The sequence below is a fragment of the Streptomyces massasporeus genome (genome assembly GCF_014648995.1).
Lineage (GTDB): Bacteria > Actinomycetota > Actinomycetes > Streptomycetales > Streptomycetaceae > Streptomyces > Streptomyces massasporeus.
In genome coordinates, this window is the sequence record NZ_BMSE01000011.1 from 110530 (window position 1) to 291876 (window position 181347).

General features: G+C 71.9%; 158 protein-coding genes and 3 pseudogenes (1 of these 161 only partly in view). 66 read left to right on the top strand and 95 right to left on the bottom strand.

The window, feature by feature from the left end; genetic code table 11:
- Together IE153_RS23845 and IE153_RS23850 are read left to right on the top strand one after the other, a co-directional pair.
- Positions 1 to 2852, top strand: the 3' portion of a protein-coding gene (locus IE153_RS23845; protein ID WP_189591999.1) for an aminotransferase class I/II-fold pyridoxal phosphate-dependent enzyme. 1426 nt of this gene lie to the left of the window's left edge; only the last 2852 of its 4278 coding nucleotides appear in the window; its start codon lies off the left edge, out of view; the stop codon is at positions 2850 to 2852.
- A 6-nt stretch (positions 2853 to 2858) separates the two neighbouring features.
- Positions 2859 to 3593, top strand: a complete 735-nt coding sequence (locus tag IE153_RS23850) for a class I SAM-dependent methyltransferase (protein WP_189591855.1) — start codon at positions 2859 to 2861, stop codon at positions 3591 to 3593.
- A gap of 10 nt (positions 3594 to 3603) precedes the next feature.
- On the opposite strand, the gene IE153_RS23855 is transcribed toward IE153_RS23850, so the two are convergent.
- A complete protein-coding gene (locus IE153_RS23855; RefSeq protein ID WP_189591856.1) occupies positions 3604 to 4269 on the bottom strand; it encodes a chaplin in 666 nt (221 codons plus the stop codon).
- Positions 4270 to 4525: 256 nt separating this feature from the next.
- On the opposite strand from IE153_RS23855, the gene IE153_RS23860 reads away from it, so the two are divergent.
- The 3 genes from IE153_RS23860 (at position 4526) to IE153_RS23870 (ending at position 8979) form a co-directional block, all read left to right on the top strand.
- Positions 4526 to 6097: an alpha/beta hydrolase gene (locus tag IE153_RS23860; protein WP_189591857.1), complete on the top strand. Its 1572-nt coding sequence runs from the start codon at positions 4526 to 4528 to the stop codon at positions 6095 to 6097.
- A gap of 50 nt (positions 6098 to 6147) precedes the next feature.
- On the top strand, positions 6148 to 7242 hold the full coding sequence (locus IE153_RS23865) for a baeRF3 domain-containing protein (RefSeq protein WP_189591858.1): 1095 nt from the start codon (positions 6148 to 6150) through the stop codon (positions 7240 to 7242).
- Between the two features lie 330 nt (positions 7243 to 7572).
- Positions 7573 to 8979 (top strand): PP2C family protein-serine/threonine phosphatase, encoded by a 1407-nt coding sequence (locus tag IE153_RS23870; protein WP_189591859.1) that lies wholly within the window; start codon positions 7573 to 7575, stop codon positions 8977 to 8979.
- Between the two features lie 5 nt (positions 8980 to 8984).
- On the opposite strand, the gene IE153_RS23875 is transcribed toward IE153_RS23870, so the two are convergent.
- Positions 8985 to 10478, bottom strand: a complete 1494-nt coding sequence (locus IE153_RS23875; protein WP_189591860.1) for a DNA-binding protein NsdB — start codon at positions 10476 to 10478, stop codon at positions 8985 to 8987.
- Between the two features lie 232 nt (positions 10479 to 10710).
- On the opposite strand from IE153_RS23875, the gene IE153_RS23880 reads away from it, so the two are divergent.
- Entirely contained in the window at positions 10711 to 11850 is a 1140-nt protein-coding gene (locus IE153_RS23880; RefSeq protein ID WP_189591861.1) for an aminoglycoside phosphotransferase family protein, read from the top strand.
- A gap of 70 nt (positions 11851 to 11920) precedes the next feature.
- Here IE153_RS23880 and IE153_RS23885 read toward each other — a convergent pair whose 3' ends face one another.
- From IE153_RS23885 to IE153_RS23920, 8 genes are all read right to left on the bottom strand, one after another.
- On the bottom strand, positions 11921 to 12418 hold the full coding sequence (locus tag IE153_RS23885; RefSeq protein ID WP_142166004.1) for a glycosyltransferase family protein: 498 nt from the start codon (positions 12416 to 12418) through the stop codon (positions 11921 to 11923).
- Between the two features lie 117 nt (positions 12419 to 12535).
- Positions 12536 to 13210 carry a CGNR zinc finger domain-containing protein gene (locus tag IE153_RS23890; RefSeq protein WP_189591862.1) on the bottom strand — a complete coding sequence of 225 codons (675 nt, stop codon included), beginning with the start codon at positions 13208 to 13210 and terminating at the stop codon, positions 12536 to 12538.
- Positions 13211 to 13250: 40 nt separating this feature from the next.
- Complete coding sequence (locus IE153_RS23895; protein ID WP_189591863.1) at positions 13251 to 14153, bottom strand: universal stress protein; 903 nt, start codon at positions 14151 to 14153, stop codon at positions 13251 to 13253.
- A gap of 163 nt (positions 14154 to 14316) precedes the next feature.
- Positions 14317 to 14559, bottom strand: coding sequence for a DUF397 domain-containing protein (locus IE153_RS23900; RefSeq protein WP_031141375.1), 243 nt, complete (start codon positions 14557 to 14559; stop codon positions 14317 to 14319).
- An 82-nt stretch (positions 14560 to 14641) separates the two neighbouring features.
- Positions 14642 to 15808 carry a thiolase family protein gene (locus IE153_RS23905; protein WP_189591864.1) on the bottom strand — a complete coding sequence of 389 codons (1167 nt, stop codon included), beginning with the start codon at positions 15806 to 15808 and terminating at the stop codon, positions 14642 to 14644.
- Positions 15805 to 16869 (bottom strand): thiolase family protein, encoded by a 1065-nt coding sequence (locus tag IE153_RS23910; protein ID WP_189591865.1) that lies wholly within the window; start codon positions 16867 to 16869, stop codon positions 15805 to 15807. Before IE153_RS23910 ends, IE153_RS23905 begins: the two co-directional genes overlap by 4 nt.
- Positions 16866 to 17807 carry a Zn-ribbon domain-containing OB-fold protein gene (locus IE153_RS23915; RefSeq protein WP_189591866.1) on the bottom strand — a complete coding sequence of 314 codons (942 nt, stop codon included), beginning with the start codon at positions 17805 to 17807 and terminating at the stop codon, positions 16866 to 16868. Before IE153_RS23915 ends, IE153_RS23910 begins: the two co-directional genes overlap by 4 nt.
- Before the next feature lie 154 nt (positions 17808 to 17961).
- Positions 17962 to 18762 (bottom strand): crotonase/enoyl-CoA hydratase family protein, encoded by an 801-nt coding sequence (locus tag IE153_RS23920; protein ID WP_189591867.1) that lies wholly within the window; start codon positions 18760 to 18762, stop codon positions 17962 to 17964.
- Between the two features lie 175 nt (positions 18763 to 18937).
- Between IE153_RS23920 and IE153_RS23925 the strand changes: the two genes are divergently transcribed.
- Positions 18938 to 20557 (top strand): acyl-CoA synthetase, encoded by a 1620-nt coding sequence (locus IE153_RS23925; protein ID WP_189591868.1) that lies wholly within the window; start codon positions 18938 to 18940, stop codon positions 20555 to 20557.
- Between the two features lie 114 nt (positions 20558 to 20671).
- Entirely contained in the window at positions 20672 to 22519 is a 1848-nt protein-coding gene (locus IE153_RS23930) for an alkaline phosphatase family protein (RefSeq protein ID WP_189591869.1), read from the top strand.
- Here IE153_RS23930 and IE153_RS23935 read toward each other — a convergent pair.
- The 3 genes from IE153_RS23935 to IE153_RS23945 form a co-directional block, all read right to left on the bottom strand.
- Positions 22491 to 23213 carry an alpha/beta fold hydrolase gene (locus IE153_RS23935; RefSeq protein ID WP_189591870.1) on the bottom strand — a complete coding sequence of 241 codons (723 nt, stop codon included), beginning with the start codon at positions 23211 to 23213 and terminating at the stop codon, positions 22491 to 22493. The genes IE153_RS23930 and IE153_RS23935 overlap by 29 nt on opposite strands.
- Positions 23214 to 23285: 72 nt before the next feature.
- Positions 23286 to 24119 carry an alpha/beta fold hydrolase gene (locus IE153_RS23940; RefSeq protein ID WP_189591871.1) on the bottom strand — a complete coding sequence of 278 codons (834 nt, stop codon included), beginning with the start codon at positions 24117 to 24119 and terminating at the stop codon, positions 23286 to 23288.
- Positions 24120 to 24179: 60 nt separating this feature from the next.
- On the bottom strand, positions 24180 to 25682 hold the full coding sequence (locus IE153_RS23945; protein ID WP_189591872.1) for an acyl-CoA synthetase: 1503 nt from the start codon (positions 25680 to 25682) through the stop codon (positions 24180 to 24182).
- A 189-nt stretch (positions 25683 to 25871) separates the two neighbouring features.
- Between IE153_RS23945 and IE153_RS23950 the strand changes: the two genes are divergently transcribed.
- Positions 25872 to 28298: a penicillin acylase family protein gene (locus IE153_RS23950; RefSeq protein WP_189591873.1), complete on the top strand. Its 2427-nt coding sequence runs from the start codon at positions 25872 to 25874 to the stop codon at positions 28296 to 28298.
- A 41-nt stretch (positions 28299 to 28339) separates the two neighbouring features.
- On the opposite strand, the gene IE153_RS23955 is transcribed toward IE153_RS23950, so the two are convergent.
- From IE153_RS23955 to IE153_RS23965, 3 genes are all read right to left on the bottom strand, one after another.
- The gene (locus IE153_RS23955; RefSeq protein ID WP_189591874.1) at positions 28340 to 29602 is read right to left on the bottom strand and encodes a DUF418 domain-containing protein; all 1263 of its coding nucleotides are present in this window, start codon (positions 29600 to 29602) and stop codon (positions 28340 to 28342) included.
- Between the two features lie 111 nt (positions 29603 to 29713).
- Positions 29714 to 31264, bottom strand: coding sequence for an acyl-CoA synthetase (locus IE153_RS23960; RefSeq protein WP_189591875.1), 1551 nt, complete (start codon positions 31262 to 31264; stop codon positions 29714 to 29716).
- Complete coding sequence (locus tag IE153_RS23965) at positions 31261 to 32373, bottom strand: NAD(P)H-dependent flavin oxidoreductase (protein ID WP_189591876.1); 1113 nt, start codon at positions 32371 to 32373, stop codon at positions 31261 to 31263. Before IE153_RS23965 ends, IE153_RS23960 begins: the two co-directional genes overlap by 4 nt.
- A 159-nt stretch (positions 32374 to 32532) precedes the next feature.
- On the opposite strand from IE153_RS23965, the gene IE153_RS23970 reads away from it, so the two are divergent.
- The gene (locus IE153_RS23970; RefSeq protein ID WP_189591877.1) at positions 32533 to 34314 is read left to right on the top strand and encodes a serine hydrolase domain-containing protein; all 1782 of its coding nucleotides are present in this window, start codon (positions 32533 to 32535) and stop codon (positions 34312 to 34314) included.
- Positions 34315 to 34318: 4 nt separating this feature from the next.
- On the opposite strand, the gene IE153_RS23975 is transcribed toward IE153_RS23970, so the two are convergent.
- From IE153_RS23975 to IE153_RS23985, 3 genes are all read right to left on the bottom strand, one after another.
- Positions 34319 to 35896: a phytoene desaturase family protein gene (locus IE153_RS23975; protein WP_189591878.1), complete on the bottom strand. Its 1578-nt coding sequence runs from the start codon at positions 35894 to 35896 to the stop codon at positions 34319 to 34321.
- A 62-nt stretch (positions 35897 to 35958) separates the two neighbouring features.
- Complete coding sequence (locus IE153_RS23980; RefSeq protein WP_189591879.1) at positions 35959 to 38190, bottom strand: serine/threonine-protein kinase; 2232 nt, start codon at positions 38188 to 38190, stop codon at positions 35959 to 35961.
- A 61-nt stretch (positions 38191 to 38251) separates the two neighbouring features.
- Entirely contained in the window at positions 38252 to 39100 is an 849-nt protein-coding gene (locus IE153_RS23985; protein ID WP_229829134.1) for an oxygenase MpaB family protein, read from the bottom strand.
- Between the two features lie 206 nt (positions 39101 to 39306).
- Between IE153_RS23985 and IE153_RS23990 the strand changes: the two genes are divergently transcribed.
- Together IE153_RS23990 and IE153_RS23995 are read left to right on the top strand one after the other, a co-directional pair.
- The gene (locus IE153_RS23990; RefSeq protein ID WP_189591881.1) at positions 39307 to 40818 is read left to right on the top strand and encodes an ABC transporter substrate-binding protein; all 1512 of its coding nucleotides are present in this window, start codon (positions 39307 to 39309) and stop codon (positions 40816 to 40818) included.
- 5 nt (positions 40819 to 40823) lie between these two features.
- A complete protein-coding gene (locus IE153_RS23995) occupies positions 40824 to 42581 on the top strand; it encodes an ABC transporter permease subunit (protein ID WP_189591882.1) in 1758 nt (585 codons plus the stop codon).
- A 51-nt stretch (positions 42582 to 42632) separates the two neighbouring features.
- Here the strand turns inward: IE153_RS23995 and IE153_RS24000 are convergent, their stop codons facing one another.
- From IE153_RS24000 to solA, 9 genes are all read right to left on the bottom strand, one after another.
- On the bottom strand, positions 42633 to 43613 hold the full coding sequence (locus tag IE153_RS24000) for a D-2-hydroxyacid dehydrogenase (RefSeq protein WP_189591883.1): 981 nt from the start codon (positions 43611 to 43613) through the stop codon (positions 42633 to 42635).
- A 1-nt stretch (position 43614) separates the two neighbouring features.
- Positions 43615 to 45066 carry an NAD-dependent succinate-semialdehyde dehydrogenase gene (locus IE153_RS24005; protein ID WP_189591884.1) on the bottom strand — a complete coding sequence of 484 codons (1452 nt, stop codon included), beginning with the start codon at positions 45064 to 45066 and terminating at the stop codon, positions 43615 to 43617.
- 42 nt (positions 45067 to 45108) lie between these two features.
- Complete coding sequence (locus IE153_RS24010; RefSeq protein ID WP_189591885.1) at positions 45109 to 46389, bottom strand: NAD(P)/FAD-dependent oxidoreductase; 1281 nt, start codon at positions 46387 to 46389, stop codon at positions 45109 to 45111.
- 109 nt (positions 46390 to 46498) lie between these two features.
- On the bottom strand, positions 46499 to 47338 hold the full coding sequence (locus IE153_RS24015) for an ABC transporter permease (RefSeq protein ID WP_229829135.1): 840 nt from the start codon (positions 47336 to 47338) through the stop codon (positions 46499 to 46501).
- Positions 47335 to 48204, bottom strand: a complete 870-nt coding sequence (locus IE153_RS24020; RefSeq protein ID WP_229829136.1) for an ABC transporter permease — start codon at positions 48202 to 48204, stop codon at positions 47335 to 47337. Before IE153_RS24020 ends, IE153_RS24015 begins: the two co-directional genes overlap by 4 nt.
- Before the next feature lie 40 nt (positions 48205 to 48244).
- Positions 48245 to 49411: an ABC transporter ATP-binding protein gene (locus IE153_RS24025; RefSeq protein WP_229829137.1), complete on the bottom strand. Its 1167-nt coding sequence runs from the start codon at positions 49409 to 49411 to the stop codon at positions 48245 to 48247.
- Positions 49404 to 50501, bottom strand: a complete 1098-nt coding sequence (locus IE153_RS24030; protein ID WP_189591886.1) for an ABC transporter substrate-binding protein — start codon at positions 50499 to 50501, stop codon at positions 49404 to 49406. The genes IE153_RS24025 and IE153_RS24030 overlap by 8 nt, the downstream gene beginning before the upstream one ends.
- A gap of 61 nt (positions 50502 to 50562) precedes the next feature.
- Positions 50563 to 51237, bottom strand: coding sequence for a haloacid dehalogenase type II (locus tag IE153_RS24035; protein ID WP_189591887.1), 675 nt, complete (start codon positions 51235 to 51237; stop codon positions 50563 to 50565).
- A gap of 99 nt (positions 51238 to 51336) precedes the next feature.
- Positions 51337 to 52473, bottom strand: a complete 1137-nt coding sequence (solA, locus tag IE153_RS24040) for an N-methyl-L-tryptophan oxidase (RefSeq protein ID WP_189591888.1) — start codon at positions 52471 to 52473, stop codon at positions 51337 to 51339.
- A gap of 280 nt (positions 52474 to 52753) precedes the next feature.
- Between solA and IE153_RS24045 the strand changes: the two genes are divergently transcribed.
- Together IE153_RS24045 and IE153_RS24050 are read left to right on the top strand one after the other, a co-directional pair.
- Complete coding sequence (locus tag IE153_RS24045) at positions 52754 to 54376, top strand: PucR family transcriptional regulator (protein WP_189591889.1); 1623 nt, start codon at positions 52754 to 52756, stop codon at positions 54374 to 54376.
- Between the two features lie 60 nt (positions 54377 to 54436).
- Positions 54437 to 55039: a 3'-5' exonuclease gene (locus IE153_RS24050; RefSeq protein WP_189591890.1), complete on the top strand. Its 603-nt coding sequence runs from the start codon at positions 54437 to 54439 to the stop codon at positions 55037 to 55039.
- 13 nt (positions 55040 to 55052) lie between these two features.
- Here IE153_RS24050 and IE153_RS24055 read toward each other — a convergent pair whose 3' ends face one another.
- Together IE153_RS24055 and IE153_RS24060 are read right to left on the bottom strand one after the other, a co-directional pair.
- Positions 55053 to 57434 (bottom strand): glycoside hydrolase family 65 protein, encoded by a 2382-nt coding sequence (locus tag IE153_RS24055; protein ID WP_189591891.1) that lies wholly within the window; start codon positions 57432 to 57434, stop codon positions 55053 to 55055.
- Positions 57431 to 58312, bottom strand: coding sequence for a universal stress protein (locus IE153_RS24060; protein WP_189591892.1), 882 nt, complete (start codon positions 58310 to 58312; stop codon positions 57431 to 57433). The genes IE153_RS24055 and IE153_RS24060 overlap by 4 nt, the downstream gene beginning before the upstream one ends.
- 236 nt (positions 58313 to 58548) lie before the next feature.
- On the opposite strand from IE153_RS24060, the gene IE153_RS24065 reads away from it, so the two are divergent.
- Positions 58549 to 59007 (top strand): cyclic nucleotide-binding domain-containing protein, encoded by a 459-nt coding sequence (locus tag IE153_RS24065; protein WP_189591893.1) that lies wholly within the window; start codon positions 58549 to 58551, stop codon positions 59005 to 59007.
- Positions 59008 to 59119: 112 nt separating this feature from the next.
- Here IE153_RS24065 and IE153_RS24070 read toward each other — a convergent pair whose 3' ends face one another.
- Entirely contained in the window at positions 59120 to 59797 is a 678-nt protein-coding gene (locus tag IE153_RS24070; protein ID WP_189591894.1) for a helix-turn-helix domain-containing protein, read from the bottom strand.
- Between the two features lie 22 nt (positions 59798 to 59819).
- The gene (locus IE153_RS24075) at positions 59820 to 60893 is read right to left on the bottom strand and encodes a zinc-dependent alcohol dehydrogenase family protein (protein ID WP_189591895.1); all 1074 of its coding nucleotides are present in this window, start codon (positions 60891 to 60893) and stop codon (positions 59820 to 59822) included.
- A gap of 307 nt (positions 60894 to 61200) precedes the next feature.
- Between IE153_RS24075 and IE153_RS24080 the strand changes: the two genes are divergently transcribed.
- Positions 61201 to 61575 carry an STAS domain-containing protein gene (locus IE153_RS24080; RefSeq protein ID WP_438817934.1) on the top strand — a complete coding sequence of 125 codons (375 nt, stop codon included), beginning with the start codon at positions 61201 to 61203 and terminating at the stop codon, positions 61573 to 61575.
- 34 nt (positions 61576 to 61609) lie between these two features.
- On the opposite strand, the gene IE153_RS24085 is transcribed toward IE153_RS24080, so the two are convergent.
- The 4 genes from IE153_RS24085 to IE153_RS24100 are packed head-to-tail and all read right to left on the bottom strand — an operon-like array spanning position 61610 to position 64669.
- Positions 61610 to 62107 carry a flavodoxin domain-containing protein gene (locus IE153_RS24085; RefSeq protein WP_189591897.1) on the bottom strand — a complete coding sequence of 166 codons (498 nt, stop codon included), beginning with the start codon at positions 62105 to 62107 and terminating at the stop codon, positions 61610 to 61612.
- Between the two features lie 16 nt (positions 62108 to 62123).
- The gene (locus tag IE153_RS24090) at positions 62124 to 62855 is read right to left on the bottom strand and encodes a CBS domain-containing protein (RefSeq protein WP_189591898.1); all 732 of its coding nucleotides are present in this window, start codon (positions 62853 to 62855) and stop codon (positions 62124 to 62126) included.
- On the bottom strand, positions 62852 to 63745 hold the full coding sequence (locus IE153_RS24095; RefSeq protein WP_189591899.1) for a universal stress protein: 894 nt from the start codon (positions 63743 to 63745) through the stop codon (positions 62852 to 62854). The genes IE153_RS24090 and IE153_RS24095 overlap by 4 nt, the downstream gene beginning before the upstream one ends.
- An 18-nt stretch (positions 63746 to 63763) precedes the next feature.
- A complete protein-coding gene (locus tag IE153_RS24100; RefSeq protein WP_189591900.1) occupies positions 63764 to 64669 on the bottom strand; it encodes a universal stress protein in 906 nt (301 codons plus the stop codon).
- 295 nt (positions 64670 to 64964) lie between these two features.
- Here IE153_RS24100 and IE153_RS24105 point away from each other — a divergent pair, with 295 nt between their 5' ends.
- Positions 64965 to 65666 carry a response regulator gene (locus IE153_RS24105; protein ID WP_189591901.1) on the top strand — a complete coding sequence of 234 codons (702 nt, stop codon included), beginning with the start codon at positions 64965 to 64967 and terminating at the stop codon, positions 65664 to 65666.
- 21 nt (positions 65667 to 65687) lie between these two features.
- On the opposite strand, the gene IE153_RS24110 is transcribed toward IE153_RS24105, so the two are convergent.
- The gene (locus IE153_RS24110; RefSeq protein ID WP_189591902.1) at positions 65688 to 67418 is read right to left on the bottom strand and encodes a GAF domain-containing sensor histidine kinase; all 1731 of its coding nucleotides are present in this window, start codon (positions 67416 to 67418) and stop codon (positions 65688 to 65690) included.
- A 196-nt stretch (positions 67419 to 67614) separates the two neighbouring features.
- Between IE153_RS24110 and IE153_RS24115 the strand changes: the two genes are divergently transcribed.
- Positions 67615 to 67758: a hypothetical protein gene (locus IE153_RS24115; protein ID WP_189591903.1), complete on the top strand. Its 144-nt coding sequence runs from the start codon at positions 67615 to 67617 to the stop codon at positions 67756 to 67758.
- 68 nt (positions 67759 to 67826) lie between these two features.
- On the opposite strand, the gene IE153_RS24120 is transcribed toward IE153_RS24115, so the two are convergent.
- Together IE153_RS24120 and IE153_RS24125 are read right to left on the bottom strand one after the other, a co-directional pair.
- Complete coding sequence (locus IE153_RS24120) at positions 67827 to 70004, bottom strand: FUSC family protein (RefSeq protein ID WP_189591904.1); 2178 nt, start codon at positions 70002 to 70004, stop codon at positions 67827 to 67829.
- A 49-nt stretch (positions 70005 to 70053) separates the two neighbouring features.
- Positions 70054 to 71187 carry a hypothetical protein gene (locus IE153_RS24125; RefSeq protein ID WP_189591905.1) on the bottom strand — a complete coding sequence of 378 codons (1134 nt, stop codon included), beginning with the start codon at positions 71185 to 71187 and terminating at the stop codon, positions 70054 to 70056.
- 530 nt (positions 71188 to 71717) lie between these two features.
- Here IE153_RS24125 and IE153_RS24130 point away from each other — a divergent pair.
- Together IE153_RS24130 and IE153_RS24135 are read left to right on the top strand one after the other, a co-directional pair.
- On the top strand, positions 71718 to 72167 hold the full coding sequence (locus IE153_RS24130) for a DUF1931 family protein (protein WP_189591906.1): 450 nt from the start codon (positions 71718 to 71720) through the stop codon (positions 72165 to 72167).
- 44 nt (positions 72168 to 72211) lie between these two features.
- Entirely contained in the window at positions 72212 to 73405 is a 1194-nt protein-coding gene (locus tag IE153_RS24135) for a PP2C family protein-serine/threonine phosphatase (RefSeq protein WP_189591907.1), read from the top strand.
- Between the two features lie 33 nt (positions 73406 to 73438).
- On the opposite strand, the pseudogene IE153_RS42765 reads toward IE153_RS24135, so the two are convergent.
- From IE153_RS42765 to IE153_RS24200, 13 genes and pseudogenes are all read right to left on the bottom strand, one after another.
- A pseudogene (locus IE153_RS42765) lies at positions 73439 to 73866 on the bottom strand (DUF2267 domain-containing protein).
- A gap of 35 nt (positions 73867 to 73901) precedes the next feature.
- Complete coding sequence (locus IE153_RS24145; protein WP_189591908.1) at positions 73902 to 74294, bottom strand: DUF2267 domain-containing protein; 393 nt, start codon at positions 74292 to 74294, stop codon at positions 73902 to 73904.
- A 21-nt stretch (positions 74295 to 74315) separates the two neighbouring features.
- The gene (locus IE153_RS24150; protein ID WP_189591909.1) at positions 74316 to 76247 is read right to left on the bottom strand and encodes an MFS transporter; all 1932 of its coding nucleotides are present in this window, start codon (positions 76245 to 76247) and stop codon (positions 74316 to 74318) included.
- Between the two features lie 474 nt (positions 76248 to 76721).
- Positions 76722 to 77219: an Hsp20/alpha crystallin family protein gene (locus IE153_RS24155; RefSeq protein WP_189591910.1), complete on the bottom strand. Its 498-nt coding sequence runs from the start codon at positions 77217 to 77219 to the stop codon at positions 76722 to 76724.
- Between the two features lie 46 nt (positions 77220 to 77265).
- Positions 77266 to 79047 (bottom strand): FAD-dependent oxidoreductase, encoded by a 1782-nt coding sequence (locus IE153_RS24160; RefSeq protein ID WP_189591911.1) that lies wholly within the window; start codon positions 79045 to 79047, stop codon positions 77266 to 77268.
- Positions 79047 to 79310 carry a UBP-type zinc finger domain-containing protein gene (locus tag IE153_RS24165; protein ID WP_189591912.1) on the bottom strand — a complete coding sequence of 88 codons (264 nt, stop codon included), beginning with the start codon at positions 79308 to 79310 and terminating at the stop codon, positions 79047 to 79049. The genes IE153_RS24160 and IE153_RS24165 overlap by 1 nt, the downstream gene beginning before the upstream one ends.
- Positions 79311 to 79316: 6 nt before the next feature.
- A complete protein-coding gene (gene trxA / locus IE153_RS24170) occupies positions 79317 to 79775 on the bottom strand; it encodes a thioredoxin (protein ID WP_189591913.1) in 459 nt (152 codons plus the stop codon).
- A complete protein-coding gene (gene clpB, locus IE153_RS24175) occupies positions 79772 to 82411 on the bottom strand; it encodes an ATP-dependent chaperone ClpB (RefSeq protein ID WP_189591914.1) in 2640 nt (879 codons plus the stop codon). The genes trxA and clpB overlap by 4 nt, the downstream gene beginning before the upstream one ends.
- Positions 82402 to 82809, bottom strand: coding sequence for a chaperone modulator CbpM (locus IE153_RS24180; protein ID WP_189591915.1), 408 nt, complete (start codon positions 82807 to 82809; stop codon positions 82402 to 82404). The genes clpB and IE153_RS24180 overlap by 10 nt, the downstream gene beginning before the upstream one ends.
- Positions 82809 to 83762 carry a DnaJ C-terminal domain-containing protein gene (locus IE153_RS24185; RefSeq protein WP_189591916.1) on the bottom strand — a complete coding sequence of 318 codons (954 nt, stop codon included), beginning with the start codon at positions 83760 to 83762 and terminating at the stop codon, positions 82809 to 82811. The genes IE153_RS24180 and IE153_RS24185 overlap by 1 nt, the downstream gene beginning before the upstream one ends.
- Positions 83763 to 83768: 6 nt before the next feature.
- Positions 83769 to 84386, bottom strand: a complete 618-nt coding sequence (locus tag IE153_RS24190) for a nucleotide exchange factor GrpE (protein ID WP_189591917.1) — start codon at positions 84384 to 84386, stop codon at positions 83769 to 83771.
- Between the two features lie 9 nt (positions 84387 to 84395).
- The gene (gene dnaK, locus IE153_RS24195) at positions 84396 to 86294 is read right to left on the bottom strand and encodes a molecular chaperone DnaK (RefSeq protein ID WP_189591918.1); all 1899 of its coding nucleotides are present in this window, start codon (positions 86292 to 86294) and stop codon (positions 84396 to 84398) included.
- Positions 86295 to 86345: 51 nt separating this feature from the next.
- On the bottom strand, positions 86346 to 86834 hold the full coding sequence (locus IE153_RS24200; RefSeq protein WP_189591919.1) for a general stress protein: 489 nt from the start codon (positions 86832 to 86834) through the stop codon (positions 86346 to 86348).
- Between the two features lie 221 nt (positions 86835 to 87055).
- Here IE153_RS24200 and IE153_RS24205 point away from each other — a divergent pair, with 221 nt between their 5' ends.
- The gene (locus IE153_RS24205; RefSeq protein ID WP_189591920.1) at positions 87056 to 88828 is read left to right on the top strand and encodes a PucR family transcriptional regulator; all 1773 of its coding nucleotides are present in this window, start codon (positions 87056 to 87058) and stop codon (positions 88826 to 88828) included.
- Positions 88829 to 88939: 111 nt separating this feature from the next.
- Here the strand turns inward: IE153_RS24205 and IE153_RS24210 are convergent, their stop codons facing one another.
- Both IE153_RS24210 and IE153_RS24215 read right to left on the bottom strand, forming a co-directional pair.
- Entirely contained in the window at positions 88940 to 90118 is a 1179-nt protein-coding gene (locus tag IE153_RS24210) for an acyl-CoA dehydrogenase family protein (RefSeq protein ID WP_189591921.1), read from the bottom strand.
- A gap of 77 nt (positions 90119 to 90195) precedes the next feature.
- Complete coding sequence (locus IE153_RS24215) at positions 90196 to 90570, bottom strand: four-helix bundle copper-binding protein (RefSeq protein ID WP_189591922.1); 375 nt, start codon at positions 90568 to 90570, stop codon at positions 90196 to 90198.
- Between the two features lie 119 nt (positions 90571 to 90689).
- On the opposite strand from IE153_RS24215, the gene IE153_RS24220 reads away from it, so the two are divergent.
- The 9 genes from IE153_RS24220 (at position 90690) to IE153_RS24260 (ending at position 99168) form a co-directional block, all read left to right on the top strand.
- Complete coding sequence (locus IE153_RS24220) at positions 90690 to 91055, top strand: DUF6479 family protein (RefSeq protein ID WP_189591923.1); 366 nt, start codon at positions 90690 to 90692, stop codon at positions 91053 to 91055.
- A gap of 229 nt (positions 91056 to 91284) precedes the next feature.
- Positions 91285 to 91791, top strand: a complete 507-nt coding sequence (locus IE153_RS24225; RefSeq protein ID WP_189591924.1) for a SigE family RNA polymerase sigma factor — start codon at positions 91285 to 91287, stop codon at positions 91789 to 91791.
- 11 nt (positions 91792 to 91802) lie between these two features.
- Positions 91803 to 92324, top strand: a complete 522-nt coding sequence (locus IE153_RS24230; RefSeq protein ID WP_189591925.1) for a cellulase — start codon at positions 91803 to 91805, stop codon at positions 92322 to 92324.
- A gap of 135 nt (positions 92325 to 92459) precedes the next feature.
- Positions 92460 to 93737, top strand: a complete 1278-nt coding sequence (locus tag IE153_RS24235; protein WP_189591926.1) for a bifunctional glycosyltransferase family 2/GtrA family protein — start codon at positions 92460 to 92462, stop codon at positions 93735 to 93737.
- Complete coding sequence (locus tag IE153_RS24240; RefSeq protein WP_229829141.1) at positions 93734 to 94996, top strand: glycosyltransferase family 39 protein; 1263 nt, start codon at positions 93734 to 93736, stop codon at positions 94994 to 94996. Before IE153_RS24235 ends, IE153_RS24240 begins: the two co-directional genes overlap by 4 nt.
- A 126-nt stretch (positions 94997 to 95122) precedes the next feature.
- A complete protein-coding gene (locus IE153_RS24245) occupies positions 95123 to 96787 on the top strand; it encodes a purine-cytosine permease family protein (RefSeq protein ID WP_189591927.1) in 1665 nt (554 codons plus the stop codon).
- Between the two features lie 169 nt (positions 96788 to 96956).
- Positions 96957 to 97412, top strand: a complete 456-nt coding sequence (locus IE153_RS24250; protein WP_189591928.1) for a hypothetical protein — start codon at positions 96957 to 96959, stop codon at positions 97410 to 97412.
- Between the two features lie 235 nt (positions 97413 to 97647).
- Positions 97648 to 98358: a DUF4232 domain-containing protein gene (locus IE153_RS24255; RefSeq protein ID WP_189591929.1), complete on the top strand. Its 711-nt coding sequence runs from the start codon at positions 97648 to 97650 to the stop codon at positions 98356 to 98358.
- A gap of 150 nt (positions 98359 to 98508) precedes the next feature.
- Positions 98509 to 99168: an MSMEG_1061 family FMN-dependent PPOX-type flavoprotein gene (locus IE153_RS24260; RefSeq protein WP_189591930.1), complete on the top strand. Its 660-nt coding sequence runs from the start codon at positions 98509 to 98511 to the stop codon at positions 99166 to 99168.
- An 83-nt stretch (positions 99169 to 99251) separates the two neighbouring features.
- On the opposite strand, the gene IE153_RS24265 is transcribed toward IE153_RS24260, so the two are convergent.
- A complete protein-coding gene (locus IE153_RS24265; protein ID WP_229829142.1) occupies positions 99252 to 99833 on the bottom strand; it encodes an Rv1733c family protein in 582 nt (193 codons plus the stop codon).
- Between the two features lie 112 nt (positions 99834 to 99945).
- A pseudogene (locus tag IE153_RS24270) lies at positions 99946 to 101045 on the bottom strand (winged helix DNA-binding domain-containing protein).
- A gap of 214 nt (positions 101046 to 101259) precedes the next feature.
- Here IE153_RS24270 and IE153_RS41760 point away from each other — a divergent pair.
- The gene (locus IE153_RS41760) at positions 101260 to 101898 is read left to right on the top strand and encodes a hypothetical protein (RefSeq protein WP_229829143.1); all 639 of its coding nucleotides are present in this window, start codon (positions 101260 to 101262) and stop codon (positions 101896 to 101898) included.
- A gap of 71 nt (positions 101899 to 101969) precedes the next feature.
- Positions 101970 to 102575 (top strand): dihydrofolate reductase family protein, encoded by a 606-nt coding sequence (locus IE153_RS24280; protein WP_189591931.1) that lies wholly within the window; start codon positions 101970 to 101972, stop codon positions 102573 to 102575.
- Here the strand turns inward: IE153_RS24280 and IE153_RS24285 are convergent.
- From IE153_RS24285 to IE153_RS24315, 7 genes are read right to left on the bottom strand one after another with little or no spacing between them, the layout of a single operon-like run.
- The gene (locus IE153_RS24285) at positions 102569 to 103717 is read right to left on the bottom strand and encodes an LLM class flavin-dependent oxidoreductase (RefSeq protein WP_189591932.1); all 1149 of its coding nucleotides are present in this window, start codon (positions 103715 to 103717) and stop codon (positions 102569 to 102571) included. The genes IE153_RS24280 and IE153_RS24285 overlap by 7 nt on opposite strands.
- Positions 103718 to 103760: 43 nt before the next feature.
- Complete coding sequence (locus tag IE153_RS24290) at positions 103761 to 104750, bottom strand: ABC transporter substrate-binding protein (RefSeq protein ID WP_189591933.1); 990 nt, start codon at positions 104748 to 104750, stop codon at positions 103761 to 103763.
- 34 nt (positions 104751 to 104784) lie between these two features.
- Positions 104785 to 105549: an amino acid ABC transporter ATP-binding protein gene (locus tag IE153_RS24295; protein WP_308432203.1), complete on the bottom strand. Its 765-nt coding sequence runs from the start codon at positions 105547 to 105549 to the stop codon at positions 104785 to 104787.
- Positions 105546 to 106487, bottom strand: a complete 942-nt coding sequence (locus IE153_RS24300) for an amino acid ABC transporter permease (RefSeq protein WP_189591934.1) — start codon at positions 106485 to 106487, stop codon at positions 105546 to 105548. Before IE153_RS24300 ends, IE153_RS24295 begins: the two co-directional genes overlap by 4 nt.
- A gap of 3 nt (positions 106488 to 106490) precedes the next feature.
- Positions 106491 to 107432 carry an ABC transporter substrate-binding protein gene (locus IE153_RS24305; protein WP_189591935.1) on the bottom strand — a complete coding sequence of 314 codons (942 nt, stop codon included), beginning with the start codon at positions 107430 to 107432 and terminating at the stop codon, positions 106491 to 106493.
- Positions 107429 to 107974: a GNAT family N-acetyltransferase gene (locus tag IE153_RS24310; RefSeq protein WP_189591936.1), complete on the bottom strand. Its 546-nt coding sequence runs from the start codon at positions 107972 to 107974 to the stop codon at positions 107429 to 107431. The genes IE153_RS24305 and IE153_RS24310 overlap by 4 nt, the downstream gene beginning before the upstream one ends.
- Positions 107971 to 109107, bottom strand: coding sequence for an LLM class flavin-dependent oxidoreductase (locus IE153_RS24315; protein WP_189591937.1), 1137 nt, complete (start codon positions 109105 to 109107; stop codon positions 107971 to 107973). Before IE153_RS24315 ends, IE153_RS24310 begins: the two co-directional genes overlap by 4 nt.
- 587 nt (positions 109108 to 109694) lie before the next feature.
- On the opposite strand from IE153_RS24315, the gene IE153_RS24320 reads away from it, so the two are divergent.
- From IE153_RS24320 to IE153_RS24335, 4 genes are all read left to right on the top strand, one after another.
- Positions 109695 to 110681 carry an amino acid ABC transporter permease gene (locus tag IE153_RS24320; RefSeq protein ID WP_189592007.1) on the top strand — a complete coding sequence of 329 codons (987 nt, stop codon included), beginning with the start codon at positions 109695 to 109697 and terminating at the stop codon, positions 110679 to 110681.
- Between the two features lie 120 nt (positions 110682 to 110801).
- Positions 110802 to 112031, top strand: a complete 1230-nt coding sequence (locus tag IE153_RS24325; RefSeq protein ID WP_189591938.1) for an acyl-CoA dehydrogenase family protein — start codon at positions 110802 to 110804, stop codon at positions 112029 to 112031.
- Between the two features lie 139 nt (positions 112032 to 112170).
- Complete coding sequence (locus tag IE153_RS24330; RefSeq protein WP_229829152.1) at positions 112171 to 112812, top strand: DNA alkylation repair protein; 642 nt, start codon at positions 112171 to 112173, stop codon at positions 112810 to 112812.
- 149 nt (positions 112813 to 112961) lie between these two features.
- Entirely contained in the window at positions 112962 to 113312 is a 351-nt protein-coding gene (locus tag IE153_RS24335) for a hypothetical protein (RefSeq protein WP_189592008.1), read from the top strand.
- Between the two features lie 17 nt (positions 113313 to 113329).
- Here the strand turns inward: IE153_RS24335 and IE153_RS24340 are convergent, their stop codons facing one another.
- The 3 genes from IE153_RS24340 to IE153_RS24350 all read right to left on the bottom strand — a co-directional run bounded on the left by IE153_RS24340 (position 113330) and on the right by IE153_RS24350 (position 116218).
- Positions 113330 to 114424, bottom strand: coding sequence for a carboxylate-amine ligase (locus IE153_RS24340; RefSeq protein WP_189591940.1), 1095 nt, complete (start codon positions 114422 to 114424; stop codon positions 113330 to 113332).
- A gap of 185 nt (positions 114425 to 114609) precedes the next feature.
- Positions 114610 to 115209, bottom strand: a complete 600-nt coding sequence (locus IE153_RS24345) for a hypothetical protein (protein WP_189591941.1) — start codon at positions 115207 to 115209, stop codon at positions 114610 to 114612.
- Between the two features lie 130 nt (positions 115210 to 115339).
- Complete coding sequence (locus tag IE153_RS24350; RefSeq protein ID WP_189591942.1) at positions 115340 to 116218, bottom strand: LysR family transcriptional regulator; 879 nt, start codon at positions 116216 to 116218, stop codon at positions 115340 to 115342.
- A 68-nt stretch (positions 116219 to 116286) separates the two neighbouring features.
- Here IE153_RS24350 and IE153_RS24355 point away from each other — a divergent pair, with 68 nt between their 5' ends.
- Positions 116287 to 117234, top strand: a complete 948-nt coding sequence (locus tag IE153_RS24355; protein ID WP_189591943.1) for an EamA family transporter — start codon at positions 116287 to 116289, stop codon at positions 117232 to 117234.
- 51 nt (positions 117235 to 117285) lie between these two features.
- On the opposite strand, the gene IE153_RS24360 is transcribed toward IE153_RS24355, so the two are convergent.
- A complete protein-coding gene (locus tag IE153_RS24360; RefSeq protein WP_229829144.1) occupies positions 117286 to 118422 on the bottom strand; it encodes a hypothetical protein in 1137 nt (378 codons plus the stop codon).
- A 297-nt stretch (positions 118423 to 118719) separates the two neighbouring features.
- Entirely contained in the window at positions 118720 to 121929 is a 3210-nt protein-coding gene (locus IE153_RS24365) for a glycosyl hydrolase family 95 catalytic domain-containing protein (protein WP_189591944.1), read from the bottom strand.
- Positions 121930 to 122146: 217 nt separating this feature from the next.
- On the opposite strand from IE153_RS24365, the gene dhaK reads away from it, so the two are divergent.
- From dhaK to IE153_RS24380, 3 genes are read left to right on the top strand one after another with little or no spacing between them, the layout of a single operon-like run.
- Positions 122147 to 123139, top strand: coding sequence for a dihydroxyacetone kinase subunit DhaK (gene dhaK / locus IE153_RS24370; protein ID WP_189592010.1), 993 nt, complete (start codon positions 122147 to 122149; stop codon positions 123137 to 123139).
- A gap of 49 nt (positions 123140 to 123188) precedes the next feature.
- Complete coding sequence (gene dhaL / locus IE153_RS24375) at positions 123189 to 123788, top strand: dihydroxyacetone kinase subunit DhaL (protein WP_189591945.1); 600 nt, start codon at positions 123189 to 123191, stop codon at positions 123786 to 123788.
- A complete protein-coding gene (locus IE153_RS24380) occupies positions 123781 to 124191 on the top strand; it encodes a PTS-dependent dihydroxyacetone kinase phosphotransferase subunit DhaM (RefSeq protein WP_189591946.1) in 411 nt (136 codons plus the stop codon). The genes dhaL and IE153_RS24380 overlap by 8 nt, the downstream gene beginning before the upstream one ends.
- Before the next feature lie 74 nt (positions 124192 to 124265).
- On the opposite strand, the gene IE153_RS24385 is transcribed toward IE153_RS24380, so the two are convergent.
- Positions 124266 to 124964: a glycoside hydrolase family 75 protein gene (locus IE153_RS24385; RefSeq protein WP_189591947.1), complete on the bottom strand. Its 699-nt coding sequence runs from the start codon at positions 124962 to 124964 to the stop codon at positions 124266 to 124268.
- A gap of 418 nt (positions 124965 to 125382) precedes the next feature.
- Between IE153_RS24385 and IE153_RS24390 the strand changes: the two genes are divergently transcribed.
- Together IE153_RS24390 and IE153_RS24395 are read left to right on the top strand one after the other, a co-directional pair.
- The gene (locus IE153_RS24390; protein WP_189591948.1) at positions 125383 to 126369 is read left to right on the top strand and encodes a fibronectin type III domain-containing protein; all 987 of its coding nucleotides are present in this window, start codon (positions 125383 to 125385) and stop codon (positions 126367 to 126369) included.
- Positions 126370 to 126592: 223 nt separating this feature from the next.
- The gene (locus IE153_RS24395) at positions 126593 to 127138 is read left to right on the top strand and encodes a hypothetical protein (RefSeq protein WP_031111202.1); all 546 of its coding nucleotides are present in this window, start codon (positions 126593 to 126595) and stop codon (positions 127136 to 127138) included.
- A 106-nt stretch (positions 127139 to 127244) separates the two neighbouring features.
- Here the strand turns inward: IE153_RS24395 and IE153_RS24400 are convergent, their stop codons facing one another.
- Together IE153_RS24400 and IE153_RS24405 are read right to left on the bottom strand one after the other, a co-directional pair.
- Positions 127245 to 127805, bottom strand: coding sequence for a PadR family transcriptional regulator (locus IE153_RS24400; RefSeq protein WP_189591949.1), 561 nt, complete (start codon positions 127803 to 127805; stop codon positions 127245 to 127247).
- A 28-nt stretch (positions 127806 to 127833) separates the two neighbouring features.
- Entirely contained in the window at positions 127834 to 129849 is a 2016-nt protein-coding gene (locus tag IE153_RS24405; RefSeq protein WP_189591950.1) for an NADPH-dependent 2,4-dienoyl-CoA reductase, read from the bottom strand.
- 97 nt (positions 129850 to 129946) lie between these two features.
- Here IE153_RS24405 and IE153_RS24410 point away from each other — a divergent pair, with 97 nt between their 5' ends.
- Positions 129947 to 131116: a M20 family metallopeptidase gene (locus IE153_RS24410; protein WP_189591951.1), complete on the top strand. Its 1170-nt coding sequence runs from the start codon at positions 129947 to 129949 to the stop codon at positions 131114 to 131116.
- Positions 131117 to 131123: 7 nt separating this feature from the next.
- Here IE153_RS24410 and IE153_RS24415 read toward each other — a convergent pair whose 3' ends face one another.
- Entirely contained in the window at positions 131124 to 131492 is a 369-nt protein-coding gene (locus IE153_RS24415) for a hypothetical protein (protein WP_189592011.1), read from the bottom strand.
- Positions 131493 to 131742: 250 nt separating this feature from the next.
- Here IE153_RS24415 and IE153_RS24420 point away from each other — a divergent pair, with 250 nt between their 5' ends.
- Complete coding sequence (locus IE153_RS24420; RefSeq protein ID WP_189591952.1) at positions 131743 to 133821, top strand: SpoIIE family protein phosphatase; 2079 nt, start codon at positions 131743 to 131745, stop codon at positions 133819 to 133821.
- A gap of 12 nt (positions 133822 to 133833) precedes the next feature.
- Here the strand turns inward: IE153_RS24420 and IE153_RS24425 are convergent, their stop codons facing one another.
- Positions 133834 to 134637: a putative protein N(5)-glutamine methyltransferase gene (locus IE153_RS24425; RefSeq protein ID WP_189591953.1), complete on the bottom strand. Its 804-nt coding sequence runs from the start codon at positions 134635 to 134637 to the stop codon at positions 133834 to 133836.
- 234 nt (positions 134638 to 134871) lie between these two features.
- On the opposite strand from IE153_RS24425, the gene IE153_RS24430 reads away from it, so the two are divergent.
- The 8 genes from IE153_RS24430 (at position 134872) to IE153_RS24465 (ending at position 141901) form a co-directional block, all read left to right on the top strand.
- Positions 134872 to 135348 (top strand): MarR family winged helix-turn-helix transcriptional regulator, encoded by a 477-nt coding sequence (locus IE153_RS24430; RefSeq protein ID WP_189591954.1) that lies wholly within the window; start codon positions 134872 to 134874, stop codon positions 135346 to 135348.
- An 85-nt stretch (positions 135349 to 135433) separates the two neighbouring features.
- Complete coding sequence (locus IE153_RS24435; RefSeq protein WP_189591955.1) at positions 135434 to 136039, top strand: sulfite oxidase-like oxidoreductase; 606 nt, start codon at positions 135434 to 135436, stop codon at positions 136037 to 136039.
- Between the two features lie 7 nt (positions 136040 to 136046).
- Positions 136047 to 136802, top strand: a complete 756-nt coding sequence (locus IE153_RS24440; RefSeq protein WP_189592012.1) for a ferredoxin reductase — start codon at positions 136047 to 136049, stop codon at positions 136800 to 136802.
- A gap of 200 nt (positions 136803 to 137002) precedes the next feature.
- Positions 137003 to 137584 carry an Rv1733c family protein gene (locus tag IE153_RS24445; RefSeq protein ID WP_189591956.1) on the top strand — a complete coding sequence of 194 codons (582 nt, stop codon included), beginning with the start codon at positions 137003 to 137005 and terminating at the stop codon, positions 137582 to 137584.
- Positions 137585 to 137839: 255 nt separating this feature from the next.
- Positions 137840 to 138808 carry an acetylxylan esterase gene (locus IE153_RS24450; protein WP_189591957.1) on the top strand — a complete coding sequence of 323 codons (969 nt, stop codon included), beginning with the start codon at positions 137840 to 137842 and terminating at the stop codon, positions 138806 to 138808.
- Between the two features lie 111 nt (positions 138809 to 138919).
- Positions 138920 to 140086 (top strand): serine hydrolase domain-containing protein, encoded by a 1167-nt coding sequence (locus IE153_RS24455; RefSeq protein WP_189591958.1) that lies wholly within the window; start codon positions 138920 to 138922, stop codon positions 140084 to 140086.
- 129 nt (positions 140087 to 140215) lie between these two features.
- Positions 140216 to 141025: a GntR family transcriptional regulator gene (locus IE153_RS24460; protein ID WP_189591959.1), complete on the top strand. Its 810-nt coding sequence runs from the start codon at positions 140216 to 140218 to the stop codon at positions 141023 to 141025.
- A gap of 54 nt (positions 141026 to 141079) precedes the next feature.
- Positions 141080 to 141901, top strand: coding sequence for an alpha/beta fold hydrolase (locus tag IE153_RS24465; protein WP_189591960.1), 822 nt, complete (start codon positions 141080 to 141082; stop codon positions 141899 to 141901).
- Between the two features lie 21 nt (positions 141902 to 141922).
- Here the strand turns inward: IE153_RS24465 and IE153_RS24470 are convergent, their stop codons facing one another.
- Positions 141923 to 142642 carry a class I SAM-dependent methyltransferase gene (locus IE153_RS24470; protein ID WP_189591961.1) on the bottom strand — a complete coding sequence of 240 codons (720 nt, stop codon included), beginning with the start codon at positions 142640 to 142642 and terminating at the stop codon, positions 141923 to 141925.
- Between the two features lie 4 nt (positions 142643 to 142646).
- Complete coding sequence (locus IE153_RS24475) at positions 142647 to 143210, bottom strand: PadR family transcriptional regulator (RefSeq protein ID WP_189591962.1); 564 nt, start codon at positions 143208 to 143210, stop codon at positions 142647 to 142649.
- Between the two features lie 69 nt (positions 143211 to 143279).
- Here IE153_RS24475 and IE153_RS24480 point away from each other — a divergent pair, with 69 nt between their 5' ends.
- The 4 genes and pseudogenes from IE153_RS24480 to IE153_RS41765 all read left to right on the top strand — a co-directional run.
- Entirely contained in the window at positions 143280 to 143678 is a 399-nt protein-coding gene (locus tag IE153_RS24480) for a nuclear transport factor 2 family protein (protein WP_189591963.1), read from the top strand.
- Between the two features lie 70 nt (positions 143679 to 143748).
- Entirely contained in the window at positions 143749 to 144576 is an 828-nt protein-coding gene (locus tag IE153_RS24485; protein ID WP_189591964.1) for a class I SAM-dependent methyltransferase, read from the top strand.
- A 259-nt stretch (positions 144577 to 144835) separates the two neighbouring features.
- Positions 144836 to 145978 carry a transcription termination factor Rho gene (gene rho, locus IE153_RS24490; protein WP_189591965.1) on the top strand — a complete coding sequence of 381 codons (1143 nt, stop codon included), beginning with the start codon at positions 144836 to 144838 and terminating at the stop codon, positions 145976 to 145978.
- Positions 145979 to 146151: 173 nt separating this feature from the next.
- Positions 146152 to 146904 (top strand): annotated as a pseudogene (locus IE153_RS41765) (D-alanyl-D-alanine carboxypeptidase family protein); the annotation flags it as partial.
- A gap of 59 nt (positions 146905 to 146963) precedes the next feature.
- Here the strand turns inward: IE153_RS41765 and IE153_RS41770 are convergent.
- On the bottom strand, positions 146964 to 148349 hold the full coding sequence (locus tag IE153_RS41770; RefSeq protein WP_229829146.1) for a glycosyltransferase 87 family protein: 1386 nt from the start codon (positions 148347 to 148349) through the stop codon (positions 146964 to 146966).
- Entirely contained in the window at positions 148346 to 149740 is a 1395-nt protein-coding gene (gene mptB / locus IE153_RS24500; protein WP_189591967.1) for a polyprenol phosphomannose-dependent alpha 1,6 mannosyltransferase MptB, read from the bottom strand. The genes IE153_RS41770 and mptB overlap by 4 nt, the downstream gene beginning before the upstream one ends.
- Positions 149741 to 149903: 163 nt before the next feature.
- On the opposite strand from mptB, the gene IE153_RS24505 reads away from it, so the two are divergent.
- Positions 149904 to 150665, top strand: a complete 762-nt coding sequence (locus IE153_RS24505) for an alpha/beta fold hydrolase (RefSeq protein WP_189591968.1) — start codon at positions 149904 to 149906, stop codon at positions 150663 to 150665.
- A gap of 28 nt (positions 150666 to 150693) precedes the next feature.
- On the opposite strand, the gene IE153_RS24510 is transcribed toward IE153_RS24505, so the two are convergent.
- The 13 genes from IE153_RS24510 to IE153_RS24570 form a co-directional block, all read right to left on the bottom strand.
- Positions 150694 to 151626: a glutaminase gene (locus IE153_RS24510; protein WP_189591969.1), complete on the bottom strand. Its 933-nt coding sequence runs from the start codon at positions 151624 to 151626 to the stop codon at positions 150694 to 150696.
- A gap of 34 nt (positions 151627 to 151660) precedes the next feature.
- Positions 151661 to 153070, bottom strand: coding sequence for an aspartate ammonia-lyase (gene aspA / locus IE153_RS24515; RefSeq protein WP_189591970.1), 1410 nt, complete (start codon positions 153068 to 153070; stop codon positions 151661 to 151663).
- 120 nt (positions 153071 to 153190) lie between these two features.
- Entirely contained in the window at positions 153191 to 154207 is a 1017-nt protein-coding gene (locus IE153_RS24520; RefSeq protein WP_189592013.1) for an asparaginase, read from the bottom strand.
- Positions 154208 to 154239: 32 nt separating this feature from the next.
- On the bottom strand, positions 154240 to 155682 hold the full coding sequence (locus IE153_RS24525; protein ID WP_189591971.1) for an amino acid permease: 1443 nt from the start codon (positions 155680 to 155682) through the stop codon (positions 154240 to 154242).
- Positions 155679 to 156356, bottom strand: coding sequence for a FadR/GntR family transcriptional regulator (locus tag IE153_RS24530; protein ID WP_030844483.1), 678 nt, complete (start codon positions 156354 to 156356; stop codon positions 155679 to 155681). The genes IE153_RS24525 and IE153_RS24530 overlap by 4 nt, the downstream gene beginning before the upstream one ends.
- 175 nt (positions 156357 to 156531) lie before the next feature.
- The gene (locus IE153_RS24535; RefSeq protein ID WP_189591972.1) at positions 156532 to 157368 is read right to left on the bottom strand and encodes an undecaprenyl-diphosphate phosphatase; all 837 of its coding nucleotides are present in this window, start codon (positions 157366 to 157368) and stop codon (positions 156532 to 156534) included.
- Between the two features lie 82 nt (positions 157369 to 157450).
- Positions 157451 to 157798 carry a fluoride efflux transporter FluC gene (locus tag IE153_RS24540; RefSeq protein WP_189591973.1) on the bottom strand — a complete coding sequence of 116 codons (348 nt, stop codon included), beginning with the start codon at positions 157796 to 157798 and terminating at the stop codon, positions 157451 to 157453.
- Positions 157795 to 158175: a DUF190 domain-containing protein gene (locus IE153_RS24545; RefSeq protein ID WP_189591974.1), complete on the bottom strand. Its 381-nt coding sequence runs from the start codon at positions 158173 to 158175 to the stop codon at positions 157795 to 157797. The genes IE153_RS24540 and IE153_RS24545 overlap by 4 nt, the downstream gene beginning before the upstream one ends.
- Positions 158172 to 158627 (bottom strand): fluoride efflux transporter CrcB, encoded by a 456-nt coding sequence (gene crcB, locus IE153_RS24550; protein ID WP_189591975.1) that lies wholly within the window; start codon positions 158625 to 158627, stop codon positions 158172 to 158174. Before crcB ends, IE153_RS24545 begins: the two co-directional genes overlap by 4 nt.
- A gap of 194 nt (positions 158628 to 158821) precedes the next feature.
- Complete coding sequence (locus IE153_RS24555; protein ID WP_189591976.1) at positions 158822 to 159781, bottom strand: SMP-30/gluconolactonase/LRE family protein; 960 nt, start codon at positions 159779 to 159781, stop codon at positions 158822 to 158824.
- A 49-nt stretch (positions 159782 to 159830) separates the two neighbouring features.
- The gene (locus tag IE153_RS24560; protein ID WP_189591977.1) at positions 159831 to 160088 is read right to left on the bottom strand and encodes an ArsR/SmtB family transcription factor; all 258 of its coding nucleotides are present in this window, start codon (positions 160086 to 160088) and stop codon (positions 159831 to 159833) included.
- Positions 160089 to 160273: 185 nt separating this feature from the next.
- Positions 160274 to 161833 carry a glycoside hydrolase family 53 protein gene (locus IE153_RS24565; RefSeq protein WP_189591978.1) on the bottom strand — a complete coding sequence of 520 codons (1560 nt, stop codon included), beginning with the start codon at positions 161831 to 161833 and terminating at the stop codon, positions 160274 to 160276.
- Between the two features lie 109 nt (positions 161834 to 161942).
- On the bottom strand, positions 161943 to 163961 hold the full coding sequence (locus IE153_RS24570) for a beta-galactosidase (RefSeq protein ID WP_189591979.1): 2019 nt from the start codon (positions 163959 to 163961) through the stop codon (positions 161943 to 161945).
- Positions 163962 to 164144: 183 nt separating this feature from the next.
- Between IE153_RS24570 and IE153_RS24575 the strand changes: the two genes are divergently transcribed.
- The 5 genes from IE153_RS24575 (at position 164145) to IE153_RS24595 (ending at position 168951) form a co-directional block, all read left to right on the top strand.
- The gene (locus IE153_RS24575; protein WP_189591980.1) at positions 164145 to 165464 is read left to right on the top strand and encodes an ABC transporter substrate-binding protein; all 1320 of its coding nucleotides are present in this window, start codon (positions 164145 to 164147) and stop codon (positions 165462 to 165464) included.
- Positions 165461 to 166438: a carbohydrate ABC transporter permease gene (locus IE153_RS24580; protein ID WP_229829147.1), complete on the top strand. Its 978-nt coding sequence runs from the start codon at positions 165461 to 165463 to the stop codon at positions 166436 to 166438. The genes IE153_RS24575 and IE153_RS24580 overlap by 4 nt, the downstream gene beginning before the upstream one ends.
- Entirely contained in the window at positions 166435 to 167346 is a 912-nt protein-coding gene (locus tag IE153_RS24585) for a carbohydrate ABC transporter permease (RefSeq protein WP_189591981.1), read from the top strand. The genes IE153_RS24580 and IE153_RS24585 overlap by 4 nt, the downstream gene beginning before the upstream one ends.
- Positions 167343 to 168374 carry a LacI family DNA-binding transcriptional regulator gene (locus IE153_RS24590; RefSeq protein WP_189591982.1) on the top strand — a complete coding sequence of 344 codons (1032 nt, stop codon included), beginning with the start codon at positions 167343 to 167345 and terminating at the stop codon, positions 168372 to 168374. Before IE153_RS24585 ends, IE153_RS24590 begins: the two co-directional genes overlap by 4 nt.
- Positions 168375 to 168525: 151 nt before the next feature.
- Positions 168526 to 168951: a MarR family winged helix-turn-helix transcriptional regulator gene (locus tag IE153_RS24595; protein ID WP_189591983.1), complete on the top strand. Its 426-nt coding sequence runs from the start codon at positions 168526 to 168528 to the stop codon at positions 168949 to 168951.
- Here the strand turns inward: IE153_RS24595 and IE153_RS24600 are convergent.
- Complete coding sequence (locus IE153_RS24600) at positions 168948 to 169346, bottom strand: SseB family protein (protein WP_107460221.1); 399 nt, start codon at positions 169344 to 169346, stop codon at positions 168948 to 168950. The genes IE153_RS24595 and IE153_RS24600 overlap by 4 nt on opposite strands.
- A 334-nt stretch (positions 169347 to 169680) precedes the next feature.
- Between IE153_RS24600 and IE153_RS24605 the strand changes: the two genes are divergently transcribed.
- From IE153_RS24605 to IE153_RS24620, 4 genes are all read left to right on the top strand, one after another.
- A complete protein-coding gene (locus IE153_RS24605) occupies positions 169681 to 170826 on the top strand; it encodes an MFS transporter (protein ID WP_189592015.1) in 1146 nt (381 codons plus the stop codon).
- Between the two features lie 33 nt (positions 170827 to 170859).
- The gene (locus IE153_RS24610) at positions 170860 to 172626 is read left to right on the top strand and encodes a glycoside hydrolase family 35 protein (RefSeq protein WP_189591984.1); all 1767 of its coding nucleotides are present in this window, start codon (positions 170860 to 170862) and stop codon (positions 172624 to 172626) included.
- A complete protein-coding gene (locus IE153_RS24615; protein WP_189591985.1) occupies positions 172620 to 175004 on the top strand; it encodes a beta-galactosidase in 2385 nt (794 codons plus the stop codon). Before IE153_RS24610 ends, IE153_RS24615 begins: the two co-directional genes overlap by 7 nt.
- Before the next feature lie 85 nt (positions 175005 to 175089).
- Positions 175090 to 176160, top strand: coding sequence for a LacI family DNA-binding transcriptional regulator (locus tag IE153_RS24620; protein ID WP_189591986.1), 1071 nt, complete (start codon positions 175090 to 175092; stop codon positions 176158 to 176160).
- A 10-nt stretch (positions 176161 to 176170) separates the two neighbouring features.
- On the opposite strand, the gene IE153_RS24625 is transcribed toward IE153_RS24620, so the two are convergent.
- The 4 genes from IE153_RS24625 to IE153_RS24640 form a co-directional block, all read right to left on the bottom strand.
- Positions 176171 to 178198, bottom strand: coding sequence for a heavy metal translocating P-type ATPase (locus tag IE153_RS24625; protein WP_189591987.1), 2028 nt, complete (start codon positions 178196 to 178198; stop codon positions 176171 to 176173).
- 124 nt (positions 178199 to 178322) lie between these two features.
- Positions 178323 to 178733 carry a response regulator gene (locus tag IE153_RS24630; RefSeq protein WP_189591988.1) on the bottom strand — a complete coding sequence of 137 codons (411 nt, stop codon included), beginning with the start codon at positions 178731 to 178733 and terminating at the stop codon, positions 178323 to 178325.
- Between the two features lie 67 nt (positions 178734 to 178800).
- Positions 178801 to 179496 (bottom strand): LuxR C-terminal-related transcriptional regulator, encoded by a 696-nt coding sequence (locus IE153_RS24635; protein ID WP_189591989.1) that lies wholly within the window; start codon positions 179494 to 179496, stop codon positions 178801 to 178803.
- On the bottom strand, positions 179493 to 181226 hold the full coding sequence (locus IE153_RS24640; RefSeq protein ID WP_189591990.1) for a sensor histidine kinase: 1734 nt from the start codon (positions 181224 to 181226) through the stop codon (positions 179493 to 179495). Before IE153_RS24640 ends, IE153_RS24635 begins: the two co-directional genes overlap by 4 nt.
- Positions 181227 to 181347 lie beyond the last annotated feature (121 nt).

Here is a 181347-nt window from a genome sequence, read left to right on the forward strand (position 1 = left end):
ACGCCAGCCCGTCCGCGCGGACGGTCTTCGGCACCGACGAGCTCCTCGGCGTGTCGCTGCCGGACCTGGTGGATCCGAGTGACCGGCAGCGGGCCGCTCGGCAGCTGACCGCCGTACGGGAGCGAGGCGCGCGCGGCGGGCACGATCACTGGTGGGTCCGGCGCCAGGAGGGGCGCGTCGAGGTGGAGGTCCGGTTCAGCGACTTCCGGGACGAGCGGACCGTGTCCGGGCTGGTGGTGACGCTGCGGGACGTGACCGAGCAGCGGCGCCTGGAGCAGGAGCTGACACAGCGGGCCTTCCACGACTCCCTGACCGGGCTGCCCAACCGGACCCTGTTGCTGGAGCGGATCGAGCGCGCCCTGCTGCGCGGCCGCCGCGAGTCGGCCCTGACCTGTCTGCTCTTCATCGACCTCGACGACTTCAAGCTGGTCAACGACACCATGGGGCACCGGGCGGGCGATCATCTGCTGGTCGCCGTCGGCAACCGGCTCTCCCGGGCGCTGCGGCGCACCGACACCGCCGCCCGGCTCGGTGGCGACGAGTTCGCCGTACTGATGGAGGACGCCAAGCAGCCCTTGGACGCCGAGCTGCTGGCGGCGCAGGTCATCCAGACGCTGGGACGGTCGTTCGATCTGGCCGACGAGTCCGTGACGGTGTCGGCCAGTGTGGGCGTGGCCACGGCACGTGACAGCACGGACGCGGAGCAGCTGCTGGGCCATGCCGACCTCGCGCTGTACGCGGCGAAGGCGGCGGGCAAGAGGCAGTGGCGCCGCTTCAAGCCCCTGCTGCGCAGCCGCATGGTCGAGCGGCACGATCTGCAGACCCAGCTTGCCCAGGCGGTCGCCGACAAGGCGTTCGGGCTGCGCTACCAGCCGGTCGTGGACATCACCGGGGGCGAGGTCGTCGGGTTCGAGGCGCTGGTGCGCTGGCCGGACGAGCGCCGGCCTGCCGTCGCCCCTCACCAGTTCATCAGCCTCGCCGAGGAGACCGGGCACATCGCCGCGCTGGGCTCGTGGGTGATGGAGAACGCGGTCAACGACATCGTGGGACTGCAACGGCTGCCGGGCCCCGCCCGGCCGCCGTACGTCAGTGTGAACGTCTCCGCCCGTCAGTTCCGCGACGCCGGGTTCATCGAACAGGTCGGTGAGGCGCTGAGCACACCGGGCCTCGAACCGGGATCGCTGCAACTGGAGCTGACGGAGACGGTGCTGCTGCAGCGCGACGACCGGCTCCAGACGGTGCTGTCCACGCTGAAGGAACTCGGGGTGCACATCGCGGTCGACGACTTCGGCACCGGCTTCTCCTCACTGCGCTACCTGCAGGACTTCCCCATCGACGTGCTGAAGATCGACAAGTCGTTCATCGACAACATCGCGCGCGACGCCCAGCAGGTCGCCCTGGTCGAGGGCATCGTGCGGATCGCGGACACGCTGGGCCTGCAGGTCATCGCGGAGGGGATCGAGGACACCGCGCAGCGGGATCTGCTGGTCGGGATGGGGTGCCGGTTCGGGCAGGGGTACCTGTTCGCCCGGCCGATGACGGTGCAGCAGAGTGCGCAGGTGCTGCGGGAGCCGACCGTCCGTCCGTTCGCGCCGGCCCGCACTCCGCGGCCCCGGATCGACGCCGCCCGGGGACGCCGGGAGGCGCGCTGGGCGGACCTGGAGCATCTGCGGCGCACCAGCCCGATGAGCGACGCCGTCCTGGACGAGGTCCGCGGCCGGCACATCCGCAGCGGCGACCACTGGCTGATCGACTTCGCGTCGTGCAACTACCTGGGCTTCGACTGGGACCCGGAGATCATGGACGCGGTCGATCCCGCTGTGCGCCAGTGGGGCACGCACCCCAGCTGGTCGCGGCTGCTGGGCAGCCCACGCCTGTACCCCGACATCGAGGAGCGGCTCGCCGCACTGCTGGGCGCGCCGGACACGCTGCTGCTGCCCACACTGACGCTGGTCCACTCCTCGGTGATCCCGGCCATCGTCGAGGACGGCCATGTCTTCGTGGAGGCGACCGCGCACCGCACGGTGTACGACGGCTGTGTGGCCGCCCGGGCCCAGGGCGCGACCCTGCACCGCTTCCACGCCGAACGGCTCGACGACCTGCGCACCCAGCTGGCCGGGGTGCCGCCGGGGACACCGCGGCTGGTGTGCCTTGACGGCGTCAACAGCATGAGCGGCAACATCCCCGACCTGCCCTCCCTGGCGGCGGTGTGCCGCTCCGAGGGCGCGACGCTGTACGTGGACGACGCGCACGGCTTCGGGGTGATCGGGGAGCGCGACCCGGCCGAGACGTGCCCGTACGGCATGCGCGGCAACTGCGTGGTGCGGCACACCGGGGAGTCGTACGACGGGGTCGTGCTCGTGGGCGGATTCTCGAAGGCGTACTCGTCCTTGCTGGCGTTCCTCGCGCTGCCGTCGGAGCTCAAGAACCGGCTGAAGACCGCGGCGGCGCCCTATCTGTACTCGGGGCCGTCGCCGACGGCGTCCTTGGCGACCGCGCTCGCCGGGCTGGACGTCAACGAGCGCCGGGGTGACGCGATCCGGGCCGACCTGTACCGCAAGACGGTCCGGGTGCTCGACCACCTGGAGGGCATGGGGGTGAGCACCCTCAACTCGGACCGGCTGCCGATCGTGGAGGTGCCGCTGGCGAACCCGGCCGACCTGGACGCGGTCGCCGCGTTCCTGTGGGAGGAGGGCGTTTACGTGACGCTGGCCGCCTACCCGCTGGTCCCGCGCGACCGGGTGGGGTTCCGCGTCCAGCTCACCGCCCTCAACTCCGACGAGGACATCGACCACCTGAACGGGACCCTCAACCGATTGTCCGAGCGTTTCCCGCTGCGGCTGAAGGGCTAGCCGGCCATGACGACGCACAACGACGATGTGGACTGGGACCGCTGGCCGGTCGCCGACTACCTCGCGGAGAACTACCGCGAAGTGCACGCCTCGGACGCGGCGGTCATCGCGCACCACTCCGGGTTCTACCGGGGCCTGCCACCCGGCGGGATCGCCCGCTCGGTGGAGTTCGGCGCGGGCCCCAACCTGTACCCGCTGATGCTCGCGTCCGCCGCCTGCCGCAGGATCGACGCCGTGGAGGCCGGAGCGGGCAACGTCTCCTACCTCGAGGACCAGATCTGTCACCGGCTGGACGCGAGCTGGCTGCCCTTCCACGAGCTGTGCCGGCGGCTCAACCCCGAGGTGCCCGCGACGCTGGCCGGTGCGCTGGCCCCGGTGCACATCGTGCACGCCGACGTCCGGGAGCTGCCGCCGGGCGCGTACGAACTGGCCTCCATGCACTTCGTAGCCGAGAGCGTGACGGAGGACTTCGCCGAGTTCGCCGACCTCTGCCGCACCTTCGTCCGCACCGCCCGGCCGGGCGGCCACCTGGTCGCCGCGTTCATGGAGAACATGCCGACGTACCGCATCGGACCCGCCTCCCGCTGGCCGGGCTGTCCGGTGAGCCCGGCGACCGTCACGGAGGTCTTCACGCCCCTGACCCGGGACCTGGACGTGACCCACATCGACATGGACCCGACCCTGCCGGACTACGGGGACTCGGGGATGGTGCTGCTCACAGGGGTGGCTGAGGCGGTGTAGCCCGTGCGGGTCAGCCGTCCGCCCCGGGACGGAACCTCCGGCGCAGCACCACTCCCCCGGCGACCAGCGCCGCGCTCGCCGCGACGGCCTGGAGGGTGTGGTCCGTGCCCGTGTGCGCCAAGGCGCCCCTGGCGTGCGGGGCGGTGCGCGGGGCGGGTTCGGGGGCCGGGTTCGGCCGGGGTGGCGGGCTCGGCTTCGGGACCGGCTTCGGTGGGTGCTGGGGGCGCACAGGGCGCTGGTCGCCGGGCGTGTTCGAGGACGCGTTGCCGGTGGACGCGTTGCCGATGCCGACCACGTTCACCGAGTTGCCCGTGACGTTGACCGGGAGGTCGACCGGCAGCTGCACGCCGTTGCCGGAGATCACGCCCGGTGAATCCGTTCCGCCGCTCTCGGCGACCGCGCCGCCGGACCGGCCCGGCCGTCCGCCCCGCCCGTCGTCCTGGTTCGCGCAGCTGTTGCCGGCGGCGGGGTTCAGGAGCCCCACCACGTTCACGGTGTTGCCGCACACGTCCACCGGAGCGTGCACCGGCAGCTGGACGGTGTTGCCGGAGACCACCCCGGGCGAACCGGCCGTCGCGCCCTCCGCACCGGAACCGGCGTACGCGGGGACGGTCACGGCCATCGCGCCCGAGGCGGCGGCGACGGCGATCACTCCGTTTCGGGTAACCCTTCTCATGGGACCCCTGCCTTCCAGACATCGTCGCGGGCACTCACCCGCACCGGAGAGAACGCGGGGGATCCGGTGCGAGTTATGGCTTATCCGCCTTTCACCCCATCGAGCGGCCCGGTTGTCGAACTAGCGGTAAAGCCCTTCGTATGCGGGCCCCGGGAGCCCCGCCCGCCCGGAGGCGCTGCTTCCGGGGCCCGCTTATGGTGAGCGAGGGCGCCGATCCCGGTCCGCTGCGGGGCGCCCCGCGTCCCTGGAGGCACCGATGCTGGCCAAGCTGTCCACGCGCCCCTCGATACGGCGCTGCGCGGTCACCGGCACGGCCGGGCTGGCCCTGCTGGGCACGGCACTGCCGGCCGCCGACGACCCGCCGCCCGGCCTCACCCGCTTCTATGACCAGAAGGTCACCTGGTCGAGATGCCCGGGCATGGACATGCCCAAGGACCTCCAGTGCGGGAAGGTCACCGTCCCGCTCGACTACGCCAAGCCGGTCAAGGGGACCCTCGACATCGCCGTCGCCCGCTACCGGGCCACCGGCAAGTCCCGGGGCTCGCTCCTGCTGAACTTCGGCGGCCCCGGCGGCCAGGGCGTGGCCCAACTCGCCATGGGCGGCAAGGACTTCATGGGCCTGACGAACGGCTACGACGTCGTCTCCTTCGACCCCCGCGGCGTCGGCCGCTCCTCGCCCGTCAGCTGCGGAAACGCCTCGGAGAGCGCCCTGGACGCGACGGACGGCAACGCCGACGTGACCGACCCCCAGGCCGTGCTCGAAGAGCTGCGGGCGGCGGCCACCGAGTGCACCGAGCACTCGGGCCCGGTCCTGCCCCACATCGGTACGGTCAACGCCGCCCGCGACCTGGACGTCGTGCGGGACGCGCTCGGCGACGACAAGCTCAACTACCTGGGCTTCTCCTACGGGAGCCGGCTCGGCGCGGTGTACGCGGCCCAGTACCCCGAGAACGTCGGCAGGATGGTGCTGGACGGCGTCGACACGCTGACCGAGCCGCTGGCCGACCAGGGCGTGGTGAGCGCCCAGGGGCAGCAGACCGCCCTGGAGAGCTTCCTGACCTGGTGCACCGAGGACATCGCCTGCCCGTTCGGACGGAATCCGCGAGAAGCCCGGGAACACGTCGTGGAGGTGGTCGAGTCGCTCGACAAGGACCCGCTGCCGACCGACTTCGGCGAGGCGTTCACCGGCCAGGACTTCGCGGGCGCCCTCGGGCAGGGCCTCTACAGCAGGGAGCTGTGGCCCTCACTGCAGCGGGCCATCGGCCAGCTCCTCGAGGACGGTGACACGCGCGGCCTGGAGACGTTCCTGTCCGGGGGCTTCACCCTCCCGTCGCGGCGCGGCCCGCACGCCGGACTCACCGACCCGGCCGACGTGCCCCTCGACAACCTGCCGGCGGCGCTCATGGCGGTCAACTGCGCGGACGATCCCGACCGCCCCGCCGCCGCGCAGGTCACCGAGGACCTCGGCCGGCTGCGCGCCCGCTACGAGCAGGCGTCACCGGTCTTCGGCCGCTACCGGCTCACCCAGGTGCTGATGTGCTACGGCCGCCCCAAGGGCACCGACTACATCCGCGACGACGTCAAGGACGTCGACACGCCGAGGATGCTGCTCGTCGGCACCCGGGGCGACCCGGCCACGCCCTACCGCTGGACGACGGAGACCGCCAAGCGGCTCGGCTCGTCGGCCGTGGTGCTCGACAACCGGGGCGAGGGCCACACCGGCTACGGCTCGTCCAAGTGCGTGCACAGCAAGGTCGACGCCTTCCTGCTGTACGGAACCCTCCCGCCGGACGGCAGCTCCTGTGGCTCCGACCGCGACGACGAGTGAGATCGATTGCCCCAAATGCCCTAATGGCGAATTCGCTCTATCGTTCTGTCATGGAGAGCGTTCTGAGTCCCGCGACCCTTGCCGAGCTGCGGCGCCCGCGCCCCTACCCCGCGGTCTCCGTGCTGACGCCGACACACCGGCGCGATCCCTACAACGCCCAGGACCAGGTCCGGCTGCGCAACGTGGTGGCCGAGGCCAAGAGGCAACTGGAAGCCGATCCGGCCGTCACCCGCGAACGACGCACCGAGGTCGCCGGGCACCTCGACCGGGCCCTGTCCGAGGTCGACCTGACCCACGCCGAGGACGGCCTGGCGATCTTCGCCGCCCCGGGCGAGCACCAGGTGTGGTCACTGGCCAGACCCGTACCCGAACGCGTGGTGCTCTCGGACACCTTCCTCACCCGCAACCTGGTGTCCGCACAGACGGCCGGGCGCCCCATCTGGGTCCTGTCGCTCGCCGCGGACCGCGCCACCCTGTGGAACGGCGGCGTCGACCGGGTCACCGAGGCCCGCGTCGGCGGCTTCCCGCTGAACCGGCGCGTGGAGAACTTCGACCCGGAGCGGCAACAGCGGATCGGCGACACCCCGAGCGCGTTCCGTGAGGAACGCACCCGCCAGTTCCTCCGCGAGGCCGACACCGCGATGAACGCCGTACTGCGCGACCACCCCAGAAAGCTGTACGTCACCGGTGAACCGGCCGCCCTCTCCCTGCTGGACGAGGTCGGCGGCACCGCCCGCAGCGCCGTGCACATTCCGCACGGCGGACTCGCGCACGGGACCCCCGAGGTCGTGTGGCAGGCCGTGCGCCCGGTCGTCGAGGCGGAGGCCCGCAGAAGCACGGACGCCGTGACCCACGCCCTTGAAACGGCCCGCGGGCGGCGGGAGTTCGCCGCGGGCGTCGACGAGCTGTGGCAGAGCGCCCGGGACGGCCGCGTCCGGCTGCTGGCCGTCGAGGAGAACTACCGCGTGACGGTCCGCGACGCCGGGGACCATCTGATCCTCGCCGAGAGCGACGATCTCGACTCCCGCGAGGACATCGTGGACGAGATCGTCGAGCAGTGCCTGGAGACCGGCGCCGACGTCCGCTTCGTACCGGACGGGACCCTCGGGGAGGCGGACGGCATGGCCGGGGTGCTGCGGTACTGACCGAGCACCGGCCGGTCTCCCCCGGTGGCTCGCGACGGCCCTGGAGCCTCCTGCGCAACGGGGCTCGAACACAGGGCCGTCGAACACCCGGAGCAACCCGACGCCACCGTCCCGACGGATCGTCAAATGCCCTGTGTAATCTACGACTTGGATCTCCGGGTGGCGCACTCCGCAGCTACCTCGGAGTAACTCCGCGAGACGGTGGCATATGCCAGAAGCACCACCGTATCGTGTGTCGCCGAATCCCTTACAGGGCGTCGCGGGCTGTGCAACAGTCGTAACGGTCCCTCCGTCCGCCTTGGTCGTACCGTCCCCGCATCGGAGTGCGTCATGCCGTCCCACCTCTCCGCGGACCGTCCAGCCGCCCAGCCGCCCGGACGGGGCTCGGTCGACGCGCTCATATCGCAGACGCGGCGGCTCAAGGTCGACGTGGACGCGGTGCGCCGCGACGCCGCGGGAGAAGGTTCGGACCCACCGCGCGAACGCTGGCAGCGCGCCCTGTACGACCTCGCCCTGCACCAGCTCAGCGACCTCGACGAGCACCTGGCCCAGCTGCGGGACGGCCCCCTGCCCACGGCAGCCCCGGAACCTCCCGCCCCCTCACAGGGCTCCCTGCTCAGCCGGGTCGGCAGCGCCGAGTGGAACCTGCTGACGGACGAGGCCCGTTGGTCCGGGGAGCTCTACCAGATCCTGGGCCGCGACCCGGCCGCTCCCCCGCTCACCCTCGACGAACTGCCGTCGCTGGTGGTGGACGAGGACCGGCCGAAGTTGACGGCGATGGTCACCAACTGCCTGGTCGACGCCCGTCCCATCGACGGCGAGTTCCGCATCGCCCGCCGGGGCGGCGACGTACGGACCGTGCACATGATGGGCGAACCGGTGCTCGACACCGACGGCAGCGCCGCCTCGATGTGGGCCGTGTTGCGCGACGTCAGCGAACTGCGCCGCAGCCAGCGGGTGGTGAGCGAGACCCGTGACTCGCTCCACCACCGGCAGGAGGCCGCGCGGAGCGAGCACCGGCTCGCGGTCGAGCTGCAGGAGGCCGTGCTGCCGCCGTGGCGCGGCTCCCTGCGACTCCCGCACCGAGGCCCCAGGACCCTCGACCTCGCGTCCCGGCACCTGCCGGCGTCCGCGCACACGATGATCGGCGGCGACTGGTACGACGCGCTCGAACTGACCGACGGCGAAACGCTCCTCAGCGTCGGTGATCTCACCGGCCAGGGGGTCGGCGTCACATCGAACATGACCATGCTGCTCGGTGCCGTACGCGGCATGGCCATGGCCGGTGCCCAGCCGGGGCAGTTGATGGCCTGGCTGAACCAGTTACTCGACGCCACCGTGCAACCCGCCCTGGGCAGCGCCGTCTGCTGCCGCTACCGGCCCGCCACCCGCACCCTGGTCTGGGCGCAGGCCGGACACCCCGCCCCGCTGCTGTTCCGCGACGGGACGGGGCGCGCGCTGAACGCACCGGACGGCGTCCTGCTCGGCGCCACCTCGGGCGCCGTCTACGGGCAGGCCGAAGAGACGCTCCAGGTGGGCGACCTACTGCTCCTGCACACCGACGGGCTGGTACCCGGGCACACCGGGTCGGCGGCCGCGAACCTCCTCCTCGGCCTGGCACCGCGCCTGGCCGGGAACCGCACCGCGGAGGACTGCGTACGGACCGTGGTCGAGGAGTTCGGTGCGAGCGAGCGCGAGGACAACGCCTGTGTGCTCGCCGCCAGGGTCATGTCTTAGGAATCTCAGGCCTGTGCGCGGTTGCCGCCCCGGCCCTTCGTCCTCGGCAGGGCGAGCTTGATCTCCTCCCTCAGCTCCTGGATCTTCGGGTAACCCGAGTACTCCGCGGTGAGCCGGTACATCTGGCGGAGCCGGTCCCAGGTGCGGTGGGAGGAGTTGGACCCCATCGACACCAGGGCCAGTCGCGCGTACCGGTCCGCCTGCTCGGGGTCGTCGGCGATGAAGCAGGCCGACGCCATCGACAGGTAGTCGAAGATCTTCGACCGCTGCCGGCCGTCGACCCGCAGGGCGAGGGCCTTTTCCGCGTAGTGCTGGGCATGGGCGGCCGCGCCCGGCTCGAACTCGGCGAGCGTACGGTAGGCCAGGGCCTGCATCCCGTAGAGGTCCTCCTCCTTGAAGGTCTGCATCCAGTCCGGCGGCGCCACGTCGGCCTTGTCGGAGACGAACAGGTCCTCCGCCCGCCCGAGTGTGCGGCGCATCGCCTGGCCCTTGCCCATGGCGGCCTGGGCCCAGGCCTCGATGGTGTAGAGCATCGCCCGGGTGCGGGGCAACACCTCGTCACCGGAGCCGGAGGTGGCGAGCTTCATCAGGTCCAGGGCGTCGTCCGGCCTGCCCAGGTGCACCATCTGGCGGGCCGCGCGGGACAGTGCCTCGCCCGCGCGGGGCCGGTCCCCGCCCTCTCTGGCCGCGTGCGCGGCGATGACGAAGTACTTCTGGGCCGTGGGCTCCAGGCCGACGTCGTGCGACATCCAGCCCGCGAGGACGGCGAGGTTGGCGGCGACGCCCCACAGGCGCCGCTGGAGATGGGGTGGGTGACGGTAGGCCAGCATGCCGCCCACCTCGTTGAGCTGGCCCACCACGGCCTTGCGCTGGAGCCCGCCGCCGCGGGCCGCGTCCCAGGCGCGGAACACCTCGACCGAGCGCTCCAGTTCCTCGATCTCCTGCGACCCGATGGGGGCGGCCTCGTAACGGTCGAACCCAGCGGGGTCGGCGTGCAGGGGGTGGTCGAGGTCGGGGGCGTCGGCAGCCAGGGAAGGGTCGGAGTGCAGCCAGTCGTACATGGCGTTACTGAGTGCGGATCCCGCGGCGAGCGCGGCGCCCGCGCCCACCAAGCCGCGTCGGTTGAGCATGAGGTCCATTCCCGTGAATTCGGTGAGGACCGCAGCAGTCCGCTCGGGCGCCCACGGCACACCGTCGGGAGCATCGGCGCTCCCGCCGCCCTGCCGTTTCCCCGCGCGCCCGTGCCGGACCAGACCGAGGTCCTCGATGGTCACGACACGGCCGAGACGCTCGGTGAACAGAGCCGCCAGCACCCGCGGCACCGGATCGCGCGGGATCTCTCCCGTGTCGATCCACCGCCGCACCCGGGAGGTGTCGGTCGACAGCTGGGGATGGCCCATGGCCGCCGCCTGCCGGTTGACCAGCCTCGCGAGTTCGCCCTTGGACCAGCCGGCCAGGCCGAACAGGTCCGAGAGCCGGGTGTTGGGTTGTCCGCTCACGTCAAGCCCCCAGGTTCTCGGCTGAGTTGACAGTAGCCCGGGGAGACTTGCCGGGCGACTATTCGCCAGGGTTCGCCAGGGTGCGCCAGATGGTGTGCCACCGGCCATCCGGTGTCAGGTAGGAACGCGCCACCCCGACCCGGTAGCCGGGGACACTCCCCAGGGTTCCCCCGGGCGTCCGGGCCGGGTGGTGCGCTGTCGTCGCAGGCACACGAAGGGATCTGTTTCGCCCATGTACACAGCATCGTCCTCCGTGTCCGCACCGCCCCGGTCGCTGCACCCGCGTCCCACGGACAGCGGCCCCTACCTCGCCCCCGCGCGGCCGGCGGCCCCCGTGCTCGGTGCGGGCAGGGCTCGGCGCGGCGCGGTCCTCGGCACCCAACCGCTCAGCGGGAGACTCGACTTGTCCGGCCCCCAGGGCACGCAGCTGCGCACGGCGATCGCCTCCGTGCACCGCATCTGCCCGGAGTTCGCCCCGGTGCAGGTCCTGCGCCGCAACGGACGGTCCGTGCTTTTGGTCGGCACGACCGGTCGCAGCACGGCTGTCGCCAAGTGTTTACTGGACCACTCCCCCGCCTGGTCCGAGCGGATCCGCCACGAGATAGCGGCATACCGCTCGTTCGTCCGGCACCGCCCACCCGTGCGGGCGCCGAGGCTGATCGCGGCGGACCCGGACAACTGCACCCTGGTGATCGAGCGGATGCCCGGCCGGGTGGCGGCGCTCCAGCGGCACCCGGCCGAGGCTCCGCCCCGGGCGGACATCAGAGCGGCACTCGGCGCGATCTGCCGGCTCAACGCCTGGCGGCCGCCGGCGGGCACGTTCGACGCCCCGCTCGACTACGCGGCCCGCATCTCCCGGTACCACGAGCTGGGCCTGCTCACCGACCGGGACCTGGGCGACCTGCAGAAGCTGCTGCACGGCATCGCACAGGCGGCCGGGCGGCAGGGCATGGGCCAGTTCTGCCACGGCGACGCGCTGTTGTCGAACATTCTCCTGTCACCGGCCGGTCCAGTGCTGGTGGATTGGGAGCATGCGGGCTGGTACCTGCCGGGTTACGACCTGGCGACGCTGTGGTCGGTGCTCGGGGACGCACCGGTCGCTCGTCGTCAGATCAGCCAGATCGCGCAGTCGGCGGGGCCGGCGTCCAGGGATGCCTTCCTGGTGAACCTGATGCTGGTGCTGACCCGTGAGATCCGTACCTACGAGACGGCCGTGCAGCGTTCGATGCACGACGCGACCCCGGCGGCACCGGGCACGGCCCACCCGGGTGCTGCGCCGACCGGCGAGGAGCAGAGGCTGCTGCTGCGGCGGCTGCACGACGACTGCCAGTTGGCCCGGCGCGCCGTGCGCGCGGCGGTCGGCACTCGCTGACGGGGACGGAAGGGCCGCTGGACACCTGATCTGGTGTCCAGCGGCCCTTCCGTGTGTGATCGGTTCCGGCTCAGCCCTGCTGGAAGAGTTCCGCCGGGAGCGGTTTGAGGAGGGCGTAGAGGTCGTCCGTGATGGGACGGTCCCAGGCGGCGATGGTCACCAGGACGTTGTCACTGCGGTCGAACTGCACGCAGGAGATCCGGCTCTCGGAGAGCTTGACGCGGCGCACGATCAGAAGGTTGTCCCCCTGCATCACCGGTACGTCCTCGGTGCTGACGACGGTGACCTCCTCGTCGTTCTCCAGCGCCAGCAGCAGCTGGGCCACCTCGAAGGGGACCTGGCCCTCTTCGACCTCGCGGGCAGGGGAGCCCTCCGGCAGATTGCCGATGATCATCGCGGGGCCTCGGCCGCCGAACAGGTCGTAGCGCAGGAAGACGCCCTGGCAGGTCCCGTCGGGCGCGGGCAGCAGTCCCGCACCGAGGTTGCCGGGCCAGTCGCCCGGGTCCATGGCCAGTACGTCGAAGTCGGGCCCGGCGGGAGTGGCGCTGCGGCGGCGGAGGAACGACATGTCGCCCATGGTACGTGGCCCGGCCTGCGAAGTGCGGGGCGGGCGGCGGACCGGGTGGGCCGGGTTGCCGTCCTGTGGCGGGGTGGTGTCGGGCCACCCGGACGGTACCGGCCGGGTCTACGCCGTCGCCTTGTGCCGCTGGTGGTGGCGGGCCACCCGGGCGCGGTTGCCGCAGGAGGGCTTGCACCACTCCTGGCGCGGGTGCTCCTTGAGGAAGTACCGCACGCAGCGCGGCGCGTGGCAGGCCCGCAGCCGGTCACGGTCGGGACCGGCCAGGAACGCGATCACGGCGTGGGCGAGGGCCGCGGTCAGGCCGTCGGCTGTGCGGACGGGTTGGTGGTGAACGAGCGGGGTGGCCCCTTCGGGCCAGTCCAGGACCGGCACGATCGGGGTGCGGGCCGCCGCTTCGTTCAGGTGCCGCACCGCTTCCTCCCAGGGCATGAGCCGGGCCGCGTCCGCGGGGCTCGGTTCGGCGGGACGGACGGCCCGGGCGAAGAGCGCGCGGACGGCGGCCCGCAGCTCGCGGACGGCGGCGAGCTGCGCGGCGTCGGCGGTGGATCCGCCACCGGCGCCCTCGGCCGACCGCGGTGCCGTGCCGGTGGCGGAGTCCTCGCGGTGATCGCAGGCCCGGTCGGTCGCGGTGCCCGGCAGGAGCTCGGGGTGTGCCCGGACCCACTCGGCCAGGCCTGCCGGGTCGGTCAGGTCGTCGGTGACGCCGCCGTTGCCGTCGTGGCGGATGGTGAGGGCCAGGTCCAGGGCGAGCCGGGCGTCCCTGCTGATCGGTTCCCGCATGCGGCTAATGATAGGCCCGACCGGATCCATTACGGCCGGGTCAGTCCTCCGCGGGCGACGGCGGGATCACGGCGACGGGGCCGGCGGCGTGCAGCAGTACGGCGTGGGTGACCGAGCCCATCATGCGGACGGGTGAGAGCAGACGCCTCCGGTGCCGGCCCACCACGACGAGGTCGGCGTCCCGGGAGGCCGCGACGAGATGACCGGCCGCGTCGCCCGCCGCCGGGACCAGCTCGACCGGGACGTCCGGGTGCCGGTCGCGGTACGGGGCGAGGAAGCCGTCGGCGAGGACGCGGGTCTCGTCCTCGATGACGTCCTGGTCGACGATCGTCGGAGGCATCTCCCCGGGCATCATCCAGGGCTGCGCGGGCCACGGGTAGGCGGCGACCGCCTGGAGCCGGGCGCCACGCCGGGTGGCCTCGGCAAAGGCGAACTCGAGCGTGGCCTCGTCGGGGCCGTCCACCTTCAGGCCGACGACCACGGGTGAGCCGGGGCCGCCCGGTGCCTCGCCGTGGACCTCGCGTCCGGGCCGGGGCACCACGACGACCGGGCACTCGGCGTCGCGGGCGGCGGCCATGCTGTTCGAGCCGAGCACCAGGCTGGCGAAGCCGCCGCGGCCCCGGGAGCCGAGCACCAGCAGCTGGGCGCCGGAGCCCAGCTCGGGCAGGACCGCACCGGCCGCGCCCACCAGGCCCACGTACTCCGTGTCCGGCTGGTCGGGGCGGCCCTCCAGATGGGTGCGGACCTGGTCGAGTACGGAGTCGTCCTGCGGGTCCGCGGGCCCGGCGGCGAGCACCTCGGGCTGTACCCAGTGGGCGTACTGGCGTACGTGCGCCACGCGCAGGGGTGCCGCGCGCCGACGAGCGGCGTCGACGGCCCACTCCAGGGCGCGCAGGCTGTCGTCCGAACCGTCGACCGCCGCGACGACAGGCAGGGTGCTCATGGGGTCCTCACCTCCGGGATTCGACCGTCCCCTCCCGGGGGCCAGCCTGACTCAGGCGGTGGCTCCGGGAAGATGCCTCAGGTCGCGTGTCCGGAAATGCGGGCGGAACACCCCCCGGATCGGCCGTCGGATCCCGGCCGTCCGGAACGGGTCGTCCCCGCCCTCAGGTGAGGTCGAACTCTCCTTCCCGCGCTCCCGACACGAACGCGCCCCACTCGGCGGGCGTGAAGATCAGCGAAGGGCTCTCCGGGCGGGCACTGTTCCGCATGGCGATGAAGCCTTCCACGAAGGCGATCTGGACATCCCCCCGCCCTTGGCTGCTGGACTGCCACTGTGCGTTGGTGAGGTCCAGCTCCGGCTTGTCCCAGCCCGTGAGCGGGCGCTGCTGGGTGGTGGTCTCGGCCACGTCCGTGCTCCTCCCGGTTCGTCGTCCGCGGCCAGCCTAGCGATCGTGTCCCACAGCCAACAGGGCACGTGAGGCGGACCTTTCAGGAGTCCGGGGGCCGGTCGCCCACCAGCCACATGGAGAAGAACTGCGATCCGCCGCCGTAGGCGTGTCCGAGGACCCTGCGAGCCCCGTCCACCTGGTGTTCTCCGGCCTGCCCGCGCACCTGGAGGGCGGCTTCCGCGAAGCGGATCATGCCGGAGGCGCCGATGGGGTTGGTGGACAGCACGCCGCCCGACATGTTGACGGGCAGGTCCCCGTCCAGTTCGGTCACACCCGCCTCGGTGAGTTTCCAGCCCTCGCCCTCGCCGGCGAAGCCGAGGTTCTCCAGCCACATGGGCTCGTACCAGGAGAACGGCACGTAGATCTCGGCGCCGTCGATCTCGCGGCGGGGGTCGGTGATCCCGGCCTGCCGGTAGACGTCGGCGGCGCAGTCCTGCCCGGCCTGCGGGGAGACGAAGTCCTTGCCGGCGAAGAGGGTCGGTTCGCTGCGCATCGCGCCGCCGAGCATCCAGGCGGGCGGGCGCGGAGCCCGGGCGGCTCCGGCGCGGTCGGTGAGGATCATGGCGCAGGCGCCGTCGGAGGAGGGGCAGGTCTCCGAGTAGCGGATCGGGTCCCACAGCATGGGCGAGGCCATGACCTTGTCGAGGGTGATGTCGTGTTCGTGCAGGTGGGCGTAGGGGTTCTTGAGCGCGTTGCGGCGGTCCTTGTAGGCGACGAGGGCGCCGACCGTCTCGGGCGCTCCGCTGCGGCGCATGTAGGCGCGGATGTGCGGTGCGAAGAATCCGCCGGCGCCGGCGAGCAGGGGCTGCTGGAAGGGGATCGGCAGGGACAGGCCCCACATGGCGTTGGACTCGGACTGCTTTTCGAAGGCGAGGGTGAGGACGGTGGTGTGGACGCGGGCCGCGACGAGGTTCGCCGCGACGAGTGCGGTGGAGCCGCCGACCGAGCCGGCGGTGTGCACGCGGAGCATGGGTTTGCCGACGGCGCCGAGGGCGTCGGCGAGGTAGAGCTCCGGCATCATGACGCCCTCGAAGAAGTCGGGGGCCTTGCCGATCACGACGGCGTCGATGTCGGCCCAGGTCAGCTCGGCGTCCCGGAGCGCTCGCCGGGCCGCTTCCCGGACCAGTCCGGCGAGGGAGACGTCCCGGCGTGCGGCGACGTGCCTGGTCTGGCCGATGCCGACGACGGCCACGGGCTCCTTGCTCATCGGGGTTCCCCTTCGAGTACGGCGACCAGGTTCTGCTGGAGGCAGGGGCCGGAGGTGGCGTGGGCGAGGGCGCGGTCGGACGCGCCGTGGTGGATGCGGGCGGCGGCCTCGCCGATGCGGATCAGGCCGGTGGCCATGATCGGGTTGGCGGCGAGGGCTCCGCCGGAGGGGTTCACGTCCACGTCCTCGCCCAGCCGGAGGGCCTTGCGCAGGACGATCTCCTGTGCGGTGAAGGGTGCGTGCAGTTCGGCGGTGTCGACGGGCCGTTCGAAGGCTCCGGCCCGTTCGGCGGCCAGGCGGGTGGACGGCGAGTCGGTCAGGTCGCGCACGCCGAGGCCGTGTGCCTCGATGCGGTGGTCGATGCCGCGGATCCAGGCGGGACGTGCGCACCGTTCACGGGCCCGGTCCCCCGCCGCGAGGATCACGGCGGCGGCGCCGTCGCCGATGGGCGAACAATCGCCGGTGCGCAGGGGCTGTACGAGGTGGTCGCCCTGCGGCACGGGGCCGCGCAGTTGTGCGTGGGGGTTGGTGGTCGCCGCCGCGCGGTTGCGGGAGGCGACGGCGGCAAGGGCGGGTTCGTCGGTGTCGCCGGCGTCGATGAGGGCCTGTGCCTGGAGGGCGGCGAGTGCCACGGAGTCGGGCCAGAGAGGCGCCACGTAGTAGGGGTCGAGCTGGCGGGTCAGGACGTCGCGGACGGAGCCGGGCGAGGACTTGCCGTACGCGTAGACCAGGGCGGTGTCGGCGTCGCCGGTGAGGAGTTTCGTCCATGCCTCGTACAGGGCCCAGGCGCCGTCCATCTCGACGTGCGACTCGGAGATCGGGGGCCAGGCGCCGACACCGTCGAGGGCGAGGGTGAAGGAGAAGGCGCGACCGGCGAGGTAGTCGCTGGAGCCGGAGCAGGTGAAGTCGATGTCGGCGGTCTTCAGGCCGGTGGAGTCGAGGACCTCGTGCAGCACCGGCATCAGCATCTCCACCTCGGAGAGCTCGTCGCTGGTACGCCGGTGGACGGTCTGGGCGAAGGCGACGACGGCGATCTCGCGGTCCCGCGGTGCGCTCGTCACAGCAGCTCCTTGTAGGTGTCGTAGTCCGCGTCGGGTTCACCGGTGGGCCGGTAGTGGTCGGGGTAGCGGGCGCCGTCGGTCCACACGGGCTCGACGCGCAGGCCCATGCGGACCTCGTCGTAGGGGATGCCGCCGATCCGGCCGTGCAGCGCCAGGCCGGCGCCGTCGAGGGCGATGTGGGCGTAGACGTAGGGCACCTCGATGTCGAGGTTCTTCGCCTTGATGTTGACGATGCAGAACGTGGTCACGGTGCCGCGCGGGCCGACCTCGACCTGTTCGGATGTCGCCACTCCGCAGGTGGGGCAGGCGCCCCTCGGGGGGACGTACACCTTGCGGCAGGACGGGCAGCGCTCGCCCATGGTGCGCCGGCCGGAGAGGGCGTTGATGTAGGCGGTCTGGGCGCGGCCGGGCGAGTAGGTGTAGTCGAGGCGGGCGGCTGCGACGATGCCGGTGACGGGGGCCTCGAACTCGCCGGTGTGGCCCGCCGGTTCGGCCCGGCGGCCGTCGTAGGGCTCGAAGCAGGCGATGTCGGTGATGGCGCCGGTGCGTTCGCCGGCCCAGCGGATGCGGACCGGCATGCCGGTGTGCACGGCGGCGGGGCCGGGGGCGTCGAGGGCGTGGAGGAGGGCGGTGTCGGCGCCGTCGAGGCGGACCAGGACCCAGGCGAAGGGGGTGGTGAGGGGCTGGCCGCGGCGGGGGGCGGGGTTCCAGGCCCAGGTGGTGACCGTACCGGTCGGGGCGACTTCGACCAGGTCGTGGAGTTCCTCGGCGGTGACGGGGTCGTACTCGACGGGCGGGACGAGGGTGCGGCCGTCGCCGGTGCGGACGCCGAGGACGACACGTTCGCGCAGGCCGGTCAGGAACGCGCTCTGGACGGGCCCGAGGGAGCGGGTGAAGGGAAATTCGACGACGAGCGGCGCCTTGAGAACTGCGGACATCGAGGGCCTGCCTCCTTCGAGATCGGCGTGCACGGGGCGCGCCCCCTCAGGGGCGCGGGGAACTGCGCGCTCGGCCACCGACGACCCGCAGCTCTGAACCGGCCACCTCCGGCGCAGCGCCACGCGCGCTTGCAGACCGGTGGTCGCGCAACGCCTACGTGCGCTTGTAGACGGCAGGTCGCTTCTCCGCGAAGGCGCGGGCGCCTTCCTTGGCGTCGGCGGTGTCGAAGACCGGCCAGCCGCGGGTGAGTTCGGCGGCGAGGCCGTCCTGTTCGGTCATCTCGGCGGTCTCGTAGACCGAGGCCTTGACGGCTTCCACGGCCAGTGGGCCGCAGGCGTTGATCTGCTCGGCGATCTCCAGCGCTTTGTCCAGCGCGGTGCCGTCGGGGACGACGTGGCCGACCAGGCCGATGGCGGCGGCCTCGCGGGCGCTGTAGGGGCGGCCGGTGAGGAGCATCTCCAGGGCGTGGGTGCGCGGGATCTGGCGTTGCAGGCGGACGGTGGAGCCGCCGATGGGGAACAGGCCGCGCTTCACCTCGAAGAGGCCGAAGGTCGCGGACTCCGCGGCGACGCGGATGTCGGTGCCCTGGAGCATCTCGGTGCCACCCGCGACGCAGTACCCCTCGACGGCGGCGATCACCGGCTTGCGCGGGCGGTGATGGCGCAGCATCGCCTTCCAGTGCAGGTCGGGGTCGGCCTTGAGCCGGTCGCGGTACTCCTCGCCGGCCATGCCGTTCCCGGCGAGGGCCTTGAGGTCCATGCCGGAGCAGAACGAGCCGCCCGCACCGGTGAAGACGACCGAGCGGACGGAGTCGTCGGCGTCGGCCTCCAGCCATCCGTCGTAGAGGCCGACGAGCATCGGCAGTGAGAGCGCGTTCCTGGCTTCCGGCCGGTTGAGCGTGAGCACCAGTGTGGCGCCTTCGCGCTGCACGGTGAGGTGTTCCGTCCCATCCATGGCGAACTCCCCTCTCATGGAACGAGAACAGGTTGCAGTAGGGCGGGTGGCACTTCAAGGGTTTTCTGACAGACAGTCAGATTCTTTCGCGCGGGCCCTTCACAGTTGGACCGCCCTTTGCTCTGATGACCGGCGAACCGTCCGATACCAGGCACGCCCGGGGTCAGGAGGAGCGGTGGAGTACAACCTTGCCGACCTGTTCGAGTCGGTCGTCGACGTCGTTCCCGGCCGTGAGGCGCTGGTGTACGCCGACCACCCGGGCACGGGCGCGGAGCGCCGCCTGACGTACGCGGAGCTCGACGCGGCGGCCGACCGCGTCGGCCACCATCTGCTCGACAGCGGGATACGGCCCGGCGAGCACCTCGGGCTCCACCTCTACAACGGTGTGGAGTACCTGCAGACGGTGCTCGGCTGCCTGAAGGCGCGGATCGTTCCCGTCAACGTCAACTACCGCTACGTCGAAGAGGAGTTGGTGTACCTCTACCGGGACGCGGACCTGGCGGCGCTGGTCTTCGACGCGGAGTTCACCGACCGGGTGGCCGCGGCGCGGCCCCGGGCCGAGAAGCTGCGGCATCTGATCCGGGTGGGGGATCCGGCGCCGGGGGCGGCGGAGATCGCCTGTGTGGAGTTCGCACAGGTGGAGGCCCTGGGGGCGCCCGGGCGGGGTTTCCCGGCCCGCTCGGCCGACGACCAGTTCATCATCTACACCGGGGGCACGACCGGCATGCCCAAGGGGGTGATGTGGCGGCAGGAGGACCTCTTCTTCGCGGGCCTCGGCGGCGGTGCCCCGACCGGTGAACCGGTGAAGAAGCCGGAGGAGCTGGCGGAGCGGGTCGCGGCCGGCGGTGCGGGGATCACCTTCTTCCCGACCGCTCCGCTGATGCACGGCACCTCCACCCTCACCGCGTTCATCGGCTTCAACTTCGGGCAGCGGGTGGTGATCCACCGCAAGTTCGTGCCCGAGGAGGTGCTGCGGACCGTGGAGAAGGAGAGGGTCAGCAGCATCTCGCTGGTGGGCGACGCGATGCTGCGGCCGCTGATCGACGCGCTGAGCGGACCGCTGCGGCACATCGACCGCTCGTCGCTGTTCAGTGTGTCGTCGTCCGGCGCGATCATGTCGGACACGGTGCGCAGGCAGTTCCGGGAGCTGGTGCCGAACGCCATGCTGCTGAACAACTTCGGCTCCTCGGAGTCGGGCTTCAACGGGACGGCGACCGAGGACTCCGGCCCGGAGCGGGGCTTCCGGGTGCGGGTCAACGCCCGCACCCAGGTGGTCGACCCGGCCACCCGCGAGCCGGTGGCGGCCGGCGAGGTGGGCCGCGTCGCCCAGTGCGGACACGTGCCGCTCGGCTACTACAACGACCCGGCCAAGACCGCCGCGACCTTCTTCGAGAAGGACGGCGAGCGCTGGGTGCTGCTCGGCGACATGGCCACCGTCGACGAGGAGGGCGTGGTCACCGTCCTCGGCCGTGGCTCGCAGTGCATCAACACCGGCGGCGAGAAGGTGTACCCGGAGGAGGTCGAACAGGCCCTCAAGTCCCATCCGGACGTCTACGACGCGCTGGTGGCCGGGGTGCCGGACGCCCAGTGGGGCCACCATGTGGCGGCCGTGGTCCAACTGCGCGCGGGCGCGGCGCCGCCCTCGCTCCAGGACATACAGACCCACTGCCGCGACCGGCTCGCCGGATACAAGATCCCGCGCCAGCTGGTGATCACGGAGTCGATCCAGCGGTCGCCGAGCGGCAAAGCGGACTATCGGTGGGCGCGCGAGGTGGCGGTGACGGCGGGCGGGTGAATCTCCGGCCGCACCGTTGAACCTAAGGTGACGTGCGGACGTACTGGTGGTGGCGGGCTCGCTCACCCGAGCTCCGTTCGCCATGCCAGCAAGACCGCACGGAAGGACCACCGGGTGTCGCTCTTCACTCGCTCCCGTCAGCTTTCGGACACGACCGAGAGCGGGGCGGAACCGGATGACGACACCGGTACGGCGGAACCGGAGGGGGGCACCGGTACGGCGGGACCGGAGGGCGGGACCGGTGCGGCGGACGCCCCGGAGAGTGCCACTCCGGCACAGCGGACCGCATCCGCGCCGTCGCCGACGACCAAGCCCGGCTGGTTCGGCTGGCGGCGCCGCTACCCCCGGACGGCGCGGGGCGTCTCCGTCGGTACGACCGTGCTGGCCGGTGCCCTGGTGCTGTTCGCGCTGCTCGTGCCGAACCGGATCGAGCGCATCGAGTTCGCGTCGTTCGTCCGCATCCCCGCCGAGGGCGTGCTGCTCGCCGGGCTGCTGCTCGCGCTGCCGTCGAAGCCCCGACGCATCACGGCGGTCGTCACGGGCGTGTTCCTGGGCCTGCTCACGGTGCTGAAGTTCGTCGACATGGGCTTCTACCAGATCCTGGCCCGGCCCTTCGACCTGGTCCTCGACTGGATCCTGATCGAGAACGGCACGGACTTCCTGAGGGAGACGTTCGGCCGCACCGGCCAGGTGCTGGCCGTGACCGGCGTGATCGTCCTGTTCGTCGCCCTGCTCGTCCTCACGACGCTCGCGGTGGTGCGGCTGACGAACCTGATGGTCCGGCACCGGCCCGCCGCCGGCCGCACGGTCCTGATCCTCGGCACGGCGTGGATCACCTGCATGACCCTGGGGGTGGAGATCGGTACCGTGCCGGTCGCCACGAAGGGCAACGCCGAGTTCCTGGGCAACCGGGTGGAGCAGGTGCGTGCGGGGCTCGCGGACGCCCGGGTCTTCGAGAAGCAGGCCTCGGTGGACGCCTTCGCGAAGACGCCGCCCGACCAGCTGCTCACGGGGCTGCGCGGCAAGGACGTCCTGTTCACCTTCATCGAGAGCTACGGCAGGGTCGCGATCGACGACCCGGCGATGGCGCAGCAGACCGACGCCGTGCTCAAGGAGGGCACCGGCAGGCTGAAGGCGGCCGGGTTCGAGTCGCGCAGCGGCTGGCTGCAGTCGCCGGTGACGGGCGCGGGCAGCTGGCTGGCCCACTCGACGTTCCTGTCCGGGCTGTGGATCAAGAACCAGCAGCGGTACCGCAGTCTCACCACGAGCGATCGCATGACGCTGACGAACTACTTCGGCAAGACCGGGGCCTGGCGGACCGTCGGCGTCGTGCCGGGTGTGCGGCGGGCCTGGCCGGAGGGCAAGTACTTCGGCCTGGACCACATCTACGACTCCGAGCACCTCGGCTACCACGGCCCGTACTTCAGCTGGACGCCCGTGCCCGACCAGTTCAGCATGGAGGCCTTCGAGCGGCTGGAGCACGGCAAGAAGGACCGCGAGCCGATCATGGCGGAGATCATCCTGGCCTCCAGCCACAACCCCTGGTCCCCCATCGCCCACATGATCGACTGGAACGACCTCGGCGACGGCTCGGTGTTCCACCGGATCAAGAAGGAGGGCACCAACCCCACGGAGGTCTGGAAGGACCCGGAGAAGGTGCGTGCCGAGTACCGCAAGGCCATCGAGTACTCGATCCGCAGCCTCACCGAGTGGGTCGAGCGCTACGGCGACGACGACACGGTGCTGGTCTTCCTCGGTGACCACCAGCCGGTGCCGACCGTCACCGCCGGGGACACCGGCAAGGACGTGCCAGTGACGATCGTCGCCCACGACAAGAAGGTCCTGGACCGGGTCGCCGACTGGGGCTGGACGGACGGTCTCAAGCCGGCCGAGAACGCGCCGCGGTGGGGCATGGACAAGTTCCGAGACCGCTTCATGACGGCGTACGGGCCGCAGGGCTGAGGAACTCCGCCACGGCCGCGAGGAACTCCTTCGGCCGGGTCTCGTGCACGAGATGCCCCGCGTCGAGGGTGACGTGCCGTGCGTCGGGGAGCAGTTCGGCGAACGCGGCGATCTGCTCCTGCGGGATCGGGCTGCTCGGCCCGCCACCGATCAGCAGCGTGGGCATGGTGATCCGGCCCATGTGGTCCCACCACATGGGATTCGGTGCGTTGCGCTGTTCGTCGGTGGCGAGGATCATCGCCCAGTCGTACGGGGTCTCCACGCTGGGCCGTTCGGCGGGTGGGCGCGGCGGGTCCAGCGGGAAGGGCGCGGGCACGTCCTCCAGGACGAGCCGTCGCACGAGCCCGGGACTGCGCTGGGCAAGCAGGTAGGCGACCGCGCCGCCGAGCGAGTGGCCCACGACGTCGGCGCGGTCGATGCCGAGCACGCCGAGGAGGGCGTGGATGTCGTCGCGCATGGTCTCGTACGCGTATCCGCCGGGCCGGTCGCTCCGGCCGTGTCCGCGCAGATCGGGCGCGTACACACGGCGGGGTCCGGCGGGCCCGGTGGCCAGGGCCGGGGCGATCGACGCCCAGTCGGCGCCGTCGGCCCCGCGGGCGTGCAGCAGGACGAGAGGCTCCGCGTCCCGCGGTCCCCAGACGCGGTAGGCCTGCGTGATGCCGTTCGCCTGCGCGGTGCGCGGTGCTGTGTCCATGCCGGGCACGGTAGGCGAAGCGTGCCCGGGAGCCGCGTCCGCTCTGCCGACAGCAGAGGCGCGCGTCCGTGGTCAGGAGAAGAAGGCGGCCACCCGCCGCGTGAACCCTTGCGGGTCGTCGAGCCACGGGTAGTGACCCGCTCCCGGCTGCACCGCGAACTCGGCCGCCGGGAAGGCGTCCGCGGCACGCCGGGCGAGCGCCGGAGTCGGACCGCCGTCGACCTCACCGGCCAGGACGAGCACGGGAGTTCTCACCCGGGCCAGCGCACTCCGCGTCTCGGCAGGGTCGTAGGCGCCGTCGCCACCGTAGACATCCGCCGCGTCGTCGTTGGTCTCGGTCTCCTCGCGGTCGGCGTGGGCCCGGGCGGTGTCGTCCCAGCGCCCGTGGAAGAACGGGAGGAACACCGGATCAAAGCCACCGGTGCCGTCCAGCCAGGCCTCGAACGCCGGGAACGCATCCGGGAACCAGGGTTCCGACGCCCGCAGTCGTGCCGCCGCCAGCCGGTCCGCGGCCGTGGCCGGCAGCCCCAGCGCCCACGGGGTGGCGGTGACCAGGGCCAGCCGTCCCAGCCGCTCCGGATGGCGGGCCGCGTACAGCATGGCCAGGCTGCCGCCCGCCGAGTGCGCGAGCACGTCCATCCGCTCCAGGCCCAGATGGCGCCGCAGCGCCTCGACGTCGTCCACGAGCCGGTCGCAGCGGTACGTCCCGGGATCCGCGGGCTTCTCGGACTCCCCCGTGCCGCGCAGGTCGAGGAGTACCAACCGCCGGTGGACGTCCAGTCCGCCCAGGTCTCCCAGGTAGGCGGAGGCCCGCATGGGCCCTCCGGGCAGCACGACGAGCGGCTCGCCCTCACCGCGCAGGTGGAAGGCCAGCCGGGTCCCGTCCGGGGCACTGAAGATCGGCATGGCGTCGATCCTGGCGTCCGGAGCCGGGCCGGCACAACCCGGTTCTCCGGCCCGTGCGCGCTACCCGTTCCCGAGGTCGTTCCTCAGTTCCCGCTTGAGGATCTTCCCGCTGGCGTTGCGCGGGAGTCCGTCCACGAACACCACGCGCTTGGGGGCCTTGAAGGGGGCGAGTCGTTCGCGGACGTGGTCGATCAGTTCCGTCTCCGAGACCTCGCCGCGCGGGACGACCACGGCGGTCACCGCCTCGATCCAGCGCTCGTCCGGCAGGCCCACCACCGCGGCCTCGGCGACGCCGGGGTGGGTGTACAGGGCGTCCTCGACCTGGCGTGAGGCGATGACGACACCGCCGGAGTTGATGACGTCCTTGACCCGGTCGACGATCGTGAAGTAGCCGTGCGCGTCGCGTACGGCGAGGTCGCCGGAGCGGAACCAGCCGTCGCGGAAGGCCTCGGCGGTCTCCTCGGGCTTGTCCCAGTAGCCCTCGCACAGTTGGGGGGAGCGGTAGACGATCTCGCCGGGGGTGCCGTCGGGGACGTCCTTGCCGTCCTCGTCGACCACACGGGCGTCGACGAACAGGACGGGCCGGCCGCAGGAGTCCAGGCGGCCCTTGTGTTCGCCGGGTGCGAGAACCGTGGCCAGCGGGCCGATCTCACTCTGCCCGAAGCAGTTGTAGAAGGCCAGGTCGGGCAGGCGTTCCCGCAGCCGTTCGAGTACCGGGACCGGCATGATCGACGCGCCGTAGTACGCCTTGCGCAGGCCGCTCAGGTCGCGGGTGGGGAAGTCGGGGCGGTGGGACAGGGCGATCCAGACGGTGGGCGGCGCGAAGAGGCTGTCCGCGCGGCCCGCCTCGATCAGGTCGAAGAGCCGGTCGCCGTCGGGTGCGTCGAGGATGATGTTCGTCGCGCCGACGGCGAGGTAGGGCAGCAGGAAGACGTGCATCTGCGCCGAGTGGTACAGCGGCAGGGAGTGCGCGGGGCGGTCGCCCGCACTGAGGTCGAGGGCGGTGATGGCGCTCAGGTACTCGTGCACCAGGGCCCGGTGCGTCATCATCGCGCCCTTGGGCAGGGCGGTCGTCCCGGACGTGTACAGCAGTTGCACCAGGTCCTCGGTGCGCGGCTCGGGTCCGTCGTACGCGGGCGCCTGCGGCAGCCGTGCGAGCAGCGAGTCGTCCGCGTCCCGCAGCGCCAGCGTCCGCACGTCGTCCGGAAGTCGTGCGGCCAGGTCCGGGTCGGTGAGGACCAGGGCGCTGCCGGACTGGCCGACGATGTAGGCGAGGTCGTCGCCGGTCAGGTTCTGGTTGACGGGGACGTGCACCAGACCCGCGCGAGCGCAGGCGAGGAAGGCGATCAGGTAGGCGTCGGAGTTGTGGCCGTAGGCACCGACCCGCTCCCCGCGCCTCAGCCCCTGGTCGAGGAGGACACTCGCCGCGCGGGAGACGGCGGTGTCGAGTTCGTCGTACGTCCAGGTCCGTTGGGCGTACTCCACCGCGACGCGCGCCGGTGTGCGCCGGGCGCTGCGCCGCAGGACTCCGTCGACCGTGCTGCCTTGTCCGGGCGTCGTCATGACACATGATCCTCGGTTCACCGACCGATGAGGTCAAGGACCTCGGGCAGGGCGGGAGCCGGGGCCGGGCGAAGGAGCCCCGAGCAACCCTGCCGCCGCCGACGGCGTCCGCTGTCATGAAACCGACGGACGTTCGAATCAGGTTCGTACACTCGACACTCCTTTCCCTCGACGATGTTGGAGGGCACGATGCGCAGTCGTCTGAGACGACTTGTCCTCGGGGCCACGGCCCTGTTCACCGCCGCGTCCGCGTTACCCGCGGCGGCCGCCACGACCGAGCAGCGAGCAGAGCAGCACCCTTCCCGCGACGGCATGTCCGCCGTCATCCGCTACACCGAGTACGGCATTCCGCACATCCTCGCGAAGAACTACGCGGACCTGGGCTTCGGTACGGGCTGGGCGCAGGCGGCCGACGAGGTGTGCACGCTCGCCGACGGCTTCGTGACCCTGCGGGGCGAGCGGTCCCGGTACTTCGGCGCCGACGCGCCCGCCGGCGGCGACCTCTCGGCGGCCAGGACGAACCTCGCCAGCGACCTGTACTTCCGCGGGGTCCGCGAGAGCGGCACCGCGGAGAAGCTGCTCGCCGAGCGGGCGCCCGTGGGGCCGAGCCGTGAGGTCCGGAACATGATGCGGGGCTGGGCCGCCGGTTACAACGCATGGCTGAAGCAGAAGAAGGTCACGGATCCGGCCTGCGCGGGCGCCTCCTGGGTCCGGCCGGTCACCGAGCTGGACGTGGCGGCCCGTGGCCTGGCCATCGCCTCGATATCCGGCGAGGGGCGGTTCGTGGACACGATCACCGCGGCGCAACCGCCGGCCGCAGGCACGGCCGTCTCCGGTGCTCCGTCCGCCCGCACGCCCGGCGCGAAGGCCGTGGCGAAGGCGGCGGACGAGCTGTGGGGTGACCCCGGCATGGGCTCCAACGCGGTCGCCTTCCGCGGTGACCGGGCGGCGAACGGCCGCGGCCTGCTGCTGGGCAACCCTCACTACCCGTGGGACGGCGGGCGCCGGTTCTGGCAGTCGCAGCAGACGATCCCGGGCGAGCTGAACGTGTCCGGCGGCTCCCTGCTCGGCACCCCGGCGATCTCCATCGGGTTCAACGCACATGTGGCGTGGAGCCATACCGTCTCCACCGGCATCCCGGCCAACTTTCACCAGCTGACGCTCGATCCGGCCGATCCCACGACATACCTCGTGGACGGCAGGCCGGAACGCATGAAGAAGCGGACCGTGACGGTCTCCGTGAAGGACGGCGCACCGGTCACCCGCACCCAGTGGTGGACCCGCTACGGCCCCGTCGTCACTTCCCTCAGTCCCCAGGTCCCGCTGCCGTGGACCGGGAGGACGGCGTACGCCCTCAACGACCCGAACGCAGCGAACCTGCGCTTCGCCGACACCTCGCTCGGCTTCAGCAAGGCGCGCGGCACGGGCGACGTCCTCGCCTCGCTCGACCGGCACCAGGGCATCCCCTGGGTGAACACGATCGCCGCCGACCGTGCGGGGCACTCCCTCTACACCCAGTCCCAGGTACTTCCCCGCGTCACCGACGAGTTGGCCGGGCGCTGCTCGACGGAACTCGGCAGGACCACGTATCCGGCGTCCGGGATCGCGATCCTCGACGGCTCACGCGGCGACTGCGCGCTCGGCAGCGACCCCGGCGCCGTCGTGCCGGGGATCTTCGGTCCGTCGAGGATGCCGACGCTGAAGGACGCCCCCTACGCGGAGAACTCCAACGGCACCGCGTGGATGACCAATGCCGACCGGCCGCTCACCGGATACGAGCGGATCTTCGGCACGGTGGGCACCCAGCTCGGCCTGCGCACCCGGGGCGCGATCGAGGACGTGGCGGCGATGGCGGACCGCGGCGGCCTGACCGTACGGGACCTGCAACGGCAGCAGTTCGCCAACCGGGTGCCCGCCGGTGATCTCGCCGGCGGGGACGTGGCACGGGCGTGCGCCGCACTGCCCGGCGGTACGGCGACGGGCAGCGACGGCAAGGCCGTCGATGTGTCCGGCGCCTGCGGCGTGCTGAAGGCGTGGGACCGCACCATGGACACCGGCAGCCGGGGAGCGCTGCTCTTCGACCGGTTCTGGCGCAGGCTCGAACAGGCCGTGCCTGCCGACCGGTTGTGGAAGGTGCCGTTCTCGGCGGCGGACCCGGTCCGCACCCCGAACACCCTGAACACGGACGCTCCCGGCTTCCCCACCGCTCTCGCCGACACGGTCGCCGAGCTGCGGGGCGCGGGCATCGCGCTCGACGCGCCGCTCGGCGCGCACCAGTTCGTCGTTCGCGACGGGCAGCGCCTGCCGGTGCCGGGTGGCGCGGGCCGGCTCGGCGTGTGGAACGTGATCGAGCCGACGTGGGACGCGGCCGGCGGCGGCTACACGGAGGTGCCCTTCGGCAGCAGCCATCTGCAGGCGGTCGGCTGGGACGGCAGCCGCTGCCCGGTGGCGCGCACGCTGCTGACGTACTCGCAGTCGTCGAACCCGAAGTCGCCGCACTTCGCCGATCAGACGCGGCTGTTCTCCGGTGAGAAGTGGGTGGCGTCGCGCTTCTGCGAGAAGGACATCATGTCCTCGCCGAAGCTGAAGGTCGTGCGGGTGCACGAGCGCCGCTGACGGTGGGCGTGGGGTGCCGTCCCGTGGGGCGGCACCCTCGGTCATGCTCGGCGGGAGCCGTACATCAGCCGCCGCAGCACCACTTCGGCCGGGCCCCGGCGGCCGGCCCGTTCCAGGGCGTACGCTCCCGCGACCGTGACCAGCCAGACGGTGAGGGCGAAGAGCGCCATGGTCGCGCTGCTCAGGTGCTCGCCCAGGCCGAGCCCCCAGGCAGCCAGTACGGGGGCGAAGAGCAGGGAGTGGGCGAGGTAGCAGGACAGGGAGCGCTTGCCGACGGAGGCCACGGCCGTCACCACCACAGTGGTGACACGCCCGCGGCGCCGGGTGGTCCACCGGTGTGCGACGAGGGCGACGGCCGCGACGTAGCCGAGGCCCGCGGCGTTGCCGGTGATGTCGCGCAGGACCATGAGCGCCCCGCTGTCGCTCTGCATCTCGTCCGTCACGTGCAGGACGCCGATGTGGGCGAGGGCGGCGGGCAGCGCGCCGAGCCAGCCGACGGCGATGCCGAGTACGGCCGTCCGGCGCAGCAGCGTGCGGTGGTCGCCGGGTTCCTCCAGGACGCGGCGGCGGGCGGCCCAGAAGCCGAGCAGGAAGATGACGTACCCGCCGGCGACGAGGGTCAGCGAGGCGGCGACGAAGGTGACGAACAGGCCCGTCTCCAGCCGTATGCCCGCCGCGGTGAGCCAGTCGCCCTCGTCCGGCGCGAAGGCCTTGAAGCCCGGTTCGGCCCCGGTGTCGCCGAACGTGCCCAGCTCGCCGCGGAGCAGGGCCGCGAGGGCGGGTCCGGCCGAGACGAGCAGGAGCAGGGCGATACCGGCCCTGATCCACCACTTCAGGGCACGTTCGCCGCGCCGCAGGAAGGCCGGGCCGAGGACGAGGCTCAGGACGCCGTAGAAGCCGATGATGTCCCCCGCCATCAGCAGGGTGGCGTGCGTCAGGCCGATGACGATCAGCCAGAGGCTGCGCCTGCGCAGGACCTTCGCCACGGCGCGGCCGTCGGTGCCGGCGGCGGTCTGGCGGAGGTAGAGCTGCATCATGCCGTAGCCGAAGAGGAACGCGAAGAGCGGGTAGACCCGCAGGTCCAGCACGATGATCATGGTGAACTGCGCGGCGTGGTCGACCCAGGAGCCGTCCACGGGCTGCCATCCGGAGGGTCCGCGCCGGGCCGCCCAGAGGTGGAAGGCGGTGTTGGACAGCACGATGCCCAGCAGCATGATCCCGCGGGCGAGATCGGGGGCGAGTGCCCGCTCGCCCTGCCGTGCGTCGCCCCGCCGCAGCGGTCCCTGTTCGGACGCGATCGTCATGCCTCGACGCTAGGAAGGCGGGGGCCGGCCGGGTATCGGCCGGAGGGCGAGCAAGGGCCGACCAAAGGATGACGCCCGCCCTCTGTCCAGCGACCAAAGCCGCGTGCCGCCTCACACCGGTCGCGTCCGGCCCTCCCAGTACGGCTCCCGCAGCCGCCGCTTGTACAGCTTGCCGTTGGGGTCACGGGGCATCTCGGCGATGAAGTCGACGGACCTGGGCCGCTTGTACCCGGCGAGCCGGTGGGCGCAGTGGTCGAGGAGGTCGGCCGCGAGGGCGGGCCCGGGCCGGTGGCCGGGGGCCGGTTCCACGACCGCCTTGACCTCCTCGCCCCAGTCGTCGTGCGGGATGCCGAAGACGGCGGCGTCCGCGACGGCCGGGTGGGCGAGCAGAGCCGACTCGATCTCGGCCGGGTAGATGTTGACCCCGCCGGAGATGATCAGGTCGATCTTGCGGTCGCGCAGGAAGAGGTAGCCGTCCTCGTCGAGGTGTCCGAGGTCGCCGACGGTGAAGAAGTCGCCGATGCGGTTCTTGCGGGTCTTGGCCTCGTCCTTGTGGTACGAGAAGCCGCCGGTGTTCATCTTCATGTAAACGGTGCCGAGTTCACCGGGCGGCAGCCGGTTGCCGTCGTCGTCGAAGATCGCGAGCTCGCTGATGGGCCAGGCCTTGCCGACGGTACCGGGCTTCTTCAGCCAGTCCTCGGCGGTGGCGAAGGCGCCGCCGCCCTCGCTGGCGGCGTAGTACTCCTCCACACAGGGCCCCCACCAGTCGAGCATGGCCCGCTTCACGTGGTCGGGGCAGGGCGCGGCCCCGTGGATGGCGTGCCGCATGGAGGAGACGTCGTAGCGGTCCTTCACCTCGCCGGGCAGGGCCAGCAGGCGGTGGAACTGGGTGGGGACCATATGGGTGTGGGTGCAGCCGTGGGCGTCGATGAGGCGGAGCATCTCCTCGGGCGTCCACTTGTCCATGAGGACCAGCCGGTGGCCGATGTGCAGGGACGCGCCGGCGAACTGCAGGACGGCCGTGTGGTAGAGCGGCGAGCAGACCAGGTGCACGTTGTCGTCGAACGGCCGGATGCCGAAGATGCCGAGGAACCCGCCGAGGTACGCCTCCTCCGGCGGTTTGCCGGGCAGCGGGCGGCGGATGCCGCGGGGGCGTCCGGTGGTGCCGGAGGTGTAGTTCATGACCCAGCCGAGGGTGCGGTCCACGGGCGCCGACTCGGGTCGGCCGTCGAGGAGTTCGGCGTACGGGCGGAATCCCTCGACCGTGCCCACGGCGTACCGGTGGGTGCCCGGCAGGCCGGCCTCGTCGGCGGCGGCGCGGGCCGCGTCGGCGAAGCGCTCGTGGGCGAGGAGCACCTTGGCGCCGGAGTCGGAGACGATCCAGGCGATCTCCGGTCCGACCAGGTGGTGGTTGACGGGGACGAGGTAGAACCCGGCCTGACTGGCGGCGAGATAGGCGGTGAGGAACTCGACGCCGTTGGGCAGGACCACGGCGAAGGTGTCGCCGCGTCGCAGCCCGGCATCGCGCAGGCCGTGCACGAGCCGGTTGGCGGCGGCGTGCAGGCGTCCGGCGGTCCACTCCTCGCCGTCGGGTGCGACGAGCACCTTCCGGTCGGGGTGCTGTGCGGCCTGGGCCCAGAAGCCCACGGGGGGTGTGCTCACGACTGTCCGCTCCTTCCGGCGATGCGGTTGACGCGGTCCACGGCCTGCTCGAAGCCGCGGGTGAGGTCGTCGAAGACGGCCTGGACGCTGCGTTCGCTGTTCATCCGGCCGACGATCTGGCCGACCGGGGTGCCGAGCAGCGGGTCGACCTCGTACTTCTGGATGCGCGAGACGGCCTCGGCGACCAGCAGCCCTTGCAGGGGCATGGGCAGGGTGCCGGGCCCGGCCGCGTCGTCCCAGGCGTCGGTCCACTCGGTGCGCAACTGGCGTGCCGGTTTGCCGGTCAGGGCACGGGAGCGGACGGTGTCGCCGGAGCCGGCCGCGAGGAGTTTGCGGGTCAGGGCGGGCGAGTGGAGGTCCGCTTCCGTGGTGGTCAGCCACAGGGAGCCGAGCCACACGCCTTGGGCGCCGAGGGCGAGCGCGGCGGCCACCTGCTGTCCGCTGCCGATGCCGCCGGCGGCCAGGACGGGCATCGGGGCGACGGCGTCGACGACCTCGGGGGTGAGCACCATGGAGGCGATCTCGCCGGTGTGGCCCCCCGCCTCGTAGCCCTGCGCCACGACGATGTCGATCCCGGCGTCCCGGTGCTTGCGGGCGTGCCGGGCGCTGCCCGCGAGTGCGGCGACGAGGACGTCCTGGTCGTGGGCGCGGGCGACGACGTCGGCGGGCGGGGAGCCGAGGGCGTTGGCGACGAGCCGGATCGGGTAGTCGAAGGCGACGTCGAGCTGGCTGCGGGCGACCTGCTCCATCCAGCCGGTGATGCGCCAGCCGGCCGCCTCGCCCTCCGCGAGCTCGGGCACGCCGTGCTTGGCGAGGGTGTCCCGGACGAACTGCCGGTGCCCCTCGGGGATCATCGCCTCGACGTCGGCTTCCGTCACGCCCTCGACCTTCTTCGCCGGCATCACGACGTCCAGGCCGTACGGCCGGCCGTCGGCGTGTGCCTCGATCCAGTCCAGGTCGCGTGTGAGTTCGTCGGGGTCGGTGTAGCGGACCGCGCCGAGCACGCCGAAGCCGCCGGCCCGGCTGATGGCCGCGGCGACGGCGGGGAACGGCGTGAAGCCGAAGACGGCGTGCTCGATTCCCAGTGTCTGGCTCAGCTCCGTCTGCATGGGCGCAGGATGCCGGAGTCCCCCGGAGGACGGAAGGGGTTTTCTGATGCTCCGTCAGATTCAGGACCCGATTGGTTCCCGCGTGCGGTCTATGGGCGAAGGCGGGCGGCGGACATACTTCATGGGACATGCGAGTCGGCAGAGGCGAAGGGGTACGCGGTGACCGACAGAGCGGCGAGCGGCGAACTGACCCGGCGTCAACTGGGCAGAGCGGGACTGGCCCTGGGTGGTGCGCTCGCACTCGCCCCGTTGCCCGCCGGGCCCGCCGGGGCGGCCCCGGCGACGACCGGCCACCGCCCCACCCTGCGGCACGGTTCCGCCGCACGCGCCGGGCTGCTCTCCTCCCACCTGCGCCGGCTCGTCACCGACGCGGAGGCGTTCCTCGCCCCCTCCCCCAAGCACCCCTGGTACGCGGGCGCCGTCCTGCTCGCCGGACGCGGCGGCACGGTCGCCCTGCACCGGCCCATCGGCATGGCGGTGCGCTACCGGGCCTACGACGAGAAGACCGACACCGGCGTCGAGTTCCCGCCCGGCGAGCAGATCCCGATGGCCGAGGACACCGTGTTCGACCTCGCGTCGGTGTCGAAGCTGTTCACGTCGATCCTCGCCGTGCAGCAGATCGAGCGGGGCGCGCTGGAGCTGGAGGCGAGGGTCGCCTCGTACCTGCCGGACTTCTCCCGCGCGGGCAAGCAGGACATCACGATCCGCCAGCTCCTCACCCACACCTCGGGCTTCCGCGCCTGGATCCCGCTGTACAGCGCGCCCACCCATGAGGAGAAGCTCGAGCTCATCTGGAACGAGAAGCCGGTCAGCGCGCCCGGCACGGCGTACCTGTACTCGGACCTGAACCTCATCTCGCTCCAGCTCGTGCTGGAACACATCACGGGCCGCGCCCTGGACGTCCTGCTCCGGGAGGAGATCACCGCGCCGCTCGGCCTGCGCCGCACCCGCTACAACCCGCCCGCGTCCTGGCGGCCGAAGATCGCGGCCACGGAGGACGCCCGCGCCCCGTGGTCCGGCCTGGACCGGGGCCTGGTGTGGGGTGAGGTGCACGACGAGAACGCCTTCGGCCTGGGCGGCGTCGCGGGCCACGCGGGCGTGTTCTCCGACGCGTGGGACCTGGCGGTCCTCGGCCGTACCCTGCTCAACGGCGGTGTCTACGGGCGGTCCAGGATCCTGACGCCGGAGTCGGTGGAGCTGATGTTCACCGACTTCAACACCGCCTTCCCCGGGGACGAGCACGGCCTCGGCTTCGAGCTCTACCAGCACTGGTACATGGGCGCGATGGCCACGCCGCGCACCGCCGGGCACACCGGCTTCACGGGCACCTCGCTGGTGCTCGACCCGACGACGGACTCGTTCCTGGTCGTCCTCGGCAACTCGGTCCATCCGGTGCGCAGTTGGCGGTCCGGGTCGGCGCCCAGGGTGGCCGCGGCGAACACCATGGCACGGGCCGTGCCCGTCCGGCCGGCGCGGGGACGCAGAGCCTGGTTCTCCGGGATGGCGGTCTCCACCACGGCGACCCTCTCGCTCCCCGCGCTGGACACGTCCGCCGGCCGGGCCCGGCTGCGCTGCGCCCTGTGGTGGGACACCGAGCCCAAGGCCGATGCCCTGGTCCTGGAGGCCACGACCGACGGCGGCACGACCTGGCAGCCGGTGCCCTTCACGACGTCCCGCCGCGGTCAGGACCCCGAACAGCACCCGTCGGGCTCCGTCACCGGCTGGTCCGGCCGCGTCTGGCACCGGCTCACCGCCGACCTCCCGGCCGCGCGGGAGCTCGCCCTGCGCTGGCGCTACGCGACGGACCGGCTGTACGTCGGACGCGGTTGCTACGTGGACGGGCTGCGTGTGGAGGCGGGTCGAGGTGTCCTGTTCGACGAGGCGCGCCCGGCGGACGCGGCCCGTCTGAAGGCTGTGGGGTGGACGCGGGAGGCCGACTGAAGGGTCACCCGGGGCTGCTCTCCAGCACCGCCATGGCCGCGTTGTGTCCCGGGACCCCGCTGACCCCGCCCCCGCGTACCGCGCCCGCCCCGCACAGCAGCACGTTGGCATGCCCGGTCTCCACGCCCCAGCGTCCGGTGCCCTCCTGCGCGTAGGGCCAGCTCAGCTCGCGGTGGAAGATGTTGCCGCCAGGCAGGCCGAGGTCCCGCTCCAGGTCGAGCGGCGTCCTGGCCTCGATGCAGGGGCGTCCCTCGGCGTCGGTGGCCAGGCAGTCGGCGAGGGGCTCGGCCAGGTGGGCGTCGAGCTGGGCGAGGGTCGCCTTCAGCAGGTCCTCGCGCACGGCGTCGTTGTTCCGGTCGAACAGGCGGGCCGGGGTGTGCAGGCCGAAGAGGGTGAGCGTCTGATAGCCCTGCTCGGCCAGGTCGGGTCCGAGGATGGTCGGGTCGGTGAGGGAGTGGCAGTAGATCTCGGAGGGCGGCGCGGCCGGCAGGTGACCGGCGGCGGCCTGGGCGTGTGCGGTGGCCAGTTGCTCGTAGCCCTCGGCGATGTGGAAGGTGCCGGCGAAGGCCTCACGCGGGTCGACGGAGGTGTCGCGCAGCCGCGGCAGCCGCTCGAGCAGCATGTTGACCTTGAGCTGGGCGCCCTCGGCCGGTTCAGGGGCCGGGTCGCCGGTCAGGTCTGCCAGGGCCTGGGGTGAGGCGTTCACCAGGACGTGCCGGGCGGCGACGGTGCCTTCGCCGTCGGCCGTGGAAAAGGTGACTTCGGCGGTTCGGCCGTCCGTGGCGATGCGCAGCGCCTCGTGGCCGGTGGCGAGGACGGCGCCCGCCGCGCGGGCCGTGTCGGCGAGCGCGTCGGTGAGGGCTCCCATGCCGCCGACGGGAACGTCCCAGTCGCCGGTGCCGCCGCCGATCACGTGGTAGAGGAAGCAGCGGTTCTGCTTCAGGGAGGGGTCGTGTGCGTCGGCGAAGGTGCCGATGAGGGCGTCGGTGAGGACGACGCCGCGCACCAGGTCGTCCTCGAAGCGCTCCTCGACGGTGACGCCGATCGGTTCCTCGAACAGCACCCGCCAGGCTTCCTCGTCGTCAAGGCGGCGGCGCAGCTCCTCGCGGGTGGGCAGCGGCTCGGTGAGGGTCGGGAAGATCCGCTCGGCGACGCGGCCGGTCATGCCGTAGAGCTCCTGCCAGGCCCGGAACTCGCGGTCGGCGCCGGTGAGCCGGGCGAACGCCTCCCGCGTGCGCCGTTCGCCGCCGCCTACGAGAAGTCCGGTGGGCCGGCCGTCGCGCTCGGCGGGTGTGTAGGAGGAGACGGTCCGGGTGCGCACCCGGAAGTCCAGGTCGAGGTCCCGGACGATCTTCTTGGGCAGCAGGCTGACCAGGTACGAGTAGCGGGACAGCCGGGCGTCGACTCCGGCGAAGGGCCGCGTGGACACCGCCGCGCCTCCCGTGTGGTCCAGCCGCTCCAGGACGAGCACGGAACGCCCCGCCCGGGCCAGATAGGCCGCGGCGACCAGGCCGTTGTGGCCGCCGCCCACGATGACGGCGTCGTAGGTCCGGTGTGCGCGGGGTCCCTCGGGTGCGGTCATGGTTCTTGGTAACACGGGGTGATCCGGGTCGGCCAGACGGCGCCTTGCCCCTCGCCCGGGGGTCAGCGCCCCGCCGCGGCCCGCTGCTCCCGCAGCGCCGCGACTCTTCGGTACAGGGCCACGGCCTCGACGCTGCGGCCGAGCTGTTCCAGGCAGTGGGCCTCGTCGTTGCGGCTGGCGAGGGTGTCGGGGTGATCGGCGCCGAGGACGCGTTCGCGGGCGGCGGCCACGCGCCGGTACTCGGTGAGCGCGTCGGCCCAGCGGCCCAGCCAGCCGAGACCGACGGCGACCTCGCGGCAGCTGACGAGGGTGTCCGGGTGCTCGGGGCCGAGGACCTGTTCGCGCAGGGCGGCCACGTCACGGGATTCCGCGAGGGCCTCCTCCCAGCGGCCGAGCCGCCCGAGGTTGACGCAGCGGCCGTGACGGGCGCGCAGGGTCTCGGGGTGGGTGGGGCCCTGGCTGCGGGTGCGGTCCGCGGCCAGGACGCGGTAGAGGTCCAGGGCCTCCGCGCTGCGGCCGAGGCGGCCCAGGCTGATGCCGATCTCGTGCCGGGCGGCGAGGGTGTCGGGGTGGTCGGCGCCGAGGGCGCGGCCACGGGCGTCGGCGACCTCGTGGTAGGTCTCCAGGGCTTCGGCCCAACGGCCCAACTGCCCCAGGGCGTAGGCCACTTCGTAGCGGGTGACGAGGGTGTCGGGGTGGTCCGGGCCGAGCACGCGGGCGCGGGCCCGGGCCACCTCGCGGGCCATGCGGTACGAGTCCTCCAGGCGGCCGAGGCGGCTGAGGTTGAAGGCGAGGTTGTGGCGGCAGCGCAGGGTGTCGGGGTGGTCGGGGCCCATGAGCTGTTCGCGGGCGGTGAGCACCGACGTGTAGACGCGGTGGGCGTCGAAGGCGCGGCCCAGCTGGCCGAGCACGTAGGCCATCTCCTGGCGGGCGGCCAGGGTGTCGGGGTGATCGGCGCCGAGGGTGCGGATCCTGACCTCGGTGACGTGCTTGTACTCGCGCAGGGCGTCCGCGGCGCGGCCGGTGCGGCTGAGGGTGAAGGCGACCTCGTAGCGGCTGGCGAGGGTGTCGGGGTGGTCGGGGCCGAGGAGGTGCCCGCGTTCGGCGGCGACTCCCCGGTGCACCTCGCCCGCCTCCGTCCAGCGGCCGAGCCGGCCGAGGCTCAGGCCCGCGTTGTGCCGGCCGGCCAGGGCGGTCAGGACCTCCGTGGGCGGGGCGGGCCGCTCCGCGGGGGCGGGTTCCGCGACGACCGGACCGGTGGCGGGACGTGCGATCCACTCGCCGGACAGCCCCGCTGCCGGGTCCGGGGGTGTGGTGCGCAGTGCGGTGCCGGTCGCCTTGTGGCCGGTGGTCATGCCGCGGGTCCAGGACGGCAGGCGGGCCGCGCCGGCCGGTCCAGCGGGAGCCGGGCGGGCCGCCGCGACGGCGGTCACGTACGCCGGCGCGCCCCGGTGGGCGCTGATGCGGCGGGCCAGCTCGCGGGCGTCGTCGGGGCGTTGCGCGGGTTCCTTGGCGAGCAGGTCGAGGACGACGCGCTCGAAGTACTCGGGCAGTTCGGCGCGGTGCTCGCGCGGCGGGCGGGGCGGGGTGTCGCGGTGGCCGACGAGGATCGCCCAGGCGTCGCCGAGGTCGAACGGCGGTACGCCGGTGGCGATCTCGTAGAGCACGCACCCGAACGAGTAGAGGTCGCTGCGCTGGTCGACCTCGGTGCCGCTGATCTGCTCCGGGGACATGTAGTGCGGGGTGCCCATGGCGACGCCGGTGCCGGTCAGCCGGGAGGTGAAGCCGATGTCGTGCCCGAGACGGGCTATGCCGAAGTCGCAGATCTTCACGGTGCCGTCGCCGAGCCGCACGATGTTCGCGGGCTTGAGGTCCCGGTGGACGATGCCCTGTTCATGGCAGTAGGCGAGGGCGGCGGCGACCTGCTCGGCGATCTCCACGACGTCCGCAACCGGCAGCGGGTGCTGCTTGTTGTCCTCCAGGAGCTGGCTGAGGTTGCGGCCGTCCAGCAGCTCCATGACGAGGTAGAGCACACCGTCCGACTCGCCGAAGTCGTGCACGACGGTGATGCCCCGGTGCTGCAGCGCGGCGGCCACCCGGGCCTCGCGGCGGAACCGCTCCCGCAGCACCCGGGTGAAGGCGTGGTCGTGGTTCGGGCCCAGCGGTTTGAGGCACTTGACGGCGACGTGCCGGCCCAGGGACTCGTCCCGGGCCCGCCACACCTCGCCCATGCCGCCGCGCCCGATCAGATCGAGCAGCCGGTACCGGCCCTGGATGAGCCTGCTGTCCCCCATGTCGCGCGACGCTCCCCCCGGTAGCTGTCCGCCCGCCCCCTGGCACACCCAGTATGGCGGCCTATCGTCCGAGTTTGTACGGTGCCGGGCGCGCGTCGGGGCCGAGCCTCGCCATGGCCCGCAGAATGTGTTTGGGCGGGAGTTGCCAGCGCACACGTGCGGGGATGCGGCGCAGCAGGAGGCCCGCGAGGCGCAGTTGGCGGGTGACGGTGGCGGGAGCGGGGGCCGGTCTGCCGTACAACTCGTGGGCGTACGGCGGCAAGGAGGCGTACGCCAGATGCGCCACGCGCCGCCACAGCACCTCGCGCGCCGGTACGAGGAGCGGGTGCGTCGGCGGGCGGAGCAGGAAGTCGTCCACCTCGCGTGCCTCGGGTCCGGCGGCGAGGTCCGGGCGCACCTTCTCGAAGTACTCGGCCATCTCGGCCCGATCGCCCGGTACGACGTCGGGGTCGAGGCCCACGAGCCGTGCGCTCTGCCGGTGTTCGGCGACGTACCGGTCGGCCTCGGCGCCGGTGAGCCGGAACCCGGACCGGTGTGCCACGTGAAGATACGAGTCGATCTCGGCGCAGTGCACCCACATCAGCAGGGCGGGTTCGTCGACACCGTAACGCTCGCCCGTGTCCGGATCGGTCGCGGTCAGCATGCGGTGGATCCTGCGGACCCGGGCGCCGGCGCGCTCGGCGGCGTCGGTGGTGCCGTAGGTCGTCGTTCCGACGAAGCTCGCGGTGCGCATCAGCCGGCCCCAGGCGTCCCGCCGGAAGTCGGAGTTCTGCGTCACCCCGCGGACCGCACGGGGATGCAGGGCCTGGAGGTAGAGCGCCCGGACGCCCGCTATCCACATCATGGGGTCGCTGTGCAGCTGCCAGGTCACCGATTCCGGACCGAACAGCCCCGGATCCGCGTCGGTCACGCGCCTCACCTCCGCCCGGCGGAAACGATGGCACAGCCCGAACAGCAGGTCGAGAGGGCCTTCGTTCGACCCGCGACCACCCAATCGTTGAGCCTTCACCTACCCGACTGGCAGTTTGGTAAGGCTCCCCTTATATGCTGGCGTCGCCGATCAAGCCCGAACCGGGCCGCAGCGGCCAGCCCGACCGCTCCACGACAGGATCCGACATGCGCACGACCTCCCGCGGCCTCATAGCGGCGCTGGCCCTCACCCCTCTGCTGGCCGGCTGCTTCGCACCGGGCGACAGCGACGCCGGCGCGGCATCGGGCGGGCGGCTGCGGGTCGCGCTGGCCGTGCCGCCGGTGCGGGCGCTGTCCCCGTACAGCAACGACGCCACCGTGCTGAGCAAGCTGTCCGTCGCCGAGGGCCTCACCGCCCTCGACAAGAACGGCACGGCCGAGCCCGCGCTGGCGAAGTCCTGGAAGCAGGACGGTGCCACCACCTGGACCTTCGAGCTGCGCAAGGCCGAGTTCCAGGACGGCACCGAGCTCACCGCCCAGGCCGTCGTCGACGCGCTCGACCACGCCGGCACGGCCAAGCCCAAGCCCCGCGTCCTGAGCGACGTGTCACTGACCGCCAAGGCCGAGGACGCCGACACCGTCACCCTCACCACCACGTCGCCCGACCCGGTGCTGCCGCTGCGGCTGGCCAGCCCCGCGCTGGCGATCCTGTCGGCGAAGGCGTACGCGAAGGACGGCGCCGTCAGCCCCGTCGGCGCAGGCACCGGTCCGTTCGAAATCACCCGGCTGAACGGCAAGACCAAAGCCACTCTCGACCGCTTCGACGGCTACTGGGGCGGCAAGGCGAAGGCGCCCGGCATCGACGTCAGCTGGGTCGCGGACGGGACGGCCCGCGCCAACGCGTTGCGCGGCGGCGAGGCCGACATCGCCGAGTGGATCCCGACCGCCCAGGCGAAACTGCTCGACAAGAAGACCCGGCACGAGGTCCCCTCGGTGCGCACCGACAGCCTGATCCTGAACACCGGCAGCGGCCTGTTCACCGACGCCGGCCTGCGCGCCGCCGCCCGCGAGGCCGTCGACGGTTCCGCGCTGGTCGACTCCGTCTTCGGCGGCTACGCCGACCCCGCACAGGGCCTGTTCGGGCCCGCCGTCCCCTGGGCGGCCGACAAGCGCGCCGAGGTGACGGGCCGTACCAAGGCCGCGACCGCCGCCGAGGTGAAGACCGGCACCAAGGGCAGGACGCTGCGGCTGGCCACCTACACCAACCGGGCCGAGCTGCCCGAGGCCGCGGCCGTGCTCCAGCAGCAGCTGGAGAGGGCCGGGTTCACCGTGAAGCAGGACGTGCGCGAGTACACGCAGATGGAGGGCGACCTCCTCGCCGGGAAGTACGACGCCCTCGTCTTCTCCAGGGTGACGCTCCTCGACACCGGTGACGCGGTCGACTACCTCGCCAGCGACTTCACCAGCGAGGGCGTCTACAACATCGCCGGGCTGAAGAACGCCTCGGTGGACAAGGCCATCCGGGCCGCCGCCGCGGAGCGGGACACCGGGAGCCGCCAGGAGAAGATCATGCGGGCGGAGGCGGAGATCCTTCGCACCGACGCCGTGGTGCCGCTGGTCCACGAGCAGGCCGTGCAGGGCGTCGCGGCCGATGTCGAGGGCGTGATCCTCGACCCGCGCGAACGGTCCCTCATCGACGTCGACACGCACCTGAAGTAACGCGCATGAGCCTCGCGCACGCCCCCGCCGCCGCCCGCCCGTCCCTCTGGCCGGCGGCGGCCGGCCGGGTGCTCGCCGGAGTCGCGCTGCTCGGGGCGGTGGCCCTGCTGCCGTGGCTGTCCGGCGCGGACCCGGCCCGCACGGTGCTGCGCGCCCGCTCCGCCGACCAGAACCCGACGCCGTCGGAACTGGCCGCCGTGCGCGGGCAGCTGGGCCTGGACGAGGGCCCGCTGGTCCACCTCGCGCACTGGCTGGGCGGCTTGCCGGGCGGGGACGCGGGCGTCTCGTGGGTCTCCGGCGCACCGGTCATGCCGCAGGTGGGGACAGCCCTGTCGGTCTCCCTGACGCTGATGTTGGGCGCGTTCGGGGTCACCGTGCTCGTCGCCGGACTGGTCTGTGCCCGTACCGTCTTCCTCGGTTCCCGGCGCCGGCTGAGGCAGGACCGGGCGGGCACCACGGCCGCCGTTCTCGCGTCGCTGCCGAAGTTCCTGCTCGCCTCCGTGCTGGCCACCGTGTGCGGGGTGGGGTGGGGGTGGTTCCCGTCCAGCGGGTGGGAGGGGCCTCAGTCGATGGTGCTGCCCTCGCTCGCGCTCGGCATCCCCTCGGGCGCGATGCTCGGCGGCATGCTCGGCCAGGCGCTGCCCGCCGCCTTCCACGAACCCTGGGCTCGCACGGCCTACGCCATCGGGCTCCCGCCCGGTCACATAGCCCGCGACGGGCTGCGCCGCACCCTGCCCGGCATACTGCCGCAACTGCTGCCGACCGTCGTGGCCCTGGTCGGCGGTGCGGTCTCCGTGGAGAAGATCTTCAACATCCCCGGGCTCGGCCGGCTCGCGCTGGAAGCCGCCGTCGCGCAGGACCTCCCGGTGCTGCAGACGGCGACCCTGGCCCTGGTCCTGCTGGGCGTCGCCGCGGGCATGCTGATCCGCGCCCTGCGTCACGCCCTCCTGGGCAGGCCGCTGCGCGACGGCGCCCTGCCTGCCCTGCACCGGCCCCCGCTCACGGTGCCGCGTTCCCTGCGCTGGGTCACCACGGCCTGTGCGCTGCTCCTGCTCGCCCTGGTGACTGCGGGTCTCCTGCGCGACCCGCTCCAGGTCGACACGGCGGCACGGCTGCTGTCTCCGTCCCTCGAACACCCTCTGGGGACGGACGCCCTGGGCCGGGACCTCCTGGCCCGGCTGGGCCACGGGGCGCTGCGCACCGCGGGGGTCGCCCTCGCCGTGACGGCGGTCAGCGCCGCCATCGGACTGCTGCTGGGCATGACACCGCGGGCGAGCGCGGGCCCCACGGAGGTCGCGTCGACCCTCCCCGCCGTCCTCGCGGGCCTGCTGATCGCGGGCGTGACCGGGCCCTCGGTCTGGGGCGCGGCGTGCGCGGTCTGCGTGGTCGGCTGGAGCCCGTACGCCGCCCAGACCGCCGCCCTGCTGGAGCAGGAACGCGCGAGCGGGCACATCGCCGCGTCCGTAGCGCTCGGGGCGGGGCGGCTGCACCTGCTGCGCCGGCATCTGCTCCCGGCGGTGGTCCCGGCTCTCCTGCGCAACGCCCTGCTCCGGCTGCCCACGACCGTCCTGGTGCTCGCCTCCCTCGGCTTCCTGGGCCTGGGCGAACAGCCGCCCACCCCCGAGTGGGGCCGCCTCCTGTCGGAGAACCAGCCCTACGCGGAACTGGCCCCCTGGACCGTCCTCGGCCCGGCCGCCGCGCTGGTGGTGCTGTCCGTGCTGGCGGTGACGGGCAGCGTCCTGGGGCGGCGCAACGGCGCATAGCAGGTGCCCGGCCGGTGATGACCACCCGGCCGGGCACCTGCTGTTCGCGTTTCAGGCGGGGTTCGTGCCGCTCACGTATCCGCGCCGCTTGTCCACGACGTTGCGCAGGGGGCGGCCCTCTATGCGCCGGGTGAGGTTGTCGAGGAACACCTCGACGAGCGCCTCCCGTTCACTGGTGGTCTCGCCCGCCGTGTGCGGGGAAATCATCACGCCCGGCATGTCCCACAGGGGTGACCGGGCCGGCAACGGCTCCTGGGCGAACACGTCCAGGGCGGCGCCGCCCAGCCGTCCGGCGGCGAGGTGGTCGATGAGCGCCTCCTCGTCGATGAGTCCGCCCCGGCCCACGTTGATCAGCCGCGCCCCCGGCTTCATCGCGGCCAGCACGGGCGCGTCGACCATGCCCCGGGTGTCGTCGGTGAGGGGCGCGGCCAGGACGACGTAGTCCGCCTGCGCGAGAGCGGTGCGCAGGGTGGCGGAGTCGTGGACCGTGCCGAAATCGGGGTCGCCGGGGCGGGCCGTGCGGCCGGCGCCGCAGACCCGCATGCCCACGGCGCGCAGCAGCCGGGCGACGGCCCGGCCGATCGGCCCCGTGCCCCAGACCAGCACGGTGCGTCCGGTGATGCCGTCGCTGGGGCGCGGACGCCACTCGCGGCGCCGCTGGTGCTCCCAGGTGCCGGGGAAGTCCTTGGCGAGGGCGAGGATCAGGCCCAGGACGTACTCGGCGGTCGGCTGGTCGTAGACGCCGCGCGCGTTGGTGAGCGTGACACCGGGATCCTCGACCAGCGCGGGGAAGAGGAAGGAGTCGACGCCCGCGGAGGAGGCGTGGACCCAGCGGGGTGCCTTCTCGGGGTTGTCGGGCCAGGCTTCGCGGACGGCCGGGGTGATGGTCACCCAGGCCAGGAGGGCGTCGGCGCCGGGGAGGAGGTAGGGAAGCTCCTCCTCGGTGGCGTAGACGGTGTCCGCGAGCCGTTCGATGAGCCCGGTGGCGGGGGGCCGGTTGCCCCGGTACAGCACGACGAGGCGGTCGGGCATGTCAGGCTCCGGTGGGGATGGCGATGTACTTGTATTCGAGGAACTCGTTGATGCCGACGGTGCCGCCTTCGCGGCCGAGGCCGGATTGCTTGATGCCGCCGAAGGGGGCGGCGGGGTTGGAGACGAGGCCGGTGTTGAGGCCGATCATGCCGCTTTCGAGGCGTTCGGCGACGCGTAGGGCGCGGCCGAGGTTCTGGGTGAACAGGTAGGCGGCGAGGCCGAATTCGGTGTCGTTGGCGACGGTGACGGCCTCGTCCTCGGTGTCGAAGGTGCGGATGGCCGCGACCGGGCCGAAGATCTCCGTGTCGATGATCTGCGACTCGGGGGGGATGCCGGTGAGGACGGTGGGCGGGTAGAAGCAGCCGGGGCCTTCGGGCAGTTCGCCGCCGGTCAGGATCGTGGCGCCGCGCTTGACGGCGTCCTGGACCAGGTCGTGGGCCTTGCTGCGGCCGGTGACGTCGATGAGGGGGCCGACGTCGGTGCCGGGTTCGGTGCCGGGGCCGACGGTGAGGGCGGCCATGCGGGCGGCGAGGCGCTGGGCGAACTCGTCGGCGAGGGAGCTGTGGACGTAGATGCGGTTGGCGGCGCAGCAGGACTCGCCCATGTTGCGCATCTTGGCGACCATGGTGCCTTCGACGGCCACGTCGAGGTCGGCGTCGTCGAAGACGATGAGGGGGGCGTTGCCGCCCAGTTCCATGCTGGTGCGGATGACGGTGTCGGCGCATTGGGCGAGGAGGATGCGGCCGACGCCGGTGGAGCCGGTGAAGGAGAGTTTGCGGATCCGGCCGCCGCGCAGGAGGGGTTCGACGACGCCGGGGGCGTCGGTGGTGGTGATGATGTTCAGGACGCCGTCGGGCAGTCCGGCTTCCTTCAGGATCGCGGCGAGGGCGAGGCTGGTCAGGGGGGTCTGGGGGGCGGGTTTGAGGACGATGGTGCAGCCCGCGGCGATGGCCGGGCCGATCTTGCGGGTGCCCATCGCCAGGGGGAAGTTCCACGGCGTGATCAGCAGGCAGGGGCCGACCGGCTGACGGGTGACCAGCAGGCGGTTCCGGCCGTCCGGCGCGGTCATCAGGCCGCCGTCGACACGGACGGCTTCCTCGGAGAACCAGCGGAAGAACTCGGCGCCGTAGGCGACCTCGGCGCGGGCTTCGGCCAGGGGCTTGCCCATTTCCAGGGTCATCAGCAGCGCGAGGTCCTCGGTGCGCGCGATGATGATGTCGTAGGCGCGGCGCAGGATCTCGCTGCGCACGCGGGGCGCGGTGGTGGCCCAGGCGGCCTGCGCGGCGACCGCGGCGTCGACGGCGCGCTGTCCGTCGGCCGGGGAGGCGTCGGCGACCCGGCACAACTCCTCACCGGTGGCCGGGTTGTCGACGGACAGAGTGCGGCCGGACTCGGCGCTGCGCCAACCACCGCCGATGAACAACTGCTTGGGAACATCACGGACGACAGTCATCGTGGGTATCTCCTTGTGAGCGTAAGAGGTGCTGCCGACCGGTCAGCGGATGCGGTCCAGCGTCTTGTAGTAGGCGCCGGCGAAGGGCAGGAACCAGGCGGTGCCGTTGTAGAGGGGGATGCGGGGCGGGGCGATGTCGCGAACGGGGCTGGCCTCGGGGTGGCCGTCCATCACCTCGGCCATGACCTGCCCCATGTGCGTGGCCATCTGCACGCCGTGGCCCGCGTATCCCATGGAGTAGTAGACGCCGTCCTCGGTCTGCCCGGCGTGCACGATGCGGTCCATGGCGAAGCCGACGGAACCGCCCCACACGTATTCGATCTTCGTCCGGGAGAGTTGAGGGAAGATCTCGCACATCTCACGGAACAGGACGGCTCCGCTCTTCTTGTCCGAGGTGGGGTCGGAGGGCGCGAAGCGGGCCCGCCCGCCGAACAGCAGCCGGTTGTCCGGGGTGAGCCGGAAGTAGTGGCAGAGGTTGTTGGAGTCGACGATGAGGCGGGCCTTCGGGATGACGTCCCGGGCGAGTTCCTCGCCGAGCGGCTCGGTCACGATGATGAAGCTGCCCAGGCAGACCTGCTGGCGGCGCAGCCAGGGGAAGTTCTTGTCCGTGTAGGCGTCGGTGGCCATCATGACCTGCCCGGCGCGGATCACACCGCGCTCGGTGCTGACCTCGTAACGGCCGGTTGCGGTACGCCGCACACCGATGGCCGCGTTGCGCTCGTGGATCTGGACACCCGCGCGCTCACACGCCTCCGCCATGCCGCGCACGAAGCGGCCGACGTGCAGTGCGGCGCTGAGCGGATCGAGGAGGCCGCCGTGGTAGGCGTCGGAGCCGATCTCGGAGCGCAGCTCGGACTTGCCGACCAGGATGGTCTCGTGTCCGAAGTGGCGTGCCAGGTCGCGCTGTTGGGTCTTCTTGCTCTCGAAGTGGGCGGGGCGGGACGCGACACCGAGGCGTCCGACGCGACGGAACTGGCAGTCGATGGACTCCTCTGTCACGAGCCGCTCGACGGTGTCCACGGCCTCGCCGTAGGAGTTGTAGATCTCACGGGCCCGGTCGAGGCCGTACCGGCGGATGGCCTGGTTCACACCGATGGTGAAGCCCAGGTTGGCCATGCCTCCGTTGCGTGCCGAGGCACCGGAGCCGACCTGGCTCTTCTCGACGAGGGTGACGCGGGCGCCCTTGCGCGCGGAGTGCAGGGCGGTGGACAGGCCCGTGAGGCCGGCGCCGATGACCACGAGGTCGGTGTCTTCCGGAAGGGGCTTGCCGGAGCGGTCGGGGAACGGCCCGGCGGTGTCCATCCAGAACGGGATCGTCTTCATGTGGGGTCTCCTGCGGGAGGTGGTTCAGGGGGCACCGTGGCCGGGCGCACGGGGCTGCCCGGCTGACGGCGCGGTCGGCGGGTGGCACGGTCCGTTCCGGGCGGAAAGGTCAGGTGAGGGGTTCGACGGGGAGGGCACTCCGGCCGGTGCGGTGGCCGCCGAGTTTGCGGACGAGGGCGACCAGGGCGAGGGCGAGGATGGCGAGCGCGATGAGGACGGCGCTGACGGCGGTGACGGTCGGGTCGACGTCGAACTGGAGGGCGTTGAAGACCAGGACCGGCAGGGTGCGGGTGTCGGGGGTGGAGAGGAACTGGGCGATGAAGAATTCGTCGAAGCTGGTGATGAAGGAGAACACCGCTGCGGCGATCAGGCCGGGGGTGGCCAGGGGGAAGGTGATGCGGCGGGCGATGGTCATGCGGCCGGCGCCCATGCTGGCGGCGGCGTCTTCGAGGCGTTCGTCGATGCCTTTGAGGGTGGAGATCATGATGAGGATCGCGATCGGGGCGGCGAGCACGGTGTGTCCCAGGGCGATCGCGAGGGGGCTGCCGAGCATGCCGGCGGGTTCGAAGAACAGGAACAGCCCCAGTGCGATGACGACTTGGGGGATGAGCATCGGGGCCAGGACCAGGCCGTAGACGGCCGCGTGCAGGGGCAGCCGGCCGCGGGCCAGGGCGGTGGCCGCGGTCACGCCCAGGATCAGGGAGAACACCGTGGTCAGGGCGGCGACCAGGCTGGACAGGGCGATGGAGGTGGCCCAATTCCCGCCGGGTGCGGCCATCTGCTCGTACCAGCGGGTGCTGTACTCCTTGGGCGGGAAGGTGCCGATGCCGTCGGCGCCGAAGGAGGTGACCAGGATGATGACGATGGGCATCGCCAGGAACAGCAGGATCGCACTGGCGCTCAGGGCCCGGCCGACATGACCGGCCCGGGTGGGAGGCAGTTCCATCATGAGCTGCTCCTTCGTGCGTGCGCCTTCTTGCGGCGGAGCCTGGCCAGGCCGAGCACACCGAGTCCGGCGAAGGTGAGCAGGAGCAGGATGACGCCGAAGGCCGCGGCGGAGTTCCACTGGTCCTGCTTCATGACCTGCTGGTCGATCAGCGCTGCAACGACGGTCTGCTGGTCACCGCCCATCAGCGCGGGGGTGATGTAGTAGCCCAGGCAGAGGATGAAGCTCAGCAGACCGGCCGTGCCGATCCCGGGAGCGACCAGCGGCAGGTAGATCCTCGTGAAGATGGTCCAGCGGGAGGCGCCGAACCCGGCGGCCGCGGCCAGCAGGCGGCTGTCGACGCCGCGCATGACGCCTTGGAGGATCAGGACGGTGTAGGGGAGCATCACCGAGGTGGTGCCGATGACGACACCGGTTTCGTTGTAGAGCAGCGAGTACGGTGCGCCCGGGGCGTGCGCGGAGGTCAACAGCGTGTTTATTAGGCCGTGTTCGCCGAGCATGATGATCCAGCCGTAGGTGCGTACCAGGGCACTGATGAAGTGCGGCACGACCACGATCAGCATGGCCAGCGCGGCGAACACCGGCCGCATGCGGGCGATGGCATGCGCCAGCACGAAGCCGACCAGCAGGCTCAGCACGGCTGTCTCCGCCGAGATGCGCAAGGTGGAGATCAGGACGGAGAGGTTCGCGCCGCTGAGGGCGTCGGTGTACCAGTGGAGCGTGAAGGCGCCGTTGTCGCCCTTCAGGCTCAGGGAGAGCACCCCGATGATCGGGTAGATGAACAGGACGATCAGGAACACCGTGACGGGGACGGCGTTGATCAGGGCGGTGCGGGAGCGGTGTCCGCGCATCGCGGATGTTGTTTTCACGCGCACCTTGCCGGGTGCGAGAACGGTACCGGCCACAGGATCACCCCCCGTCCGACTCGTCGAAGACACTGACGTCCTCACGATCAGCGGTGACACAGACCCGCTCGCCCGGGCGGGGCGGGGCCGCGGCGGTCTCGATCCGCAGTGGCGGTGTGCCGGGGGCGGCGCCGTCCAGGCGGACGGTGATGCGGGTGAGTGAGCCGACGTAGACGGCCGTCTCGACCGTGCCGGAGCAGCAGCTCTCCTCGGCACGGACCAGGCGCAGCTTGCCCGGCCGGACCGCCGCCCGCACGCGCTGACCCGGCGCGCACGGATGGGGCCGGGCTTTGAGCACACCTCCGGTGTCCAGTCGGACCGGGGTGGATCCGTCAGCGGTCGTCTCCTCGACCTTGCCGGTGAGGAAGTTCGCGGCGCCGAGGAAGTCGGCGACGAACGGGGTGCGGGGGTGCTCGAACAGGCCGCGGGGGGTGTCGAACTGCTCGATGCGGCCGTCCTTCATGATGGCGATGCGGTCCGACAGGACCAGGGCTTCCTCCTGGTCGTGCGTCACATAGATGACGGTCAGGCCCAGTTCACGCTGGATGGACTTGATCTCGGTCTGCATCTGATCGCGCAGCTTCTTGTCCAGCGCGCCCAGAGGTTCGTCCATCAGGACGATCGGGGGGCGGTAGACCAGGACCCGGCACAGGGCCACACGCTGCTGCTGCCCACCGGACAGCTCGCGGGGCTTGCGGCCGGCGAACTTCGACAGCCCGGCCGCCTCCAGGGTCTCCCCCACCCGGCGGCGGATCTCCGCCTTGGGCACGCCGCGCAGCGTGAGCGGGAAGGCGACGTTCTCCGCGACGGTCATGTGGGGGAAGAGCAGGTACTGCTGGAAGACGAAACCGAAGTCGCGCTTGCCGGGGTTGAGAGCCGTGATGTCCCGGCCGTCCACCTCGATGGTGCCGGAGTCGGGCTCGGTGAACCCGGCGAGCATCATCAGCGTGGTGGTCTTTCCGGAGCCGGAGGAGCCGAGGAAGGTGACGAACTCACCCGCCGCGATCTCCATGTCGACCCCGTCGACCACCGTCGTCCCGCTGTAGGACTTCCGCAGGCCCGTCACCGACAACGACTTGCCCGTCGGCGCGTTGGACCGCGGCGCCAGGACGGCGGCGAGATCGTCGGCCGACAGCTTCCCGGCGGTGAGACTGTTGGTCCGCTCAGGCATCCGCCCACTCCTGCCAGCGCTTGGTGACCGCCTGCAGGTTCTCGTCCCACCACGCGACATCGGTGTCGAACCCGGTCTTGAGGTTCTGCGGCGAGGTCGGCAGGGTGGCCAGGATGTCCTCGGACAGGAGCTTGGTGGCGGCGGGGACGACCGGGCCCTGGGGGAAGAGCTTGGCGAAGGCGGCCTGCACCTCGGGACGCAGCGAGAAGTCCATCAGCTTGTAGGCCGCGTCCGTGTTGCCCGCGCCCTTCGGGATGCCCCAGCCGTTGGTGAGCCGGCGCGCGCCGTTCCACTGGTAGGCGACCGGCTGCCCCTGCTTGATGAGTTCGTCTGCCCGGCCGCTCCACAGGCTGGTCATGACGACCTCCTTGCGGCCCAGCAGGACCGCCGGGAGGGCGCCGGTGTTCCAGAACTTCTTCACACCGCCGCGGATGCGCGACATCGACGCGAACGCCCGGTCCACGTCCAGCGGGTACAGCTTGTCCAGCGGGACACCGTCGGCAAGCAACGCGAACTCCAGCTCCGGGTAGTCCGCTTCGACGCTCTGCAGCGAGCGCGGGCCGCTGAACCTGTCCGTGTTCCAGAAGTCCGCCCAGCTCTTCGGCGCTCGCTTCAGGCTGTCCGTGCGGTAGGCCATCAGGCTCGCCCAGACGTTCTTGCCGACCGCGTGCTCCGGCAGGTGATGCTCCGCGATCCCGGCGCCCTTCACGCTCTTCAGCCGGTCGTGGTCCACCGGCTCCAGACAGTCCAGGCGGGCCATCTTCTGGAAGATCAGCAGTGTGTTGTCCATCAGGTCGACCTGTGGACGGCCCTGCTTGACCTGGGCGATGATCTGCGCCGACTGGTAGTTGACGGTGGTGACCGTGATGCCGGTCTCCTTGGTGAACGGCTCGTAGATCGCCTTGGTCAGCGCGTCGTTGTAGGTGCCACCGCTGTTGCTGACGACCAGCCGCTTCTTTCCACCGCCGCCCGAAGAGGTGCGGCTCTCGCCGTTGCCCATGAGCGTGCCGCAGCCGGTCATCGCCGAAGCGGTGGCCAGAGCTGCCGCGGTGCGGAGTACGGTTCTGCGTCCTATCCGGTTGTCTTCCATGGCAGATCCTCCTGAAGATCGCTGGAGATATGGGGAATCCGTGCGGGCGTGAGGGGTCGGGTCAGATGCCGAGCATCGTGTTGAGCTCGTCCAGCGACTTCACGGGCACGTAGTCGTAGCCGTGGGTGACGGGGTCGTAGCCGCGGTCCAGGAGGATGAGGTTGCGGAAGCCCATGTCGTGCATCGGCATGAGGTCGTAGCGGGTGTGCGAGGAGACGTGCACGAAGTCCTCGGGAGACGCGTCGAGCCGGTCGAGCATGTACTCGAAGGCGGCGTAGCGGGGCTTGTAGAAGCCGGCCTGCTCCGCGGTGTAGACCGCGTGGAAGTCCGCGCCGAGCCGGGGGACGCTCTCCGCGAGGAAGGTGTCGTCGGCGTTGGAGAAGATCACCAGCTTGTAGTGCTCCCCCATCTTCTTCAGCGGTTCCGGCACGTCGGCGTGCGGGCCCCAGCTGCGCACGCCGTCGGCGAACCGCTTGCCGGCGTCCGGGGCGGCGTCCAGGCCCCACTTGCGGCAGACCCGCTCGAAGGAGTCCTGCAGCACCTCCTCGTAGGAGTAGTACTCGCCGCGGACCTGGTCGTAGCGGTAGCCGCGGAACTCCCGGACGAACTGGTCCCACTGCTCGGCGGGGATCTGGTCGCCGACCAGCTCACGCGTGATGGGGGTGATCGGGAATTCGATCAGCGTGCCGTAGCAGTCGAACGAGACGTACTTCGGACGGAACGAGGGGTTGCTCATGAGAGTGCTCCACTTGTGTTCGGGGAGGGTGTGTGCGGGGGGGGCGGGGGGGGTGTGCGGGGGGTGTGAGCCGGGAACCGAAGCGGGGTCGGTCGGTGCTCAGACAGTGGCGGCGGCCGGCGCGAGGAAGCCGATGGGATGGTCCGTCGTGCCGTCGAGTGCCAGGTCGGCGGCGATCTCGCCCATGGCGGGCGAGAGCTTGAAGCCGCTGCCGGAGAATCCGGCCATGACGATGACGTCGTCCTCGCCGGGAAGATGGCCGACGAGCGGGTTTCCGGAGTCGGTGTAGCCCTCCATGTAGACCGACAGCCGGATGGGGTCGGGGTTCAGATCGGGCATCAGCTCGCCGATGAGCTCACGGAAGGTGGCGAGTTCCTCCGGCCGGACCGTGCGGTCGAGCCGCTCGGGGTCGGGGACCGGCAGATACCGTGCGAGGGACAGGCCCAGCTTGACCGAGATGCCGTCGGGCGACGGGAGTCCGTAGCAGTCGTGGGGTGTGCTGCGGACGAAGGCGGGGCCGCCGCCCGCGAACCAGTCGTGGCGGGTGGGGATGTGCCAGGAGCTGATCAGCCGGCGGATGTCGACGGCGCGCGGCAGGCCGGGGAGCAGGGTGTTGATCCAGGGGCCCGCGGTCACCACCGCGGTGTCCACGTGGTCCGTGCCCTGGTCGGTGACGATGTGCACTCCGCCGCCTGCCGCGGGTGCGATCTCCCGCACCGGTGTGTAGCGGCGCAGTCGGGCGCCCAGCTGCTCGGCGCGGGTGGCGGCGGCCTGGATCGACGCCTCGGGCCGGATGATGGCGCCCAACCGGTCGAGGACGGCGGTGTGCCCGTCCGGGAGGCGGTGTTGCGGGTAGCGGCGGGCGAGTTCCTCCCGGTCCAGTACGTCGTGGTCCAGCCCGTGGGTGGAGCTGGCGGCGAGGAGGAGGCGCATGGAGGGCGAGGTGGTCTCGCCCATCACCAGGCATCCGCTGCGGCGTCGCAGCGGGAGTCCCGTTTCGCGCTGGAGTCCGGTCCACATCCGCTCCGCCAGGCCCAGCAGTGGAATGTAGCCGGGGTCGCCGAGGTGCACGGCGCGGAAGATGCGGGTCTCGCCTCCGGCCGCGCCACGGTCGTGCCCCGGCGCGTACCGGTCGTAGCCGATGACCTCGGCTCCGCGGGCGGCCAGTCGCCACATGGCCTGGCTGCCCATGCTGCCGGCGCCGATGACGGCGACGCGCTTCGGGGTGCGGCGCATAGTCGCTCCTTTCGCCAGGAGGTGGCAGGGGTGGCGGTTGACTCCCCAGCACCGGGAGGACACCGTGCGGACCCTTCCGGTCCGTGCCCCGCTGGGGATGGCGTTCACTTTCGACCCGGACGAACATGCAGGTCAACCCACACTCTGTTCCACCTCGCGGCCTTCTCGAGACGGTCTGTCACGGCGGACGCCCAAGCTTCGGAAAGTGCGAGCCCCCCTCTTGTCACCGCGAGGGGCCGGTGCGAGGGTGACCCCGATCCCTCGGAAGAAAGCACCCTCTATGCCGCCCAGACCCCCCGTAAGCGGGCACTTCCCCACCATCACGGAGGTTCTTCGACTGCCTGTGCTCACGGAAGGGATGCCGCGCGTTCTGGCCGGTGCGTCACAGCTGGACCGTGCGGTGCGCTGGGTCCATGTCACCGAACTGCTCAATCCCGCCGACTTCCTCGAGGGCGGTGAGCTGGTGCTGACGACCGGCATGCCGTACCCGGAGGATCCCTCCAAGCTGCGGGACTACGTCGATCAGCTCGCCGACGTCGGCGCGGCCGGCCTGATCGTGGAGCTCGGCCACCGCTACCGGAAGGTGCCCGAGGAGCTGGTGGCGGCCTGCCGCGCCCGCGACGTGCCCCTGGTCGAGCTGGCCCGCGGGGTCCGCTTCATCGACGTCACGCAGACGGTGCACGCGCTCATCCTGGACGCCCAGGGTGCGCTGCTGCGCCGTGGTAGGGACATCCAGGACATCTTCACCGCCCTGACGCTGCGGGGCGCGAGTCCCGAGGAGCTGGTGCACACCACCGCGGAGCTGACCGGGGCCCCGGTGGTGCTGGAGGATCTCACCCATCGCGTCCTGATGTGCGAACTGCTCGGCCGGCCGTACGAGCCGGTCGTGTCGGCCTGGGCCCGGCGCTCCCGGGCGGCGCCGACCCTGGAGAAGCTCGCACCGAGCGGCCCGGAGGGGTGGCTGATCGCCCCCGTGCAGGACCATCACGGGCCGTGGGGGCGGCTGGTCCTGCTGGACAGCCGGCTGAACACCGAGCCCGACCCCGAACACGTCCTGGTCCTTGAGCGTGCGGCGGTCGCGCTGACCATGGCACGTCTGGCCGGTCCGGCCTGGTGGGAGCGCCGGGCTCACCGCTCCGTGCTGCGGGACCTGTACGAACGGCGGTTCCGCTCCCCCGCCGACGCCCGGGCCCGCGCCGAGGCGCTGGGGTTGCCGGCGTTCGGGCACCGTCTCTTCGCCGTGGTCATCCGCCACACCCGGCACGGCGGCGAGGGCGAACAGCTCGACGAGCGGATCGCGAAGGCCCTGACCCAGACGGGCGTCCGCGCCCTGTGCGGCGAGACGGCTCCGGGCCGGATCGGCGTGCTCCTCGCACTGGCACAGGCCAGCGCCTGGCAGCCGGTCGCCGAGCGGATCGGCCGCCTCGCCCGCGAGGAACTCGGCGAGGAGGCGGTCGTCGCCGTCGGCCCGGGGGTGACCGACCTCTCCGGGATCGCCCGGTCCTGGCAGGAGGCCGAGCAGACGGCCGAGGCCATCACCCCGGCGTCCCCCGAGCGGTGGTTCTACGTCCCTGCCGACGTCGAGCTGCCGGAACTCCTGGGCGTCCTGCGCGCGGACACCCGCCTCCAGCGGTACGCGGAGCGACAGCTGTCCCGTCTCATCGAGCACGACGACCGCAACGCCGGCGACCTGCTGCCCGCGCTGCGCGCCTATCTCACGGCCGCCGGGAACAAGTCGGTCGCGGCGAAGCTGGCCGGCATGTCCCGGCAGGCCTACTACCAACGCCTCCACACCATCGAGCGACTCCTCGGCCGCGACCTGGAATCGGGCCTCCAGCGCACGTCCCTGCACGTCGCGGTGCTGGTCCTGGACGCGCGGGGAACGGCCGCGCCCGGCTCGTGACGGGCGCGTCGGCCGCCGCTCGGGAGTAGCCTGGCGGCCACCGTGCCCCAGGGAGACCTCTTGCGTACGTTCGTCGTGTTCGACCTCGAGTTCACGTCCTGGCAAGGGGCGCTGGAGCAGGACTGGGGTGCACCGGGGCAGCTTCGCGAGATCGTGCAGATCGGGGCGCTGCGGCTGCGCGAGGACTTCTCCGTCGCGGAGGAGTTCGAGGCACTGGTGCGGCCCGTGGTCAATCCGCGGCTGTCCGCGTACTTCACCGGTCTCACCGGCATCGGCCAGGAGCAGGTGGACCGGGAGGGAGTCCCCCCGGCGGAGGCGCTGGGCGACTTCCTGGGGTTCTGCCGGGGGCAGTCCGTCCTGTCCTACGGCAACGACATGGTCGTTCTCGGGGAGAACCTGGGCTGGGCGCGCGCCCGTGGGGAGAAGGTCGAGAACGGTTTCCTGCCCGCCCATTTCCTGAACATCCGGCCGTGGCTGAACGCCCTGGCACCGGCGACCGCGACGTCCAACGTCGGGCGTCTGTGGCAGGTGCTCGGCCTCCCCCGGCCCGCGGACGGGCAGGAGCACTCGGCGCTCTTCGACTGCCGTTCCTTCGCCGCGGCCATCGCGCACCTGTGCCACGCGGGAGCCGTGCTGCCCGAGGGGTGCCTGCCGCGCCCTTGAGGGGATCCGCTCGTCACGGGCCGTGATCGTCCGTGAGGAGCAGCCGACACGTCTCCCCCGGCCGCATGCCGGTCGTGCGGTCGGGCAGTGCGATCTCGATCGGCGGGAGGCCGGACGGCGGCACGGTGATCTCCACCTGCCCGCTCGTCAGTCGCAGCCGGATGCCCCAGTGGCCCCGGTAGCGGAGGGAGAACCCGTACGAGGACAGCTCCGGCAGCGGCACGGGGTCCAGCCACAGCGCCCCGCCACGCGTCTCCAGACCGGGCAGTCCCCGCTGGACCAGGTCGAGGGTGCCCGCCATGGCGCCGAGGTGGATGCCCTCGCCGGTGGTGCCGCCCTGGAGGTCGGCGACGTCGCCGCGCAGGGCCTCCTGGCAGTACCGCCAGGCGTCGGCGCGTCGGCACCGGGCCAGGACCCAGCCGTGGACCAGTCCGCTGAGGGTGGAGCCGTGGCTGGTGCGGGCCAGGTAGTGGTCGACGGTGCGCTGCCAGGTCTCCTCCTCCAGCCGGTGACCCAACCGGTGGAAGAGCCGCTGGAGTTCGGACGGCGAGAAGAGGTAGCCGAGCATCAGCGCGTCGGCCTGCTTGGACGCCTTGTAGCAGTTGACGCTGTCGCCCTCGGCCTCCAGGAGCCGGTCCAGGCGCCGGATGTCGTCGTGGCGCTCGCGGTAGCCGTCCCAGTCGAGCTCGGCGAGGTCGCCGTAGCCCTCGAACTGGCTGATGATCCCGTCGTGGAAGGGGACGTGCAGCGTGCGGGAGACCTCTTCCCAGCGGTCCGGTTCACCGTCGTCCAGAGCGATGCGTTCGACGAGTTCGCGGCAGCGGGGCTCGGGCAGGGTGCGCAGCAGTTCCAGCGCGCGGGTGAGGACCCAGGCGGCCGTGACGTTGGTGTACGCGTTGTCGTCAAGGCCCGGCCTCTCGGCCCCCGGGTAGGCGTCGTGGTACTCGTCGGGTCCGACGACGCCCCGGATGCGGTGCCGCCCCATGTTCTCGTCCCAGGTGGCCGAGTCGGCCCAGAAACGCGCGATCTGCAGCACCATCTCGGCACCCTTGGTATGCAGGAACTCCGCGTCGCCGCTCGCCTCGCAGTACTGCCACACGTTGTACGCGATCGCCGAACCGACGTGGTGCTGGAGGTGGGTGTGGTCCGGCAGCCAGCGGCCCGAGCGGGGATTGAGGTGCAGGCGCTGGGTCTCCTCGCGGCCGTCGCTGCCGCTCTGCCACGGGTACTGCGCGCCGCGGCGGCCCATGTCCCGGGCCGCGGCGCGGGCTCGGTCCAGGCGCCGGTGGCGGTAGTGGAGCAGGCCGCGGGAGACCTCGGGGAAATGCAGGTTGAGGTAGGGCAGGACGAACAGCTCGTCCCAGAAGACATGCCCGCGGTAGGCCTCACCGTGGAGCCCGCGGGCCGGTACGCCGACGTCCAGGTCGGCGGTGTGCGGGGACAGGGTCTGGAGCACGTGGAAGAGGTGCAGGCGCAGGATGGCTCCGGCTTCTCCCGGGACGTCGAGTTCGGCGCGACGCCACAGCTGGTTCCACGCGATGCGGTGCGAGGCCAGCAGGCCGTCGAAGTCCGGTGCCGCGCGCACCCGGTCCACGGCAGCCTGCAGCGGATCGCTGATCGCCGGGTCGTGTGAGGTGTGCAGCGCGACGGTCTTGTCGACGGTGGCGGTAAAACCGGGGGCGAGGGACAGGGTGGTGCGCTGAACGGCGCGCGACGGTTCGTGCGCGTCCGTGACCGGATCCCGGGCCGTCAGCCGGCCGGCCATGCCGATGCGGATGTCCGAGGTGCGGGTGCGGCAGCGCAGCCAGACCGTGCCGGGTACGGCGGTGCCGGTGTGCACGTGGGTCAGGTGGCGGCCGTCCAGGTCGCGGTAGCGCGGCACCCCGGCGTTGCCGACCGCCCCGTCGAGCGCGGCCTCGACCTCCAGCTCGGCGGTGAGGTCCTCGGTGGTGAACTCCGTGCGCAATGCCGCGAGGTGCGGGTCGCGCATGTGCACCAGCCGCTGCTGCCGCAGGGACAGCGCCCGCCCCTCGCCGAGGGCGTACCGGGTGCGGCGCTCCAGCAGGCCCGAGTCCAGGTGGAGGGTCTGGCGGTGGTCGAGGACGGTCGTCGCGTCGGGGGTGAGCCAGGGCCCGCCCGGGACGCGGAAGCGCAGCGGGAGCCAGTTGGGGAGATTGACCAGGTCCTCGTTCTCGACGTGGCGTCCCGCGACCTCGGAGGTGAGCCGGTTGTAGCAGCCCGCCGCGTAGGTGCCCGGGTAGTGCACGTCGTCCGCCGCGCACTCGGGCAGGGCCCCGCGAGTGGCGAAGCAGCCGTTGCCCAGGGTGCACAGCGACTCCCGGAGCCGTTCCTCCGCGGGGCGGTATCCCTCGTACGCCCAGGTCCGGTCCGTCACGGGAGCGTCTCCGCCGGGGCGCCCTGGGGCACGACGGCCACGGGGCACTCGGCGTGGTGCAGCAGGGTGTGGGCCACCGTGCCGAGCTGGAGCCCGAAGTGACCCTGCCGGCGTCGGGCTCCGACGACGACCAGGTCGGCCGCGGCCGAGCGGTGCACCAGCACCTTGCGGGCCGGGCCCTCGACCGCGGTGCGGTTCACCCGGACTCCGGGGTGGGCGGCCGAGGCGTCGCGGAGGAGTTCGTCGAGCTCGGCGCGGGCCCGCTCCTCGTGGCCCCGGTCGGACGCTTCGGCGGATGCGTGCGCGGGGCGGCGCCAGGCCCGGACCGCGTCCAGGACGCACCCGCGGACCTCGGTCTCGCGGAAGGCGAAGCGCGCCGCTTCCCCGCCGGTGTCGGGGCTGCCGGCGCCGAGCAGGATCCGCTGGTGGGTACCGGCCAGGCCGGCCGTGTCGCCGCGCACCACGATGACCGGGCAGTGGGCCCGTGCCGCGACGGCCAGACCGACGGAGCCGAGGAGCAGTCCCCTCAGCTCGCCGTGGCCCCGCGAGCCGGTGATCAGGGCGGTGGCGCTGTCGCCCTCCCGCAGGAGGGCGTCCGCCGCACCGGCGGGGACGACGTCGGTGGACACCTTCACGCCGGGATTGCGTCGCCCGGCGCGCTCCGCCGCCGAGGCGACGAGGTGGTCGGCCCGTACCTGCCCGGCGGGGCGGTCCGGACCGATCGACGGGGTGAGGCCCTCGTACCGCTCCCAGAGGGAGCCGTGGATCAGCCGCAGCGGGAGGCCGTGCCGGGCCGCCTCGTCCACCGCCCAGTCGACCGCGGGCAGGCTGCCGTCCGAACCGTCGACCCCCACGACCAGGGGACGTTCCGTCGTCATCGTTCCCACCGCCTCGTGCACGGCATGGTGCGGGCCCACTCTCACCGTCGCACCCGAGGCAGCCGCTCGCGAGGGGGGCGATCGGTCCCTCTCGAGGGCCGTTCGGCCCGTGGTGCGCCGAACGGCCCGGGTCCAGGCTGAAGTCAGCGGCCCGGGGCGCCTCGGCACACCGAGGAGCACGGCGCTGCACGACGGACTCGCCGTCCGACCGGGCGGGAGCTGAAGGGAGCCGGGCGATGACCTCCACCACCAACCTGTCCACGGGCCTCACAGCCGGGCATCGCGAGCGGCTGATGAGCGTGGCCCGCGAGGTGTCCTTCGACACGGGCACCCGCATCTTCGAGGAAGGGCGGCGCGCCGACCGGTTCTGGATCGTGCGGACCGGGACGGTCGCGCTCGACCTCCGTGTCCCCGGCCGGCGGGCGGCTGTCGTCGAGTCCCTCGGCCACGGGGAGCTGATCGGCTGGTCGTGGCACTTTCCGCCGCACGTGTGGCATCTGGGCGCGGAGGCGATGAGCCCGGTGCGGGCCTGGGAGTTCGACGCGGAGGCGGTAGGGGCGATGTGCGCGCGGGACCCCGAGTTCGGCCGTGCGATCGCGGACTGGGTGAGCCGGGTGGTCGCCCACCGGCTGCACGCGTCGCGCGTCCGGTTGCTCGATCTGTACGCCCCCTACGGCAGCGGAAGCCGCATGTGAGGGACGGCCCCGCCGGCCCGGCCCCGCTCCGTCCGCCTCACGGCCGGGGCCGTCCGCCTCACGGCCGGGTGCCGGGTCAGGCGGGTGGCCTGTCGCGGCGGGGCACCCGCGGTCAGGCCACCGTGATCCGGCGCCCGGTGACGGCGACGGGCTCGATACGCAGCCACAGTTCACGCCGGCCTCCCGCCCAGGGTGTGCTGAAGGCCTGCTCTTCGAGACGGGTGACCTCCTCCGGATCCGTCACCGTCGTCGCGGGACCCCGCACCAGCACGCTCCAGCCCTCGCTGAACGCCTCGTCGATGCGGTCGGCTTCGAAGGCGACCTGGTGGCCGTCCGCCTGGGCCGGGGTCGTGCCGGGCTCGGTGCGGAAGACGATCCCTCCGTCGACGACGCTGTAGTTGACCGGCACGACGACCGGTCCGGAGTCCGTGGACACGGCGATGCGTCCGACCCCGTGGCTCGACAGCAGGGAGCGGCACTCGGCCTCGGTCAGCTCCGTGAACCGGGGTGTGCGGGCCGCCCTGCCGAGTCCGGGCGGCAGGGCGGTGTCGCCACCGGTCAGGTGCCACACCGTGGTCTTCAGCGCTCCCGCCAGCCGCAGGAGGGTGCCCGCGCCCGGGTCGGCGGTCGGCCGCTCCTCCAGGTACTGGAGGTAGGCGGGTGCCATGCCCGCCCGGGAGGCCGCCTCCTGTCGGCTCAGGCCGAGTTCCGTGCGCCGTTGGGTGATCCGCCGCCCGAGGTCACCCTTCGGGCGTCCTTCGACGGCATGCGACGAGGCCCGTTCGGTCATGACCCGTCACCTCTCTCCTTCGTCAGGCCGCCCGGTAGGGGACGACTTCCTCGTGCGGCTCCTCGCCCAGGACGACCTTGAGCGCCCCGGTGTCGGCACCCCGGGCGAAAACGTCGTACGCCTCCTCCATCTGGGTCAGCGGGAAGGTGTGCGTGACCAGCTGCCCGGTGGGCAGGCGGCCCGCGGCCGCCATCCGGAGCAGGGTGGGGGTGGAATACGTGTCCACCAGTCCTGTGGTGATGGTGACGTTCTTGATCCACAGGTCTTCCAGATGGAGGGTCACGGGCTTGCCGTGCACGCCGACGTTGGCGACATGGCCGCCGGGCCGCACCATGCGCGTGCACAGTTCGAACGTCTCCGGCAGGCCGACCGCTTCGACGACCACGTCCGCGCCCAGTCCGTCGGTGAGGTCCTCGACCAGCTGTTCGGGGGCCTCCCGGGCGTCCGCCACCGCGTCCGCGCCGAGGTGCCTGGCCGCTTCCAGCCGCGCGGCGGCGAGGTCGACCGCGACGATGCGTTCCGGAGCGAACAGCCGGGCGGTCGCGACCGCTGCGAGCCCGACGGGGCCGGCGCCCACGACGGCGACGGTGTCGCCCGGCCGTACGTGCCCGTTGAGTACGCCGACCTCGTAGGAGGTCGGGAAGATGTCGGCCAGCAGCACGGCGTCCTTGCTGTCCAGGGTGCTGGGCAGCGGATGCGCCGAGAGATCCGCGAAGGGCACGCGGACGTACTCGGCCTGGGTGCCGTCGACCAGGTGGCCCAGGATCCAGCCTCCGCCGCCCCGGCACTGGCCGTACATGCCCTCCCGGCAGGAGGGGCAGCGGCCGCAGGCGGTGATGCAGGAGACCAGCACCCGGTCGCCGGGCCGCACCGTACGCACGTCACCGCCGACGTCGACGACCTCGCCGACCGCCTCGTGCCCCAGCACCGTGCCGGGGCGCACCTCGGGGACGTCGCCCTTGAGGATGTGCAGGTCCGTTCCGCAGATCGTGACGGCGTCGACGCGGACGATGGCGTCGGTCGGCTCCTTGACACCGGGATCCGGGACGTCCTCCCAGGCGGACTGTCCCGGGCCGTGGAACACGTAGGCCTTCATGGAGTCCCCACCTTCCTGGCACGGGCGGTTGTGACCGGTGTGCACCTCAGTTCCAGCTTGGCGCGGATCGGTGCGACGCGCTTGGGCCGGCCGGTCCCGCCCCTGGGCCGACCGGGGTGTTGCGGGGCGGTCCGTCCGGGGTCTTGCGGGGCGGTCCGTCCGGGGTGTTGCGGGGCGGTCCGTCCGGGGTCTTGCGGGTCCGTCCGTCCGGGTTCGTACCGTGCCGGTCCTCGCGGGCCCGGCCGACAAGGGCCGATCGGCCCTACCGCACGTCGCGCCGACCCGCTTTGATCGGACCGTGTCCGACATCCCCAGCAGGTCCACGCAGCCGCTCCAGGTGGGGGCGGCCCAGGTCGTGACCCTGCGCGGCGAGCTCGACCTGCTCGCGGCGCCGGCCCTCAGGGCCCGCCTCGACATGCTGACCGCCGGTCCCTGTCCGGACCTGGTGCTGGACCTGCGCCCGGTGTCGTTCATCGACTGCACGGGGCTGGGGGTCCTGTGCCGGGTGCGGAACCGCGTCAGCGCGCGGCAGGGCCGGCTGCGTCTGGTGACGGACAGCACCTCTCTGCGGCGCGTTCTGCGGCACACCGGTATGGCGGGGGTCTTCGAACTGCTTCCCGGCATGCCGGTGGGCGTTGTGGGCCCGCCCGCGACGGACACCGTCGACAGTGCGGTGCTCTGACCGCACACGAGAGCCGGTTCGTGGGATCGCGGCGTCACACGAGGGTGAGTTCGTGGCCGATCTTCGCCGCCCATGCCTCGATCCGCTCGAAGTCGCGGAAGTCCCCGCCCTTTCCGTTGCGGAGGATCATCCGGGCGACCCAGCCCTTCGCACCTTCCCGGAGGCAGCCGCCGAAGGTGACGTGCTCCCGGGCGTCGAGCCGGTTCATGGCCTTCTTCACTCCGGGCACGGGCGGAATGTCCCGCTCCGAGGCCGAGGGGTCGAGCGGACCGCTGCTGAAGAGCCACAGCGGGCGCTCCTCCAGGGCCTTGCCGTGGCGCCGGACGAAACGTCGGGCGTCCTTGTGCCAGTGGCCGGCGTACAGGCCGCCCCCGACCACGACGGCGTCGTACGCCGCCACGTCCGGCACGGCGCCGGCCGGGAGGGCTTCGGCCGTCAGCCCCTCCTTGCGCAGGACCTCGGCAATGGTCTCGGCGATCTCCGCGGTCGATCCGTTCGTCGTTCCGTAGGCGACGAGCACGTTCATGGGCATGCCGGTCCGCCTCCTCTCACAGTTTGCGCAGCCGGTCGTCGGTCACGCCGTGCAGCACCTGCTCGTCCGATCGCTGACGCGTGTCGTCCAGGCGCCAGGTGAGCTCGCCGACGACCGCGACCACGCCGTCGATCTGCCGGGTCATGGCGACGGCGATCTCCGCTTCGCTGCGGTTTTCCAGCCGTCCCGCGAGCGTGACCACGCCGTCCGCGGCGACGACGTCGATGCTGCGGGGCATCAGCCACAGCACACGCACCAGCACCTCCTCGATCACCTCCTCCCGGATCTCCGCGTCGGGCCGCAGGAAGACCCGGAGCAGGTCCCGCCGGGTGACGACGCCGACCAGCCGGTCCTCCTCGTCGAGCACGGGCAGCCTGTTCACGCCCCGCCGGGCCATGGTCCGTGCGGCCTCGACGATGGTGTCCTCGGCGTGCGCGGTGACCGGCGGCGCGCTCATCAGCTCACCGGCCGTGCGGGCCGGCGCCAGCGCGGTGCTCCTGCGGGCGGCGGGCGACAGCTCGGGGAACCCGAAGCGACTCCGCGAACGGTGCGGGTCCGCCCTCGCGGTGTCGTGGGCCGTGAGGTCGCTTGCGGAGACGACGCCGATGACCTGGTCGTCCTGGTCCACCACGGGCAGCCCGCCGATCCGGTGGTCGTCCAGCAGCCGGGCGACGTCCTCGGCCGGCGTGCCGTACTCGGCTCGCACCACGTCCATGATCATCAGGGAGCCGACCTTGTCGTGTTTCATGGCGCCTCCTCCTCGGGAACGACCGCGACGGGGCACAGGGCGTGGTGCAGGACGGCGTGCGTGACGCGGCCGATGTGGAGGCCGAAGCGTCCGTGGGGGTGCCTGGCTCCGACCACGAGCAGGCCGGCACCGGCCGAGGTGTCGGGCAGTACCGTCCGGGCCTGCCCTTCGACGATCCGCCGGCGCACCTCGACGTCCGGGAGTTCGTCGGCCGGCGCGCGCAGCCCGGCCTCCAGGGCCTCGACGGCCCGTTTCCGGCGCACCCGAGCGGGTTCGCCGGTGAACCGGGGGTGGTCGCTGGTCTCGTGCGCGGGCCGGTGCCAGGCCCGTACGGCCTCGACCGGTACGCCGCGCCGGGCCGCCTCGCAAAAGGCGAAGCGCACCGCCTCGGAGTCCGCCGGTCCGGCGGGGACCCCGACGACGACGGGGCCGCCGCCCCGCATCCGGGACCCGGACGGGTCGTCGGGGTCCCCTCGCACCACGATCACCGGACCGTCCGCCCGTCCGGCGACCGCGAGGCTGACCGAACCGAGCAGCAGTTCGGCGGCACTCCCCCGGCCGCGCGAGCCCAGAACGAGCGCCGCGGCCTTGCGCGCCGCACGGCGGAGTACGGAGACGGGCCCCTCGGGGACGACCTCGGTGGTGACCTCCAGGCCGGGAACCCGTGCCCGGGCCCGCTGGGCCGCGGCTACCGCGAGGACGTCGGTGAGCAACTTCTCCGACGGCGGCTCCCGACCGGTGGGGAAGACGGCGTGTTCGTAGCGCTCCCACAGTGATGCGTACACCACGTGCAGCGGCACCCCGCGCAGCGCGGCCTCGTCGGCCGCCCAGTCCACGGCCCGCAGACTCGCCTCGGAGCCGTCGACACCGACGACCATCGGCCGGTCCATCGCCCTCGTCCCTCCGCGTCAGTCGTGCGCGACGACGGCGACCGGGGCGGCAGCGTGATGCAGTACGGCGTGCGTCACCGAGCCGATGTGCACGCCGAACGGCTTGCGGCGGATGCGCCGCCCCACCACGACCAGGCAGGCCTCGCGCGAGGCCTTGATCAGCTGTTCCGCGGGATTGTCCAGCCGGGACACCTCGGTCACGTCGACGGCCGGGTACTTCTCCCGCCACGGCCGCAGCGCCTCGGCCAGAGCGATCGCCTCGCCTTGTGCGAGATCCTCGTAGCGCCACAGTTCGGCGGCCCCGCCGTAGGAGTAGTACGAGGGCCGGCTCCACCCGTGTACGACCCGCAGGACCGTATCGCGCCGGGCGGCCGCGTCGAAGGCGAAATCGATCATGGACGCGTCGGGATGGCCGGTGTCGAGTCCGAGCACCACGGGCCGGTACGCGGTGGCGGCCGACGGAATACCGACCGGGTCCCTCTCGTGCTCGTCCGCGGCCTGCTCACCGGCGCGGACCAGGACCACCGGGCATTCCGCGCGTGCCACCACGGCGAGACCGACCGAACCCACCAGGAATCCGCCGATCCCGCTCATCCCCCGCGACCCCAGGACCAGGAACTCGGTGGTGCGAGCCGCCTCTGCCAGGACCTCGCTCGGCCGGCCGGCCAGATGCTCGGCGGTGACCTCGACGCCGGGGTGCCGCAACCGCACACCCCCGGCCGTCTCGCGGGGGATCTTCTCGCTCCAGTGCTGGTGGGTCTCGGCACCGAGGAGCGGAGCCTGCGCCATGGGTTCCGGCACCGGCTCGTACACGTGGAGGAGCCTCAGAGCGAGACCGCGCAGTTTCGCCTCACGCGCCGCCCACTCCGCGGCGGCCAGGCTCTCGGGCGAACCGTCGAGGCCCACGGTGATCGTGCGGGACATTCTCTCCACCTCCGTGGCTGCTCTGATGATTCCAGCGTCGCTCCGGCCGGCCCCGTGGTGGAGATGCCACAGGTCCCGTACCGGGGCCGACCGGCCCTACCGCGGAGCTCCGGGGCGGTGGGCCCGCGGGTCCTGCCGGTTCCGGCGGAGGCGCGGGAGAGGTGCGCCCTCGGTATGCCATCGGTATGACTTGGGCCGATCGGCCCTGGTGCATCCGGTCCCCGCCCGTGATGATCGTGAGCACGGGCGGTTCCGCAGTCCGTGCTTCCGGCGCTCCGGGGAACGAGGGGTCCTGATGACCGAGCCGCGCAGCTTCACCGAGGAGCACCCGATCCGGGTCTTCCTGCTCGACGACCACGAGGTCGTGCGCCGTGGTCTGGCCGATCTGCTGGACACCGAACCCGACATCGCGGTGGTCGGGGACGCCGAGAACGTCGAGCACGCGCTGGCCCGAGGCCCGGCACTGCGACCCGATGTGGCGGTGCTCGACGTACGCCTGCCCGACGGCGACGGCATCACCGTCTGCCGCGAACTGCGCAGCCGCATGCCCGAGCTGGCCTGTCTGATGCTGACCTCGTTCGACGACGAGGAGGCCCTCCTCGACGCGATCATGGCCGGGGCCTCCGGCTATGTCCTCAAGCAGATCAAGGGCTCCGACCTGGTCTCGGCGGTGCGCACGGTGGCCTCCGGGAGGTCCATGCTCGACCCGGAGACCACGGCCCGGCTGATGCGCTCGCTGCGCGCCGAACCGTCCGAGGAACCGGCTGTCGCGCCCGAGCTGGCGAGTCTGTCGCCCCGCGAGCGGGAGATCCTCGTCCTGATCGGGGACGGTCTGACCAACCGCGAGATCGGCAAGAGGCTCTACCTCTCCGAGAAGACCGTCAAGAACCACATCTCCCGGCTGCTCGCCAAGCTCGGCGTCCAGCGCCGCGTCCAGGCCGCGGTTCTCGCGTCCCATGTCGAGCAGCCCGAGCCGGGCGAGCGTCCGGGACGCTGAGCCGGGCGCCTGGGGCGGTGCTCAGTCTTTCGCCGGCCGCACCGGTACACGCCACTCCACCCGGGTGCCGCCCCCTTCCGGGCCCTCACCCAGCAGGAGTTCGCCGCCGAGCGCGGCGGCCCTCTCCTCCATGTTCCTGAGGCCACTGCGCACGACGCCCGGAGGGATCCCGCGCCCGTCGTCGACGACCGTGAGTCTCAACTCGCCCTGGGCGTAGCGCAGGTGCACGTCCACGGAGCGTGCTCCCGCGTGCCGGGCCGCGTTGCTCAGGGCCTCGCCCAGCACCGCGAGCGCGTGATCGGCGACATCGCCCGGCACGTCCGTGTCGACGAGTCCTTCGATCCGTACGGCGGGAGCGAAACCGAGGGACGACGTCGCCGCCGTGACCGCGTCCGCCACCCGGGCGCGCAGGCCGCTGCCCTCCCGGGTGCCGCCCTGCGCCCGCAGTCCGAAGATCGTGGAGCGGATGATCTTGATGGTTTCGTCCAGGTCGTCGACGGTCCGCGACAGCCTCTCCTCGGCCTCCGGGTGGTCGATGAAGCGCTGGGCGCTCTGCAAGGTCATCCCGGCCGCGAACAGCCGCTGGATGGCCAGGTCGTGCAGGTCCCGGGCGATCCGGTCACGGTCCCTGAGCAGAGCGATCTGCTCGGCGTCCCGCCGCCGCTCGGCCAGCTCCAGGGCCAGCGCCGCCTGCCCGGCGAACCCCAGCAGGGGACGCGTGTCAGCGTCCGTGAAGGGCGTACGGCCCACCTCTCGCCCCAGCAGCAGCACCCCTCCCGCCTTGCCGCCGGCCTCCAGAGGCACCCCGACCACGGGTCCGACTCCGGCCCACTGCGCGGCGTCCCGGCTGGTCCGCGGGTCCTCCTGGATGTCCGTGCTCACCACCGGTTCGGCCGTGGTCAGGACGGCGGCCACGAACCCGTCCTGGCCCGACATCACCAGACCGCTGCGCCGGTCAGCGTCGAGCCCCACGGCGAGCGAGGGCCGCAGCGCGTTCTCCTCCGGCACGCGCTCGGCGATCATGCCGACATCGGCGTCGGTGATCTGAAGGGCCTGTTCCACGATCAGTTCCAGCACGTCCGTGCTCGGCGCACCGGACAGCAGCGCCCGCGTGACCTCGGAGCTCGCCCCCAGCCACCGCTCGCGCAGCCGCGTCTCCTCGTACAACCGGGCGTTCTCGATCGCCACGCCCGCCGCCACCGCGAGCGTGGAGAGCACCGACTCGTCCTCGGCGTCGAACTCCGCAGCGCCGCGCTTCTCGGTGAGATAGAGGTTGCCGAACACCTGGTCGCGCACCCGGATGGGCACCCCCAGGAAGGAGTGCATCGGCGGGTGGTGGGGCGGGAAGCCGTACGACGAGGAGTGCTCGGAGATCTCCGCCAGCCGCAGCGGCTCCGGGTGCCGGATCAGCTCGCCCAGGATGCCGTGCCCGCTGGGCAGGTCGCCGATCCGGGCCCGCTGCTCGCCGCTGATGCCGACCGTGTGGAACTCGGAGAGCATGCGGTCGTCGCCGATGACGCCCAGAGCGCCGTACTCGGCGTCCACGAGCACGACCGCCGCTTCGACGATGCGCCGGAGAACCTGCGGCAGATCCAGCTCACGGCCGACCGAGAGCACCGCTTCGAGCAGGCTGTGCACCCGGTCCTGGGTGCCGCGCGCCGCGTCGATCCGCGCCTGGAGTTCGTCCAGCAGCTCGTCCAGCCGCAGCTTGGGCAGCCGCTGCTCGGAACGCCCGGGCCGTTCCCCGCTCATCGTCTCCTCCGACCGGTCCCCGCGGACGCACCGGGAAGGGCGCCTTCTTCGCCTCACGATAGTGGGGTCACGCCCTCGGCGCCGAGGTGCTGCGGGAGCCCGGGGTCGGCTCGCCTTTGCCGCGCGGCCCGGTGTGACCAAGAACGCTGGGTCACACACCGTTCCGGCAGGCCACGGCAGCCCTGTCCAGGGTCTGGTGGCCGGCCCGGCTGCCATCAGCTCCGCAACGCTCACCGTGACGGCCGAGGCGGAGAAGTCCTTCCGGTGGAACGTCGAGGGGGTCGAAATGCTCATCCCGGCGGGGCTGATCCTCGTGACGGCGACAGCGGTGTGCGTGTGACGGCGCTCGAAGAGCCTGGAGACCACTTCGCGCTCCAGTAGGCGCGGCGCTCCCCGTCTCCGGAGCCGTCACCCAGCCCGGTGCGCGGGTGATGATCCGTCACCTTCCGCAGCCACGGCCGCCCGCACCCGTTGCTCCTCGCGAGCAGAGCCGACGTCCCGTTCCAGAGGGGTGCGGCTTACGGCTGTCGCGAGGTTGTCCAAGGCCCGCTTCTGCAGTTCCGCCCCGCGCCGCAGCACCGGGCTCCGGTCCCTGGCTGCGCCCTTCCACGCGTGGAGCGCCTCCTCCACGCGCCCCCAGTCCGGATTCCTGTGCTCGCGCACGTCGTCTGCCGCCTGCGCGGTGTCCGCCTCCAGGGCCTCGGCGAACCGCTCCGCCTCGGGGGCGAAACGGCTGTCGGCCCGCGGGCGGACGTGGCTCTCCATGAGCATCGCTGCCCGGTCAAGTCCCTTGAGCGCCTCCTGCGCCTCCTCCGCCTCGCGCGATGTCAGACCTCTGGGGCCGACCGGTTCCTGCCTTGCCTGGTCGTAGGCCTCCTGCCAGGCGGCACGTGCCTCCCTGCTCTCCAGCAGGGCCCTGCGCATGTCGGCGCGATGCTCCCGGGTCGGTTCGGCGTGGCTGCGGAGCACTGCGGCCGCGTATCGGCCGTCAGCGGCGAGCCAGTCCGCCAGCCGGCCCGGCAGCCGGGGGGTCTCCCAGGCAGGGAATACCACGTACGCCAGCATGGCCAGGGCCCCGCCGAGCAAGGTGAGCACCACCCGCTCCGGGACCGTCTGCTCCCATGCCTGGCCGCCCATGCCGAGCAGGAAGACGACGTACGCGGCAGTGAAGCACTGGGAGTAGGCGTAGCCGGTACGGAGCAGCGTGTACGACAGGGCCGCCGAGACCACCGCCAGCGCCCCGAACACATGGGCGTCCGGGCCCAGGGCCCTCACCATCCCGGTGGCGAGCGCGACCCCCGCCAGGGTCCCGGCGAGACGGCCCACCGCACGCGCGTACGTCCGGTGGAAGTCCGGCCGCATCACCATCACCGAGGCGATGGGCGCCCAATAGCCGTGGCCCACGGGTAGCCGGGAAGCGATGAGATAGCCGAGCGTGGCCACCGCCGCCAGGCGGACGGCGTGCCGGAACACGGGCGAGTCCCGGCGGAGCTCACGGCGGACCGCCCGGACGACGACCGGGAGCAACCGGAACATGGTCGGGCGCACCAGGAACTGGGCGCTCGCGGGGCCGGGCGGCGCAGGCGCCTTGTCGCGCGCGCCGCCGCTCCCGGCGATCTCCAATGCCTCGGCGAGCAGTTCCACGAGCCGTTCGGCGGCCTGCCGGGCGGGCCCCTCCAGCACCTCGTGTTCCTCGTCGACGCGCAGGACGTCCGCACTCCTGGGCGGCACCTCGGCGGGAGTGCCGCGGCGGATCGAACGGGCGGCCGCGTCCAGGACGTCGGCGGCCGCGTCGAGCAACTCCCGTGCGCGGTCCCGCCCGGGTCCCTCCGCCGGGGCGCCGACGTCCGGGTCGGCGAGCGCGGCGACGACCGGCAGAATGCGCTCGGCGAGGCCCCGGGGGCCGTGGAGGACGGGGGGCCGGGTGCGGGCCTGTGAGGGGGTCACGGCGGCCGCGTCCCGGGCCGTCATCAGCGGCTCAGGGTCGAACGGCGCGGTCGGGTCGTGCCGCAGCCGGCGGGCGTAGTCGGCCACGGCGGCCAGAGCGTCGGCGAGCGCGTCACGGTGCGCCCCCCAACGGCGGACCGGGAAGAGCAAGATCAGCACGGCCTGCGCCACGCCTCCGAGCGCGATGACCCCGGCGTGTTCCAGGGCTCGTCCGACGCTGGTGGGCAGGGTGATGGTCACCAGCATGCTGCCGACCGTCGTCGCTGCCACGATTCCAGCGGTCGAGCCGAGGGACCACGCCATCCCCGCGGCAAAGGCCCATACGGCCAGCAGCGGGAGGAACGTCACGAGTCGCCCCGCCGCCAGGTAGCCCACGAAGGTGCTCAGCGCCAGACCCGCACCCGCGCCGAGCGCGATCACCTTGCGCGGACGCCAGGTGCGCTGGAAGGTGGCCGCACCCGCGGAGTAGGCACCGAGGGCGGCGGACGCGGCGAACGCAGGAGAGACCAGCCACAGCGCCGGCCCGACGACGAGCGCCACTCCAGCAGCCGTGCGCAGGGCGAGCAGGGGCTCCAGCCGCGTCTCCTCGATCGTGAGCCCGGATCGCACGACCTCCCCGAAGGTCCGCAGCCACCTCACGGGTGTGAGCCTAGTCGGAAGGCCATGCCGGGGCGCGTCGGCTGCGCGTTCACTTCGAGGGCTGGTCAGCGTGGTCGTCCTGGAGCCTGTGGCGACGTTCCTGTTCGCGCTTGGAGTAGGCGGCTGCCCGGATCGCGTCGTCGCTCTCCAGGCCTGATCCCAGCGCGCCGCCCACGGTGGCGACCGAGGCGACGAACCAGGACAGCGTCACGTACTCCTCGGCGTCCAGCGGGGTTCTTGTCACGGCAGCGAACGCTTGGTCGTTGAGGATGAACAGCGCCCACACCCAGTTGATGACCATCAAACCCACGTAGCAGACGAGCACCCCGATCCCCACGGTCACGACCGTCGAGGTGTTGTAGAGCCGCGCCCTCTGCCTCGCCTCCGGCGAGCTCTCCGGTGATCGATGCCACAGCTCCGCGTCTATGATCAGCCAGCCGATCATGAGCGCGACAGATCCGACCGTGGCGATCACGAGGCGTGGCGTGCTGAGGTACGAGGCCAGGGTCCAGACGGTGGAGTTCACGGTGGCGACCGCTCCCGTGGCGAGTGCGGCCGCCAGGGCTTTCGACAAGCCCGGCACCAACCGCCACGGCCGGTTGGCGCGGACCATACCGGCGAGCACCCGCAGGTAACCGCGCGGCCCGCTGACGACGAACCGAAGATCGTCGGTCTCCTTCTCATCGGTTCGGCCCGGATGAAAAGGGGCGAGACGATTGTCGGAGGGCCCCGGAGGTGGCTGACTTCGCGGAGTTCCCTCAGCCCCGTCGGTCTGCGGACCCGCCATGCCGAGCACGGCTTCTTCGACGGCCCGCCGGGCCCTCGTCTGCAGCCGCAGGCCCCCCAGTGAAGGGAGAGACAGCAGCGCCAAGCCGTGTTCGTGATTCAGATTCACAGCGAGCTTGCGCCCGTGCGAGTGCAGCGGAAGGTCGGTGAGGGCCACGACGATGTCCCAGTTCTCCGCACTCCCACGGTTCATGATCCGGCGCATCAGGGTGGGCGGGTCCTCCGTCCCCGAGGTGAAGGGCTCGCTGACCACCTCGACGTCGAACCGTCGCCCCCGGCCCGACTTGTCGGCGAGCCGAGCAGGAAGTGTCCGGGCCATGCGCTGCGCGATCTCCGTCGGCGCGTCCGGATCCGCCAGGAGAGCCACGACCGTAACGCCCTGAGACGGCACCTGCATGACCGGACCCTCCTCGTCGGCTGCCCCGCCGATCCCGAGTGCCCGCACACGCCGCCGCGGTAACGTCCACACCACGTGACACGTGGGCCTCCGCCTGCAGGTGCGGTACGGCCGGATCTCCCGGGCATCGTCCTGGCACCGCACCGCACGCCGCGCCACCCGCCACCCCGCTTCGGTATCCGCCCGGGGGCCGGAACTCCGCAAAGCCCTGCCACGCGGGAGAATCCAGAACGCCTGGGAAGCAGAGGGCTACGTCCTGCCCGGCGCCGGGGCGGCTGGTGGGCGGGATGGGCTGAATCAACCGGCCCTGGCTGCTGCTCACCGGCCTCTCCCGAGCGCTCTCCGGCCCTGCTGTCGGTCCGGCCGCCCGTCCGACAACCCGGACAGTCGGGCACATGGGCCTGGCAGGGCAATACGGGGAGGCCGATTGGGCCCGACATGCGCAAGCGTTCGCGCGCCCCCGTCGGCCAGGCTGACTGGGAAGCCCAGGGGTCGGGAGCCACCCGGCTCCGCAGCCGGAGGTTGCCGTCATGACCGTGATGTCCATCGCCAAATTCGAGAGGTTCTTTCGCGCGGCCGCAGGACTGAACGTCGACAAGAACGATCTCAAGCGCTACAGCGACTTCGTCGACGCCAAGCTCTACGATCTGCTGACCGTCGCCCAGGCCACCGCCAAGGCCAACGGGCGCGACATCATCCGGACATCTGACCTGCCGATCACGAAAGGCCTGCAGGAGAGCATTCACCACTTCCGGAAGATCGACCAGGAAGTGGAACTCAAGCCGATCCTGGAACAGCTCGCCACCCATCCCGCTCTGGACCGCACGCCCGATGAGGAGACCGAGGCGGCCTATCCGCACATCATCGGCGGACTCAGCCTGGCCCTTGCCCAGAGTTTCAAGATCCTCCACCCCGACCTGAAAAACCCCCAGACCCAGCACTGGGACGAGGCGCGAGCCGTCTTCGACCTCCTGCTGTGAGGGGCGACCGGAACAGGCGGTGCGGGCCACGGATCATCGAAGGCATGGACAGGAACGTGTCCGTCGGGCCCGGGGAGCGGCAGCTGGATGAACTGGCCAGGGCGGCCCAGCTGGCATCACCTGCGGAACTGCCCGTGGTCCTGAACCGGTATGCCGAGTCCATGGGGCTGGGCAGGGCCGTTGTCTATCTGGTCGACATCCAGCAAAGACTGCTGGTGCCGTTCGTCGAAGGCGAGCCGGAACTGGAGCTCGACACGTCGCTGACCGGATGGGCCTACCGCAGCAACTCTCTCCGAGTGGAAGAAACCCCCTCCGGAGGGCTGAACGTGTGGCTGCCTCTGACCGACGGGGCGGAGCGGCTGGGCGTCGTCGAGCTGGCCATGAGCACCCTGGACGGGCTCAAGCTACGGCGCTGCCGAACGGCGGCGCTGCTCCTCGCACTGATCATCACATCCAAGCGCACCTACAGCGACTCCATCGCGCAGCGCATGCGTACCCGGCCGATGCACCTGCCCACGGAGATGGTGAGGGCATTTCTCCCTCCCCGGTCGATCGGCACCGGGCGGGTCGTGTCGACGGCGGTTCTGGAACCTGCGTACGAACTGGGCGGCGATGCTTTCGACCATGCGTTCACCGAGGACGTTCTGCACGCCGCAGTACTCGACGGCATGGGGCACGATCTGGCGTCCGGACTTGCCACCTCTGTCGCCATGGCAGGCTGCCGTAACGCCCGGCGCAGCGGGGCAGAACTGAACGAACTCGTGGGCACCGTGGACGAGGCACTGGCGAAGTGGCTTCCGGAGCAGTTCTGCACGGGTGTCTTCACACAGTTGCACATGCCCACGGGTGTGCTGCGATGGTGCAACTGCGGTCACCCGCCTCCGTTGCTCATCCGTCGCCACCGTCTGCTCCACGAGGCATTGGAGCGGCCATCTGAGCCACCTTTGGGTCTGCCCGCCGGTCTCGCCGGGACCACCCGTCAGGTGCACGACGTCAGCCTCGAGCCCGGTGACCGAATACTGCTCTACTCAGACGGCGTCGTGGAATCACGCGACGAGGCGGGCGAGGAGTTCGGTCTGGAACGCTTCACCGACTACGTCATCCGGTCGACCGCAGCAGGGCAGAGCGCCCCGGAAGTGCTGCGCCTGCTCATCCACGCCATCCTCGAGCATCAGCACGACGAACTCAGCGACGACGCAACGATCTTGATGTTCGAGTGGCAGCCCCCTGATCCGTGATGGCATGAGTACTCATGGCCTCCTCCACCGGGGTCACGGCAGGAGCGCGGCAAACGAGTTCGGCACCCGGGACTTGAGGTGCTGCCATTCGCCGGCGCTCACATGGCGTTCCAGCGTTTTCAGTACGGTGCGCACCAGATTCTCGCTGCCGCCCTCGACCGCGTAGGGGAATTCACTCCGGACCCGTGCGAGGAACTCCTCGTTGCTCATCTTTACGGGCGTATCGGCCGGTTTCCAGCCGTCGTAGTAGACGCCTTGACGATGGTCGGCAGTTGGGCGCCGAACTGTACGGCCGTCTCGACCGGGAGACGATCCCGAAGCGGGTGCAGCACGGCCCGCAGTGCCGCATACGACTGCTTACGCCGTTCCTTGGGCCACCCGAAAGCCTCCTCGACGTCTTTGAGGAGCCGATTGGCCTTGTCCACCATGGTGTCGAACGAGGAAAAACCTGTATCAACCATGTGCGTGGGCCTTTCGTTCTGAGCGCCTCACGAACTCAGTCCGCGAGGTCGGCTTTTCCGAACAGGACCGCGTAACTGGAGGGGAGTTGGCTGATGATCTGATTCAGTTCTCCGCCAGTCACAGCGTCGGCAACGGTGGTCAGGACCGCGCTGGCGTCCCACTGTGCCGTACGCGGCCGGGCACCCGTGCGCTCGGCGACCCGGCGGTAGAACTCTTCGATCCCGAAGCTCTGCGCCTTCTGGGGCGTTGCATGGTCCAGAACCAGTCCCAGCGGGCCGGGCAGTTGGGATGCCAGGTCCTTGACCTCTCCCGGGCTGATCCGTTGGGCCAGCACTTCCAGCACGGCGTTGGTGACGTCCGCGGCTTCGTCCTGTTCCTTGTATTCGCCTCGCTCGCGTACGTGGGCAAGGAATCCGTCGTATTTCATCGCTGCCTCCTTCTGCGCCGGTCACCGCTGGTCATGGGGGTCGCCCGGTGCGCTGTCGGACCGGCCGGGTCCGTCCGTCGGCGCGTAGCTGCCGTGCGCAAGGCTCTTGGCCCTGGACTCCCGCTCGGACTCACGCAGGGCGCGGCGGAAGCGTCCGGGGCCCCAGGAAAGGCCCCTCACGGCCTGCTCGAGTCGGTCGCGGCTCGTCGGGCCGGTTTCCTGGAGCGCGTGGGTGATCTGTTCGATCTCGTCGTCGAGGCGTTGTTCGGCCATGGCGGACGTGCGGCTTGTTGCGCCCGCGGTGCCGACCATCCCCGGCGAGTACAGGGTGCTGCCCGGTCCGGTGCCCGGGCGGTAGCGGCGGGCTCCGGCTCCCTCCCGCTCCCGGCGGCGGGCGGTGCGGTCGGCGATCCGCTGTTCCCGCTCGTCCGCGGCCTGCCGGACGTGCTCGGGCCGGCGGCGGTCTCGTGTGTCCTGTGGCGCGGGCTCGTTGCGCCAGGCCGCCTCGGCTTCCTCAGCGGTGAGCGGCCGGGCGATGTTCTCCAGGGACTGTTGTTCGGCCCGGACACCGAAGAAGACCTCGGCCAGCCCGCCGAGCGCCATGGCTGCCGCTCCGACGAGGAAGCCGATGGCCACCAGGTCCGCATCGCCACTGTGAATCAAGTGGCCGAACAGCAGCGGGCCGGTGATTCCGCCCACGGCCGTGCCGATCGCGAAGAACAGCGAGATGGACAGAGCTCGGGTCTCCATGGGGAAGACCTCGCTCACCGTCAGGTAGGCCGAGCTCGCTCCCGCGGACGCCACGAAGAAGGTCAGCGAGACCAGCAGGAAGAACGACCATGTCGTCAGCGAGCCGTTGACCAGCAGGACGGCGAGCACGGCTGCCACGACTGCCGATCCGAAGTAGGTGCCCGCGATCATCGGCTTCCTGCCCACGGTGTCGAACAGTCGGCCGAGAAGGAGTGGTCCGAGGAAGTTGGCGATGGCGAAGAGGGCCAGGAAGTAGGGGATCGAGCCGGAGCCGATGTCGAAGAAGCCGTTCAGGATCGTGCCCAGGTCGAAGACGATCGCGTTGTACAGGAACGCCTGTCCGACGAAGAGGGCCAGACCGAGAACGGCGCGACGCGGGTAGCGCCGCAGAGCCGTGCCGGCGATCTCCCTGAACGGGATGACGTCGCGCTGCCGTACGGTGACCGCCTCGCCCGGTTCCGGCAGCTCGCGGTCGGTCTCTTGGCGGACCTCGGCCTCGATCCGGTCGACGATGCGTTCAGCCTCGTCTTCATGCCCGTGGATGAACAGCCAGCGCGGACTCTCCGGCACATGGCGGCGTACCAGCATGATGCCCAGGCCCAGGATGCCGCCCAGGCCGAAGGCCAGCCGCCAGCCGAGGTCGTCTGCCAGCAGGCTCTCGTTGAGAAGCAGCACGGCGACCAGGCTGCCGAGCGCCGCACCGACCCAGTAGCTGCCGTTGATGGCCAGATCCACCTGTCCGCGGTTACGGGCCGGAATCAGCTCGTCGATGGCCGAGTTGATCGCGGCGTACTCTCCGCCGATGCCCATACCGGTGATGAAACGGGCGAGGTAGAGGTACCAGGCGTCATGGGCGAACGCGGTCGCGACGGTGGCGAGGATGTAGATGCCGAGCGTGAGCATGAACAGCTTCTTGCGCCCGTAGCGGTCGGTGAGCCTCCCGAACAGGAGAGCGCCCGCACACGCGCCTGCCACGTAGATGGCGGCGGCAGTGCCGATGTCGGCGCTGGTCAGGTTGATGCCGCTGCCCGGCTCGGTCATACGGGCGGCAACCGCTCCGACGATCGTCACTTCGAGTCCGTCCAGAATCCAGACGGTTCCCAGACCGATGACGATCCGCCAGTGGAATCGGGACCACGGCAGCCGGTCCAGTCGGGCGGGGACCTTGGTGGTGACGACACCGAGCTCGGCGGTGGTGGTCATGCCGTGCCTCCTCGTTCAGGGCCATGGGCTGTTGCCTGGAGAGGGACAGGACAGGCCGGAATGAACTGGTCCGCATAGAGTGGTCTTCTGTGCTGCGCTGCCACCTTCTGGGACACCGTTTTCGCTTTCTCCATGAGGGCGACACGATGCTCTGGCGCTGCGCGCGTGGGTGCGGAGCGGGGGGAAGCAAGCGATATCCGACGGCCCAGGACGCCGAGCGTTACGCACGGGCATTCGACCGCGAGGACCAGGCGGACATGGGCCGGCGAGCCCCGCTCGGTCTGCTCCCCCTTCGGCTGCTGCGCGCCTGGCGTCTGCGGCGCCGAAAGGAAGCCGGTGGCGAGCCACATGCCGGGTCTTCGCCGCCGTGACGGGTCGTGATACGGGACGTCATTCATGAGTCACCCCGGATGTCGAGCCTCGCCGGCCCGGCCGCGGTGCCGGACGGGTGTCCGGAACCGCGGCGTTCGCGTCTCAGCCGCTGCTCCCGGTGCTTTCACTCGTCTCGCTGATCTCGACGTGCCGGGGCTTTGCGACCTCGGCCTTGGGGACGGCGATGGTGAGCACCCCCTCCGACATCTGCGCATTGATCTTTTCGGTGTCGACCTCTCCGGGCAGCCGCAGCCGGTACTCGAAGGCTCCGGTGCGGCGGGTGCTCCGTCGCAGGACACCTTTGCGTTCCTTCTCCTTGATCTCTCCGGTGACCACCAGCTCCTGGCCGTTCGCTTCGACGTCGATGTCCTTGCTCTTGACACCGGGGAGTTCGATCTCGATGTGGAAGGCGTCGTCGGACTCCGTGACATCCGCCAGGGGTGTCCACGCGACTGCGGGCGCCGCGCCTCCCACCGTGGATTCGATCAGTCCGCTCATCTCGCTGAGCAGTTGGTCGAACTCCGTCATCGGATTGCGTGCCCAGCCAAGCGGCCTGGCCTGCATTGCGGCACCCCGTTGGTGCCGGACAGGCGTAGTCATTCCCATCGCCTCCTTCTCCTTCTCGTGATCTCGTCGCTCTCTGGGGTCATGCGAGCCAAGCGGACTCCTTCGGACGGGTGTGCGCGGAGCTGTCGGTGCCGCCGGGCGCGGCCGTGTGGCCCAGGTGGCGGTGCACGAAATGGATGCTCATCGCGCCTTCGCCGACCGCGGAGGCCACGCGTTTCACAGAGCCGCTGCGGACGTCGCCCGCGGCGAAGACACCAGGCAGGCTGGTCTCCAACGTCAGGCAGTCGCGGCCCTGGCTCTGCCACAGTCCGGGGACGGAGCAGGCCTGCGCCTCCGCGCCGGTGAGCACGAAGCCGCGCGCGTCGAGGGCGAGCGCCCCGGACAGCCACTCGGTGTGGGGGTCGGCGCCGGTGAAGACGAACAGGGCCCGCACCGCGAGGGGGCGGTGCTCGCCCGTACGGTGGTCGACCACGGTGACCGCCTCCAGCACCTTGTCGCCGAGGGCCTCGGTCATCTCGGTGTGCAGCAGCACGCGCACCCGCGGGTGACGCTCGACCTGATCGATCAGGTAGCGGGACATGTGCGACTCGAGGCCCGGCCCACGGACGAGCAGATACACCTGCGGTGCGTACCCGGCCAGGAAGAGTACGGCCTGGCCCGCGGAGTTGCCTCCGCCGACGACGGCCACCGGGTCGGTGCGGCACTGCTGGGCCTCGTAGACGGTCGCCGAGTAGTGGACGCTCGTTCCCTCCAGGCGTTCGATGCCGGGCACCTGGAGGCGGCGGTAGCGGGCGCCGGTGGCCAGGACGACGCTACGGGCGGTGATCTCGCTGCCGTCGGTGAACCCGACGGCGTAGTGCCCGTCCCTCGGTTCGAGCCGAGCCGCCTCCGCCGGGACGCTGATCCTGGCGCCGAACTTGTCGGCCTGGAGCACGGCGCGGTCGGTGAGTTCGGCGCCGGAGATTCCGGAGGGGAAGCCGAGCAAATTCTCGATGCGGGACGACGTCCCGGCCTGGCCACCGGTGGCCATCGCCTCGACCAGGGTCATGCCGAGGCCCTCCGAGGCGGCGTTCACCGCGGCGGCGAGACCGGCGGGTCCGGAGCCGACGATCAGGAGATCGCCGTGATGGTTTCCGGCAGGCAGCGACGGCAGGCCCAAGAGCCGGGCCAGTTCCGCGTTGCTGGGGTTGCGCAACAGAGTGGTGTCCCGCCAGATGACGAGCGGTGTCTCCTCCGGGCCGACGCCGAAGCGGCGCAGCAGCTCCTCGGCCTCCTCGTCCGTCTCCAGGTCGATCCAGCGGTGTGGCAGCCGGTTGCGGGCGGCGAACTCGCGCAGCCGCCGGGTGTCAGGCGAATAGCGCGAGCCGATGATGCGGAAACCGGCGCCCTGCCCGACGAGCAGGGCACGGCGGCCCAGGCAGGCGCGCAGCACCAGATCGCCAAGGACGGAGTCCCGGGTCACCAGGTCACGCAGCTGATCCATGGACAGGGCGAGGGCCTCACCTGGGTCCCTGACCAGGGCGGTGTAGAAGGCCACCTGCCCGTTCAGGAGGCCGAGTTCGCCGATGAAGCGGCCGGGGCCGTGCACACGCAGCAGACGTTCGTCGGGCGTGCCGTAGCCCTCGACGACGGAGACCGAGCCACTGAGGACGACGTAGAACGTCTCGCACCGCTCCCCCTCCCGGATCAGCACATCCCCGGCGTCGACCGCGCGCCGCCGGCCACGCTGCGCCAGGCGGGCCAGCTGGTCGTCCGGCAGGCGGGGGTAAGCGCCGTAGATGTCGGCGGTCTCGAAGGGGACGCTCTCCTCCGCCTCGTCCGGCACCGGCGCCGCGCTCGGCCGCGTCTCGTCGCCGGCCATCACACGAACGCCTCGTGGACGAAGCACCACCGCCAGTCCTCGCCGGGCTCCAGCGACGCCACGATCGGATGGCCGTCGGCGGCGGCGTGACGGCGCGCGTGCCGGTTGGGCGAGGAATCGCAGCAGCCGACGTGGCCGCAGGTCAGGCAGAGCCTGAGGTGGACCCACGGGGAGCCGAGCAGCAGACACTCCTGACACCCTTCGGGGGTCCGTGGCCGGACCGGCCGGACGAGGGCGAGGTGGGGGTCGGTTCGTACGGTCATGGCTGATCACCCTTTCCCGGCCGGTTCGCGGCCCGCGATCGACTGCTCCACCCACCGCTGCAGGGCGGGGGCAGGTGCGGCACCCGCCTGCCGGGCGATGGTGTGCCCTCTGTCGAGGACCAACAGCGTCGGTACCGCCTGGACCTCGAACCGCTGCGCCAGGCGCGGGTTCTTGTCGATGTCGACCTTGACCAGCTTGATCTTTCCCGCGAGATCGGCGGCGACCTTCTCCAGCGCGGGGCTCACCATGCGGCAGGGGCCGCACCAGGTGGCCCACAGGTCGACGACGACGGGTACGGTGGCCTGCTCGACGACCTCGGTGAAGTCGTCGTCGCCCGCGTCGGCCATCCATGGCAGAGGCTGCTTGCAGTTGGCGCACCTGGGGCGTCCCTCGGCGGCCACGGGCAGCCGGTTGGTGCGCCCGCAGTGCGGGCAGGTGACGTTGGTCGCTTGCACGGTACTCATGCCGCCCTTGCTCCCTTCACGTCCTCGGGCTGGTCGTAGGTGACGACCAGTTCTCCGTGCTCGGCGTCGACGCGCACGTTCGCGCCGTCCTGGACGTCGCCGCGCAGCAGGGCGCGCCCGACCAGCGTCTCGACCTCGTGCGAGATGTAACGCCGCAGCGGCCGGGCCCCGTACACCGGGTCGTAGCCTTGATGGGCGATCACCTCCCTTGCCGCGTCGGTGAGTTCGACGGTGATGCGGCGCTCGGCGACCCGCTTCCGCAGCTCGTCGAACTGCAGCTCCACAATCCGCTCGATCTGCCGCTCACCGAGCGGCTTGAACAGCACGATGTCGTCGACGCGGTTGAGGAATTCCGGACGGAAGTGCCCGCGCAACTCACCCATCACCAGGGCGCGGGCGTCCGGCTTGATCTCACCCTCGGCGGTGGCGCCGTCGAGGAGGTGCTCGGAGCCGATGTTGGACGTCATGATGATCACGGTGTTGCGGAAGTCGACGGTGCGGCCCTGGGCGTCGGTGATGCGGCCGTCGTCGAGGATCTGCAGCAGGGTGTTGAAGACATCGGTGTGCGCCTTCTCGATCTCGTCGAACAGCACGACCGAGTACGGCTTGCGGCGTACGGCCTCGGTGAGCTGTCCGCCTTCCTCGTAGCCGATGTACCCGGGCGGGGCCCCCATCAGCCGGCTGACGGTGTGCCGCTCCTGGTACTCGCTCATGTCGAGGCGGACCATGTTCTCCTCGGAGTCGAACAGGGCGCGGGCGAGGGTCTTGGCCAGCTCGGTCTTCCCGACGCCGGTGGGGCCGAGGAAGATGAACGAGCCGATGGGGCGGCGCGGATCCCGGATGCCGGAACGGGCACGGATGATGGCGTCGGCGACGAGCTGAACGGCCTCGTCCTGGCCGATGACGCGCTCGCGCAGGATCTCGTCGAGGCGCAGCAGCTTCTCGCGTTCGCCCTCCTGGAGGCGGGCGACGGGGACGCCGGTCCAGGCGGCGACGATCTCGGCGATCTCCTCCTCCGTGACGACCTCGCGCAGCAGCCGGTTCTCCCCTTGCTTCGCAGCCAGTTGCTCCTCCTCTGCGGCGAGCCGGCGCTCCAGGTCCTGGAGGCGGCCGTAGCGGAGTTCGGCAGCGCGGTTGAGGTCGTAGGCGCGTTCTGCCTCCTCCGCCTCGTGGCGGACCTGCTCCAGTTCCTGGCGCAGCTCCTGCACGCGGCGGATGGCCTGCCGTTCGGCCTCCCACTGGGCGTGCTTGGCATCGGCCTCGCCGCGCAGGTCGGCCAGTTCCCTGCGCAGCTCCTCCAGGCGGGTTTTGCTGGCCGGGTCGGTCTCCTTGGAGAGGGCGGCCTCCTCGATCTCCAGACGGGTGACGCGGCGAGTGATCTCGTCGAGTTCGGCGGGCATCGAGTCGATCTCGGTACGCAGCCGGGCGCACGCCTCGTCGACGAGGTCGATGGCCTTGTCGGGCAGGAACCGATCGGTGATGTAGCGGTGGCTGAGGGTGGCCGCGGATACCAGCGCGGTGTCCTGGATCTTCACGCCGTGGAAGATTTCCAGGCGTTCGCGCAGTCCGCGCAGGATGGAGATGGTGTCCTCCACGCTCGGCTCTTCGACCAGGACCTGCTGGAAGCGGCGTTCGAGGGCGGCGTCCTTCTCGATGTGCTTACGGTACTCGTCGAGGGTGGTGGCACCGATCATGTGGAGTTCGCCGCGGGCGAGCATCGGCTTGAGCATGTTGCCCGCGTCCATGGCTCCTTCGGCGGCACCCGCGCCTACGACGGTGTGGAGTTCGTCGACGAAGAGAAGGATGTACCCCTGGGCGGCCTTCACCTCGGACAGCACGGCCTTGAGGCGTTCCTCGAACTCGCCGCGGTACTTCGCCCCGGCCACCAGGGATCCCATGTCGAGTGCGAACACGGTCTTGTCGCGCAGTCCTTCGGGTACATCGCCGCGGACGATGCGCTGGGCGAGGCCCTCGACGATGGCGGTCTTGCCGACGCCGGGGTCGCCGATGAGGACCGGGTTGTTCTTGGACTTGCGGCTGAGGATCTGGGTGACGCGGCGGATCTCGGCGTCCCGGCCGATGACCGGGTCGAGTTTGCCGTCCCTGGCCTCGGCGACCAGGTCGCGGCCGTACTTCTCCAGCGCCTCGTAGGCCACTTCGGGGTTGGCCGAGGTCACGCGCTGGTTGCCACGGACCTGGGTCAGCGCGCTCAGGAACGAGTCCCGGGTGATGCCGTGCTCCTTGAGCAGCCGTCCGGCGGCGGTGGACGAGCCCTCCTCGGCCAGCGCCAGCAAAAGGTGCTCCACGGACACGTACTCGTCCTTGAGGCGTTTGGCCTCCCGCTCGGCCGCGTCCAGCAGCCGGGACAGGCGCTGGGTGACGAACACCTGGCCCGGCGCCGCGCCCGGGCCGGTCACCTTGGGCCGGCGGGAAAGCTCCTCACGCACAGCCGCACGGAGCTCCTCGGGCTCCCTGCCCGCCTGTTGCAGCAGCCTCGGGATCAGGCCGTCCTCCTGGTCGAGGAGCGCGAGCAGCAGATGCTCACCGTCGACCTCGGTCTGGCCCATGCGGACGGCGGCGGTCTGCGCCTCCTGGAGGGCTTCCTGTGACTTCTGGGTGAGACGGTTCATGTCCATGGGGGTGAGTCACTCCTCCTGCCGCGGTCGCGCAGTGCGGCTTCGAGCAGGCTGATGCGGTCGAGCAGGTCGAGCACCAGACCGATGGATGCGTAGTTGAGGCAGAGTCCGGAGCGCAGCCGCTGGACGCGGGCGAGGATCGCCGGGGCCGCGGGGTCGAACACGAGGTGCCCCGCGGCGTCGCGTTCGGCGTCGACCAGGCCGAGGGCGACGAACCGGCGGACCAGGTCGGGGTGGAGGCCCGAGCGGCGGGCCACGGTGTCCAGGGAAAGCCTGGGCACGGGGACGAGCGCGTACCGCACCGCCGTGGAGCCGGCGCTCGTCCGTACGGGACGCCCGCCCGCGTCGGCCCGGGCGGTCCGACCGCCGGTGGCCGCCCATGAGGGTCGGTCGCTCATCACGTCCTCCTGGGGTCGTACGAAGAGGTGGCGGCGAGCTCCTCGAACAGCTCGCGCTCCCGGTCGCTGAGCTTGGGCGGCACCATGACGCGGAGTTCGGCGTAGAGGTTGCCGTCGGCACCGCGCGGGTTCGGCATGCCCTCCCCGCGCAGCCGCAGCCGCCGGCCACTGGACGAGCCCGCGGGCACCGTGACCTTGGCCGTGCCGCCGCCGGGGGTGGGCACCGGAACCGTCGCACCCAGCGCGGCCTCCCAGGGAGTGACCGGAAGCTGCACATACACGTCCCGGCCGTCCAGCCGGAACCGAGGGTGCGGTTGGATACGCACCCGCAGATACAGATCCCCCGCGGCGGCGTCACCACTGCCCCGGCCGCCCTCACCCGCCAGGCGGATGCGCTGCCCGTCGGTGACGCCGGACGGTACGTCGACCTCGTACCGCCGCGGCTGCCCGGTGGGGCCGCCGAGCGTGACGGTGCGGCGGCCGCCCCTGTACGCCTCCTCGACGGTGAGCGGCAGCTCGGCCTCCTGGTCGGCTCCCGGTACACCGCCGGGGGCGGCGCCCGCTCCGAAGAGCGAGCCGAGCAGGTCCTCGATGTCGACGCCCCCCGCTGCGAAGTCGTCGCCGAAGCCGGTGTACCGGACATGGGGGCCGCCCGCGCCTGCGGTCCTCCGAGCGCGGAAGCCGCCGCCGGGTCCCGCGCCGGCACCGACCCGCTCCTCCCAGTCCTCGGGGACCTGCCGGAAGTCCTCGCCGAAGCGGTCGTAACGGGCCCGTGTCTTGGGGTCCGACAGGACGCTGTACGCCTCGTTGAGGTCCTTGAAGCGTTCCTCCGCCCCCGGGTCCTTGTTGACGTCGGGGTGGTACTTGCGGGCGAGTTTGCGATATGCCTGCTGAATCTCGTCCTGGCCGGCGGTCCGTGACACGCCCAGCACCTCGTAGAAGTCCTGTGCCATGACCGGTCACTCCCGCTTCGCGACAGTCACGGCGGCGGGCCTGAGCTGGCGTTCACCGTCCCCGTAGCCCGGGCGGAGCACCTCGACGACCGTGCCCGGTGGGGCGTCGGGGTCCTGGACGACGCCGACGACCTCGTGCCGGGCCGGGTCGAAGGCGACGCCGGTCTCCGCGTGCCGCGGGTAGCCGAGCAGTTCGAGGACGTTCACCGCCTGGTCGCGAACGGCCCGGACGCCCTCGACGATCGCGCCGGGGTCGGATCCGGCATGGGTCAGGGCAAGTTCGAGGTTGTCCAGGACGGGCAGGAAGGCGGCGGCCGTGCGGGACCGCTCGGACGTCCGCTCCCGTTCCAGTTCCCTGGCGTGGCGCTTGCGGAGGTTGTCGAGGTCGGCGAGCGCGCGCCGCCAGCGGTCCTCGAGTTCCTTGAGCTCGGCCGTGTGCTCGTCCTCGGACGGTGCGGGGCCGCCGGCCGCGTCGGGGCCGGGATCTTCGTCCGTGTCAGGCCCCGGCCCGGTCGGCGGGCCCGAGCGCGGAAGATCCCCTCGGGGAGGGCGTACGGTGCCCTCCGGAGCCGGGTCGGCCGGGTCCGGCACGGCCGGGTCGGATTCCCTGGGGTGGATCGGCATGGCGGTTCCTCAGTCCTTGTCGAACTCGGCATCGATGACGTCGTCGTCACCGCCACCGCCACTGGTCGCGCCGCCCTCGGTGGTGTCCTGATCGGGACCGCCCGCGGTGGCGCCGCCCTGATGCGCCGACAGCCCTGACAGCACCTGCTGGAGTTCGGAGGTCAGGGGCCGCACCCGCTCCACGCCCGCCTCCTCCTTGACCGCCGCCCGGGCATCCGACACCAGCATCTCGGCCCGTGCCTTCTCGTGCGCGGGTGCCGCGTCGCCCAGCTCGGCGAGGCGCTTGTCGACCTGATAGGCGACGGCGTCGAGCTCGTTGCGGGCGTCGACGGCCTCGCGCAGGGCCTGGTCCTGGCCCTGGTTGCGCTCGGCCTCCTGGACCATGCGCTCGACCTCGCTCCGGTCGAGGTTGGAGCTCTCGGTGATGGTGATGCCCTGTTCCTTGCCGGTGTCCCGGTCTCGGGCCTTGACGTTGAGAATGCCGTTGGCGTCGATGTCGAAGGTGACCTCGACCTGCGGTTCGCCGCGCGGCGCCGGACGGATGTCGGTGAGCTGGAAGCGGCCGAGCACCCGGTTGTCGGCGGCCCGTTCGCGCTCGCCCTGGAGGACGACGATGTCGACGGCGGGCTGGTTGTCCTCGGCGGTGGAGAAGGTCTCGCTGCGGCGGACGGGGATGGTGGTGTTCCGCTCGATGATCTTCGTCATCACTCCGCCGCGTGTCTCGACACCCAGCGACAGGGGCGTGACATCGAGCAGCAGGACGTCCTTGACCTCGCCCTTGAGCACCCCGGCCTGAATCGCGGCGCCCAGGGCCACGACCTCGTCGGGGTTGACGCTCATGTTGGGTTCCTTGCCGCCGGTCAGCCGGCGCACGAGGGCCTGGACGGCGGGGATGCGGGTGGAACCGCCGACGAGGATGACCTCGTCGATGTCGCTCTCGCCGACCTTGGCGTCGGCCATGGCCTGCTGGACCGGTTCCAGGCACCGCTCCACCAGGTCGCTGGTGATCTGCTCGAACGTGGACCGCATGACCGAGTCGGTGAGGTGCTTGGGGCCCGCGGCATCGGCGGTGATGAACGGCAGGCTGACCTGCGTCTGCGTCACCGAACTCAGCTCGGTCTTGGCCTTCTCCGCCGCCTCGAACAGGCGCTGCAGGGCCTGCGGATCCTTGCGCAGATCGATGCCGTTCTCCTTCTGGGAGTCGTCCGCGAGGTGATCCACCAGACGCCGGTCGAAGTCGTCACCGCCCAGGTGACTGTCGCCCGCCGTGGAACGCACCTCCACCACGCCGTCGCCCACGTCGAGGATGCTCACGTCGAACGTGCCGCCGCCGAGGTCGAAGACCAGCACCGTCTCGTGCTGCTTCTTGTCCATGCCGTACGCGAGGGCGGCCGCGGTCGGCTCGTTGATGATCCGCAGCACCTCCAGTCCGGCGATCCGCCCGGCGTCCTTGGTGGCGGTGCGCTGGGCGTCGTTGAAGTAGGCGGGCACGGTGATGACCGCCTCCGTGACCCGTTCCCCGAGCTGCTTTGACGCGTCGTCGGCGAGTTTGCGCAGCACCTGGGCGCTGATCTCCTCGGGCGCATAGAGCTTGTCGCGCACCTTGAAGCGGGCGACACCGCCCGGACCCTCGACGACGTCGTACGCCACCGCTCTGGCCTCGTCCGGGATCTCGTCGAAGTGCCGGCCGATGAACCGCTTGGCCGAGTAGATGGTGCCCTTGGGATTGAGGATCGCCTGGCGCCGGGCCAACTGGCCCACCAGCCGTTCCCCGGTGTCGGTGAAGGCCACCACGGACGGTGTCGTGCGGTTGCCCTCGGTGTTGGGCACGACGGAAGGTTCGCCGCCCTCCCACACGGCGATCACCGAGTTCGTGGTGCCCAGGTCGATGCCCACTGCCTTGGCCATGAGGAACTCCTCCCGTGCGGCGGCAAGCGCCGACACTGCGGATCCGATCGTTCAGGTATGGGCCGGACGTCCACCGGCACGGGCGCTCCGCAACCCGTCGAGCAGCCGTACCGCCTCATCGGCGACCGCTTCGTCCACGACGACGTCGTACCGGCTGGGCTGCATCGAGCGGACGGAGGCGAAGTCCCGGCGTCCGCCCTGCAGGGCGTACAGCAGCAGGCCGAACAGCGCGCCCACGATCGCTCCGAAAATCAGGCCGTAGAGGGCGACGAGCAGGGCGGAGACGAGCGGGTCCACCCAGTCGACCAGTCCGAAGAGCCAGCCGATCAAGGCTCCGGGAAGGGCCCCGCTCGCCGCTCCGTGCAGGGCAGCCCTGCCATAGTCCATGCGGCCGACGACCTGCTCGACGAGGCGGACGTCCTGGCCGATGATGGCCACTCTCTGTACGGGAAACCCCTGGTCCGAGAGGTGGTCGACGGCGCGTTCGGCTTCCTGGTACGTCTCGTACGTGGCAACGGGTCTACGAGGCTGCTCGCTCATCGCCCAGTCCTTCCTGCCGGTGTGCACGACGGCCCCCGGCACGCCCCAGACTCGCGAAACGAGCAGCTCTACGCCTGCACCCGGCAGGTCAAAGAACGACGGAGCCCGTCCCCCCGCGAGCACGAGACTCAGATCCGGACATCTCGGGTAAATTGGTCGGGGAAGGCGTAGGGGAAGGGGCGGTGTCACCTCTCTGAAGGCTCAGGGAAGGGAGTAATCCCATGGCCGGCTGCAGGGGCCGGAGCGGGTACCGACGCTGTCCCGACCGGGAAGGCAGCCTTCCGCCGGGCCGTCTGGGCCAGCACCCCACGATCTCGCGGAGAGGGTCTCGCCCGCCCCTTTCCACCCTGGCGTCCCGCAAGCTGCCGGCAGTCTCTCGCGCCCTGTTCGACGCTCGGGACGAAAGCGAGATCCTGCGCCTGGCCATGGGCCATGTATCGGCTGTCGGCCCGTACAGAGCCGAGGCCGGATACCTCATGGTGCACGGCCACATGGTCCCCAGCCCGCAGGTCGGGCCGGGTCATGCGTCAGCCGTCGACCGGACGGTGGTAGAGCTGACAGGGCGGGACGTCCCCGTGACCGTTCCCGGCCGGTCCAGGGGCAAGGCCTTGGCCCTGCACGGACCCGGTGGACTGCACGGCTACCTTGTGGTGACGTCTCGCTCCCGGCCCACCGAGGCCCAGCACTTGCTGCTCGTCACGCTCGTACGCCTCACCGCCGCGGCCCTGTCGGTCGCCGTCGCGCATCGCCGCCAGCAGGAAGACGCCCTGGAGTTGCACCGACTGCGACGGGAGCGGGCAGCCTTCCAACGGCGGCTGATCTCCCTCGTGGTCGACCTGGGATATCAGCGGGCCGTGCACGAGGCCCTCGCCGAGGTCGCGGCCACGGGCGGCGGCGAGGAGGCCATCACCAGCGCACTGCATGAGCTCACCGGATTTCCCGTGCTGGTGGAGGACCGATTCGGCCGACTGCGGTCCTGGACCGGTCCCGGCCGGCCCGACCCCTATCCGGAACCGGACCCCGCACGCCATGCGGAGATGCTCCAGGGGGTAGCCCGGACAGGCGGGCCCGTGCGCATCAAGGACCGGCTGATCTCCCTGGTACGCCCCCGCGGCGAGGTCCTCGGAGTGCTGGCCCTGGTCGATCCCCAGGGAGACGCCGACGAGTACACCGTGTTCGCGCTGGAGCACGCCGCCACGTCACTCGCCCTGGAACTGTCGCACCTGCGCCATCTGGCGGAGGTGGAGCTGCGACTGCGCCGCGAACTGGTCGACGATCTTCTGGGGGGCACGGACGAGGCGAGCGCCTACGCCCGGTCCGAGGCGTTCGGACACGACCTGCACCGCATCCAGTACGTGGTCGTCGTGCAGTGGAGGAACCGGGCCTCGGACGACGCTTTCGCGAGGACCGTGGGCCGGGCGGCTACGGCCGCGGGCATGCCGTCGCTGGTGACTCGGCGTTCCGACCACGTCGTCCTGGTCGCCGAGGGCAGCCCCCACGACCACGCCTTGTACGAGACGCTCGCCCGGGAGACCGGAACACCGGACGGGACGATCGGGGTGAGCGCCCGCTGCGACACCCCGGACGGTATCCCCGGCCGCTACCAGGAGGCGCTGCGTGCCCTGGAGGTACGCCGCCGGTCCCGAAGTCGATACGGCACGACATTCTTCGACGATCTGGGCCTCTACCGCATCCTGGGGCCCGGAAACGAATACCGGGAGCTGGAGGCGTTCGTTCGGGAATGGCTCGGACTCCTCATCGACTACGACGGCCTGCACCGTACGGCGCTCGTGGAGACCCTGTCCCGGTACTTCGACTGCGGCGGCAACTACGCCGAGACCGCCGAATCCCTCGCGATCCACCGCAGCACGCTGCGCTACCGGCTCCAGCGCATCCGTGAGATCAGCGGCCATGACCTCACGAACGTGGAGGGCCGCCTCAACCTGCAGGTCGCGACCCGGGTGTGGAAGATCATGCTGGGCGGACCCGGTTGAGGCGACCACGCACCGCGGCCGGCTCCGGTGTCCCCGGCACTCACGGCTTTCCGCTCAGTAACCTCGTCGGTGCGGCGGACAAAGTCATCCGCGCTCGGATTCGCAGCCCCGTCAGCGTCGCACCCGCGGCATCCCCAGCCCGATCCACGAGATGATCTCCCGCTGGATCTCGTTGTTGCCGCCGCCGAAGGTGAAGATGACCGCCGAGCGGTAGCCGCGTTCGAGTTCTCCGTGCAGGACCGCTCCCGCCGAGCCCTCCTTCAGGGCTCCGGGGGCCGCGACGATCTCCATGAGCCAGGCGTAGGCGTCGCGCCGGGCCTCCGAGCCGTAGACCTTGACGGCGGAGGCGTCCTGGGGGGTGAGGGTGCCGTCCTGGACGGCACCGACCATCTGCCAGTTGAGCAGCTTGAGCGCGTCCAGCCGGGCGTGGGTGCGGGCCAGCAGGCGGCGTACCCAGGGCAGGTCGGCGACGCGGCGGCCGTCGGCGAGCTTGGTCTCCATCGCCCAGCGCTGCACGTCGTGCAGGGCGCGGATCGCCATGGTGCCGTGGGCGGCCAGGGTCACGCGCTCGTGGTTGAGCTGGTTGGTGATCAGCCGCCAGCCCTGGTTCTCGGCGCCGACCCGGCGGGAGACGGGGACGCGGACGTTCTCGTAGTAGCTGGCGGTGGTGTCGTGCGAGGCGAGGGTGTTGATCAGAGTGCAGGAGTAGCCCGGGTCGGTCGTCGGCACCAGGAGCATGGTGATGCCCTTGTGCGGCGGGGCGTCCGGGTCGGTGCGGACCGCCAGCCACACCCAGTCGGCCGTGTCCCCGTTGGTCGTCCAGATCTTCTGGCCGTCGACGACGTACGCGTCGCCCTCCCGCACCGCCCTGGTGCGCAAGGACGCGAGGTCGGTGCCCGCGCCGGGCTCGCTGTAGCCGATGGCGAAGTCGATCTCGCCGGAGAGGATCTTGGGCAGGAAGTACGCCTTCTGCTCGTCGGTGCCGTACTGCATGATCGTCGGGCCGACGGTGTTCAGCGCCATCAGCGGCAGCGGGACGCCGGCCTGGGCCGCCTCGTCGAAGAAGATGAACTGCTCCATGGCCGTCAGGCCGCGCCCGCCGTACTCCTTCGGCCAGCCCACCCCGAGCCAGCCGTCCGCGCCGAGCCTGCGGATGGTCTCGCGGTAGAACCGCTTCTGGGCGGCCGGGTCGCCGTGCCGGGCGTAGGCGTGGTCCGGGACGAGTTCGGCGAAGTAGGACCGCAGTTCGGTGCGCAGCCGCTGCTGCTCGGGCGTGTATTCGAGGTGCACGGCGCCTCCAGGCTCCCAAGGCCGGTCCTGTCGGCGCACACCGTAGAACGTGTTTCAGAAATTGTGAATGGCGTCGGTCAGTTCAGCGTGGCGAGGAAGTCCGTGCACGCCCGTGCGCAGGCGCGGCACGCCGCCGCCGAGTCCTCCGCTCCCGGTTGCCGGTCGAAGACGTGGGCGGCCTCCAGGCACACGGTCCGGCACCACTCCACCTGGACTCGGATGGTGATCTCGTCCACCTGGTTCTGCTCGGACAGCACACGGCAGGTCGCGTCGCAGACCTCCGCGCACATGATGCCCTTGCGTCGTACGAGTTCCTGGTTCTCGGTGCCGTCGGGATCCACGAGGCTTGCGCGCAGCGCGCACGCCCGCGCGCACTCCGTGCACGCCTGCGCACAAGCGAAACGGTCCTCCAGGAACCGGAACAGCTCCTGCTGGGATGTCGTCGAAGTCACACCGCGCGGGTAGCCCCGGTCGGCCCCGGTCAAACCCGGGGTTTCCCGGTGTTCCGTGCGGTGCGGCGGGCGCGCGTGCCCGGCAGGTTCACGAAGGGGACCAGGGGTACCCGCGTGCCATGAATAGCGCATGGATGGAGATGGCCGCGGGCAGTGGCGCCGTCGGCATCGGGCTGGTCGTGGCGGGTGTGGTGGTCGTGGCCCTGCTGCTGGGGGCTTTCGTCCTCGGCGTGCGCGTCAAGCGCAGGGAGCTGCCCACGCCGCGCCCGGACGAGCAGCCGCGGCTGCCCGAGGGGGGCCCGGTCCGCGAGACGAGTGAGCGCCGCGAGCCCGAGGAGGTCCCCCGGAGCGACGAGCGCCTGACCCCGCACCAGCTGAAGGGTCACGGCACCATGAGCGACCGGACGAGCGCGTCGCAGGAGCGCCCGCGCTGGAACGAGGGCAGCAGCGGTTCGTTCGGCAGCGGCGGCCCGGGCGGCGGCTGACCCCGTGGCCGGCGGCCGGCGTGGCCGCGAAAACCCTGGCAGAAGGGCCCGTGCGTGTGCACGGGCCCTTCTGCCATGTCCGGGACCGGCAGCAGAGGCGTGAGGTGACGGCCGGGACCGGCGGACGAACACAGACGTGAGGTGGATCACAGGTTTCACGTGCATCGTGGAGCGGGGGCCAGCGTCTTTTGAGTGGTGTAGGGGGCCACTGAGACGCAGGACGGTGAGGATGGAGCAGGTTCGGGCGGACGGCTTCGACGAGTTCGCGGCCGCCCGTTGGTCGACGCTGCTCCATGTCGCGCGTCTGCTCACGGGGGGCGACCGGCAGCGTGCCGAGGATCTGGTGCAGGAGGCGTTGGTCAAGCTGTGGTTCGCCTGGCCGAAGATCGCCGACCAGGCTCCGGAGGCGTACGTCCGCACGGTGCTGGTACGGCTGGCGGCCCGCTCGGCGCGGCGGCGCTGGTGGGGGGAGCGTCCGGTGGAGCAGCTGCCCGACCGGGCCGGTCCGGTCGATGTGTCGTCCGCCGTCGCGGAGCGTTCGCGGCTGGAGGGGGCGCTGGCCCAGCTGTCGCCCAAGCAACGGGCGGCGGTGGTGCTGCGCTACTACGAGGACCTGCCCGAGGCCCAGGTCGCACAGGCTCTGGGCTGCCCGGTGGGCACCGCCCGGTCCCATGCGTCACGCGGAGTCGCACGGCTCCGCCAGATCCTGTCCGACGCCGTCAGGCCCATGACATGAAAGGAGAACCGATGGACGACTTCGAGCGGGACCTGTCGCGGCTGATGCGCGACACCCAGCAGCACACCCCCTACGAGCCCGAGCACCGGCAGCGGCTGCACGCGGGCATCAGGACCCGCCGCAGGTCGCGGTTGCTGTGGAAGGCGGGCGGCTCCGCCGTGGCGGTGGCCGGACTCAGTGTCGCGCTGGCCCTGCTGCCCAACCTGCTCACCCGCGCCCAGCCCGCCGATCCCCGGCCGCAGCCGGCGACGAGCCCTACGACCTCACCGGACAGCACGCCGACGACCGAGCCGTCGGCGACGAGCCCGACTCCGACCCTGCAGCCCGAGACGTCCCTGCCCGCGACCACCACCGGCGACATCACCCCCTCCGGGACGACGACCCCGCCTGCCGACCCCACGCCGACCGCCACGGCCTCCGAGAGCCGGACCGGCACGACGCCGCCCGCGCCGCCGCCCTCCCCGACACCGACGACGGCACCTCCGTCCGCACTGGACTCCGAGGAACCCTCCGCATCGGCCTACACCGAGTAGCCGCCTGAGCGGCCCTCCACGTCAGGGGCTCCTCGCCCCCCACCCTTCACCGCACCACCCGCCACGGGCGCCTTCGGCATGCCCGGAACCGGCGCTCGGGCCTGCCCCGCGCCAGAAAGAGACCGTGAGACAGCCATGCGCACCGTACGGCGGTCGGCCCTGATCGACCGCCCGATACCCGAGCCGTCCGCGCTGCCGCGCCGGGCGCCCCTGCCCGCGCACCACCCGGACCCCGTGCTGGACGTGGTCGTTCCCGTCTACAACGAGGAACACGACCTGGAGCCCTGCGTCCGGCGGCTGCACGCGCACCTCGGCGAGACCTTCCCCTACGCCTTCCGCATCACCATCGCCGACAACGCCAGCACCGACGGGACGCCGCGGATCGCCGCCCGGCTGGCCGCGGAACTGCCCGGCACGGACTTCATCCGGCTGGCGGAGAAGGGGCGGGGCCGTGCGCTGCACACCGCGTGGTCCCGTTCCCGCGCCCCGGTGCTCGCCTATCTGGACGTGGACCTGTCCACCGACCTCGCCGCGCTGCTGCCGCTGGTCGCGCCGCTGATCTCGGGCCACTCGGACATCGCCATCGGCACCCGCCTGGCCCGTGGCTCGCGGGTGGTGCGCGGACCGAAACGGGAGATCATCTCCCGCTGTTACAACGGGCTGCTGCGCGGCACGCTCGCCGTGGGCTTCTCCGACGCGCAGTGCGGGTTCAAGGCGGTGCGGCGGGATGTCGCCGAGCGGCTGCTGCCGCTGGTGGAGGACCGCGAGTGGTTCTTCGACACCGAGTTGCTGGTCATCGCCGAGCGCGCGGGGCTGCGTATCCACGAGGTGCCGGTGGACTGGGTGGACGACCCCGACAGCCGGGTCCACATCGTCTCCACGGCGCTGGCCGATCTGCGGGGCATGGCCAGGCTGGGCCGGGCCCTGGCCTGCGGCAGACTGCCGCTGTCCGCGCTGCGCCGCAGCGGCGGCGGCGAGCTCGACGAGGAACTGCCCGCAGGGCTGGCCCGGCAGGTGGTGCGCTTCGCCGCCGTCGGCGTCGCCAGCACCCTGTGCTACCTGCTGCTGTACACCGTGCTCCGGCCGGCGACGGGAGCGCAGGCCGCCAACGCGCTCGCCCTGCTCGCCAGCGCGGTCGCCAACACGGCGGCCAACCGGCGGCTCACCTTCGGCGTACGGGGCCGCGGCGGCGCGCTCCGCCACCACCTCAAGGGCCTCGCCGCCTTCCTGATCGGGCTGGCCCTGACCAGCGGTTCACTGGCCGTCCTGCACCACAGCGCGCCCGGGACCGGCCACCGGGTCGAGCTGCTGACGCTGATCGCCGCCAACCTGGCCGCGACGCTGCTGCGCTTCCTCCTCTTCCGGGCCTGGGTGTTCCCGGCCCGCCGCACGACAGGACCCTCCGCCCCATGAGCACCGTCCAGCTGCGTCGCCCACCCTCCGGCGTCGACCGCCCCGAACTGCCCCGGAAGCCACGGGAGTTGTGGCCGCGACTGCGCGCCGCCGCCGTCCGCCACGGGCCCGTGCTGCTGACGTACGGCGTGCTGAAACTGGCCGGCTTCGCCGTCTTCATGTACCTGCTGGACTCCGCGGGCGACTTCCGGAAGAAGAACCCGCGCTTCGGCGGTGGGGAGCACGCCTGGGACGTCCTGGCCAGCTGGGACGGCTGGTGGTACCAGCAGGTCGCCGAGCACGGGTACGACCCCGTCCTGAAACCGGTCCCGGGCGCGACGGGCATGATCACCCTGGAGGGCAATTCGGCGGCGTTCTTCCCGCTGTACCCGACGCTGATGCGGCTGGTGTCGGAGTGCACCGGGCTCGGCCTGTACGGCGCCGGCATGGTGGTCTCCGTCCTCGCCTCGTTCGCCGCCGCGCTCGGCATCTACGCCGTGACGAATCGCCTCGGCGGCCATCGGGCCGGTCTGGTCGCGGCCGGGCTGTGGGCGGTCTGGCCCGGCTCGGGCACGGAGTGGTCGGGCTACTCGGAGTCCCTCTACACGGCCCTCGCCGCGTGGGCCTGTCACGCCGTCATGACCCGTCGCTGGCTGACCGCGGGCCTGCTGACCTTCGCGGCCGGGCTCTGCCGGCCCACCGCGGTCGCGCTGGTGGCCGCCCTGGCCTTCTCCGCGGTCATGGCCCTGCGCCGGCGTGAGGACGGAGTTCGCCGCCCCCTGACCGCCGTGGCGATCGCGCCCCTGGGCCTGTTCGGCTACCTCGCCTGGGTCAACTACCGCATGGGCGACCTCAACGGCTACTCCAAGCTCCAGGACGGCGCCTGGGGCCACAAGTTCGACTGGGGAGTCCACTCGTTCAACGTGCTGACGTCCATTCCCGTCGGGCACTTCGACTACCTCTTCGCGATGCCCTTCGAGGACGTCATCGGCGTCTGCGTGGTGCTGATGGTGCCGGTGCTGACCGTGCTGCTGATACGCCTGCGGCCGCCTGCCGTGCTCGTCGTCTACACCGTCCTGTCGTACCTCATGGTGATGACGACCCAGCAGTACTTCGGCAACGTCTCGCGCTATCTCCTCCCGCTCTTCCCGCTGTTCGTCCCGCTCGCCCTCGCGATGCGGCGGCTCAGGTGGCCGTCCCTGACGACGGTCCTCGGGATGGCCGCGCTGGCTTCCGGGTCGTACGCGGGATACGTGCTCTTCGTGCTGGGGGTGCCGTAGAGCGACGCCGGCGACCGGTGAGATGGCACCGAAACATTCCCTTCACGCAGGAAGTATTTAGGGGTAACGACCGCTGCCTACCGTGCCTGCCTTGTCAGTCCCCAACCCGCAGCAAGGAGGCGTGGCATGAGCGCCGAGCCACGACTGGCCGAAGTCGCCGAGCCGGAACCCGCACAGCAGGCAGCGCCGGGCACGGACCAGGCCGTCAAGGAGACCCTCGAGGACTACACGCTCCGTTTCGCGCCGCGCAGTTACCGGCGCTGGACCCCGATGGTGGTGGCGACGACCGCGCTCGGCGGCATCGCCTACATGGCCGACTTCTCCATCGGGGCAGGCATCGGCCTGGCCCACGGCACCGGCAACGCGCTGCTCGCGATCGCCGTCGCCGCCGTCGTCATCTTCGTGACCGGATTCCCGCTGGCCTACTACGGTGCCCGCTACAACATCGACCTGGACCTGATCACCCGCGGTTCCGGGTTCGGCTACTTCGGCTCGGTCCTCACCAGCGTCATCTTCGCCAGTTTCACCTTCATCTTCTTCGCCCTCGAAGGCTCGATCATGGCGCAGGGCCTGAAGCTGGGCCTCGGACTGCCGCTCTGGCTCGGCTACTTGGTCTCCACACTGATGGTGATCCCCCTGGTGATCTACGGCATGACGGCGCTGAGCAAGCTGCAGGTGTGGACCACCCCGATCTGGCTGCTGCTGATGGTCGGCCCGCTGGTCTACCTGGTCGCCACCGACCCGGGAACCGTCGACCGCTTCCTCGCCTACGCGGGAACCGACGGGGACGGCGGCATCAACACCGCCTCCGTGCTGCTCGGCGCGGGCGTGTGCCTGTCACTGATCGCGCAGATCGGCGAGCAGATCGACTACCTGCGCTTCATGCCGCCCAAGACCGAGGCGAACAAGCGTAGTTGGTGGACGGCCGTGGTGATGGCCGGCCCGGGCTGGGTGGTGCTCGGCGCGCTGAAGCAGGCCATCGGCGTGTTCCTCGCGGTCTACATCATCGCCGAGGTCGGCGCCTCCGCCGCGCCCGAGCCGATCCAGCAGTTCAAGGGCGCCTTCGACGCGATGATGCCGTCGTGGCTCGTCGTCCCGCTGGCAGTGGTGCTGGTCGTGATCAGCCAGATCAAGATCAACGTGACGAACGCGTACTCGGGCTCGCTCGCCTGGACCAACTCCTTCACCCGGGTCACCCGGCGCTACCCGGGCCGGATGGTCTTCGTGCTGGTCAACCTGGGCTTCGCGCTGGCCCTGATGGAGGCCGACATGTTCAGCTTCCTCAACAGCATCCTGGGCTTCTACTCGAACTGCGCGATCGCCTGGGTGGTCACGGTGGCCACCGACATCGGCATCAACAAGTACGTGCTGAAGCTGTCCCCGCACGCCCCCGAGTTCCGCCGCGGCATGCTCTACGCCGTCAACCCCGTCGGGGTCGTCGCCTTCGTCGCCGCCTCGGGGCTGTCCATCGCCATGTACTTCCACGCCCTCGGCGACGCGCTCCAGCCGTACTCCCCCGTCGCCGCGGCCGTCATCGCCTTCGTCCTCACGCCGCTGATGGCCGTGATCACCAAGGGCCGGTACTACCTGCGCCGCACCGACGACGGCATCGCGGAGCCCCTGCTGGACGAGGACGGCAACCCCAGCGCCGTCGCCTACGAGTGCCATGTGTGCCGGCAGCAGTTCGAGCGGCCGGACGTGGCGGCCTGCCGCACGCACGACGCGGTCGTCTGCTCCCTGTGCCTGAGCACCGACAAGGTCGGCGACCACGTCCTGCCCGCCGGGGCCTGACCCGTGCGGCGGGAGCGCGGTCGGGCGCTCCCGCCGCACGGCACGTTCCAAGTCGGTCTCGGACGCGCGGTGCGGGCCCGGATGAGGGGGCGGCTCCGGCACCCGGGCGGCATACTGATCTTGCGCTGCGCAAGGATCAGGCCGACGGTCGGAAAGGGGATGACGGGACGTGACCACCGAAGAGCCGGACGGGCGGGGAGCTCCCCGCGAGCCGTACGGCGTTCCCCCGGTCCCCGACGAGGTGTGGCTGAGGTTCCTCACGGACAGCGAGTCCGCCATACGGCTCTCCGCCCCCAGGGAACCCTCCGCGAGGGAGCGGGCGGCGGGGCGGCAGCTCCAGCCCCCGCACGCCGTCGGTGACCTGTGGCAGCCAGAGGACCTGTGGGTCCGTGTGGCGTGGCGGGACCTGGACCGCCGGTCCAAGGTCCGGCGCGCCGGTCGGGTCGTCGCCACCGCGGCCGCGGTCGCCCTGGCGCTGGGGGCCTGGTCCCAGCTGTCCACCAGTGCGGGCACGGGCCACCGGCCCGGCGAGAACACGGTGCGGCAGGTCGAGGGGGCCACGGCACGGCTGCCCACTGCCACGCCCGTCCCCTCCGCGTCCCCGGTCGCGCTGCCGTCCCGGTAGCGCACGGCTGTCCTCCCCCGTGCCTCGGCAGCCGGAGCCGCTGCTGACGGGCACGGCGTGAACACCGGTGTGCCTGCGCCCAGTTGTGCTGTTACCGAATGCGCACAGACCGGAGTGAACGACGCCCGGCCGGGCGTCATCTCCTGGGGTGCGGCGAAACAGCCGACGCGTCCGGTCGCCCCGCGGGAGCAGGGAAACAGGCCGCGCGCTGACAGACCATGGGGGAGCTTTCAACATGACCACGCACCGCGCCCGCCGTACCGCCCGTTCCGCCGCCCTGGCCGCCGTCACCGCCGCGGTGGCGCTGGGCCTGACCGCCTGCGGCGGCGCCGACGACGGCTCGAAGGCGGCGGGCGGCGACCGCGCCGCCGGTACCGCGCAGAGCCGGCCCGTGTCCGACGGGGACGGCAAGGACAGCGCGGAGCAGACCGACGGCGGTGGTGACACCAAGGAGCGGGCGCGACCGTCGACCGCATCGGGCGGGGCGGACCAGGTCGCGAGCAAGGGCACCACGGCCGGCGCCCAGCAGTGCCGCGGAGACGAGATGCTGCTCACCGCAGTGCACCGGTTCGCCGGTCAGCAGGGTGACCACCTGCTGGTCACCGCGTCGAACGAGGCCACCAAGCCGTGCTGGGTCACCTCGTACCCGGCCGTGAAGCTCGGCGGCGACGTCGACGTCGCCGCACTGCCGCACTCGAACAAGGACAAGCCGGGCGGCGACCAGCACATCACGCTGCAGCCCGGAGCCAGGGTGTACAGCGCGGTGAACCTCTTCGCCTACGGCTCGCAGAACCACACGGCGCAGTCTTTCGCCATCGCGCTGCGCGGCGATGACGGTCGCAACGGCCCTCTCTACTCCGTCGACCTCAAGGGCGAGAAGCCGCAGTTCAGCTGGAAGGAGGCCGACGTGCTGAACTGGAGCACGGAGAAGCCGTACGACTTCTGACGGACCGCCGACCGGCGACGCGTCACCGCCTTCCGAGCGGTCAGGAATCGCGGGACAGCCTTTGAGTGACCCGCCCCTGATGGGCCCGGCCCGCGATCGGTCCCTCACCAATCAAGACCGGTCACGAGTCGGCCAGTTAGGGTCAGAGGCATGACGACATCCCTTGCCGGCAGTGCCTTCGACTCGCTCCGTCTCGACGCCGTGCCCGACCAGGACACGTTGCGCCGGGTCTACGAACTGCCCGCGGACACGGCCATGCGCAAGCAGATGACCGAACTCACCGAGCAGACCCGGCGGTTGATCGGCTGCGCGTCGCTGGTCCTGGTCGCCAGCGCGGACGCCGAGGGCAACTGTGACGTTTCCCCGCGCGGCGGCCCCGCCGGGTTCGTCGCCGTCCTGGACGCACGGACGGTGGCGATACCGGACGCGACCGGCAACAAGCGTCTGGACACCTGGCAGAACGTCATCGCCACCGGGCGGGCCGGGCTGCTGTTCGTCATCCCGGGGCGCACCACGACGCTCCGGGTGAACGGCCGGGCCTGCGTCTCCACCCGCCCGGAGTTGCTGTCGCAGCTGACCGCCGTGGGCAAACCTCCGGCCAGTGCGCTGGTGCTGGGGATCGAGGAGGTCTACCCGCACTGCCCCAAGTCGCTGCTGCGCAGCGGGGCCTGGAAGCCGGAGCAGTGGCTTCCGGCGGACGCCCAGCCGACCTCGGCCGAGGTGACGCTGGCCCAGCTGCGGATGCCGGAGCTGACGATCGAGGCTATCGAGCAGGCGGAGGCGGATTCGCTGAAGTACCGGTACGAGTGAGGAGCCGCCCTGCGGTCGTTGGATCACCAGCCCGTCGAACCGCGAGGCCCGTCCGCCCCGAGATCGATCTCGGGGCGGACCCGTCAGCCCGTCTTCCAGCCCCTTCTCGTGTCGATCCGCTCCCACTCGGCGTCCCACTGGGCCATGCGCCGCCGGTCGAGGACCAGGCGGGTCAGCCAGGTGCCTCCCAGTACCGCGCTGCCCGCGAAGACCCCGGCGAGCGCACCGCCCATGGCGGTGTGCAGCCAGGCCTCGGCGCTGGACACCGGCGGCGTCGTGAGGTCACCGCTCCGATTCACCCACACGGAGAGGGTGCTCCCGGCAGGGGCCCTGGGTGGTACCCGGGCCTCGTCCCGGTGGGTCGAGCCGTCCGGCGCGGTCCACCGCACCTTGCCCCACACCCGGTGGTCGCTCGCCGCGCCGGCCGATGCCGGGCCGGGCGCGTCCTTGACGACCACCGCCGGGACCTGGCGGCTCTCGGCCCGCTGCCGTTCGACGGCCTGCTCGACCGTGCCCGCCGCCACCAGCCCGGCGACCACCCCGCCCACCAGGGCGAGCACCCACCCGGCCAGCACGACCCAGGCTTCGACGACGTCGACGCGCCGTTTGAGCACGTTGCGACGCCACCGCCACCACCGCACGGTCATGCGCTCTGACGTTTTCATGGGCCGACACCCCCTCGTGAGCACCGGCAGCACCCTTCCAGTGTGCGCCTGACAGCCGGGAACGCTCGCCGATCAACGCCGGCGGTTCGTTCCGGGGGCGTGAGGACGTGGCTCAGACGGGAGAGGCCTCGATCCGTACCCGGTCGCTCCCGTCGCCGGAGAGGAAGGAGGCCATCGCCCGTCCCTCCTCGGCGACACTCGTGCGGTCGGTCCGGGAGAAGCGGCGCAGCGGGGTGACGAGCACCGTGTCCGTCTCGACGGTCCAGGTCGCGGCCACCCTGCCGTCGACCAGGACGACGCGTTCGCCGGCCACGGACAGAGGGCGGTGGTCGTCGTCGATGATCCGGCTGCGGTCCTGGTAGCCGAGGATCGCGTTGTCGAACGCCGGCAGGAACCGTACGGGTGCCGGGGTGTCGGGGTCGGGGCGGGGCGCGTCGGGGAGGTCGAGCAGTTCGCGGCCGCGCTCGTCGCGGAAGGCGACGAGTTCCCCGCGCACGGCGGAGACCGCGCCGGGCAGCCCGGCGAGACCGCACCAGGCTCGCAGGTCGGCCGAGGCGGCCGGGCCGTAGGCCGTCAGGTAGCGCCGTACCAGGGCCTGGCCCACGGGGTCGGAGCCGTCCGGGGCGGGCGGGTCGATGTCGCGTCCCAGCCAGGAGGAGATCAGTGCGTAGCGCACTCCCGCCTTCGTGCGCCACAGGCCGCGCGGCGGCAGTTGGACGGTGGGGAGAAGGGCCGCGACCAGCATCTCGCCCAGGGGCCGGGCCCCGCCTCGGGCCAGCGGTCGACGACGGCTCGCGCGAGTTCGGGCATGGAGCGGGGTTCACCGTCGGCCAGGACCTCCCGGCCCGCCGCGGCGAGTTCACCGGGGCCGACCCCGTGGAGCTCACGCCGGTAGACCCCGAGGACCCGCCGGCGCAGCATGCCGTCGTGGCGGGCGCGCCAGGCCACGGCATCGTCGCTGGTGACGAGGTGGACGGTGCGGCGCATGAGGTGGGTGCGCACGACCTGCCGCCCGGTCAGCAGGTCCGACAGCTCCGCCGGGTCGAACGCCCGCAGCCGCGACCAGAGCCCGAGGAACGGCTCCTGCGGTTCCTGCGCCTGCAGACCGCACAGGTGCGCGACGGCGTCGAGGACCGGCAGGCCGGCTCGTTCGAGGAGCAGTTGCCGGGCGAGGGTGGCGCGGTTCAGCGCCCGGGCGTCGAGCACGGTCATCGGAGCACCTCGGCCTTCGGGTGGTGTGCCGACCCGTGGTCCAGGTGTCCGGGCGGCTTGCGCGCTCACGGTCGCACGGGATGCGGTCAGGTCGTGACCGCATGGGGGTCGGCGGGGCTTGGCGCGCGTCTGTCACCCAGGCTGGGTGACTCCCCCCGCTCACCTGAGTAGGAACACTCATGTCGGCGTCGTGGTCCGCTCGAATACTGGGCGCATGAGACGACCTTCCGAGCTGGTCAGCACCGCCACCGCCCACACCCTGCGCCGCTCGCGCATGACACTCATGACGGCAGTGGTCGCCACCGTGGGACTCACCGCGTGCGGCACCGAGAGCGCCGGCACCGACGCCGGCTTGAAGGCAGGCGGCGCCGAGGACCGGCCCGGTACGGCCTTCTCGAAGATGCTCGACGAGGTCGCGGAGACCTGCCCCGCCGACGGCCCGCCGCAGGCGCCCCCGACCGGGCCTCAGAACCCCCAGCCGCCCGGTGCGCAGGAGACACCGCCGAGCGACGCGGTCGAGCCGATCGCCCCCACGGCCGGGCCGGAGGTGGAGCTGAACGCCCGCGACTGGTGCGCGGGGCACCTCCATGAGGAGCGCGTGACCCAGGCACTCTGGGATCTGAAGAACCCATCGCCCGCCGACGTCCGAACGATCCTGAACGATCTCGGCTACATCGACGAGCGCATCCACGGCCTTCGGAAGTCGGGCACGGCCACACGGTTCTCCCTCGACCTGCGCGACCGCGGCGGACGGCTCTGCATGGCCGGCTCCGCGGCCGGCACCAGGACGGTCGTGGACATGTGCGTGGCTCCCGCGACCGGCCCGTTCAAGCCGGGGCGACGGAAGCAGTGATGCCGCCAAGGCTCCACCGATGAGTTTGCGGTGTTCGCGCGGTCCACCCGTCGACACGAAGGGAGCGCACCATGCGCAAGATCATCGTTTGCACGTTCCTGTCGCTGGACGGCGTCATGCAGGCACCCGGCGGTCCGGACGAGGACGCCGAGAGCGGCTTCGAGCACGGCGGCTGGCAGAAGCCGGTGTCCGACGACGAGGTCGGCGCGGCCATCGCCGGCTGGTACGAGCCCTCCGACGCGATGCTGCTCGGCCGCAAGACGTACGACATCTTCGCGGCGTACTGGCCGACCGCCGATCCCGGCAACCCGTTCACCGAGCGGATGAACAGCATGCGCAAGTACGTGGCGTCCCGGACCCTGACGTCCCTGGAGTGGGAGAACTCCACGCTGCTGGAGGGCGACGTCGCCGACGCCGTGCGCGAACTGAAGGCGTCCGACGGCGGTGACATCAACGTCGTCGGCAGCGGCGACCTCGCCCAGACGCTGATGCGGCACGACCTCGTCGACGAGTACCGGCTGACCATCCATCCGGTGATCATCGGCACCGGCAAGCGGCTGTTCGCCGACGGAGCCGTCCCCACCGCGCTGGAGCCGGTCAGTGTCTCGACGACGAAGAGCGGCACCGTCGTCGGCGTCTACCGGCCGACCGGCAAGCCCGGCTACGACAGCTACTGAGTGCTGTCCACGAGTCCCCGGCGTTGCCACTCCTCCGCCAGGAGCCGGTAGGAGCGCACCCGGTCGGCGTGGTCGTGCGTGATGGTCGTGATGATCAGCTCGTCGGCGCCGGTGGCCTCCCGCAGTTGTTCGAGCCGGTCGGCGACGCGTCCGGGCGAGCCCACGAACTGGGTGTCGACGCGGTCGGCGACCAGGGCACGGTCCCGCTCGGTCCAGGGGTGGGCACGGGCCTGCTCGGGGGTGGGGAAAGGGATCGCGCCCTCGGCGGTGCGGATGCTGCGGACCCACGGGCCGTAGCCGGTGGCCAGTTCGCGGGCGGTCGCGTCGTCCTCGGCGACGACGACGTCGGCGGAGACGCTGACGTAGGGCTTGTCGAGGTGGTCGGACGGCTGGAACGCGGCCCGGTAGCCCTCGGCCGCTTCGAGGACGGTGGCCGGGCTGACGTGGTAGTTGGCGGTGAAGCGCAGCCCGTTGCGACCGGCGACCTCGGCGCTCTCCCCGCCGCTGCTGCCGAGGATCCACACCTGGACGTCGGCGCCCTCGCCGGGGACCGCGTGGGCTTCGACTCCGTCCGCCGAGCGGTAGTCGCCGCGCAGCAGGGCGAGGATGTCGTCGACCTGCTCGCCGTAGTCCTGGTGCCGGGCGCCCGGCTGCTGCAACAGCTGTTGCTGGAGTTGGAGGCGGGGTGAGCCGCGCAGGTGGTCGAATGAGAAGCGTGGCGGGATCCTGAGGCCGTTGGGGGTACGGCCGTCGACGACGGGGGTCGTGGTCGGCCGGGGCCCCGTCGGCTGCCCGGGGGGACGTCCGCCGGAGCGGCCGAGGCCCAGGTCGAGGCGCCCGGGGTGCAGGGCGTCGATCAGGCCGAACTCCTCGACGGTGGACAGGGCGGTGCGGTGGCCGAGTTGCACGGCGCCCGAGCCGATCCGGATGGTGGAGGTCGCGGAGGCGGTCAGGGCCAGCACGACGGCGGGTGAGGTTCCGGCGACGCCCGGGTTGAGGTGGTGCTCGGCGAACCAGTAGCGGCTGTAGCCGAACTGCTCGGTCTGCCGTGCGAGGTCGAGGGTGTTGCGCAGCGCGTCGGCGGCGGTGGCGCCGGACGGGATCGGGACGAGGTCGAGGACTCCGAGGGGAATGGCGGACATGGTCGGTGCTCCTCAGCGGACGGAAGGGGATCGGTGGTGAGGGTCAGCTGCCGGTCTTCGGCAGGCCGGGCGGATTGATCTCCGACTTCCGCACGGCCTCGCCGGACAGGCCCCAGCGCTCCAGGACCTTCGCGTACGTCCCGTTCTCGATGACGTGGTCGAGCGCGGCGGCGAGCGGCTTCACCAGGCCGCTGTCCTTCTGGGTGGTGGCCGCGATGAGGCCTTGGAGGCGGGCGCCCGCACCGGAGTGGGTGCCGACGATCTCGGTCCTGCCGGTGGTGGCCGCGTGGTAGGCGGCGGTGGGGTTGGGGCCGAGGTAGAGGTCGATCCGGCCGGACTGGAGGGCGAGGTAGGTGTCGCTGTCGCTCTGGTAGTACTTGATGTCCACCGGCTCGCGGCCGGCCTGCTCGTTCTCCTTGGACCACTCGACCAGCAGCTTCTCCTGGTTGGTGCCGCTGCCGACGGCGACGGTCCGGCCCGCCACGTCCTCGGGGCCGTCGACCTTCAGGCCACTTCCCTTCTTCGCCTCGAAGGCGAGGTTGTCCTCGCGGTAGGTGGCGAAGTCGTACTTCTCCTTGCGTTCCTCGGTGACGGTGATGTTGCTGAAGCCGACGTCGTACTTGCCGCTGTCCAGGCCGACGAAGATGTTCTCCCAGGAGACCGGGTTGAGGTGCGGCTTCAGGCCGAGCACATCGGCGACCAGGTGTGCGAGGTCGGGCTCGACGCCGATGACGGTGGTGTTGTCGGTGGCGTGGAAGGTGAGCGGTGCGGCGGACCCGGAGGAGTCGACGATCTCAAGGGTGCCTCTCTTGCGGATCCTCTCGGGGACCTCGGCGGCTATGGAGGCGACCTTGCCGGTGGTGATCCTGTTCTGGTCGGGACTGATGTTGATCCTGGTCTTCTTGCCGGGCGTGGCCGCGACCTCGGTCGTGCCGCCGTCGGTGGGGTTGGCGCAGCCGGCGAGGACGAGAGCGGCGGACAGACCGAGCGCTGCCGCGACGGTGGTACGGCGGGCGGCGAGTGGGGTGGTCACGAGGATGCTCCTTGCGTGAGGGTCGGGCGGCTGGTCAGAGGACCTTGGAGAGGAAGGCACGGGTGCGCTCGTGCCGCGGGGCGTCGAGTACGGCCGAGGGCGGTCCCTGCTCCACGACGACACCGGCGTCCATGAACACCACGGTGTCGGCGACCTCGCGGGCGAAGCCGATCTCGTGGGTCACGACGATCATGGTGGTGCCGGTGCGGGCCAGGTCCTTGATGACGTCGAGGACCTCGCCGACCAGTTCCGGGTCGAGCGCCGAGGTGGGTTCGTCGAACAGCAGCACCTTGGGTTCGAGGGCGAGGGCCCGGGCGATGGCGACGCGCTGCTGCTGGCCTCCGGACAGCTGCCGCGGATAGGCGTCGGCCTTGTCGGCGAGGCCCACCCGGTCGAGGAGCCGGCGGGCGCTCTCCTCGGCCTCCTTGCGCGGGCGGCGCCGTGCGGATACCGGTGCCTCGACGAGGTTCTGCAGGACGGTCAGGTGCGGGAAGAGGTTGAAGTTCTGGAAGACGAACCCGATGTTCGTCCGCTGCTTCAGAACCTCCTTCTCCTTCAGCTCGTACAGCTTGTTCCCCGACCGGCGGTAGCCGATGAGTTCACCGTCGATGCTGACCCAGCCGCGGCCGACCTTCTCCAGGTGGTTGATCGTGCGCAGCAGCGTGGATTTCCCGGAGCCGGACGGGCCGAGGACCACCGTGACCTCGCCGGCCCGGACCTGGAGGTCGACGCCGCGCAGCACCTCCAGCGGGCCGAAGCTCTTGTGGACGCCGTGGACGTCGACCATGACGGCGCTCATGCGCTCTCCTTCCTTGCGGACGTGACGAACCGACGGACCCGCTGGAGCGGGGTGGGTGGCGGGGTGCGGTCGGCGCCGCGGGCGTAGCGGCGCTCCACGTAGTACTGGGCGACCGACAGCAGCGAGGTGAGGACGACGTACCAGGCGGTGGCGACCAGCAGCAGCGGGATGACCCTGCCGTTGCGGCCGTAGATGACCTGGACCTGGTAGAACAGCTCGCCGATGGACATCACGTAGACGACCGAGGTGCCCTTGAGCAGGCCGATGATCTCGTTGCCGGCGGTGGGCAGGATGGCGCGCATGGCCTGCGGGAGGACGATCCGGCGGATCTGCCGGAGCCTCGGGATGCCCAGCGCCGCCGCTGCCTCCAGCTGTCCCGGGTCGACGGCGATGACACCGCCGCGGACGATCTCGGCGGCGTAGGCCGCCTGATGCAGGGTCAGGCCGATGACGGCGGCACCGATGGTGCCGATGAGGGTGTTGCTGTCGACGGACCAGAAGACCGGCCCGAAGGGGATGCCGACGCCCAGCTCCTTGTACAGGGCGCTGAGGTTGAACCAGAACACCAGCTGGACGATCATCGGGATGGACCGGAAGACCCAGATGTAGGTCCAGGCGACGGTCGAGAGCACGGGGCTGCGCGACAGCCGCATGAAGGCGAGCACCGTGCCCAGGAGGAAGCCGAGGACGGTGGCGTAGGCGGTGAGCTGGAGGGTCACCCACGCCGCCCGGACGATCGTCTCCGAGAGGACGTAGTCGCTGAAGACGCCCCATTCCCAGACGGGGTTGGTGACCAGGCCGTGGGCGAACTGGGCGACCAGGACGACCACGGCGGCGCCGGCGGCCCAGCGGGCGTAGTGGCGGGTGGGTACGACCTTCGGTTCGGCCGGGGCCTCGACCGCTCGCGTGGCCGGTTCTGAGATGGTGTCACTGCTCATGGGTCACCTGTGCTCGGGCGGGTTGATCCGCGACGCGTCGATCGCTGAGGCGCCGGTGCCCCACTTGGCGAGAATCCGGGCGTATGTGCCGTCCTTGATCAGCTCGTTCACGGCGGCCCGGAACGCCTTGGTGAGCGGGGAGCCCTTGCGGAAGGCGAAGCCGACGTCGAGGCGGTGGTACTCGCCGAGGAACGTGGTCCGCGCCGCGGGCTGGGCGGCCTGGTAACGGAGTCCGTTGATGGTCGACATGATCACGTCGATGCGGCCCTGCTGGAGCGCGGTGAGCGTCGCTCCGTTCTCCGAGTAGACCTTCACTTCGTAGGGCTTCTTGCCGGCTTTGGCGCACACTCCCTTCTGCGCGGTGAGGGTCGTCTCGAAGGTGGTGCCGGCACCGGTCCCGATGGTCAGCCCGCACAGCTCGGTCAGGTCGGTCACCCTCTTCTTGAGGGTGGTGGTGCCCTTCTTCACCGCGAAGCCCTGGCCGTCGTTGATGTAGGTGACGAAGTCGACGGTCTTCAGGCGCTGGGCGGTGACGCCGAAGTTGCCGGTGCCGACGTCGTACTTGCCGCTGCCGAGGGCGGGCAGGATCGTCTCGAAGGAGGCGTCCTGCCGGTCGAGCTGCACGCCGAGGACCTTGGCCACGGCATCGGCGATGTCGATGTCCTGGCCCGCGGGGGCCTTGCCGGGCCCGTCGGGGTAGTAGGCCCCCGGCGGGAATCCGACGGAGCTGCCGATCCGCAGCGTGCCGGACTCACGGACGTCGGCGGGCAGCAGGGCGGCGACGGAGTCCACGGTGCGGACGGCGGCGACCGGGTCGTCGGTCGGGGCGGGGGACGCCTGGGCGCCCGCCGGGGTGCCGGGGGTCGTGCCGGATCCGCAGGCGGTCAGGGCCAGGACGGGCAGCAGCACGAGGGTGGCGGCGCTGCGCAGACGGGTTCTGTTCACTGCTTGGGGGCCTCTCCGAGGTGTTTCTCGAACGGCAGCGGGCCGATGGTCTCCGGGTCGGCTCCGGTGTCGAACAGCGGTGTGTAGCCGGTGGCCAGGTACAGGCCGCGGGCCTCGGGCTGGCGCGGGCCCGTGGTGAGGTACACGCGCCGGTAGCCCCGGCCCGCCGCCTCGCGCTCCAGCTCGGCGACGACGCGCCGGGCGAGGCCGCGGCGGCGGTGGTCGGAGTGGGTCCAGATCCGTTTCAGCTCGGCCGTGGCCGCGGCGTACCGGCGGAAGGCGCCGCCGGCGACGGGCTCGCCGCGTTCCAGCAGCAGAAGAAGCAGACCGCCGTGCGGTGGGGTGAACTCCTCGTCGGGGTAGCGGGAGATCTCGGCGTGCGCGTCGCTGCCGATGGGGGTCCCCCCTGCTCGAGCGGAGCCGAGAGCTTGGGGGAGTCTGGAGTACTCGTCGCCGAGTTCGCGCAGCAGCGGCTCGACGAGAGGGTCGGAGACCGGTACCTGAATGATCGTCAGCTCCGGTGCGGAGGATGCGGAGGTCATCCGTTCACCGCCGCCAGGGGCTGCGGGTCGCGGGACGCACGCTCGGCGTCGCGCTTGGCGACCTCTTCGCGGACGATCGGGATGACGTGCCGGCCGAAGTCGATGGCGTCGCCCAGCAGGTCGTAGCCGCGGGCGGACAGGATGTCGACACCGAGGTCGTAGTAGTCCAGCAGGGCCTGGGCGACCGTCTCCGGGGTGCCGACCAGGGCGTTGGAGTTGCCCGCGCCGCCGGTCGCCGCGGCGGTCGGGGTCCACAGGGCACGGTCGTAGCGCTCCCCCGCCTCGGCGATGGCGATCAGCCGCTGGGAGCCGGTGTTCTGGGGCTGCGCGGTGCCGTTGTGGCGCTTGGTGATCGCCTCGCCGCGCTCCCGGCGGGCCTTGATCGCGCCGACCGTGCGGTGGGCCTTCTCCCAGGCGAGTTCCTCGGTGGGGGCGATGATCGGGCGGAACGCCACCTGGATGCGCGGTACGTCGGTGCGGCCCGCGGCCTTCGCGGCGGCCTTCACGTTCTCGATCTGTTCGGCGGTCCTCTCCAGCGGCTCGCCCCACAGGCAGTAGACGTCGGCCTCGGCACCGCCGGCCGCGTACGCGGCGGCCGAGGAGCCGCCGAACGACACGTTCGGGCGCGGCTGCTGGACCGGGAAGACGTCGCTGACGAAGTCGTGGAAGCGGTAGTGCTCACCCTCGTGGTCGAAGGGCTCGTGCGTGGTCCAGATCTTCTTGACGATCCGGATGTACTCGCGGGTGCGGGCGTAGCGCTCGTCCTTGGTGAGGGTGTCGCCCTCGCGGCCCTGTTCCCGGTCGTTGCCGCCCGTGATGAAGTGCACGGTGAGCCGGCCCTCGCTGATCTGGTCGAGAGTGGCGAAGGTCTTCGCGGCGAACGTCGGGTACGACACGTTGGGCCGGTGGGCCAGGAGGATCTGGAGCCGGTCCAGCCTGCTCGCGATGTAGGCGGCGGCCGGTGCCGGGTCGGGCGATCCGGAGCCGTAGGCGAACAGCACGCGGTCCCAGCCGTGTTCCTCGTGAGCCCGGGCGAGCCGGAGCGTGTAGTCCTTGTCGAAGGCGGCGCCGGAGCGCGGCGTGGTTTCGGATCCGTCATGGGTGGCGGCGATGCCGAGGAACTCCACGGGCATGGGGAGGGCCTTTCCTCACGTCGTCCGCGCCGTGCCGGGGCAGCGCCGGGGCACGGCGGGGCAGCCCTCGGCGCGGCCGGGTGCGGCGGCGCCTCAGGGCAGGGTGAACGGGGTGGTGAACAGGTGTGATGGCGCCGGGGCGTGAGCCCTGGGCGGGGTGGAGCGGCGGCAGCGCGTGTCAGCAGAGAGACTCGGCCCGCGACGGGGGCACCGAGGGAGGGAAGGGCCGGTCAGACGGCCCGCTGCCGCGTCAGGCGCAACACGCCGCGGACCACACCCGACCGAAGTCGATGTGGCCACGGGTGACCAGGCGCTGCTCGGCATTCATGCGACTACTTGAGCAGGGCGACTCGTGTCTCGTCAACCACGGCCCGGATGGCGGACGGAAGTTGGCAGGGCCGTACGACGTCGCCGGCCAGCGCGTCGCCCCGGTCCGGCAACGGTTCGTAGGTGTGGTTGACACCTGTCTGCGTCGGCCCCGTACGATCGAGCGCACCGCGTTGAGGGACGCGGCGAGCGTGATGACGCCGAAGCCGGGCTCCGGCCTGCCGGCCGTGCCGTGCCTCCCTCCCCTGGAGAACCCTCTGATGGTCTCGCCGTCCGATCTCACCGACCCCGCCCCCGCCCCGGCCGTCGCCCATGCGAAAGCCTCCGGTCCGGCGTCCGGCGACGAACTGCCGCGGATCGTGCCGCGCCGGAACGTCGGCCGTCTGCTGGCCGCTGCCGTCGCCCTGTCCCTCTTCGCGCTTCTGGTCCACTCCGTCGTCCGCAACCAGGCCTTCCAGTGGGACGTGGTGGGCGGGTACTTCACCAGTGCCGCCGTGCTGGACGGGCTGCTGCTCACCCTGTGGCTGACCGGCGTGGTGATGGTGCTCGGCTTTCTGCTGGGCATCCCGCTGGCGGTGATGCGGCTGTCCGCCAACCCTGTGCTGAGCACCCTGAGTTGGGGCTATGTGTGGGTCTTCCGGTCTACGCCGCTGCTGGTGCAGCTCCTGCTCTGGTTCAACATCGGCGCCCTCTACCCGACCCTCGGTCTCGGCGTGCCGTTCGGCCCGCAGTTCGTCACCGTCAAGACGGTGAACCTGCTCGGCCCGGCGCTGACGGCCGTCATCGGCCTCACCCTGCACGAGGCCGCCTACGCCGCCGAGGTGGTGCGCGGCGGCATCCTCTCCGTGGACGCCGGCCAGACGGAGGCCGCGCAGGCCCTCGGGATCGGCAGGGCGCGCGCCCTGCGCAGGATCGTCGTGCCGCAGGCGATGCGCTCCATCGTGCCGACCGCCGGGAACATGCTGATCGGCACGCTGAAGGGCACGAGCATCGTGAGCGTGCTGGCCGTGCACGACCTGCTGTACTCGGTGCAGTTGGTCTACAACCAGACGTACCAGGTCATTCCGCTGCTGCTGGTCGCCACGCTCTGGTACATCGCGGTCACGACCGTGCTCAGTGTGGGGCAGTTCTATGTGGAGCGGCACTACGCGCGAGGCGCCACCCGTGTGCTGCCGCCGACGCCCCTCCAGCGACTGAGGGTCAGGCTGGCCGCACACCGCCATTCCCTACGTTCCCTATCGAATTAATAGGAAAGTATTGACGGGACCTGGCGCCACTGCGCAGGATGATGCGTATGGCCCACACATCTTTCCCGCCCGTGAGGCTCAACACCCCACTCTGCAAACGAACTTGAGGAGAGTCCTGCGATGGGCGTTGCCCCGGCGCCGTCCGGCCCCGACGTGGAGTCCGACCAGCGCGGGCCCGGCCGAGCGCACTGGCTGCGGGTCGCCCGCGAGACGGCGGACGACCTGGCCACCGACGCCGTGGCCCGGGACCAGGCGGGCAAGCCCCCGTTCGACGAGGTGTCGCGGCTGCGCGAATCGGGGCTGCTGACTCTGCTCGTACCCGCCGAACTCGGGGGCGGCGGCGCGGACTGGGCCGAGGCCTACGCCGTGGTCCGGGAGATCGCAGCGGCGGACGGAGCCATCGGCCAGCTCCTCGGCTGTCACTACTTCACGTCCTGGAGCGCCCGGTTCTTCGCCGAACCCGCTCTCGCCGCCCGGCTCCAGCGGCGGTCCGTGGCCGAGCAGTGGTGCTGGGGCGGCGGCCTGGCCCGCCAGGAACCGGCGCTGATGCTCACCAAGGACACGCGGGGGTATGTGCTGAACGGCCGGCAGAGCTACGCCGCCGGTCTCCTGGTCGCGGACCGGCTCGCCGTACGGGCGGTGCGGGCCGGTACCGGCGAACCCCTCGTGCTCGTGGTCGATCCGGCCCTCCCGGGGGTGGTCGTCGACGGTGACGCCGATCCCTTCGGCCAGCGGCTGGCGGCGGGCGGCAGCGCGGAGTTCGACGCGGTACCGATCGCCGCCGCCGACGTACTGGGTTCCCTGTCGGCGGACGAAGAGGTCCTGTCGCCCCTGACCGCGCTCGTCTCACCGGTCGGTCGCCTCCTGTCGGTGCAGCTCCGGCTCGGCATGGCGGAGGGCGTGCTCTCCGAGGCCCGTGAGTACAGCAGGACCGGCCACTCGCACTGGCACCCGGACTGGCCGACCGGCACCCCGCAGGACCCGCAGGTGCTCACGGCGTACGGGGAGCTCACCGTGCTCACCCGCTCGGCGTCCGCCCTCGCCGACCAGGCGTGCCAGGCCGTGCTGGGCGGGCTGGCCGACGGCGAGGACCTCACCTACGAGGAGTACGCGGAGATCTCCGTCCTCGTGGCCATGGCCGAAGCCGCCGCGTCCAGGGCCGCCCAGGAGTCCACCGCCCGCGCCCTCGACATCATCGGTGCCCGCTCCGCGTCCGCACGGCTGGGGTTCGACCGGTTCTGGCGCAACGCCCGGACCCACACCCTGTACGAGCCCGTGGGCCACCGGCTTCGGGACGTCGGGGACTACTACCTCAACGGTGCGCACCCTCCGTTCGTCCTCCCCGTCTGACCTTGACCTTGCGAGCACAGGTCCGTCCGACCGTGCGAGGACATGCCGTCCGCTCCGCCGTAGGGTGAGTCCCCCACGAGCAGGACAGGAGGCCGAGGTGGCCGGGACGACACAGACGGGGACGACGGTCGCCGAGGTGATGGCCGAGCTGGCCGCGCTGGAGGACCCGAAGGCGCGTGCGGTGAACGAGCGGCACGGTGACGATCACGGCGTGAACCTCGGCAAGCTGCGCGCGCTCGCCAAGCGGCTGAAGACGCAGCAGGACCTCGCCCGCCGGCTCTGGGAGACGGACGACACGGCGGCGAGGCTGCTGGCCCTCCTGATCTGCCGCCCGAAGGCGTTCGGGCGGGACGAGCTGGACGACATGCTGCGCCGGGCGCGGGCCCCCAAGGTCCACGACTGGCTCGTGAACTATGTGGTGAAGAAGAGCCCGCACAGCGAGGAACTGCGCCTGGCCTGGAGCGCCGATCCGGATCCCGTCGTCGCGAGCGCCGGCTGGGCGCTGACCACCGAGCGGGTGGCGAAGAAGCCCGAGGGCCTGGACCTCGGGGGGCTGCTCGACATCATCGAGGCGGACATGAAGGACGCCCCGGACCGGCTGCAGTGGGCGATGAACCACTGCCTGGCCTGCATCGGCATCGAGCATCCCGAGTTCCGGGCCAGGGCGCTCGGCATCGGTGAGCGCCTGGAGGTGCTCAAGGACTACCCGACGTCCCCGGGCTGCACCTCGCCGTACGCGCCCGTCTGGATCAACGAGATGGTGCGCAGGCAGCAGTCGTAGGCCGGATCCCCCGGGGGGCCTGCGCTGCCCCCGGCGATGAGGAGCGTACGGGAGCGGCACCGGCACTGCGAGGCTTCGACGGGCCGCCTCCGGGTACTTCCACGGCGCAACGATCCGCCGGCGAAGGAAACGGAGGCACCAAGGCCGTGTTGCTGTCGCATTCGCTCGATCACGGAGTCCTCGTCATCACGGTCCACGAGGACCCCGGCGTCGGCGGGCGCGCCACGCTCGTCGCGCAGATCAGCGACCTCGTCCAAGCCTACCGGCCGGCCCCCGTCGTCATCGTCCTCGACGAGCCGGCCGCCCGGGGCGCGGTGGTCAGCGTGGTGCTCCGGGTCCACCGCCTGTGCGGCGGGCTGGGCACACTGATGTCGGTGGCGACGCACAGCGCGCCCATTCGTCGCGCGCTCGATGCGGACGCCGACGCCGGCGGCACGCGACTGGTCGTCCACGCGCGCGTGGACACCGCCGTCGCCGCCGCGTTCGCCGCAGCGGCCTGAGGAGCGGGCCCGCGGCGTCAGGGCATCGTGCTCTGGCCGCTGACCAGTTCGGTGACCGCGCGCAGACCGCCCTGGGCGAGGGCGGCGCGCTGCCGGTCCGCGCCGGTCCCGTCCTGCAGCAGCCGGTGGATCAGGGAGGTGACCTGCCGGGAGTCGCCGGATGCGTCGAGGGCGGGAGCGAGGTGCCGCAGGAACTCGTAGAGCACGTCGCCGGCCCGGTGCGGTGTGCCACCCGGGTCGACGAGGGTGTCGCCCAGTCCGTGCCGGGCGGCGTGCCACATGGCGGCCTGGAGCAGTTCCGGCGCGCAGTCGGGCAGGGGTGTGTCGTCGGCGGCTTCCGCCAGGGCGGTCTCCACCAGGGCCCGGACGAGAGCAGCGAGCATGACCGCCTCGTCCGCTCGCAGCTGGACGTCCAGGCACCGCACCTCGATGGTCGGGTAGGTGGCCGAGAGGCGTGCCTGCCAGTAGAGCTGGCCGACGTCGGAGATCAGGCCGGACTCCAGCAGCCGTGCCACGCGCCGGTCGTAGTCCTCGGCGTCGTGGAAGGTGGGGGGCATGCCGCTGACCGGCCACCGGCTGAAGATCACCGTACGCCAGCTCGCGAAGCCCGTGTCGTGGCCGTCCCAGAGGGGCGAGTTCGCCGCCATGGCGGTCAGCGTCGGAAGCCGGGAGCGGATCCGGTTCAGGACCTGCACGCCCGCTTCCCGGTCGGGCACGGCCACATGCACGTGCGTGCCGTTGACGAGCTGCTCCGCCACGAGTTGCGGCGCCTGGGTCACCATGGCCCGGTAGCGGGCCTGGTCGGTGACGGCGATGGGCCGGCCGTGCCGCACCGGCGGCGTCCCGCACACTCCGATCCGGCAGTCGTGCTGATCGGCGGCCACGCCGATGGCGTGCCGCAGCCGCAGCAGATGGCCGCCGACCTCCTCCAGGGTTTCGCAGACCGGCGTGGCCACCTCGACCTGCGCCTGGAGCAGCTCGTACTGCACTTCCTGGTCGGTCACCAGGTGCCCCAGGCCCGCCGTGGCGCGCACTTTGTCCGCCTGAGGTACCGGCAGGCCCGTGACCGGGTCGAGCAGCAGGTACTCCTCTTCCACGCCGATCGTCGTCATCGACCACTCTCTGTTCCGCCCGGCGGAACCGGGCCGGATTCCGGCGCGCGTCGGGCACGCCGCACGCAGCGATGGTCACCTCTCAGGGTGCACGCTGGCGACGTACCGAGTGCCGCGCTCACGTCGGAACAAAACATGACACAGACAGAGAAACCGCTTGCGTCAGAAAAGGCGCCCCGGCCCTCTCAGTGGCCGTACGGCGGCTCGAAGCAGCCCGTCTCCGGGTACGGGCCGTTCGTCCGCACCTCGAAGTTCGACTTCTGCACGAACCCCGAGACGCAGGCGTCGTCGTGGACGCGCAGGGCGACGCGCGTCCCCTCGGGCGTGACGTAGCCGTCGTCCTCCCAGCGCGCGAGCATCCCCGTGACGGTGAGCGTGCCGCCGAGGCGCTTGCCGCCCTTCGTGACGCGCTCCTCCTCGTAGCCGAGCCGGAGCAGGGCCGCCCGGACGGTCGCGGGGTCCCACTCGCGTTCCTCCCACAGCCGCTTCAGCACCGGGCGGATGCGGTCGGCCTCTCGCCGGGCGTCCTTCTCGTGGGCCGGAGCCATCTCCCCCTCGCGGCGGTAGGCGTTGTTCTCGTTGTGGTGCGGGGCGCCGTCGCCGGCGCCGGGTTCCACGTAGGGTGAGGCACCGGGGGCACTGGGCGAGGATGCGCCGGACGCAGAGGGCGCCGCGCCGGTCCGCGAGTCCGGGGCGTGCAGGTCACCGCAGGCGCTGAGGGTCGCGACGAGGGTGAGGGCCAGGGCGGCGAGAGGGGCCGGGCGGGCCGGTCTTGAGGTGGACATGAAGTCGACCCTCTCATCACGGCCGCCTGTCGGGAGCCGGATTTCTTCTTGCGGCGGTCCACTCGAGGTCGGGCGGGAGCCGCGTGGGGAAGCCTCTCCATGAGCTGCCCGGTTCGGCGCGGCAGGGCGATCAATCGTTGCGGTACAGGGCGGTGAGGAGTTCGATCGCCGGCTGGGTGGCGGGGTGGGACTCGTCGTGCCACCAGGCGAGGCGCACGGCGATGGGCTCGGCGTCGCGTACGGGGCGGTAGACGATGCCGGGACGCCGGTACTGGTGGGCGGTGGACTCCGCGGTCATGCCGACGCAGCGGCCGGTGGCGATGACCGTGAGCCAGTCGTCGACGTCGTGCGTCTCCTCGGTCGCCGGGCGGGAGTCGGGCGGCCACAGGTCGGGGGTGGTGGTGCCGGTCCGGCGGTCGATGAGCAGCGTGCGTCCGCTGAGGTCGGCGAGCCGTACCGAGCGGCGTCCTGCCAGGGGATCGTCCGCGGCGAGGGCGACCATGCGGCGTTCCAGTCCCACGATGGCCGAGTCGAGCCGCCGGTCCTCCGGAGGTCTGCGGACCACGGCCAGGTCACACACACCCTCGGCCAGGCCGGCGGTGGCCGAGTTGACGCGGACCAGGTGCAGTTCCGTGCCCGGACGGTCCTGTGCCCAGCGGCGCTGGAAGGCCGAGGTGTGGCGGCCGAGTGCCGACCAGGCGTAGCCGATGCGCAGGACGGCGTGGCCCGAGGTGGCTTCCCTGACCAGGTCGTCCACCTCCCCGAGCACCCTCCGGGCCTGGGCCACCACGCGCAGCCCGGTCGTGGTCGGGGTGACCTCGCGCGAGGTGCGACGCAACAGCCTTACACCCAGGGCTCGTTCGAGGGAGGCGAGGGTTCGGGAGACCGCTGCCTGGGAGACGCCCAGCGCGTGGGCGGCGTCCGTGAAGGTGCCCTCGTCGACGATCGCGACGAGACAGCGCAGCTGACGGAACTCGACATCCGTGGCGGCTTCCCTGGCGGCATCCATGACTGCATCGTATAGATCGAACTCCGAACGCATTTTGCGCAAGGATCGCTCCGGCGCACGATCAGCGCATGCGAGCCGCTTCCGTTCCCGCTGGTCCCTCCGACAGTCCCGCCGAGCCCGCGCTGCCGGCAGTGGCACCGGATGCCGGGTCCGGCTCACACGACCCCCGCCGTCTGGCCGGCGTGGCCACGATGGTGGGCAGCGGCCTGTCCAACCAGACCGGCGCCGCGATCGGCTCCCTCGCGTTCCCCGTGATCGGGCCCGTCGGTGTCGTGGCGGTCCGCCAGTACGTCGCCGCCGTCGTGCTGTGCGCGGTGAGCCGGCCCCGGCTGCGGTCCTTCACCTGGCGGCAGTGGGGGCCGGTGCTGTGCCTGGCCGTCGTGTTCGGGACGATGAACCTGTCCTTGTACAGCGCCATCGACCGCATCGGGCTGGGCCTCGCGGTGACACTTGAGTTCCTCGGCCCGCTCACCATCGCCCTGGCCGCCGCGCGTCGCCGTGTGGACGCGTGCTGTGCGGTGACGGCGGCGGCGGGGGTCGTCGTCCTGATGCGTCCTCAACCGTCCGCCGACTACGTGGGAATGGGGCTGGGTCTGCTGGCCGCCGCGTGCTGGGCGTCGTACATCCTGCTGAACCGCACCGTCGGGCAGCGGATCCCGGGCGCTCAGGGATCCGCGGCAGCGGCGGGGGTGTCCGCCCTGATGTTCCTGCCGGTCGGCGTCGTCCTCGTCCTCCGTCAGCCGCCGACCGCGGCGGCCGTCGGGTGTGCCGTCGCCGCGGGAGTCCTGTCGTCCGCCGTGCCGTATCTGGCGGACCTCTTCACGCTGCGCACCGTGCCGGCCCAGGCGTTCGGGCTGTTCATGAGCGTCAACCCCGTTCTCGCGGCGGTGGTGGGCCTGGTGGGTCTCGGCCAGAACCTGGGCTGGGCCGAGTGGGCCGGCATCGGCGCCATCGTGCTGGCCAACTCCGCGAGCATGCTCGTACGCCGCGGCCGACCCGGCCGGAGAACACGCTGACGGGCCGCAGAACACGTTTACGGGCCGGAGAACACGCCGACGGGCCGGAGATCACATCGAGGGTTCTGCCACCTCGGCAGGACTTCGGGGCCCGTGGTGCTCGTGGCGCCGCCACTCGCCGCCGCCGTCGCGGGAGATCCACAGGCCCTCGCCCTTCACCAGGCCGTACGTCGCCGTCGTCGCGTCGGCGATGCCGTAGAGGGTCGTGCCGGCGACGGCGAGCGACGTGAACGTCGCCGGGGTCCGCAGCTCGTGGAAGGCGCCGTTGGTGCGGTCGTCGGCGAGCCAGTGGCGGCCGCCCTCCTCGCCGACGAGCAGCCGCCCGTTCGCGAGCAGCTCCAGGACCAGGAACTCCGGGCCACGCTTCAGTTCCCGCCAGGGCACGCCGCCGCCGAGCACCGTACGCCAGTGCCCGCCGGCGTCCGTCGTCACCAACAGGCCGCGTACGTCGTCGCCTTGGCGGAGGGACAGCGCCGCGGTGCCGCCCCGCGCGGTGAGGACGCCGCCCGCGTACGGCCTCGGAACGGCCGTGGAACCGAGGGTGCGGCCGTCGCGCTGCCGTACGACCCGGTCCGGGGCCTCGGTCAGGGACTGTTCCAGGCTCCAGGCGGTACCGCGCTCGTCGACGGCGAGGCGGACGGCGTCGTCCGGCACCCCGGCCGGCGGCGCCACGGTGCGCGTGGCGGGACGGTAGACGAGGGTGGGTTCCGGTTCGGCGAGCAGGATGTCACCGGGGCGGGTGCGCAACGGAGTGTCGGTGCTGTCGACCGCGTGCCGTCTGCCGTGTACGTCGAGGACGTACGCTCCGTCGGCGCTCTCCCCGGTCGGCACCCGCACGAAGCCCCCGGGCACCCCCTTGAACTCGGCGCGCACCGCCTCCGCGTCCCCGTGTTCCGCGTGCTCGGCGACCGTACGGCCGTCGGGGCCGACGATGCGCCAGGCGGAGGCGGCCGGCCCCTCGTCGTCCTCGACGTTGCCGGCGTCGAAGGTCAGGAGCAGCGAACCGTCGTCCGCGCGGGCCACTGCCGTGGGGGCCCCGGCCGCCTCGATGACGTCGGCGGGGCGCGGGTGGGGGTCTTCGACGACGCGCCTGTACCTGGCCTCACGGTCCCCGGCACCCCGTTCCTCGGAGCCGCTCGGGCCGCAGGCGGCCAAGGCCAGCACCAGCGCCGCACTCACGGCGGCCACGACCCGGACGGTGGGCCTCCGGGGCTTCCCCGGTACCGCCGTGGCAGGGGTCGGTGGCGTGATGACGGGCCGGCCCGGTTCCGCCGTGGCCGAGCCCGGTCCCGTCATGCCGTGCCGGCCGCCGTCGGTGCGGGCGCGGGCCGGGGCGGTGGAGTGGTGGATCGCCGTTCCTCCGGAACTCGTGCAGGTGGGCGAAGACGCCCGTTCACCGCGATCCTCGCAGACCGTGGCGCGGGGGACGGCCGTGAACGGCCGTGGAACGGCAGTGGGACGGCTGTTCCCCTCCGGGTCCGGCGGTCAGGGCTTGGCCGGCGTCACCTTCCTGTCGGTGCCGTTCACCCGCACGGTGACCTTGCTCCGGTTCCGGGCCCGGTCGGCCGTGACGGTGTACGACGTGACCTTGCCGTTGCGCCACGTGCAGTCGACCTCGTAGCCGCCGCGTGCGCGGAGTCCGGTGAAGGAGCCCCTGGCCTTCCAATCGTCCGGCAGGGCGGGCAGCAGGTGGATGACGCCGTCGTGGCTCTGCAGGAGCATCTCCGCCACGGCGCCGGAGATGCCGAAGTTGCCGTCCATCTGGAAGGGCGGGTGGTTGCAGAACAGGTTGGGCAGCGTGTTGTAGGTCAGGAGTCCGCGCAGCATGATCCGGGCGCGCTGCCCGTCGCCCAGGCGGGCGAAGAGGGCCGCCCGCCAGGGCCAGGTCCAGGAGCGGCGGCTGTCGCCCGACACCGTCCCGGCCGTGAACGGGACGCCTTCCTTCTCGCCGCACCGCGCCTTGAGGGAGACGAGGGCGGCGGCCGCGAAGTCCGGCGTCCCGGGGGTGATCTGGCGTCCCGGATAGACGGCGAAGAGGTGCGACGTGTGGCGGTGGATGTCGGTGGGGCTGTCGATGTCCTCCTGCCACTCCTGCAGTTGGCCCCACTTGCCGATCTTGTTCGGCGCGAGGCGGGCCTGCAGGTCCGCGATCCTGGCCCGGTAGGCGGGGTCCGCCTCGAGTACCGCTTCGCAGTCGAGGTAGTTCTGGAACAGGTCCCAGATGATCTGCTGGTCGTACATGACGCCGTCCTCGCGCGGCCCGTGCTCCGGGGACCAGCCGTCGGGGGCGACGAGGAGCCCGTCCTCGCGTTCCTTGAGGTGGTCCTCCCAGAACTGGCAGATCTCCTTGATCATCGGGTGGGCGACGGTGCGGAGGTAGTCCAGGTCCTGGGTGAACGCCCAGTGCTCGTACAGGTGTTGCGCGTACCAGGCACTCGCGACGGTGTTCCACTCCCAGGCGTTGCCGCCGAAGACGCTCTGGCTGGTGCGGGCGGTCCAGCCCCGGGTGTCCTTGCCGAAGGCGTTGCGGGTCGCCACGCGGCTGGGCACCGCCACCTGCTCCACGAACCGGACGAGTGCCTCGTGACACTCCGGCAGGTTCGTCGTCTCGGCGCCCCAGTAGTTCATCTGCACATTGATGTTGGTGTGGTAGTCCGAGGCCCACGCGGGCTGGTTGCTGTCGTTCCACAGGCCCTGGAGGTTGGCGGGCAGGCCGTTCGGGCGGGAGGAGCTGATCAGCAGGTAGCGGCCGTAGTCGAACATCGTCTGCTCGAGTGCCGGGTCCGCCCCGCCGGCCGCGTAGCGGGCCAGCCGGGCGTCGGTCGGCAGGGCCGTGACGGCGGCGCCGGAGGTGCCCCAGTCGACGGCGACGCGTTTCATCAGGGCTCGGACTTCGGTGGTGTGCTCGTCGCGCAGTGCTTTGTAGCGCCGGGCGGCTGCCTTGCCGAGCGTCCTGGCGACGACCGGTGCCGGATCGGCTCCGCGCCATCCGGCGGCGGCGTCGAGTTTGTAGTCGGTGCGGGCGTCGAGGAACAGGGTCAGGGTCGTGCAGCCGCTGAACCGGAGCACCTGCCCGTCTGCGCGGAGGTCGCCGTCGGTGTGCACCGCCTGGACGGCGCACGCGTGCTTGAGGCCGTTGCCCATGACACCGCTGAAGGCGATCCGCCCCGCGGCGGCGTCGACGGTCGTCGGGGCCTTGTCCTGTGCGGACGTCAGCGCTATCGCCCCGGAGAGGTCCCCGGCGCGCTCCGCGGTGTACCGGAAGATCATGACGTCCGCGGAGCGGCCGGCGAAAGCCTCGCGCAGGACGCGCCGTCCCGGCGCGCCGAAGCGGGTGACGTGGAGGCCGTTCACGAAGTCGAGGGAGCGCCGGTAGTCGACGACCGTCCGCAGGGTGTGCGTGTCGAAGCCCTTGCCCTCCAGCGCGATCTCCGCGATCTGGATGCCGTCGGACGACGCGCGGGGTGTCAGGGTGAGCCGGTAGGCGCGGTAGGCCGTGCTGTTGGTGATCCGGAAGGTCCGGGTCTCACCGCGCCCGGCGAAGGGCGCCGCGGGGTTCTGCGTGTCGAGGGTCGTCCAGGCCTGCCCGTCCTGCGACGCCTCCAGCCGCCATCGCCGGGGATCGTCCTCCGGGCGGTCCGGGGCCGCCGTCACCGTGTACGAGGTGACGGCGACCGCGCGGGGCAGGTCGGCCTGCCACACCACCTCCGGCGCCACCGGTTCGACCCGCCAGACCGTGGCGGGATCGCGGTCCACCGAACTCGAGATGCCCGTGGCCCGCGACCGTGCCCCGGCGCCGGATCCCCTGGAGTGCCCGCTCGGCGACGACAGGTACATCACCCCGTCCGTGCCGAGGTCGACGCCGTCCAGGCCGATCTCGCTCACCTGGAAGTGACCGACCCCCGCTTTCGGTGTGAAGTCGAAGCGGTAGAAGCGGTAGGCCGCGCTCTGGGCGCAGGTGAACTCCTTGGTCTGGAAACGGTTTTCGAAGGGCGCGTCCAGAGTGCGTCTGTCGAGTGTGGTCCAAGCGGTGCCGTCGGTGGAACCGGAGAACGTCCACTCCTGCGGGTCGCGCTGCGGTACGTCGTCGGCACTCGTCAGCCGGTAGGACGCGACCGCCGCGGGGGCGGGGAGCTCGACCTGCCACTGCACCTTGGGGCCCGGCCCCTCGATGCACCACTTGGTACGCGGCTCACCGTCGTGACTCTTGTCGACGCCCTCCGACGAGCTGCTGCTGTACGGCCCTCCGGGAGCGGTGACCTTCGGGCTCGTCCGGGGAGCGAAGGTGACGACGACGTCACCGAAGTTCCGGTACGAGCCGAAGCCGGTCATGCCGGTGTCGAATTCGCTGTCCGGTTTGCCCGCCAGGGCGTTGTCGTAGTCGTTGACCCCGCCCCACAGGCTCTGTTCGTTGAACTGGATGCGCTCCTCGTGGGGATCGGCGAAGAGCATGGCGCCGAGCCGGCCGTTGCCGATGGGCAGGGCCTGTGACTGCCAGTCCGCGGCGGGTACGGAGTAGGTCAGCGCCTCGCGCGACAGGGTGGGCCACCGGAAGGCCGCCGGCACCCCGGCCTCCGCGGCGACAGCCTGCCCTCCGGGAGAGGTGCCGGTCACTCGTGAGACCAGCGGAGCGAAGGCGAGGCCGCCGCCGAACTTGAGAAGGCTGCGTCGCTGCGGTTGGGATTCTTTGACCACGGTGAGATCTCCCGGCCCATTCATCGGCTCTTTCACGAAGGAGGCGTCGCCACATCGACACCATTCGACGGCTGGAACATCGTCGCCGCGGTATAGATCGGATGTCTAGGGGTGTGCATCACTCGACAACCAGCAAGGTCGACAACTGGCCCGGCCCATCCCGGACTGCGAAAATGAAGGCCAGAGGCACATGGACCAGTCTCACCTGGAGGAACCCGTGAAGATGCTGATCAACGTCCCGGAGACCGTGGTGGCGGACGCGCTGCGCGGTCTGGCGGCTGCCCACCCGGAGCTGACCGTGGACGTGGAGAACCGGGTGATCGTGCGGCGGGACGCTCCCGTCGCCGGACAGGTGGGGCTGGTCTCGGGCGGCGGGTCGGGCCACGAGCCGTTGCACGGTGGCTTCGTGGGTCCCGGCATGCTGTCGGCGGCCTGCCCGGGCGAGGTGTTCACCTCCCCCGTGCCCGACCAGATGCTGCGCGCGGCCGCCGCCGTGGACAGCGGCGCGGGCGTGCTGTTCATCGTGAAGAACTACACCGGTGACGTGCTCAACTTCGACATGGCCGCCGAGCTGGCCGAGGACGAGGGCATCCGGGTCGCGAAGGTGCTGGTCAACGATGACGTGGCCGTGACCGACAGCCTGTACACGGCGGGGCGGCGCGGTACGGGCGCGACCCTGTTCGTGGAGAAGATCGCGGGTGCCGCAGCCGCCGAGGGCATGCCGCTGGAGCGGGTCGAGGCCATCGCCCGGCAGGTGAACGAGAGCTCCCGCAGCTTCGGGATCGCGCTGAGCGCCTGCAGCACCCCGGCGAAGGGCAGCCCCACCTTCGATCTGCCGCCCGGCGAGCTGGAGTTGGGCATCGGCATCCACGGTGAGCCCGGCCGGGAGCGGCGCGCCATGATGACCTCCGGCGAGATCGCCGAGGCCGCCGTCGAGGCGGTGGTGGAGGACCTCCAGCCGCGCAATCCGGTGCTGGTCCTGGTCAACGGCATGGGTGCGACGCCGCTGCTCGAGCTGTACGGCTTCCACGCCGAGGTGCACCGGGTGCTCGCCCAGCGCGGCGTCCCCGTGGCCCGTGTCCTCGTGGGCAACTTCGTCACCTCCCTGGACATGGCGGGCGCCTCGCTCACTCTGTGCCAGGTCGACGAGGAACTGCTGCGGCTGTACGACGCGCCGGTGAGTACCCCGGGTCTGCGCTGGGGCATGTGACGCGCAGGGGGTAGAGGATCACCACGTACCTACCAGGCAAGGAGACCCAGTGCTCGACGCCGCATTCTTCCGCCGCTGGATGACGGTGACCGCCGCGTCCGTCGACCGCGAGGCGGAACGGCTCACCGCCCTCGACTCCCCCATCGGGGACGCCGATCACGGCAGCAACCTCCAGCGCGGGTTCAGGGCCGTCGCGGCCGCCCTGGAGAAGGAGCCCCCCGGCACGCCCGGCGGGGTGCTGACCCTCGCCGGACGCCAGCTGATCTCGACGGTCGGTGGCGCCTCGGGGCCGCTGTACGGCACGCTGCTGCGCCGTGCCGGCAAGGCCCTGGGCGATGCCGGTGAGGTCAGCGCGGAGCAGCTGGCCGAGGCCCTGCGGGCGGGGGTGGACGCGGTCATGACGCTCGGCGGCGCCGCCCCGGGCGACAAGACCATGATCGACGCGCTGGTGCCCGCCGTGGACGCGCTCGGCGACTCGTTCACGGCGGCCCGGACCGCCGCGGAGGAGGGCGCCGTGGCGACGACGCCCCTGCAGGCGCGCAAGGGCAGGGCCAGTTATCTGGGCGAGCGCAGCATCGGCCACCAGGACCCGGGTGCCACGTCGGCCGCGCTGCTGATCGCCGGACTCGTGGAGGCCGCTGGTGAGTGACGAGCAGCTGGTTGGCATCGTGCTGGTATCGCACAGCGCGGAGGTGGCCGCGTCGGTCGCCGAGCTGGCGAAGGGACTCGCGGGCGGCGGCCCGGCGGTGCCCGTCGCTCCGGCGGGCGGCACCGAGGGGGGCGGGCTCGGCACCAGCTCCGAACTGATCGCCGCGGCGGCCGCGTCCGTCGACCGAGGCGCCGGGGTCGCCGTCCTGACCGACCTGGGCAGCGCCGTGCTCACGGTGAAGGCGCTGCTCGCGGAGGGCGACGAACTCCCGGAGCCGACACGCCTGGTGGACGCCCCGTTCGTGGAGGGGGCCGTGGCCGCGGTGGTCACCGCGTCCACCGGGGCGGATCTGGCAGCGGTGGAGGCGGCGGCCACGGAGGCGTACGCGTACCGGAAGGTGTGAGGGACGGCTGCGGCCGGGCACGCCCCGAAGGCGGTGCCCGGCCGCAGCCGTGTCCGTGACGTGTCGTCAGCCGCTCAGCCCCCGTCCGCCCGGCTCCCGTCGGCGAACCGCCTCACCACCCGCTCCCCCTCGGTCACGGCCGCGGCGTGGTCCTCGATGGGCGACACCTTGGTGTTCTTGAAGACGATGTAGGTGACACCGGAGGGTGCGCCGCCGCCGTGCGGGTCGGCGCGGATGCCGAGGGCCTTGGCGGTCGCGTAGGACGCCTCTCCGATGATGCCCTGCGGGCCGGTGTCACCGACGACCGCGTACTGGATCCGGTCGCGGTACACGACGGCCACCACCGAACCGCCGCCGATGCCGTGGTCCCGGTAGTCCCAGAGGGCGCTCGGCGCGGGAACGACGATGAAGGGCAGGCCTTCGGCGCTCAACGGGCGGCCGTCCGACTGGGCGTAGGCCGTGCTCGCGGCGAAGTAGGGGTCGGTGCGGCGGTTGCAGCGGGGGCCGGGACTGCCGTCGCAGTCGATGTCCATGTCGGCTTTCCAGAACACGGCGTCGCGGGTGCCGCAGACCGGGATGTTCGCGGGTGCGCCGTTGTCGCTGCGGTAGCGGCCCCGGGAGACGGGAGCGCAGTCCCGCACCTTGGCGAGCAGGTCGGCTGCGCTCACGGCGCCTTCGCGCCACACTGCGAGGTGGGAGTGGGCGGCGGGGTAGGTCGTCGGGGCGAGCAGGGCGGCGCTGGCCACGGCCAGAGTGAGCGACTGGACACGCACGATACGGGAGCCTCTCGTGGGACACCTGACGGGCACTCAGCCCAATCTGGTCCCGAGACGATCACCCGGCCACCGCTGGAGGGCCGGACGGTGCACGTCCCCAACCTCCGACAGGGGCCGGGCGCCTGAGTCCGCGTAAGACTCCGGCCGCCCGGCCACCCGCGCCGGCGCGGGATCTGCGACGACAGCGGTTCCGCGCGACAGGACCGAACTCCCTGTTATCCGCCAGGAGTTCGGCCGTGAGGCCTTCAGCATACGTAACTCCTCCGAGTCGTCACGCACGACGGGAGGTGACCCCCTCACGGAAGCGAGATCCACGACCGGCGGACACCCTCTTGATGTGATCGCGCCAACGGCGTCATATTGGTCCGGACCATTCCGGTGAACCTGCCGGCCGACCACCCCGGGAGGCAGTGCCGTGCGAGGACGCTCCGCTCCCCCGTCCCCCCTGCGCCGCCTGGCGCTCTGCGGGGCTCTCCTTCTGCTCACCTCCTGCGGCTGGGCCGGAGCGGAGGACGGGGACGGCGTCGGTGCGCCCGGCGCTCCGGCAGGTGTGACCGCTGCAGCGGGCAGCGCGACGAGCGTGCATGTCATGTGGAACGCGACCGCCCGGGCCGATGGCTACGAGGTGTATCGCGGCACCACGAAGGTCAAGGAAGTGCCGGGTTCACAGCACATGGTGGATGTCACCAGGCTCCGGCCCTCCACGCGGTACGTGTTCTCCGTCCGGGCACGGGACATCGACGGGCGGCTCGGGCCGCCGAGCCGCCGGGTGCCCGTGACGACGCCCTCGGCGGTCGCGGACGACCGCTCCGCGCCGACCCGCCCGTCGGCGCCCGGCGGACGGGCCGTCGGAAGCCGCGCGGTCCAGCTGTCCTGGTCCGCCTCCACGGACGACCGGGGTGTGGTCTCGTACGACATCCACCAGGGAGACGCGAAGATCCACAGTGTGGGCGGGGGCCAGACGGCCACCGTGCTCACGGGACTGCGGCCCGGCACGGACTACACGTTCACCGTCCGTGCCCGGGACGCGGCCGGCAACGTCTCCCCCGCCGGCCCCGCGGTCCGCCTCACCACACCGGGCACGGACGACGGCCGCGCCACCGCCCCCACGGACTTCCGGGCGGCGAGCCACCGTGAGGACGGGGCCTACCAGCTCGATCTGAGCTGGGTGCCGCCCCGCGTGGACGGTGAGATCACCGAGTACCAGATCCATCTGGACGGCAGGCCCGCCACGTCCCTGGTGTACGGCGGCACCGCCCCCCGTGAGCGGGCCACGTACAGCTTCTACGCCGGTCGGCGCGCCGGTGTCACCCACCGGGTCCGCGTCCGCGCGATGCTGCCCGACGGCACCTGGGGAGGCTTCTCGGCGGAGCGGGCGGTGACGACGGGCGCGGGGCGCTGACGTGCCCACGGCATCGGCCGGGACTCGGCTCGGCACCCGCCGATACGTCCCCGCCGTCCCCGCCGTATCCGCCGGGAGAACCAACCCGTCACCTGCACGGGGGCGCTCGGAGTGCGGCCGGGGCCGGGGGAGCTTTGGCTGACCCCGAGGCAGCACGGGCATTCCCCGACCCTCGGCGGCGCAAGGGATGTACCGCCAACCGTGCCGCCGGAGGGCAGTCCACATGCGCAACTCATCGCCAGTTCTCCGCTCCGGCCTGACCGTGGCAGTCGCCGCGCTGCCCCTCGCCCTGGCCGCGGTGCCCGCCGTCGCGGGCCCGGGCATCTCCGTGAGCACCACGGGGTCCACGGTGTCGGTCACGACCAGCTCGTGCACCCAGATCAACGGCAGCTGGGGCACCGCCTCGCTCCTCACCAGCAGCCAGGGCAGCTTCGCCCAGGGCCGCCAGGTGACGCTGTCGGGGACGTCCACGAGTCAGTCGGCCGCCTGGTCGAGTGTCTCCCCGGGCACCTACACCGTCATCGTCGTCTGCTCGGACGGCACCACCGCGGGCACGCAGTCCGTCGTGGTCTCCACCGCTCCCTCCCCCTCCCCCTCGCGGTCCGCGTCCCCCTCGGCGTCGCCGTCCCGCGGCGTGATGGGCGGGGTCGGCGGCAGCACGACGGACTACGGGACCGTCACGCTGGTCGCGGGCGGCACGCTGGTCGGCGCCGGCCTCCTCGGGACGGCCTGGTACCTGCGCCGGCGCAACAAGCCGTACCGGCTCTGACCCGGTACGGACGGCGGCCCGTTCTCCCGAAGCGCTCCGGGTGGACGGGCCGCCGTCATGTCGTGACCGCGCCGGACCGGCGCCCCATACCGAGCCCGCCCGATGGTCAGACCTGCTCCGCCGGTCCACCGTCCGGGAGTTCGGCGAAGTCCGCCAGGGCACGCCGGAGCCACTGGGTCCAGAAGGTCTCCAGATCGATGCCCGCCCGCAGCACGAGGTGCCGCAGCCGGACCTCGGCGCCGTCGCGGCCGGGCGGGAAGTCGCGTTCCTCGATCTCCTCGTACTCCGCCAGCTGCCGTTCGTGCAGCTCCAGATGGCGTCGCAGATCCGCCTCCAGGCCCGCCGTGCCGACCACGGCCGCCGCCCTGAGGCGCAGCAGCAGCGCGTCGCGGTGCGGCTTGGGGTCCTGGGAGGCGGAGGTCCAGCGGGCCAGTTCGGCGCGGCCCGCCGGCAGGACCTCGTAGCTCTTCTTCTGCCCGCGGGCCGGCTGCTCGGACGGCAGTGCGCGGATGAGGCCGTCGGCCTCCAGTTTCCCCAGCTCGCGGTAGATCTGCTGGTGCGTCGCCGACCAGAAGTAGCCGATCGACCGGTCGAACCGGCGGGTCAGCTCCAGGCCCGAGGACTTCTTCTCGAGCAGGGCGGTGAGGATCGCGTGCGGGAGTGACATGGCCTCATCCTAGGGACGCGTCACCGCACTACAGGGCGGCCGCGAGCTCGGTGCCCTGCTTGATGGCGCGCTTGGCGTCGAGTTCGGCGGCCACGTCGGCGCCGCCGATGAGGTGCGTGCTGCGCCCGGCGGCGAGCAGCTGCTCGTACAGGCCTCGGCGCGGCTCCTGGCCCGTGCACAGCACGACCGTGTCGACCTCGAGGACCGTGCTCTCCTCGCCGACGGTGATGTGGAGTCCGGCGTCGTCGATCCGGTCGTAGCGCGCACCCGGGACCATGGTGACGCCGCGGTGCTTGAGCTCGGTGCGGTGGATCCAGCCGGTGGTCTTGCCGAGGCCGGCGCCGACCTTGGACGTCTTGCGCTGGAGCAGGTGGACGGTGCGCGGCGGCGCGGGCCGCTCGGGCGCCGCGAGGCCGCCGGGGCCGCGGTAGTCGAGGTCGACGCCCCACTGGCGGAAGTACGTCGCCGGGTCCTCGTGGGCCTTGTCGCCGCCGTCGGTGAGGAACTCGGCGACGTCGAAGCCGATGCCGCCCGCGCCGAGGATCGCGACCCGGTCACCAACGGGGGCGCCGTCGCGCAGGACGTCGAGGTAGCCGACGACGCTCGGGTGGTCGATGCCGGGGATCTCGGGGGTGCGCGGGGTGACGCCGGTGGCGACGACGACCTCGTCGAAGCCGTCGAGGTCCGCGACCGTGACCAGGGTGTCGAGCCGGACGTCGACGCCGTGCCAGTCGAGCTGGGTGCGGAAGTACCGGAGCGTCTCGTCGAACTCCTGCTTGCCGGGGACCTTGCGGGCGACGTTGAGCTGGCCGCCGATCTCGCTCGCCGCGTCGAACAGCGTCACCTCGTGCCCGCGCTCGGCGGCGGAGACCGCGCAGGCGAGGCCGGCCGGGCCGGCGCCGACGACCGCGACGCGCTTGCGCAGCCGGGTCGGGGAGAGCACGAGCTCGGTCTCGTGGCAGGCGCGCGGGTTGACCAGGCAGGAGGTGATCAGGCCGCTGAAGGTGTGGTCGAGGCAGGCCTGGTTGCAGCCGATGCAGGTGTTGATCGCCTCGGGGCGGCCGGCGGCGGCCTTGGTGACGAAGTCGGGGTCGGCGAGCATCGGGCGGGCCATCGACACCATGTCGGCGGCGCCCTCGGCGAGCAGTTCCTCGGCGAGCTCGGGGGTGTTGATGCGGTTGGTGGTGACGAGCGGGACGGACACCTCGCCCATGAGCCGCTTGGTCACCCAGGTGTACGCGCCGCGCGGCACGGAGGTCGCGATGGTGGGGATGCGGGCCTCGTGCCAGCCGATGCCGGTGTTGATGATCGTCGCCCCGGCGGCTTCGACGGCCTTGGCGAGGGTGACGACCTCGTCGAGCGTCGAGCCGCCCGGGACCAGGTCGAGCATGGAGAGGCGGTAGATGACGATGAAGTCCTCGCCGACCGCCTCGCGCACCCGGCGCACGATCTCCAGGGGGAAGCGCGTGCGGTTCTCGTAGGAGCCGCCCCAGCCGTCGGTGCGGTGGTTGGTCTGCAGGGCGATGAACTCGTTGATGAGGTAGCCCTCGGAGCCCATGATCTCGACGCCGTCGTAGCCGGCCTGCCGGGCGAGGCGGGCGGCGCGGGCGTAGTCGTCGATCGTCCGCTCGATGTCGGCGTCGGTGAGCTCGCGGGGCGGGAAGGGGCTGATCGGCGCCTGGACCGGGCTCGGCGCGACGAGGTCCTTGTGGTAGGCGTACCGGCCGAAGTGCAGGATCTGCATCGCGATCCGCCCGCCCTCGCGGTGCACGGCGTCGGTGATGACCCGGTGCTGCTCGGCCTCTTCCTCGGTGGTGAGCCTGGCGCCGCCCTCGTAGGGCCGTCCCTCGTCGTTGGGGGCGATGCCGCCGGTGACGATCAGGCCCACTCCCCCGCGGGCGCGGGCGGCGTAGAAGGCGGCCATGCGTGCGAAGCCGCCCTCGGCCTCCTCCAGGCCGACGTGCATGGAGCCCATGAGGACCCGGTTGGGCAGGGTCGTGAAGCCCAGGTCGAGGGGGGTCAGCAGGTGCGGGTAACGGCTCATCGGGCCCTCCGTGCGCGGTGTCGTGCCTGTAGTTGTAGAGGACTACCGACTGTTTATGCAACTAGTTGCACAAGGTGATGGAGGGCACAGTAGGGCCATGACCAGGGACCTTGGGCCGCTGACCGCGGTGGTGGACCTCGCGGGCGAGCTGATCCGCCGCCCGAGCCGGGCCGGCCTCGACGACCACGCACCCGTTCTGGCGGTGCTGGAGGACTGGCTCACCGCCCGCGGGCTGCCGTGCCGCCGGCTGCGCGACGACGCCCGCCGCCCGGTCGCGCTGCTGGTGGAGATCGCCGGCGGCCGGCCCGGGCCCTGGTGGGCACTGGACGCCTGCGTGGACACCGCGCCGTTCGGCGACGAGACCGCCTGGTCCTTCCCGCCCACCGCCGGAGACGTCGTCGAGGGCCGGCTCCGGGGGCGGGGCGCGGCCGACTCGAAGCTCGCCGCCGCCCTGTTCTGCCATATCGCGGCCGAGCTGCACGGCCGGGCCGGTGCACTGCGCGGCGGACTCGCGGTCCTGCTCGACGCCGATGAGCACACGGGCGGCTTCGGGGGTGCCCGGGCGTATCTCGCCGACCCGGACGCGGTCACCCCGGCCGGGGTGATGATCGGCTACCCGGGTCTCGACGAGGTCGTGGTCGGCGGACGCGGGCTGTGGCGGGCCGGAATCGCCGTGCACGGGACCTCAGGGCACTCCGGGTCGCGCCGCGCTGTGGTCGGCGCGGTGTCGCGGGCCGCGCACCTCGTCCGGCTGCTGGACGCGGCCCCGCTGCCCGGGGCGGCCGGGCCGTTCCCCCTGCCGCCGAGACTGACGGTGACGTACTGCCACGGCGGGGAGGGCTTCTCCGCCGTACCGGACCGGTGCGAGATCGGCGTGGACGTCCGCACCACACCGGGCTTCGGCGCCCGCGCCGCGCAGGACCTGGTCCGGGCGGCGGCGAGCGAGCTGGACGCCATGCTGCCCGCGCCGCGGCCGACCGAGGTCACGGCGGTGGCGTCCTGGCCGCCGTACCGGCTGGCGGAGGACGAGCAGCCGGCCGCCGCGCTGCTGGGCGCCGCGGCCGGGCAGGGCCTCACGGTGCGGGCCAAGACGGCGGGCCCGTCCAACATCGGCAATCTGCTGGCCGCCGAGGGCATCCCGGCCACGGCCGGCTTCGGTCTGCCGTACGAGGGACTGCACGGCGTGGACGAACGGGTGCACCTGGCGGACCTGCCCCTGGTGCACGCCGTCTACCGGCGGGCCGTCCTCGACCTGCTGACGGGATGAGGAGCGCTCACCGGCTCTGGAGCCGCACGTGCAGTTCCTTCTCCTGGTCACCGGAGACGGTGCTCAGGTCGTGCACGTCGAACAGCGAGTCCAGGGTCGTGCGGAGCCGTTCGATCGCCCAGTAGCCGCCGTGCAGGTCTGCTTCGACGGAGGACGCCAGGTGCACCGGTCGCGAACCCTCGTGCTCGTCGGCGACATCGAAGGTGCCGAGCCAGACCGTCGGGCGGGTCGCGTGCAGCTCCTCGGGCACGTCGTCGGCGCACCGGTCGGACTCGAAGCAGGAGCAGAGCGCGTCGAACACGATCCGGGCGTCGTGCTTGCTGCACCCGCTGATCTCCACCGAGACGGAGTGGGGGTGCGGTCGCTCCTCGTTCATCGCCATCGTGATCGCTCCTTTCGCGGCCACCGGCTGCCGTATCCGCCCCTACCCCAGCAAAGCACCACCTTCCGGCGAGCACTACCGGCGGCGCCCGTCTCCCGGTGGCGGTTTTGCGGGGCGGCCCACGCCGTGTTGGGAGATGGTGGAAGGTGACGGAAGGGGCCTTCGAGAAACGGCTCCGCGCGGTAGAACATGGGGTGTCGGCACACGACGGCGTGCCGCGAGGACGGCGAAGGCGGGGCGTGGGATGAGTGCAGCCGGGTCTCCCGAGTCCGAGGACGGCGGTCCGGTGCGCGGGTCGGCGCGCCCGAGCGGTCTGCTCGACGTGCTGCGCGTGGCCTCGGTGGTCCTGGACGCCGAGGGCCGCATCGTGCTGTGGAGCCCGCAGGCCGAGGAACTGTTCGGGTACGAGGCGCAGGAGGCGCTCGGGCAGTACGCCGCCCGCATCATGGTCCACGAGCAGCACGTCGACCTCGTGGTCAAGCTGTTCGCCGACGTCATGGACACCGGGCAGAGCTGGGCCGGGGCCTTCCCGATCCGCCGCAAGGACGGCGGCACCCGGCTGGTGGAGTTCCGCAACATGCGGCTGCTGGACGACCAGGGCGACGTCTACGCGCTGGGGCTGTGCGCCGACCAGACGACCGTGCACCGGCTGGAGCGGGAGGTGGCGCTGTCGACGCGGATGATCGCGCAGTCCCCGATCGGGCTGGCCGTGCTGGACACGGACCTGCGGTACGTCTCCGTCAACAGGGCGCTGGAGGAGATCAACGGCGTGCCGGCCGAGGAGCACCTGGGCCGCACGGTCCGCGAGGTGGTGCCGCGGATGGACGTCGACGCCCTGGAGGCCGCCACCCGGCGCGTACTGGAGACCGGCACGCCGGTCGTCGACCAGTCCACGATCGGCCGTACTCCGGCCGACCCGCACCAGGACCACGCCTGGTCGATCTCCCTGTACCGGCTGGAGAACGCCTTCGGGACCGTGCTGGGCGTGGCCGTCTCGATCGTCGACGTCACCGAGCAGTACCGGGCGGGCATCGAGGCCGAGGCCGCGCGGCGGCGCCTGGCCCTGATCGCCGACGCCTCGGGCCGGATCGGCACCACGCTGGATCTGGACCGCACGGCCGGCGAGCTGGCCGAGGTGGCCGTGCCGGAGCTCGCCGACATCGCGGCCGTCGACCTGCTGGACGCGGTGGTGCAGGGCCGCCGCACCAGCCTGGGCCCCGCCGAGTCGGCCGTGATCCGCGCACTGGCGGTGCAGGGGTACGACTCCGCCGAGGCCCTGGAGGCGGCCGACCCTCCCGGTCAGGTCGCCCGGTACGCCCCCGACCGGCTCGTCACCCAATGCGTGCGCACCGCGAGCCCCGTGATGCTGCCGGAGGTCAAGGACGAGGACCTGGACCGCATCGCCCGTTCCTCCGAGGCGGCCGAGCTGCTGGGCCGGGCCGGTGTGCACTCGTACCTGGCGGTGCCGCTGATCGCGCGGGGCGAGGTGCTGGGGGCCCTGGACCTCAAGCGCACCCGCAATCCGCTGCCGTTCAGCGAGGACGACCTGCTGCTGGCGCGCGAGCTGGCCGCCCGGGCCGCCGTGCAGATCGACAACGCCCGCTGGTACCAGAGCGCCCGCGAGACCGCGCTCACCCTCCAGCGCAGCCTGCTGCCCAGCCATCCGCCGGTGACGGGCGGGCTGGAGGTCGCCTCCCGCTACCAGCCGGCCGGGGCCACGAGCGAGGTCGGCGGCGACTGGTTCGACGTGATCCCGCTGGACGGCGGCAAGACGGCGCTCGTCGTGGGCGACGTGATGGGCAGCGGCATTCCCGCGGCGGCGGCCATGGGGCGGCTGCGGACGGCGACCAACACCCTCGCCTCCCTCGATCTCGATCCGCATGTGCTCCTGGAACACCTCGACAAGATCACCGCGGGCCTCGAGCAGACCATCGCCACCTGCGTCTACGCCGTTCACGACCCGCATCTGCGGCAGTGCCGGATCGCCAACGCCGGGCACCTGCCGCCGGTGCGGGTCCGGCCCGGCCGCGCGCCGGAGCTGCTCGACCTGCCGACCGGAGTGCCGCTCGGCGTGGGCGGTGTCGCCTTCTCCACGACCACCGTCGACCTCGAGCCCGGCGACCGGCTGGTGCTCTACACCGACGGCCTGGTCGAGACCCGGCGCGACCCCATCGACGAACGGCTCGACACGCTGCTGTCGCTGCTCGACGGGCCCGACCGGCCCCTGGAGGAGGTCTGCGACCTGCTGCTGCGCACGCTGCACGAGCCGGACAACTTCGACGACGTGGCCCTGCTCATCGCGCGGGCGACCGCACCGGAGTGAGGACCGGGGGGCCTAGGGTCTGACGCCGGTCACCACGTGGGCGTACAGCTCCTCCGACACGGCCAGCCGTGCCGTCAGGCCGTTGCGTTCGAGGGCCTTCACGGCGGTCGGGGCCTGGTGCCGGCTCGTCTCCACCAGGACGCAGCCACCGGGGGCGAGCCAGTGGGGCGCCTCGGCCGCGACCCGGCGCAGCACGTCGAGGCCGTCCGTGCCGCCGTCGAGTGCGACGAGCGGCTCGTGGTCACGGGCCTCCTGCGGCAGCAGGCCGATCTCGTCGCTCGGCACGTACGGCACGTTGGCCGCGAGGATGCCGACGCGGCCGCGCAGCGCGCCGGGCAGCGCCTCGAACAGATCGCCCTGGTGCACCTGCCCGCCGACGGCGCAGACGTTGCCGCCGGCGCACCGCACGGCGGCCGGGTCGATGTCGGCGGCATGCAGTTCGACGCGGCCGAGCGCGGCGGCCAGCGCCGCTCCCACGGCACCCGAACCGCAGCACAGGTCCACGACGACGGCGGCCCCGGGCGCCTGCCGCAGGGCCTGCTCCACCAGGAACTCGGTGCGCCGGCGGGGCACGAACACCCCCGGCGCGACGGTGATGCGCAGGCCCCGGAACTCGGCCCAGCCGACGACGAGTTCGAGGGGCAGGCCGGCGACGCGGCGCTCGACCATGGCGGCGATCCCGGCCGGAGTACGGGCGGTGGCGAGAATCATCTCGGCCTCGTCCTCGGCGAAGACGCACCCCGCGGTGCGCAGGGCGGCGACGACGGAGTCACGGGAGGACGGTGCGGAAGGGGGGACGGCAGACACAGACGGCATGGAAGCCCAGAGCCTTTCGGGAACCGAAGGGCGCTCCGGCGATCGCCTACGACCGGCGATCCGCGCGACGTCGAGAGGAGAGCACCCGAGCTGACACAGCGGTAATGGGTCTCACCTCCTCGGCTTCCGGCGGCCGGGCCCCTGCCCGGCCGGACGGCAACCCTACCCCGAGGGGCGGCCGACGGGGACGGCGACGGGGACACCGCCCCGGCCGAGTGGTTGGGTTATGCAACCATGGAGGGAGCCGAGCAGCATCGTGGTGAGGGAGGTCCCGTGCACACCGACGACGCCGTCGAGACCATCCAGCGGGAGATGACGGTCTTCGCCCGCCGCGCCCGGGCCGCCGCGGGCCGGATGCACCCCGAGCTGTCGCTGGTGTCGTACACGCTGCTCGGGCATCTGGAGGAGGCCGGCGGATGCCGGGCCACCGACCTGGCCGCCCACTACGCCCTGGACAAGTCCACCGTCAGCCGCCAGGTGACCGCCCTGGAGCGCGCCGACCTCATCGAGCGCCGCCCGGACCCGGCGGATCAGCGCGTCCAGGTGCTGCATCTGACGCAGGCCGGGCGGCACATCCTGGCCCAGGTCACCGACAGCCGGCGGGCGGCGTTCCGGGAGCGCCTGACCGGCTGGCCGGCGGAGGACCTGAGCCGGTTCGCCGAGTACCTCGTGCGCTACAACACCTGGCCGGGCCCCGGCCGGGAGGAGTAGGCCGCAGGCCCCGTACGGTTGAATACGCAATCACTGATCATCCGGTCCGGCGGGCACCGTCGGTCCGGCCCGGAGGCACCACCGCATGCACATCACCCGAGGCTTCATCGGGCGCCCGCGCGTCGCCGACCCCGGTCTGCCGCCCGGCCAGTACGACGCGGGCGACGACTGGCCCGTCCTGTCCGCCGAGGTTACTCCCGAACTGGCACCCGCCGACTGGACCTTCCGCGTCGACGGGCTGGTCGCCGAGCCCCGCACCTGGGACTGGGAGGAGGCGCACCGGCTGCCCCCGTCGGCGTACGAGGGCGCCATCCACTGTGTGACCAGCTGGTCGAAGTTCGGGGTGCGGTTCGCGGGAGTGTCCCTGGACGCGTTCCTGGACGTGGTCCGGCCCCATGGGTCGGCCACCCATGCCGTCGCCTACTCGCACACCGGCTACACCGCGAGCCTCCCGCTGGCCGACCTGACCGGCGGGCGCGCCTGGATCGCGTGGGAGTACGACGGCAGGCCCCTCGCTCCCGAGCACGGCGGCCCGGCGCGGCTGGTGGTGCCGCACCTGTACTTCTGGAAGAGCGCCAAGTGGATCGCGGGCCTGCGGATCCTCGACCACGACGAGCCGGGTTTCTGGGAGCAGAACGGCTATCACGAGCGGGGCAACCCGTGGGAGGAGCAGAGGTACTCCGGTGACTGAGACCGCCGTGACACAGACCTTCGTGCCTCCGACGCGGTTCGCCGTGCCCGGGCGCATCGCCGTGAGCGAGCAGGCCGCCTCCGAATGGCAGACCGCCACGATCACCGAGATCCGCCGCGAGACCCCCCGCGCCGCCACCTTCCGGCTCGCCGTGCCCGGCTGGCCGGGGCATCTGCCCGGCCAGCACCTGATGGTGCGGCTGACCGCCGAGGACGGCTACACGGCCCAGCGGCACTACTCGATCGCGTCCGCGCCGGACGACTCCGGGCATGTCGAGCTGACCCTGGATCACGTGGAGGGCGGCGAGGTCTCGGGCTGGTTCCACACCGTCGCCCGGCCCGGTGACCGGGTCGAGGTGCGGGGCCCGGTGAGCGGCTTCTTCGCCTGGCCGGGCGACCGGCCCGCGCTGCTCGTCGGCGCCGGCTCCGGCGTCGTACCGCTGATGTCGATGGTCCGGCACCACCGGACACGGAACATGACCGTGCCGTTGCGGCTGCTGGTGTCCGCGCGCAGCCCCGAGGAGCTCGTCTACGCCCGGGAGTTGGGTGCGGAGACCACCCCTGTCTTCACACGGAGCGCGCCCCCCGGGGTGGCGGTCGGACGTATGGCGGCCGCACATGTGGCGCCGCTCCTGGCCGAGCAGCCCTCCGGTGGGTGGGAGGCCTATGTGTGCGGCTCCAACTCCTTCGCCGAACACGCCTCCCGGCTGCTCGTGACGGCCGGTCAGCCGGTGCACCGGATCCGCATCGAGCGTTTCGGCTGACCCCCGGTTTCGTCGCGGCCGTCCCGGGCACCCCAGCCGCGGGCCGCTCCCGCTGTGGATACGGCCCCGGAGCGATCGATGTGCGCCGGAGGGGGTACCCCGTCCCATGGAGGCACTCGCACGCATGACGTGACGCGGAGGGAGCGGCGGCGCGCGGCCGGTCCGGCCATCCGGCCGCGGTGACGGCGAGGAGGTGGACATTGCGTACCCGGGTGCGCGGCTGGCGTTGGCGACGCAGTCCGCTGCGGCGCCGGTCGGATGTCGTTGAAGCATGGACGGTGCTGGTGGTCGCCGTCCTCATCCTCGTGGGCGCGCCCCTGGCCGGGGCGGCCGCCGCCTGGTGGGCCCACGACGAGGCGCGGTCGGTGGCGGCGGAGCAGCGGGCCGAGCGGCATCGCGTCCGGGCCGAGGTGGTCGGCACCACCGACTCGCTGCCGTCGGTGCAGGCCGGCGGGCAGCACGCGTACCGGGCGACCGTGCGCTGGACCGAGCCGGACGGAACCCGACACACCGCGACGACGCGGGTCCCCGCGGACACCGAGCGAGGCGAGACCGTCGACGCCTGGTTCGACGACCGGGGGCGGAGTGTTCTCCCGCCGGTGGACGGGTCGGCGGTCTGGCAGCACACCCTCACCATCGGTACCTGCGCCGCGGGCGGTGCGGTGCTCGTGGTGGTCTTCGGCCACTCCTGGGTACGCCGGGTGGCACTGCGGCGCCGGATGGCGGAATGGGACCGGGCGTGGGCCCGTACGGAACCGGAGTGGACACACCGCCGCGCATGAGACGCGGCAGTCGCCCCCCCGAGGGCCAAGGGGACCGGTGAACACCAGGTGACCCGACCACCTGGCACGTGAGCTCTCCCCCGGCACCTCCGCAAGGATCCCGCTTCCACGCCTGTGACCAGCGCCTCAGCAGCCCCGAGCGGGCCGCGCCCCGGAGGCAGACCAGAACAAAACCCTGGCCAGTCCTCCGACCACCCACGTAGTGTGATCATCCGCATTGCCCCCGTAGCTGCTCCTCACCCAAGGCGGTCCTACATGGCCCTGTTCGACCTTCCTCTCGACGAACTCCGCGAGTACCGCAGCGCGGCCACAGAGCCCGAGGACTTCGACGCGTTCTGGTCCAAGACCCTCCAGGAGGCGCGCGTTCACGACCTGGACGCCCGCTTCGAACCGGTCGACACGGGCCTGTCCACCGTCCAGGTCTTCGACGTGACGTACGCCGGCTTCGGCGGTCACCCGGTCAAGGGCTGGCTGACGCTCCCGGCCGGGGCGGAGGGACCGCTGCCGCTGGTCGTGGAGTTCATCGGCTACGGCGGCGGGCGCGGGCTGCCGCACGAGCACCTGCTGTGGGCGTCCTCGGGCCGGGCGCACTTCGTGATGGACACCCGCGGGCAGGGCAGCGCCTGGGGCGGGGGCGGCGGCACGGCGGACCCGGTGGGCGGGGCGCCCGCGTACCCCGGTTTCATGACCCGCGGCATCGACGCCCCGGAGAACTACTACTACCGCCGGGTCTACACGGACGCGGTACGTGCCGTCGAGGCCGCCCGCTCGCACCCCCTCACCGACCCGGCGCGCACGGTGGCCGTCGGTTCCAGCCAGGGCGGCGGCATCACCATCGCGGTGGGCGGCCTGGTCCCGGACCTGGCGGGCATCGCGCCGGACGTGCCGTTCCTGTGCGACTTCCCGCGCGCGGCAACGATCACCGACCGGCACCCGTACCGGGAGATCGGCCTCTACCTCAAGACGCACCGCGGCCGCACCGAGGACGCCCTGCGCACGGTGTCCTACTTCGACGGCGTCCACTTCGCCGCCCGTGGCCGTGCCCCCGCGCTCTTCTCGGCCGCCCTGGAGGACCAGACCTGCCCGCCCTCGACCGTCTTCGCGGCCTTCAACGCCTGGGACCACGAGGACAAGTCGATCGAGGTCTACGACTTCAACGACCACGAGGGCGGCGGCCCCTACCAGCAGGCGGCCAAGCTGCGCTGGATGCGCTCGTACATCTGATCCGGCCGTTCACCGCCGGCGGACTTCCACCCGGTCCGACCAGTCGGTACGTTCTTCGCGCCCGGGCCGCGACGCGGCGTCCCGGGCCCGGGACGGTCGGCGGAGGGGCTCATGTCCGAGAACGAGGCACAGGTGCACGGTCACTGCGACGCGCGGTTCACCGCGGTTCGCGAGGCGTTCGAGGAGAACTTCCGGGAGCGGGGCGAACTGGGCGCCGCGGTGGCCGTCACCGTCGGCGGCGAGACCGTGGTGGATCTGTGGGGCGGCTGGGCGGACGCGGCCCGCTCCCGGCCGTGGGAGCGGGACACGCTGGTCAACGTGTGGTCCACGACCAAGGGGCCGGTGGCGCTGTGCGCGCACATCCTCGCCGACCGGGGGCTGCTGGACCTGGACGCGCCGGTGGCCGTGTACTGGCCCGAGTTCGCCGCGGCGGGCAAGGACAAGGTCCTCGTTCGGCACCTGCTGTCCCACCGCGCCGGTCTGGCCGGATTGCGGGAGCCACACTCGCTGGAGCAGCTCTGCGACTGGGAGCTGACCACACAGCGGCTCGCGGCGACCGAGCCCTGGTGGGAACCGGGCACGCGATCCGGCTACCACGCACTGACCTACGGCCATCTGGTCGGCGAGGTCGTGCGGCGGGTGTCGGGGCTGCGGCCGGGGGCCTTCCTGGCGCGGGAGGTGACGGGGCCGCTCGGCATCGACTTCGGCATCGGTCTGCCGGAGCGGGACCACGGCCGGGCCGCCGAGCTGGTCCAGCCGGCGGTCACCGCGAGCAGTGAACAAGCAGCGGTCTTCGCCCAGCTGGTGCCCGCGGCCGTCGCCGCGCTGACCAACCCGGCGGTGTCCGCCGACGGGGCCAACACCCCCGGTTGGCGGGCCGCCGAGATCCCGGCGGCGAACGGGCACGGCACCGCGCGTGCGGTGGCCGCGCTGTACGGCGTCTTCGCGGGGCGCGGTGCCCACGGAGGCCATCGTCTGCTGTCCCCCGAGTCGGCCGAGCGGGTGCGTGAGGGGCAGGGCGGCTGCCGGGACCTGGTACTCGGCGCCGGCTTCGAGCACGAGACGGAGGTGGGGCTCGGGCTCTGGCTCAGCGGTCCCGACGGCTCGTACGGACCCAACCCGCGCGCTTTCGGACACGACGGCTTCGGCGGCTCCTGCGGGCTCGCCGACCCGGAGGCAGGGGTGTCCCTCGGCTATGTGATGAACCGGATGGGGCCCCGTATCGCCAACGACCCTCGAAAGATGGCGCTGGTCGACGCCCTGTACGGCGCGCTGTGAGGGCGGGCGCGGGCGGCCGGTTTCGGCCGAACCGCCCGGCCACCCTTCCCAGCTGGTTTAGACCAATGCTAGATCTGGTGGCGCACCGAGCCCGAACGGCTACCGAACGTCACCCACAGGAGGGGCGGCATGGCCCGCACCACCCCGCACGATCCCCCGCCGTCCGAGGGAGAACCCCTGTACCGCCGGATCGCGACGGAGCTGCTCGGCGAGCTGCGCGACGGCACCATCCCGCCCGGTGAACGACTGCCGAGCGAACGGCGGTTGGCCGGTCACCTGGGAGTCAGCCGGGAGACCGTACGACAGTCGCTGGAGCTGCTGCGCCGCGACGGCCTGGTCACCACCGACCGGCGCGGCAGCCACGCCACCCTGCCCGGCCTGCCGGTCGAGACCCCGGCGTCGCTCACCTTCCCGGTGGGTGCCGGGGCCGCGGCCCCGGGCCGTGTCGCCCGCGCCACCGTCACCTGGGAGCCGCCCCCGCCGGAGCACGCCGAGGCCCTGCGGCTGGCACCCGGCCGTCCCACCCTGATCCACCGCTACCGGTACGCGACCGCCGACGGACAGGGCCTGCGGACCGCCGTGACGTCGTTCTCCGCCGTGGCGCTGGCGGAGGTGGAGGAGCTGGCCCGCTACCGCGACCGCGCCGACGGCACCGCCGCCGCGCAGCTGCGCAGGGCCTACGACTGGATGCGCCGGGCCGGTCTGACCCTGCACCACCGCGACGCCATCACCCGCCTCGCGAACGCCCCGTCGGTACGGGTCACGCGGCAGGTGCACGACCAGTACGCCCGCCCGCTGGAGATCACCGATCTCGTGGTGGACGCCCAACAGGACGCGCTGGTGTACGAGTTCACCCTGCCGGGCCGCGCCGCGACACCCGCGGCCGACCGTGGCCCGTCACCCGTTCGGCGGACTGCCGACGCGGGTTCCCGGAGATGACGGAGATCATCGAGACACGGCACGGCTCCCCAGGCGACCCCCGAGAGGATCCCCATGACCACGTTCACGACCTCCGACGGAACCGAGCTCTACTACAAGGACTGGGGCGCGGGGCAGCCCGTGGTGTTCAGCCACGGCTGGCCCCTCAACGCGGACGCGTGGGACGGGCAGGCCCGGCTGGTCGCCGAGCACGGCTTCCGGGCGATCGCGCACGACCGCCGCGGACACGGCCGCTCGGGCCAGCCGTGGCAGGGCAACCACATGGACCGGTACGCCGACGACCTGGCCGAGCTGATCGAGGCACTGGACCTCACCGACGCGGTCCTGGTGGGCCACTCAACCGGCGGCGGCGAGGTGGCCCGTTACATCGGGCGGCACGGGACGGCGCGGGTCGCGAAGGTCGTGCTGCTCGGTGCGGTGCCGCCGCTGATGCTGCGGACGGAGGCCAATCCGGAGGGCACGCCGAAGGACGCCTTCGACGGGATCCGCGCCGGCGTCGCGGCGGACCGCTCGCAGTTCTACTGGGAGCTGAGCGAGGCCTTCTACGGCTTCAACCGGCCCGGCGCCGCCGTGTCGGAGGGCGTGCGGCGGGCGTTCTGGATGTGGAGCATGCAGGCCGGCCTGAAGGGCGCCTACGACTGCGTCGCGCAGTTCTCGGAGACCGACTTCACGGAGGACCTGGGGCGCATCGACGTGCCGACGCTCGTCGCGCACGGGGACGACGACCAGATCGTGCCGATCGCCGCCTCGGCCCACCGCACCTCCCAACTCGTCAAGGACGCGACGCTGAAGGTGTATCCGGGCGCCCCGCACGGCCTGGTCGGCGACTTCGAGAAGGCGTTCAACGACGATCTGCTGAACTTCCTTCGTGGCTGACGAGCCCCTCGGCACCAGGACCTAGCCCGGCCGCCGGGCCATGACCAACCGCACCCGGGGGCTGCCGTCCGGCCGCCGCCCGAACTCCGGGAGCGGCTGGAGCTCCACCCCGAATCCGGCCGCCGCGAGTTCGCGCTGCACGTCCCCGAGGCGGAACGCGCGGTAGTACATGACGAACGCAGGCCGCCGGAGCGCGTTGCGCACCCGCATCACGGTGTCGAAGCCGAGCAGCGTCCAGTAGCCGAGCGAGCCCGGGCGGGGCGGGGCGACCAGCGGGAACGCGAAACAGCCGCCCGGCCGCAGGACGGACCGGACCTGTGCGAACAGGCCGGGCAGTTCGCGGGGCAGGAAGTGACCGAAGGCGCCGAAGCTCACCACCAGGTCGAAGGCGGGGGCGAAGGGCAGGGCGCGGGCGTCGGCCCGGACCCAGGAGACCCGCGGGCCCCGCACGCGCTCCCGGGCGACGTCGAGCATGCCCGCGCTGAAGTCGACGCCGGTGACGCGCTCCCGGCACACCCGCTCCAGCACCTCGACGCCCGCGCCGGTGCCGCAGCACAGGTCGAGCCCCGCGTCGAAGGGCCCCACCCGCCGCAGCGCCGACCCGACGGCGTCGAGGACCGCGACCGGTGTCCGGAAGGGCGTGTGGTCGAACTTCGGCGCGAGGAGGTCGTAGCCGCGCTCGACGGACGACAGCGCCTGGACGGCGAGTTCGCGCAGACTGGGTCCTTCGGGGCTGAACATCGGCTCAGCCTAGGGGAGCCCGCTGCTTCAGGACGGTGAGTACGCGCTCGCACCAGCGGAGGTTCTCCTCCTCGAAGCCGATGCCGCCCATCAGGGTGAGGTAGGGGCCGACACGGTCGGTCTCCCGGAGGTACTCCTCCTCGCTGCGGCCGGCCAGGAGGCGCTCGCGCACCCGCCGGTAGCGGGCGAGCTTGCCGCGGGCCCACGCCTCGCGCTCCTCGACCAGCGCACGGGTCGCGTCCGGGTCCACGCCGTCCATGGCCTGGATCTTGATGAGGAGTTCGTCGCGGATGGCGGTGGGCCGCCGGGGCGGCGCGGCGGCGAACGAGCTCAGGTCCTCGCGGCCCGCCTCGGTCAGCGTGAACATGCGCTTGTCGGGGCGCCGTTCCTGGCGCACCACCCTGGCCTCGATCAGGCCGTCCTGCGCGAGGCGCTCCAGTTCGCGGTAGAGCTGCTGCGGGGTCGAGGCCCAGAAGTTGGCCAGCGACACGTCGAAGACCTTCGACAGCTCGTACCCCGAGGCCTCGCCCTCCAGGAGCGCCGCGAGAACGGCGTACTTGAGAGACATGTGGACACCGTACCAACCGGTGACTAATCTACTCCGCACCTACTCAACAAATTGACTAAGGCGGTTTCGATGCGTGCATTCCGTGAGGCGGTCGAGAAGCTCGACCTCGACGCCGCCGAGGCGCTGCTGGCGCCGGACGTCGTCTTCACCAGCCCGGTCGTGTTCAAGCCGTACGCCGGGAAGGCGATCACGGCCGCGATCCTGCGGGCCGTCTCCGGGGTCTTCCAGGACTTCCGCTACGTGCGCGAGATCAACGACGCGAGCGGCCGCGACCACGCCCTGGTCTTCACCGCGCGCGTGGGCGACCGGGAGATCAACGGCTGCGACTTCATCCATCTCGACGAGAACGGGCTCATCGACGAATTCACGGTGATGGTGCGCCCGTTGTCGGGAGCCCAGGCCCTCGCGGCGGCCATGGGCGAGCAGTTCGAGCGGATCGCCGAGGAGGCGCGGGCCCGCTCGAACTGAGCGACACCTCCATGGATCCGTTTCCCGCGTTCTCCCGTCGCCCGCGGCCGGTTCAGGGTTGGATGTCCCCATGACGTCCGCCGAGCACGACCGGCTGATGCGGGCCAACCAGGCGAACTGGGACGCCCGCACGCCCGTCCATCTCGCCAGCCGCTTCTACGGCCTCGACCAGGACCTCGATCCCGAGCGCTGGTTCGCCCCGTTCGAGTGGGAGGACCTCGGCGAGCTGGCCGGGCGTGACATGCTGCACCTGCAGTGCCACCTCGGCACGGAGACCATCGCCTTCGCCCGGCGCGGCGCCCGGGCCGTGGGTCTCGACTTCTCCGCGGCGTCCGTGGCGGCCGCCCAGGACATCGCGGCGAAGGCCGGCGCCGACGTGACGTACGTCCGGGCGAACGTGTACGACGCCGTCGAGGCCCTGGACGGGCGGCGGTTCGACGTCGTCTACACCGGCAAGGGCGCCCTGTGCTACCTCCCCGACCTGGACCGGTGGGCGCGGACCGTCGGCCGGCTCCTGCGCCCCGGCGGCCGGCTGTACGTCGTCGAGTTCCATCCCCTGCTCAACGCGCTCGGACCGAAGCCCGCCCCGGGCGAGGGACCCGAGCTGCTCCTGCGCCACGACTACCTGGGCGGCGCCGGGCCCGTGCACCGCAACGGGACCCACACCTACACGGACGGTCCGGCCGTCGAGGGCGCCACGGACAGTTACGAGTGGATGCACGGAATGGGCGAGGTCCTCAACGCGTTGACGGATGCGGGACTCGCCGTGCGGCGGCTGCGGGAAGGTGACGAACTTCCCTGGCCGCGCTGGCCGCAGATGGTCCGTACGGAGTCCGGCTGGTGGCGCCTGCCCGAGCCGCGGATCCCGTTGCTGTACGGGCTGCTGGCCACGCGCTGACCCAGCCCGCCGAGGTATCCGGCCCACATCCACCGCTTTCGGTGGTACATTGCAAAGAGCACTCGTGCACGCCCCTCTCTCTGTGGGCGCCGGTGCCGGTTCCATCTCTCTCCCTCATTTCCAGCACCACGACGTGTTCGTCGTATCGAGGTGCTGTTCCCCCGCCGTCCGGAAGCGCGCCACAGGCCCTCCCTTCGCGGCACTCCCCCTTCCCTTCGCACGTCTCATGCCTGCCGTCCGTGAAAGGACACCCACCACCATGACCACCACACTCGAAAACCCGCCCGTACAGCAGGAGTCCCCGGCCCGGACCGTGTCCGGCGTCCTCGACATCGACGCGAGCGGAAAGGGGCACCTGCGCGGCGAGAACTGCATGCCCACACCCGCCGACGCCGCGGTGTCCCCTGCGCTGATCCGCCGGTACGGCCTGCGCAAGGGCAACCTCGTCGAGGGCGTGACCGGAGACCGGCGCGGTCTGACCGACGTCGCACGGGTCGACGGCCGTATGCCCGGGGACCCGCGCGGCCGGCGCCACTTCCGGGACCTGACGCCGCTGCACCCGCACGAGCGGCTGCGACTCGAGCACCCGGCCGCCGGGCTGGCAGGCCGCGTCGTCGACCTGATCGCCCCCGTCGGCAAGGGCCAGCGCGGGCTCCTCGTGGCCCCGCCCAAGACCGGCAAGACCGTCCTCCTCCAGCAGCTCGCCGCCGCCGTCACCGGCAACCACCCCGAGTGCCGGCTGATGATGCTGCTGCTGGACGAGCGGCCCGAGGAGGTCACGGAGATGCGGCGCTGTGTGCGGGGCGAGGTGTACGCCTCGACCTTCGACCGCAGCGCCAAGCAGCACATCGCGCTCGCCGACCTGGTGATCGAGCGCGCCAAGCGGCTCGTCGAGGCCGGTGAGGACGTCGTCGTCCTCCTCGACTCGCTGACCCGGCTGTGCCGGGCGCACAACAACGCGGCCGCCTCCGGTGGCCGCATCCTCACCGGGGGCGTCGACGCGTCCGCGCTGACCGGCCCCAAGCGGTTCTTCGGCGCCGCCCGGTCGGCCGAGGAGGGCGGTTCCCTCACGATCCTCGCGACCGCCCTGGTGGAGACCGGCTCCCGGGCCGACGACTTCTACTTCGAGGAGCTGAAGAGCACCGGCAACATGGAGCTCCGCCTGAGCCGTGACCCGGCGTCGCGCCGGGTGTTCCCGGCCGTCGACATCGCCCCCTCCGGCACTCGCCGCGAGGAACTCCTGCTTCAGCCTGGCGAGTTGGCGGCCGTCCACGGCCTGCGGCGCGTGCTGCAGGGCCGGGACGGGCAGGGCGGTCTGGAGACCCTCCTGGAGCGGATGCGTGAGACGCCGGACAACGCGACGTTCCTGCGACGCATCCAGCCGACGCTGCCTGCGGGCTGACGCGAGGAGATCAGCCATCCGGGTGCCGGCGCGCGCCGCGCGGCCCCGTCGTCGCCATGAGAAGCATGTCCGTTTTCTACTTTGATCATATGATCATCGGATTCTCTTCCCGGGTGGCCGTGTCGGCCGGTGCGCTCGGCATGGCGGGGCTGCTGGCGCTGACGCCCGCGGCGATGGCCGACCCCGGCGGGGCGGAGCCCACTCCGCCGGGCGGGCCGAGGGCCGCGGCCCCGCACCCCTCGCTGCTGTACCGACCCGGCACCCAGGTCCGCCCGCGTACCGGAGTGGCGCGCCTCCCGGAGGTCTCCGCGCTGTCCTGGCTGGTGGCCGACGCCCGCACCGGAGAGGTGCTCGCCGCCCACAACGCGCACCGCAAGCTGCCTCCGGCCAGCACCCTGAAGACCCTGTTCGCCCTCACCGTGCTGCCCGGGCTGCCGGCGGGCGTCCGGCACACCGTCCGCGAGCGGGAGCTGCGGGGCATCGGTGCCGGCAGCAGCCTGGTCGGGGTCGCCGAGGGCCGGACGTACCTGATCTCCGATCTGTGGCGCGGTGTCTTCCTCAACTCGGGCAACGACGCCGTGCACGTCCTGGCCGAGCTCAACGGGGGCTGGCGGGTCACCGCCCAGCGGATGCAGGCCAAGGCCCGGTCCCTCGGTGCCCGCGACACCCACGTGGTGTCACCCGACGGCTACGACGCACCGGGCCAGGTGTCGTCGGCGTACGACCTGGCCGTGTTCGGCCGGGTGGGGCTGCGCAACCCCGACTTCGCCCGGTACTGCGCCACCGTCGAGGCCAGATTCCCCGGCGGCGGCACCTGGTCGTACCCGATCCTCAACACCAACCGGCTGCTGAGCGGCGCCAAGGGGGTGAAGCCGTACCGGGGGCTGATCGGCATCAAGAACGGCTACACCAGCAAGGCGGGCAGCACGCTCGTCGCCGCGGCGCGCAGGGACGGGCGCACCCTGGTCGTGACGGTGATGAACCCTCAGGAGGGCGGCGGGTCCGCCGTGTACGAGGAGGCCCGTTCCCTGCTCGACTGGGGCTTCAGGTCGGCCGGGAGGGTCGAGGCGGTGGGCTCGCTCGGCGCGCCGGGCACGTCCGCGCGGCCGGTCGCGACGACGCCGCCCGCGGTCGCGGCGGCCGTGCCGGAGGAGCACGGGTCCGTCTGGACGGAGGCGGGGATGATCGCGGGCGCCGCCGGTACGGGCGCGGCGGTCGTGGTGCTGGTGCTGCGGCTTCCGGTCCGCAGACCCCGGCGGAGCTGACCCACCGGCAGCCACAGCAGCAGGCCCAGGGTGATCCAGGCGTAGGTGTTGCTGCCCAGGAACCCGTCGACGCCGGACGCGTCGTCGAACCACAGCCACACCACGCTCGTGCACAGCACGGCGTACAGGGCGCCCGCCACCCGGAGGCGCCCCGCGCGGACCAGCACGGCGAAGGAGGGCAGCAGCCATACGAGATGGTGCACCCAGGTGATCGGGCTGACGAGACAGGCGGCGAGACCGGTCAGGGCGAACGCCGCCGTCCAGTCCCCCGCCGCGACCGCACGGCGGGCCCGCACCGCCCACACGCCGAGGATCAGCAGCACGGCCAGGGCCCACACCGCGCGGTCCGTTTCGCCGAGCCGGGCCAGGGTGCCCTGCACCGACTGGTTCGAGACGTACCCGAGGCGTCCCACGCGGTCGGTGTCCCACAGCGCCTCCGTCCAGTAGAAGCGCGAGGCGTCCGGGTCCACCCAGGCGGCGAGGGCCGTGGCGCCGAGGGCCACGGCCGTGGCGACGGCAGCCGCGCGCCGGCGTCCGGCCACCAGCAGCAGACCGATGAACAGCGCGGGCGTGAGTTTGATCGCCGCCGCGAGACCGATGCCGACGCCCGCCAGGCGTCCGCGCCCGGTGGCGAGCAGCGTCGCGTCGGTGAGGACGAGCGCCAGCAGCAACAAGTTGACCTGGCCGAAGCCGATGGTGTCGCGGAGCGGTTCGAACAGGGCGAGCAGACAGGCGGTCAGCGCCCAGCCGAACCAGCCGTGACGCCGCCGGTCGGGTCCCGCGAGCAGCCGCAGGATCACGGCCAGGACCGCCAGGTTGAGCAGCAGGGTCGCGGCGATCGCGGTGTGCAGCCCCAGCAGGGCCATCGGCAGCATGGCGACCGCGGCGAACGGCGGGTAGGTGAAGCCGTACGTCGTGCCGGGCACCCGGTAGTCGTAGAGGCGGCCGCCGTGGTGGACCCAGGCGTCGATGCTGCCGTAGTAGACGCGCAGGTCGAACCAGTCGCGCAGCAGCGGCACGGTCGCGGTGAAGACCGTCACCAGCGTGGCGAGGGCGAGCACCAGCAGCAGCCGGCCCCGGTCGGTGCGGGGCAGGGCCGGGGTCATGCCGCGCGTCCCAGCGCCGGGGCGAGTTCGGCCTGGTGGGCCTGCCACAGCACGACGACCGCGAGTGCGCCGCCGGAGACGGCCAGCACGAGCTGCCCCGTGTCGGCCGGGCCGCCGCTGGGCAGCACGCTCAGCGCGAGCACGCCGGTGACGGCCGCCGTGCGGTGACGCACCGACGTGCTCGGTGCGGCGGCGGCGATGAGGAACAGGCCCCACAGCGCGTACCAGGGGCGGATCGCCGGCCCGAGCGCGGCCACCGCCGCCAGGGACAGGCCGAGCGCGTACACCGGCCTGAGGCGCAGCCGCAGCCAGATCAGCGCGATCGCGATCACGGCGGCCGCGATGCCCAGCGCGTGCCAGGCGGGGACGGCCAGCGGCGCGAGATCGCTGCCGAGGTGCTCCAGCAGGGCCCGGGTGAGGCGACCGAGGAGGGTGGTCAGGGCCCAGTTCTGGGGGGAGACGGGGGTGTTCAGGGCGCCGATCCAGCCGTATCCGGTTCCGGCCAGGGCCGTCGCGGCGACGGTGGTCCCCGCTGCCGCGAGGGTGGTCGTCACGAGGGCCTTGGCCGGGCTGCGGCCCGCGCGCACCTGGAGGGCGACGACGGCGGCGAGACCGAGCGCGGCGGGCGCCTTGACCAAGGCGGCGAGGGTGACGAGGACGGCGCCGAGAACCGGCCACCGGCCGAGCGCGGCCACCAGGCCGACGCCGAGCAGGCCGAGCATGACGGCGTCGTTGTGGGCGCCCGCGATCAGGTGCAGCAGGACGAGCGGGTTGAGGGCGCCGAGCCACAGGGCTGCGGACGGGTCGGCGCCGCTGTGGCGGGCGAGGCGGGGCAGCGCTGCCGCCATCAGGGCCACGCCGGCGAGGGCGACGAGCCGCATCCCGAACAGTCCGGCGGGCAGTTCGCCGCGGGTCAGACCCGACAGCGCCGCCGCGACGGCGAGGAACACCGGGCCGTACGGGGCGCCGGTGTGCCGCCAGAGCGGGGCGACCTCGTCGGCGAGCGGACCGCCGAGCCGGGCCGGCCCGTGCGCGTAGACGTCCAGGTGCTCCTGGACCATCGCCCCCTGGGCGAGGTAGCTGTAGACGTCCCGGCTGAACAGCGGCGGGGCGAGGAGCAGCGGGGCCGCCCAGGTGGCGAGGACGAGCAGCAGGGAGCGGGGCTGAGGTGGTCGCGGCCCGCGGACCAGCCGGCCCAGCAGCAGCCAGGCCACGATGAGCAGGACGACGCCGAAGTACACGCCGACCAGGCCGAGGGCGGCGCGGGCGGAAGCCGGGTGGAGGAGGTCCTCCACGGGCAGGGCGCCGGCCGTCTCACCACCCAGGGCGAGGCAGGCGGTACCGGCCAGGCCGAGTACCTGGCAGCGGCGGAGATCGACGGGGAAAGCCATGGCCAACACTCGGGCAGCGTGCCAACGACGGATGGCCGAAAGGGGACGCGCCCCTCTCCGAAGGGCGGCCTGCTCGTGACCGGCCGGTGATCACCGGCCGATGAGTTCCCGCCGCGGCGGGAGTCCAACCGGCATCAGCGCACCGCCGAACGGACGTGATCCCATGACCACCGGCTCCGCATACGCCAAGGTCAACGGCCTGGAGATGTACTACGAGCTGCACGGCCCCGACAGCGGGCGGCGGCCCCTGGTGCTGCTGCACGGCGGTGTGCTCACGATCGGCCTGTCCTTCGGGGCCGTCCTGCCGGCCCTCGCCGCCACGCGCCGGGTCGTGGCTCCCGAGTTGCAGGGCCACGGGCACACCGCCGACATCGAGCGGGAGATGAGCGTGCCGCACCTCGCCTCGGACGTGGTCGGCCTGCTGGACGAGCTGGGCATCGGACAGGCGGACTTCCTCGGCTTCAGCCTCGGCGGCCTGACCGCCCTGGACGTGGGGGTTCGCCATCCCGAGCGCGTGGGACGACTGGTCCTCGCCGCCACCCACTACCGGCAGGACGGCTACTACGAGGAGGTCCGGGACCCCGAGTACGCCTCACCGAGGCTGCCGAGCCAGGCGGACTTCCGGGAGATGGCCGAGGCCTACGCGGCCGTCGCTCCGGACCCCGGCCACTTCGATGCCTTCATGGCCAAGTGCGGGGCCGCGGCCCACGCCCCGCTGCCCTGGACCGCGGACGACCTGCGCGGCCTCGCGGCGCCCACGCTCCTGGTGCTCGGCGACACGGACTTCCTGCGCGTCGAGCACGCCGCCGAGATGCGGGACCTGATCCCCGACGCCCGGCTGTCGGTGCTGCCGGACACCACGCACATGGCGCTCATGAAGCGCACGGATCTGCTGCTGCCGATGCTGGAGGAGTTCCTCCGCTGAGGACCCCCGGGCGGTTGGGCACCGCCGGTCAGAACACCGACAGACCCGTCAGGGTGGTGAAGCGGTCGAGCGCCGCCACGCCCGCCACCGAGTTGCCCCGCTCGTCCAGGCCCGGACTCCACACGCACAGGGTGCAGCGGCCGGGTACGACCGCGATGATGCCGCCGCCGACGCCGCTCTTGCCGGGCAGGCCCACGCGGTAGGCGAAGTCGCCCGCCGCGTCGTAGGTGCCGCAGGTCAGCATGATCGCGTTGATCTGCTTGGCCTGGCTGAGGGTGAGCAGGCGGGTGCCGTCGGCACGGATGCCGTGCCGGGCCAGGAAGCCGGTGGCGAGGGCGAGGTCGGCGCAGGACGCGGCGAGCGAGCACTGCCGGAAGTACTGCTCCAGGAGCATCGGAACCGGGTTGTCGATGTTGCCGTACGACGCCATGAAGTGGCCGAGCGCGGCGTTGCGGTCGCCGTGGGCGGTCTCCGAGGCGGCGATCTCCTCGTCGAAGGCCAGGCCGGGGTTGCCGCTCTCCGCCCGCAGGAACGCCAGCAGTTCGCCCGAGGCGTCGCCGGTACGGGTGTGCAGCCGGTCGGTGACGACGAGGGCGCCCGCGTTGATGAACGGGTTGCGGGGGATGCCGTTCTCGTACTCCAGCTGGACGAGGGAGTTGAAGGGGTTGCCGGAGGGCTCGCGGCCCACGTGCTCCCACAGGGCGTCGCCCTCGCGGGACAGGTCGAGGGCGAGGGTGAAGACCTTGGTGAGGGACTGTGCGGAGAACGGCTGCCGCCAGTCCCCCACCCCGTACACCGTGCCGTCGAGGTCGGCGACGGCCATGCCGAAGCTGCGCGGGTCGCAGGCGGCGAGCGCCGGGATGTAGTCGGCGGGCCTGCCGCGGCCGGGGGTCCGCTCGATCTCCTCGGCGATGCGCTCCAGGACCGGCTGGAAGGTCGTCGTCGACGTCATGATCGCCATTGTCCCTCCGCCGGTCCCGGTGCGCTCTCGTGGGTCAGGCCGGGGCCTGGCCGCTGCCTGCCAAAACCTCGGGGCGCAGCAGGCCGGCGAGTGTCTCGGCGGGGAGCAGGCCCTTGTCCAGGACCAGTTCGGCCACGCCCCGGCCGGTGGCGAGGGCCTCCTTGGCGATGTCGGTGGCGGCCGTGTAGCCGATGTGCGGGTTGAGGGCGGTGACCAGGCCGATGGAGTTCTCGACGCTCGCGCGCAACGCCTCGGTGTTGGCGGTGATGCCGGAGACGCAGCGTTCGGCCAGGGTCAGGCACGCGCTCTGCAGATGCGTGATGGACTCCGACAGGGAGTGCAGGATGATCGGCTCGAAGGCGTTGAGCTGGAGCTGTCCGGCCTCGGCGGCCATGGTGATGGTGACGTCGTTGCCGATGACCTCGAAGGCGACCTGGTTGACGACCTCGGGTATGACCGGGTTGACCTTGCCCGGCATGATGGACGAACCGGCCTGCACGGGCGGCAGGTTGATCTCGCCGAGGCCGGCGCGCGGGCCGGAGGACAGCAGCCGCAGGTCGTTGCAGCTCTTGGAGAGCTTGACCGCGATGCGCTTGAGCACGCCGGACATCTGCACGAAGGCGCCGCAGTCCTGGGTGGCCTCGACCAGGTTGGCCGCCGTCACCAGGGGCAGTCCCGTGATGGCCGCGAGGTGGCGGCGGGCGGCCTCGGCGTATCCGGCGGGCGCGTTGAGGCCGGTGCCGATCGCGGTGGCGCCGAGGTTGATCTCATGGATCAGCTGGACGGCCTCGGCGAGCCGGGCCCGGTCCTCGTCCAGCATGACGGCGTACGCGGAGAACTCCTGACCCAGGGTCATGGGCACCGCGTCCTGCAACTGGGTGCGGCCCATCTTGAGCACGTCGCGGAACTCGACGGCCTTGTGGGCGAACGTGTCCTGCAGGACGGACATCGCGTCGAGCAGCCCGCGCACGGCGAACACCGTCGCGATCTTGACGGCGGTCGGGTAGACGTCGTTGGTGGACTGACCGAGGTTGACGTCCTCGTTGGGGTGCAGGAACCCGTACTCGCCCTTGGCGTGGCCCAGCAGTTCCAGCGCCCGGTTCGCCACGACCTCGTTGGCGTTCATGTTGGTGGAGGTGCCGGCGCCGCCCTGGACGACGTCCACGACGAACTGGTCGTGCAGCTTGCCGTCGCGGATCTCCCGGCAGGCCTCGACGATGGCGGCGGCCTTCCTCGGGTCCAGCAGGCCGAGTTCCTCGTTGGCGAGGGCGGCGGCCTCCTTGACGGCGGCGAGGGCGTCGATCAGGTGCGGGTAGGCGGAGATGGTCATGCCCGTGATGGGGAAGTTCTCCGTGGCCCGCAGGGTGTGCACACCCCAGTACGCCTCGGCGGGAACGTCACGGTCACCGAGCAGATCGTGCTCGGAGCGGGTGGCGGCGGTCATGACGGTGAGGGTCCTCTTCTCTGAGGTGCAGGGTGGGAAGTGCCCCTGAAAGGGGCGCGGGGAACTGCGCGACCGGCCACGTGCGGCCCGCAGCCGCCGACGGGGAGATCCGGCACGGCGTCAGGCGCGGGCCGCACCGGCGACCGGCTCCAGCGAACGAACGGGCCGCACCCGCCCGACCTCCCGGCCACCGCCCAGCAGCGGCTCGCCCTGGAACTCGGTGAGCAGTTCCGGGTCGACGCCCGCCCGGGCCAGCGCCGCAGCGGTCACCGGCACACGGGCCCGGTTCGCACCATCCGCGATCTTCACCGCAACGGCCCGCCCATCGGCCAGCGCAGCCACCTGCACGCCCTCGAAGCCGTCCTTGGAGAGCAGCCCCGGCACGGCCCGCATCAGCGCGGCGACGTCCCGCCCGGAGCCGGAGGCCATCTCCGCGTGCTCGCGCATGGCGTCGGCGACCCGGGCCTCGGGCGTGCCCGGCGCGGCCGTGGCGATCCGGGCGGTGGCGCGGGCGAGGCCGTGCAGGGAGAGGGAGAACAGGGGCGCGCCGCAGCCGTCGACGGTGACCCGGGCGATGCGCTGCCCGGTGAGGTCCTCGACGATCTCGGCGATGGCCTGCTGGAGGGGGTGGCCGGGGTCGAGGTAGTTCTCCAGGGGCCAGCCGTTGAGGGCGCAGGTGTAGAGCATCGCCGCGTGCTTGCCGGAGCAGTTCTGGGCGAGCCGTGAGGGCAGTCGGCCCTCGCGCACCCAGGCGTCCCGGACGACCGGGTCGAACGGCAGGTCCGGGACGTTGCGCAGGTGGTCCTCGGTGAGTCCGGCGAGTTCGAGGATGCGCCGGGTGCCGGCGAGGTGGCGTTCCTCGCCGGAGTGGCTCGCCGCCGTCAGGGACAGCAGCTCGCCGTCGAGCGGCAGCCCGGCCCGGGCCATGGCCACGGCCTGGACGGGCTTGATCGCGGAGCGCGGGTAGAAGGCGGCCTCGATGTCTCCGATCTGGAGCCGGACCTCTCCGTCGGCGTCGAGGACGACGACGGAGCCGTAGTGGATGCCTTCGACGATTCCGCCGCGGATGAGGTGGGCGACGGGGGCGTGGACGGGTTCACGGACAAGGGGTGCGTCCGCGAGTGAACTGCTGAACATCACTGCCTGCTTCTCGTGGAGCGGCGCGTTCCTCACGCGTCGGCTCCGGTGGTGGACTTGCGCGCGATACGGCCGCGGATGCCGAACCATCCGGCGACCAGTGCTCCGACGATCAGCGGCAGGCACAGCACGGTGGTGCGTCCCGCGCCGCCGTCGGCGTACATGAGGACCAGGACGGAGGCGAGGAAGGCCAGCGTCACGATCTCGGTCCAGGGGGAGCCCGGGAGCCGGTAGCCCGGGCGGGTCAGCTCGCCCTTCTGGGTCTTCTGCCAGAAGAGGAGGTGACAGAGCATGATCATGCCCCAGGTGGCGAGGATGCCGATCGCGGCGAAGTTCAGCACGATCTCGAACGCCTCGGCGGGCACGACGAAGTTGAGTCCGACGCCCAGGACGCAGATGCCGCTGGTGAGCAGGATGCCGCCGTAGGGGACCTGGCTGCGGCTCATCACGGAGGTGAACCTGGGCGCGGATCCGGACATGGCCATGGAGCGCAGGATGCGGCCGGTGGAGTACAGGCCGGAGTTGAGGGAGGACATGGCGGCCGTGAGGACGACGAGGTTCATCACGCCGCCGGCCGCCGGGATGCCGATGTTGGACAGCACCGTCACGAAGGGGCTCTCGCCGGCGGTGTACTTGTTCCACGGCAGCAGCATCGACAGCAGCACGACCGAGCCGACGTAGAACACGCCGACGCGCCACATGATCGAGTTGATCGCCTTCGGCATGATCTTCTCGGGGTTCTCGGTCTCACCCGCGGCGACGCCGACCAGCTCGACGGAGGCGTAGGCGAAGACGACGCCCTGGATGATCAGCAGCATGGGCAGCAGGCCGTGCGGGAAGACACCGCCGCTGTCGCCGATCAGGGACGGGCCGGGGGTGTGGCCGTCGACGGGGTGCTGGGTGACCAGCAGGAAGATGCCGATGCACATGAAGACGACCAGCGCGCCGACCTTGACGATCGCGAACCAGAATTCCAGCTCGCCGAAGATCTTCACCGAGATCAGGTTGACGGTGAGGACGACCGCCAGCGCGATCAGCGCGATCACCCACTGGGGTATGTCGGAGAACATGCCCCAGTAGTGGGTGTAGGTGGCGACGGCGGTGATGTCGGCGATGCCGGTGGTCGCCCAGTTGAGGAAGTACATCCAACCGGCGGTGTAGGCGCCCTTCTCCCCCATGAACTCGCGTGCGTAGGAGACGAAGGCGCCGGAGGAGGGCCGGTACAGCACGAGTTCGCCGAGCGCGCGCACGACGAGGAAGGCGAAGAGGCCGCAGACCGCGTAGGCGATGAAGAGGGAGGGGCCGGCGTCGGCGAGGCGTCCGCCCGCGCCGAGGAAGAGGCCGGTGCCGATCGCTCCGCCGATGGCGATCATGTTGACGTGCCGGGACTTCAGCGACTTGCTGTAGCCCTCGTCTCCGGCATCGACATGGACGGAACGTTTCTGCACCTCGTTGTGCAGGGACTGCTCGCTCACGCCTCGGGTCCGCCTTCCGTGGGGGTGTCCGTGCGCGATGAACGCACGATGTCGGTGAGGGTCGTCTCGACGCGGTCGAGGTGGTGGGCCATGGCCTCCACCGCGTCGTTCTCGGAACCGTCGATCAGCGCCTCGACGATCGCCCGGTGCTCGCGGTTGGACTGCTCGCGGCGGCCGCCCAGCTCGTTGAGGAAGGCCGACTGGCGGGCCAGCGCGTCCCGGATCTCCTCGATGACCCGGCGGAAGACCGGGTTCTGGGCGGCCTCGGCCACGGCGAGATGGAACAGCGTGTCCATGGCGACCCACGCGGTGGTGTCCGTCTCCCGCTCCATCCGGTCCAGCAGGTGGGCCAGGTGGTCGAGGTTCTCCGGGGTGCGGCGCCGGGCCGCGTACCCGGCGACCGGGATCTCGACATGGCGGCGCACCTCCAGCAGGTCGCTGGCCGCGTAGTCCCCGAAGGTGGGGTCCTCGACGGTGCTGGCGACGACGAAGGTGCCCTTGCCGGTCCGGGACACGGTCAGACCCATGGTCTGCAGTGCCCGCAGCGCCTCGCGCAGCACCGGCCGCGAGACCTCGAGGGTGCGGCACAGTTCCGCCTCGGAGGGGAGCTTGTCGCCGATGGCGTATTCGCCCCGTTCGATGGCGCCGCGCAGGTACGCCAGCACCGCTTCCATGGCACTGACGCGTCGCACGGGCTGTCCGGCTGTCCGGCTGTCTGACAGGTTCACGGGAGAGATACTCCGGCCGACGGAAGGCGGCTGTCAAGAGGGCGCCCCCAGGGGCGCGGGGAACTGCGCGACAAGCCACGATGGCGCCGCAGACAGCCGACGGCGCCTCCCGGCAGACCACTCAACCGTGCAGCACACCTGCTCCGAGCAGCCCGAACAGCAGCACGCCCACCACGATCCGGTAGATCACGAACGCGTTGAACGAGTGCTTGGCGACGAACTTCAGCAGCCAGGCGATGGAGGCGTACGCCACGACGAAGGAGACGACCGTGCCGACGGCGAGCGGCGCGGCGCCCGCCCCCGTGCCCAGGGCGTCCTTGAGCTCGTAGAGGCCGGCGCCGGTCAGGGCGGGGATGCCGAGGAAGAAGGAGAGGCGGGTGGCGGCGACGCGGTCCAGGTCGAGGATGAGCGCGGTGGACATGGTGGCGCCTGAGCGGGAGAAGCCGGGGAAGAGCAGGGCGAGGATCTGGGAGCTGCCGACCAGCATCGCGTCCTTGAACGAGGTGTCGTCCTCGCCGCGCTTGTGCCGGCCCATCTGGTCCGCCGCCCACATCACGCCGCTGCCGACGATCAGCGAGCCGGCGACGACCCACAGCGAGGCGAGCGGGCCCTCGATGAGCGGCTTGGCGGCCAGCCCAACAGCGACGATCGGGATGGTCGCGCAGATGACCCACCAGGCGAACTTGTAGTCGTGGTGGTACCGCTCCTCGCGGTCGCGCAGGCCCCTCCCCCAGGCGGAGACGATCCGCACGATGTCCTTGAAGAAGTACACGAGCACCGCGGCGATCGCGCCGACCTGGATGACGGCCGAGAACCCGACCACCGCATCGTCGTCGACGGGGATCCCCATCAGTCCCTCGACGATCTTCAGATGCCCGGTGGAGGAGACGGGCAGGAACTCGGTCACCCCCTCGACGGCTCCGAGGACGACGGCCTGACCGACGCTGATGACGCTCATGGGATCCAGTTCTGCTCGGGGGGCGGGAGCGGAGGGGACCGTCTTACTACACCCGGACGAGAACGGATCTCATGGACGCGCCTCACAGACGCGCCAGTGCCGCCCCCGCGAAGGCCGCGGCGACACCGGCCGTCACACTGACCGCGACGTTGAGGCCGGCCTGCAGTCGCGCCCCGGTCTCCGCCAGCCGCAGCGTCTCGTAGGAGAACGTCGAGTACGTCGTGAGGGCCCCGCACAGGCCGGTGCCGAGCAGCAGCTGGAGGTGGGTGGCGGCTCCGGTGAGCAGGCCGAGGATCAGGGAGCCGGTGACGTTCACGGTGAGGGTGCCCCAGGGGAAGACCGAGTCGTGCCGCGCCTGGACCGCCCGGTCGGTGAGGTAGCGCAGCGGGGCACCGACCAGGGCGCCGCCGACTACCAGCAGCCAGTTCACAACGAGTTCTTACCCTTCGTGTCCGCCCCGCCGGGCGTGCCGTCCCGGCCGGCGTACCGGATGACCTCGCAGTCGTCGAGTGTCACCAGCCCCTCGGTGACCAGTTCGTCGAGCTGCGGCAGGAACGCGCGGACCCGTGGCTCGGTGTCGACGATCACCACGGCGACCGGCAGGTCCTCGCTCAGGGACAGCAGCCGCGAGGTATGGATCAGGGAGGAGGCGCCGAAGCCCTCGATGCCGCGGAAGACGCTGGCACCCGCGAGTCCCGCCGCGTGGGCGCGGTGGACGATCTCCGAGTAGAGGGGCCTGTGGTGCCAGGTGTCGCGCTCGCCGACGAAAACGGTCAGGCGCAGGGCCCTGCCGGTCAGCCTCGTCATCGTCGCCTCCCTTTCAGGACACGGCGGGTCGTCCCGGCCGCGAGCCACACCGCCGTGAGCGCCGCGAGCGGGGTCACGGCGAGGTAGGCCAGCCCGGGGCCGGGACGGCCGCCGTCGATGAGTTTCTGGATGTCGACGGCGTACGTCGAGAACGTGGTGAAGCCGCCCAGGACTCCGGTGCCGAAGAAGGGCCGGACCAGGGGGTGGGCGGTCCGGATCTCGGTGATGACCACCATGAACACGCCGATCACGGCGCAGCCGGCGATATTGATCCCGAGGGTCGTCCAGGGGAATCCGCCCGGGGATGTGGGCCACCAGAGGGAGGCCGCGTACCGGGCGGTCGCGCCCACTCCCCCGCCGAGCGAGACGACCGCGACGACGGGCGCCTGGGCACGCCAGGGGGACGGGTGGGGCGCGGTCGCAGGAACGCGGAGGCCTTCGCCGGCTGTCATGGGGTGTCCGTCTCCTACTCGCCGGGGCCCGGGGTCGCACGGGCGCGTGCCGTCGCAAGTAGGGACCGTTGGCGGCGTGCTTGCCGCGGTTCGGGTACGGCGGGCCCCACCGCCGCGCCGCGACGGGGTCGCGGCCGGAGTTCAGGTTAACCCCGGGGGCGGGGCGGGGTCACTCCGAGGCGGGCGGGTGCGGGTCACTTCGCCGCGGGCGGCTCGCAGACCGCCACGCCCCGTTCCCGGATGCTGCCGAGGATCAGGTGCCCGCCCGCTTCGCAGACGCTGGTGGGCATGCGGTAGCCGGAGCGGCGGCGGGCGAGGTGGTGCACGACGCGGCCCTCGTCGTCGAAGGCCTGGACGGCGATCGCGCCGGTGGGCCGGAACGGGGCGTGTACGGCCAGGCGCGCGGCGGCGGCGCGGACGCCGGGCGCGCTGCGGTGGAACAGGTCGAGGGCCGGGACGCGGGGGCCGGCGAGCGCGACCCAGATCGGTCCGTCGGGCGCGCCGCGCCAGAGGTTGTCGGGCATGCCCGGGAGGTTCTCGGCGAACGGCTCGCTCCGCCCTGCCTTCGGCCCGGTGAGCCAGAGGCGCAGCAGCCGGCAGGCACCGGTCTCGGCGACGACGAGGAAGGACTCGTCCGCGCCGACCGCGATGCCGTTGGCGAACTGCAGCCCGTCCAGCACCACCTCGGGTGCGTCCGCGCCGGGGGCGAGCCGCAGCAGCCGTCCCGTACCGGTGTGTTCGACGATGTCGCCGATCCACTGCTCCAGCGGGTAACGGCGGCTGGACACGGTGAAGTAGACGCTGCCGTCGGAGAGGGCCACGGCGTTGCTGCAGAAGCGCAGTGGCTCCCCCGCCACCGAGTCGGCGAGGATCCGGACCGTGCCGTCGCCGGTGTCGACGCGCAGGAGTCCGCGTTCGGCGTCGCACACCAGCAGGTCGCCGTCCGGGAGGAGTTCGAGCCCGAGCGGCCTGCCGCCGGTCTCGGCGATCACCTCGACGCGGGCCGCGACCGGGTCGGCGAGGGCGTCGAGGCGCAGAATGCGGCCGTCCGCGACGCCGGTGAGGACGCGGCCGCGCGGGTCGGCGACCACGTCCTCGGGGCCGGGGCCCACCGCGACGTAGTGGCGGGGTACGAGTGCCGTGGGACGGTCCATTGCGCGGGTGTCCTTCACCATCGGGGGCGATACCGGTGTACCGGGTCGCCTACCAGCCCTTCTCAAACATCCGGGCGACTTCCGCGATCCGCATGTCGTCGCGGTGGTAGTGCACCCGGCCCGCGGACCTGCTGGTGCGCAGCATGCCGGTCGCCTCCAGCAGCCGCAGATGGGTGACGGCGACCGGGCGCGGCATCGAAAACCGCTCGGCGACGGCGTCCGCGGTGACACCGTCCGCCGCGGGACCGGGTTCCTTCAGCCAGGCCAGGATGCGCAGCCGCGTCTCGTCCGTGGGTGTCCTCAGCATGTCGTGCCCCTGCCTCGCGGCTTCGCCCTCTCACCGAGTCTTCCCACTGTCTCGCAGCCGACGCCGCCGCGTCCGGGCTTCGGCATCGTTGACCGATACCGAACTTCCCTGCCGAGGAGCGGAGTTCGGACAGACGAGCGACGAGAGGGCGGGGCCCGGGAAGCCGGGCCCCGCCCGCGGTGGACTCAGCGGTGCCGGAACCAGGACATCGACGGGAGCGCCCGGTCGTCGTAGCCGAACAGCGCCTGGTTCTCCCAGGCGTTGCCGGACGCCGCGTCGGTCGGGTCCCAGCCGTTGCCGCCGACCGCGGTCCAGGTCGCCTCCCAGTAGAAGGCGCCGAGCCCGCGGCCGTTCGGGACGGCCTCCACGATGCTCATCATGTCGTTCATCCACCGCGTCTGACCGGCCACGCTCGCCGGGTAGCCGCCGACGAGTTCGCCGCCGGTGTCGATGATGTTCTCGTGCGCGTCCTCGCTGTCCAGACGGAACGGGTAGGCGGTCTCGGCGACGAAGACCGGCTTGCCGTAGCGGGCTGCCGCGTCGTCGAGGGTCGTCTGGAAGTCGGCCAGCGTGCCGTGCCAGTAGCCGTAGAACGACAGGCCGATCGCGTCGAACTTCACGCCGTGGGAGCGTGCGCTGTCGAACCACCAGCGGGTGCCCTCCAGGTCACCGCCCTCGGCGAGGTGCAGGGCCACGGTGGTGGAGGAGCTGACCGCCTTGACGGCGTCGTAGCCGGTGTTGAGCAGAGCGGCCAGCTGCGTCCAGTTGGAGGTGGATCCCTCGTTCCAGAGCATGCCGCCGTTGATCTCGTTGCCGACCTGGACCATGTCGGCGGTGGTGCCCTGCGCCTTCAGGGCGTTCAGCACGTCGTACGTGTGGTTGTACACGTCCGTCTTCAGTTGACCGTATGTGTGTCCGGCCCAGGCGGCGGGCTTGTCCTGGCGTCCCGGGTCCGCCCAGAAGTCCGAGTAGTGGAAGTCGACCAGCAGCTTCATGCCCTGTGCCTTGACGCGCTTGGCCGTGGCCAGGACGCGGGCCTTGTTGTTGTAGCCGTCGGCCGGATTCACCCAGACCTTGAGGCGCGCGTAGTTCATGCCGTTCGACTTGAGGACGGCCAGGGGGTCGGCGGCGGCGCCCGAGGTGTTCCGGTAGACGCCGCCCTTGGCCTCGCTCTTGGCCAGCGACGAGACGTCGGCACCCTTGATCGACGTACCGGACGTGCCGGACGTGAAGGTCAGGTCGTCGACGTTGATCCAGTTGCCCGCGTTCGCGTCGCTGCTGACGCTGATCGTGCACTGTCCGGCGGTCACCTGGACAGGCACGACGATCCGGAGCCAGCCGCTTGCCGAGACCGGCAGGTCGGTGCGCTGTTCGGCGCCGCCGCAGTTCTTCAGCGCGAGGTACGCCGACTTCTGCCCGCCGCCGGAGCGGACCCAGGCCGTGAGCCGGTAGTTCCCGTTGGTGAGCCCGGACAGGTACTGGTACGTCTCCACCTTGTAGGCCGACGAGGACCAGTGGCTGAGGCGGTGGCTGCCGGAGTGGCCGCCGGACTCGGCGAACGAGGCGCCGGTGTCGCCGTATTCGGACCAGCCGCTCGGGGTCGCGACGCCCGCACCGTCGGCTTCGAAGCCGCCGTTGGCAAGGGTGCTCGCGGCGTGGGCGGTGCCGGCGGGCAGGGCGGTGAGGGCAAGGCCCGCGGCGAGCGGGAGCAGCAGGGCCCTGAGGGTGCGTCTGGGATGGAACATCGTCGTCCGTCGTCCCTTCGACGTGGGGGTGGGGAGGCGCTCCTCACCCGGGGGCAGGTGAGGACCCTCCGCCCGCGGCTCGTGGCACGCGCGGGCGGAGGGAGTCGGATCAGCCGTCGAGCCGGACGACCCGGACGGCTCCGGCCGGGACGGCCAGGCGGCCCGTGGCGGGTTCACCGGTCAGCAGCTCGGTGCCCGCGGCCTCCAGCGGCACCTTGACGTCCGAGCCGGTGTGGTTGACCGCGAACAGGTAGGTGCCCGACGCGCCCGCGCGCCGGACCACTTCGACGTCCTGGGGCAGATCGCGCGGGGCGAGCCGCGCGTCCTCGCCCGCCCGGCCGAGCAGCGCGTCGAGGCCGTCGGCGCCGAGCCGGGTGGAGACGTACCAGGCGGTGCCCTCGCCGAGACGGTGCCGGGTGACGGCGGGCAGACCGGCGGTGAGGCCGTCGGCGTAGGTCAGGACGGTCTCCGCGCCGCGCGGCACCACGAACTCCGTCCACACGTCGGCGGCCAGCTCGGCCCCGTCCGGGCCGGTGACGCACACCCGTTCGCCGGGCAGCAGCGGGGAGAACTCCTCGACGGTGAGGCCGAGGACGTCCCGCAGCGGGCCCGGGTAGGCGCCCTCGTGGACGGCGTCGTGCTCGTCGACGATGCCGGAGAAGTACGAGACGACGAGCGTGCCGCCGTTCTCGACGTACGCCTTCAGGTTGCGCCCGGCCGCCTCCGTCATGAGGTACAGGGCCGGTACGACGACAAGGGGATACCTCGACAAGTCGGCTTCCGGGTGGGCGAAGTCGACGGTGAGGTGGCGGTCGTAGAGGGCCTCGTAGAAGGCGTCGGCGCGCTCGCGGGCCTCGTGGTCGACACTGGGGCGCCAGTCGAGGTTCTGCGCCCACCAGGAGTGCCAGTCCCACAGCACGGCCACGTCGGCCTCGGTGCGGGTGCCGCGGATCTCGCTCAACGCCTCGACGGAAGCGCCGAGTTCGACGACCTCGCGCCACACGCGGGTGTCGGTGCCGCCGTGCGGGACCATCGCCGAGTGGAACTTCTCGGCGCCGCGCCGGGACTGGCGCCACTGGAAGAACAGGGCGCCCTCGGAACCGCGCGCCACATGGGCAAGGGAGTTGCGGGCCATCTGGCCGGGGGCCTTGGCGGGGTTGCGGGGCTGCCAGTTGACACCCGAGGTGGAGTGCTCCAGCAGCAGCCAGGGGGCGCCGCCCGCGACGGACCGCGTGAGGTCCGCGGCCATCGCCAGGTTGACGTGGGTGCGGCGGCCGTCGGTGATCAGGTAGTGGTCGTTGGTGACGAGGTCGACCTCGCGGCCCCAGGCCCAGTAGTCGACGGAGTCGCACTGGCTCAGCGCCGTCATGAAGTTGGTGGTGACCGGGACGCCGGGCGAGAGGCGGTGCAGGATGTCCCGCTCCGCGACGAAGTTCTCGCGCATGGTGGCGTCGGCGAACCGCTTGTAGTCCAGCGCCTGGGCGGGGTTGACGGCCGCGGGGGTGAGGCGGGGCGGGTTGATGTCCTCGAGGTCGCCGTAGCGCTGGCCCCAGAAGGCCGTGCCCCAGGCCTCGTTGACCGCGTCGACCGTGCCGTACGTGGTCGCCAGCCAGCGGCGGAAGTGGGCGGCGCAGGACGCGCAGTAGCAGGCGGAGACGGGGACGCCGTACTCGTTGTGGACGTGCCACATCGCCAGCGCCGGGTGGTCGCCGTAGCGTTCGGCGAGCTTCCGCGTGATGGAGGCCGCGGCCTCGCGGTAGTCGGCGTTGCTGTGGCAGATGGCCGCCCGGGAGCCGAACTCGTACCGCACGCCCTCGGCGGTCACCGGCAGCGCCTCGGGGTGGGCCCGGTAGAACCAGACGGGCGGTACGACGGTGGGGGTGCCGAGGTCGACGCGGATGCCGTGCTCGTGCAGCAGGTCCAGGAGCCGGTCGAGCCAGCCGAAGTCGTAGCGACCGGGTGAGGGCTCCAGCAGGGCCCAGGAGAAGATCCCGACGCTCACCAGGGTGACGCCGGCCTCCCGCATCAGCCGGACGTCCTCCTGCCAGACGCTTTCCGGCCACTGCTCGGGGTTGTAGTCCCCACCGAAGGCGAGCCTGGTGAGGCCCCTGGGGGTGGTCTCCGGCATGGATGGTCTCCCGGTGGTCGAAAATTTGGGAACGTGCACACACGCCGATGCGGCGCGGAGGCCAACATAACCGCACAGCAACAACCATTGACAAGTGTCCGGGATGTTTCTCTACTGTGAACGCTCACAGAAGCATGGCAGGTCCTCGCAGCAGGCGAGGACCCCAGGTCAGGGGAGAGATCCATGCCGTACACGAAGCGCCGCCGCCTCGTGAGAACCGCCGTCGCCATCGCCCTCGGCGCCACCACCCTCGCCGCCTGTGGCTCGGAATCCGCGGACAGCGAGACCGAGTCGGGGCCGGCCTCGCTGACGTACTGGACCTGGACGCCCGGCATGGACAAGGTCGTGGACCTGTGGAACAAGGGGCCGGGCAAGAAGGACCAGATCACCGTCACGGTGAAGAAGCAGGCGTCCGGTGACACGCTGGTCACCAAGATCCTCACCGCGCACAAGGCCGGCAAGGCACCCGACCTGGTGCAGGCCGAGTACCAGGCGCTGCCCACACTGGTCAGCAACGACGCGCTCGCGGACATCTCGAAGCACGTCGGCGGGGCCGAGGACGAGTTCGCCGGCGGTGTCTGGCAGCAGACCACGCTCGGCACCGACGCGGTGTACGCGGTCCCGCAGGACATCGGGCCGATGATGTTCTACTACCGCGAGGACCTGTTCAAGCAGTACGGCCTGACGGTGCCGACGACCTGGGACGAGTTCGCCGAGACCGCCCGGAAGCTGAAGAAGGCGGCCCCCGGCAAGGACCTCACCACCTTCTCCGCCAACGACTCCGGCCTCTTCGCGGGCCTCGCCCAGCAGGCCGGCGCCAAGTGGTGGACGACCTCCGGCGACCAGTGGAAGGTCTCCATCGACGACGCGGCCACCCAGAAGGTCGCGAAGTTCTGGGGCGGCCTGGTGAAGGAGGGCGCCATCGACAACCAGCCGATGTACACCCCGGCCTGGAACAAGGCGCTCAACACCGGCAAGCAGATCGCGTGGGTCAGCGCCGTGTGGGCACCGGGCACCCTGACCACCGCCGCACCCGACACCAAGGGCAAGTGGGCCATGGCCCCGCTCCCCCAGTGGTCCGTGAGCGAGAACCGCACCGGCAGCTGGGGCGGCTCCTCCACCGCCGTCACCACCGACTCCAAGCACCAGGCGGCCGCCGCGAAGTTCGCCACCTGGCTGAACACCGACAGCGAGGCCCTCAACGCGCTGGCGAAGGAGAGCGGCATCTACCCGGCCGCCACCAACGCCCAGACCAGCGGCGCCTTCCTCAAGCCGCCGGCCTACTTCTCCCACCAGGCCGACTTCTACCGCAAGGCCGCCGACATCGCCGAGACCACCGCGCCCTCCGCCTGGGGCCCGAACGTCAACGTCGCCTACACCACGTTCAAGGACACCTTCGGCGCCGCCGCGAAGAGCAAGTCCGACTTCGGCGCCGCCCTGGACGAGATGCAGGCCGACACCGTCGCCGACATGAAGAAGCAGGGCTTCGAGGTCGCTCCGTGAAAAGCACGGCACGCCGGCAGTCGTACGGGGTGAAGGGCGCCCCGTACGCCCACCCGTCTCCCACCACCACCCTCGAACGAGCGCGAAGCGCCCCCTACTTTTTCCTCCTCCCAGCCACCCTCCTCTTCGCCCTGTTCTTCGCCCTGCCCATCGGCTACGCGCTCTGGCTCAGCTTCCGCAAGGTCAAGGTCTCGGGCCTCGGTCTCGGCTCCGGCGCCCGCAGAGAGGTCTGGGCGGGTCTGGAGAACTACACCGACGCCCTCTCCGACAGCGAACTGCTGCACGGCGCCCTGCGGGTGCTCGGCTACGGGTGCATCGTCGTGCCCGTCATGCTCGGCCTCGCCCTGCTGTTCGCGCTGATGCTCGACTCGGAGAAGGTGCGGCTCGCGCCCGTCACCCGGCTCGCGATCTTCCTGCCGTACGCCATCCCCGGCGTGGTGGCCGCCCTGCTCTGGGGCTTCCTCTACCTGCCGGACGTCAGCCCCTTCTCCTACGTGCTCGACCAGCTCGGGATGCCCCAGCCGGACCTGCTGGACGGCGGGCCGCTGTACCTCGCCCTGTCGAACATCGCGGTGTGGGGCGGCACCGGCTTCAACATGATCGTCATCTACACCTCGCTCCGGGCGATCCCGGCGGAGGTGTACGAGGCCGCGAAGCTCGACGGCGCCACCCCGACGCAGATCGCGTTGCGCATCAAGATCCCGATGGTGGCGCCCTCACTGGTGCTGACCTGCTTCTTCTCGATCATCGCGACGCTCCAGATGTTCAACGAGCCGACCACCCTCAAGCCGCTCACCAACTCCGTGTCCACGACGTGGAGTCCGCTGATGAAGGTGTACCGGGACGCCTTCGGCGAAGGTGACATCCACGGAGCCGCGGCGCAGGCCGTGATCATCGCCTTCGCCACGCTCCTCCTCTCCTTCGGCTTCCTGCGGGCCGTGAACCGTCGCCAGAAGCAGGAGGCCGCCCGATGAGCTCCCTCGCCGTCCCCCAGGCAGAGCCGAGGGCGGGCAGCACGCCCGGCACGGCCCAGGACCGCCGCCCACCGCTGCGCCGCCGGATCGCCCTGGTCCCCACGGTCACCCTGCTGCTGGGCGCGCTCTACTGCCTGCTGCCGGTCGCCTGGGTGGTCATCGCCGCCACCAAGTCCGGGCGTGAGCTGTTCTCCACCTTCACGTTCCTGCCGGGCACCGGCTTCGCCGACAATGTCCGGGACCTGACCGCCTACCGCGACGGCGTCTACTGGCAGTGGATGGCCAACTCCGCCCTGTACGCCGGCCTCGGGGCCCTGCTGTCGACGTGCGTGTCGGCGGTCAGCGGCTACGCGCTCGCGACCTACCGCTTCCGCGGCCGCGAGACGATCTTCAACGTGCTGCTCGCCGGCGTGCTGATGCCGCCGGTGATCCTGGCCGTCCCGCAGTACCTGCTGCTCGCGCAGGCCGACCTCACCGACTCCTACCTGTCCGTCCTGCTGCCGCAGATCCTCTTCCCGTACGGCGTCTACCTCGCGCGGATCTACGCCGCCGCCGCGGTGCCCGCCGACGTGGTCGAGGCGGGACGCATGGACGGGGCGAGCGAGTGGCGGATCTTCACCCGGATCGCGCTGCCGATGATGATCCCCGGGATGGTGACGGTGTTCCTGTTCCAGTTCGTGGCGATCTGGAACAACTTCCTGCTCCCGTACATCATGCTCAGCGACGACGAGAAGTTCCCGATCACGCTCGGCCTGTTCACGTTGCTGGAGCAGGGCGCCAACACCCCGGCCCTGTACACCCTGGTGATCACCGGAGCCTTCCTCGCGGTGTTGCCGCTGGTCGCCCTCTTCCTGGTCATCCAGCGGTTCTGGAGTCTGGATCTGCTCTCGGGAGCCGTAAAGTCGTGACCGTGAACGCTACGGGAGGCAGGCGCAGGCCGCCCACGATCCATGACGTGGCACGCGAGGCGGGCGTCTCGCGCGGCACCGTCTCGCGCGTGCTGAACGGTGGCCACTACGTCAGTCCTGCCGCCCAGGAGGCGGTCAACGCGGCCATCCGCAGGACGGGTTACGTGGTCAACCGGCATGCCCGGTCCCTGATCACCGGGCGGTCCGACTCGATCGGCTTCCTGCTCACGGAGCCGCAGGAGCGGTTCTTCGAGGACCCCAACTTCAACGTCCTGCTGCGCGGCTGCACCCAGGCGCTGGCCGCGCACGACATTCCGCTGCTGCTGATGCTGGCGGGGACCGAGGACGAACGGCGGCGCATCACGCGGTACATCACGGCCGGGCACGTCGACGGGGTGCTGCTGGTCTCCAGTCACTCCGGTGATCCGGTCGCCGAGCGGCTGCGCGAGGCGGGGGTGCCGCTGGTCGCGTGCGGGAAGCCGATCGGGCTGGCCTCCAAGGTGAGTTATGTGGCCGCCGACGACCGGGACGGGGCCCGTGACATGGTGCGTCACCTGCTGTCGCTCGGGCGGCGCCGGGTGGGTACGGTGACCGGTCCGCTGGACACGCCAGGCGGTGTCGAGCGCCTCGCCGGCTACCGGGAGGTGCTCGCACAGGCGGGCCTGGAGTACGACGAGCGGCTGGTCGTCTCCGGTGATTACAGCCGGGCGAGCGGCGAGGCGGGTGCCGAGCGGCTGCTGGCGCAGGCCTCGGACATCGACGCGGTGTTCGTGGCCTCCGACCTGATGGCGCAGGGCGTGCTCGCGGCCCTGCAGCGGGCCGGACGGCGGGTGCCGCAGGACGTGGCGGTCGGCGGGTTCGACGACTCCCCGGCGGCCGTGGCCTCCAGCCCCGAGCTGACGACGATCCGGCAGCCGTGGGACCGCATCAGCAACGAGATGGTGCGGGTGCTGCTCGCGCAGATCGGCGGCGAGGATCCGGCGGCGGTGATCCTGCCTACGGAGCTGGTGAAGCGGGAGTCGACGTAGGGCCCCGGAGGGGGGTGGAGCCGGGAGACCGTGCTCCATGAGCCTTGAGGCCGGAGCGGCGAGGGCGTGTTCCATGAGCCTCGGGCCGGCAGCCGCGAGCCCGCACTCCATGCACGGTCATTGAACCCTGCACCGGTGTTACCGTTCCCCTATGGCGTCGAAAACGGCTGGTGGGCAGCTCGAGGACCGGTGGCGGGACATCCTGTCGGCGCACGCCCGCACGATGTGTGAGATCGACCGGGCGCTTCATCCGCACGGTCTCGGCGCCTCCGACTTCGAGGTGCTGGACATGCTCGCGACCGCGGCGCCCGAAGAGGGCGAGCAGTGCCGGGTCCAAAACCTCGTGGGGCGGGTCCATCTCAGTCAGAGCGCGCTGTCGCGGCTGATCGCCCGGCTGGAGAAGGACGGGCTGGTGACGCGGTCCGTGTGCATGGAGGACCGGCGGGGGGTGTGGGTCTCTCTGACGCCCAGGGGCCGTGACCTGCACGCCGAGGTGCTGCCGCTGCAGCGGGCAGCCCTGTCCCGGACGCTGGGCGGAGAGCCGCCCAGGCCCGGATCGGGTCGGTCGCCCCGCTAGCGCGCCAGCAGGGTGCGGACTCCCTCCGAGGTCAGTGTCAGGCGGTGCTCGGAGCTGCCGTCGATGGTGAGCGACAGGTCGTCGGCCGGCCACTGTGCGGCGAGGGCGCCGAGGGGCACCAGGCGGTAGCGGGAAACGAACGGCAGCAGCCCGGCCATCTCCACCTCGGAGGTGAACACGGGCACCACCGGTTCGCCGCCCGGCTGTTCCAGCACCGGAAGCGCCACCGCCGAGGGGTTGGCGGCGTCGGAGTCGTTGGCGTCGTCGGGCACGGGGATGAGCACGTCGCTGTTGGCGAGCGCGTCCAGAGCCGCCGTGTCCTCGGTGTTCTCGGAGAGGACGTCCAAAGCCCGCTGGGCGGGCGTGGGCGTGGGGTCGTTTGCGGGTGTCTCCATGGCAGATTCCCTGGTAGCGGCGGTCGTGCGGCCCACCCGGGCATGATCCGCCCGGGTGCGTTCCTGCTCGCGTACCCGAACGGCAACGGGGCAACCCTGGTGGATCTTCGGGGTTGGTGGGAGCACGGGGGAGATCTTGTGAGGGCCGGAGTGTCTCCGGGTTGTCCCCGGGTTTCCGCGGGATGTTGACGCGCCTGATGTTACCGGTAACATCAGGCGTCTGATCCAGACGTACGCGACTGTGCCCTCCGCCCACCCACACGGTGGCCCGTCCTCCGGAGTCCGCGTGACCGAAGAGCGCGTTGCCCGCCTCTCCCCCGCACCCGCCGGGCCTGTGTTCAGCAAGGCCGCCGTGGTCGCCTCCTGCGTGGGCTTCGTGCTCATCGGTGTGCTGCAGTCCCTGTACGGCCCGGCGATCCCCGCATTCCGGGCGGAGTTCGGGCTCTCGCCCTCCGCCGCCGGGCTGGGACTGAGTGCTCACTTCGTCGGTGGTGTGGGCGGGGTGCTGCTGTTCGACCGGCTCTACGGCCGGGTCGGCAACCGGCGCGTCCTCGGCAGTTCGTATCTGCTGATGGCCATGGGCGCGGCCGGCTTCGCCCTGGCGCCCGACTGGCCCACCGCCCTGGCGGCGGCCCTGCTCGCGGGTTTCGGCTTCGGCGGCATCGACTACGGCCTCAACCAGCTGTTCGCCGTGGGCTTCGGCTCCCGTTCGACCGCGCTGCTGAACGTCCTCCACGCGCACTTCGGCATCGGCGCCATCCTCGGCCCCGCCGTGATCGGCGCGGTCGGCTCGGAGCACTACCCGGCCGTCTTCCTCGCCTTCGCGCTCGCCAACCTGCCGTTGCTGCTGTGCCTGCGGGGTGTGCGCAGTCACGTGCCCGCTCCGGCCGGCGACGAGGTCGGCGGCGGGGCCGGCGGCACCTCCGTCCTCGGGCGGAGCCTCGGCTCCGTGCTCGCGGTCTTCGTCGCCCTCTACGTGCTGCACGTCGGCGTCGAGGCCGGTGTCGGCGGCTGGGAGCCCACGCACCTGGAGACCGTCGGCTACGGCGCGGGGGTGGCCGCCACCGCCACCTCCGTGTACTGGCTGATGATGACCGTCGGCCGCTTCCTGGTCGCCCCGCTCGCGCTGCGCTTCTCCGCCCAGGCCATCATCACCGTCTCGTGCGCGGGCATGACGGTGTGCCTGCTGGCCGCGACCGTCCCGGCGCTCGCCCCCTACGCGTACGCCGGTGTCGGTCTGTTCATCGCGCCGATCTTCCCCACCGGACTGCCCTGGCTCAACCGCGCCGCCCCGCAGGCCCGGCGGGCCGGCGCCCTGGTCATCGCGGCCTCCATGATCGGCGGTGTCGCCGCGGGGCCCGCGCTGGGCAAGGCCATCGAGTGGTCCGGGATCCGCGCCGTGCCGCTCCTGCTGTGCGGCGTCTCGGCGCTCTGCCTGGCCGCCACCCTCTGGCTCGTCCGCGGCACCCGCTCCCGCTGACTGCCTCCCCCTCTCCCGAAGGGAATCTTCCGCATGCCCGCCCTGACGACGACGTCCGACGGATTCCTGCTGCACGGCGAGCCGTTCCGGATCATCTCCGGCGCGCTGCACTACTTCCGCGTCCACCCCGCGCTCTGGTCCGACCGGCTGCGCAAGGCGCGGCTGATGGGCCTCAACACGGTGGAGACGTACATCCCGTGGAACCACCACCAGCCCGAGCCCGAGGGCCCCCTCGTCTTCGACGGCTTCCTCGACCTGCCCCGGTTCCTCCGGCTCGCCCGGGACGAGGGGCTGCGGGTGCTGCTGCGTCCGGGGCCGTTCATCTGCGCCGAGTGGGACGGCGGCGGCCTGCCCGACTGGCTGACCTCCGACCCGGACATCCGGCCGCGCACCAGCGACCCCCGCTTCACCGGGGCCGTCGACCGCTACCTCGACCTGCTGCTGCCCGCGCTCCGGCCGCACATGGCGGCGGCGGGCGGTCCCGTCATCGCGGTGCAGGTGGAGAACGAGTACGGGGCCTACGGTGACGACAGCGCCTATCTGAAGCACCTCGCCGACGCGTTCCGCTCCCGTGGCGTGGAGGAACTGCTGTTCACCTGCGACCAGGGCGATCCCGGGCATCTCGCGTCCGGAAGCCTGCCCGGTGTCCTCGTCACCGGCACCTTCGGCAGCCGCGTCGAGCAGTCCCTGGCCCGTCTGCGCGAGCACCGGCCCGAAGACCCCCTGTTCTGTGCCGAGTTCTGGATCGGCTGGTTCGACCACTGGGGCGGGCCCCACCACGTGCGGGACGCGGCCGACGCCGCCGCCGACCTGGACCGGCTGCTGTCCGCCGGGGCGTCCGTCAACATCTACATGTTCCACGGCGGCACCAACTTCGGCTTCACCAACGGCGCCAACCACAAGCACGCCTACACGCCCACCGTGACGTCCTACGACTACGACGCCGCGCTCACCGAGTGCGGCGACCCGGGCCCGAAGTACCATGCCTTCCGCGAGGTCATCGCCCGCCACGCACCTGTCCCCGACGAGCCCGTCCCGGCCCCGGGCCCCAAACTCCCGCCCACCCCCGTGGAGTTGAACAGCCGGGCTCCTCTCCTGCCGCTCGCCGGTTCGCTCGCCCCCGCCGTACGCACCGACACGCCCGTGACCATGGACGAGCTCGGGCAGCGCACCGGCTACGCGCTCTACCGCACCACCCTGCCGGCCGGCGGTGACGGAGTGCTGCACTTCGCCCGCGGCGTCGGCGACCGCGCGCAGGTCTTCGTGGACGGCGCGCCCGTCGGCGTGCTGGAGAGCGAACGCCACGACGAGTCGCTGCCCGTGCGCGTGCCGCGGCCCGGCGCGACGCTGGAGGTCCTCGTCGAGAACATGGGCGGCGTCAACTACGGCCCCCGCATCGGCGCACCCAAGGGCCTGCTCGGCCCGGTCGCCTTCAACGGCACGGACCTGACGGGCTGGGACGGCCACCCACTGCCTCTGGGCGACCCGGGGGCGGTGCCGTTCGCCCCGGCCGGCGAGACACCGGTCACCGTCCCGGCCTTCCACCGTGGCACCTTCGACGTCGGCACCCCCGCCGACGCCTTCCTCTCCCTGCCCGGCTGGACGAAGGGCCAGGCCTGGATCAATGGCTTCCACCTGGGCCGCTACTGGAACCGCGGCCCGCAGCGCACGCTGTACGTTCCCGCGCCGGTGCTGCGTGCCGGCTCCAACGAGCTCGTCCTGCTGGAGCTGCACGGCACGACCGCCACCCGCGCCCTGCTCACCGACACCCCCGACCTCGGCCCGGAGAACACATGGTGACGCATCTCCTGCGGGTTCCTCCGCCCGCCGCTCCCCCGCTGACCGGTCACCTGCCGTTCGCGGACGCCCCCGGCGTGCCCGACCCGATCGAGGTCACCAGCCGTTGGCTGACCCGGGGCGGCCGGCCCTGGTTCCCGGTCTCCGGCGAGTTCCACTACTCCCGCTACCCGAACGGGATGTGGGAGGAGGAGCTGCTGAAGATGAAGGCGGGCGGGGTGAGCGCCGTCGCCTCCTACGTCATCTGGATCCACCACGAGGAGGTCGAGGGGCGGGTCCGCTTCGACGGCGACCGCGACCTCAGGCGGTTCGCCGAGCTGTGCGCCCGGCACGGACTGGACTTCATCCCCAGGATCGGCCCCTGGTCCCACGCGGAGGTCCGCAACGGCGGCCTGCCCGACTGGCTCCTGACACGGACACGCGCACCGCGCACCGACGACCCCGCCTATCTGTCGCCCGTACGCGCCTGGTTCACGGAGATCGCGGGGCAACTGCGAGGACTGGAACGGGCGAGCGGCGGCCCGATCGTCGCCATCCAGATCGAGAACGAGCTCTACGACCGGCCCGGCCACCTGCGCACGCTGAAGCGCCTGGCCCAGGAGGCCGGACTGAGCGCGCCGTTGTGGACGTCGACCGCCTGGGGCGGAGTCCGGCTCCCGGGCGAGGAACTGCTTCCGCTGTACGGCGGCTACCCCGAGGCCTTCTGGACGGAGGCCGACGGGGGCTGGCCCGACACCTGCCGCAAGCACTTCTTCTTCACCCACCAGCGCGACGACGAAGCCATCGGCGCCGATCTGCGGCCCGCGGGCAGGCCGGACTCCGGCGCCTCTGCCGATCGATTCCCCTGGGCCACCTGTGAGTTGGGCGGCGGCATGGCGGTGGCCTACCACCGGCGGCCCCGGGTGGAGGCCGCCGACATCGGTGCCCTCGGGTTCACGAAGATCGGCTGCGGGTCGGTGTGGCAGGGCTACTACATGTTCCACGGCGGCACGAACCCGCCCGGCGAGCTGACGTCCCTCCAGGAGTCGCACGCCACCGGCTACCCCAACGACCTGCCCGTCCTGACCTACGACTTCCAGGCCCCGCTCGGCGAGTACGGACAGGTGCGGCCCTCGTACCACGAACTGCGCCTCCAGCACCTGCTGCTGGCCGACCTGGGACAGCGGATCGCGCCGATGCGGTCCGTGTTGCCCGAGCAGTCGCCGACCGGGCAGCACGACCGGGACACCCTCCGCTGGGCCGTGCGGACCGACGGCGCCTCCGGTTTCCTGTTCGTGACCAACCACCAGCCGCACGAGCCACTGCCGGACCACCCCGGCACGGCCTTCACGGTCGACTTCCCGCTCGCGCCCTCGCTGACGCTGCCGAGCGCTCCCGTCACCGTCCCCTCCGGCGCATACTTCTGCTGGCCGCTCCGGCTGGACGTGGCCGGGGTGCGGCTGGACTGGGCCACGGCGCAGCCCGTGTGCACCGTCGAGGCGGACGGCCGTACGGTCCTGGTGCTGGCCGCGACCGACGGCATCGCGCCCGAACTCGCCCTGGACACTGACACGGTGGCGTCCGTGGCCGTGCCGTCCGGGGAGATCACGCCGGTCGCCGGGCGGGTCCTGGTCGGCGGGGTGCGTCCCGGAACCGACGCCTTGATCGAGGTGGAGGCGGCCGACGGTTCGCGCGTCGGGCTGCTGGTCCTGGACGCGGTGACGGCCCGTACCGCCTACCGGGGCCCGGCGTGGGGTGCCGAGCGGCTGGTGCTGTGCGGGGACGGTGTGGTCTTCGACGAGTCCCGTGACGAGGTGCGGCTGCACAGTGCGGCCGCCGAGCCGTCGTTCGCGGTGCTGCCCGCACCGGATGCCGCCCCGGTGGTGGAGGGAGCCCGCGTGCGGCAGGCCGCGGAGGGTGTGTTCATGCGCTACACGATCGAGGCCGGGCCTCCCGCCACCACCACGGCGACGGTCACGTCCGTCAGACCGGGCGGCAGGGCGCCCCGGCCGGTGACCGGCGTGCAGGGCCGGGCGAGCGTGCCGCGCGAGGAGGACATCGACGCGGCGGCCGCCGAGTACCGGGTCGACGTACCGCAGGACCTGCTCCGGAACCCCGCGGGTGTGCTGCTGCGGCTGCGCTGGACGGGGGACCTGGCGCGGGCCTACGTGGGAGACGTCCTGGTCGCCGACCAGTTCTCCTCGGGACGGGTCTGGGACATCGGGCTGGACCGGCTGCCGGCCGGGGCACTGTGCACGCACGGGCTTCGGCTGCAGGTGCTGCCGCTGGCCCGGGACGCGCCCGTGCACCTGCCGGGGCAGTCGGGTGACGCCTGGCGGGAGGCGTGTGTGCTGGACGCCGCATGGGTGGTCACGCGGCGCTGGAGCGTCCGGACCGGCTGAGACGCTCCGGGCACCCGCCCGGCCTATGCTGAGCTCCTGCCGGGCGGGTTCAGCACCGCCGTACCGACATCGAGGATCACCCGCCATGACACCGAGCGCCCCCGACGGTCCCGTTCCCAAGGGCCGCAGCAGGCGCAACTTCGCGGGGGCACGGCCGGTGATGGCCGACGTGGCCCGGATGGCCGGCGTCTCCAAGCAGACCGTGTCACGGGTGCTCAACGACCATCCGGCCGTCCGTCCCGAGACGCGCGAGGCGGTCTCGGAGGCCATGCGCACGCTCGGCTACCGGCCCAGCCGCAGCGCGCGGTCCCTGGCCAGTGGCAGGACCCGGATGCTCGGGGTGATCTCCTTCGACGCTGCCCGCTACGGGCCCGCCTCGATCCTGACGGCGATCAACACGGCCGCGCAGGAAGCCGGTTACCTCGTCAGCTCCATCGCCCTCGACACGGCCGACCGCGCCACGGTCGTCGAGGCCGTGAACCGGCTGTCGGCCGAGGGCGCGGACGGCGTGATCGCGATCGCACCGCAGCTGTGGGTGGGCCGGGCCCTGGCGGAGACGACCGATCTGGGCACTCCCCTGGTGGTGCTGGAGAGCCCGCTCGACGCCAGCACTCCCCTGGTCACCGGCGATTCCCGCACCGGTGCCCGCAAGGCCACCGAGCACCTCCTCGCCCTCGGCCACACGACCGTGTGGCACATCGCCGGCCCGGCCGGCTGGACCTCCGCCGACCACCGGATGACGAGCTGGCGGGCGACGCTCCGGGACGCCGGAGCCGCCGTACCGGAGCCCCTCGTCGGGGACTGGGGCGCCGACTCCGGCTACGACCTGGGCCGCCGGCTGGCCCGGCGACCGGAGGTGACGGCGGTGTTCGCCTCCAACGACCAGATGGCGCTCGGCCTGCTGCACGCCCTGCACGAGTCGGGGCGGTCCGTCCCCGGGGACGTCAGCGTCGTCGGCTACGACGACATCCCCGAGGCGGCGCACTTCCTGCCGCCGCTGACCACCGTCCGCACCGACTTCGCGGAGATCGGCACCCGTTCCCTGCGCCTCCTCCTGGACCGGATCGACGGCCCGGGCGAGCGGCCCCGCGTCGACACGCTCGTGCCCGTGGACCTGGTGACGCGGGCCAGCAGCGGTCCCCCACCGGTGCGCTGAGGGGCGTTCGTCAGCTGCTCTCCCCGGCGGCGGCCCGCTGCCAGGCCCCCTCCCTCAGCAGCCGCAGCCCGTTCAGACCGACCAGGACCGTGGAGCCCTCGTGGCCCGCGACACCCAGCGGCAGCGGCAGGTCACCGGCCAGGTCCCAGACGACCAGACCGGCGATGAACACCCCGGCGATCACGAGGTTCTGCACGACCAGCCCACGGGCGCGGCGGGACAGGGCGACGGTGGCGGGGACCGCGGCGAGTTCGTCGCGCACGACGACGGCGTCCGCGGTCTCCAGGGCCAGGTCGGAGCCGGCCCGGCCCATGGCGATCCCGGTGTGCGCGGCGGCCAGGGCGGGCGCGTCGTTGACGCCGTCCCCGACGACCAGCACCTTGCGGCCCGCGCTCTCCAGCTCCCGGACGGCGTCCAGCTTGTCCTGCGGCAGCAGCCCGGCGCGCACGTCGTCGATGCCCGCCTCGGTGGCGAGGTGTGCGGCGGCGCGGGGGTTGTCGCCCGTGAGGAGTACCGGGGCGCTGCCGGTGAGCCGGGCGAGGGAGGCGACCGTGGCGGCGGCGTCCGGGCGCAGCCGGTCGGCGATGCCGAGCAGTCCGGCGGGGGTGCCGTCGACGACGACCAGGACGGCGGTACGACCGGACTCCTCCAGTTCCGCGGCAGTCCGGCCGAACTCCTCCGGCTTCACGGCCGTGCCGACTGCGGCGTCCGGTTCCGTGGCCGTGCCGTCGCGGGCGTCCAGCAGCCGGGCCGGTGCGCCCACCGCGACCGCACGGCCGCCGACGACGGCGGTGACTCCCACGCCGGGCGCCGACGTGAAGTCTCGCGCATCGGGCAGGTCGAGGCCGCGCTCGCGGGCCGCGTCCACCACCGCCCGGGCCAGCGGGTGCTCACTGGGCCGCTCGGTGGCGGCCGCCAGCGTCAGCAGCTCCCCCTCGTCCAGGCCGGATCCGGGCAGCGGCCGGACGTCGGTGACCCGCGGGCTCCCCTCGGTGAGGGTGCCGGTCTTGTCCAGGGCGACCGCGTCCACCTGGCCGAGCCGCTCCATCACCACGGCCGACTTCACCAGCACGCCGTGCCGCCCGGCGTTGGCGATGGCCGACAGCAGGGGCGGCATGGTGGCCAGCACGACCGCGCACGGGGAGGCGACGATCATGAACGTCATGGCCCGCAACAGCGCGTCGGTGAGCTGCGCGCCGAAGGCGAGCGGCACCAGGAAGACGGCCAGGGTCGCGGCCACCATGCCCAGCGAGTAGCGCTGTTCGACCTTCTCGATGAACAGCTGCGTGGGCGCCTTCGTCTCGGACGCCTCCTGCACCATGCGGACGATGCGGGCGATCACCGAGTCGGACGCGTCGTGCTCGACCCGGACGCGCAGCACGCCGGTGCCGTTGAGGGTGCCCGCGAAGACCTCGTCGCCCCGCTCCTTCGGCACGGGCAGCGGCTCGCCGGTGATGGTCGCCTGGTCCACCTCGCTCGCACCGTCCAGCACCCGGCCGTCGGCGCCGACGCGCTCCCCGGGGCGTACGAGCACGAGGTCGCCGACCGTCAAATCCTCCACGGCGACGGCCTGTTCACCACCGTCGGGACTCAGTCGGGTGGCCGTGGCGGGGGCCAGGTCGAGCAGGCCCCGGACGGAGTCGGCGGTGCGGGCCGTGGCCAGTGCCTCCAGCGCGCCCGAGGTGGCGAAGATGACGATGAGCAGCGCGCCGTCCATGACCTGCCCGATCGCGGCGGCGCCGAGCGCGGCGACGACCATCAGGAGGTCGACGTCGAGCGTGCGGTCCTTGAGCGCCTTGAGCCCCTCCCACCCCGGCTCCCAGCCACCCGTGACGTACGACAGGGCGTACAGCGGTCCCCATGTCCAGGCCGGGGCGCCGGTCAGCTGCAAGGGCAGCGCGAGCAGGAAGAGGACGGTGGCCGCGGCGGCCCAGCGCGCCTCGGGGAGGGCGAGGACACGGGTACGCCGCCGGGCCACCGCGCCGGGGCGCTCGGGCTTGGTCCGTTCGACCGGCTGCGGCGTGAGGGTGGAGGTCATCAGGGGTCCTTCTGGCGGGGGCGCGTCGGCGCCCCTCACCATACAGGAATACATGAAGACTGATTCATGTCTTCATTTCGAACAGGGCCTGGCCAGACCTGGGGCGGTCCTCGCCTCGTCGGCCTCAGTCACCCAGCGAGTCGATGACCGTCTCGCCCGCGTGCACGCGCCGCAGCGTGCCGATGAGACGGTCGGGGTCGCCCAGACGCTCCTTCAGCAGGCAGCCGACGCCGCCCGCGGGGCGCGGTCCGGCGAGGCGGTGCACCTGGTCGGTCGCGACCCGGGACGACAGCACCAGCAGCCCTGTTTCCGGGTGCCCGGCTCGGATCGCCCGGGCCGTCCCCAATCCTTCGTCCGTGCGGCCGGACGGCAGGTGGATGTCGATGACGACGACGTCGGGCGACGACCGGGCGACCTCACGCAGCCCGTCGGTATGGCCGGTGGCCGTGCCGACCACCTCGACCCCGCGCTCGGTGAGCACCCGGACGAGGGCGTCCCGCAGGGCGGGGGTGCCTTCGATGACGACGACGCGCATGTCCCCTCCCTCCCCGCACAGGACAGATGGTCCCCGCTCCGAAGGGTGGACGTCAGCGAGGTTTCCCTCACCGGTCCCGCTGGTTTTCCGCGCGCAGGTACATCAAGGTGGCCACGACCCGGCGGTTGAGGTGCCGCTGCTCGTTCTCGGAACCCAGGCCGAGCTTGCCGAAGATGGTCGACAGGTTCCTTTCGACGTTCCCCAGCGTGCAGGAGAGTTTCTGGGCGATGGCCAGGTTGGTCAGGCCCCTTGCCACGAGGGAGAGGATCTGCCGCTCACGGGGCGTCAGGCCCTCCAGCGGATCGGGCGCCCGGTCGGCGGGCCGGGGCTGCGGAACCAGGAGGTCACGGACCCATCCGGGGTCGATGACGACCTGGCCTTTGGCGACCCGGCTCATCGCGTCGGTGATCAGTTCCATGTCGCCCAGGCTGCCCTTCGCCATGAGGCCGACCGCGCGGGGCGGCTCCAGTCCCATGAGCCGTTTGACGTGCTCCACCGTCGGGTCGGTCGCGAGGACCAGCAAGGCGACCTCGGGGTAGAGAGCCCGGACTCGCTCGGCGATGCGCAGTCCCGCGTCGGCGGGCTGGGCCTCCTTGACCAGCCGCAGATCGAGGGTGACGACGTCCGGGGCGTGTTCGTCGACCAGGGCGACGGCGTCGTCGGCCGTTTCGGCACTCCCTGCGACCTCGACGCCGAGGCCGGTCAGGGCGGCGATGAACGTGGTGCGCAGCATCGGGTCGTCCTCGACGACGACAGCTTTCAAGGGACGTCTCCTTCTGTGGGATCGGGTGAGTCGGCGGGTGGCCCGCCGGGCAGGCGGGCCACGAGGCGGGTGCCTCCGCCGCGTGGGCTGTCGACGCGCAGTTCGCCCCCGACGGCCGCGACCCGCTCGGTCAGTCCGCGCAGGCCGGTGCCGCGGGCGTCGGCGCCGCCCTGTCCGTCGTCCCAGACGGTGACGATCACGTCGTCCCCGTCCGGTGCGACTGCGACGCGGATGGCTGCCCCGGGCGTGGCGTGCTTGACCGCGTTGGTGACGCCCTCCGCGATGACGAAGTAGGCGGTGGACTCCACGTGGCCCGGCCAGCGCCGGTCGGGCACCTGGTAGGTGACCCGCCCTCCGTGGTTGCGGGCCAGATTGCCGAGGGTGTTGCCCAGGCCCTTCTTGACGAGCTCATACGGGTCCAGTCCCTGGGACAGCTCGCGCAGCGTCTTCATCGAGTCGGTGAGTTGGCTCTTCGCCGTGGCCAGCAGGTCGGCGAGTTGGTGGCTTCCATCGGTCGCCGCCCGGCTGTGTGCCACGCCGAGCAGGGTCAACACGGCGAAGAACCCCTGCTGGGCACCGTCGTGAAGAGCACGCTCGATCCGTGTGCGCTCGGCCAGCTCGGCTTCGAGCAGTCGCCGCCGCGACTCGCTGACCTGCTCGTACAGCCGGACGTTCTCCATCACCAGGCCGGCGAGGGCGAACGCGATCGCCGTAGCCCGCCCGGTTTCCGTGAGGGCGGCGTCGTGTTCGATGACGCACAGCAGCCCGTCGCCGCGCCTGACCGGCGTGCGGGTGCGCGCCGGGTCCCGGCTGTCGTCGGCACTGCTGCCGGACACATCGGTGAGCACACCGCCCTGACGGGGCAGCAGCAGGCGCAGCGTGGGATCGCCGACGGCCTCGGCGAGGGACGTCTGCAGCGTGTCCAGCGGCGTGGCGTGCAGTTCCCCGAGCCGGGCGGGCAGTTCCGCGATGTGCATCTCCCTGCGCCACTGCAGGCCGGCCGAGACGATGTACGCCACGATGAGCCCGGCCGCCGAGCCACCGAGCATGAGCACCTCGATGACGAGGCGGAAGTCGAGAGGCAACCCCATCGCGCTGGTCAGGGAGGACGCGATGAGCAGCACACCGGCGATCACCAGGATCGCCCAAACCGGCCCGGTACGGCGACGGCGTACGGTGAGCGCGATCAGCAGGCGGCGCAGCACGATCACGATGCCCGTGATGCCGAGCACGGCCAGGATGAGGCTGCTCGCGATCGCCCACCGCGTGTTGACCTGCCCGATGTTGTAGTTCCACGTTCCGTCGGGGCGGTCGGCGAGGTACCGGCCCACCTGGGTGCCCGTGCAGGCGAGGTAGCAGATCGCGACGTAGACGCGGTCGCCCACCCCGCGCAGGCGTCCGGAGGGCAGGCTGAGGGCCAGGTGGCCGAAGACGCCGACGTACAGGAAGGCCAGGCAGAATCCCACGGCGAACAGGACCGGGTGGCTGCTGACACGGAGGAACTGCAGGTAGTAGGTGACGCCGAGCGCGATCAGCAGCACGCCCACCCGGGCTCGCGCCGTGCGGGTCCACAGCACGCCCCCCGCCAGGATCAGCGGTATTCCGAACCCCCGGTAGGCCAGGTCGGTCCAGAGCGCGGTCGGCGGCCCGACGCCCCAGGAGGCGATGGCCGCCCACCCTGCCGCGGCGAGCGCGAGCAGCGTGACCGGCACGGCGATGATGCCGGGCATCAGCCCGCCGCGAACCGTACTCCCCACTGGGTCAAGCCACCCCCCGGCCCGTGGTTAACCAGGCCTAGGTCGTGTCCGCAAAGTGGTGGCGTCGTTGGTCTGTTCGTGGTGCGTCGTCATG

Bases quoted from the DNA above. Each gene is read 5' to 3' on its own strand.
- IE153_RS24135 (WP_189591907.1), top strand. From the start codon at position 72,212: ATGGACAGGAACGTGTCCGTCGGGCCCGGGGAGCGGCAGCTGGATGAA.
- IE153_RS24245 (WP_189591927.1), top strand. From the start codon at position 95,123: ATGAGCGCCGAGCCACGACTGGCCGAAGTCGCCGAGCCGGAACCCGCA.
- IE153_RS24395 (WP_031111202.1), top strand. From the start codon at position 126,593: ATGCGCAACTCATCGCCAGTTCTCCGCTCCGGCCTGACCGTGGCAGTC.
- trxA (WP_189591913.1), bottom strand. From the start codon at position 79,775: ATGAGTACCGTGCAAGCGACCAACGTCACCTGCCCGCACTGCGGGCGC.
- solA (WP_189591888.1), bottom strand. From the start codon at position 52,473: ATGCGCCGCACCCCGAAGCGCGTCGCCGTCATCGGCGCCGGCAGCATG.
- IE153_RS24330 (WP_229829152.1), top strand. From the start codon at position 112,171: ATGGCCGAGCTGGCCGCGCTGGAGGACCCGAAGGCGCGTGCGGTGAAC.
- IE153_RS24240 (WP_229829141.1), top strand. From the start codon at position 93,734: ATGAGCACCGTCCAGCTGCGTCGCCCACCCTCCGGCGTCGACCGCCCC.
- IE153_RS24595 (WP_189591983.1), top strand. From the start codon at position 168,526: ATGGCGTCGAAAACGGCTGGTGGGCAGCTCGAGGACCGGTGGCGGGAC.
- IE153_RS24530 (WP_030844483.1), bottom strand. From the start codon at position 156,356: ATGGAAGCGGTGCTGGCGTACCTGCGCGGCGCCATCGAACGGGGCGAA.
- IE153_RS24165 (WP_189591912.1), bottom strand. From the start codon at position 79,310: ATGACCGTACGAACCGACCCCCACCTCGCCCTCGTCCGGCCGGTCCGG.
- IE153_RS24615 (WP_189591985.1), top strand. From the start codon at position 172,620: ATGGTGACGCATCTCCTGCGGGTTCCTCCGCCCGCCGCTCCCCCGCTG.
- IE153_RS41760 (WP_229829143.1), top strand. From the start codon at position 101,260: ATGAGACGACCTTCCGAGCTGGTCAGCACCGCCACCGCCCACACCCTG.
- clpB (WP_189591914.1), bottom strand. From the start codon at position 82,411: ATGGACATGAACCGTCTCACCCAGAAGTCACAGGAAGCCCTCCAGGAG.
- IE153_RS24235 (WP_189591926.1), top strand. From the start codon at position 92,460: ATGCGCACCGTACGGCGGTCGGCCCTGATCGACCGCCCGATACCCGAG.
- IE153_RS24015 (WP_229829135.1), bottom strand. From the start codon at position 47,338: ATGATGGAACTGCCTCCCACCCGGGCCGGTCATGTCGGCCGGGCCCTG.
- IE153_RS24045 (WP_189591889.1), top strand. From the start codon at position 52,754: ATGCCGCCCAGACCCCCCGTAAGCGGGCACTTCCCCACCATCACGGAG.
- IE153_RS24200 (WP_189591919.1), bottom strand. From the start codon at position 86,834: ATGAGCGAGCAGCCTCGTAGACCCGTTGCCACGTACGAGACGTACCAG.
- IE153_RS23940 (WP_189591871.1), bottom strand. From the start codon at position 24,119: ATGCCGATCTTCAGTGCCCCGGACGGGACCCGGCTGGCCTTCCACCTG.
- IE153_RS24355 (WP_189591943.1), top strand. From the start codon at position 116,287: ATGCGAGCCGCTTCCGTTCCCGCTGGTCCCTCCGACAGTCCCGCCGAG.
- IE153_RS23995 (WP_189591882.1), top strand. From the start codon at position 40,824: ATGAGCCTCGCGCACGCCCCCGCCGCCGCCCGCCCGTCCCTCTGGCCG.
- IE153_RS24070 (WP_189591894.1), bottom strand. From the start codon at position 59,797: ATGACCGAACGGGCCTCGTCGCATGCCGTCGAAGGACGCCCGAAGGGT.
- IE153_RS24600 (WP_107460221.1), bottom strand. From the start codon at position 169,346: ATGGAGACACCCGCAAACGACCCCACGCCCACGCCCGCCCAGCGGGCT.
- crcB (WP_189591975.1), bottom strand. From the start codon at position 158,627: ATGACAGCCGGCGAAGGCCTCCGCGTTCCTGCGACCGCGCCCCACCCG.
- IE153_RS24435 (WP_189591955.1), top strand. From the start codon at position 135,434: ATGCACATCACCCGAGGCTTCATCGGGCGCCCGCGCGTCGCCGACCCC.
- IE153_RS23920 (WP_189591867.1), bottom strand. From the start codon at position 18,762: ATGGATGGGACGGAACACCTCACCGTGCAGCGCGAAGGCGCCACACTG.
- IE153_RS41770 (WP_229829146.1), bottom strand. From the start codon at position 148,349: ATGACCCCGGCCCTGCCCCGCACCGACCGGGGCCGGCTGCTGCTGGTG.
- IE153_RS24145 (WP_189591908.1), bottom strand. From the start codon at position 74,294: ATGAAATACGACGGATTCCTTGCCCACGTACGCGAGCGAGGCGAATAC.
- IE153_RS24610 (WP_189591984.1), top strand. From the start codon at position 170,860: ATGCCCGCCCTGACGACGACGTCCGACGGATTCCTGCTGCACGGCGAG.
- IE153_RS24450 (WP_189591957.1), top strand. From the start codon at position 137,840: ATGGCCCTGTTCGACCTTCCTCTCGACGAACTCCGCGAGTACCGCAGC.
- IE153_RS24340 (WP_189591940.1), bottom strand. From the start codon at position 114,424: ATGACGACGATCGGCGTGGAAGAGGAGTACCTGCTGCTCGACCCGGTC.
- IE153_RS24255 (WP_189591929.1), top strand. From the start codon at position 97,648: ATGACCACGCACCGCGCCCGCCGTACCGCCCGTTCCGCCGCCCTGGCC.
- IE153_RS24085 (WP_189591897.1), bottom strand. From the start codon at position 62,107: ATGCCCATGAACGTGCTCGTCGCCTACGGAACGACGAACGGATCGACC.
- IE153_RS24160 (WP_189591911.1), bottom strand. From the start codon at position 79,047: ATGGCCGGCGACGAGACGCGGCCGAGCGCGGCGCCGGTGCCGGACGAG.
- IE153_RS24460 (WP_189591959.1), top strand. From the start codon at position 140,216: ATGGCCCGCACCACCCCGCACGATCCCCCGCCGTCCGAGGGAGAACCC.
- IE153_RS24095 (WP_189591899.1), bottom strand. From the start codon at position 63,745: ATGGACCGGCCGATGGTCGTCGGTGTCGACGGCTCCGAGGCGAGTCTG.
- IE153_RS24310 (WP_189591936.1), bottom strand. From the start codon at position 107,974: ATGACCTCCGCATCCTCCGCACCGGAGCTGACGATCATTCAGGTACCG.
- IE153_RS23980 (WP_189591879.1), bottom strand. From the start codon at position 38,190: ATGGGGGACAGCAGGCTCATCCAGGGCCGGTACCGGCTGCTCGATCTG.
- dnaK (WP_189591918.1), bottom strand. From the start codon at position 86,294: ATGGCCAAGGCAGTGGGCATCGACCTGGGCACCACGAACTCGGTGATC.
- IE153_RS24405 (WP_189591950.1), bottom strand. From the start codon at position 129,849: ATGAGCCGTTACCCGCACCTGCTGACCCCCCTCGACCTGGGCTTCACG.
- IE153_RS23975 (WP_189591878.1), bottom strand. From the start codon at position 35,896: ATGACCGCACCCGAGGGACCCCGCGCACACCGGACCTACGACGCCGTC.
- IE153_RS24455 (WP_189591958.1), top strand. From the start codon at position 138,920: ATGTCCGAGAACGAGGCACAGGTGCACGGTCACTGCGACGCGCGGTTC.
- IE153_RS24350 (WP_189591942.1), bottom strand. From the start codon at position 116,218: ATGGATGCCGCCAGGGAAGCCGCCACGGATGTCGAGTTCCGTCAGCTG.
- IE153_RS24260 (WP_189591930.1), top strand. From the start codon at position 98,509: ATGACGACATCCCTTGCCGGCAGTGCCTTCGACTCGCTCCGTCTCGAC.
- IE153_RS24535 (WP_189591972.1), bottom strand. From the start codon at position 157,368: ATGAGCGTCATCAGCGTCGGTCAGGCCGTCGTCCTCGGAGCCGTCGAG.
- IE153_RS24230 (WP_189591925.1), top strand. From the start codon at position 91,803: ATGGACGACTTCGAGCGGGACCTGTCGCGGCTGATGCGCGACACCCAG.
- IE153_RS24155 (WP_189591910.1), bottom strand. From the start codon at position 77,219: ATGACTACGCCTGTCCGGCACCAACGGGGTGCCGCAATGCAGGCCAGG.
- IE153_RS24585 (WP_189591981.1), top strand. From the start codon at position 166,435: ATGAGCTCCCTCGCCGTCCCCCAGGCAGAGCCGAGGGCGGGCAGCACG.
- IE153_RS23905 (WP_189591864.1), bottom strand. From the start codon at position 15,808: ATGAGCAAGGAGCCCGTGGCCGTCGTCGGCATCGGCCAGACCAGGCAC.
- IE153_RS24640 (WP_189591990.1), bottom strand. From the start codon at position 181,226: ATGCCCGGCATCATCGCCGTGCCGGTCACGCTGCTCGCGCTCGCCGCG.
- IE153_RS24325 (WP_189591938.1), top strand. From the start codon at position 110,802: ATGGGCGTTGCCCCGGCGCCGTCCGGCCCCGACGTGGAGTCCGACCAG.
- IE153_RS24180 (WP_189591915.1), bottom strand. From the start codon at position 82,809: ATGAGCGACCGACCCTCATGGGCGGCCACCGGCGGTCGGACCGCCCGG.
- IE153_RS23965 (WP_189591876.1), bottom strand. From the start codon at position 32,373: ATGCAGACGGAGCTGAGCCAGACACTGGGAATCGAGCACGCCGTCTTC.
- IE153_RS24010 (WP_189591885.1), bottom strand. From the start codon at position 46,389: ATGAAGACGATCCCGTTCTGGATGGACACCGCCGGGCCGTTCCCCGAC.
- IE153_RS24565 (WP_189591978.1), bottom strand. From the start codon at position 161,833: ATGTTCCATCCCAGACGCACCCTCAGGGCCCTGCTGCTCCCGCTCGCC.
- IE153_RS23870 (WP_189591859.1), top strand. From the start codon at position 7,573: ATGCCGTCCCACCTCTCCGCGGACCGTCCAGCCGCCCAGCCGCCCGGA.
- IE153_RS24480 (WP_189591963.1), top strand. From the start codon at position 143,280: ATGCGTGCATTCCGTGAGGCGGTCGAGAAGCTCGACCTCGACGCCGCC.
- IE153_RS24630 (WP_189591988.1), bottom strand. From the start codon at position 178,733: ATGCGCGTCGTCGTCATCGAAGGCACCCCCGCCCTGCGGGACGCCCTC.
- IE153_RS24300 (WP_189591934.1), bottom strand. From the start codon at position 106,487: ATGAGCAGTGACACCATCTCAGAACCGGCCACGCGAGCGGTCGAGGCC.
- rho (WP_189591965.1), top strand. From the start codon at position 144,836: ATGACCACCACACTCGAAAACCCGCCCGTACAGCAGGAGTCCCCGGCC.
- IE153_RS24320 (WP_189592007.1), top strand. From the start codon at position 109,695: ATGGTCTCGCCGTCCGATCTCACCGACCCCGCCCCCGCCCCGGCCGTC.
- IE153_RS23850 (WP_189591855.1), top strand. From the start codon at position 2,859: ATGACGACGCACAACGACGATGTGGACTGGGACCGCTGGCCGGTCGCC.
- IE153_RS24620 (WP_189591986.1), top strand. From the start codon at position 175,090: ATGACACCGAGCGCCCCCGACGGTCCCGTTCCCAAGGGCCGCAGCAGG.
- IE153_RS24295 (WP_308432203.1), bottom strand. From the start codon at position 105,549: ATGAGCGCCGTCATGGTCGACGTCCACGGCGTCCACAAGAGCTTCGGC.
- IE153_RS24415 (WP_189592011.1), bottom strand. From the start codon at position 131,492: ATGAACGAGGAGCGACCGCACCCCCACTCCGTCTCGGTGGAGATCAGC.
- IE153_RS24420 (WP_189591952.1), top strand. From the start codon at position 131,743: ATGAGTGCAGCCGGGTCTCCCGAGTCCGAGGACGGCGGTCCGGTGCGC.
- IE153_RS24000 (WP_189591883.1), bottom strand. From the start codon at position 43,613: ATGCCCGACCGCCTCGTCGTGCTGTACCGGGGCAACCGGCCCCCCGCC.
- IE153_RS24505 (WP_189591968.1), top strand. From the start codon at position 149,904: ATGACCACCGGCTCCGCATACGCCAAGGTCAACGGCCTGGAGATGTAC.
- IE153_RS23915 (WP_189591866.1), bottom strand. From the start codon at position 17,807: ATGTCCGCAGTTCTCAAGGCGCCGCTCGTCGTCGAATTTCCCTTCACC.
- IE153_RS24555 (WP_189591976.1), bottom strand. From the start codon at position 159,781: ATGGACCGTCCCACGGCACTCGTACCCCGCCACTACGTCGCGGTGGGC.
- IE153_RS23935 (WP_189591870.1), bottom strand. From the start codon at position 23,213: ATGGACACAGCACCGCGCACCGCGCAGGCGAACGGCATCACGCAGGCC.
- IE153_RS23890 (WP_189591862.1), bottom strand. From the start codon at position 13,210: ATGCGGGAACCGATCAGCAGGGACGCCCGGCTCGCCCTGGACCTGGCC.
- IE153_RS24075 (WP_189591895.1), bottom strand. From the start codon at position 60,893: ATGAAGGCCTACGTGTTCCACGGCCCGGGACAGTCCGCCTGGGAGGAC.
- IE153_RS24150 (WP_189591909.1), bottom strand. From the start codon at position 76,247: ATGACCACCACCGCCGAGCTCGGTGTCGTCACCACCAAGGTCCCCGCC.
- IE153_RS24225 (WP_189591924.1), top strand. From the start codon at position 91,285: ATGGAGCAGGTTCGGGCGGACGGCTTCGACGAGTTCGCGGCCGCCCGT.
- IE153_RS24560 (WP_189591977.1), bottom strand. From the start codon at position 160,088: ATGCTGAGGACACCCACGGACGAGACGCGGCTGCGCATCCTGGCCTGG.
- IE153_RS24030 (WP_189591886.1), bottom strand. From the start codon at position 50,501: ATGGAAGACAACCGGATAGGACGCAGAACCGTACTCCGCACCGCGGCA.
- IE153_RS24220 (WP_189591923.1), top strand. From the start codon at position 90,690: ATGAATAGCGCATGGATGGAGATGGCCGCGGGCAGTGGCGCCGTCGGC.
- IE153_RS23990 (WP_189591881.1), top strand. From the start codon at position 39,307: ATGCGCACGACCTCCCGCGGCCTCATAGCGGCGCTGGCCCTCACCCCT.
- IE153_RS24470 (WP_189591961.1), bottom strand. From the start codon at position 142,642: ATGTTCAGCCCCGAAGGACCCAGTCTGCGCGAACTCGCCGTCCAGGCG.
- IE153_RS23950 (WP_189591873.1), top strand. From the start codon at position 25,872: ATGCGCAGTCGTCTGAGACGACTTGTCCTCGGGGCCACGGCCCTGTTC.
- IE153_RS24315 (WP_189591937.1), bottom strand. From the start codon at position 109,107: ATGCCCGTGGAGTTCCTCGGCATCGCCGCCACCCATGACGGATCCGAA.
- IE153_RS24465 (WP_189591960.1), top strand. From the start codon at position 141,080: ATGACCACGTTCACGACCTCCGACGGAACCGAGCTCTACTACAAGGAC.
- IE153_RS23955 (WP_189591874.1), bottom strand. From the start codon at position 29,602: ATGACGATCGCGTCCGAACAGGGACCGCTGCGGCGGGGCGACGCACGG.
- IE153_RS24025 (WP_229829137.1), bottom strand. From the start codon at position 49,411: ATGCCTGAGCGGACCAACAGTCTCACCGCCGGGAAGCTGTCGGCCGAC.
- aspA (WP_189591970.1), bottom strand. From the start codon at position 153,070: ATGACCGCCGCCACCCGCTCCGAGCACGATCTGCTCGGTGACCGTGAC.
- IE153_RS24570 (WP_189591979.1), bottom strand. From the start codon at position 163,961: ATGCCGGAGACCACCCCCAGGGGCCTCACCAGGCTCGCCTTCGGTGGG.
- IE153_RS24520 (WP_189592013.1), bottom strand. From the start codon at position 154,207: ATGTTCAGCAGTTCACTCGCGGACGCACCCCTTGTCCGTGAACCCGTC.
- IE153_RS24130 (WP_189591906.1), top strand. From the start codon at position 71,718: ATGACCGTGATGTCCATCGCCAAATTCGAGAGGTTCTTTCGCGCGGCC.
- IE153_RS24575 (WP_189591980.1), top strand. From the start codon at position 164,145: ATGCCGTACACGAAGCGCCGCCGCCTCGTGAGAACCGCCGTCGCCATC.
- IE153_RS23885 (WP_142166004.1), bottom strand. From the start codon at position 12,418: ATGTCGTTCCTCCGCCGCCGCAGCGCCACTCCCGCCGGGCCCGACTTC.
- IE153_RS24190 (WP_189591917.1), bottom strand. From the start codon at position 84,386: ATGCCGATCCACCCCAGGGAATCCGACCCGGCCGTGCCGGACCCGGCC.
- IE153_RS24280 (WP_189591931.1), top strand. From the start codon at position 101,970: ATGCGCAAGATCATCGTTTGCACGTTCCTGTCGCTGGACGGCGTCATG.
- IE153_RS23880 (WP_189591861.1), top strand. From the start codon at position 10,711: ATGTACACAGCATCGTCCTCCGTGTCCGCACCGCCCCGGTCGCTGCAC.
- IE153_RS23945 (WP_189591872.1), bottom strand. From the start codon at position 25,682: ATGACGACGCCCGGACAAGGCAGCACGGTCGACGGAGTCCTGCGGCGC.
- IE153_RS24125 (WP_189591905.1), bottom strand. From the start codon at position 71,187: ATGCAGGTGCCGTCTCAGGGCGTTACGGTCGTGGCTCTCCTGGCGGAT.
- IE153_RS23855 (WP_189591856.1), bottom strand. From the start codon at position 4,269: ATGAGAAGGGTTACCCGAAACGGAGTGATCGCCGTCGCCGCCGCCTCG.
- IE153_RS24410 (WP_189591951.1), top strand. From the start codon at position 129,947: ATGACCAGGGACCTTGGGCCGCTGACCGCGGTGGTGGACCTCGCGGGC.
- IE153_RS24065 (WP_189591893.1), top strand. From the start codon at position 58,549: ATGACCTCCACCACCAACCTGTCCACGGGCCTCACAGCCGGGCATCGC.
- IE153_RS24425 (WP_189591953.1), bottom strand. From the start codon at position 134,637: ATGCCGTCTGTGTCTGCCGTCCCCCCTTCCGCACCGTCCTCCCGTGAC.
- IE153_RS24485 (WP_189591964.1), top strand. From the start codon at position 143,749: ATGACGTCCGCCGAGCACGACCGGCTGATGCGGGCCAACCAGGCGAAC.
- IE153_RS24035 (WP_189591887.1), bottom strand. From the start codon at position 51,237: ATGAGCAACCCCTCGTTCCGTCCGAAGTACGTCTCGTTCGACTGCTAC.
- IE153_RS24105 (WP_189591901.1), top strand. From the start codon at position 64,965: ATGACCGAGCCGCGCAGCTTCACCGAGGAGCACCCGATCCGGGTCTTC.
- IE153_RS23895 (WP_189591863.1), bottom strand. From the start codon at position 14,153: ATGAGCACCCTGCCTGTCGTCGCGGCGGTCGACGGTTCGGACGACAGC.
- IE153_RS23860 (WP_189591857.1), top strand. From the start codon at position 4,526: ATGCTGGCCAAGCTGTCCACGCGCCCCTCGATACGGCGCTGCGCGGTC.
- IE153_RS23865 (WP_189591858.1), top strand. From the start codon at position 6,148: ATGGAGAGCGTTCTGAGTCCCGCGACCCTTGCCGAGCTGCGGCGCCCG.
- IE153_RS24005 (WP_189591884.1), bottom strand. From the start codon at position 45,066: ATGACTGTCGTCCGTGATGTTCCCAAGCAGTTGTTCATCGGCGGTGGT.
- IE153_RS24345 (WP_189591941.1), bottom strand. From the start codon at position 115,209: ATGTCCACCTCAAGACCGGCCCGCCCGGCCCCTCTCGCCGCCCTGGCC.
- IE153_RS24060 (WP_189591892.1), bottom strand. From the start codon at position 58,312: ATGACGACGGAACGTCCCCTGGTCGTGGGGGTCGACGGTTCGGACGGC.
- IE153_RS24430 (WP_189591954.1), top strand. From the start codon at position 134,872: ATGGAGGGAGCCGAGCAGCATCGTGGTGAGGGAGGTCCCGTGCACACC.
- IE153_RS24510 (WP_189591969.1), bottom strand. From the start codon at position 151,626: ATGGCGATCATGACGTCGACGACGACCTTCCAGCCGGTCCTGGAGCGC.
- IE153_RS24100 (WP_189591900.1), bottom strand. From the start codon at position 64,669: ATGTCCCGCACGATCACCGTGGGCCTCGACGGTTCGCCCGAGAGCCTG.
- mptB (WP_189591967.1), bottom strand. From the start codon at position 149,740: ATGGCTTTCCCCGTCGATCTCCGCCGCTGCCAGGTACTCGGCCTGGCC.
- IE153_RS24090 (WP_189591898.1), bottom strand. From the start codon at position 62,855: ATGAAACACGACAAGGTCGGCTCCCTGATGATCATGGACGTGGTGCGA.
- IE153_RS24400 (WP_189591949.1), bottom strand. From the start codon at position 127,805: ATGTCACTCCCGCACGCGATCCTCACCGCCCTGCTCGAGAAGAAGTCC.
- IE153_RS24475 (WP_189591962.1), bottom strand. From the start codon at position 143,210: ATGTCTCTCAAGTACGCCGTTCTCGCGGCGCTCCTGGAGGGCGAGGCC.
- IE153_RS24110 (WP_189591902.1), bottom strand. From the start codon at position 67,418: ATGAGCGGGGAACGGCCCGGGCGTTCCGAGCAGCGGCTGCCCAAGCTG.
- IE153_RS24625 (WP_189591987.1), bottom strand. From the start codon at position 178,198: ATGACCTCCACCCTCACGCCGCAGCCGGTCGAACGGACCAAGCCCGAG.
- IE153_RS24265 (WP_229829142.1), bottom strand. From the start codon at position 99,833: ATGAAAACGTCAGAGCGCATGACCGTGCGGTGGTGGCGGTGGCGTCGC.
- IE153_RS24205 (WP_189591920.1), top strand. From the start codon at position 87,056: ATGGCCGGCTGCAGGGGCCGGAGCGGGTACCGACGCTGTCCCGACCGG.
- IE153_RS24545 (WP_189591974.1), bottom strand. From the start codon at position 158,175: ATGACGAGGCTGACCGGCAGGGCCCTGCGCCTGACCGTTTTCGTCGGC.
- IE153_RS24285 (WP_189591932.1), bottom strand. From the start codon at position 103,717: ATGTCCGCCATTCCCCTCGGAGTCCTCGACCTCGTCCCGATCCCGTCC.
- IE153_RS24185 (WP_189591916.1), bottom strand. From the start codon at position 83,762: ATGGCACAGGACTTCTACGAGGTGCTGGGCGTGTCACGGACCGCCGGC.